Origin of the sequence: Pseudomonas sp. ANT_H4, from assembly GCF_008369295.1 — a bacterium.
In the GTDB taxonomy this organism is placed as follows: Bacteria; Pseudomonadota; Gammaproteobacteria; order Pseudomonadales; family Pseudomonadaceae; genus Aquipseudomonas.
This window is the reverse complement of record NZ_VOBG01000009.1, coordinates 1-217,689: the sequence shown is the minus strand read 5'-3', so window position 1 is coordinate 217,689 and position 217,689 is coordinate 1. Positions and strand designations below refer to the sequence as shown.

Genomic DNA, 217,689 nt, shown 5'->3' with positions numbered 1-217,689 from the left:
TTGCCGTTGCTGCTGCTACTTATCGGCCTCAGTGCCTGGGCAGTGGTAAAACGGGGGCTCGCGCCGCTGCGGGAGTTTCGCAAGGTGGCCGCCATGATCTCTGCTCAGGACCTCAGCCATCGACTCTCGGTGGTCAAGATGCCGCAGGAGCTCAGCGAACTGGCCCATGGCATCAACTTCATGCTGCACCGACTAGACAGCGATGTTCAGCAGTTGTCGCAGTTCTCCGATGACTTGGCCCACGAACTACGAGCACCCATTTCCAACCTGATGGGCAAAGCCCAGGTGACGTTGTCCCGGGAGAGGTCGGCCGAGGAGTACAAAGCGGTTTTGGAGTCCTCCACCCAAGAGCTTGGGCGCGTAGCCCGGATTGTCTCGGACATGCTTTTCCTAGCGCAGGTCAGTAATCCCGCTGCGCTGGTCCCGTTTGAGACCATTGCGCTGGAGGATGAAGCCTCGAAGGTCATCGATCTGTTTTCCCTGTCGGCGGAAGAGAAACATGTCAGCTTGAGCGTTACGGGCAGTGGGTCGACCATTGGTGATCGGCTGATGATTCAGCGGGCCATTTCCAACCTGATGTCCAACGCAATACGCCATTGTCCAGCAGGCCAAGCCATCTCAATCACCATCGAAGTCCATGCCACAGAAGTCTCGCTACATGTAGCCAACCCAGGCGCAGGTATTGAACCTCAACACCTACCGCACTTATTCGATCGCTTTTATCGAGTTGACACTCATCATTCGCGCGCTAAAGGAAGTACCGGGCTTGGTTTAGCCATTGTGAAATCAATCATGAGTTTGCATCAGGGAGTCGCAGAAGTTAATAGCTGCCCGGGCAAGATCACGACCTTCAAGCTGGGTTTTCCAAACATCCATGGACACACCAACTGGTGACACCAACCATAGAAAAAAAAGCCCTTATTCACGTCATCCGTTCATTCGTGCGTGTTACGACACACACCCATAATTTAGTATTCAATAGTGTGAAACTTTCCAGCTGAGTCCTCATAGGTCATTCGAAAAGGTACAATGTTGCAAAAGCGAATTGGTGGGGTCGTACTCACCACTTTACCACTTTTGCGATATCAAGCTTCATTCTATAGCAGTATTTCTGAACTTCCGGAGCGGTCCAGCCTTTTTTGCGCGGCGTAGGCGGCCATTGCTTTCTGATTTGTTTCCATGGCGTTGCCAACGTTGCGATCACCACGACTTTCAGCAAAAATTATTGAAGGCAATGACAGCGTCAGCGCACAGTATGTTTAACAGGCTCATAGCAGAGTCTTAGAAGTATCAGAATCAGCCATGAGCAGTACCGCCGCACCCCGGAGACGATTAGGAATCTAATAGAACTGAATTTTAGAGTAAATATTTGTGCATTCTGAATTTAAATTCAATGCCGATTATAGCGCACAACTTAAAAAATTAATAGAACTCAATGATCGCGCGTTTCGAGAACATATCCAACACCGCGCAAGGTATGGATCAGCTTGTTGTTGAAAGGATCATCAATCTTGGCCCGAAGCCTTCTCATTGCTACCTCAACAACATTGGTGTCGCAATCAGCATTCAGCCCCCAGACAGAGGACATGATTTGCGTGCGCGACAGCGTCGTACCAGTCTGGCGCATCAAGAGATCTAGCAAGGCGAACTCCTTATTGGTCAGTTCAATCCGCTGTCTGGCGCGAAAGACCCGGTGTCTACCCAGATCGAGTTCCAGGTCGCCGACACATAGTACGTCGGGCAATGCCGACAATTCAGTGCGACGCATCAGAGTACGTACTCGGGCCAACAGTTCTGGAAACTCAATTGGTTTGACCATGTAATCGTCGGCGCCTAGATCGAATCCTTTGATTTTGTCCTCCAGACTACCGTTAACGGTAAGTATCATGATGGGCGCAATAATGACCTTGCGAATACTTACAAGCAGACCCCAGCCGCCCCGTTGCGGTAAGTTTGCATCGAGCACTACAAGATCATACGCCTGTTGGGAGACTAAGCGTAAGCCATCGATTCCGCTGGCGACGCAATCAACGACAAATCCACTTTCGGTCAGCCCCTGGTGTAAATAATGGGCGGTTTTCAGCTCGTCTTCTATTATCAAAATACGCATTTTTTATAAAATCTCGACACTAAATATAAAATATCCTTATACTCGCATAGATAACTTCACTCGTACATTTTAGGCTTTAGTCAGTAAGAAGTTATCACGTATTTTTCGAGCCTCCTCTACGCAATCGAGGTAAAACATACAAGCTTCCACACTAAATAGATCTTAGACGAATTGTCCGCGGCTGAGGGGCTTATAACAAATTTGTAATTCTTCAGTCACCATTCTGATAACTTCTCAGCAGTACATTGAGCGTGCAAAAAATCTACGCGTCATAGGATCCTGCGGACGTGTCGACTTCTGATCGAATCCAGCCGCCTGAAATCGATGCTCGCAGTTTTTTAGACCATCAAATATTTATTAGTGAACAAACAAGCTGCGCGTTTTGGGGGCGTAAATCCCCCGGTGTCAGGATAGTTGTCGCCTCTCCGAATTTTCCTAAAAAAGCACATCGGGGGCGGAAAGAGACTGGTCGTGCCGTATTATTCACCTGAACGCAGAGCCGCATTACTCAAGATGCTGCTTCCCCCGCTGAACCTGTCGATGGCCGAGGTCTCCCGGCGCGAAGGGGTCAGCGAAATGTCTTTGTCCAACTGGCGCAAGCAGCTCAGTTCTGAAGGAAATGCAGTGTCCGAAAACAAGCAATCGACTCAGAGCTGGTCAGCCGAAACCAAGTTTGCTGTCGTCCTTGAAGCGTCCGGTTTGTCCGAGATCGAGCTGGGCGAGTATTGCCGCCGCAAAGGCCTTTACCCCGAGCAAATCACGGCCTGGCGACAAGCCTTCATCACCGGCCAGAAATCGGAAAAGGCCCAGCAAAAAGACGACCGCGAGCAAGCCCGCAAGGACAAGAAACGCATCCAGGAACTTGAGCGCGAACTGCGCCGCAAAGACAAGGCGCTCGCTGAAACAGCCGCGTTGTTGGTGCTGCGAAAAAAGCTCAACGACTACTGGGGGATTGCCTCATGAAAAAGATTTTCATTAGTTTGGGGTGTCTGGCGGTTTGGCTAGTCGCGGATCGCCAACTAGCTGACCAGAACGTTCAGGGTCACTGGTGCATCCACGAGTTGCACCGCGCCCTTGGCGATTTTTTCTTACCTAAAACATAGTGACACTCCGGTGGCAGTTCGCGCCTGGATACGTCGAGATATTCCGGAGTACCCATGAATAACAAAGTACCCATTCGCAGTTGGGAAATCACACTCGGTAGTAACCAGTTAATCCTTGCAGTTTCAACTTGGCTTCTATTGTTGAGTAACTGGCCATTTTGGCGAGCTGTATGGCAAGGCGTGGGAGGCCTACAGGACGGAAACACCATATTCGTGCTTAGCCTGCCTTGGTTTGTGTTGATTTGGCTATACATATTGCTCAGCGTGATGGCTTGGGGGCACTTGATAAAACCTGTGCTAGCTATCGTGCTGCTGGTTGCGGCAGCAACGAGTTACTTTATGAATAGCTATGGCATAGTAATTGATTACAGCATGCTAACGAATGTGATGCAAACGGACAGTTCCGAGGCCATGGACCTACTGAACTGGGAACTACTGCTGTGGATGCTGGGCTTTGGTGTTATTCCGTTGCTGATTATCACTCGAGTCCGTTTGATCCAACGATCGTGGTCCCGCGCACTTGCTCATCGATTGATGGGTATGGCGGTCGCGCTAACCTGCTTGGCGATCATCGTATTTACGCTTTATCAATCCTATGCATCGCTGATGCGTAACCATCGCGAACTCCGATTGATGTTGGTTCCGTCGAATGTGGTTTCGGCAATCCATGGGTATACGCGTCGCCAGCTAGCAGTTCCCACCGAATTAAAAATCATTGGTGCTGATGCCCGCCGTGAAGAAGCTACTGTTGATGTACGCAAACCACGGCTAACGGTACTGATGGTGGGTGAAACCGCTAGGTCCGCGAATTTCTCCCTCAATGGCTATACCCGGGATACCAATCCGGAATTAGCCAGTCGTGGTGTCTTAAGTTTTACCAATGTCAGCTCATGTGGAACAGCTACGGCCGTTTCTTTACCCTGCATGTTCCTGGACGTGGGTAAAGAAGGATACAAAGACGGTATGGCGCTGCGTAGAGAAGGACTATTAGACGTATTGCAGCGGGCCGGTGTATCGGTAATTTGGAGAGACAATAACTCAGGTTGCAAAGGTATTTGCGACCGAGTACCAAATGAAAAATTGAACAATCAGAAAACGCTGGGATTATGCAGAGCCGACGAGTGTTACGATGAAATTTTATTGCAAGATTTACAAGCATACTTGGATCAACAGCAGCGGGATTCAATCGTGGTGCTACACATGAAAGGCAGTCACGGCCCATCCTATTTCAAGCGCTATCCACCAGCGTTCGAACGATTCGGGCCCGTTTGCGACAATAACCAACTTGAACGTTGTACGCGCGAAAGCATTGTCAGTGCCTATGATAACAGTCTTGGTTATACGGACTACGTACTTGGGCAAACGATCGACCTGCTAAAGCGTAACGCTGAACGTTTTGATACAGCGATGCTTTATGTCTCTGATCACGGTGAGTCCCTCGGAGAGAATGGGCTTTACTTGCACGGACTTCCTTATGCTATGGCTCCCAGCGAGCAGACTAGTATCCCCATGATACTCTGGATCTCCAAAGACATGCAGTCGCGTCAAAACCTCAATCCTCAATGTTTGAAGGAACAACGTGGTGTATCGCTGTCCCATGACAACTTATTCCATTCTGTATTAGGGTTGATGGGTATTCAAACTTCAGCATATCGCCAAGAGCTAGATCTGTTCAGTACCTGCCAAGCCAAAGCGTTGACACCATTAAAGCTCGCACAAACATCTGAGCATCACCCAGTAAAAATACCAAAATAAGGGGGGGCTGCGACAAAAATCTAAAATCACCCTGTCGGACTGCTGCGACGGGGATGCGGTCGCTAGCTCTGAATGTCCTCACTGTCGTCCATAACCTCAACGCTCACGATCAGGCCAAATTTTTGGCCTTCAGCACGCAGGGCGCGGAAGAGATTTAATTCAAGCTCGGTCAGCGTCGCGAAATCGGGGCCGTGCAAATCCGTGCTTGCCCGGTCCGGAACCGATTGGGCTAACTTGTGCATTGCTTCGTGGCCGTTTTCAGTGGCATTAGGCTTGGTTTGATCGTTCATCGGGCTAGCTCTCGTTCATTTAGCGACTAAAAAAAGACCAGGAATAATCCCGGCCTTTTTCTATGGTCGCACCGGCCTCTCTAGCGGCCGGCGTTCATCAGATTTTGTTGACCTTCCTGTTCTGAAGCTTGGCGCCTTCCTCCTGCGATAGCTCCCCCTTCACTTTGCCAACACCGCGCGCATAGGACACTTCGTAGCATTGCCCTACTACGTTTAACGACCTGCATTTGAAAACGCGCCGACCTGCAATCAAGGCGTTTTCCGACCAGGATTAACTGCGACTGTCCGGCCCGGCCAGCATTAGCTGCAAATGACGGGGTTTATAGGTAGATGATCAAAGGCTGCATCAGCTCCTATATGGGCACGCGTAGAATCCAGAAAAGTCGCACGTTGAGGCCCAAGCAACCACTGCCTACCCTGCTTCGAGCAAACGCGTGGGGCCTACAGCTTTGAGGCCCACTACGCTATGTGCGGGCTCGGTCTCGCCCAAAGGGTTCGGTCAACTGACCAAGGTAACCTTTGGGATAGTCCCTCTCACGCAAGCCGACATTGGCGTCGACCTGCTTTCCTGTACTGTCGTAGAACGTCCCAAATAGCCGATCCCACACCATCAGAAATTCGCCGATCTGCTGGTACGCCCCTGTGCGCAGGGCCTGGCCAACTTGCCGGATTTGTTGACCAAGACGTCTGCAGCGCTAAAAACATGAACCGGCTGGTGCCAAATTACCCCTGAAAGTGGGTATTTTTGGATGCAATTCAACACATGATGGGCTATCGCCGTGATCCTAAGCGCGGTCACCTATGTGACCTTGCGCTATCTCGCCCCACTCAAGAATGCCGCCCCTGAAGCAGATCCTAAAGACCGACGGGGTGCTCAATGAGTCGGTGATGCGGTTCGAGCCGCTGTCATGGTTGCAGAAGTTGGCAGACGCGATCAGTGCCGGCGCCCACCAAGCAGCCGGCCGACCCTCGGCAGAATCACGGGCGCGGCAATGAGGACAAGGGTACCGATCACCCAGAGAACAATAATCGCCGGCTTCACGATGACTCGGAGCAAGGCGATGGCTTGTCCCAAAAAGCCGCTAACGTTGAGATTATCGACGACACTGCCAACCTCCTTGCCGGCTCCGGTCGCGAGGCCCTTCCCGCCGTCCACCAGGAGGCCGGCATTGGCCGCCACCCAGCCGAGGACGGGATCAACCAGGGCATAACCGACCCAGGCGAGAAGCGACCACAGAACGAGGCCGACAAGAACGACAGCCATCGGCAGTTTTCTCGGCAGGCTCGGACGCGCATCATAATCGACCGGCTCCCCCGTCATCTTCGGATCGCGATCGTTTCTCCGATAGTAACTATCGCGATACCCGCGGTCATGGTGGCCATGTTTTCCCATCTCGGTCTCCGTTTTTCGCCGGGGCAAGATTTCCAGGGAAACCGGCCCGTTCTTCAAGCACGTCCACCCGCAGCGCCAACCATCGCCGTCGCGTTCGTCCGGCCGGTTGTCCAGTCGCCTTCCCCTGCTAGCACTATAGCCTTAATTCGCACTCAGCCTCACGCAGGTTCTGATCCTCGATCTGGATCGTCGCATGTGTCAGGCCGAAACCGGTCTTCATCGCCTCATTTGCGCTGATAAGCGTCATCCGCGCCTGGGCCATGTCGGCCACGACCAGGTGGCAGCTCATGGCGTCGATGCCGGAGGTTATCGTCCAGACATGAAGATCGTGGACGGCTGTCACGCCGGAAATGTCCAGCAACTTTCGCTCCAGCAGCGCTATATTGACTTGGGGCGGCGTGCCTTCCATCAGGATGTGGATTGCCTGCTTCAACAATATCCACGTGCGCGGAATGATAAAAAGCCCGATGCCAGCGCCGATGATCGGATCGGCCAGCGTCCAGCCGGTGAGCATGATGACGCCTGCGGCGACGATGACGCCGAGCGAGCCCAGCATGTCGCTGAGCACCTCGAAATAGGCTCCCTTTACATTGAGGCTTTCCGACGACCCGGCGGACAGGAGCCTCATGCTGATCAAGTTGACCACAAGCCCGACCACCGCCACGGCAAGCATCGGTCCAGCTAGAATTTCCGGCGGGTTCAGGAAACGCTGATAGGCCTCGTAGAAGATATAAACGGTCAGTAGAAGGAGCACGACGGCATTCGTAAGCGCCGACAGTACCTCCATGCGAGCAAAACCGTAGGTTTTCTGCGGCGTCGCCGGGCGTTCCGCAAAACGGACGGCGATCAGCGCCAGGGCAAGGCCGCCAGCGTCGGTCAGCATGTGCGCCGCATCCGCGAGGAGCGCAAGGCTGCCCGTCCACAGGCCGCCGATCACCTCAACCACCATGAACGTCGTGGTGAGGGCGAGCGCCCCTACGAGTCTGCTCTTATGCCGTCCCGCTGCGGTTCCGGGCGGAACTGCCACCGCGTGTGAATGCCCTGCGCCCATGTTTGATCCTCAGTAATCAGTGGAAGGGCGCCGCAGCGGTCCCGAAGCAAAGATCTCAGTCGAAGAGATCTGACAGGAATGATCGCTTGCGACGGTGTCCTCCGTGCCCCGAACCATGACCGTCATCGTAGTAGCCTTGGGACGGACTAGGCTGCCCCTGTTGCGGTGCGGGCTTCGGTGCGTAGGTTTGGGTTTGAGCGGGGCCAGCGTCGGCGCTGCGCTCGATGATCTTGTCGAGCTCGCCTCGATCCAGCCAAACGCCACGGCATTTCGGACAATAGTCGATCTCGATGCCCTGGCGCTCGCTCATGACCAGATCGACCCTGCAGGCAGGACAAAGCAGCCCATGTCCCTGGCCCTCCGGACGTGTATTTGCGACATCTACCATCTTCATCTCCTCGTGTTTGCTCGGCGAAGCTAGGTTTTCGCGAGCCTGATCATCATTATAGGCTCTCTAGCTGTAACGACCTGTATTTGAGAACGCCCCGACCTGCATTCCATCGTCGCCAGCCAGCATTAGCTGCAAATGACAGGGCTCAGACCGGCAAGCCCGCTGCCAGCATCTTGTCGCGTAATTCGACGGCCCGAGTCGGGTCGAGTGTGTTACTGAACAACGCCTTGATTCGGTGGGCCTGGCATCCTCACTCCGGCAGGCTTGAAGCACCGGCTGTGTGCAGGGCATGTCCTCTCGATCTACCTGGATGTGCTGTCCGATGAGGTACGTGCCTTGCGGATGAGCGGAGCCGCGAGGCTGATGGAGATACTCCCTGCCGACGTTGTTGCGATAGTCGAGGCGTTGAGTACGTCGGGGCATGCAGCTGTCCAGTTGCAGGCACAGGTACGTCAGCTGTTGCGGCTTCCCGATCCGCCAATCCGCGATCCGCGCCTGACCAAAGTCACCGCAACGCTGCGCGAAGGCCAAATGGGGCGTGAGGTAATGGCTGCGTTGGTGCATCTATCCCCGACACGCTTTTCCCATTGGTTCGTGGAGCAAACAGGTGTGCCATTGCGCAGTTACGTCAAATGGCTGCGCCTCACCCAAGCCCTTCAACATATGGCTCAAGGGGGCCGGTTGACCGAAGCCGCGCATGCGGCGGGCTTTTCCGATTCGGCGCATTTCTCCCGGACATTCAGAATGCTGCTGGGCATCGATCCGTCCTCTGCCCTAGCTGAGGTAGGGCTCCAGGCGTCATAGCTCTTTCGTTCAAGTCGAACGACGTCCTCTCCACATACCATGAAGGCTCTCTACACAGGAGCTGAGCGATGTCCACTTCCCTTCAATTTGCCCTGCGCTGGTTGAGTTACCCGCTCGTGTTTGGTGGCAGCGCTGCCTTCATGGTCAGGGCCTTGTACGCCGGTGTGCCGTATTGGCCCAGCACACCCTTGGTTGCCGCAGTCGGTCTTTTGGCTGTGGCGGCGCTGGAACGCATCCAACCTTTCCGCCAGGGCTGGCTGGAGGATCACCAGGACACCCTGACCGACCTGGTGCATATGCTAGTGAATCTTTCCGTCATCCAGTTCACCGCCGAAAACTTGGCTAGGCTGGGCGATGCGGTACCAGCTTCCGTTCGTGTCTTTCCAGTTGAAAGCCCGCTGTGGCTGCAGCTGCTGCTGGTTGCCGCCGTGCTCGATCTGAGCCTGTACGCCATGCACCGGATCAGCCACCACGTACCCTGGCTATGGCGTTTTCATATGATTCACCACAGTGCCGAGCGCTTGTACTGGATGAACGGTGAGCGCCGGCATCCCCTACATGCCGCACTCATGGCGGGACCGGGATTGGTGGTGCTGTTTGCATTCGGCGCGCCTTCGGCAGTGGTTGCCACCTGGTTCGGTATCCTGACCGCGCATCTGGCCTTTCAGCACTCGAACCTGGACTACCGGGTGGGATGGGTTGCGGTATGTGCTCGGGGTCGCCAAGATTCATCGCTGGCACCACAAGCGCGACTTCGAAGATGCCCTGGTGAACTTCGGCGAATTTCTGATGGTGTGGGATCGGCTATTTGGGACGTTCTACGACAGTACAGGAAAGCAGGTCGACGCCAATGTCGGCTTGCGTGAGAGGGACTATCCCAAAGGTTACCTTGGTCAGTTGACCGAACCCTTTGGGCGAGACCGAGCCCGCACATAGCGTAGTGGGCCTCAAAGCTGTAGGCCCCACGCGTTTGCTCGAAGCAGGGTAGGCAGTGGTTGCTTGGGCCTCAACGTGCGACTTTTCTGGATTCTACGCGTGCCCATATAGGAGCTGATGCAGCCTTTGATCATCTACCTATAAACCCCGTCATTTGCAGCTAATGCTGGCCGGGCCGGACAGTCGCAGTTAATCCTGGTCGGAAAACGCCTTGATTGCAGGTCGGCGCGTTTTCAAATGCAGGTCGTTACAGTTAGCGCGTCACACAACTTCCCGTTGAGCGCGGGCCTTCGTAGGTGTCATGAACAGTTCGGAGGAGGGGCGCATACCCCATAATCAGGTGCGATTGTGGGGCCTTTGGTGTTCTAGAGCAGCTATTCAGCAAGTTGCTGCGCAGCGGCAAATGCGCGGCAGCCACGATTTGAATCCATCCAGCACTTACGACCTGAACTGTGTATCTATTGAAAGACATCCTCGCCATTGGCAGACGCACTGGGGAGGAAAAATGCCCGAGTTTGCCGCATGAGTGGACGACCGCTTAATCACGTGAACTTGCGCAAAATGAATGCAAAATAGTTAGAAGAATTAAGCTATTGAATTGTATGGATAAAATCACGACTAACTGTTAGCTTGGGTCCAGAACTATTGCAGTCCGCCAGCGCAAAAATCGGCAAGGCAGGATCAACGCCAGCATTAACGCTCATGGTCGCGAACGCTGTAGTTGACCACACCCCATATCACCAGCTCGTCGCCTTCCATCACATACCTGGGCGGAAATTTTGGATTTTCGGCCATCAACACCACTTGGTCATCTCGCTTGTGCAGACGTTTGCACACGCACTCGGTGTTAAGCGCCGCAATGACAATATCGCCATGTCGCGCCGTTTTACTTCGATCAACGATCACCAGATCACCGTTAAAAATGCCGGCGCCTTGCATGCTGTCCCCCAGGATTTTGGCCAGGTACACATGCGGCGCACGTATTTCAAACAGCTCATCCAACGATATAAGCTTTTCAAGGTGGTCCGCAGCCGGCGATGGAAAGCCAGCTGACACCTGACACGAATACAGCGGTAGGGATTCACCACCGCCGGCAATGGGACCAAGAAAGGTCACGCTCATAAACCTGGCCTGAACAATAACTGTATGGATAACCAGTTAACTGCTTACTTGTCGCTGCGTCAATGCAAACCGACCGGCTGCACGGAGCATAGTGACGCCCAACCACGGTATATGGGCGGCTTGAGTGATTCAGGATGAACTGGGGTTATCCATAATGATTGAAATGATTGACGCGCATGTCAACTTTCGTTAGATTTAACCCATCGAAGCGACTGACCGGATGAGATTGAGCGCTTCCCAGCGGCGAAAGCCGTAACCGCGCAAGGCGGTTCGTAAGTGGTGTCCGGATCTGCTTTACTGATTACGAAAAAGACGCTTAGGCGTCTTTTTTCGTTTGTGAGCTATCGCTTAGTTGCGGTTGGGTGCCCCATATAGACCTTACCGCATAGCAGCGCGAAAGCCATTGAGCCCTTCAATACTGGCCCACCGCCCTCCCCCTCATGATAAGCGCTTTCGATCACCAGATTGATATCTTGCCACTGACGTTTCTCTCGGCCGGCACGTCGCACCTCAAAAAAAACATGGTATGGCCCGCTCGGGTCTTCAATTGTTATGGAATAGCACCAATTTCGTTCTGCCGCGGTTTCCCAGACCTTCGCCTTTGGATGGATTAGCCCCTGGATCACTGCGGGGAGGTTAAGGGACAGACGGTACCGTACTGGGCAAAAAAGCCGCTGGCGCACACCATCCATGATAACTGGCTGTCCTGGGCGATGCTTTTCCGCCTCAAACCCTTCTGTAAAACAGTGATTGGAAAACGTCACGTGAACCTTCAAATCCTTCTTGGCAAGCAAGCTGGTCACAGTGAAGGTAAACGGCTCAAGATGGGCAAAATCAAAAAACTGACCGTCAATGGTCAGTGGAGGAAAATAGGCAGGCACTGAGGTCTCCATCCCGGTCAAGTGGCTAGTTTACCCTACCTTTTCAATATCATATTGCTCCTATTCAGGCAGGTATTTAGAGCCCCCAATCAACGCAACACCCAGTGCATCATCGCACCGCCTACTCAGAAGATCGTGTAGGACCTCGGCATCATTTGCTGCATCAACACTGCTGTTCGCGAGAAAAAAAACCCCAATCGCGACATGCGATCAGGGCTTAGGTGTATGTAGAACTGGCGCGACTACGCGAGATTGAGAACGGCTACTGCGTTATTGCCAGCATCAAGCTCACTGTCAAACCGTTCTGAGGACCTGGTACCGCAATTCAATTTGTACCAAAAGTAGGATCCTTTTGACTTGAACCCTGGCGTATCCGTCGTATAGACAATCACTGAATTGCGCAAGCAGACCAGCGAATTACCAAGGTCGAGCCGATTGGCGAGGATCCAAGCCTTTAAAACCTCCGCGTTGAACGTACACTGATAACCGAATGGCATGACCTCCCGATCTATACGCTGGCAATGCTGAACGAGCTTTTTTAGATCGGGATTTTTTTCGACGTAGTACCACTCAAGAATCCGACCAATATGGTCGATATTAAAAACCGCAGTGTGAGTCCACAGTAGCGTCAGATCCGGAAGACCTGCCTCACTCAACCATTCTGAAATATCGACTTTGAGGCCACTCCCTTCCTCCTCGTGGTCTGGAGTAAAAACCACGTGCAATTGCTCTCTCGAGGCATTAACTCCGGTGGCGTCCTTACTCACAACTGTACCTGCATGACTGTTCATAATTTTCTCCTTAGGGCGTAGGCGTTATCCCAGGAGATGGATCACACCGACAGTTAAAGTCCGAGTCGCATTATTCCGGCCCATGCAGGTAACAGGGCTCAGTTGCCGCAGCCAAATGAGCACGCAAAGTCCCGGCCGGCGTGCCATCCTCCTCTAACATTTCAGTGTCGAGCAAAACATCGCTCGTCAACTCGATATCCTCGATACTGACTTCATCGGTTAATCCGCAAAAACGACGCAAGAAATCGAGCGCTTTTTCCGGTGTGTAGTGGGCGACAATATCGTCTCCCAACTGGTATGCCTTCAGTTCTTGGACCATGTTTGTGTTCCTCAATTGAAAAACTGATAAGTCGCCGCCAGGTTCACGAAGGATGCAGCGTCCCGAGATGGGTCTACCTGACGCCAATGATCTGGCCCCGTTCGGGCAGTCTGGGTTGAGGCCAACCGCCGAGGGTTTCCCCCAGAGCAGTTGTCGCCTCTGGTGCCGCATGAACATTTGAAAGGCCTAGCCCTCAATCACGGGGTCATAACAGATGAAGAAGAGCCGCCCCTCACCCTGCAAGTCCTCTTCGTCAGTCATGAGCGGTTGGCACCTCGAAGAATCCGAGCCGACCTTTAACCGGCATAAATGGCAGGGCCTGCGGGGCGCGTAGCACAAAAGCCTTAGGCCCCATGAACCAGGGAGAGTCGCTGTGATCGAGGACGTCCACCAATTCAACCGAACCAATCACTCCGCCCCGCTCCAGATCTCCAAACGCAGGGATCTCTATCGCGCCGCATGCACAGGACCACGCCTTGGCTTCTTCGTACTCTCGCAGGGTCATTCCTTTTGCCGCATGCACCAGAAAGCGGCCACGGTAGTGAGACCGCCAACTGCGGTTTTCGACGTTCTTCCCGGCATGCACAATGAGCCATGCCCAAGGCTGTCGAATAGTCAGCGCTTTCATTCTCGCGCCGCCTCGCATTTTTCAAAGTAGAAGACGACGGGAGCAGCCGTCTCCACGACCAAACCATAAGCTTTCGCCATGCGATAGATGCCGTGATACTCGTTGAGGCTATTCACGTGCCCTGCAAGCCACTTGCGCCAGCCTTCCAGCTCCTGCCGCCCCTTACTTCGGTTACAAGGGGCGCAGGCGGGCATCATGTTGTAGAGCCGATGGTTTTCCGGGCGCTCGGTGGGCTTATCGACTTGTCGGATGATCGGCTCAAGGTGGTCCTCATGCCAATTGTTTCCAACGAGCACAACGCCACAATAGGCGCAGTGGCCACCATATTTCAGCCGTAGTTGCTCACGTTCCGCTTTCTTCAGGCGCATGGTTCAACACCTTCCGATCCATGTTCGGTGCACTCATACAGCGAAAGAACTCGACGCAGCGCTTGGATGCATGTCTCCTCAGCCGTATGGCACACCGCGCAATGCGGGCAGTGAGCTTGTCCGCTCATATTGGTCAGCTCTGTCGCAGCTCCTGGTATTACCTTGGTGCGAGAAGGGAGCATTCTCAACCACCAAGGCCGCTTGGCGTCCAGACGCAGCCCCTCTAGCTCGAATAACAGTTTCCCCAGAGCCCGGATCGCTTCCGCATCACCGTGGAAGTAATGCATCTGATGTTCATCACCGTATCCACACCATGTGGCGGTCTTGGCCTTCAAGGTCTCGTTCTCGGCGATCAATGATGGAACCAGTACCCGAACGCATTTGCCTGCCTCGGCGAAGTGGTCCGGATCACACGCCTCTTTCAGACATGCGTGACAGAGGACCAAAGGGGTAGCGAGAATCGCCCGCAGTTTCACGAGCCCGTCTTCGACGGCTGCGTTGTGCTCTGATGGAAACTCTTTACCCTGGCGCCACGTTTTTTCGATAGTTTCCAGCAGCGCCAAATGAACATCACTGATCGTTCTGTTGCTACCCATGTCGAGACTCCACGAAAGCATCGCCATCGGAAACCGTTTTGGGTAACAGATACCTGGCGTAATACAGCCGGTGAAAAATGGCGCAGATGGGGTCCGCGTGCTCATCGCCACCCAGCTCATCAACTCCATCAATACTGCCGGAGTGCATACTGGCCAGACGGTAACAGCCGTCGACGACAGCAATGTATTTGGCCAGCTCTGTACTGCGCATCTCGGTCAGTGTGGAAAGTGCTGCCCGGAATTGTTCGATGTACTCCGCTTCGGAGGATCCCCAGCAATTCACCAGACAAAGGTCATCAGGCTCGCAACCTTCGTCCTCGGGTTCATCGCTCGGCTTGCCAGGGACCATCATGAAATTACGCTCGATGGCGTGCAGGAGGTTGGAAAACCGAATGATGTTCTTGAGGTTCGCCAACAGCACAGACACCGGCTGGCTGTAGGAAAGGCCGATCAAGTCGTACACCTTACGAAGTAAAGCTGTATCTCCGTGGCTCACCGGCGGCTTACGGTACAGCGGACCTTGATCGGAGATAGCACGAACAACATCCGCCGCAGACCAATTCAGGTTCAGCATGCTCTGTAACGAGAGATCCACCGGTGCCCCTTGGTGTTGGCTTAAGTCCGGCGCAGCGCCAACCGGCAGTTCCCACATCTCGCCGCCCTTGTAGGCGTAGCCACCGGCTTCCAAGGTTTTAATCGCCGCCAATGCCGAAGCAAGGGATTTCAGGGTATAAACCGGCGTTTTGACGCACATGCGATCGGTATTGTGGGCAGCCTGCTCGGCGGTGAAAACGCTCCGGCCACCGCCGCATGCGGCATAGTCCGCGATCCAGGCGAATGGTTCGATCCCAGCAGCGTCACCTGTGACGGAGGAATGGAAGGCACCACTGGCGGCGTCACTGATTGACCCACCTGGCAACACTGAAACCGATTCGCCAAGCTCAAGCCAAGAGGGAATGCCGCCTGCTATGCGCAACTCTACCAAGCCCATCCCCGGCGTATAGCCGTAAACCTTGGCGGAAACGCCAGAGCGGCTTGAAACAATAGGGGCATCCAGCAGGACGCGCAGCTTCTCAATTACGGCATCACCCGCGTCCGTAATCTCGTATCGAGAAAACCCGGTAGGACGGATCAGGCCAAGGCACGCAAGAGACTTCATGCGGTCTTTCGGCACGTCGTATCCCTGGCCGTCTTCGCACGTATCGTAGAAGCGCAGGATGTCGCGTTCTTGCTGTTTGGTCAGCGTGATCGACACCGACACCGACACCGACACATCACGCGGCACGCTGTCAATCGTTTGGGTGGTGGTCATGGCTTGGCTACCTCGTCAATCTGCTCATAGCGAACCGGCGCGGGCTGCTCGGCGTTCATTGGGTTCGGCGAATAGCGCAACGCCGCCTTGTATGCAGCGTCAAGCGCATCATCCAAATCGCCGCCCGACTTCTTAGTCTCATTGAATGCGATGATCATCTTCGCCCGAACGTCATAGCATCGCTCAATCGGCATACACGCCACTGGATCGCCCTGGGGCTGTGCTGCTGGAATCCATGCGAGGTCGCCTTGATCACCGGTTTCAGGGTCGCCATATTTGTAACCCCAGCGCCCCTCCATATCACTTGCAGGCGCATCCAACAGGGTGCGCAGTTGGTTTACCCAATGGCGGCGTTTGGCGGCGTCTTCTTCCGGGCACCCGTCCTCATGCTCATGCGCGTCTGGGTGACTGTAAGGCATCCAGTTTCCGCAACCTACGCAGGTATTGTTTCGACCTTCGAGCCTCGGCCTAACTTCTTCCCCTGCTACAGCCTGCTCCAGCAGTTCACGCGGCGCCAGCACGCCGTAAATCGTTTGTTTTGTCATGGCTTCACCCATTCGAACTCGCCAACAAGTACCGAGATTTCGTCGCCGTCATCATCCAGTACGAGCATGGATTCCATATCATCCGGTGCTTCATGGATTAGATAATCGGCGCCCACGGTCATATGGCAGTGACAATCCTCACCGCCTTGGCCGGAACCGACATATCGAATAGTGTTGCCAACGGTCCATTCAGCCCAATGGGGAGGTGCTAACTTTTTTCTTTTCGCGCTCATAAATACCTCAGCAATCAGTTGCGCCAGTGCCAGCAGGCACGCAGTTAAACGCCTGGACGTCTATTGAAAGCGAGCCAAATGTAGTGGCGACCCTTGGCGGTGACCTTGATCGTATCGGCCTGCTTGTTCCAACTGATCAAGTGAAGCTCGGCAAGGATCGTGGTCAGCGTGTGCCCTTGGTGCCAGCCGGCCAGCGCCTTGATGCAGCCCTGGGCCAGCAGGCCACGAAAGTCGTCGTGCCCGAAGTTGGTTCCATTAAACGAGTGCTGCATCTGTTCATCGGTCACAAGGTCGGTGACGGCATTTACGCTCGGGTCTATCCGGTAACACCTATGCGTCATCGCTACTACCCTCTATCTGCGCCAGTGCCTTTGCACACGTCTCACTGCTGGTGTGGCAAATGCCGCTGTACGGGCAATTGGTCCGGCTACTGGTGTTGGTTCGCTCTGCTGACTTGAGTGCGGCGTCGAGAATGTCGCGGGTCTCATCAAGCCCCGCATACTGATCCCTGCACTCACGACCAAGTGCTTCACGCACGTCAGTCAATGCCTTGGTCAGCACATCCTCACAGGCTTGCAGTCGCACGTTCTCGGCTTTGGCATTGACGATATTCACTTCCTGCCTCCGGATGCGTGACGCGGCCGCCAAAAGAACAATTACAAAAGGGTCTTCACCTACCCCACAGGCGTTTTCCTGAAAGGACTGGGCGTTGTCGTCGAGTTCCTTGATCAAGTCTTCGGCCAGCCAGTCATGCGGACCTTTCAAAGCCTCGTTCTCGGCGGTCAGGGTTAGGACGCCCTCGGCGAGAGCCTTGTGGACTTCATCACCGCAGAACCTTAGATCCGTGGTCACGCGATAAGCCAACTGCTTCGTGACGTCACCGGCCGAGGCATACGCATCGTCGCCCTCGACGGTTTCATTAGAACGGTTACTCATCCTGGAATCTCCGGCGCCATTTGGCTCTGCCCAAGTACTTCTGCTAATGGGGTGTCGTGTCCTGGGCAGCCGCCGCCCGAAAAATCGAAGCCATCGCAGGCCGGGCCGAACGGCAGCACCTCTTTTCCTTGGGCCAGGCATCCATACAAATGCTCTCGTGCTTCGTGAGCAGTACATTCCCGACCGTCTTCGAAGCGGAACATGCCTTTGAGCTGACGCTTGGTAAAATCTCGCAAAGCCCCACGCACGCTGAGATGAAGATGATAGGTAGTCCCATTGGGGCGGAATCCCTTCATAGGTGAAGTCGCTCTTTGATATCGGTGTACTGATCAGCGCTCAGCTTGTGGTGTTGTTGGGCTTCGCGTAGCAGCTTTTGCGCAGCCGATACGTGCTCTTGGGTTCGGCCTTGAGCGAGTCGTTCGACGGTCCGTTCAAGATGGCTGCGGCTGGTGAAGGCGATCCCATGGGACGTCCACGGGAATTTTTGTTGGCATACGGTCATTGGTCACCGCCTTGACTTGTCTGACAGGTAGAGATGAATTCAGCGACGACGGGGGCCAGCTCATCGTTCGGACGATCAAGCCGCGGCAGGCACTTCTCCAACAAACGCAGCGCTTTGCTCAGTTCAGCCTGCGCCTTTGCCAAAACTGAATCTTCGTTGGCGGCGCAGCCCACAACTTGCGGCGTGTGATGAGGCTTCCCGTCAATGAGCCCTCTGGCTTGGAGACAGCGCAGCGCCTCGCGCACCGGCATACGGCTGATTTCATAGTGGTCGGCGATCGCTTGCTGGCTCAATTTCGTGCCGATCGGCAGCGTTCCGTCATTGATGCCCTGGGCCAGCTGTGCAGCGATATAAAAAAAATCGACTTGGCGATCAGGACGCGGCCCCAGTGCTTTCAGCAGGACTTCACACATAAGTCTCTTCCTTCGGTCCCTTGTGCAAGCATGGCTGGTGACCCACCTGCTCGAAATGACACTCAGCACTGCTCACGCGGGCCACGTCCAATTGGCACCTGACACCAGAGCAGGACTTGATCTGAGGAGTAGGCATGGACAGAGCTTCGGTATGACGAACAAGGTCAAGCCACGGGTGATCACTGACCGTGCGTCTTGCTGCACAATCAGATGCGTGGACAAACTTCTCAGCGCCCTTACTGGCCAGTTGCCCGGACTTGCAGTGACGGCAACGATACAAATCGCCATCGATCTCCCAGGTGCGGTGATGCAGCTCAAGGTCGCTATCCATTTTTCGTAACGCGCTTTGGGCCGTGTCGTTGCTCATGGCTCCCCCTTCTAGGTGTCGAGTTCTGCCACTTGCTGTAGGGCTGACCCGCGGTTTGATTGATTGCGCGCTGCTTACCGGCTTCGCCATGCTTGAATTATCACAGTGCAGTGAGCGTGATCGCGTTGAATCCCCGGAAGCATAACGCTGATAGACACTACAATAATACATAACACGTAGCTATACGGAAATAGCAGTATCAATACCACCTGACGAAGGATATATCCCATGAAACAGCAGAAGGTCATACTGGCCGATCAATGCGCCGATATCGGCTGGTCGCTGACCGAAGTGCTGGCGCAGAAGCATGACAAACGTCTCTGGTCATTAAATGGAAGCCCGGCAGGGCTCCCTGAGGAAGTGGTCGGCCAAATGTTTGCCCGCGGCGGCGCCAGCGTGAGTTATTGCGAGGGAGGATCTGCCCTTTTACTCATGAAGGCAGCTGCGCTGGAAACCTTGGCCGCGAGGAATCTCTTTGGCGATCGGGTCGATGCGATCAACCGCTACCTGGAAGCGCAAATGACGATTCTGGTGGAGCACACTGCCGAGATAGTAGACACCGTCAGGAACATCTCACCGGACGCCCTTGAGCGAAATGTGAACGAGCTGACAAAAAGCTCGATCCTTGCGTCATTTTTTCCGAGGGTGAAGGCGACCTTCATGCTGGAATTATTCGAGCACCTGGGCAGGGACAAACTGGCGGACATCCTAATGGCGTTCTCCGCGGCGCCATACGATTACCGGGCTGGGTGGCCAGACCTGATCGTGATTGAGAGTGGGACGATGAGTCTGGTCGAGGTCAAGACCAGCGACAAGCTTCTGGATTCACAGTTGCGCTTTGCGATAGGGATCGCGTCACCAATGGGTTTTGCCTGCGAGGTGGTCCGGCTGAAGGCCACAAAGGGAATTGACGTCTGAGTAGTGCCATCGTTAGGTGGGTGTCTTCCACCTTTCAAAGCGTAAAAAAAACCGGCCATCAAGGCCGGGGATGTGAAGCGTTGAGAAGGGTAACGGAATGAAGTGTGACTTGTGCCATCGTTAGATGTGAGCCGTTAGAACGCCAGAGTGACTTGTCGCCTGGGTTAACAGCGGCTCCCAGCTTGTGGCGCTGTCGTTCAATCAACCACCTGGTTTACTCCCAAAACGGTTCAATGGGCGGCGTCTCGTCTTCCTGAATCGCCGCTTTGTGTTTCTGGTGGTGATCGCGGTACCGTTCGATGTGCCGCTTGCAGAAAGCTTCCAGCGCACGCTCATCGAGCCGAGGCGAATACACTGCTACGGGCTCACAGTCCTGGTCGGCGAACTGGAAGGTGCCGTCGGGATGCATCGCCCGACTGATGCCCCCCAGCAAGAGCTCAACTTCGGTGGTGAAAGGAAAATCGCCGGCCTGGTCCGGACGGAAATGGTTTGGCTCAATCATGGGTATCGCTCCAGTTCTGATGGTGACTTGACGATCAACACAGATCGTTTATTGATAGGTCGGTAAACATTTAGAGACCGCCGAGATGCCGTCGGCTCAGCGGCCGCCAAATGTGCCATCGTTAGTTACAGCACTTTGAAAGCGCGGAAGGCCCTGAATACAGGGCGTTTGCTTAAATCGAGATGTGCCATCGTTAGTGGCTGATGGTTTAGATGGCATAGTTGGTCAAGTTTACGATCAACTATCCAGCCTACCGACTCGACCCTGCTCCCGAGGCCCCGTGAGGACGGGGCTGTGTGATGTCGTCGGCATTTACCGGTTACGAACGGTTCAGTCGCAGCAGCTTTGCCAATTTCGAACGCAAGCCAAAACGGGAACGAGGCCACACGTACAGCTGTGCTGCAAAAAACATCAGCGCCAGGATGACGTAGACATTGGCAATGATCCCAGCACCGCGTAGTGCCTCGCTCAACGTGCCCTCACGACTAACGAGGTGGTTACATTGATCGTTGGGGACAGGAGCAATCAGCTTTTCTGAAGTCTTCGCGTCGATGCACTCAGTCCACCGATAGGTACCTGCCACAGTTCCAGGTTGCAAGTTCTGGATCGTTTCATGGCTGATAACCATGAAGTTTTCAACGACTTTAGTCGGTGAGTAGTCATTTGCCATAAGCAAGCCGGTGAGCACTACCCCTGCGGGCAATGCGACCAATGCGAGCCACAACCGATTGAATACCACTGTAATGGCAACGAAACCGTCCAGGATCCGCCCGCTGAAGGACTTGAGCTCATTGGTAGTTGCAGTCATCTTTTTCCCCTTTCTAACGATTTAATTACACGACGTGCATCCACGCCGTGGCGCTGCAATGCCCCGATGATCGGGGCGGTGGTTTAAGCAGCGGTTACGCACCGACTCGTCCTGACCCCTGATGAGCGATCGGAACCCAACGCGCTGAATTACAGAAACACTGATGGAGCGGGCTGCTGCGAATTCACTGCGGCCCGAGGAGCTTTGCGGGCTGGCTTTTTGTCTCGACCCTGGTGGCGCAGATCCACGCCATACAGCTCGCACAGGCTGGCTAACGTTTCACTGGTCAGAAGGCGGTGTGTCTGGCTTAAGCGCAGCAAGATGGCCTTGATCGAACGCCGATGAGACTTGGCCAGGGCCGCGACGTCGGCGCAATCCTGATACGCAGACACGAGCCGTTGATCTTCGTCTGCCGTCCACTTGCTCCCCTGTGCGGTTGCTTCTTGCGGCGGCGGTTCCACCGGTACCGCTGCTGGTGCAGGTGCAGGTGCAGATGCAGATGCAGGTGCAGGTGCAGGTGCAGGTGCAGGTGCAGGTGGGGATATCACTGCATCAGGCATCGGTGGCAACTCGGCGTCGATGACGGTCGAAAGCATGTGCAGCCAGCGGGTACGTTCGGAATCACGAGCAAGGTGAAAATTCACGCTGCCGATGATCGCCATCGGGCTCACATTCAAAGCGGTAGCGATCTGCCAGGCGTGGTAGTTGTCGAGCAAGTCCTTGCCCGTGCGCCAGCGCGAGAACTGAGTTGGGCTCACGCCAAGGAATTCGGCCGCGGTTACATCGCCGTGAAAGCCTTTGGCCTGCTTGAGCTGATCGAGCCAGCCGGCCGCCGACTTGACCAACTTCACATTCGGGCTGGCGGTGTCGTTGGCGAACGGCGTGGAGCGCTTCGAGCGCTGGGACAAAGCGGCGGCGCCGGCGGCAGCGGCCAAACGCAGGTTAGCGGTCAGATGCACCCGATCTTCGTCACACTCACGACCGGTCTCATCGAGCCCGGCGGACAGGTTGACCAGAATGCCAATCGAGCGGTTTGTCAGAGCCTCTTTGCTTGCCATGTTTCCTCCACCGGATCCCTTTCTCAGAGATACCAAAAGTTACGGGGCGACCTAAACAATCCCAGCCCAGCCGCTTACTGCGTTAGAGCAGGCGTATCGGGCTCTTCGTCTCGCTTCTCTTGCTTGATCTGTGCCGCGAGCGACCACACGCGAGATATTGAGATTCCCCACTTGTTCGCAAGCGGCCTGCCCACCCAGGAACCCGGTTACCGGAAGAGGACCTACAGCTTCAGGTCCTTTCGAATCTGGGTCGGCGCCGGCATGTTCCGGTAGCGGATCACCAACACCCCCACCGCCTTCATGAGATCGTCGCGACGACGGTCCGTGGAGCGGGCCTTGAAGTTGTTGTGAGTCGAATCATCGACCTCCACCAACGCCACGGGCTTGAGTTTCTTGTCACACAGCAAGAAGTCGCACCGGTTATGGGCGACCACATGCCGGGCGTGATTCTTGTCGGTCAACGCCGTGGCCCTGACCTTGATGAACGCCCCGAACACCACCTGGGGTGCAATGACCAAGTCATCGCGCACCGCCTCTTTGAGCCGCCAGAAAAAGTCCTGCTCGCGCTCGGTCAACAACGGGATGCACTGGTAGTGCTTGGTCGAGTACTTCTTCCGCTTTGCCAGCTGGGAATACAAGAAAACCGCAATTACGCACGCGACGATAATGAGCGTGGTGCTGTCCTCTACAATGTCTGCAATTGCCATCTTAGCTCCTTTTTCTGATTCTATACACGTACCAATACGTGCTGTCTGTAATTTCGTGCGAATGGTTCGTCTGTGGGTTTGGTCAAGTCAGAGTTACTTTTTGTGGTTTCGCTGCTGCTGGAAGGTTCCGCGGCACCAGGTCAGGACAAGGCCTGTTCCTGTTCGGTTGGTTCATGCGGACGATCCGGTACCGCATTGAGCTGGGGTTGCTGCTTGAGCACGGAAGCGATAGAGTCAGCAAAATCCGGCGGCACATTCGTGCTGCTTCGCAACGCCCCCTCAAAAGCCCCCAAGTCTTGAACAGAGCGCCCAGCTGCAACTTTGCGTGCCGACTTGACCAACTTCACAAATCGCTCTTGAACGGAACCCAGCCTCAAAGCATTTTCGCGCTGCGCCTGCACCAGGATCAGTTGTACAACCGTGGCCGGCACAACAGCAGTTACCGCCGCACACGCCCGGGCCATAGCCAGAATCTCCACGGTAGGCATCCACTGGGGGAGTATGGGCGGCAGCTGGTGGGTATTGATGCGGATCAGCATAGCTTTGCCCCGCTCCGTCAGTGAGAACACCTTGTCGTACCGGTGAGCCTCGCAGCAAGTCTTCCGCGTACTCACTGCCAAGCCCCTGCGTTCAAGATCCCGGCATGCATCATCGGTATCGATTGAATGTTCACGGCTGAGCGACCAGTGACGGGAGACTTTCCATAAGGGTAACGAACCTTCGGACCAACTCCCCTCCCGGCCCAAAGACCGCAACATGACGAATTGTGCCTTCGTTAGTGGCTGTCGAGCCGCGACCGGATTTGAATGGTCAATCATGTTCCACCTCCAGGTGCCCGGTCACCGCCGGCATTTGCTGCGACCCCTCCCCGCCATCCACCGAAACGGTGGCCCGGCCGGCGCCGCGACTGTTCCCCTTTCCGCCCTTCGATTGACTCAACTTGCGATAAGCAATCCCCAGCTTGACCGCCTCGAGGATCTCCACCGACATCCGCTGCTGAACCAGTCGCGAGTTACCGATGCGCCAATTGGCTTCCGTGCGATCGGCATCCGCCTCCATGGCCCACACGCGCAACACGGTGCGGGCTTCGGCGATGCCGCCGCGGACCTGGCTGAAGATCTCGAACAGCAGCGGGTCAATGGAGACTGATGTCCGTTTCGATTTCCCGCCGACCTCACGCCGGTACACGATGCGTATGAAGTCATCCGCCATGGAAGCCCCCGTCACCGATCAGAGAAGGGCCCATATCAGGCCGCATCCAGCTGGATGTTGGTGACCAGGCGCCGAGTGACCGCCTCGCAATCGATGAAGAGCCCCGCCGACAGACGACCACAACGGACCATCTTCGCCACCGCGTCCGCAATTTCGGAAACAGGACCGCCCAGGGCGCCAGCCAGCCCGGCCGCTGTCAGCAGCCCTTGCCGGAGAATAGCCAACTCAATACGAGACTCCAGCTCGTCACCGTCGAACAACAGCGCCGCATCCTGACCCACCAGCTCGGCCACGTTAGCGAACGCGCCCACGCCGTACTCAACGGCGCCGAAGTAACTCTCTGGTTCACCCTGAATATCAAGAGCAGCCCCCTCGACTTGTTCGGTGCCCTTCGAAGCCGCCAAAGCCTCGGTACCGACTCGGCCTGCGGTCTCGCAGTAGCGCACGATCGCCAGAATTTGCTCATTCAGCTCAATGGCCCACTTCGCCCGTGTCAAGGCCACGTAAAGCAGGTGCAGCTCCTGACGCAATTCTGGGGTATCCAGTACCAGCGGCAGGCCGCCATCAGTGATCAGGTTATGGAAATCGCTGAGCAGTACAAGCTGGGGAAATTCCAAGCCCTTGGAGCGGTGGGCAGTCAGCAGAGCAACATCGGCCTCCTCGATCTTGTCGACGCAGGCAGCCTTGATCTGGCTGACCAGCGACGGGATCTGATCGCCGTACTGCTTGGCGACGCTGATGAGGGAATGGATCTCTTTGTCGTCGGTGTCCTGAGCGTAAGCCTCCAGCTGGGCAAACGAAGCAAAGGCACTGATCAGAGGATCACGGAGCTGAGCACCGGTGTTGGCTCGCAGGTGGTGTACTTCAACCAGCTTGTCGAATGGATACTCTTCGACACCGCCAACGAAATGAAGGCGCTTGGAGCCCAGCAGGGCAACAGCGCTGGCAAACAACCTGGCGTTGGTACGGCCGATGATTGCGTAAGGCTGGGTACGGTCGACCTCGAAGCGGGTAGCCAGATCCAACCGCGAAGACCGCACCGGTTCCTGCTCGCCGGCGAACTCGCGCAACAGCATCGTTGCCAGTTGGGCAATCGGCGGACCGAATCGGTGGCTTTCCGAGATAGTGACCACTTCATCAAACTGAGCAGCATCGAAGGCGTTGTATGCCCCGCGGAAGCCGAAGATGCTCTGGAAGTCATCACCGGCCAAACGCACCGGGCAGGTTTGACGCAGGATCACCGCGGCAAAGACCGGATTGGTGTCCTGGTACTCGTCCAGCAGGATCTCGTTGTAACGATGATGGAGTTCAGGATCGGTCATTGCCCACAGCTTGAGGTAGCCATCGTGCGGCATGCGCAGCGGCGTAGTGTCGAGAAACTCGGCACGTTCAGCCTGGCTTTCACCACAGCCGCGGGACCATTGACGCAGACGTTGAAGGTCTGCCCACACCAGCTCGGCCCACTGCACAGCTTTATGCTTGTCGGCAACGGGAATCATGGACGGTACGTGCGACGGCAGGATCTCAGCTTCTGCGGACACCATGAAATTATGCAGGGTTTCACGCAGATGCCGGGCAAAGGCCATCGGGATGTTGTAGGCCTTGGCCAACTGGGACGGAAACAGCTCGCCCTGCTTGCCCGTCTTCTTGAACTGGCCGCCGACTTCCCACGCCAGACCATGGCTGGTTTTGGTGATGACATTGGCCGGGAAGCGGGCAGCCGCGTCTTCTTGGTTGGCCTTGCCGAAGGTGACGTACAGAAATCGCAGATGTGGATTGCGTCGAGCATGCTCGATCTGTAGGGAAGTCTTTCCCGTACCAGCTTTGGCACGAACGAGCAAGCGGTGCGCGGTGCTCGCCAGAGCAACAGCCTGCTCAGTGTTTGGGGTGAATGCTAATGCGGCCATTGCCGGCCTCCTTGTGGTTTCGGTTTTAGTTGCGATCGTCGTCGTCGCGGTGCCATGGGCTGAACAGGTCATCCCACTCATCTTGCTGCTTGCTGAACTCAAAGCGCTTGCCTGGAGCAGCAGAGCGTTTGTCTCGGAACAGGTTGAAGAACAGAACCGCCGGAACGGAACCAACGACCACAAACAAGAGCGACAGGGCGAAAGCCCAGCCCGGCAGATGGTGCTTGGCGTAGAGGGCGAACAAGGCGCATGCCAAAGGCAAAGCGATGCAGACCAACGCCTTCCCTACCCACTTGATCAATCCGTACTTGGCCATTTGCGGCTCCTAGTGCATAACCATTTATGCCTAAACGATACACATAGATTTAGATCGTAGCAAGCAATTATATAGGTACGTGTTATAGATTATTAGCACAACCATTTATGCCATTAGCCAGCATAAGCAGGTCGGTGCTTGACCAACCATTTATGCCGGAGCGTCAGCAAAAAGGCCAGATCTCAGCACAACCATTTATGCTCAGGCAGGACCATAAAAGCCAGTCCACCGGCGCCGGCCAATCCGGCAGCGATCATCTTCAAACCGGTGCAGGGACACCTACCGGCGAACCGCGAGTGAGCGAAGTGAGATGGAAATGGATGTCGCAACACCTGTCAGACCGGGATGCGCTGCAAACCAGTTTCCCACTCAGCCCTTCATCGCCCGCAGCGAGGCAAGCGCACCGATCAGACAAGAGCTGACTCTGGCCAGACACGGAGCCAAGCCGCAAGTCGACATCGCCCACCACCGCTTGCAACCGGACCATCTTCGCACCAGTCAGCGCCAACGATCGACCAGCAGCAGGCCCGACGCCGCCCAGCGCAGATTGCGACACTGCCCGCCACCGCTGGCAGCGATCCCGACGTGACGTATCCGACACCGCGCACCTGCACGGCGCAGCTGCCCTGCCCTCACCTCCCCGTCACATCCGTCTCAACCCGCGTGCTTTCCCCCCCCGTCAGATCCCACCTGGTGGTCACCACCGAGAAGCCGGTGAATCGCTCGGCATCCGAGCAGGATCAACTCAGCGCACCTGGAAGCTCTGGACGGGGAGCTCTATCAGGCAGGCCGAGGGAAAGCAGAAGAACACAAATGGTTATGCTCAAGCCGGAAGAAAAGCGTGAACATCGCCGGCAGCAAAAAACGAGGCGGTACCAGAGGTAGAAGCAAAACCAGATCAGGCAGAAGTGCCAGGTACACAAAGAGTGCGCGTGCAAGTTCCACACGAAGAACAACGCTCCAGTTCGAGAAGAAGCAACACCCAGAGCAGCAAGTAGAAGAACTTCCAGAGATGGATCGGCAAGTGGAAAAAGAGAATTGAAGAAGCAGAAGTGACCGAAGAAGGAATGTGCGGCAGCAGAACTCCCGAGCGGAATCGCGAGAGCAGGAAGAAAGAGTGGCAGAAGTGCTTGCGCAACAAGTGTTGGCGGCACAACAAGCGGCGGCACAGCCAAGTCGGAATACCGGAGTGAGAAGAAGCACGCGCAAAAGAGGTTGCGACACAAGTGTTAGACGTACAACTGCCGGACGAACAATGGCGGAGAAGGGAAAAAAGAAATTGAAGGAATTAAATGGATGGGTGCGAGTCGCGTGCAGCCATTGAAGGGGAATGCCGATCGTATAATCAAACTCGGCCAGCCATCGATCAGCAGAAAGTAATTCTCGGCAAACCAGATCGACCTCGCCTCAGGTAAAGCCTCGGATCAACATGGCACATTACCGTAAGGATTCTGATTCGACTCAGACAAAGCCTCAGATCAGATTCGCATATCACCGTCAGGATTCTGGTCCGTCTTTGCCAAAGCACAGTTCAGACTTGGCCCACCACCGTAAAGCATCTCGTCCGGCTTGGTATCAAAAAGCCCCAACACAGTTAAGCGTTGAGGCTTCCGATTAATTGCGATGGAGGCTTAGCCCACTTCCATATCCCCTTCGAATAGCATTTCAACTCGTTCAAGCATCCCGTTGACCAGACTTTCAAGTTCACCAAGTTCAGCTTCACGCTTGCTAAGCGCAAGTGTTACACCATGCATCAGGTAGCGGATGCGGTCTTGCATCTGCCCGCGCAACTCAAAGAGTTTCGTGATCCTTTCACATAAGACAAGCATGAGCTTGTGATTGGGCTCGAACTCACGGGACCGCTTGACCCTCTTGGTAAGACCTAGATGGCTGACGTTGGTGGAGGTCCATTTCCCCTTGCCTGCCCTGAGTTTCCTGTAGACCCGGATGAAGGGCTTGGTCTGACCTCGATGAAGGTTGAAATCAATTGCGATTCTGCCTGACTGGAAGGGCTGCATGACGTAGAGCAGTTCGCCCATGTGCACAAGCAGGTTATCGATCCGAATCAGGTAATCGACGGCTGTGTCCACTGACTCCTTGGCTAGCCGTCGAAGGCCCTCGAAATCGTCGATGCTGGGGGGGTTGTGTATAGCCATTGTTTAAGCGTTGCTCGGGGGGTTGTGTATAGCCGCACCAGGGGGGTGCGCTCGGGGCGGATTTTCATTGGATTCCGTCAGTATTGTCAATACGTGTTATGTATCATAATATCCAATCTATGTGCAGTGTGAAGTACACACTGCTGGTTCCCCCCTGGGTAGTGAGCAATGCGCAGTACACATTGCAATCAGCCTATAAGCAATTGATTTTAAAAGGTTTTTTATAATGAAAAGTCGCACAGTTGTCGGTCTAGATGCAGGTCGTAGCGCCATTAAAGTGGTTGCTTACGCCGAAGGAACCCGTTTTCCTATCATGTACCCTACCCTGGCGGTTCCCGCGGTCGAATTGACGGACCCAACGACAGCCGAGCGAGCGAAAGCGGAAACCGAAATAGTCGACGGTAAAGCCTATTTCACTGGCGACACCGCCCGACTTCAAGGCAACCTCACCTCCTCGATCGGTTTGAATGATGACTGGACCGACACCCCGGAATACCTGGCACTTGTAAAGTCCGCATTCAGCCGACTGCACAAAGCCGGCGTTCCTAATCTGGACAGTGCTTATGTCGTAATTGGCACTCCCTCGAAACTTTACGGCACCCGCCAAGAGCGTTTGGTTGAGAAAACCAGACAGGCACTGCCTAAAGGTGTTGAGGTCAAAGCCCTTCCACAACCGATGGGTGCGTATTGCGATTACGTGCTCGATAAGTCCGGCATGCCAATCAAAGACAAGTTGATTGGCTCCGGTGGTCGCACCAAGTCCTATGGCGTCATTGAGGGAGGTCATTTCTCAACTGACTTTCTTCTGATGAAAGAAGGCCAATATATTGAACGTGGTGCTGACTCCTGTTCCGGAATGAGCGCGGCAGCTGAACAATTGCGCCGCGTGCTCGCAAAAAGAAATTTGACTGCGAGCCTGGTGGAATGTGAGGAAGCGTTTCGTACAAAGACGCTCTTCCAATTCGGTGAAGAGATTCCAATTGCAAGTGAAGTCCTGGAAGCACAGAGCCACGTTGTTCAAGAAATTATTTCTAAGGGTAATTCGCTGTTTGCTGACGACGCCCGATCCTTGAACGGTATTTTAATCGCCGGCGGCAGTGCTGAGGCAATCCACGCAATTACTTCTCAAACCTGGAAACACAGCTTCCTAATGGAAAACTCCCGCTGGTCGGTGGCGGAAGGTTTTGCACGATATGCACTGGGCCAACTTATCCGGGCATCCGTTGGCGCCAAACAACAGGTAGCCGCGAATGGCTAAGCTTGTAAGGGTATACGATCCAGACGAAACAGAACGGCGAATTAACTTAACTCTCCCAGATGCAGTGTGCCCGGGCTTACTCGAGTTCATGTCAGAACTTCCATACGGTAATGACACACCATTAATCAGGGGTGTTTTTTATCAGTGGTTTATTCAGCATAGTGAAGCCGGCACTCTCGACGATGCGTTGAACAAAGTCTTGTCTGGCCCCGGAGGATTGATTTCAGTTGGCTCCAAAGGGGCCCGAGAGCCTCTCAGTGCGAGACCTCGCAAACGCATTCCAAAGCAGCGATCGGTAACGGCAAAAGCTGGTGGTCGTCAGCCTATAGCTGGTCAGTCAGGAGAACCTGCTGCTTTCTATTCAACAGTGGCCCAGGATCCTCAACCGGCCCAGCCGCCCGCTCAACCGCAGCCTCCAGAACTCCCCCTGTCCACAGAGCCTGATCGACCCTCCTTACCAGGAACGACAGACTCCCAAACCGCGGTAGATCAAGAGACCTCCCCTCCTACGTTGCAACCGACTCATGAACATTCACTACCCATGGCACAAATGGACGCCGTCGATGGTGGCGGCCTGACTCCGGATGCAGAGCAAATAGCTCTACTTAATTCCATGAGCACAATGTTTCCCTAACCTAATCCGCGGCAGCCTCTGCCGCGGCTCTTGAAGGCTAAAACAATGAAATCCTTGCTGAACACCCTGTTTATCATCCGACGGCTGCTGGCCACAGCGATCGACGGGCTCCTGGTCTTTGCGTTCACGCTAGTCTTGTTGGCGGTTTCCGCTTTCCTTGCCGCACACACCTTCCCCGCACTTTCAGTTCCTGAAGGTTTGGCGCTTGCACAGTGGTATGAGGGAATTGCCTTGGGTTTGGCGCCTTATTTTATAATCACTTTGCCGCTCGTTTGGTTGCTGTACGAATCAACCCTTATCAAGGTCTGGAACGGTACGACCCTGGGGAAATTTCTACTCCGGGTCCGGACGGTCTCCATGGTTGGCAACATCTCGTTCAGGCAAAGCCTGTTCCGCACCACCCTCAAGATCCTGTCCATGTTTCTGCTGTTGAGTATTGCGAACCCTTATGCCCTGGGCGCAGTTCTGGTCGCTTTTATGGCCATCCCTGTTTTCACCGTGAAAAACCAGTGTCTTTTTGACTTGCTGGCATCGACCACCGTCACTCGTCGTTTCATCTCTAAGGCTGGTTGACGCCAGTTAATCGGCAGCCCGGCCCCATGTAGAAGTTTTCGGCCCTGATCGACCCGATCGCAGGGTACGAACCGTGAAAGGTGGCCACTCCAAGTACGCCCCTTGTGCATCATCACTCAGCGCAAGGGCTCACCACCGGCCTTTCGAGGCCGTTTTTTTTGCCTGGCCTATCAAGGAAGGCGACGGAGTGAATGCCTGCATCAATTACAAAGGGCTGATATGCATAACCAGATACAAAGTTTACGGATACTCCCACTGGAGAAGCCAGTCAGGTCCGAGGTTGCGAAGCCTCCTTTGTAGTCAACACGGTAACGGGTAAGCGCATCACCCACATACCGCCTGATAGTATCGCTCCCTAATGCATCCCTTGTGTCTTGCTTCTGTGTTCTCAACTCGGTGATGCACCGCCAGTTTCGAGATCAGACAATAGTCGTGCATCGGGCTTCTCCCGATAGCAGACAACACATGCTTGGATGAATAGGTCGTAGCGATACTCCCTCAGGTCGTTCACCCTTAAGTGAACAGCGCAAATGACTTTCCCCGGACACCACGTCCGTTACATGGCAGCCAGGTGCAACTGGTGGGGATTTCGCAAGGCTAGCCGAGCCGTGAACGTCGTACTGCTATCGACAGATCCAAAAGGCGTTCAAAGAGGTGAGCCCAGTCTTGGTATTAACGGTGGAATTCCATCTACAGAGCCGCGGCTTCTGTGACTACCAAGGCTGGGCTCTTTTGTATTTCAAAAGGCCCAGTTTTTTTTGACTATTTCCCCCCCCGCCCCTGTTTTCGCAGCCCACATGACAAGCCTGACCTCAGGTAATTTCCCGCTTGGCAAGCACCTGCAAGCGACCTCGCACTTTATGTGTCGAGCAACCCAAGCACCAATTCGTCCCCTGACTTCGACTACTCATGGGTTGAAGGTGCACACGCCTGGAACTCAGCAAATACAACCGTCTTGCATAATTTTTATCCTCAGGCATGATCGTAATAAGCGTTTGCCAACGCTTGCACGCCCACCTGGGCGAAGGCCGGATCAGGCCATGGCTGCAAACCTTTTTTAAGCATTACCTAACGGTGATGCGCCTTGTGGGCGTGGCGCTAAAGCCGTGCAGGAGAATGCTTTGCCCAACGATAATCGCTTCCCTTCCGGCGCCACTATTGACCAAGTGAAAAAGGACGCCAAAAAGCTCGTCAAAGCTCAGAATATTCCGCTCAATCAAGCTTTGGATGCAGCGGCGCTCAAGCATGGTCTCGCCTTACCATGGAACCGTGTCAACGATTGGCTCGGCGGCCAGAAAGGATCGGCGATCGCCAGTTTCACTTTGCCTCTTGATAATGGGGGGAAAAAGATCGTCAATTTGACCTACGAACAGCCTCTCATAATGGTTTGTGGATGGGTTGGTTGCGGTAAATCGACGACTGCACTTGTTCTAGCTGGTCAGGTCATGGCCGCTTCAAAATCCAAACTTTTTTTCGTCACATCAAAGCCCGCCGGATGGCCACCTGTAGTTTGGGATACCCTCAGCCTGGACTTCCCCGGCCGGTGCTTTGAAGTGGGTGATGTCCATAATTTAGACCTAGCTCTGTTTCACCCCGACGCCGGCGACGTCGTAATTCTGGATGAGCGATTCCATGGGGCAAGAGATCAAAGCCTTCAGCAACTTATTGAACAGGCTAGGAACTGGGGAGTTGGCCTATTCGTCTGTAAGCAAGGTGACCCAGCGGATATGGAGTCGGGGCTCACGAAATCAGAGTTCCCTGACAGAGGTATCACTTTGATTGTGGAGGGGAGAGGCGGTTTCATTCGCCACGGCAAACATGCCACGTTCACGGCCACTGGTTTCGAACAGGCCGAGGTTTCCGGTGCCCCCGGGCGAATATCCTGGACCGGTCAGTTCTCGGTCACAGTCTCTAGACCAAGCACACTTGAAAACACCTAACCGCTAAGAGAATGCCTGGCATTAACCTCTGTCCGGGTAAATGCTATGCACACTTCAATCAAAGCGGTGTTTAACAACAATCTGGCGTACCTCATCCCAGTCCGCCTTAGCGCCCTGGTTCTTGCGCCAAACTTCAATTCCATAATGCCACTAGCGCTAATGTGTCGATAGCCAGTATTATAGTTACATGTTATTCCATGGAGGCCCCAACATGTTCAAGATACTCTCCGCTGCCATCCCAGTTTCACTTATTTTTGCCACTCTCGTAGGCTGCGCGTCAAAGCCCGTGCTCGTCGATAAGGGCCCCATCCGTATCCAGTCCTCGTTGATCAATGCACGGTTACAGGAAGGATGGAAAGGTACAGTCAAGGCGGTGTCGACTGACACCCACACTGAAATGGCCGACTTTGTGAATGAGTCGCTGAAAAGCGCCAAATACAACGTCGTGCATGGTGATGCGGATCTCACCTATTCAATACGCGAGATCTACGCAGGCCCAGCTTCCGAGTACAAAGAAGCCCACACTGGGGCGGGTGCTGCGTTGGCAACGGGCGTATCTGTTGCTTTGTCGGTGGCCACCTGCGCTGCGATGAATTCTTGTTCAACTCCTGGCGTCCTCGGCAACGGGGTGGCCATGAACATGACCGAGGCAACCAATGCTGCCAACAACACAAATGGTCAGTCAGCCGAGAACCTGAAACAGACCAACCTCGTCATCCATAGCATTTGCCTGGGTGGCCACGGCTGTGCGAGCTCTATCGCTGCCACTTCGGATCCGGCCTTGTCCTTGGATGATCTGCGCAAAGAAAATGCTCAGGTCGGGCTCACCACTTCGATGCGCCTGAAAAGCAATTATTAACCAAAAAAAAGCCCGGCTATCACGAGTGACGGCCGGGCTTTGTGGTTTTACGCTGCGAGCCAAGCTCGCGATGTTACGTTCGCAGCGATAGGACAACGCGTTAACAGAATTCGATCTTCACCAGCATCTCTCCAGAATCCCTCCACACTCAGTAAACCATCGCCAAGATCCTGAATCCTCGTTCTCGTGGGTAACTGGCTGTTCAGACCAGGTATACAAACAGCGTTCTCTCTGCGCACCAGAAGCTCCGCGTCGGGAATCGTCCAGATGTCCGAATTGCCCGAACGACTCTCCACAAGGCGGATCTTTCGAGATTTGACAGTGGCAAAAAGCCTGCTATCAAATTTTTCAGTCAATGCCAACGCATGCTCTGACTCCATTAGATGAAGCTTGTACCCATGTGTGCACAATCGCGTCGTCGCCGGCATTGCAAAAATCCCGATCCTCGCCAAGGAGAGTCTTATCTCATCCATTGAATCGTTCTTTGAACTGTTCATCTGTAGCCCTCAGGGAGTTGTCTTGTCTCGGGAGATGCTCAACAGCTGGTGAGAACCGGAAAATCCGTTAGGGCGTTATACATCTCCACCTATCAGGGCAACCTTCAGGCAAATCGCCTGAGGCCCGTTTACATTCGTGGAGAGCAAAAACATGGCGATGCAAATCGTTACGGGCCCAGCTGCAAAGCAAAATACGCCAGAGTGGCTCGCCTGGCGTGCGGGCGGAATCGGTGCCAGTGAAGCCCCGATAATCACAGGCACTTCTAAGTTCAGAACTGCGTATGAGTTGTTTCGCATACGACTGGGGATCGGTCCTCCCCCGCCCCCCAATCTATTCGTGGATCGGATACGAGAGCGAGGACATAGACTCGAGCCCGTCGCTCGCGCTGCATATGAAAAGCACACCGGTACCACGGTGACCCCCCTCATCGCAGCAAGTGCTACGCATCCATTTATCAGAGCTTCCTTTGATGGATACAACGGGTTCGACGCAATACCGGTAGAAATTAAATGCCCAGGTGACACAGCGCACTCCCTTGCTCTCAAGGGAGTTGTTCCTCCGGAGTACTATGATCAGCTCCAGCAACAGATGTTTGTCGCTGAAGCCAACTACTCACACTACTACTCGTTTGATGGTGAAAAGGGCGTGCTGCTCAAGGTCCCTCGTAATCAAAAGCGGATTGACGAAATTTTGGTTGCGGTCCAGGACTTTTGGAATCGGCTTCAAACCGGTAAGTGGGGAACAGATGAATGGGTAGTGGCCGCCGCTGCTTGGCGATCTGCAAATCACAACTTGCAGCTCGCCGAGGAACAGGAAGAAACTGCAAGGGCATTACTCGTGTCTCTGATGCCCCCAGGATTGAAGCGACATGAAGGGAGTGGTGTTTCTGTTTCGTTGAGCTCAAGAAAGGGAAATATTGACTGGCGAAGACTGTTTGCCGATCACGGGATAACAATGACTGAGGATCAGCTCAATCAATACCGAAAAGGACCATCGGACAGTGTATACATTCGAGACCTAAATGGTTCACCAATGATCACCAACTCAACCAAGACCTCAGCCCCGAACCCTACAATGTCGAACCAAATAGTCACGGTACCTGCGTTACCAAAACCATCTGCATTAGACCATCAGGTTGCTCGAGGCGCAGGCCTTGAGTTCGTTTTCTGAAACCCACACCCCCCAGCTATGGGGGGTTTTTTTTGGGTTACGCCTGGGTCGTTGACAGGCAAGCCCGTAGGTTTACCTGTTAGTCATCTCCGATTACGAGGGTTATCTATAGGAATCTATATGCGCAATTTCAAAATCTCGCCTAGTCAATTAACTTGCCTGGCTTTAGCTTTGATTGGTTTGACTGTATTCGCATGTAGTGGCCGGTCACACCTTGGAGTTTTAATTCCAATTAGCATTGGAATTTGCATGCCTTTTTACTCTTTAGCTTACACCGGGCATTTTACTTACCTTCCAAAAGTAAAGAGAATCGAAACTCCAATTCCAATAACAAAACAAGTACCACAACCCACTAAAACTAACAAACCGCGTATCACAACGAATGGCAGCACTAAAGAGTACGATCTCCGCGACATACCATATCCCCCCAAACGAAAGGGTGACCAACCGAGATCCTGCCTTCCTTACGGGAATGGACTGAGTCTAGAGAAACAAGCGACGAAAGCTATCCCTCCGCGATGCGCCCTCCTAGGTCCAAAACCGGAGACTCCATCCGATAACCGCAACCCAGAGACACCGGTTGGAGCAACACTGCCGTTGTTTCACAACGCTGAACCCCTTTCTACACATAAGTCCGAAGAGATCTTCGTGAAGGGAGAAAGCATTTTCTTATGAACTGCTACACAAACCGTCGCCATTTTTGGCGGCGGTTTTTTATCAACTATCTTCAACTTCAAGAATTGTACATATAAGATATATTCAAATTTAGGTCTGCAAAAAATATGCATACCATTTTTTGCACACATTAAAGATTATAAAAACCGTAACATTTCTGGCGTCGCATTATTGACCGGCTGTTTAACAGTTACCTATAATTTCAATCGTGAATCCAACCTAACGGAATACGATGGATAATATGGATACTTATATGTCATATGGCTTTGACAAGAATCTCGGCGCAACGGAAATCGGCCTTACTTCGCTGGGTTGTCTTTCCGTAGATGGAACACCACGCTGCCCTCGGTACCAGAACGACTGCAATATTGCCAGCACTACGACGTGCATGATCACCGCAATGAGCGACTTCCCAGAAACAAAGGCAGAGATCCTGCTGGCTGGAATCTTGATCGCCTCGACTCACGCCTCGTCTATTTTCGAGATGCATGGCGCCTTGTCCAGCTTCGAAAACGCGATCCAGGCCACCTGTATCTAGATCTGAAACGTCCGACCCTCTTCTTCAACGCCCTCGTGCCGCACAGAGAAACCGGTTCAAAACGCGCAAGTATTCTACTTACGCGTTATGGATCGATTGACGCAATCTGTCACGTAAGTATAATCAATTTCAGCAGCCCACAGTGGTCGCTCCAGAGGTAATGCTTCATGACCCATGAATACACCCCAATCGAGATTGGTATGGATGCTCTCGGTGTAGTGCTTGATCAGAACACGGTTAACGAAACCGGTGTCAATGGATGTCAACTGACAAGCCAGGTGCTGGAGATCAATGAACGCATTGAACAATCCATGCTCAAATACCCAGAGATCAGAACAGAGATCCTGGCAGCAGGCATGAAGGTTCTCCTTGAAATGTCCAGTACATTGGATCATTTCAAAGAGGTTGTTCTCCCCCGGCTGGATCGAACTGTGGACAACGTGGCTGCGTAGGATTTTTTGAATCATCGAGCCCTCTATGGCAGCAGAACAATCAAAAGCTTCGGAGCTGGAATTGAATTCGGAGCAAGACAGAAACACCAGCGATATCCCTGACTCCCTCCTGCCACCCCACGGGGAAAAGTCGTCATTCGAATACTTGTGCGCAAAGTACATTTCGAAAGACGACCGCTCCCCCAGCCTCGTGAATCGAATCGCCTACGCGATGAATCAAGACGTGCGTGTTCGCAAAATCTGCCGCGTAAAAGCCAGAAAGCACGGCTGCGACCTCAACGATCTAGATGAGATCTTGCAGCGCGTAATGGAGGTCTTCGTACTTTCCATGTTGCCTAAGACTTACGATACCGACGCGGTCTACGCGGTAGTCTATGCCGTGGCCAACAATGTGACCCGAGAGGTTTTCCGAGACCGCCAGAAAATGGTTGCGAACCATTCCTCCATTGAGGAAATGCAGGAGCGGGGTGAGGAGATAGGACAATTGACTCTGGTGGAACAAGTCGAAATCGATCACGATCGTGAGATTGACACTCAAACGGCCACAAAGCAGATGGCAGAGGCACTTCAACGGGTGATAAGCGGAGAACAGATAGTGGCAGATTCCGGCGTATTCCAAATGGAACAAGACCCACTCGTGCGTCTTGTACTAAAACAAATCGATACCACCGATGACGACGATGCACCGACATCGACTCAGCGCACATTGCAGGCACCAGACGGAGAAAAGAAGCAAAAAAGTCGGACCGAGCTTTCCGCAGATCAACAGGAGTTGGTGGATATCGGCACCAAATTGGGCCTTCGGAACCAAGATTACGCTTTTGCCCTCGGCATAGGCCTTCCCCGCCTTTCGTCCTACATCTACGGTCGGACAGCCTCGGTACCGGACGAAGTGATGGTGAAAGCCCGGGCACTGTTTGCGGAAGAGCCGCTTCGAGTAGAACGTTTGAAGCGATTCAACCGGCCAATGAGCCAGATCCTCAAGGATTGGGAACAACGCCTCAATCCCAAGAATGATGAAGATTTGGCTACCATGCTCGGCGTGACCAAAATGACGATCTACCGCTGGCGCAACGACGAAACAAAGCCTGATCCGACAGCTTTGGCCAGGTACGAGCAGTGGATCGATGAATATGTGAAGCGTTTTTCCCACATGCTTGAACAACGGTTCGCTGATAAAAAGTGATCTAAAAACCCCCGCCAGCAGAAGCGGGGTTTTTTTCACTGTGAAATAGCGGCTCAGGGCAGGAGCTAAATCATGATCGTACACTTCGATGCATACGCTTCTTCTGGCCAACACCACCATATCGCCACATTGAAACCCGGTGTATTTTTTCGCGGGGTATATCTGATTACCAGCCCTCCCGCTGTTCTAAGACAAAACAATGAAGAGTTTTACTCCTTCACAGTGTCTGACTTGACTGGGCAAATCCCCTGCCTAATTCCAACATATCGAGTCCAATGGCATCAAAGCGCTCAGTTTGTATCCCAGAGGTTAGCAATAGAGGGATGTACTGTCCTGATACACGAGGACTTGACCGGAATAATCGGAGACCTCGAGCCGGTAAAAGTAATCTGGTGAGCAAAAAAAAACCTTCCGGCCCTATGGACCAGAAGGTTTTTTTTATACCAGCGCCCTGATGCAGGCCTGGCTCAATGCAACGCGAGTGAGCCCGGCCAACGTGAGAACCTGATAAACCGCAGCTACCCCTCCCTCCTCCAGCGCCGCAGTCGCCAAAGCAAAAAGGGCGTCGGCCGGCACAAGCTCAGTATCTGAGCTTCTGGAATCTTCGAAAACGATCGTAATGTCGTCATCGGACGTCAGTGAATGGCCAGAACACAGACCTTCAAAGACACCCGGTGCTTGTGACAGCACGAGTTCGAAGAACTCAACAAATGCACGCAACTGGATAGACTTCTCGTCTGGCCAAGCAATACGTCCATTGTCGAGGGAAGTTTGAACAGTGTGAAGAACGTACTCGACCGCATCCACCTCACGAAGAAGGTCCTGATCCGCAGAGAGAAGCACCTCAGATAGCTGAGCGCCTGTTCGCGCATCAGCAACTCGGATGACTTCAAGATCACCTCCATCGTCGCTGTAGCGAGCCTGGCAGATGACACGGATCATGGCTTCATAGGAGGAGTCAGCATCCACCACATCACTGAAGGACTCTCCGCTAGGGAGGAGGCCTGAAATGAGTAGGGACTGAGAATTTGGTTGAGGGGGTTGTGATTGATGAATCATGGTGAATCTCCTGAAAGAGTATGCAGTTGAGGCGTTCCGCCTAACGGCCTTGCAACAGGAGATGTACAACAGGAAGTTATATTCCTGGTCACAGGAGACAATACGCGTCGATACTTTCAAACAATGATCTAAAGCTCAACGAATGCTGTTATGCGTTACTTGACAATATAGTGGTCCTTGAATCTGCGAGACCACCAGAAGCATTGGGGTAAGCACACACCCAGCGTACAATTCGCACCGCGAATCGACCTAACCTGCGAGAGACTATGAGAAACCTGGAGCGGATATTCAAACGACCCGCAGCACTGCCTTCGATCTCGACCGTTGTCCTAGATCTGTATGAGATGACAAAGGATTCCGCGGTTCCTCTACCCAGCATCGCTAAAAACATAAGCGCTGATCAGGTTTTAGCAGCGAAGGTGCTGAGAACTGCCAACTCCGCCTATTTTGGACGCAGCGGCTCTGTCTCGCGACTCGAGGATGCAATCTCGACCATCGGGATACACACACTGCGAACCACGATCATTACGAACGGTCTGATGAAAGCGATTCCAGCAACGCAGGGCATCGATATGCCAGCCTACTGGAAAATGGGACTGCATACTGCATTCATGGCTTCTCACCTGGCCGCGCAAAATGATCATGATCGTGATGAAGCATTCACAACCGGGCTAATGCAGGGTCTAGGTGTGCTATTGATTCACCTGGTCATGCCGGATGAGGCGAAGGTAGTAATACAGCACGTGGCCCCGTTGGACTTCATGAATCGGCGTGAGATTGAAAAGGATCTGCTCGGGTTCGACAACGCTGAGGTTGGCGCAGAGCTCCTTAAACGCTGGAAATTCCCGGCGTCGATCCAAAAAGCATTGCTCACGTATTCCAATGTTGAACCACTACCCGATAAGCTTGGCCAATTGCTATCAGTATCCTCGGCCTTTGCATTTAGTGTTGTGTCGGGGTTGGATGAATCTTCAGTTACCGAACGTATTGATCCTAATGTCATTTTGAGACTCGGATTGACTCAAGATTGGTGGGCTGTCAGCCGAGACAGGGTATCCGCTTCGGTGAATTTTATGATTGTATGAAAACGAAAAGGATTCGTCGTGCTTAAAGGGCTACGCCTTTATCAGGCAATAATTGACAGAAGCGAGTTGCTTTCTGTCCCATTCGCGGTCGCCAGTAATCAGTGCGGGTTCACTGCGGATTCGCTAGCAAGTTGCTTCGGCGATCTGTCAAGGTCGAAACCGCACGTACTACTCGACGTACTGGATCGAAAACGTATAGATAAAATTGGCGCTTTCCTAGGCTGCTCTGGGTTTCGAGTTCTGCAAATGGCTGACGTTTTCTGTTGGTCAGATTATTGCTTGATCCAGACTTCATCAGTTTTCAAGTCATCGTCAAATGCACAGGACAGTCGGCTGGCAGCTGACTACTTCGACTCGGTCACGAAATCGAATGTCGTAGGGTCGGCTGAATTCATCATCGATGAATTAGTTGCTGCTACATGGTCAAAAGATCTAAGGGAGGCTGCGGAGAAAACGCAGATTCCATTCTTGAAGCTCCGATCCTGGCGTGTCGGTAAACCCAGCCCCACCCTCAAAGATTTGGAGGCAATTCGAATCCTCGCAAAGCATCTAGACATGGGAACGCCGCTGGTGATGATGGCGCTTGGCGTCATCACCCCAAATGACTTCATGATTGATGGTGTTGCTATCGACATTGAGGCTGAGTTGAACCACGCGCTGGACGTAGAGATTTTATAAAATAGCGGCAGCCATGAATTCACAGAGTTAAAACTGTCGTTACGTTGCGCTGATTACGTGCCCACCAATGCGAGGCTTCCAAATCGCAAAACTGTCGCAACACGTCAAAGAGCCGCTGGAGCGGCAAGCTCTAGAGAATTAAAACCGTCGCAACGAACGTAGATTGCGTGAGGGGGCTTTCCTATCAGAGAGACGGCGTGGCCACCAAATCAGTCGTCATCGTCGAAGCTGTCGATCACAGACACCCATTCATCTACAACGGGTTTAATGCGCGCCCATTCGGCCTCCCTCTCTGATAACGCCTCGAACACTGCCGTGGGCCATGTCATGAAGGTTACATCCCGCATTGCATTGTTGAATGCGTATAAACCGGCGCAGGTATCACGGTTGCCGCCTCCAGGGTAAAGGGAACGGCGGAAACGGTCCCGAAGCTCGATCACTTCCTTGACCCGCACTTGGGCAATGATCGCCAAAACAATCATCACTCCTTGCGTAAGGGCGCTTACATTTTTGCAGGCACGACGCATGTAAGCAGGCCGCCGGCTCTCGGGCGTGGCTATCAGCTCCTGGATGACATCTGCATGATATTTTTCAAAATCGCTGTTGCCCTGGATCGAGTTGGACTCGTAGCTCTCGCGCACGGCTTCCAGGTCGAATGACTTCTTGAGCCAAGCGGCCAAGGACAATGCGTCCTGCCAGGCAAATTGCTCATACTTATGCATATGCGCCTCGCGCAGATCCGTTTTTTGCCTACCTATAGCCCTAGCCACCTCAGATCCCACCCGATGATTTTGTGGCGACCATTTCACCACAACTGCGCAGTGCATTCTCAATAAGTGCGCGGTATGACGCAGGAACATAAAACTGACGCAGATGGGCCGAACAGCTTTTATTCATTTGCGACTGTTTTAATTCTCAAAAAGCAGCCAAATAACCTTTTAAAATAGTGGGAAATAACACGTATTGATAAGATACTGGATGATTGATAAGATCTTAATCAGGCCTATTGATTGGATCTACCTTTTGCCCAGGACTTGATAAAATGTTCAACACGCGTGTTACCAGTTCCGAACTTCTCCGCCTTAAAATACCGGTTCCGTCGACTGAGGTGTTGGAGGAGATACATTCCCTTGAGGGCAATACTCTCACCTCCTCCATAGAACGCGCTACAGCTGGCGACGCTCAATCGAAGGCATATCTCCAAGGCATTTTTTTCTCTGTCCTTCCTGTCGTAAATGAACGTCTGGCCAAAGCTAAATTAGCCCCGGCAAGCATTCCTCTGCTCGTGGCAATTGGCAGAACTGAGGGTCCGATATTTGCAAAGGTATTGAAGCGGTGGGTAGACAGCGGTTGCCCTGAGAATGACGATGCGGGCTACCTGCGCATGACATACGACAAGGCAATGCACACCGACTTGAACCGTCCTGCCGCCAGTGAAGCGGCCCCAGCAGCCAACGACAGTGCAAATGCGTCAATAGACGTCAGTGAACCACTCAGCGAGATCGATGACACGCAGAAGCAACAAACAGCCAAAAACTATGTGAATCGGCACGTGTATGGCGGGAAGGTTGCAGTTTGTTTCTCTGCTGATCAGACCAGAAACGAAGAGCACACCATTCGAATTGAAGCTTCCGTATCCTCTGGCGATCGGTGCTACAACTGGGACGACAAGATCGCGATTCAACTTTCTACCCGGGAATTACCATCGGTTTTGGCTACGCTGCTTCAAATCCAGAACAAGTTCGAAGGAAAAGGCCACGGTGCACAGAACGAAAAATGGTTTGTGTTGGAAAATCAGCCGGGAAAAGTTTTCCTTTCCGTTAATGCGAAGGGGGTAACCTCAAGATCGTTACCGATCGGACCTGGTGACTGCTATCAGTTGAGCACTCTTGTGATGGAGCAGATGTTGAAGAATGCGCCCTTCCTCACTGCTGATACTCTGCTTTCGTTGATCAAACGCACAGGTCTCATGGCAACGCCGCAGGGTTGATCGTTTCACTTTACGCTTTGACGCCGGCGTTCGCCGATAGCAGGAATTGCAACAATTGGTCTGATGTTGGAGCTTCCTGAAATCGCTCTTCAAAGATTATTGCCACGAGGCAATTCAGGACCATAGGGGTCCAGCCCTTGGATTTGTATTGTTTGAAAGCCATATCGTCATTCTTCAGCTTCGGCTCGTAACTCGCAAAAAGCTCTTGGCGCTCTTCTGGACTCAGAGCATTGATCTCGTCCCGTATGGTTGTGCGTTGAGCTGCACCCCATTGCTCCAGAAGCACATCCATCTGGTTCGTAGAAGAAGCCTGTGAGGAGGCAGCGAGCTTTTTAGCTGCTTTGGCCGGTCTAGGGGCATCTGGCGGAGTATTTGATGTTGTAGGCGATTTCTGTTTACTTGGTGCTTTTGCGTAGTTGTTAGCTACGGCTGCTTTGAAGTACGCAGCAGGACTTGCTACAGAGTCTTTTTTCTTCATCTGCGACTCGGTGTAGTCGGCCTGCGCCAACAAATACTCCTCATCGTGACTCATTGCCATTTCCTCAATGTCCTTTGAACTCAAGGAAAGAGCCTTCAGCCGCTTTGATACATCAGCACCGACGATCTCAGGAGCAGGCGAGAGCCCCAACTCAGGTTGCATCAGAGTCTCGAGCTTGAACCACAGTTTGTCGTACTTCCGGTTGTTTTTGGTCACGACGACTTCGATTTTGAAGCGGCCTTCAATACTGTTGACCTGGTCAACAGCTCGCCCAAGCATTTTATTGAAGTCACGGAATTCAGCATGTGGGGTAGCTGAGCCTGAGAGCAGCACACTCCAGGCAGTCCAATGCTCCCTGAATGTTTCTTTCTGGGAGAACCCAAAGTAGCGAGAGACTAGCTCGTGCAGGGAGAGTGCTGAGTAGCTTGTGAAGTGATACTGCATTCGCAGATCAATCAAATTGAAAATTGTTGGGTCGAGTAGCCGGCGTTTCAATTCCGGAGGAAATGAATAGCGGATGGTCTGGTTGTCTTCGAGGATGTAAGCCTCTGCGATCAGATTTGCGACCCCCCAACCACTTTTTCGACCAGGGCTCTCGCCTTTGTAATCAAACTCAACCTGTACCTGAGTCATTCCACGGAGGACTTTTTTCAGGTGGTCTCTACTGTTCGAGGTCGTATGACCCACATGTTCTTCAACCAGTTTGATCGGGATGTCGTGGACCATCTCAGTGTCTGGCCTTTGTTGGGCGAACTGAGTTAGTGTGTTGTAGAGCTTGCGCTGCAAGAACGTGAAGTCGCTGGTCGTGGAGACGTTTCGCATCGCCAGGGCTTCCACAGCTTTTTTCAGCTCAACTGCTTTCGAGGGTTCAATCTCCCGAACCACCAGGATTTTAGGAGCACGTTTACGCTTCGGTGGATCCTGATCCACATCGCCGGGCGTAATAGATTTCCTTTTTGTTCCTGATCGTTTTGAAGAGGTTTCCATCTCAAATGTGCCATTGGGTGACTGTGGTGGCACATTACCCGATCGTTTCCGCGTGGGTCAATCTTTTCTCGGTGCCATCCTCAGGGTCGAATTGTTCCATCGTTAGTGTTCATCTTTTTCTTCGCTTTCCAGTTTTGCCTTCTCGCTTGGTCAGATCAAAAAAACTAACAACAGCTTGTTTTGTTTCTACTGCTTCTTAGAAGCTTTGTTAGTGCCCCCCCTAAAGCCCCGGTTTATAAGGCCTCCAGCCAATTTTGTGTGCCATCGTTAGTGGCAACTGTGCCAGCGCTTGTGTTCAATGTGCCCTCTTTAGAGCTGCACGGTGCCAGGCTTAGTGGGATGTGCCTCTGTTAGGGCGGATATGTGCCATCGTTAGATGCCTCCCCGGATTGTGCCAATCTTAGAGAACCACCGTTCTAACGATGGCACATATCCTGAACCCCACGTATTTAAAGGCCTTCAAGGGATTTTGGTAAGGTTTTTTTCACAAGCGCTTATCTAACCGTGGCACATCACTGTTAGAACGGTGGAACCATCAAGGGCAATTTTATGAGGTTTACTTTAGCAATGCTCTAGCGATGGCACATTTGGGTTTTGCTTGGTAGATCAACAGGCTCTATACCCACGTCAGGTCACTATTGATGGCACATTAGGGAGGCGCATTTTGCTTAATCCCCAATAGACCCCTGCGCTCCCCCACAAGACTCTATAGTGATCCTAGGCCCTCGCATTGATGCGGAAACGTCTGCCGCTGTTTTCACAGTGAAAAGCGGTTGTAATCGTTTCTGGCTATTTATCCGAACGGCGGCACATCTGATGTACGCGTAAATGAACAAAAGCCTCAGCGATGGCACAACTTACGGAGATTTGAGGATTTCAGTGATCTAACGATGGCACAATTGCTGATATGCGCCCGTATTCAGGTGGGTTTAGTCAGTCCCCGTAATTCGGTTAATGCCCGTATCGAGCTCATCTATCCGTGGCACATTTGAAGTCGATGACCACGGCCGAGATTGTGAAAAACTTGAATGCACCTGGACAGAGCTTGGTTGTTTGTCTTGCTGTGCCACGTCGTTGAACTCCTCCAGCATTCCGACAGCCAGCGAGGTAAACGTGCACAACAGAATGAGCTGAGCCGTAAATTCCGGCGTATGGAATATCTCGAAGGGGTGGCAGAAGCTGGCTTTTCCACGCCTATACAGAAGCACAGACCATAAACTGGCAAAAAAAAACCCCGCACGTGCGTGCGGGGCTGGGGGGGTTACCGGATCCTAGAAGACGAACTGAGTATTCCCGGTATCAACAGGCGGCTCGGACTGATCAGCATGCCCTTGAGCTTGTTGATTTGTTTGACCTTGCGAAGCGGCCGATGTTGAGGCCGGGTTTTGTTGGGGAGCAGCCTGGGATGCATTCTTTATCTTGGGTGTAATGGACAGGCTGATGTAATCCTTTGCGCCGTTGACACCTGGCTTCTTCCAGCCAGCGATACGCATTTCGTGATTGAATCCGAAACTACCCGCGTAGTCCGGGCCATCACCCACCTTTTCTTTTTCTACAAACAGGCTGGCATTGATACCGCCGATCGCGAGTGAGTAAAACTTTTCGTCCGAATTTGTCTTTTGCTTTAACCAGACTGCTACGTCGAGTTTGAGCTTTTGGTTCTTTTCTTTGTTCAGCAAGAACTCGACATATCCAACCATCAGCGGAGCTCGGTCAGAGGTCCGATCGGTATTAGCGAAAATGGTGCCTGAGCCTTCAGCGAGTACCAGTGCGATAGAAGTCATGTGCATCTCCGAGGTGTTTAGGTGGCTCTGATTGAGCCTTTGGGTGTAACTCGGTATGAATCACAAAGCATTGTAATCGACTGTTAACACGTAGCTATATGTATTAGGTATTAAGTGATGCTATTCGGTTGACAGTAGCGCTCCACGCTGTCTGGTGCTGGTGCTGGTGCTGGGATGAAACAGGTGCGTTTAACAATTTTCACAGTGAAAATCGCTCATCGCCCAGGCTTCGGCTTGCAGGCTCAGGCACGTGATATTTCACAGTGACAACCTACGGCGCCCTATCATCGATGCCTTTTCCACGATTTGGACATTGATGGAGAACCCGAAAAAATCCCGCCATTGCCTTAGAGCAGGCTTTCACAGTGAAAACCTCTAGCTACGTGTCTTAAGTACGGTGCCTCTGTCTTTAGGTTTTCACTGTGAAAAAATTCTGGTCGATCGTCCTCACGGGGCCTGCTGGCGACCAGTCTCTAGGCCAACCGATTGGGCGACGCCGGCAGACAGATGGCCAGAGTTAAGTAGCGTGAGTCTTTCACAGTGAAAACCTGTATCTGTTTGCGTAACGCCAGACTCCACTAGCTGCCTGTTTTCATAGTGAAAAGGCTCTGCCCGAAGATCTGGTAACGGAGTCGTGTCTCAGCCGGTTAAAGCCTTGGTAAGTTCATATGGCTGCCTCGAAGGTCCACGGCTCGAGTAAGCATGCCGCGGCAGGGTTTTCACAGTGAAAACGAGCAGTAGACTGGTGTTGCTTTGTCAGGAGACTCACATGGACGGACAAGGGCTTACCTGATGTAAGGGCATGGTCTTTTTCACGGTGAAAATCTTTGCTGAACAGGTGGCTGTTTAGCAGGAGCGCGAAGTACCGGTCGGAGGGGCCTATGGATCGCTAACAACATGCACAGCTGCGTGGTCGTTAATTTCACTGTGAAAACGAGAGCTGGCGAAATCTGGTTGAGCTTAAGTACTGTATGCGACCCAGGTATGTTTTCACGGTGAAAAATAGAAGCGAAGATTTTCACTGTGAAAAATTCGATCGAAACATATCTGGCGCTTTTTGCGAAAAATCGAGGGGCAGGTTTTCACTGTGAAAAACATGGGATAGACGCTCAGGGTTGCCGAAAGAAGACTTACCCATACCTGGTAAGGTCGCCTGTGATGTCGCTCATGAGTCACTAGTGGTTGGTTCACACTGCGCATTGCTCAGTTCGCACTACACAATGCGTAATGCACAGTGTGTTGTGCATAGCTCCCACTGCTATAAGTATGTGGTTACAGCATGTGGGTTTAGGGCTTCGATTATTAGGAAAACGGGTGCCTGGGCCGGCGAGGTTGAATAGCCGAAAGGGAGGACAGTTGGATATGAAGAAAGGCAGTTTTTCACAGTGAAAAACAGACAGCGTTATGAAGGATTTTCACAGTGAAAATTACCAGATGCACCTAAATTTCACAGTGAAAAATATGGTGGAGCCTAAATCCAACCGTTAAAAATCAACAGGTTGGGAGCATTTTTAGGGCGTAAACTTAGAGGCTCTAGATCAGGCCCGGGATGCTCACAGCTTTGGACACGTAGTATCGAGGGTATGATCCGGAGGGGAGGGACATCGTGATGTGCCGGCGGCAGCGAGAGACTGGCGCCGTTTGAGTAGTCCGGAGACGACCCCAACCAGGTTGAGATTTTGCCTCAGTACTTTTCCGAATTCATGAGCTGGCACAAATGCCGTGTTTCGTTGGCGTAGCTTCTCGCCCGGTTCACATCTTCTGCTAGGGCTTCAATGGCACGCTCCGCGGCTGGATCCGCGAGCGATTTCTCTGCAAGTTGAACGACCTTGAAGAGCGTCCAAGCTGCGATAAGGACAAGATCCTGAAATGGCTCATCAATGTAAGCGTCGCCTACGGGCTTGTTCCGCTTGACGTCGTGCCAAGCTGGATTCCTCATGAACATCGGTGTACCGCCCACAGCTAGCAGGTATCCGTGAACAAGGCTGTTGCGGTAGTCGTTCAAATCAACCGCGGCATTCGCGGCGACTTTAAGCACCGCATTGCATTTATCGCTGAGGTTCGAGTTCCCGCCACCTAGCATCTTGAATTGGTCTTCAGACTTCAACTTTTCGGTAAAAGGCCGTGTTCCTGCCACGTCAGTTTCCGAGAGTGACCAGAGTGCACGCTCAAGCGTTGTCTCGAAGAGACCATATGCAACGATAAAAGACCCGATAAGCATCAGGTGGGCCGGCATCAGGCCCAACCCATACAAGCGAGCTTGAATATCGAGCGATTCCGCGGGGTAGTTGTGCATACGGCATATCCAGTTGTCTTGGCTTTATGGTGATCAAGATACCGGCTGCACAGCAGTTAATGCACGCAATAGCTAGGCAAGACCGCTGACAAGTGACGTGGGCGCCCTACGGCACCGGTGGAAAGCGTCGCGTGAGGTAAAGAATGCTGTTCGACAGGTATGCAGCTGAGAGGGGGACCGAGGGGGAGACAAAATCACGCCACCGTTTCCAGTGGCGATTTCTGATTGCGGAGCAGTTGCTACGAACGTTCTTTCAGCATCTCCTCCAGGTACTTTAGGACCTCTTCTGGATTGACACCTTTTGGTGGTGTCAGGATCACTTTACGCCCGTCAATGCGCGCATCCAACTGGGTGCGCTCCTTGTAAGCAATGTGCTTGGGAGGCGATGGGGTGTGCGGATGCTCCTTTTTACGGACTTCGCTCTTGGCCCAGTTGATTGAGCTGTCCTGGGAGGAGCCGTCGCGAATCCTCGAGGCCGCAGCAATGACCGTTTCTGTATGGCCTTGGTCAGAAAGCGCGACCAGGTCAGCCACGACCCTGTTACCGATGAGTTCCGGATTTTCCTCAAGCATACCAATGACTGGCGCTGGCAGTTTGAAGTACGCCAGGCACCGGCTGATGGTGGCCATGCTGCGCCCGACCCGACGGGACAGCTCAGTCTGGTTCTGAACGATCTTGTCGTCGAGCAGCTGCTTGTAGCTGACGCCACGTTCAAAATCAGTGAGGTCTTCGCGTGCGTCGTTATCCGCAACGGACAGTACGGCCGCTTCTTCATCAGTGAGGTGACGGACAAGGGCGTAGATGGTGTGTTTGCGCAACAGCTCGTGCGCCAGGAAGCGACGTTCGCCAGCAATCAGCTCGAAGTTCCCATCTGGCAGCGGCCGAACAACGATCGCGTTGTTGAGTCCGCCGTTGTCTTCGATGGTATTCGCGAGTAGGGCAAGCTTCTCCTGGTCAAACACTCGGCGGGGTTGGTACTTCCCCTTGCGAATGAGCGACATCTGAAGAAACATCACTTCGCCTGGAAGCTTCTCCGTGGCCAACTCGACATCCGCAGGACCTGGCTCAAAGTGACGTGGAGCGGATACCAACGCACCGTTCGGAGGTGACAGAGTTTCAGAGGCTGGATCATCAGACAGGCCAATCTGCCGAAGAACCTCTTCCATCGGTTTCAGATGTGCCACAGGCATAGTTTTTGGGACTGAGACGCCCTGAATGCTACTGCCCTCAGTAGCGATGACCGCGGGTTTGCCGATAGGACTGGTTTTCCTCATTTGGATTTCTCCAGCACGGACTTAGCGCGTTCCATGACTTCGTCGAATACCTTACGGAAGGCGCCGAGGGAGTTTTCGGTACCTTGTTTCCAGAGCACCAGCGGGATGCCATCCTCCAGGCTCTTCGAATAGTCCTCGGAATGGATCAACTGCTGCTCGGTCACCTTACCCGGGAACAGCGAAGAAAGCCTAGCCAAGTTAGCTTGAATACGAGGACGGTTCCTGATGTACATCGTCGGAATCGCGATGATTTCAGGGGCCCGCCCGAAATCCGCGCTCATGTCATTGATCTTGAAAGCCAGTCGCGACAATGCTCGAAACGAAAATTTGTCCATGCGTATTGGGCACAACAAGAAATCCGCAGCGGCGAGGCTGTTACGCGAAAGCATGGTGCCGGATGGGGCGTTGTCCATGATGATCACGTCGTAGCTGGACAGGTCGCAATGCGGGACCTTGCCTTGCCGAGCCCGCTCAATGAACAGCGAATACCGAAAGTCAGCGCCTTGCGCGTTTCTAAGGACCACATCCATGTCGTCAAGCGAATCGAATGCGGGTATCAGGTGGGGGCCATCCTCGCCGAAAGGTTTCTTGATCACCTGATCCAGATCCATGGGCGGGAAGGTTGACCCGAGGCGCATCAAGTTGCCCAAATGGCCTTCAACCGCACGGTCCACCGGTAGACCAAGCTCGGCAAGTTCCTCGGTCGTCTGATCTGGGTCATAGCCCAACATGCTGGAAACGTCTGCCTGAGGATCGTTGTCGATGATCAGCGTTTTATAGCCTGCCAGCGCTGACAAAATTCCCGTGTTGCAAGTGGTGGTGGTTTTTGCGGTGCCGCCTTTTTGTACGTAGGTGCTGATCGTGATTTGTCGACCAAGGCCTTTGGTATTGCCGTTCTGGCGGCGGATTGCAGCAATGCGGAACATATCCATCAGTGAGTAACTACGAACACCGACAGGCCCACGAATTCGGTCGATTGTGAGGTCGTTATCCTTCTCGATCGCTTTCAGGGTTTGCGAACTTATCTGCAAGCTTTCCGCTACGAATTTCGGGCTGTATCTCAGGGAAGTGAAGTCGGTGAACGTGTATTGATCGAGTTGTTCTGTAGCTGCATTCATGTGCGGCACCGGCGAGTGAAAGTACGAATGGGGCCATTCTGTACCGGATGTATCAACTGATACAAGACAAAATGGGGTGATGCCCGCATAGAAATCGTCATTTTCACTGTAGCTTCATATAGTAAAAAGGCAAATTTATGATCAATACCCTATGGATTGTGAAAAAAAAGCTAAGTATCTGATGCCGCATGGCGAAACAGACAGTGGCTAATAACTGGCTTGGTGTACGTGCCAAGTACGAGCACCTAGGGCAGCAGGGAAGGGGCTTTAGCGCAGGGGGGGCGCCCGATGACCTGCTGGCATCTTCCGTGAACGTCACGATGGGCTGGCAGATATTCTTGTGAGGAGGCCGCGACTCGCTCTTCGAGATGCACACAGCTTGCTGTCGTGACGGCAAGCTGGCTTCATTAATAACCACATGAGCACGTAGGCAATGAGCGCAGCAGTTGAGTTTTCAACCGTAATTGACGGTGAGCAGGTCCAGGGTTGGATAGTTAAGGATGGGAAGTCATACCGTGCGTATGCGGAATTTCGCGGGGAGCGAATAGATGTCCGCGGTTCTACCAAGTCAAGCGCTGAAAGCAAGTGGCGCGAAGAAGCGAACCACAAGGCAAACGAGTAGGAAAAGCCGAGCAACCGCTACACGCAAGCCCGCCGTGCGGGGTTCGGCAGTACCAGGGCGCGGGTTTCGCGCCTGTTCACCCGGAGCGCAGAGCATGAAAAGTTTCAACGAATGGCTGCACCACAACGACTGTGAGCATTATGAAGCGTTACGAGAAGAGATTTTTGAGGGCGGTGGAGAACCCGGCGGCTTCTTGGACTGGGCCGAGGCCAAGTACGAGGTCTAGGTTGGCGAAGTTGAGCGCAAGGCAGCGCAGTCAGATGCGCCGAATCACTTAAATGACCCTGCGCACACCACCGACGTTGGCGACATAGCACCACCACCAATACTGAATGAGCCGCTGACGATCGTCCTGGAAGGCGGTGGACTGGATGTTCTGAATAACTCCATTAAGGCTTTCCATGCGCTCCTGTGGGGCGCCGGCTTGCCCTTGGACGAATTCAAGAGGCTTGAAAAAGCCAGCCATGATGCCGATGGGAAACTGGCATTCTGGATTGGCGTAGAAGCCCTTAAATACTTGGATGCCCAAAAAGCGTCCCGGCGTGCACAAAAGCAATAACTGAGCTACTTGAGCCGCGGCGTGCTCAACGTCTGGACAACACCGGCATGCAGTTCATCGTCTTCGGAGTGCAGGTACCGGCTGGTGGTTTCCATCTTGCTGTGTCCAGCCAAGGACTTGATCATCACCAGGTCGCCAGTGGCCTTGGCCAGATGGCTAAAGCAGGAATGACGGAGCCAGTGGGTGGTTGCATCCGCCAGCCGATCGGCCAAATCAAATTGCTCGCGCTGAACGGCCAGGCCTGCCGCCCGGGTCATGATCGCGATGATGGCTTTGAGCACGGTGCTGGTATGCGCCCGCTTGAGTTTGGAGTTGGCGGCCAGGAGGAGGGGGGTTGGGTCTTTCGAAGGAATGTCCCGCGGCAAACCGAACGCCTCTCTATATAGTTGCAGGTCCTGGTACAACTCGTCAGAAATGGGCACGTCGCGAATCTTGTTGCGTTTGCCGAGGACATTCAGCCACCAGGTCCCGCTGGCCGAGCGATGGATGCTGCTCATGTTGGACGTGGTGCCTTCGAAGGTGCGTACACCGGTCAGGTAAAACAGGCTAAGCATGAAATGATCACGCGCTCGTTTTCGGGGACTCTTGGTCAGATTGATCGCTTCAAAGGCTAGGGCAATGCCTTCTTCCGGCAGCAAGCGCTTGATGGTGGGGTCGTGCGGCGCTTGTGGTTTTCGAACCAACGCGACGGGATTGCCTTTAAGCCTCCCACCTTTGACCATCCACGTGTACATGCTGCCAATTTGCATCAGGGCATAGCGCTGCGAGCTCAAGCTCAGGGGGCCGGCAAAGGGTCGCCACTGCTCATGATGACGCGGGTACTTGGTTTCACTGACCCACACCTCACGGGGCTGAGGATCTGCCAGGAAAGTGGCATAGTCGCTCACGTCCATGACGTTGATCTGTGACAGCTGCTTGCCGCGGGTGTGCAGCGCCCACAAGATGAAGCGTTCCACTTCCTTGCGCATGACCCGGCGAGTCTTGAGATTGGTGGCGGTGGTTGTCAGCCAGATGGCTGCCGCCTCGATGTCGCTGTTGGCCTGGATCAGGTCGTGAGCTTCACCTGGTTGCACCATTGCGTAGGCGTCAAGCAAGGCAATCTCGGTGTTGGCCTGAAAGTCCAGGCGGGTGGGCAAGCCTGTTCGTGAGCTCATCGTAGATCCCGCATTTTTCCGTTGGACACTAGCCAATCGTCAATCTGATCCGGCGCAAACCACCGTCGATCACCTGTCGCTGACTCGCATTGATACTCTTCCTGTGCTCCGCCGGCGGGGTCGACGCCGACCCGGGTAGCGGTTAAGACCAGGATGGCATGCTCTCGGGCGAAGCCATCGATCTCCTGCACGACCACCAGCTCTGAGCCCCGCGACAGATAGCTGGTGTAACGAAAGCCGTCGACGCCCGGCGCGAAAGTATCATCCTCGTCATCGCCATGCTCCCACTTGAAGGGGGGATCTGGTTGCACCACCGCGCCGGCGGCCTCAGCGGCTGCCGCTTGGACCGGTTCGCTAATGGGCTGGCCTTTGCGCAGTCGGGGTTTCGGCGGAATGAGGGTGAGCCTAGCCGCCGTCACACACGACCGCTCGAAGGCGCTCAATGCCGGCAGCGAGCGCACCAGGTCATCCCATTTCAGATCACGGTCTTTATCCGCGGCAACCCGGCTCAAGTGCTCCGGCCGGATTGACCACCGACAAGCGACATCAGCCATACGCCAGCCGCGCTGTTCAATGAGCGCTTTGAAGGCTTCTCGAGAAAGCTTCGGCGGGCGCAAGAAGGGTGAACCCTTTTCCACCTTGCGTGATTTGGCTTGATCCATAGCGCATGTCTTTGTAAGTAAAAACACGATTCTAAAGCGTTTTATCAGAACGGCAACATATTCTGCGCAAACCTAGCTACTGATGAATGCGAAAGTTGGTTCTGCCAATTTTGCAATATTCGTGATAATTGGAAGTATTCACGAATTTCTCCATTTCAGAATATGATTCGTATCAATTTCAGTACGAAAACATGTATAATTCTATGAGGGCAACCTTCGGACGTCCGTTCTGCACGCGTTTCCTTGCATAACTTGTTGATATCTATGATTTTGTTCTGGGTGTCGTTCGTCCGTAATGGATTGAATGAGCAAGAAGTAAATCGTTGAATACGGCGCCACGCACATCCAGCCTGGCGCAGCTACTGATTTCCGGTCTGCACGGATCCGCGCACTCAAGAGTGAATGCGACACAGACATAACCCGGACCATTTCTAGCGAAAACCTTCCACTGACGGAGTCCAGGCGGCTATGACCAAACAGTCTCCCAATGCGCAAATGAAGAACACTCGGTTGTTGGTACACCAATACGCGGAACGGTTGCTTGGCCTTGGCGAGGAGGTTCGGCAGTCAACCATTCGGGAGATGATCGCCGCCGACTACGGCATCACTGCATCCCCTAACCTGGTCAACGACGAGGTCAAGAAATTCTGGGTGCAGGCCGGGCCAGCACTAAGTGCTCGGCTACGCCGACCGAATATTCCTGATGACGTGTGTACGAGTTTCGACAAAATCTGGGATGTCGCCCTCAACGCAGCCGTTGCCGGCCATGAAATTGAACGGCAACAGCTTCATGCACAGGCAGAGAACGCTGTGGTAGCGATGAAAATTGCCCAAGCGAATGAACAGGCAGCCAAAGAACGGTTCGATGGCCAGACACGCGAAATTGAAGGGCTGCGGGCCGACAAACTCCTGCTTTCAGAGCAGCTCCAGGCTAATGAGGTCGAACGAAAAGCACTCACCGTTGAGGTCAAGGACCTGGCCGATAAAGCAGCATCCCAGAATGCGCTCAATATGCAGGAACAGCAGCGTCTCAATGGGCTCTTAGATAATCTTGAGCAACAGCTGAAGGAACTACGGGCAAGCTCCCAGCGAGAGTTGACCGCTTTGGCTGAAACCCACCAGATCGAACTGGTAAAGACACAAGACTTTTTGATGCGAGAAACAGCTAGGGTTCGCGATGAAGAGAAAGCCAAAACTGACAAACTGACCAAAGAGCTTGAGCGGGAACGGAATGAGAAGGACCAGCTACGACAGTTGCGTTCCAGCGCCCGCGATGAAGTTGCTCAGCTTCGGGGTAGGCTTGAGGCAATGGTGAACAATGAGGAGAAGCTTGAGCGGCAGATTACTCAACTAAGCGAGCAGAATGACAAACTTCAAACGACCCTGCTCGAAAGCATCAAAGCCAGAGTGGCTGCGCCAGAGCAGCTGGCCGTTGATCTACTGGAACATCCTGAGAACAAAAGGTGAGTGGAATTTTTGACGGTGGCGAGTCAAAGCACAGCGTGATCCCCGGCCTGCGTCGCGCTGTCCAGGGAGATCCGATCACTCGCTTTACCAGTCTTGGCTAAGCCGCTTGGTCACGACTGGGAATCCGATCATCGTGTAACCCGGTTTTGGCGTCACAGTAGGCAATTTCTCCGCCTTGATTAGGGATTTAAGGTCCAGCTCCGCGTCAAAGGCAACAATGTCCGCTTCCAGCAAATACTCGAAACCATCCCTGCAACCGCACACAGGTATCACCTGATGTGCGATAGCGTCTCGAATACGCGTCATGTTGTTCAACACCGATTTCTTCTTCTTACGTGGCTGAACGAAAGCGGTGAAATCCGGAGTGGCATCGCCCAAGGCCTTCAACGCCGCGGCCTCTGCGGCCGGGCTCAGCTTACGTCTGGATGACTGCGCATCTGGATCGGGTATCGCTACAGCCACCGGTGCGGATGGTGCCAGGTCCGGCCTGACTGAGGACCGTAATTCATCTGGCACGAGCTGCGGTTCTACCGGAATCGCTAGTATTGTTTCGGTCTGTATCATCGATTCAGGTTGTGAGATGGCCAGCTCCTCGCCGAAGTCGGCGAACGCATCCCCGAAACTGTCTCCGTCTGATGAGGATTCTCCGACAAACGCCATAAATTCATCATCGTCGTTATCGGCCGATGTTTGCTCGAGCACCTCCGGCATTTCCAATTGCAGTTCTTCTCGCTGCAATTCATCTTCAACCGATCCTTCAAGCGGCTCCGATGGGGGCTCGATGATCTCGATGTTGTTGGTTGGCGTCGTTTCCAACTGATGCAGTTCTGGCTTATGGGTTTCAAGGGTCTGGGGAGCTGCCTCTACGGTATGATTGATCGGTACGACCGAATGACCCAAGGCAGTCCCATTTGCGACTGGTTGCCCAGCTTCAACTCGTGCATCAACGGGCGTTGGGCCTGATCCAGCATCCGCCGGCGAAAGTACAATGGGGGCATTCTGTGGCTGCTGATTCTGAACCGCCTCTGGTGGCGCTGTGTTCTGAACCTTCGCTTGTTTGCCGATGATGTTAGCCTTGGAAGAAATTTCGTTTCCAAATCCGAGTGCGATCAGCGACCGGAGGCCTTCAACCTCTTGAATGCCAAGATTGTGAGTAAAGAGTGGGCGTTCCACGTCCAATTTCGAACCCAGATTCGATAATCCAGCCAGGCCTGCCAATTCAGGTGTTGTTGACACAGGACGAATGATAATTACGGGCTCCCACGTGGTCTGGTGAGCCCCTGTCTGCGGGTCTCTGAACGATACCGAATACATAGGAAGGAAGCGGCTCATGTTCGCATTGTTGTGGGTCGAGTACAGGACACCCTTCGCTTGCAGTGTCGACATCAAATTGAGTGTGACTCGGTAGCGGCCATCGCCCTCGTCCAAAGACCAGCCGATCTTGGAGAGGATGAGCATGCGGAGGTCCTTTTCTTTCACCACAATCAGACCATCATGCTTTTGGGCAATTTTTAGCGTGGTGTCTCGGGCTTTATCACCAGTCCCGTTTACACGCCCGAATTCGGTGATGATGCTGACGAAACTGTGGTAGATCGCGCAAGACTCTTCCTCGGTGATCTCATGCTCGTTCAAACTGTCTGTGATGTTTGACTCAGCCATCCCGGTCTTCTTGTCGACCTGAATCAAAAACTCCATCAACGCTGTCATTCGGTCATCGAGGCTCAGCCCATTGCGATCGACGGGGAATTGACTCGGGTGATGATAGTGACCGATAACCAGGTTGATAGCCTGTCTGTCCCGTCCAGGTAGATCCCAGTATTCAGGAAACCGCGCCAGAATGCGGGCGCCCAATGAATCATGAGAAATACGATTGTCATCCTGCGGGGTAAGGGCGCTACCCTCCTCCTTGGTTTTGACTGACCCATCTGGCTCGAGGACATAAGCCTCGAGCTTTCCAATATCGTGTGCGAGAGCCAATAGCGGGATCAGCGGGTCATGTGCGTCGAAGCGAAATTCCTTGTTTTTGAGATCGATGATTTTAAACCTGGGTTTGCCCCGAGCTTTTACGTAGACCCCATCAAATACATAGGTACCGGCATCAGCAAGGGCCGTATCAGCGACCGACAGGCAGTGCTCCCAAAGCCGCCGATTACCATGGCCACCTTTTCGGTGCGAAGCTGGAAAGAGCTGATGCGCCGAATAGGTATCCCAGATTGCCCAAAAAAATTTTACGTGATGTGGGAATTTTATTTCGTTGGCTGCAACCCATGCCTTTACCAGCTGACTTTCAATAGGGAGTCTTTTGTACGTACTGTCCACTCGCTTTGGCGTCCTGGATGGCATGGGCACATCCCCCAACGTCGAGCGTGCACCATTGCGACGATTGCCCAACTTCCCTTTGAACAATCGGTTCATAGCGGTCACGCGGCCGAACCAGATGTACCAAACACCAATGATCAAACCGGCGACGACGCCCAGCACCCAACGTGACACAGTGCTCCCAACGGATTGCCAGTTTTCCAGCACCTCAAGAGGCTGGCCGCCGAACTCCATCAAGGTGAATACCAGCCACCAAAAGCCAAATACAAGGAAGGCCGCTCGGATCACTCGGTTGTTTGCGTTCACAGGAAAACCTCTGAGTCCGCCAGCTGGGGTTTAGTTGCTTGTTCTGGCTGTTGGACAAGGGATGTGGGCGCCGGTGTAGGTGCTGGGTGCGGTGAAGACTTCGGTACAGGTGTCCCGTTATTGTCCTTCAGGGTGTTGTTACACCCAGTGCCGCCTTTTACGAAACCGCTGCATCCCCAGAACGGCGATTTATCAGCGTTTCGCAAGTACATGGGCTTTCCGCACTCTGGGCATTCATGTGCCTTCGGACGCTCTACTGGATCGCCGTTACGGTCGTTCATGGAATGTTTGCACACATCCCTGTCTGAGCATCCCCAGAAGTGCCCAGTATCAGTTTTGATCCGCCGCATTGGGCCCTGACATTTTGGGCATGTCACAACGTTGCCCTTCGAGTCTTTGGTATTGGCTGTTGGGTCGGAGTAAAACTCCAACTTGCCTTCATCCATTAGCCGCAGGCCCGTTTCGAATTTTTTTCCTGAGGTCGAGCTGACAAACCCTTTGAGGCCTAGCACCATTTTTTCTGTGAGCAAGGTCTCGGCCTCGGACACCTTGAGAGTGCGCTTGGCAATTTCACGCCAGATCGAAAAACCGCATTTTTCTGCACATGCAAACGTCTTGGCCTGGATCTCTAAGGCCCTGCCGCATTTCGGGCAAGGCGCTTTCAGAACCTTGACTGTGATGCCTGCATACTTTTCTTTGATGGTTTCAAGAATCTGACTTGTCAGCTCGGACAGCTCATGTTTAAAGGTACCCCGACTGTATTGGCCCTTCTCCATCAGTCGCAGTTTCTGTTCCCATTCACCGGTGAGAATCGGCGAGGTCAGGGCGTGGATATTGTTATCCAGCAGGAACCGGTAGACCGTCATCCCCTTGGAACTTGGCGCGAGATACTTTTTGTCACGCAACATGTAGGGGTCTTTCTTGCGGTTAGAGCCATCCTTGGCTGCCAATAGCGATTCGATCATTGCTGACCGAGTAACCGGCGTACCGAGACCGCGATCCTTCATTGCTTCGCGCTGCTCTTCGTCGTCGATAAGGCGCCCTGCTGTTTCCATGGCACCGAGCAAAGTATCTTCGGTGTACCGTTGAGGTGGCTTTGTTTTAAGCATCTTCAAGTCGACGCCGACGGCGCTGATAGACTCACCCTTCACGTAAGGGACCAGCTCTTTTTTGTCCTCTGCCTCAGCGTCGCGGTCGTCTGAATCGTCGCCGTCTGCTGCCCCCGGGCCGTAGACTTGCATCCAGCCAGGCGAAACCAACACGCGGCCCGTTGTGCGAAACACTTCATTTTCAACAGTCGTAAGCCGCACGGTAACTGAGTACTCAGCCGGCGGGTGGAAGACGGCGAGGAATCGACGCACGATCATGTCGTAAATAGTTTGTAGGTCTTCGGTGAGCTCTCCTGCCCGCTTGCCGGTGGGCACAATCGCGTAGTGATCAGACACTTTTTTCGAGTCGAAGATCTTTTTGTTCGGCTTGACCCATCCCGAATCAAGAACGCGCTGGGCATGCTCTTCATATTGAGTGCCTCCGAAAGTACCCATGAGTTTTTTTGCCTCACCAACGAAGTCATCTGGCAGGTAGGCGGAGTCAGTTCTCGGGTAGGTGGTCAGACCCAGATCAAGGTAGAGCTTCTGAGCCAGCTCCAGGGTGTAAGCCGCAGAGAAGCCAAGCTTCCGGTTCGCTTCTCGCTGAAGGCCGGTCAAGTCATACAGCTTTCCTGCGCCCTTTTGTGCTGGTTTAACTTCCTCCTCCACGCTGGTCGGTACCGAGCCTGAGCACTTGGCAATGATCCCGTCGGCTATTGCACGGTTCAGAATCCGGTGTGGGTGGATGTCCTTCTCTTCGCGTGTACCGTCCACAGATCTAGGTGCCTGCCATTTACCCACATAGTTGCCGGCGCTGACACCGAACGTAGCGTGAACTTCCCAGTAAGGTACGGGGCGGAAAGTCAGGATACTGAGTTCCAGTGCACAGACCAAAGAAAGCGTCGGGGTCTGAACTCGGCCTAGCGGGAAAGTCTCGGCTTTTGCTGTTTGTCGCTCGTAGAGACGGGTAATGCCGCGGGAAGCATTGATCCCTACGATATAATCACCCTCGCTTCGAATCTCAGCAGCTTCAGCAAGGTTGTCGTAGTCCGACCCGGGGCGCATTCCTGCATAAGCGGATTGGATGGCCTCGTCTGTGGTCGAGGTCATCCAAAGGCGCAGCATTGGCTTTGTGCAGCCGGCCCTTTTGTAGATCAACCGGAAAATCAGTTCCCCTTCTCGACCGGCGTCGCAGGCGTTGGCGATAGCGATAACATCCGGGCGGCGCATTAGGCGATCGAGCACCTGGAAGAATTTTTTCTTTTCTTCGATGACGCGGAGTTCGAATTGGTCCGGAATCACCGGCAGATTACTGATATCTCGGCCTGCTTTCGCCATCTCCTCTGAATGGATCTCCACCAAATGTCCGGCAGCAGGGGCAAGGATGGCATCGTCACTCTCGAGCCAGTTTTCAACCTTGCTGAACCCCCCTATCGCTTTGGCGATGGTGACTGCCACTGTCGATTTTTCAGTGATGATGAGTGTCTTGCCCATTGCTGACCATGCCTTCTGTTTTCTAGGGTTGAAGCCAACTGCTGATCGCGGTCGGGTGCTGGTGTGAGTATTCGCCGCTTCAGAACGGAAAAAGCCATCGACAACGGTCAAGGACCTCGATGGCTTTTTTTTCCGTATGGCGCTGCCGAATACTTACGTGCCTGGTTGTTGGACCACTGCGCCGTCTTGTGGAACAAAGGCAGTCTCAAACAATGCTGCTCGATCTTCATCAGCAGGTTTCTCGGTTTGGCCGTTACCGTGGCTCTTGAAGAGTTCTGCCGCCCAGCCAGGGATGATTTTGATAAGCCCGGAATCTTGGGAGACAGGCGCCGGCATGTCTTTCGCTTGGATGAAAGGGATCTTCGAGACTGGGGCGATTTGAGTATCAGGATCGGGAAGCGAAAGTGCCTTTACGTCGATACGGAATTCGCCAGAGACAACGATGGGCATACCACGAACCAGTTTCTCGGCCAGAGGTTGAAGATTACGACCGTACCAGCGCACCGGGATCGATTGATCCGAGTCCTTGCTCTGTCGGATCAGAACCACGAGTCGATCATTGATCGGCGTTCCTTCAACCGGATGCCTGCGATTTCGCTGAAGTGACTTGGCTTGGATGAAGCCGGCGATGCGAATCTGGTTCGAGGCGTTCTTATTCAGATCCATAACTTTCCAGTCGAACGAGTCGAGTCGAGCGTCGTTCTCGTTGCCCGGCATCGCCTGAAGTTCGGTAACAGATTTCGGGGTACCGGAGTCAACGGCTGCGGCGTGAACTGCGGAACTCCACTTTTTCATGAAGTCATCGCGAAAGCGGTCACCCAGGTGCATAAAGTTCGGGGCCTCAAAGCGAATGCTTTTGAGTTTGGCAATCCGATTTTCACCCTCAACTGCGCCGTCGGCGTGAACGAAAGCCATGATCAGATCCCACTCTTTGATTTCGCGGGGGATCGGCGACTTTTTGGGGTCGTAATGAATCGGAAGCATGTGGTTTTCACTGCGGGTTTGCTGGATGTAGCAGATCCCTTTTACAGGGTCGTTATTCCGCAGGACGCCGGCGATATAGCCTGAGTTGAGCATCCCGTTTGGAAACGAATAGGAATCCGTATTGCGCTTTGCGTCCTGGGGGAGCATGTGGAACCTCTTTTTTGCTTGAGTTGGTTTGTATCGAGGATACTCAACACGTACCAATAATACAACTAGTGAGGTTTTCGCACTGCTCGCTCATGTGCACCTTTTTGACCGGTACCCTCCCCCCTTTCGATCCGAATGCTCGCGCCTGCTAATTGATGGCTCGGAACCTTACCTAGACGCGAGCAAGCCTCGGCAATCGAGTTTGTAGGAGAAGGAAAAATCTTGGGGAACTTGTCGGCGTGAACGCAGCTCTATGCTCGGATTCGAGCCATTGATTGCACACAAAATTCAAGCCAATCCTGTCCGCGTGTGGCCGAATGCGATTCAAATGTAGGCCTTGAATACGGGGTGATCATCCTCTTGTTCCACATGAACAAGAGATTGAATCTTGTTGTTAACTGTGTAGAATTAATTTCACAGATAATGGCATTTCCCTGCTTTATTTAAACCTACAAGGGGCGCCCTCTTCTTCGACCCCAAGCGAACAACCTGGAGCCGTAACCATGACAAAACCTAGCGACAAGAAACCAAGTGGCTCTACGCAAGGGCAGTCTCGCGCTTCAGCTACCAAAGCAGGTGCGCCTGCGACTGAATCGAAGAAGCCGCAGAGCAAGAGTCGTACCCCAGCGAAGAAACCAGCTGCTGGAAGTAAAGCAAAACCCGCTGCACAAAAAGCGCCATCTGGAACTACGAAGCCAGCCTCTGGAGCGCGGTCGACTGCGTCTACCAAGCCTCCGGCCTCTTCCCCAGCACCTGCCGCGACTGTTGCGCCGACGGCCGCTAAAGCTGGAACAAAATCAGGTCGCCAGAGAATTTCAGTGCAAGCTTCCGCAGAGGCTAAGGCTCAGCGTGAGGCACCGGTACAGGTTAACTTAGGCCTGCCACCCACTGAGGAAGCGTCGCCACGTGACCGGAATAAAATCGAAGGCGCTCGTCTAATTAAGATGATCAAAAAGGCCATTATTGAACGAGGCCTTCAAGATCGCGCCATTGCCGATATCGTGGGTGTTACTCAGATTTATTGGAACTCCCTTGCGAATGGTAACCGCCAGATCAAATCGCTGGGCAAAGAGAAGCTCCAAAAAATCGCTGAGTTTTTGGGTCTTCCTCTTATCCAGGTCTACTTACTCGCCGAGCATTTCACAGCTGAAGATTTCTTTAACTCCAAAGATCTAAACGAGCAGCTTTGGCTTTCGATCAGAAAAATGCAGGAAGACCCTCAGTGGGCTGGCTATACACCGAGTTCTGAAGAGTGGGAACAAACCCCGATTAATGTTCGGATTACCCTTGTCTCTTTGTATGAGCGCGAATCCAAGCGCTACCTGATGGCAAAAGCCGAGGTAGAAGTGGCAGGCAAAAAATTAACTGAGTAATGTTGGCCGCTGAATACCCGGAAAAGAAGAAGCCCCGATCATAATGATCGGGGCTTTTTTGTGGGTTAGAAAATGAACGGCTGGACGGTTTCCAGGTGTTCCGGTTCAGTCACAGCGGTAGCTGGTCCGATAGCTACGGCGTCATGCTTTTCATCGAAGAAAATGTTGGCATGTGCCTCGCGATCAGTTGGGAGCGGAGGAACAATGGATACTCCCGTTTCAGGTTTGGGTGCGTTTGGTGCTGAATTCGGCGTCGCCGGATTCGCTGCTTCAGGTTCGCCGAAAAAGACGTTGTTGTAGTTCCCAGATTCAGTTGTGACGGTCGGATCAGTGACAACGAGCGGATCGAATTCAGTGGCTTGATCACCAATGATCTTTTCGGGGTCCATGCAGAACTGTAACAAACTGGAGACTTGAATGAAGGCGACACCTTCGATGTTTTGTCCCGTCGGGACTGCGGCCAGAACCTCACCGCACAGCTTGGCTAGATTCCCGAACTTACTCGAAAGTACGCTCATGGCTTCAGCCTTGTCCTGGACACGACGCACCAGTCCCAAAACGCGGGATGTTGTGTTGCCCTTCTTTGGCCCCGACCATGACCTTCGTACATCCTCGGAGATTTCAAAAGCGGCCTGACCAACAAGCCCCTTAACTTCTTGTTGCAAGGCATCATCCTCACCAAAGTAGTTGGTGTCGTTGATACGAATGGCAGAGATGTCGAACGTCAACATTTTTTCAAGAACCCCTTGCTGCGGGGCATGTATTCGGATCAGTTCTGCCCGAGTTCTTCCGCCGGGCTTCGATACCCCGACGTTCTCTGGGGCTTTGGCCCACTCTTCGACCTTGGCAGGTAGTTCAGCCAAGAATGTCTTTTTCTCTGTTAGGTATTTGTCCCTGATTTGCTTCAGTACCTGGGCCAGCCCTTGGGCGTGCGCCGTGGGTACAAAATAACCACGTACACGATTGTTGACTCGCCGAGAGACCCCCACTTTCAGGATCTCGCGTTTGGCTTCTGCTCGGTATTTATTAACCCAGGCAAATGTGCCACTCGGTAGTGTTTTGCCTACCTCACGAATGAAGTCGTCAGCTTCTACAGTCTTCTCGCCGGTGCTCCCACCGATGATGTAGTCGAACAGAACAACGTCCTGAAGGATCTGAACGCTAACGTCGGAGGTGGATTGGTTTGTGCTCATATGCTTCTCCTGAATTTCACTGAAATGCAGGTCTCTTGCGAAGACCCAGTGACAGGAGATGGCGCACAGCTACCCATAACTTGCAGGTAAAAAAAACCCCGGCAAAGCCGGGGTGGGATGGAGCATTATGGTTGACTGGTAGTGCCCATGATGGTCGACCAGGTTGCGAGAATTGCTGATGCTTCGTCCTTCGACGCGAAGTCGAGTACTGTCATTCGAAGTGCTTCGACATAAGCATCTTCAGGCCTTTTCCCCATCTGAGTGAGAAGACTGAAGTTCATTGACCAGTTGAGTACGTTCCGAGTTGTGATCGTGAACTGGAAAGCCATACCATTGGCGCCGGCGTCTTCATTCAAACCAATAAAATTGGCCCGAATTTTTGCTGCAAGGCTTGCCATGGCTTTTGCGGCCAATGGATTCGCCCTGGTCTCGCTCTTGAGCAGATCGATTTCTTCCTCTTCAGTCAGGTAAGTCTCGAACATGACGTTGAAGCGGTCCTGGTTCGCAAAGTTCATCTTTTGCGTACCTTTGTAGATCGCAGCGCTACCACCTTGACCCCCAGCTGACCCTCGACCATTCGTGTTACCAGTGGCCATGATCATACAGCCCGGGGCAATCTTGATGATTTCGTCCGTCTGATCCAGATGAATTGGAGCACCATCTAGAACACCGTTAAGGCCCATAGCGACATCAGCTGGAACCTGATCCCATTCATCCAACAGCAGGATCGCGTTTGGCGTCTTGGCCCACTGGCAAACCTTGCCGTACACCCATTTCATACCTTGATCTTTCCCGCACAGCTTCCAGCTACCGAACAGGTCCGACAGGGTGGTTTCTTTCGAACATTGCTCTCTAAACATCGGCCGCCCGGTTCGAGAAGCGAAAGCTTCGACCAGTCTTGTTTTGCCGCATCCGGAGGGGCCATAGGTATACATATTACGTTTCATCTCAGCGCCAAAAAATCCGGCTGGGAGATTTGCAGCCGCGGCCCAAAGCATCAAGCGAGTAAGGCTGCTTTCTTTAAATTTGAAATGCCTTACTACCGGTGTATGGCTGGTAGCAGGGAAGACTTTGATTTTCATTTGTTCAAAGAACGGCGACGTTGTGTCAAAAACCTCTTTCACAGTTTTAACTTCGTGCTGGGTGGAGGTATCAATGTTTTCCATGGTATTCCCCATTTGGACAGGTTGGGGCCTCTTGCGAAGGCCTGGTACAGGGAAATGCGTCACATGGGATATGAATTGGAGATAATTGCAAAAAAAACACCGAGCTCCGTGAAGAGCTCGGTGTGTGGGTTGGTTTATGACCAGGTTACTGCCCGTTTGAGTGATTCGAATACCGCCTTTGCAAGCTCGTTTTCGTTGAGAGCTACTCCATAGTTCAAGCCGGCACTTGCGTACTGGCCCATATATCGGTCACCGATCAGAACAAAGCGAACCTCGATGCCAAGACTGGATGATTCTGCAATAGCCGCGTTCAGTACGTCGCTGTTACCTGGATCACCATCGGTTGCCACAATCAAGATCTTCCGGGCCTCAGGCCGATCGATCAGTTTCTTCAGAGCCCAAACCACCGCCAGGTGTGTGCTGGTTCCATTTTCCGGAGTTGGAGCAAACCGTTGCAGTGTGGATGCCCAATTTTCTTCAAACCCGTGCCACTCCCTGACGACTTTGTTGTAGGTCGCGATACCCACCGGAATCGAAAGGTTGTTCAGCACTTCCCCTACTGCTACGGAGACGCGCTTGCAAGCCTCATGAGCGGTGATTCGCTTGTCATCGGCAGGTTTAGCCGGGGCAGGCCCGAGCTTGCTACCCATTGAGGAACTTTCATCACCGAGCAGATAGAAGCACGTGTCAATTGACTCGCCTTCCGTCGTTTTGGTGAAGAGCTTCTCCTCGCCGAGGGGATACCGCCACAATGCACGAGTGTTGAGTTTGCCTTCGGTTGTACGTCGAGTTTCGCTTTTGGTGACAGTTTCGATCATGTCCTCAAACGTCAAGGACAACATTGCAGCGGTCTTTTGAGCACCTGCTCTAAGGAGTGAGCGGTTCTCAATAGAGCCGCCCGTTTTCGATTGGCGTAACTCCTGCATTTCATTCGCGTTATCGGGTTGATAGCCACCTCCCGACTTGGATAGTGCATTGTTGTTTGCGCTGAGGATCTCTTCGAGGCCCTTACCGAATGGCCCCAAATCATTCGACGATGCGTTCAGGATCTGATCGATCTTGCTGCTCAGATTGTCCTGGGAACGTTGCGCCTCTCCGTTGCCGCTGTCGTTGGGGCTGGACTTGGGTTTATCCGTTGCATTGTCTTTTGCCAGTTTCAGCAAAGCGACAATTCGGTCTGCGGCATCACAGGCTCCCTGTGAATCTGTCGCGTGACAACCATCCAGTGCGATCTGCTTTACCTGACCAACAAGGTCCGACCCGAAGGTGTCGACCGCGAGGGCTCTGTAAGCTTTGGCAAACTCCGAAAGGCAGTCTTGTTTGAGCAATTCACTGCGTAGCTCGGTGACAAGCCAGCTGGCCAGAATCGAAGGCGGCTTTTCCCGAGCCAGATCTGGGCCTCGGAACACTCCTTTAGCCTTCAAGATTCGTAATGCTGCGTGAATCTTCTGGTTTGCTCCGGGATATTTGGACTTACCTAAAAGTTCGCCACGTGGATCTTCCAAAATGTTGAACAGATCGCCGGCGATCCCAGGTTTCATTGGTACAGAAAAATCCGTATGCAGACCGTGGCATATGATCTCGTGAGAGATCAGTCCGTCGATCAGCACAACATCTTCTTCTGACCCCAATGCAGCCATCTTCGGAAGCTTCATCACCAAACCACCAGGGATGGTTGAGTCAGGCCCAATTGAAGCTGTGCTGATGTGGGCCCAAACGATGCGTACTTTTCGCCCAGCCCTATTCGCCTCCGCGATTAGCATGTGGGTGTACAAGTACAGATGGCGCATTGACAGTTTTGACGCGGATGGAAGCTGTGATTCGAAATGACCCATGGTGAATCCCCTTCAATGAAAACTGTGGCATCCAAGATGCGAATGCCTTACATGAGGGGATGCGTGACACGGGGTTAGAAACAGGTCTTCAGACTGGTTTTTGAGCCAAGCCGTGCTGTGCAAACTGAAAACGAATGGCGTCCATAACGTCTGCCAGTAATGCGTCAGTGTCAACGGCGGGCATGCTGGATTTAGCAACTTGCTGAATCGGGGCGGTGGCTGGATTGAAGGCGGGCTGATTACCTCGGTGTTGCGTGACGAAATTCTCGACGAGCTCTCTGAGCAGTGCTGATGGCGTCATGCCCGGGCGCTGACCTTCTGCCAGCGAAGAGACGATTTGCAGAAACTCTTCTTCGGTCGACCTACTCACCCGCGTGGAGAGAGGTTGGTCTGCACTTTCTCGACCAGCAAAATCAATTGATTCGGCTCGGGTAAGGTATGGTTCCAAAATAGGCGCCATCAGCGACCGAACTTCATCGTCATCTGGATACTGGAAGCACTGCGTTTTGAGTTTCCTACTCAGAAACCCGAGCAGAACAGGCGACGCATCGATGGAATGAATACGCCTTAACGCATCAACAGCATCGTTCGCATACTTTAAAACAGTCGGTTGGCTGAGCACATACGAACGACCGATTTCACGGGACATTTGACCCGATAAAAGCCGCTCATAAATGGCTACCTTGATAGCCAGCGGTGTTGATTTGGCGCCCAAGCTATTCCCCTTTTATTGCTTCGCCGGAATGAGCCCGGCGTCTATTGCGCCCTGTTCAATCTCCGGCCTTCCAAGGGTAATACCCCAGAAAAGCATCCTAGCAGATCCTGATTGCCTATCCCCGTCGATATCCAGGTTGCCGAATCCACGGGCCTCAGCATCCATTTCAGCGAGACGGAATCCATCCGAGCAGGTAGATAAAAGCCTCAAGCGGTCCGAGGCGGGCTGTTGGATTGGTTTAGTCAGGTACATGATGAAATATCCCTCTCCGCCTTTGCGGGCGAGCCGGCCGCGAAGTTGGTGCAGCTGAGAAACACCAAAGTTTTCAGCATTTACGGCCACCGCCACACGAAGGTTCGGAAAGGTAACTCCGACCTCTATGACAGTTGAGGCAACAAGCAACTTAATTCCGTTTTCCTTCATTAACCGAATGGTATTTGTTTTAAGTTCTTCTGAAAGGCCACCGTGGATCATTCCAACGCTGTCACCTAGGACTCGGCGGAACCGTTCGTAGGCTGCTTCAACGGAGTGACATGAAGCGTTAGCGTCTCCGTTGACCACTGGGTAAATGAACGCAGCTTGCCCGCCTCTGTTGATGATATCCATCACGAAATCATTCAACTTTTCACGGGCTTTTACTGTGATTATTCGAGAGGTGATTTTTCGTTCTACAGGGGCCTGGCTAAGAATCGAGATTGGCATGCCTCCCAACTTCACCAATGCCACTGTGCGTGGAATGGCAGTCGCAGTTGCCTCGAGAAAATTGGTGTGCGGGGCAAGCAGTTTTTTTCTCTGGCTTACGGAAAACTTATGCTGCTCGTCCGCGATGACCAGGTCAAACACAATGCCCTCTTTTTTGGCGGCCGAGAGCACGGCTGTTGTGCCTACAATGATTCCCGACGAAATGTCGACTTTGGCTTTGCTCGTGTATTTCTTGACAGCGATCTCAAAGAACAGTGCGGAAAGCTCGCTGGCCAGTTGATCAACCAGGATTTGGCTTGGTGCAATGATCGCGACCCTAGCGCCCGCCAAGTGACTTGCGGCTGCCGGAACCATAAACGTGAAAGATTTCCCCGTCCCCACATCCCCGGACAGAATCCGCTCCATAGGGAATGGGGAGCGTAGGTCCGCCACGATTTCATCAATAGCTCGGAGTTGATCATCGGTGGGTTCGAAGGGTGCTCTGTGAATGAGGTCTGCGACCTGTTCACGATCTATGCGTAACAACGAGCCTTTGACCGCAGGCTTCGAGCGGTTGGCGAAAACCTTGTTGACCAGAGCTTTTACTGAAAGTGTTTTGGCCACCTCAATCGCCTCCAGCCCTTCACGTACTGAAAGAGGTGCGTGTAGTGTCCGCAACAAGGTAGCCGGATCAGAGATCCCAGTGAATCTTGCGAAATCGCCTTCATGCATCAGTGTCTGCTCAAGGAGAAGGCATGCAGCTTCGTTGATGTATGGAAGCGCCTTGCCAATGCTTTCGGTGAGGAGTTCTGCGCTCACCTGGTTGGTTCTTCCCTGATAAATTGGAACAACCCGTCCAACATCCTCAGCAGCGACCAGCGTCGGATTGGATATACTCAGGCGACCATCGAAGGTTGTCAGCTCGCCGTAAAGATTCACGACAGTCCCAAGCTCGGGATGCATCCAGCGTTCGATCGCGGGTTTTCCAATCACGTTGATCTGAACCCGTTCTCCTCGGGCGTCTGCCGCACGAAGTACTGCTCGAAATGATCCCTTGAGTTCGTCACTAACCTTTCCTTGACGCGTGTAAGTAGAGCGTTCAGTGAGCGTCAGTGCGAGATAGTGAGATTCCCCGGTATTGGGTAAGGGCAAAACCTCGATCGGGTCGTGGTAGTCGCGAAAACTCTTCGGCACAGTGAGGAGGCACTCGGGTAGCGAGGAGAACCCCAATCTCGATAACCTGCCGATGTCTTCATTAATCATACTGATCATTCGCTGGTGTGATGATCAAATGTTATTTCACGCGTAGCAATAAGACAACCAGTGGTCATTTTAAATCTGTTTCACGTAGGTACGAAAACGCACAAAAAAACCCCAGGCAGTCTATGCCTGGGGTTTGCTGGGTTTTGATCAATGAGAGACACGCGACGATCCGGTTTGATCAGTGATTACGCGTACCTTTTCACCTTTGACGAATGGCTCGTTTGAGTCCTTCACTTGCGTTACCGCTTGAAAGTCGTTGTCTGCCAGTTTCACAGTGATCTCGATGCCCTCGGCGTCATGGAGCTTCTTGTCTGCGATGGAGCCTACAGCTGCCCCTACAGCACCAACTACGACCATAACCGCCAGTTGACCAAGACCCCCGCCGCCATTACTGCCTGCAATTGCACCAAGTGCACCACCTGCCATACCGCCCAGTGGACTAGGTTTACCGTTGATCTTGACATCGCGAATCGATTCGATGACGCCGAGTTCGACCTTCATTTTTTTTCCGGCAGTGGCTTCGTTGTAGTCGCGACTTGACATGCCGTTTGCGCAACCACCCATCAGAGAGGTGGAGATGATCAATGCAATAGCTACGATGCGTTTCATAGGTTTAACTCTCTCTAATCAGAATTTCTATTTGGATTGTTTAATGCTCGAGCAACGACGGAAGAACATTAATGTTGTAAGCAGCGGAGTACCAATGCAGACGGTGACGTGTGAGAAAAACAACTCAGATTAGTACTGGTTGGACCCACATATCATTGCAAGTACGTAAACGAAGAGATCCATTGTTGATCCTTAGAAATTTGGCAGTCGGGGACCTCTTGAGTTTCGAAATCAGCAGATCGATTGGTAAAAGCCCGCTAAGGGTTGGGGTACGCCTTTCAAAAAGGATATGGCTGACACGCGCTTGTATTTTTGAGTACCCACCGGTTTCGACCTTTCCCGGAGATTACAAATGCATGTGGATCATCCCTCGGCACTATGAAATCCCTAACATGACGTAATCATGAAATGGCTAATAGGCGGGCAACCGCTTTACACCAAAAATGAATTCAGTTTCTCTAATGCTTCTGTGCTGTGTGTTGGAAATAGTGGAAAGCGATCGAATTATCAAATGCGTAGTGAGCACGATAATATTGGTGTGATCGTTCCGGTGGAGCTATACCTCTTCGAGGCAAAAGATTTGGTGGGGGTTTTTAAAGTTAGTAGGAATGCATGGGTCCGTTTTTCGGATCTTCTGTGTCTTTGATCTCTACAATTTAATGCAACACAAACCGGCCTGGTTGGCCGTTTTTTTTTGAAAAAAAACGCCTCATAGAGGCGTTTTTTGAGTATTGCTAGTTTGTTTTCTTTCCGTCCATCATTTTCGTAAGATCGTTTTGTAAGTTATTAACATTGGGTAAAACTGTTGCTGCCATAATGTCAGCGGTAAATTCAGAAAGATCGAGTTTGGAGAAATCGACCCTCTGAAACTCGTCTACAGTAAAGCCCCCGCAGCTGGGGCTTTCGGGTGTTCCCCATCCTTTGCCAATCTGCGGTTTACCTTGCTCGTTTATGATTTTGGCGAGTTTCGAGTTGTAGCAGCAATAGGACTCTGTGGTCTCAAGGCATGCCCCCATCACTTTTTTGGAGCAATAACTGCCTACTAAGTGACAAAGGTTAGCCCCTCGATGCATTCCAAGCTTTTGCTCTTCAGGTTCACAGGACCGTAGCTCCATGACTACCTGAATTGCGACCGCAATAGCGAAACTGTATGGGTCAAAATAAAATCCCCCACCAAGCCCGTAAACTGGTCCGCCCAACAGTCCTGTTGCGGGTACTGCCCCAAAAGTATATGTCAATCCATAAATGCCTATGTTGAAATCTGCACCGGCTGCATGCTCCAATCCCAAAGCTTTAGACCCACTCTGAATCCACGCAGAGTTGTCATAGGCAAAGTCATACATATATTTGGCCCCATACTGAACTGCGCCCATTGCTGCACTGCCGACGACTGTTCCCAATATGGAGTTATTGTTTTCAGCTCCGCCACTCTTTACACAGCAGTTTTTAACGCCTCCATATCCCTTGGCACAACTTTCCGCAACACCATCAAAGAGTCCACCGTTAGAGCCGTAGATTCCTGCTTCACGCGCTGCTTCTTGTGCAGCTACCGCTTTCGCGAAATCAGTATCATTTGGGTAACCAGTATCCCAGCAAACTCCTTGATAACAAGAAGTCTTGGTGCTGCAATCCTCCGTTGTAGTGGTAGTTCCCTTTTGAGTGATGCAACTGTAGGTTACCTGCTTCATAACACAGCCAATTGGGTCTGTGCTTTCTAGACAGATTGCATCAATTTTTTTGCAACCTTTATCGATAAACTGCTGACAGTCATTTTGCGTATTCGGATTAATGCAGGAGTAATCGTCCTTGAATCTCCAACAAGACTTATAAACAGGAAGGCCGTTGATGACACGTGTTTCCGGACCTTCTACGCAAACATGAGACGCCAAATAGCAAAGGGGGTTATCAGCATATGAAGTGCACTGGCTTGTATCCAATTCATCCTTTGTTATTGTATAGGTATTGTCGAGCTTAACCGTGTTGGGCGGGGTTGCTGTGTTTGGATCACTACAGCGGTAAGATCTTTGTTCTGTCAAACATGTGCCGTTCCATGCTGTTGAAATGCATGACGTTGAGGATTGCCAGCAACCTGCTGTTTTTGAAATCGCTGCGCAATAATCAATTGAATCTGGCGCAATACATTCATAAGTTGAACGGTACCGCCAACAGGCCTGATAAATTAGGTTGCCCCCGACATTTCGAGTTTCGGGACCTTCAGCACATGACGAGCCTGTTATTCGACAATCTCCTGCGAACGTATTAGCAGACAAAACAAGCATGATAATAACTACAAGTGCTGTGAATAAAAAACGGTATATCCATAAAACGTTAATTTCAATTTCTTTGGTCATAGATGTCTTATTCATTCAGCTATTACCCCCACTGATAAAAGAATGGCAACGCATGCCCCTAGCGAAAACACAGATTTTTATGGGGGTCATTGACCAGGCACCCTGTTGATTTTTACTTCAGGTTGAGGGGCTTTCGACCAATCAACTGATTCGGCGGGAGGCATTCCATCCGTGCACAGATTCATACCCCATCCAACTTCGAGTTGGCCTGTGCCGCCGTCTTTTTTGGGAACCTTTGCCTGGGTCATCTTCACGCCTAATTTGGCGCAGTCTGGTTGTTTGAATCTGCTAAGTACTTTTGCCTCAACAAGTATAGGTTCATTTGAACCTGTTTTTTTCTTCCACGCTATTGCTTGTTCTCCGGTCAGTTCTGCTGAAGCCTGACCTTGCTTAATAGCAGAAAACAAAATGTCTTTTGCCTGTTCTGCATGTGCAGTGCCTGTGGTAAAAATGACGATAGTAACGAGCACTGCAATTGAAATGCTTTTAAATAATTCTGACATAAACATGATCGCTCCCTAGCTAAATATTGGTATGGCGCTGATAAGAAACAAAGGATTACTGTGACCTTGCTGAAAAAACTGCACACTGGTCTACCCATGTTTCAGTGCACGGTTGACAAAGCTGTCTAACTTCAAATTTCGCTTCACCGATCCCGTATGAGTTGCCGTTTGCGAGAATGAATTCGATTGTATTATTACCGGCTTTAAGATACTGACGCATGTCTAGGTCAACTGCGAGTGTCAGCGGATATAGTCCAGGTTCAACCGTAAAAAGCTGTCCAACACCAATATCTACGTATGGCCGTCCACCAGACCAGACAATGTCAACTCCAGTTGCAGCATACGCTAGGGAATCTGGTAATTGGGCTCTGAATACCTTCACCAATTTCCCATTGATCTTCAGCCCAAGCCAGTTGTCCTGTTGCACATAAACTAGCCTGAAGACGCTAACCAAATTAATATTTTCAATGTTGAACTGGAATGTTGATGTCTCCCGTGTATTGATGGTGTTGATTCGCTGATAGAAGTCAAGATATGGAGGGACAAATGATACGGTTGCGGTACCTGTACTTTTCGTTACGCTGCCTGTCGTAATCCCTCCGGCATCGCAGTAGGTAGGTTTTTGAGGGCAAGCAACTGCGATATAATTATCGCATGTATATGTTTGAACTGCATTCTTGGTTACATTGCATTGATAATTAGATTTTGCATCTACCTGAACTATTTGTCCCATTGTGCATGCTTTTGCTTCGCTTAGATTGTATTCGTTACAAACCTCAGTTGAATAGATGTCAGGTGTAGTTGTGGTTTTGGTTGTGCATGCATTGGTTAGATCTCCGCCTTTAGCATTGTTAATCGTGTCACCAATGCCGCTTATTATTGGATCGGTGGGGCTAACTGGAAATTTAACTTTTTCCTGTGGGTTCTTTGCAAGAAAATTAACAGCATCGCATTCCTGATTTGCAATCTGATCTGTACCATGTGTCGCAGTTTTACACGTGTTAATCCGAGTCACCCCGACATCGAATAGTGAAGCTGAACCAAAACTCTGTGTTTGAGGAGGTTTATTCGTATAATGCGGCATACCTTGAGCATTGGCGTTATTTACTTTCGAGGAAAGCTTGCTGAGATTACTCTTTCCTAGTTCCAGGCCGTCCGAATGTGGATCCGCAAATGCATTGGCTGTTGAAATTGTGAATGCCAGAAGGCTAGCTATTTGTATTAAATGTCTTTTAAAGTTCATATTACTGGCACCTTTTCTATCATTTTCAGGTTCAATGCCTCTAATCGTCTTTGTCGGGAGAGGCCCGCTGTCTAAGCTCGAAACCACGACTGGACGTTTGCATTCGGCCAATCTGAAATCGGGCTTCAGGTAAATGAACCATATCACGTACACATACGGCATATGAATCATTGTAGCTAGTAGTCGTGTCTGACTCCAGTCGTAATTCAAGGGGGGGGCTATGGTTGGGGGATTCCACTATGAAGCGCTGTTCGTTGGTGAGGTGTGCTATCTGATGCCTTCGTTGGGCTTTAGCGTTTTGTTGGCTTTGCTGAGTCGGCGCTGGGGATTCTGTGAGATCTTGAAATTTCCTGGTGTGTTGGTTCACGAAATGCTGCACTTCACAGTCGGCTTCGTGACCATGGCACATCCCATCTCAATCTCATCCATACCTCGGCTCGTAAACGGCCGATTGGTGCGGGGTTCGGTGGGGTTTGTCGGGTTGAATTGGTTGAATGCCTGGCTGACAGCACTGGCGCCGTTGCTGGCCTTGCCAATCATGTTTGTTTTGGCTCGTTGGCGCTTGAGTGGTGGGGCGCAGCATTTTGTATTAATGGACGTTTGTATCTGGGTGTTGTTCGCTCCCCACTGGCTCTACTGCTGGCCGTCGCGAGCTGATTGGAAGCTGGTGCTCATCTCTTGGCCACTTGGAGTGATACTGCTATCGATATTTAGTGTCTGGGCCTGGTGTTTTGCTTAATTTGTCCGGTTAGCTTGGAGGAGGGTCTCGTCGTAATTGGGCCTGACCATGCTCTTGTGTGATGACAACCAATTCGTTGCGAAATGTGTTGCCTCTTTTTCCTCTCCGGGAGTCAATTGAAATGTTCCCAGTCCACTCGCATTCAGACCGGCTTTGTTTCTGTTTAAGCCTACGTAGATCAGCCACCATGCTGCGGCCATTTTGTGGTTGGCGTCCATTCCTTGCCCGTTTAGGTACATCGTAGATAGGATCGCTGGCGCGTTGGGTTCGCTGGCTTGAGCTGCTTTCGTAAGCCATCCAAATGCTTCAGAAAATTCCTTGCGCTCATAGAGAATACGACCTAACAGGTAGTAGGCAGTTACGTTACCTCTATTGGCACCTTCGTTAGCCCACTTCCAAGCTTTGTTTTTGTCCTCTTTTTCGAGGTAGTAAATCGACAACCGCACTGCCGCCAGATCTACACCTGCTGTCTTCACAGCATCTTCAAACATCGTCATCGCTTTGGGTTCATCCTTGGGTACACCTCGCCCGAGCAACGTTAGGACAGCCAAATTGTAACGCGCAAGGGGGTAGGTTTCGCTGGCAGCAGCAAAATATGCAGCTGCCCCAACATTGTCCTGCCGGACACCTTCGCCCCGATCAAGAAGGTAGCCTACGATGTTCTGTGCTCGGCCGTTACCGCCTTTTGCCAGCTCAAAGAGTTTTGGGAGAGCCTGCTTGTCACCACTTTTCCAAGCCGCCCATGTGCGTAGAACCTCACCTCCTCCGCGTGCATTCGATAGCAACCCCTTCATGACGCTCGATATATCGGAGCCGATGTCTGGCGCGGGTTGCGCAGAGTCGAAGAATTCAGATGCTGATGAAGAATTGCCAGTGGAAGCCGTTTCTGAGGCCGTTGCTACGGAGCAAGCGAGGGCTATAGCGATTGCCCAGAGTGCCGTGAATGGATTCTTAGGTAACATGTATTGATACACCTTGTTTATTGGTACGCGTAATGTATTCTTTGCAGCATGAAAAAACTATCCCTCTTGGTAATGCTTGCTGCCTTGGTGATCGCGCCGTTCAGCGCTGGTGCAACCTGCTTCGCTGAGGCTGCTGCACGCTACAAAGTCAGCGAGAAACTGCTGCGCTGCATCAGGGCCACGGAAAATCCTTCCGGAAAGCCCGATATCGTAAACACCTCAAACTTAGATGGCTCAAAGGATATTGGGTATATGCAGATCAATTCTTGGTGGCTGCCGAAGCTAACCCCATACGGAATTGGTGAGGCTCAACTGAAAGACACCTGCGTCAGCGTTAACATTGCTGCATGGATACTTTCAAATAATATCGTTAAGTATGGCCATACTTGGAAAGCCGTTGGCGCGTATAACAGTCCGCACGTTAAAAGTCAGCGCATATATATAGAAAAAGTTATGAAAAATGGATGCTCAATATGAAGCAGATGTTAAGTGGTTGTTTTTCGTTAATACTAGCAGGATGGATCCTCTACACCATAGCTCCAGAATCCCCCTGCGAACGTGTAGAGCGTGCTGCTTTGCCTGTCCGTATTGCTTTTGATGGGGTGAGGTGGGCTGGACGGTACTACCTCAGTACTGAAACTCGTATCGATCTCCTTTCATGGAGTTTAGATGCTGATGCTGCAACTCAGAGTTTTATCTCGCGCCTGTTTTACGGCCCCACCTTGAACTGCAAAGCCTAGTCCGGCGTTAGGAGATTGGTATGATTAATGAACCACCATTATTTATTTGGAGTGGTCAGCACGATAAACGTGGTGCTGAGTATTTGAATAAAATGTTTAAAACAGCGGCGCAAATGAAATCGCCGGATATTCATATGCATTGGGTTAATAGTCATGTTGTGATTAAAATGCGTATCGATGGCCATATGCAGCACGTTGAAACCGTCGATTCTGCGATGGGGCGGATGCTCGATGACAAGATCCGCGCTCGAGCCAGCATGGATCTCTCTCAGCGCCACGCCCCTATCGATGGGCGCATGTCACTGCGGTATCCAGAAGGAGTAATTGATGTACGGGTGAGCGTTCTTCCGTGCCAGGGAGGACAAAAAATCGTTTGTCGATTACTCGACCAGTCGAATGCCAGTATGACGATGGATGACATTCACATGCCGATGCTAGTGAAGCACCATTTCTTGGAAATGCTCAATGAACCGCAGGGCATAATTTTAGTTACCGGTCCGACTGGCTCAGGTAAGACCACAACCTTGTACGCTGCCCTTAACGAACTCAATGATGGGACGTTAAACATAAACACCCTTGAGAATCCTGTCGAGTACGTCATTCCCGAGTTTGTACAAGTCAACGTAACGCATCTTATCACCTTCGCCCAGGGTCTTCGGGCACTTCTTCGACAAGATCCTGATGTCATACTGATTGGAGAAATTCGCGATTCCGAAACCGCAGAGATTGCTATGCGGGCTGCCAACACCGGCCATCTTGTATTAGCCACATTGCACACAAACAATGCTGCACAGGCTATCCCAAGGCTTATTGATTTGGGGGTCGACAGGCAGACTCTGGCCTCAACTCTGTTGGGCGTTGTCGCTCAGCGCTTGGTTCAAACATTGAAAAAAGATGTTCAGCATCAGTGGACTGATGTAACTGACTTTGAAGCGCACTGGTTGAAGTCCAACGGCTTACCTCTGATCCACGGAAAAGTGCCTAGAGCGACGGGAAAAGAATCGTTCTCAGGCAAGCGACCGATCATCGAAATGATCAAGTCTGATAAGCATGTGCGGGCTGCAATTCTTCGCGGTGGTGGTGAGATGGAAGTACTCAATGCAGCAATTCGTCAGCCCCATTTCGACACCTTGGGCCAAGCAGGGGTTCGCATGGTATCTGCTGGGATCACCACAATGGAGCTTGTGCAGCGACTGATCAAGGACGACTCGGTGGCTCCTACAGTTCGACGAATAGGTGATGTGCTGCTCGAGCAGGGACTGGTCAGCTTTTCCGACGTGAATGGGGCAGCTGAATTTCAACTGTCTCTGATGCTTGAGGGCAAGGTCCGTAAAGTCGGACAAATCCTGGTGGATCGAGGATTGGTAACACAGGATCAAGTCGTTAAGGCTATGGGTTTCACAGAGGGAGCTGTTGATTTCCTTTATGTGCTTGCTTCACGCAGGATTCTCCCCTATCGCAAGGTTCAATCCACCGTTCAAATCTGGCGCAGTGAGCGTCATCAGGAATCACTTTTTGATTTGGTCATTGAGCAAGAGCTCATCACAAAGGAAATACTGGATGAAGAAGTTTATCGCTCGGATGACCGTGATTACGCTGCTGATGGCGCCCTTGTACTCAATAGCCCAGGAGCAAATGCAGGCGCCGTCGCTGCCCTATAGAGAGGTCACTTTGCAGAGCAAAGATGCCCACAAGGTTCTTGTTTTCTTCTCGTTCAGTTGCCCTGTGTGTGCGTCCTATGACCAACTGCTGGCGCGGTGGTCGCAAACCATGCCCGCGGGGTGGAGTGCCGAGTTCATTCCTGTGGCCGTACCTGACAAAGGAAATTACATGGCTGCCCGGGCGTTCTACGCAGTTCAGGATGCTGATCCTGCTCGCTTACCGGCGTTCATGTCGGCGGCGTATGCTCAAATTCATGAGGGTGGGATGGAAATGGAAAATCCCCAGACTTGGGCTAAGGCGGTAGCCGCGGCGAAAGTACATGGATTTGAAAAAGCATGGGCCAACGTCACCCCGGATCGGCTGGAGACCGCTTTTGCAAAGCTACTAACCTATGGCGTCGCAGCCACACCTTCTATGGCGATCGGGGGGCGATACGTGATCAATCCTGACGATGTCCAGGGTGATAACAACATGTTCATCCAACTTGCCAATGGCATGGTTAGTAAGGTGATTCAAAATCGTTGACTTCTCTGGGTGACACATCGAACAAAAAAGCCCTGCATTAATTGCAGGGCTTTTTTTGACTCTTTGTCGATTAACGCGAACCGCGGACACCCGGACCTGAGTCCTTAGCATCGGCCCCGCGACCACCTGGTGAAGGCGCAGAATTACCGGCGTCTTCATTCGGTGTTGGGCTGTAGTTTACGCGTGGACCAGGGCGTTGACCGTCATTGGAACCAAACAGAGGTCCCGAGTCAGCACCTGTCGCGCCCATGAGGCCATGGCCGAATGTGGTGTTACTCGATTCACCTCCTACAGCTCGTAAATCACCAGAATGGCCGCCAAGTGGACTCAGCGGGTCAGAAGGCGCAGGTTGTGTCATAGGCATCATCAACGGTTGCTGCGATTGGCCATGATTCGATTCTTGACGCATCGAATGTACCGCGGATCCTGGGGCCAGCGTAGCTTCTAATGCCCCACTTGATTCTGCTCTGTGAGAATCAGCAAGATGGTCAGCTGCAATCATAAAGCCTGGCTCAACAGATGTTTTGGCAGCGATATTGGTGGCGTTTCGCGCTTCACGTCCAGCGACCGATAGGGCTTTTCCTGCTGCTTCTGCTGCTTCCCCAGCCTCTTTGACATGTTCCGCGTTTACAACGCGAGTAGCCTGCCCTTGTGAGCGGAGGAGTGCAGGAATTTCATGCCCGGCGGCATTAACTGCTTTACCTGCATGAACCACCTCAACACCCGCTTCTGCGGCTCGTAACGCCTGCTGTGTCTTGTAAGCGCCAAAACCTGCCCTTGCGTACATGGTGCCACGGGCGGCTGCCCCACCCCAGCCCAGTCCCGGAATAGCAAGCGTTGCAAGGTTTGCCGCTACAGCTGTCTTTGGATTTTCGGCTTCCCATTGCTGCTCTTTGTTGCCTATCGCCGTCACGGAATTTTCAATCGGTGTGGCAGACATGGTTTTCGTCATGTCTTCAACCGATATCGATGTGTTTCCATTTTCAACTTTGCGCTTGCCCTCGCGGATTTTTTCTTGGCCTTGCAACATCCCGCCCGGCATTTGTGAGTTGGTGAAGGTTTCTCGGAGCCCGCTGTTATCCCAAGGGTCCATGCCTCGCGAGAGACTATCTAGTGTTTGCTGCTGTGGCGCACCGATCGGTCCAACCTGATCTGCACTAACTCCAGGAACGTTAGTCGAAGGCATGCCAATATCTGCATTGGAGACATTTCCTCCAGGATTGTTAGATACTTGCATCGCACGATTGCCGACTCCTTGTGCACGTTCGGCATTACCGTCAGTAGGACCACTAATTGAGCCACTTTGCATAGCCGAAACCACGCCGGCGAAAGCCGTGTTATCCACTGATCTCAAAGCCCACAGTTGAGCCGCTTCGCGTTTACCCTCCATACCGATAGAGCGCTGGCCATAACGAGTTTCGAGTTCAGGAAACTTTTTGTTAAAAGCGTCGCGTTGTGAGTCAGTAAGGTTGGAAATTGCCGAATTGAGCGCCTGCATTGCTTCGGGGGAACGGAGAAGGTTACCCCCCGTAGTGTCCTCGCTGATTTGGGCGCCCGCACTCACGCTCGATTCAGCTGTAGTAGCTTTCTGGAATCGCTGAAATGACGACTGGGTGTCCGCGCTTGTAGAGCTGAGCCGGCGACTCAATCCATTTTCTGTTGCTGCTTCTTTCCCAGTGGACTGAGAAAATGCCGAGGAAGCTGCTGCTTTCCACCCTTTCATATCGCTTTCGTTTTTGGAAAGCTCAGTACCAAACTCGGAGTTGATCTTCGTGGCCTGGTCTTTCGAGAGCTCCTTGCCGGTTGCGGATGCGACGCCGGCTTTTACACCACCAAAAATGCCACTGAAACCGACCTCAGCGTTGAAGTTCTGTTTGAACGAGTCACGCTGGCTCCCCGTCATACCCAAGGAATCGGCAATTTTATCGCCCATTTTCATGGCTTGCTGCGTCATGTTGGAATGAGACTGTTCCAAAGACTGCATTTGGGAGTTCGACCAGCTGTTTCCAGATTTGTAGGACATGACCTGACGCATGCTCGCTTCAACAGCTGATGCTGATTCAGAGCGCTTTGTATGGTCTTCGCCCAAAGCACTCTGGGTCGACGTGCCGAGCGTTTGTTTGAGTTCGGCCTTGTTCCATGTCGCGTCGGCTTGTGCCAGGCCAGATTTCTGCGAGCCCTTGTACTCAGCTCCGTATTGATTACGCGAGGACACATCGACATGAGCACCGTTCTTCAAAATGTCAGGAGATTGGAGCTTCTCATCGTTGTGATCGCGGCCAGACCAGCGGCTGGCCAAGGACACCATACCGTAACCAGTAACCCCGAGCATGGCGGCGGAAATCAATGGGGTTGCAGCCAGCATGTCCGACGCTATACCGAGTCGAGTTGCCAGAACGTCGTAGTAGACCGCTTGCAAATTGCTTGGTACCAGGCCCTTCTCAGTGAATTGAGCCATCTTATCGGCAACGTCATTCTGAATGTACATCTGAATAACGGCCGAAAAAGGTAGCCAGGAAGAGGTCCAAATACCGAATCCCAGGTATTTGACATACGCCATAAGGGCGCCGGCGCCTTTAAACAACCCATAGATGATCACAATCGGCGCAAAGCCAAAGAACAACAGTTGGAGGAAGATCATAGTCGGCATCATCAGCTTGGCGAAGAAACTGCCAGAGGCGACCGCATCCGAACGGAACTGCTCATCTTGTTGAGTAAGGGAAACCATGCACAGGTTAAAGCTATTCTGGTCCTGAACACTGTCGAGGCAGTTGTAAGTGCCCCAAACAGAGTTAAAAAACAGAGCGTTAGTCATGAACTGATCGGAACTCTGGGCTGCTGACCACAGAGTAGGAACCAAATTTGTAATTGCCTCTTCGACATTCGCTTGAGTGTACGCCCCCCCCATCGGGTTCTTATCCTTCATTCCGGCGTTGACCAGTTTCTTCAGGTTGGCGCTTGCCGGGAATGCAGCCACTACAGCATTGATCTTGGCGCTGGCGTCCTGACACGCCATTGACTTTCCTAATGAGTTGAGGTTGTCCCAGTATGTCGTAAGCCCGTTCGGGCGGGCAAACGACAATGCATAGTTGACCATGTCCGGGCTGGCTTGGAAGTCATTCATGTTGAAAGTGGTAGAGCCAGGGACACAATCAATCATGAATTGTTTGAGGCTGGCCACCAAGTAGGGATCCACGTTCTCTACACCCTTGCGCAGAGTCATAAGCAGTTTCATGGGTGTAATAAAACCATTTTGACTAACTGCCATGTAACTACCGCTGGTACTTTGAAAGGCGGTATTGATCTTCTCAAACAGACTATACGAAGTGGTTGTAAATAGACTCGCCGGTGCAGTGATGATTAGTGGAACATGATCAACCTTTGCGACGTTTCCAGTGTAAATGTCTTGAATGGTTACCGACGTTTGGATCGAGCAGCAGGCGACTACCATGCCAAACCCGAAGAGCCCGCCGATTGGCCCATTAGCGGGGATGAATTGTTCACCAGCCCCTTTCTGAATCATGAACATTATGCCTGAAATCAACGCGACGAAGCCACCGACCAAATACACACCGTTCATGAAACCGCTAGATTTGAAAATCATAGCGACGCCGTTAATCGTTGAGTAAAACGTACTTACATCACCAAGTACGTAAATCGAAAAATCCATATCCCGCTACCTTTATTAAATGCGACCGGGCTTGACGAATACAGCCGGATTGCTTGAAAGGATAATTTTTACAAGTTCTTTTGCAGCTACAATTTTGGGTTGCAACCTTTCGTGCTCGGCACGGATTTCGGCTAATTCCAAAGTCAATTTTCGAATGTTTGGGTCCACAAAATCCGGCTTCATGCCTCGCACCCCATTAAATGATTGGTTAGCTGCATAGATAGCAGCCTCACCATATTTAACGGCGAGTTCATTAGCGATTAGGGGCGCTAGTTGTTCTGCAATTGACTGGATAGCGCCCGGTGACTGTTGCACTTGTTTTATGAGTGCCAGCACTGGCGTTTGAATAGCATTTATGAAGCCAATTTGTGCAGCCGTAAACCCACAGGACCCTGCCTGGCAATATGTGAGTTTGCCGACAATAGAATCACCCGTGGTGCCGTTCGTGGGGCCCTGTGGATATCCAAAAAGCATTTTATTGGTATAGCCGAGAGTACCGTCGAAACTCAGTGCGTTGTTCGGATCGATGGAGGTGCACTTGTTGCGATCATAGCCATTGTTGCAGTGCAGAACCTTCAGGGGCGTACTGTTGCCGTTGGACCCATTTTTGAAGTTCATCAGGGTCAATGTAGGGCTGAATATCTGCCCTACTTTCACTTTTGGCGAGCCGTCGGGATTGTTCCCACCGCCGCTATCAGGGCTTGTCATAATTACAGCGCCGATCATGCTCATGACAATTTCGTTGGCTCGATTCGCATTGGCTTCCCCTGTATCAGGGTTACCCAGGTATTGGCCTGCGCTTGTATCAGTCAGAGCTTTCCAAACCGGGTTGCCGCACTCTTCGCAGCTGCCGTCGTTCGTCGATTTGTCGTTATTTGTATTGGGGGAGCTGAACAGATCGGTGACACCTGAGAACAGGTCAGAGAAGGCCCCTTTCGCCGTCTGCGCAGCAGTAGAAGCGGTGTCGGCCATTTCTTTTCGGGCAGATGGATCAGTAAATGTTTTGACGATGGAGTTCGCCACGGCGCAGGTGTTCTTCATCATCTGATTGAGGGCTTGCAGTTTGTTCTGGAAGTCCTGCATCAACTTTCCGAGTGCCGGGTTGATCGCGTCAATAGCTGCTTTGAATGCCACCCCGACAGCATTGGCTGCGATTTGGCGAAACAGCGCTACCAACTGGTCAGCGTTGATGAAAGAGAACGATCCGCCGAAAAGGTCGATCCCTCCGCAACCAGCTGACAATCTGGGCGGGTCGAATGCGACCAAGTTGATATTCCGTACCGGGCTGCGTAGTGCGGCACCACCAGCTACAAAGCCCCCCCGGCTCTGACTTGCAAAGCCACCTGGTGCTGTGCTGTTTGACATGAACATACCGTCAAGAGCATCTTGCAACCCAGCCGAAGCCGGGAGCGAGCCGGTAATCAAGACCGTAGTCACTAATAACGCAATAAAGCGCTTAAATTTACTGTGCATGATTGCTATCTCCTTCATAACGCCCTTGCAGTTTGTTTTTCAGGTACTGAACCCATTGTTTTGGATCGTTGCTGGCACCCTGTTTAGTATCTTCGTTCGTTAACACGCCGCGATCATATGTATGGATTTTCAGCGCAATATCTTTCGGGAGCAGATCGTTACTGTCTGCTGCTGCGATAATTCGCTCTGCAAGCTGATCTTGCGCCATCATGCCTTGTGAGACGATGAAGTAATTGTTCGGAGGAACTACTAGTACAGTTGTTGGGGTTATACGCAGATTAAGAATGCTTGCCTGACCGGCATTGGGGACAAACTCAGGTACGTTCGGAAGAGTTTTACCATCCATGGAGATGAACTTTGTGACAAACCCATACTGTTTTGCAATCTCTTGCACAGTATTAACCTGGGGTTGGCAAAAACTGCATTTCGAATCGAAAAATACCCATAGCCCCCCAACTTTCGCTACATGCTTCAGGGCGTCTGAAATACCAGCTTGAGCGTTTCGCAGAAAAAAAGGTTTGGTGTATGTTGCGATCGGAACCCGGTTGTTTTCGTCCAAGAACGGATCTGCTGCTACTACGCGAGTCGTCATTTCTGCATAGCGCTGGGATTTATCCATGGCCACGCGCTGGGCGTACATGTAGGCCTCAACGTTTTCTTTCGACGGGTTATCGATAGCTGCATCGAGCAGCTTCGGCATGTTTTCCCGTAGCCAAGTAACCGAGAATGGCTCCTGTTGATCCTTTGTTAGGGCTTTTCTTGTTGTATCTGCCGGATTTTGAGGTACAAGAATCACTGGCGGCGTTGGGGGAAGCTCTTTCGGGTCCTTGTAGAAGAACCAGCCTTCTGATTTCCGCTCAATGAAACGAGTTGGTTCTTCGCTCGCCTGAACACTGATGTTAGCGAATGTCGCCGCAACGAGGAGAATAGCCAAGACGAGCTTCATTGTTTGGATCCTTTACGCGTATGCATACACCCTTCAAAGAGCTTGATCATCAGATGATTGGCCCTACCCTGCCGATAATTAACTTTTGATCGAGGAAGCCCCAATACCTGCCGTCGTAGCTACGCGGCTCAGTGCCTATAACCAAAACTTTTCCGGGAGGCACAACCTCCATACGATCAAAGTCACCGCTTTTTTTTCCAAGTTTGTCTAGCAGGTCAAGTTCGCCAATAAGGCGCCCCCCGATATAGGCAATGTTGCCTTTCACAACGAGCTTGTCGCCGGGCAGTCCGGCGATCATTTTGCCTACTGTTTTGCCATCAAAATGCGGCCCCATCAGCCCGGCTGAAGGAACGAATGCAACGTAATCACCAACCTTCAGGTCTTGCTGTATGCCGTAGGTAATGAAGTACAACCGCCATGGCAGACACCGAACAGACGCAAGATCGACGCCGATTCGGTATTCCTGGCGAAATGCAGTAACACTCGCGATCGCGACGATGAACGAAGCCGTGATGCCGATCAGGGAGTTGCGTAGAAATTTACGACGTTGTTTGTCCTTGCGAAGTGCCACAAAGGGAGCCGCGAGACGTGCGCCAAACGATATTCCTTTCATGATCACTCCAGTGTCAGGCCGAGACGTTTAGCGACCTGCGGGGTGATGTTGAGGCCCTCTGGTGCGTTCATCACTACTGACGAGTTGACGACGAGTATCCCTGCCTCGCTAAACGGTCTCAGGGCATCTTCCAGCTCGTTAACAAACGCCAAACCATCGGCCTGGGCTTGCTCAGGGGTCATGCCTGGCTTATCAAGGGTCTGCTTCATTTGTGCATTTGCGAGCTTTGAACCGTCTACCAGAAAAATTTGTGCGGACGTCGTTTGGTTAGCGGTGGCGTAGTGGAAAGACAAAAAACCGCTGAAGGCTGCAAATGCCATTGCAATAACCGAGGCATTCAGAAACGAGACGCCGCCCTGCACGACGGAGTCATTCTTACCTTTTGCGGGCTTCATGCGAATGTCCTCAGGTTCCAGGCTGACGTTCTCACTAGACTTGTCATGGATGTTGGGGGGGGTACTGGTCATTGTGCCGGCCTCTGGTCTCTACTGGTATTTATGCAAGGGTTTGTGTTTAAAGAATCATAACACGTGCCAATAATCCTACCAGTAGCCAGTTTGTATTGAGGTCATGCCGAGATAAAGGAAAATCAGGACATTCGCTCCGTAACATTATGATATAGCTAGAGTTTATATTATTTAATGTGATGCCTGTCCTCGCCTCAGTTTAGCCATCTATGCTGAAGCATTTGCTTTTCCTTGAGGGACGAACCCTATGGCCTCTCTGGAGCGGACAGCCTATCCGAAGCTGCCGGCGCACCTGTCGTCGAAAGAACTTCATCAGTGCTATTCGCTCTCAGAATCTGAGCTCGAATGGCTCTCTAGAACGGCTAGAAGCCCTGCTCTTACCATTGGCTTAGCTGTTCTGCTGAAAACATTCCAACAGCTGCATTACTTCCCCAGTCTCGAAGAGATTCCGACTGAAATCGTCAATCATGTCAGGTCTTGCCTCCGTTACGGGGTTCGCATAGTGCCTCGTTATGCGACGCCCCGAACCTTGTATCGCCATCAAAGAGCTATCCGTCAATATCTACAGATCACCGCGTTTTATGGGAGCGATGCTCTGAAAATTGCCGAGGAAACTGCCCACGAAGCGGCGGAGGTCCTTGATCAGCGCGTTGATGTCATCAATGTCCTGATTGGCGAGCTACTTGAGCGAGGTTACGAACTGCCGGCCTACTCGACGCTCAATGATGCGGCTGAAGACGCCCAAGTTGCTCTCCAGGAAAACATTTTCAATCGAGTCGTCGATAGGGCTCCGATTGATGTGATCTATCGTCTCAGAGAGCTTCTTGACACCGATTTCGGTCGTCGCCAAAGCGATTTCAATGCCCTGAAGCAGGTCCCCAAGAAGCCCTCTCGCAAACACTTGGAGATATTGATCGACCACTTAAGTTGGTTGGAGGGATTCGGTGACCTCGACGCTATCTTTGAGGGAATCGTTGATACCAAGATTTGGTTTTTTGCGAATCAGGCGGAGAAAGCAGATGTTTCAGAGCTTAAGGATTGCTCGCTTCCAAAACGCTACACCTTGATGCTGGCGCTGATCTACCTCATGCGTGTACGAGCACGGGATCACCTTGCTGAGATGTTCATCAAGCGAATCGCGACGATTCACAAGCGAGCCAAGGATGAGTTGGAGCAGATACAGCTACGTCAGCGCAAAAAGCTAGAGTTGCTCGTGGCCACCTTGGATGGTGTGATTCAGATTCTCAGCCAAGAACCAAGTGATCAGGAAGCTGGCAGCTTGATTCGCGAGTATCTGTCCCCCGAGGGGAATCTTGATCACCTTCGCGAGGCCTGCGCCGAAGTCCAGGCCACAGGCGGCAGTAACTATCTCCCGCTACTCTGGAAACACTTCAAATCCCATCGATCACTGCTGTTCCGTCTGAGCCATCTGCTGCAACTGGAGCCAACAACCCAGGATCGCTCGCTTATCGACGCTCTGCAGTTGGTCCAGGACAACGAGAACCGGCATAGGGAATGGATCGACGAGCATGTGGACCTGTCATTCTCCTCGGATCGTTGGATCAAAGTTGTCCGTCGCGCCGCCAGCGAAGGGCCACCGACCAACCGGCGCTTCCTGGAAGTCTGCGTTTTTTCCCATCTGGCCAATGAGCTTCGCTCTGGCGATATCTGTGTACTGGGTTCGGAGTCGTTTGCTGACTACCGCAAACAGTTATTGCCTTGGGATGAGTGTCTGGCTCGTCTGCCGGAATACTGCGAAAAGGTCGGCCTGCCGAGTACCGCCAAAGAGTTTGTCGCCAGTTTGAAGGAGCAACTAGAGAGCACCGCTCAGCAGTTGGATGACAAATTTCCAAGTTGCCGCGGTGACGTGTCAATTAATGAGGCCGGTGATCCTGTATTGCGCCGAGTGGTCGCCCGTGACATCCCGCCTTCAGCAATCTCGCTACAAACGGCGATTACTCAGCGTATGCCTGCCAGGCATGTGCTCGACATTATGGCCAACATAGAACACTGGATTCAGTTCACCCGCCATTTCGGGCCGATGTCCGGCAGCGACCCCAAACTGAAGGAGCCGGCCGAGCGCTACCTGATGACGATATTCGCCATGGGCTGCAACCTAGGGCCAAACCAGGCCGCTCGCCATCTGGCGGGTAACGTAACCCCACACATGCTGTCTTACACCAATCGTCGGCACCTGCCACTCGACAAGCTGGATAAGGCTAACCGGGAGTTGGTCGAACTCTACCTTCAACTCGATCTACCCAAGCTCTGGGGTGATGGCAAGGCGGTGGCGGCCGACGGGACTCAATTCGACTTCTACGATGAAAACCTGCTCGCCGGCTATCACTTCCGCTACCGGAAGATGGGCGCAGTCGCCTATCGGCATGTGGCAAATAACTACATCGCTGTCTTTCAGCACTTCATCCCACCAGGTATCTGGGAGGCTATCTATGTCATCGAGGGCTTGCTGAAAGCGGACCATAGCGTTGAAGTCGATACGGTCTATTCAGACACTCAAGGCCAGTCTGCGACGGTGTTTGCGTTCACCCATCTATTGGGCATCAATCTAATGCCTCGCATCCGCAACTGGCGCAACCTGGTCATGTATCGACCCGATCGCTCGGCCAAGTACAAACACATCAACAGCCTCTTCACCGATACCGTCGACTGGAGCAAGATAGAGACCCATTGGCAAGATCTGATGCAGGTGGCGCTGTCGATTCAGGCCGGCAAAATATCTTCGCCAATGCTGCTGCGTAAACTCGGTTCTTACAGTCGGCGCAACAAGCTCTACCATGCAGCACAGGAGCTGGGATGCGTGATCCGGACCATTTTTCTGCTCAAATGGATTGGCAATCGTGAGTTGCGCCAAGAAGTAACTGCCAATACCAACAAGATTGAGTCTTACAACGGATTCTCAAAGTGGCTGTCCTTCGGCGGCGATGTCATCGCCGAGAACGATCCAGATGAGCAACAGAAGCGCTTGCGTTACAACGATATGATTGCCTCCTCGGTGATCTTGCAGAACACCGTCGACATGATGCGCATCCTGCAGAAGCTCGCCCATGATGGCTGGCAGTTCACTGACGACGACGTATCGTTTCTTAGTCCCTACCTGACCAGCAATGTTAAACGCTTTGGGGAGTTCAACCTGAAACTCAAGCGCCCACCGGAACCTTGGATCAAGGATTCCATTTTCCAGCAGGCTGCGGGGTCAATGCGTGCGCAACAGATGCCCAATAGCAAAGTTGAGGAGACGAACTGATGCACATCCCGCCAGCTTCGTTCCGCGTGACACCCTACGGGGACGTCGATGCCAAGGCACTCGACTCTCTGCGCGCGAGCTACGACACCTCTCAATTGCTCAATTTGGTTGACCGGCTGGATGCCTGCCTTGCTGAAATCGGAGGGGTCGGCAGCATTCGGGACGACTTCTTACGTTTGCATGCAATGGCCATGACGCTACTGGAAGGTTTCCCCCTCACCGTGGTTACAAGTGATGTCGACAGTATTTGGGAGCAGGCGATGGCCCTTCAAGAAGATATTTCTGCTTTATGTTCTTGCTTACAAGCGGGTTCTAAACACGTTGCCCCTTTGGCAGGACTTGCACACCATCATCGGATGGACTATCAGCCAGATCAACACCGCGACAATGAAGTTGACCAAACCGTATTCAAAGCTGGCGATGGTCTGGAGCAGCCGTAGAAACAGGCTGCCCAGGTCAATGCCAGCCGCGATACAGAGCGCGACTCAACCCGATCGGTAGCGTTCAAAAAAACCAATTGGCTGGGCGGCGCTCATACTCAAAACTCTTCTCTGTGCGCCAGAGCACGTAGGTTGTGGATGCCCACCGGCTCATGCTTGAGCAGCGGCACCAGCGCATAACGGCGGGCGTGCACATTGGCTACGGCCGCAATCTCGCGGCGCTCGTTGGCGGCGCGTTGCTGCAACAGTGGGGAATGGGTGTTTGCTGCGGCGATGCTGTTGTTGATGATCCAGGCCCAGGGTTCTATACCGGCACGGCGCAGATCGTCCTGCAGACTCGCCGCCTCCAGCACCGGCGTGGTTTCGGCCAGGGTCACCAGCAGCACCTTGGTCTGTTTGGGATCCTGCAATTGCATCATCGGCGTGGTGAAATGCACGCCTTTGTCACCCATCTGTCGGGCGATATCCCGGTGATAGGCACCGGTGGCGTCGAGCAACAGCAGGGTATGCCCGGTCGGCGCGGTATCCATCACCACGAACTGCTTGCCGCCTTCGCGGATGATCCGCGAGAAAGCCTGGAACACAGCGATCTCTTCGGTGCAGGGCGAGCGTAGATCCTCTTCGAGCATGGCCCGGCCCTGAGCATCGAGCTGGGCACCTTTGCTCTGCAGCACCTGCTGACGGTAGCGCTCGGTCTCGGCGTGGGGGTCGATGCGACTGACCCGCAGGTTGTCCAGTGCTTCACTCAGGGTTTCGCTCAGATGCGCAGCCGGATCCGAGGTGGTCAGGTGCACCGGCAGCCCGCGCCGCGCAAGTTCGACCGCCACGGCCGCAGCCAGGGTGGTTTTACCCACCCCGCCCTTGCCCATTACCATGATCAGGCCATGGCCGTCGGCGGCAATTTCATCGACCATCGCCGAGAGCGTTGGCGCATCTAGCGATTGGGCGTATTCCAGGGGCGCGGCGGCGACCCGCGGCTTATCGCTGTCGAGCAGGTGCTGCACCGCGTTGAGCCCCACCAGGTTGAATGCCTTGAGCTCGATCTGGTCGCGGGGCAGTGGCATCAGCGCGGCAGGAAGCGCTGCTACGGCCGCCTGCTCACGGGCGAAAATCGCCGCGGCCAGTTCATCCTCTGCCGCTTCGGCGGCTGGCAGCACGCCATTGATCACGAGGTACTGCTGGCGCAATCCAATCGCGGCCAGTTCCTCATGGGTACGCGCGGCCTCGCGCAGGGTCGATGCCTGTGCGCGGGCAACCAGCACCAGGCGGGTACGCAGCGGATCGGCCAGGGCATCGACTGCGGCTTGGTACTGGCTGCGCTGCTTTTCCAGGCCGGCCAGCGGGCCGAGGCAGGAGGCATCGCCCTTGCCGTCTTTGAGGAAACCACTCCATGCGCCGGGCAGTTGCAGCAGGCGAATAGTGTGCCCGGTGGGCGCGGTGTCGAAGATGATGTGCTGGTAGTCCTGGGTCAACGCCGAATCGGTCAGCAGTGCGGTGAACTCGTCGAATGCGGCGATTTCCGTGGTGCAGGCACCGGAAAGCTGCTCCTCGATGCTCTTCACTACGGCCTCGGGCAACACGCCGCGCACCGGGCCAACGATGCGGTCGCGATATAGCTGAGCGGCCGCTTGCGGGTCGATTTCCAGTGCCGACAAGTTCGCCACCGCAGGAATCTGGGTGATCTGATTGCCGATGCTGACGCCGAATACCTGGCCGACATTGGAGGCCGGATCGGTACTCACCAGCAGCACGGACTTGCCCTCCCTGGCGAGTCGCACAGCGGTGGCGCAGGCAATCGAGGTCTTGCCGACGCCGCCCTTGCCGGTAAAGAACAGAAAGCGTGGCGCTTGATCGAGAAATTGCATGGGGCTCTCCTGAGCTCAGCAGCAGCGGCTGCCGGAGCAGCATGTGCTCTGTAGTTTGACTTCGGCAGACTCGGTAACGCCCAGCCAAAGGGCCAGTTCGGAACGACTGGGATAACGCCCCGCCAGGGCCACTTCGCCATTGAGCAGAAACAACGGCAGCGCTTCCTGGCCAGAGCGTTGCAGGAAGGCATTGACCGTGGCGTTCTCGGCAAACATCAGCGGCTGCTGGGCCAGATTAAAACGCTCGATCTTGGCACCCTGGTGCCGCGCCCATTCCACGTCAGCCGCAAAGCTGACCAGCGCCTGCTCGACCTCGACGCCGCACACGCCGGTGCTGCAGCAAAGGGCAGGATCAAAGATTTCAAGGGTTTTCATTTTAATTCTCCAACGATTGTTGAAACGTTATCGAAAGCAATACAACACAACTCTTCCGTGCTCTATTTGACTCAGGTCAGCGGTGGTAGCACTGCAGGCGCGCAGGTGGACTGGGCACGCAGGTCGGCGCATTGCTCCGGGTTACCGGCACAACACTCTTCGGTGAGATAGGCGATCAGGTCCAGCATCAGCGGGATATTGGCGCGGTAGCGCTGGAAACGGCCCTCCTGCTATACCGTCAGCAGTCCCGCCTGGGTCAGTGCCTTAAGGTGAAGCGAGAGATTGGTCGGCGGCACAGCGAGGGTCGAGGCGATCTCGCCTGCGACCAAGCCGGCGCTACCCTGTTTGACCAGTAGTCGGTACACATCTAGGCGCAGGCCGGATGAGAGGGATTCGAAAATGCTGGTGGCGGTTGTCTTTTTCATGAGTCAACACTACAACTATTGTTGAAATGTTGACTCTGAAAAAATTAATTGGCAGCCTCTTCCGCGTCGTTAAGGGCGTCGGCTTCTTTCTCGGCGGAGCCTTGCTGGCGTTGATCGTTTTCAAAGGTGCGTTGCTAGGCGGCTTCCTCACAGCCTGGGTGATCGGCTACGGCATCGTCCAGTCCTTCGCGCCCAACATCACCGGAAAGAAACGGGGGCACGTGCCCGATGGTCGTGCGGTATTTCTGTGGGCGCTGGCACTGGCGGGCTGCTGCGCGGCAACCGCACTCGGGCTGAACACCGAGCTGGCACAGCAGGTTGTACTGTTGGGTGGATGGATGGTTTTTGGTGCACTGTTCGCGGTGAACTCGTCGCTGCACAGCTAGTCGCTTCTTGGAGGTCTCGGCAAGTCAGCCGTCTTGTTGCGGCACTAAAAATGCGATTTCTGATAATGCGCCACGTGCTTCGCCAAGTTGCTGCAAAGGCTAATGTACTTTTACCGGCGCCCGCCCCTACGACAGGACGGGGGCAGGCCTAACCAACTTATTTTTTAAGCGTGCTCAGATAGTCCTTGAGCGCCTTCTCATCGCCTGACTTAACGGTCATCCCTTCCGGACCAGTGCCGATTTCCGTGTATTGCTTGGCCGGTTCGCCGTGTGCTTGGAAGTCTTTCAGTTGCTCAGACCCTTCACGAAAGACCCAAAGGCGACCGTCTTCTATTTTAGTAAAAAATCCGGGCTTGTCGTACTGACTCGCGAAGCTAATGCTCGCAAACAGGCTGGTCAGCAAGGCGGCGGTGATCGTCAGTTTTTTCATCTTCCTGGCTCCTGATTGGTTGGATCGGAGCAGAGGCTATCCTCGAATGGATGACAAACTTATTACAGTATTCGCATATACACGTTTCCAAATATTTATTAGTCACTCTGCTGAGTGAGTATTCAATGCGTCCTGTAAATAGGGGCTTTATGGGATTTTATTCGGCGGAGCTGGTCCTTTTCGAATTTTTCCGGCGCATGGGCTTTACCTATCATGCGTAAAACCATATATTCGATAAACCGTATATGAGCTGAGACTTCACAATGACCAGCAAAGCCCGTGTCCTGTTGGGGTTATGCCGAGATAAGGCAAAAATTAGGACATTCGTTCTGCAAGATATTGAACTAAAAGGAAATTTATTGAGTTCTTGATTGCTGGTCATCCCCCGCCTGACTAGCCGTCTATGCTGATGTTTTGCCTTACTTGGGGGATGAACTCAATGGCTTCGGTGGAAAGGACAGCCTACCCGCTCTTGCCCAGTCAGTTGCCAGCTAAGGAGCTGCATCGATGCTATTCCCTGTCTGATTCAGAGATCGAATGGGTCAATAACACCGCTAAGAGTCCAGCGCTATCGATTGGGCTGGCAATCCAACTAAAGGTGTTTCAGCAGCTACACTATTTTGTTCCGTTCGAGGAGCTTCCTCAGGAGCTCATCAGTCATGTCCGACAATGCCTTCGCTACGGCGCACGAATAGCTCCGCGCTACAGCAACCCCCGCACCCTTTACCGACACCAAGCGGCGGTTCGGCAGTACCTGCAGGTTACACCCTTCTATAGCAGCGACGGGCTAGCGATCACTGAGGAAATCGCACGTGACTGCGCTGTAGTGCTTGAGCAGCGAGTCGATCTCATTAATGCCATGCTTGATGAGCTGATTCAGCGTGGCTATGAGCTTCCGGCTTATTCGACGCTCAACAACATCGCAGAAACCGCTTTGGCGAGTGCTCAGGAAGTTACCTTCAACCTGATCGTGCTCCGAGCGCCAATCGAGGTGATCTACAAGCTAAAGGAGCTGCTCGACACGGATTTCGGGCGTCGGCAGAGTGACTTCAACGCACTCAAGCAGGCACCCAAGAAGCCTTCCCGCAAGCACCTGGAGGTGTTGATCGACCACCTGGCGTGGTTAGAGAGCTTCGGAGATCTGGATGCCATTCTTGAGGGGGTCGTCGATGCTAAGATCCGCCACTTCGCCACCCAAGCCGCCGCGTCGGACGTCGCCGAGCTGAAGGACTGCTCGCTGCCGAAACGCTACACACTGATGCTGGCCTTGATCTATCGGATGCGGGTGCGAACTCGGGATCACCTGGCCGAGATGTTCATCCGACGGATTTCGACGATCCACAAACGCGCCAAGGAGGAGTTGGAGCAAATCCAGGCGCGGCAACGCCAGAAGCTGGAGCAACTGGCGGCCACCCTGGATGGCGTGGTGCAGATTCTTGTTCAGGAACCGGATGACCAGGAGGCTGGCAGTCTGATCCGGGAATTCCTCTCTCCCGATGGCAACCTGGATCGGTTGCGCGAGACTTGCGCCGAAGTCCAGGCTACGGGCGGTAACAACTACCTGCCGCTGATCTGGAAGCACTTCAAGTCCCATCGCTCGCTGTTGTTCCGTCTGAGCCACCTTCTTCAACTGGAACCCACGACTCAGGATCGCTCACTTATCCAGGCGCTTCAGCTCATCCAGGACAGCGAAAATCTACACCGCGAGTGGATCGACGAGCATGTCGACTTGTCGTTTGCGTCGGAGCGCTGGGTTAAGGTCGTGCGTCGTCCTGCCAGTGAAGGGCCACCTACCAACCGGCGCTATCTGGAAGTCTGCGTGTTCTCTTACCTGGCCAGTGAGCTGCGCTCGGGTGATATGTGCGTGCTGGGGTCGGAATCTTTCGCCGACTACCGTAAGCAGTTGCTGCCCTGGGAAGAATGTTTCCATCGTCTACCGGCCTACTGCGAAAAGGTGGGGCTGCCTGGCACGGCGAAGGAGTTTGTCGCCTCCCTCAAGATTCAGCTGGAGGAAACCGCGCAGCATCTGGATGAAAAATTCCCTTCTTGCCGAGGTGACGTATCGATCAATGAAGCCGGCGAACCGGTGCTACGCCGAGTGATAGCGCGGGACATCCCGCCTTCGGCCATCTCGCTACAGACGGCGCTTATGCAGCGCATGCCGGCCAGGCACGTGCTCGACATCATGGCCAACATTGAGCATTGGATTCAGTTCACTCGGCATTTCGGGCCGATGTCCGGCAACGAGCCAAAGCTCAAAGAACCGGCCGAGCGCTACCTGATGACGATCTTCGCCATGGGCTGCAACCTTGGCCCCAACCAGGCCGCACGGCATCTGGCCGGTAATGTCACGCCGCACATGCTGTCCTATACGAATCGCCGCCATCTCTCGCTTGAGAAGTTAGACAAGGCTAACCGCGAGCTGGTGGAACTCTATCTGCAACTTGACCTGCCCAAGCTCTGGGGCGATGGCAAGGCGGTGGCCGCGGACGGTACGCAGTTCGACTTCTATGACGACAATCTGCTGGCCGGCTACCACTTCCGCTATCGCAAGATGGGGGCCGTGGCGTACCGACACGTGGCCAATAACTACATCGCGGTGTTCCAGCACTTCATCCCGCCTGGTATCTGGGAGGCAATCTATGTGATTGAGGGGTTGCTCAAGGTCGACCTCAGCGTCGAACCCGATACGGTGTACTCTGACACCCAGGGCCAGTCGGCCACGGTGTTCGCCTTCACTCATCTGCTGGGCATCAATCTGATGCCGCGTATCCGCAACTGGCGCGACCTGGTGATGTGCCGGCCAGATCGCGGCGTTTCGTATAAACACATCAACCGTCTGTTCACCGACACCGCCGACTGGCACCTGATCGAAACCCACTGGCAGGATCTGATGCAGGTCGCGTTGTCAATCCAGGCCGGCAAGATTTCCTCACCTATGCTGCTGCGCAAACTTGGCTCCTACAGTCGGCGCAACAAGCTCTATCATGCCGCGCAAGCGCTGGGCAGCGTGATCCGGACGATCTTCCTACTCAACTGGATCGGCAGCCGCGAGTTGCGCCAGGAAGTCACCGCCAACACCAATAAGATCGAGTCCTACAACGGCTTCTCTAAGTGGCTGTCCTTTGGCGGTGACGTGATCGCCGAAAACGATCCGGACGAGCAACAGAAACGCCTGCGCTACAACGACATGGTGGCCTCGTCGGTGATCCTGCAGAACACCGTGGACATGATGCGCATCCTGCAGAAGCTCGCCCGTGATGGCTGGCAGTTCACTGACGACGACGTATCGTTTCTCAGCCCCTACCTAACCAGCAATGTCAAACGTTTTGGGGAGTTCAACCTGAAACTCAAACGCCCACCGGAACCCTGGATCAAGGATTCCATTTTCCAGCAGGCTGCGGGATCAATGCGTGCGAAACAGATGTCTGACAGCAACGTTGAGGTGACGAACTGATGCATATCCCGCCAGCTTCGTTCCGCGTGACACCTTATGGGGACGTCGATACCAAGGTACTCGACTCTCTGCGTGCAAGCTACGACACCGCTCAGTTGCTCAACTTGGTCGACCGGCTGGATGCCTGCCTTGCTGAAATCGGAGGGGTCGGCAGCATTCGAGAAGACTTCCTACGCCTGCATGGCATGGCCATGACGGTACTGGAAGGTTTCCCCCTCACTGTGGCTACCAGTGATGTCGACAGTATTTGGGCGCAGGCGATGGCCCTTCAAGAGGATATTTCTGCTTTATGTTCATGCTTGCAGGCGGGTTCTAAACACGTTGCTCCTTTGGCAGCGCTTGCTCCTGACTATCAGGACTAGACTATTCGTGCAAATGGGCTGCCGGCAGACTGAATACAATGGAGGTGCAGAGTAAAACTGATGCTGCAGGACTGACGAGTAACTCTATAGCATCGCTGTACTGTGGGGTGAATTTGACTCTGGGTAGCCGGTTTTGACGCCCTGTAGGCACGCTGCCATCCTCCCGGGCATCGGCCTAGATAAAACTACTGACGAAGCCTTCGGGCTTACATTAGCCACGAGCGGACTTGCATTAAATCTCAATGGACTCACGCTTTCTAAAAAAAACCAGAGCCACTTTCCAGAGGCAAAGATTAGTCGTCGTGACGGGTACTGACCTCTGGTGTGCAGGGGTGATCAGGCTCGGATGCCGCTCTCTTATCCGCGCGCGATATGAAGCGCTGATAGCATTCAAGGCCACAGAAGTGCACGACGTACTCGGTACCTTCCGGCGTCAGTGCGGCGTCAAGGGAAATTTCCTTGCAACATTCGCAGCAACTGATAGTGGGGGTGTCGTTTGCGTTCATGATGGGGTTTCTCCATCGTCCAAGAAAACCTAGTAACTCTTCCACACCTGCGATCGAACCTGCGCGCAGATCGACCTGCGGCTGGCAGTGCAGCAACAATTCCCAACGCTCCCAAGCCTGCCGCAACTCGGCAGCGGAGACCGCGCCGTGCTCCGAGCGGGTCACGCCCGCTTCCGAAAGGCCCGTAGAGCCGCTCTCAGGAAGAGGACGAAGAGAACCGTCAGCACGAGCGTCGCGAGGCTCCAATGCTCGCTGACGAAGGCCCCGGCCGCAGTCCCCGAGAGCAGTAATGCCAGCACCGGCAGATGGCAGGGGCAAGTGAGCGCGGCGAGCACACCCCACGTGTAGGCGTGCCAGCGGGGCATCTTGATTGATTCGGATTGGTTGGTATTACGCATGGGTGTGACCTTCGATGGCACGATGAGTCAGCCCGGCCAACTCCGTTTTCACTGCGTCTAAAGCTGCCAGCCGGGTCGCGATTTGCCCAAGCAAGCGGTCGATACACCCGATCACATCGGTACTATCGTCTGCATCGAGCGCTCGACAGAGCCGCGCCAATTCGTCGAGCCCGATACCGGACTCAAAGGCGGCACGTACGAAGCACAGCCGCGCCAGGGACCGCTCATCGAAAATGCCGTAACCGCTTTCCGTGCGCCGCGCGGGGTGCAGCAAGCCGCGCAGCATATAATCTCGGACTATATGGACACTGACGCCCGCGTCCTCGGCCAATCTGGATATGGAGTAGGCATTCATCGCCGACACTCCCGACCTTCACCGCAAACTGGGGCGCTCAGATATTTCCTTCCGGCTAGGCGCTCAGGTAGCCAGATGAGCAACGGTGCAGCTCCCAGAGCCAGTAGCAGCCACAACCTGGAGAGATGCTCGCCGTTTTGGTCAAACACATAAGCCAATAGCGCACCAACTGCGAGCAACAGGAAGTGAGGCCCCGTTATGTAGCAGTGAAGGCGGCGACAACGCGTGGCGTTGACCAGGCAGGCGCCGCCCATCACGGCCAGCGCGGCGCCTGCTGCCAGGAACAACGCGGGGCGTCGATTAGACAGAACAATCGCTATCGTCGCCACGACGGCAGGCAGGCCCCAGAAGCTGACCAACTGCCATGTCTTGCGTAGGCTGTCGCACCTACCGAGATCGTCTGCCGTGTTGCTCATGTTTCAACCTCCCTCTCTCATTACCCTGCGCAGCAGGACAATTGTTTGACGTCTTTGTTAAAGGTCTGTGCGGCGAGTTTCAGTCCCTCGACCATCGTCAGGTAGGGGAACAACTGGTCAGCCAATTCCTGCACGGTCATACGGTTGCGGATGGCGAGTACCGCCGTCTGGATCAGTTCTCCTGCTTCCGGGGCCACAGCCTGCACTCCCAGCAGTCGGCCGGAGCCCGCTTCGGCAACCAACTTGATGAAACCCCGCGTGTCGAAGTTGGCCAACGCGCGCGGCACGTTGTCCAGGGTCAAGGTGCGGCTGTCGGTTTCGATCCCGGCGTGCTGCGCTTCGGCTTCGCTGTAGCCGACGGTGGCCACTTGCGGATCGGTGAACACCACGGCCGGCATGACGTCGAGATTGAGCTTGGCCTCGCCGCCGGTCATGTTGATTGCCGCGCGGGTGCCAGCCGCTGCCGCGACGTAGACGAACTGCGGTTGGTCGGTGCAGTCGCCGGCCGCATAGATATCCGCTGCGCTGGTGCGCATGCGCTCGTCGATCTGGATGCCGCCGCGCTCGTCCAGCTGCACGTCGGCCGCTTCCAGGTTCAGGCCCTGGGTATTGGGCGTGCGGCCGGTGGCGACGAGCAGTTGGTCGGCACGTAACTCACCATGGTTGGTGGCCAGTACGAACTCGCCGTTGGCGTGGGACACCTGGCTGGCTTGCGTTTGCTCCAGCACTTCGATGCCCTCCATACGGAAGGCCTCCGTCACCGCCGCGCCGATGGCCGGGTCTTCGTGGAAGAACATCGCACTGCGTGCCAGGATCGTGACCTCGCTACCCAGCCGGGCGAAGGCCTGCGCCAGTTCCACTGCCACTACGGAGGCGCCGATCACGGCGAGCCGCTTAGGGATTGTATCGCTCGCCAGTGCCTGGTCTGAGGTCCAGTACGGCGTGTCTTTCAGTCCTGGAATCGGTGGAACGGCCGCGCTTGCGCCGGTGGCGACCAGGCAGCGGTCGAAGGCTACGATGTGCTCGCCACCCTCGGCCAGTTTCACGCTGAGCGTGTGGCCGTCCTGGAAACGGGCGGTGCCGCGCAGCACGCTGATCGCCGGCGTGCTCTCCAGGATGCTTTCGTACTTGGCGTGGCGCAGTTCGGCGACACGGTCTTGTTGCTGCGCGAGCAGACGTTCGCGTAGGACGGTCGGCGTCATGGCGGAAAGCCCGGCGTCGAACGGGCTCTCGCGGCGCAGATGGGCCACATGCGCGGCACGAATCATGATCTTGGAGGGCACGCAGCCCACGTTGACGCAGGTGCCGCCGATGATGCCGCGCTCGATCAGGGTGACGCGGGCACCGCCTTCCACCGCCTTGAGCGCGGCCGCCATGGCGGCGCCACCACTGCCGATGACCGCGACGTGGAGCTTGTCGCCCTCTTTCCCGGCGTCAGTGCTGCTCAACCAACCCCGTGCCTTATCGAGCAGGCCAGGACGGGCTTGTACCATGGCGTCTTCGAACGCCGCTCGATACCCCAGGGCCTCGACAGCGGCCTGCATCTGCTCACGGCTTGCGCCCTCGTCGACCTTCAGTTCGGCCTTCCCGCTGGCGTAGGAAACATCCGCCCGATGCACGCCCGGAATCTTCTCCAAGGCCTCTTTCACATGCACGACACAGGAGGCGCAGGTCATACCAATGATTTTCAGTTCGGTCATTTCGTTACTCATTAGATCGTCTCTTGTCAGGTTCACTGGTTTGGCGGCGTCGGACAGGCATCCGGCCCACAACGGCGATGAGCGGGCGACACGAGATCCCATATCGACACCCCAAACATGAGGGCCAGGCCGATATAGAGCAGCCAACCGCTCCGCCAGCCATAAGCCCGCATAAAAAATACCGCTGCCAGTACCAGGGTAGGACCGATCAGGCCGAGCGCAGTCCGTCGCCACTGCCGATGATTGAGCCAGCCGAGGGCATTGACGAGCAGAGCCAGTCCAGCAAACAGAGGCAGCAGCGTGGTGATGAACAGGCCTTCCCACTGGCTCAAAAAGCCCAGACCGAACGCGGCCCCCAGACTAGCAAGGGCGGGAAAGCACATGGCGCAGCCTATGGCAGAAATCAGCACGCCGACGGAGCCGGCTTTGTCACCGATCCGCGTGAACAGATTGAGAGGATTTGCCATCGGAAGTCCCTCCTATTGCTTGACGCTGGACGGATAGCCAGCGTCCTCGGTCGCCTTAGTCAGCGCCAGGGCATTGGTCTTGGTATCGTCGAAGGTGACGATGGCCTCGCGGTTCTCGAAACTCACCTCAGCCTTGGTCACGCCATCGACCTTGGTCAACGCCGTCTTCACCGTAATCGGGCAGGCGGCGCAGGTCATGCCCGGCACCGCCAGGGTGACGGTCTGCGTGGCCGCCCAGACGGGTGTGGCGACCAGGCTGGCGAGGGCTAAGGATGCGAGCAGTTTTCTCATGGTGAACTCCTGATCAGTAGAACAAGGGAAGGATGTAGGGGAAGCCGAGCGCGACCAGCACCAAGGCCGCCACCAGCCAGTACAGCAGCTTGTAGGAGGTACGTACCTGAGGGATGGCGCAGACCTCGCCCGGTGCGCAGGCTTGAGCGGGGCGGAAAATGCGCCGGTAGGCGAAGAACAGCGCCACCAGTGCCGCGCCGATGAAGAGCGGGCGGTACGGTTCCAGCACGGTCAGGTTACCGATCCAGGCCCCGCTGAATCCCAGTGCGATCAGAATCAGCGGCCCGAGACAGCAAGCCGAGGCGAGAATCGCCGCAAGCCCCCCGGCGACAAGAGGGGCGCGCCCGTTTGATGGTTCAGACATGCATTTCTCCTTTCGAGCATTTGATCGATGGTTTAAGGTTAGTCCCGTAGTCATGTACGGAATCAAGCGGTATGAAAAACAATTTGGAAAGCCTGACCATTGGCGCTTTCGCCAAGGCGGCCGGGGTCAACGTGGAAACCATCCGGTTCTATCAACGCAAGGCGCTGTTACCCGAACCGGACAAGCCCTACGGCAGCATTCGCCGTTACGGTGAGGCGGATGTCGCCCGGGTGAAATTCGTTAAATCCGCGCAACGGCTGGGCTTTAGCCTCGATGAAGTGGCCGGGCTGTTGAGGCTGGATGACGGTGCTCACTGCGATGAAGCGCGTGTGCTCGCCGAGCAGAAGCTTGGGGATGTGCGTGGCAAGCTCGCGGATCTGCGACGGATCGAGTCAGTTTTGGAGCAACTGGTTCACGACTGTTGTGCGAGCCACGGGACTGTTTCCTGTCCGCTGATCGTTTCGCTGCATGGGGACAACTCGGGCGTTAACCGAGGATTTCCCGTTGCGTAAGGCGCCCCTGTTGGTCGGCTTGCGCTTAGAAAAAAGCGGCGCTCAATGAGCGCCGCTGAATGGCCAAAGGAGCACTTGCAAAGGGCACAGTTTGGTATTGCTATTTGCCCTCGCGCCTCAGCAGAGTGGGCTCACGTTGCATCTGGTCGAGTAGCACAGGCTCTACTTTGCAGGCGGACAGGCGGGCTGCGCTTCGCTACGGCCTGCCGCCGTGGGGCCCAGTTGCTTAATCTCCTTGACGGTTTCCGCCACCAGGGTCGCTTCAGCCCTCTCGCGTGCAGCAATTCGCTCAATCGCTCGGTCGCTCCCGCCCTCGGCCCATACGGTGGATGACAGCAGAGTCGCACCCACTACCAGCAGCAGTCTTAGGTGTTTCATAACGGCGATCTCCTCTCGGGTTTTCGATCCACGATTCAACTCTACCTCCGTAGTTAAGTACGGAATCAAGGAGAGAGGAGATGAAGGTCCTGGATTATGGCGCTGAGAGGAAATGGCAGGGCTCCGCCATGAAGACGGCGATTGCTTCAGGGCCGTCTAGGGCTGCTGCTGGGTCGTAGTCGTAAATTTTTTCGCTCATTCTGACCTCCACTCGCTGGCGAGTTTTTTAGCCGCTTCAATATCACGGCTTTGGCTGCTTTTGTCGCCGCCGCACAACAGCAAAACGAATTCATCACCTCGCTGCTGGAAATAGGGGTTGGGGGAGCAACGGAACAGAAAGTGCACTTAAGCTCAGTCGCTGCCCCGCAAACCCTTGCAACGTCTGGATAGTTTCGAAAAACGACCGTTTTATGAAACCGTTTCCGCTATCGCGAGGAAAGGTCACCAACACCCGAAAATCAGTGCAATAAACCTTTCTCACGAATCAAAGTTCGTTAATTCGCAGTCGCTGACGAGTAAAACGAACTCTAATTCGGCTTACGTTGGTTTTCAGTTCCATTGCTCCCCAACCCCCGATGTCGCCCGGGTGAAATTCGTAAAGTCCGCGCAACGGCTGGGCTTTAGCCTCGAAGAAGTGGCCGGGCTGTTGAGGCTCGATGACGGCGCTCACTGTGATGAAGCGCGCGTGCTCGCCGAGCAGAAGCTTGGGGATGTGCGTGGCAAGCTCGCGGATCTGCGACGGATCGAGTCTGTTTTGGTGCAACTGGTTCACGACTGTTGTGCGAGCCACGGGACCGTTTCCTGTCCGCTAATCGTTTCGCTGCATGGGTAAAACGCTCTGCGTTGGCCAGTGGTTGTGAAGGGAACCAGCGGACAAGGTCTACGGCTGCCGCGGCTGTGAAGCCGCACCGGTCACCGCCGACAAACCGGCTCAACTGATCGAAAAGAGCATGGCCAGTCCTAGCGTCCTGGCGATGCTGTTGATCACCAAATACGTCGATGGTCTGCCGCTGCACCGCTTCAAAAAAATCCTCGGTCGTCACGGCGTCGATATCCCCCGCCAAACCCTGGCGCGCTGGGTGATCCAGTGCGGCGAGCACCTGCAACCGCTGCTGAATCTGTCTACGAAAACAGCCCGGCGTGCCGCGTCGGCACGAAGGCCGTATTGCGGTGCAAACCAGCGATACGCGTTGGTGCTCGGACGGCTTTGAGTTCCGCTGCGAGGACGGAGCCAAATTGAGCGTAACCTTCGCCCTGGACTGCTGTGATCGCGAGGCCATCGGCTAGGTCGCGAGCCCGACCGGGTACAGCGGCGATGATATCCGCGACTTGATGCTGGAAAGCGTGGAGAGGCGCTTCGGTGATCAACTGCCCGCCACGCCGGTGCAATGGCTAAGCGATAACGGCTCGGCGTACACCGCCGACCAGACGTGCCTGTTTGCTCGACAGATCGGCTTGCAGCCGGTGACCCCCCAGTTCGCAGCCCGCAGAGCAACGGCATGGCCGAGAGCTTCGTGAAGACGATCAAGCGTGATTACGTGGCGCACATACCTAAGCCGGATCGAGAAACGGCACTACGTAACTTGGCCAATCCCTGTGATCCTGCGTGGTCGTCTTACTTTGCCCAACGTCGAGCTGCGATAGACGTGGATTGATTGCCCGGTACTAGACCATGGTGCTGACGAAAGACTTGAGCCGGATGAGGCGCGACTCTCATGCCCGGTTCTTTGGGGGCGGTGGCGCAGTAATGCGCTGCTGTTACCCGACGAAAGTGTACTTAAGCCCTACCATCTTATCTCGGCGCCATAAACCAGGACCTTCATCTCCTCCCTCCTTGATTCCGTACTTAACTACGGAGGTAGAGTTGAATCGTGGATCGAAAACCCGAGAGGAGATCGCCGTTATGAAACACCTAAGACTGCTGCTGATAGTGAGTGCGACTCTGCTGTCATCCACCGTATGGGCCGATGGCAGTTCCGATCGCCTGTACGGTAAGATGATCCAGGCCAACGAGCAATCCATGCGCGAATACGCTAGCGCCCAAGGCAAGAACCCGCCAGAAGTCACTCACTACCGCTATGGCATGAAGCTCGACATCGCCAAGGTCATTCACGTCACGTCGACCAATGGCAACTGCGATGTGATGCCTGCGCAAATGACCTACGAGGATTCGAGCGGAAACCTGCATATTCTGGAGTACCGCGTATCAGGAACGGACTGCAGGAGCCAGCACTGAGCATTGTTGACGTGTTGCTGACGGAAAAGTAATTTTCACGTCACCCTGACGTTATTTTGCATGTGGAAGTATGTAAGAAGCGCACCCGGCTATGCCCGGCGCGCTTCGGCATATACACAACCGCACAATGAAAAATCTGCCAAAACATCAAGAGCGTTTATGAACAACAAGGCCCTGTTGGGACTTTCTCAGATCGTCTTGAGCATCAGCGCTGCGCAGGCTGCAATGGCCGCCGAGGAAAAAGGCGAGGGATTCATCGAAGGCAGCAGCCTGAGCATCCTCAATCGAAATTTCTACTTCAACCGTGATTTTCGCAAAGGCCAGTCCAGCAGTACAGGAAATGGCTACTCGGAAGAATGGGCCCACGGAGTCATAGGCCGATTCGAGTCGGGCTCGGCCAGGCCGAGGACAATTACTCCAAGCTCGGCGGCGCCGTAAAGACCCGTTTCCTGGACACTGAAATCAAAGTAGGCGATGTCTTCCCTGTCACGCCTGTCGTGCAGTACGGCGATTCGCGACTGCTTCCGGAAAGCTTCCGCGGCGTCACCGCATACAACACCAGTGTCGAGGGCTTGGTGCTACAGGGCGGACGCCTGCACGCGATGAGCCAACCCAGCTCCAGCAGCATGCGGGATGATTTTGCAACCTTCTACGCAGGCGAAGTCGGCTCTCCGTGGATAGTCGGCGGTGATTACACACCCAACGACAACCTTGGCTTCAGCCTTTACACCAGTTGTCTCAAGGATGCCTGAAACCAATACTATACCGGCACTACCTGGAGCTACCCGCTTGCAGATGATGTCGCCTTGGTCGGTGGTTTGAATTACTACAAGGCCGTCGATGAGGGGAAGCAGCTCCTCGGCAGTTTTGAGAACGATATCTGGAGCGGCAAGGTCGGCCTCCGTGTCGGGGCGCACACCGGCGAGGGACGGAGACGGCCGACGTGAACCAGATCGCTATTGTGCCTTGCTATCGCCCTTCGGGGACTCCATTCCAATGTGTTGGTTCATGTTCTCCATCATTGTATTGCAGTTTTTCATCATCTTGGACATTTCCTGCATGTCCATCATCGGCATATGGTTGCCGTCCATCATGTGCATGTCCTCACCCTTATTTGTCTCGGCACTGCTTTGGGCGGGGGCTTTGGCCTGTTCGGCAAATCCCGTGGCAACAGTTCCAAGGGCTATGAAGGTAGCAAGGACGGTGTAGGTAATGGCGTTACGCATGGCGACTCTCCTCATCTACGACCTTGGTTTCCAGCCAGGCTGTGTATTGAAGAGTTGATTGCTCCACTGTCCTCCTGTTTGGCTCCTTTGGTTTGGAGGATGGTTTCAGGCGCCTGAGGTAGGCGCCTTTTTCGGTCAACAAGTCTTCGGCTTCATCGCTCTGGACTCTGCGAGCTGGCTTGACAGCACCGCGTTGTCTTGCACGAGAAGCTGCTTTTCTGTGGCCAACTGGCTCAATTGGCTTTCAGTTTGGCTTAAGCGTTCCGCCAGCAGGCTTCGCTCCCGTTCATTGACGGCCAGGTAAGTCCGCGTCTCAGCCAAACGCTGCTCACCTTGGCCATGGCGCTGCTCCAGTGCCTGATGCGACTGTTGCAAGTCGGTGAATTGAAGTAAGACGTGTTCATGCGCAATCTGACTCTGCGCGAGCGTCGCTTGCGTCGTGAGCAGGGTGCTCTCTAGACGATCATGGTCCTGCACCAGGCGTTGTTCCTGCGCCTGCAGTTCGCCCAGGCGGGTTTGCTGCGCGAGCAGACGCTGCCGGAGCGCTGCCAATTCGTGTTCCAGGCGCTGCTGGCGTTGCTCAGTGGCCTGGCGCTCGTCGCTGCGTTGTTGCGCGACCGATGCCTGGTAGTGCTCAAACTGCTCCCGCGCTTGTTGCAGTTGCCGGGTCAGTGCGGCCGCCTCGGCGGCGCGGTCAGCCAGACGTTGTTCGAGCCCGGTCTTTTCACTGCCCAGGCTGGCCAGGGCGATCTCCTGACGCTGCAGGGTGTCAGCCAGCCCCTGGCTGCGCGTAGTGGCTACGGCAAGTGCCTGGGCCTGCTGCTCCTGAACGCTGAGTTGCGCGTCGCGCTCGACGAATGCCTGCTGCAACTGTTCCTGCAACGCGTCGGCCTCTGCCTGGTGAGCCGCTACGGCCTGCTGGAGTTGGACGGCCGCCTCCGCCTGAACTTTTTCGTACAGTCCTTTCAGCGCCAGGACCAGCTCCGCGGGCAATCCCAGTTCGGCCTGGGCCAGCGTGCCGGGATGCGCGGCTTTCCAACGCTTTAACAACGGAGCAATCGTGCTTTTGCTGCCCGTCCCACCCAGGGCGACGCGGATGCTGTCAATGGTGGGGTTGTGGCCCGCAGCCACCAGTTGGGTGGCCGCCTGGGCAACATGCAGGTAGAGGACGCCGGAACGGGCCATGAACACCTCGGATTTTTTCGTACCGTATTATGGAAAACGTAATACCTCGATTTAAGTACAGAATAGTTCAGCCGACTGAGACCGTCAGTTGACCCACGATAAGCGCGGTTATCGTGAGTTAAGTCGGCACCGTCGTCATTTACTCCTATAATTCGCAGTACACATGGTGTCGCATTTTTTTAAAAACGAGAAATTTTGCTTAAAAGAAATAATCAAAGAAAACAATAAGCTACGAAAGCATCATCAATCCTTGCTTGAGTATTCTCGTTTTTAACCGTGCGGTAGCCCCGTAACTGCCAATCAGCGTCCAATAGTTTCCAGGTAACAGCGTCCAAAACTTTCCAGTTAGCTAGGCGGTTTTCATCTGCTTCTTGCGCTGTTTGAAGCGAAACGAATCATTGCCGGTTTATAGAACCTCGCAGTGGTGGGTGATGCGGTCGAGCAGCGCAGTGGTCATCTTGGCGTCGCCAAAAACGCTGACCCATTCGCCGAATGACAGTCATGCCAATACCGTTCGGGATACGAAAAGACACTCTGGATGCCTCTCGAATCTCACCGGCAATCGGGCCCCGCTCGGACTTTATGGAGGTTCCGTCCAGCTGCGGCACGTGCAATTCACAATGTCTGAAGCGCTGGGCTGCATTCTGGGTGGTAGGCTCTGGTAAGCGTTTGAGCTATCCGCGACTTTTAGATCTCGTCTGGGAGATAACGATTGACCCTTCCGTATGAAAGAACTCGTGCCATCGTCAAAACGGAGGACTTCTTGCGTGAGCTCTCCCGTGATGGCGGGCTACCGCAGGATATCCGCAGTTATGCGAAAAGTTTGCTCAGGCACTACCCCTCTGCGGCTGAAGTTTTCTCGCTGGGACGCTTGGAGGAATGCCTAGCAAGCGATACCCATGATGACGAATATCGGCGCCGTGTTATCGCCTTTCATCAGCCGCTGCTCTGCTCGTCGCTGGAGAAGGAACGATAGCAATGGCCCGCCATTTGTCTGAACCACCGGTATATCAACTCGTTATGCAGCGGGTTAAGCGCCTACGTAAAGGAAGTCCTTTCAGCATAAGATGCTTTGCAGAGCTTGGTACAAGTACGGCCATCTCTAAAGCGGCAGCCCAGCTGGACTATCGGGGCCAGATTGCCATCCACAAGATCTTGTTTCAGGTGCTTTTGGTCGCGGTTCGTTCCCTCAAGGCGACAAAGGCTTTTTGCAAATTGTGAGAAATTTCAGAGCGTGTTAGGGCACTGATTTTGGTTCCGACAAAACCGTTTCCAAGCTCTAAAAGGGCCAAGATTTCTGGGCGTACTGTCTTTTTATTAGCCTTCATGGCTACCTCCCCCTGATTAAGGGACGGTGATTTGTAATAAATAACTATCTAGTAACTATAGCCCGCCTCGCACGGATCAGCTGATCGTCCCTAATTGGCGCGTGGGGATTCCTACCCCGACAGTTTCTGGAGCTTGTTGATGCTAGTGATTGCCCCATTCCAGACCATTTCGAAGTGGGCCGTCTGGATGATTGAGGTCACTACGCTTGGGGTAGGCAATGCCCAGCAGATTTGCCCTGGTGCGCGCACAGAGTTGTACCTTAACCCAGCACACTTAGCCCTTTTGGCCTCTCGGCCAAGCAACTGTGACGATCCGTAATCGTCGGGGTGGTAGATCGGGTCATTCAGCGCAATACCCGTAGCATCGTGCATGCCTGCATCAGTGAAGCTGCAACTCAATCCACGAAACACAAAACGCTCGAAGCGTAGCGCCGGCACCTTAGACCAATAGTGGGACTGGTGGTGGCTAACCTCAGCTACAGCCGTGTCCATTTCATTCGCCACATACAAAACACCGAACCGACCGTCACTAAACCGAGAGCCGTCAGGATTGATGTGAGTGAATGGAGCCGTGGCATAGGAGCAGCCATTAATGCCGAAAGGAATCTCGGCTCGCGGGATCAGCTCTACCCTCCCGACCTCGTTTAGGATTCGAGGATTGGTTCGCGCTTGGGCCTGAAACAGGATTTCGAAGTCTTGGGCGTTTGCCACGTCATCGAACAGTGCGATGGGTGGGAACTTCGAATTGACTAGCCTGTAGCCCCTCACGTCCTCACCGGCCGACACTGGAAGGGCAGATAGGTTCACCAGCCACCCCCACGCAGAGCGTCAATCCGCTTGAATGTCTCCATCAGGGAAAGGAAGTCGCCCTGAGCCATGATTTCAAGCGGTTTACGGCCATTGAAGAAGTCGTTGTGGTTTTCCATATTTGGGAACCCATAGACGTTATCAGGGTTATCGAATACAAGCCGCAGTGCTGCATGGCAGTTCAAGACGATGCTTGCTCGGTCGAGTTGATCGCTGTCGAGTTCAACGCCTTTGCCTTGTTGTGCTCGGGTAATGGTGCTGCGTGACACGCGCAGGATATTGCAGGATTGATCCGTTGAGGCGTCCCACTTCATCAGGATGTTGAGCGCAGTGCTCAACACCACGCGGGCCTGATCCTTGTTAACGGCTGTAGCTTTGAGTGGGATTCTCATGACTGCAATTCCTGTCGCGTCTATAGATTTAATTATGGTTAATTTGAGTCTATAGAATCAATGGCGTTTGGCAAGTTCCTTGCAAAACGCCGGAAGTCTCCGCCACCTATTCTCGGAAGCGAGGATTGCGCCATGACTGACGCCGCCCTGGTTGACGAATGGTTCTACTGGTACCACAACGCCAAATTTTTCAAGCTTAAAAATTTTTGATCCTAATACCTCTGAGGGAATCTTCCGCTGAAGGATGAATTGCCCTGGCGTCCATGGTCTCCATGGCCATCGAAGTGGACTACCCGGCTCCGATAGGCGTCCCCCGGCCTATGGTTGCCAAGCGCTCGAAAATCCCTGAAATCAGGGCGCCGGAATCTGAAACAACGCTATTAGGCTCCCGAACCAGCTGCTAGCATCAAGCACACCATCCGCCACAAACCTGCCATTGGCTTCCATGAAGCTCTCTAAACGCCAACCCCAAGCATTGATCGTTGCCCAGTTCGAAGCAGAAGCTCGAAGGCTGGCCGGAGGCATTTCAGAAACTGAACGCAGGTTCCTCAGAGTCGCACTGGAAAAAGGCAAAGAATTGGAGCCGGCAGGTCGCTTAGCATGGCCTTCTGCTTGAGATAGAAATCAATCTTTCCCCGTGGTTGAGCTCGACTTAGAGCTTTCATCACAGAACAGCGGCTCAGCTGCTCAGCTGCTAACCAGCAGCCCAATGCCGGATGTAACGTCTATTGCTCGGATGAGGTGCTTCCGAGAATTTTCCCGTGAAACATCAATCAAAGCGGTTGGTAGGCAGCGAAAATACGGCCAAAAGCGGTCATTCATTCTCGGGTTGCTAGCGGCTTGACAGCGAAATTTTGCAGTGGACGAGTACATAGCTAAAATCAAGCATCTCATGTCTATTGAAAGTAGCCGCCAATATCAATAAGGTGATTCTGCAACAATCAACATCAACATCAACATCAACATCAAGGAGAGATATTATGGCGCTTAAACCAGGCCCTAAGCCAATTGCTAAATCAACCGGCGAAGTTGATAAACGTCGTCGTGACAATAAAGACACGCAAGGAAATAATCCCGACTTGAAGCCTAGCAAGTCCTCAAAAAAATAGGTTGTCGCTGACAGAAGCTACTGTAATGGTAGCTTTTGTCTTTAGAGCTTGTTGGGGATGAATGCATAGCCTGTGATTCCGCTTTATCTGACGATCATTACCCGTTCTATGAGCGCTATAACTACATATCAAATATCATCATTGCGGCATAGCTTGAGACCTACCTATTGGCCAACTGCAGTAACCGAAGACGATCCTCCGCCAGAATTCTCTGCACGTTCTCCAGACTTCTATGGTCCGCGCGCTGCTTAAAGGCTTCTTCCTGCAAGCTCCCTGAAAAACCCGCCATACGCTTGTGCCCGATCAAACCAGCCAGCCAGTCAAGTCGTTATTAAAGAATGGGTACGCTCGATGTGAACCGAGATGAACCGCCACTGCGCGCAACTCAGTCAGGCAAATAACATCCACCAAATCCTCATCAAAGGTGATCAAGTAATCCAGACAGAAATCTACACCATCTAAGTGCTGAGGATTGGACAGCGACTCGATGATCCTCAGTATGTACAAGTCCCAGGCGCAGTTATTGATGATGCGGAGTGGGTCTTTTTTGTCCAGCACCGAGTTTAGTTTCTCGGAAAGCTTTGTTCTCTTGGTATGGAAGAGAATATCGGCACATACAATCAGCTCACGCATCATGAAGATACGCAGCTCATCGTGCATGAAGCTGAGTAGCGCCTCCATTTTCGCCTCCGGTGACGCTGAAGAGCTGCACTCGATAATCTTGGCACGTAGAATCATGCATTCGGCGGCCGCAGCCTGCTGGGCAATGGCGACGCTCAACCCAGCCTCCAGACTGCGCGAAAATCCGTCGATCCATTCCTCGGCGAACGCCTCGGCATGCTCTTGGTAAAGGGTGCGAAACCGCTCTCCCCACCCCTCACTCAATGGGGCTTCATCGAGCGACAGCGCGTGCACAGCAGCAACCGTTTCTTTGCAAAACTGCCGGGTTTCGGGTGACCACTTTTTCTGCGCTTCACCCAGGTATATGTATGAATTCAGCCTCGCGAGATCATCCACGGAGAACGTCCGTTGCAGGTCCGCGCGCACAGCGTCGAGTTCAGGAGAAATACGCTCCGCATACGACAGTTTGCGAATGTAGCTGGCCGCATTCGAATCCAGAAAAAGCGAGCCACCCAGCATGTAGTTCACCTGTGTTCTGGACAAAGCGAAGGCTTTGTCCAGAATCCAAACAGACCTACCGCGCAGCATGGTCGAAACGAAACCTTTTTTGGAAAACTGCTCCCGAGCCAAGTCAAAGGGCCCACCGGCTTCAGCCGCCGCGTACATGATGCGCCATTCACCTAGCAGCTCAACATGATCCTGAAAGCGTTCCAGCGCTTCCTTCGGGTTATCTGCGGAACATACGTAGTGCAGCGCCTGTTGGATCTCAAACTCAGCGTATTCCTTCATCAATACCTCATCTATCCTTAGCCTAAAATCTGCTGTGGAATCAAGAATATCTTTGCATCCGAGAGGCTGCCGTTATGACAGGCGCGACGATTACACAACCACAGCGCAATAGTGGCATCAGAGAAGTCCAAGGCAAGCTGCATGTCAGACTCTGCAGCATACTTAAATTACGACCGGGCGCAGATACAGCCTCGCCAACGTGATCAGCACCGTCAGCCCTCATAACAGCTGGCCGCTTTTCAGCCAGAAGCGGATGCTCGGACCAATCTGACTGCAGCCGAATGCGTCGTTCGTCGCAAATGCACAAAGCTCCCCAGGCGCCGTTGATGGGACGCCTGGGGCAGGTGACCAACCCTTATCTGGCTTCAAATGAACGAATCTTCGCCAACGCACGGCTGATTGGAGGATTTTCCATGCCTACCGGAATAAGGATATCGTCGTTAGGCTTGATAGCCGAAATCTCCTGGTCGTTTTCACCGATCTCCCAGGCATGCATGACAACAACCCCAGAAGTTAATAAATGGTTAACCATCTTCCCTTCTGCATTCACCGTAGCAACATGACACTTTTTGTGCACCTCGTAATCTTTCAAAAATCTGTCAATATTTACAGAAGAGTTTGGCATCATAGTATGAATTCTAGAAAGAGCCGTTTGGACTTTCGAAACCCCATCATCAGACCGATCCATATTGCTTGTAACAGCCACACGATAATGCGCAGGATTCTGCCTGCTAATAGCGAGTATCAATGCGATGCGCAAAGTGTTACTGGGATCCTTATCCCCGATAGTTATTGCGATATTCTCGAATATTTTAGTCCCAACAGCGAGGTGCTCGAAGCCAAATATCAACAAAGGAATTTCCCCTTCGCATGTTTGAAAGCCTAAGCCCTTCCAGCCGGCTTGATCCCACAGACTCGCCTGAATGAGAGAAACGACTTTAAGCTCTCTATGTTTTATTGTTGAAAACTGAAACGGATGTTTTGGACGCTCCTCGCGCACATTCGATTTAGGGCGCCAATCCATAGGTTCAATGTTGTTATATTCAAACCAAGTCACGCGCCGAGTTGGCTTGTGCAATTCGAGGGACGCATCCTGATGAGACGCAATCCCTGGAACAGCACCACGCCCCATGAAATAGCCGTCTAAGCCTATATTGCAATTAAAGATAACTGCGCGCTCTAGGGCTTTATCGTCTCGAAGCATTTCCTCCAGTTTCGACCAGCCAATTTGCGGGCAAATAATGGAGACAAAGTGAAGACAGAATTCACTATAAAATTGCTGGATCGAACTTCTTTGCTCATCAGTTAAATTCGCGACACTGAATGGCGAGCAGAGGATCTCAGCAGAAGTCACCTGTGCAGCGGTATCGAATCTGTGCTGGAGCATGAAGTCATCCTCATCTTCCAATGAGATATCAATATTCACGGCAGGCAATGTAGCCGCTGCATGGTCTGACATCATCGGTGCGCAGAAGCTTTCCAGTACAGCCAGCAATTGCTGCGCCAGCTCAATGCAGGGGGACTTCACTGGGAAGGAAATAGATACCTTACAACCCAGAATGTAGGAGCTTATGGTCGTCCAGCGGTCTAGATAGAGGTCGAGCGGAGCCACCGGGGCTCCCATATCAATGCTGCGCCACATGTTCATAAATTGAAGGTCAATTGGCTCACCCTCAGGCCCCGCTTTATCTTCATGGCCCAAGCAAACCAATAGCGCGTCAGCACTGAGCCCTAGATCCATTTGATTCAATTTATCCGGCAGCCACGCCAGTCTCTCAATATCTGAAAAATCGGCATTGAGAAATAGCTTACCAATCAAACATTCATAATTGATCTTTTGACTATCTGTCCAAAGCTTTTCATCCAGCATTGGCGAGATGAGGTGAGCCAGGTGATACCAAGTCAGCGACTGGCCCAAGCGACCTAGCTGACCTTCAATCCACATGAGTCGTTGGTAAATAGCGGCTTGCTTGTCACTGCTTCTTTGTTCCTTCAACGCATCAGCGGTAACAAGGTAAGCTGCCATCATAGCTGCTCCTCGCGCAGCCCAGAGCAGCCCCTGTTTCTCGTACGCATGGGACAGCATATAAAGGGCAGAGAACATTTCCCCCTTGCTTTCACTGCTATACAGCCCATAGAGGGACAATCCGAAGCACTTGATCGCCCTGTAGTAATCCTTTTTGTCGCTGCTCAGCGCTCCGCGCCTCAGGTACTTATCTGCCTTTATCCGGCTGTTTTCCCGTGCACCGGCATCGTCAATGACCTTATCCATCAGATCCTCGTAGGCCTTGAGATCTCCAAAGGCCATATCGAGAGCTTCCAACAAATTGACGAGGCCAGCCATAGGATAACCAATCAGCTTATGGGCGCTGTCGACTATAGTGCTCAGGGTGTTAAAGGTAGTGTTGACTTGATCCTCACTTTCAGCCGTCAACAGGTCTAAAAGCGCCAAAGAAGTCTTGGCTTGCAATGCGCCGCTAATCATATCCGCGTCTTCGGCTATCGAGTTCAACTTCTCTCGAATGGTAGCCTCCAGGGAAACCACATCGAGGGTGCACTTGCCGTCTCGATGAGTGGTGACCACTAGATTGAACAACGTTACGACTTTCTCCCATACCTCAACGTTGTCGGTCTCTTGGGCCACGCCAAGTGCCTTCTCAAAGGTTTCCTCAAAGAGTTCGGCATTTCCCAGCCACCAGTACGCGGCCCATGTCAGCTGATAAAGGGCATCAAAATGCTGTCTCGGGGTGCCAAATTTTTTCGCTGTCCGTACGGCGATATCGAACTGATGCTGTACAGCAGTGGCATCCCGCTCAAGCTCTTTGTACATGATGGCACGCTTGGTGTAGAGGTCGACCTGGGAGATGGTCAAACGGCCTGGATCTTCAACTTGGTCGATCTGGCGTTCGATCTCTGCTAGTTGGATCTGCTTGTCAGCGTCGAATGGGCCGATCTGAATTTTGCTCTCAATGCTGCCTGTAAGTCCTAGGTGATCAATAGCAAGGTGCTGATTCTTGGGCTGCAGCGTTTTATCAAGCAGCCATGTTCGATCGAGGATAGTGACCTTGACGTCATACTTTTCGGAAAGCTCGTCTTGGAGCTCTGCTCTGGAGCTGTTTTTGATGAAACGACTGGTGACACAGAAGATTTGGACGTAGCCACGACCTGTCGACATGATGCTCTCGACATCCTTTCTGCATTTCGCCCTCCAATCTTTCTGAGTACTGACACCGAATGCCCATCGCTCGGACTCCGGGGCCTCGTTTAGCCCCCAGAAGAAGGCGATCTGGTTGGCGACAGGGTAAGTTTCTGTGTCGGTTTTGCCGTCGCCACCTGCTGTTGGCCCGGTCTGGGGAACCAGGTTGGGGCAGATTTCTCGCTCGCAAAGCTTCCGTATGAATATCTCGAACTGAAGCTCTTGGCTTCGATTGTTCAGAGTCTCGAAGTGGTACTCCAGCATGGAGCGGTCGATGGTCGATTCTTGTAGCTTTACAGAGTCCGAGAACTGCTCCGGACGTCTCGCTCGCAGGAAGTCTTGCGGCTTAGGGCCAGCGATCTTGGCAGCCGACTGTTCCTTTTCCATCACCCACTCCTGAAATGATCAATGGCATCGCCCCGCTACGATCAACGCCTTGGCCTTGAGTCAACGCAGGCTCGACGTCATCGTGATGGTGTGCGGTTCACGATGCTGGGGAACGTCTGCGCAGGTGAGCGGACGATCGTTTACACCAGCCATCGGCATCGAGGCTGATGGCTAGCTCGAATTTATGGGGCCGACCTCTCTGGCTGCCAAAAATTGCAGCTGAAGTTATTCAGGCCTCCGCCATAGACGCTAGGCCTAACCTCGAACACCTCAGGCACAGCATCACCGTCGCCGCCCGTACGGAAGAACTCCCTCATAGAGAAGAGCGCCTGCACATTCTTCGTACAGTCGATCTTTGAGACCCCTCACGATCTTGGCGGCGCTGGGTTTGCGCTTGGGCAGCAGCAGGGCATAGCTGGGCTGAGGGGAAAAATCGTAGACGAAAGTCAGTTGCCCGTGCTTCCAGTCCGCAGACGGTGACGCTCGCCAGCGGAACGGCACTTGCACTGATAGCCGCTTGCTGAGATGGAAAGGCGGCCTGATCTGATCATCAATGAAGAACAGCTCCACCTCTTGGCGCTCAGTTTCGAGCCGCCCTTTCATTTGTTGCACGGCGTGAATGAGGTCACTGCCAGCATGCAGCGCATCTTGCCGAGTGAGTTCGCGCTTCGCATGGGCCTTGGCCTTGCTGTACTCAGCGATAGCTTGTTGGAATCCATGGAGCTTGGTAGCCACGTAGGGCCCACAGTTACTGAGACCAAGGTCATGAATCGGCCCTACGCGCTCTTCATCTAGGCACTTGTGTACTGCTGCCCGAAGCACCGTCTCGTCGACGTCGCTGATTGCAGCTTGCTGATCGCTGGGCGAGTTAATGTACGACATAACCAAAACTATCCTTGTGTAATGGTAGACTACCGCCTCATCTCAGCCACTGGCAAGCCTACGCCCGCGCCTATGAGAGATTGATTGTCCCATTGCGATAGCAGGAAGCTCTTGAGGTTAATCGGGCGATGCTGTCACAAATACTCAGATAGGCGCAATGCCCGCAGTGCCGACCTCTGGAGGCAGACCGATCACCTGGTCGGTAGCGGCCCATAGTGAAAGAACGGAATCGACCAATGAACTTTGGCAGGTGCCGTGATTTAGCCCGAGATGGGGTAGATGGTGTTCAAATACCATATCGAGTTTCAGCGTGCTTACTGGGCTGTAGAGGCGCTCGCACACGCTGTTCAGGAGGCAGGCGACAGCCTGTATCTCTACTGAAATTAGCGAGTTTATGAAAATAAGAAAACTTGGCTAATTTCGGTATACATGACTCATGCAACGCAAAATTCATCTCGCTTCAGCAGCGACTATCAGGGCAGAGGCGAGAGTCATTACATAACCTGAACTACCGCCACCAGGCCGAAAGCGGATGCAGCCAGCAGTCCGCCCTAGGAGGGGGCGTTCACTGCTCGCTGTTTGAGCTTTAGGGAAATGCCATCCTCCCCCTTCTCAATTGCCAGTTCATCTCCCAAAGTCCAACCAAGCTTCTCAAGTAGCTCGGATGGAAGCTCAACGATAACGTCTCCGCTGCCGTCTCCTGGATCTTGGCAGACAACTCGCCAGCTATCAGGTGTGTCCATAACGTCACCCTCACCAAAAGAAAGCTTAAGTATGGCAGTTTCATCTCGGGAAGCAGTCGATCTAGCACCGCACAGCGTATCAGCTCTAACCAGCAAGCCATATCAATTTTCCGGCCCCTACACTATTCCCTGTAGAGTTTGAAAAGCGGTATTTATTGAGCCAAGTGTCTAGGGAATCGGGGGCGATTCAACTACGTGCCTATGTCTTCACTTTAAATCATACTGCCTTACAGCTTACTTAAGCAATAATTTCATTTCTGTAATGCTAGGCATGAGTCCCTCAAGTCACACCAACTGCAAAATATGTGCAACCCGTGTTTCGCCACCTTAAAAACCGTACAGCTAACGACCAGCCTGAATCAGAAACTTTCCGATCGATCGCATTCATCGATGTCATATCGACTTGCAATTTAATAGTTTTTTGAGCGGGGAGTTGTTTTAGCTTCATCAAAGAAGTCCATTTCGAATGGGTCACTCGCAGCGATGGTAATGATTGACTTAGCACATTATAGATGCCTGTAAATTGATCTAGATCAACATAAGGCGCGTCTCAATCATTTATTTCAGCCTGCTAACACGCAGATTACATTTCTGTAAGCTTTGTGTTTTTTTGATTGACTACCTTCATACTCCCATAAAGCAGTACTTTTACTGCAGAGATATATTTTTCAGCTTCATATTTACAGTTCATCATTAATGACCAAAGAAATTATTTCAGAAAGTGGTATCAACCAGCGAAATCGGTATTTACATATTCCAACTCAGGGGCTAGTAATGATAAACACGGGCGTCACAAGAATTACTGCTTTGCTCTGCCTTGCAGTAGCCGGTTTTCCGCTGGTGTCTCTGGCAGAGCCAGCAGACCTCTCGTTACCGACCCTTAACGGCAGTAGCTCAGTTCAGATAAATACAAAGATCACTGGGCCGCTTACCCTCGAGCAGGCGCTGACGGTTGCCCTAGCAAGCAACCCAAATTTAGAAAAGATCAATGCGCTAGCACTGGCGCTAGCTGAAGTACCTTCTCAGGTAGGAACACTACCGGACCCCATGCTGTCTTTAAATGCACTGAATGTTCCGGTTGATACGTATTCATTCTCGCAGGAGGGCATGACGCAGACCCAGATAGGCATCAGCTTTGAATTGCCTTTTCCCGGAAAATTAGCGCTGCGTGAGCAGGCGGCTAGCTTTATCGCCAAGGCCGCAGCATTTGATGTTGACGAAAAGCGTCTAGTACTAACCAAAAACGTACAGTTAAATTGGTGGAATTTAGCTTTTCTGGATCGTGCCATCTCCATTGTGAAGCGCAATCAGGTGCTGCTGCGGCAGCTTATTAAAATTGCCGAAGTCAAATATAAAACAGGCAAAGGTTTGCAGGCGGATGTTTTGCTTGCACAGGTAGAACTGTCCAAACTGCTGGATATCGAAATCAGCTTGAGAGCAACGCGGCAAACACAGGCCGCGATGCTGAACGCCTTACTTGATCGCCCGGCAGCGTCCCAGGTTATTTTGCCAACGCAGGTCGATGAACGTCTGCCAGTCATTCCAGATATTGCGTCATTTCGTCAGGTAGCGCTGGATACTCGCCCCGTGCTTTCTGCTCAGCGCAGTGCGATAGAGGCTTCGCGCAGTCGTGTGGCGTTGGCACATAAAGATTATTACCCAGATTTCAAGCTGGGTGCAGCTTATGGCTTTCGTGACGGTATTAACCAAGATGGTAGTCAGCGCGCGGATATGGCCAGCGTTATGTTAAGCATGACTCTGCCTATTTTTACAGATACCAAGCAGGACCGGGCACTGGCGCAGCGGAACGTCGAGGTCATTAAAGAAGAATATGAACTGCAAGATCGCACCTTACAAGTGGATGTGGAAATTGAACAGGCGCTGGCCGAATACCGCGGCAGTCATGAGCAGGCGTCATTATTCAAGACCGGCATCATTCCTCAGGCACAACAAACAACCGCATCGATGCTTGCCGCTTACCAAGTCAGTAAAATGGACTTCTTAAATCTCATTCGCGCCCAAATCACACTCTACAACTATGAAACGCAGTACTGGAAAGCACTAACTTCGGGTTGGCAAGCATGGGCAAGGCTGGAAGCGGCTGTCGGAACGACTATTCCCAAGTCGATGCAGCGCGGTATCACTATAAATAATTATAAGGAGAGCCCTCATGAGTAAGAGCATCATCGCAACGGCAGTCGCAGCCTTGTTAATCGGTGGTGGCGCTGGTTATTGGGCGGCCTTCAATAAAACACCTGATGCAACAACAGCGCAACCGAGCAGCGCTGAACACAAAGTGCTTTTTTATCGTAACCCAATGAATCCTACTATTACTTCTCCGCTGCCGGCTACGGATGAGATGGGCATGGATTATGTTCCTGTCTATGCACAAGACGCTCAGTCCAACGAGCGCAAAGCCCTATTCTATCGAAGCCCAATGAACCCAAACATTACATCCCCCGTCCCGACTAAGGACCAAATGGGTATGGATTATGTTCCCGTGTACCCGGAAGAAAATCTCGGGAACAGCGCGCCCGTAGGGACCGTAAAGATAGATCCAACAGTGGTACAGAACATTGGCGTGAGAACCGCGGAGGTCACACGCGAGACGTTGTCGCGCAGTATTCGCACAATTGGACGAGTAACCTATGACGAACAAAGGATAGCGCGTCTTCATCCGAAATATGATGGATGGGTCGAAAAACTGTTCATCAACAAAGTCGGTGAGCCGGTAAAAAAAGGCACCATGTTGCTATCGATTTATTCACCGCAACTGGTCGCCACACAGGAAGAGTATCTACTTGCGTTAAACAGCGTGGTCACATTAGGCAAAAGTCCTTTTGCCGATGTACGGGACGGCGCGAATAGCCTTTTGCGCTCTGCAAAGGAGCGTTTGCAACTTCTCGATGTTCCAGAGCATCAGATCAATCAAATCAAAGCCCAGCGTAAGGTCATGAAAGGTATGCATATCCAATCACCCTTTAATGGCATCGTGATGAACATCGGTGCACGCGAGGGTGAGCGCATCAGCCCTGAAACAGAACTGTACATGATTGCCGATCTGTCCAGAGTATGGGTGCTGGTGGATATCTATGAGGACGATATTCCATGGGTGCGTGAGGGCGACACTGCAAAGATGCAGGTAGCTGGCATACCTGGGCGCACTTTCACTGGCAAGGTGAGCTTTATCTACCCTTATCTAGAAGCCAAAACGCGCACTATCAAAGTCCGTCTAGAGTTTGACAATCAGAATCTTGCCCTGAAGCCGGACATGTTCGCCGATGTCGATATTCAAGCGGATAAGCAGATAGACGCTGTGGTGGTGCCTTCCGAAGCCATCGTACGGACAGGCACACAGGAGCAGGTATTCATTCAGCGTGCCCCTGGCCAATTCTCGCCGCGCAAAGTCACTGTCGGGGTTTCGGTTGCTGGCAATACGCAGATTGTCAGCGGCCTACAGGCCGGTGAGATCGTGGTGACGTCCAGCGTGTTCCTATTGGATTCCGAATCCAAACTCAAGGAAGCGACGGCAAAAATGATGGAAGTGAGCAGTCCGAATCAGCCGTCCACAACCAACGGGAAAGAGACAGGACAAATACAGCCGGAAACTGCACCGATGGAAACCCATCAGCCCGCCAGCAGCACAGACATGCCTAATCATCAGAATATGGACGGCATGGATATGCCTAACCATCAGGACATGGGTGATCAGCAATGATACATGCGCTGATTGATGCATCGATCAAGAACCGCTTCATGGTTCTTATTGCAATGCTACTGATAACGTTCGCCGGTTACCAGGCGATGAGATCCACGCCACTGGATGCCATTCCCGATCTTTCTGATGTGCAGGTCATCGTCTTTACCGGCTTCCCCGGCCAGGCACCACAGGTAGTGGAAGATCAGGTGACCTACCCGCTGACCACGGCGATGCTGTCCGTACCGAAAACCAAAGTAGTGCGTGGCTATTCGTTTTTTGGTTTTTCCATGGTCTATGTAATTTTCGAAGACGGCACCGACATGTATTGGGCCCGCACCCGTGTGCTCGAATATCTTAACTACGCCGCTGATCGCCTGCCCGCCAATGTGGCTCCCAAGTTGGGGCCAGATGCTACCGGTGTCGGCTGGGTCTACGAATACGCACTGGTGGATAAATCGGGCCGACATGATTTATCTCAACTGCGCTCCATCCAGGACTGGTATTTGCGTTATCCGCTACAGACTGTGGAAGGCGTCTCCGAAGTCGCTTCCATCGGTGGATATGTCAAGCAGTATCAAGTCGAAGTCAAGCCGGACGCACTGCGGGCCTACAACATTCCTCTCGCAAAGGTTAAGCAGGCGATTCAGCGCAGTAACAATGATGTGGGCGGTCGTCTAGTAGAAATGGGCGAAACTGAATATATGGTTCGCGCACGCGGCTACATCAAGAGCCTGCACGACCTGGAAGTAATACCCGTCGGCGTGGATACAAGTGGCACGCCGATTTATCTGAAGCAAGTGGCAAACATTCATATCGGTCCCGAACTGCGCCGGGGCCTGGTTGAACTCAATGGCGACGGCGAAGTAGCCGGCGGCATCGTTATTATGCGTTATGGCGAGAACGCCTTAGCCACTATTAAGGCTGTGCGCGAGAAACTGGACACACTCAAGAAAGGGCTGCCCGAAGGTGTCGAGATTGTTTCCGTATATGATCGCGGTGACTTGATAGAACGTGCGGTGGACAACCTCAAAGATAAGTTAATCGAGGAATTCATCGTTGTCGCAGTGATCTGCCTCGTCTTTTTGATGCACGCCAGAAGCGCGCTGGTGGCCATTATTACCCTGCCAGTCGGCATTTTGATCGCATTCATAGTCATGCGTTGGCAGGGTTTGTCCGCCAACATCATGTCGCTGGGTGGTATCGCCATTGCCATTGGCGCGATGATTGATGGTGCGATCGTTATGATTGAGAACGCTCACAAGCATCTTGAGCATCTCGGCGAAGCGGGCAACAACCCCGGCGCAAGATGGACGGCGATCGCTACAGCGTCCAAAGAAGTCGGCCCCGCCCTGTTCTTCTCGCTGTTGATTATTACCGTGTCGTTTCTGCCGGTATTCACCCTGCAGGCGCAGGAAGGGCGATTGTTCTCACCATTGGCCTTTACCAAAACCTATTCCATGGCCGCAGCAGCGTTGCTGGCTGTCACTCTGGTGCCGGTATTGATGGGGCTGCTGATTCGCGGGAAAATCCCAAGTGAAGATCGGAATCTGATCAATATCGGGCTGAAACGCTTGCACGGCCCGCTGCTAGGATTTGCCATTCGCTGGCGTGCAATGACGGTCTTGCTTGCACTGCTGATGTTGGCGGCGACAATTTATCCGGTTATGAAAACGGGATCGGAGTTCATGCCACCACTGGATGAGGGCGATGTATTGTACATGCCGAGCACTTATCCCGGCATTTCCATCACCAAGGCAAAGGAACTGTTGCAACAGACCGACAAGATCCTGGCGACCTTCCCCGAAGTTCACCATGTGTTCGGAAAAATTGGTCGAGCACAAAACGCTACCGATCCAGCCCCCTTAGCTATGATGGAAACAACCATCCGCCTGAAAGAAAAGTCGCTGTGGCCAAATCCTGAAAAAACTACAAAAGAGTTGATGCAGGAAATGGACAAGGCGATCAACTTTCCCGGTGTAGCAAATGCTTGGACTTACCCGATCAAAACCCGTAGCGACATGCTCTCTACCGGCATCAAAACACCAATCGGGGTCAAGGTCTCCGGCCCCGATCTAAATGTATTGGAGAAGGTCGCCGGTGAGATCGAGAGAACCTTGAAAAAGTTGCCAGATACATTGTCGGCATTCGCCGATAAAGCTGCTGGTGGGTACTATCTAGACTTTGATATCAAGCGCGAAGTGGCTGCCCGCTACGGTCTGACCGTGGGCGATGTGCAGGATGTGGTGCAATCTGCCATTGGCGGTATGAACGTGACCGAAACCGTCGAAGGACTGGAGCGCTACCCCGTTAACTTGCGATATCCGCGCGAGTTGCGCGATAACATGGAAGCTTTGAAACGGGTGCTGATTGCCACCCCGACAGGAGCGCAGATCCCCCTTTCCTTGGTAGCAGAACTGAGTCTTAAGCGCGGCCCTCCCTCGGTGAAAACGGAAAACGCCACCCCCAATGCTTGGGTTTATGTGGACATCAAGACCAGCGACATCGGCGGCTATGTGGTTGCTGCGAAAAAGCAGGTGGAAAGCACGATCAACATACCGGCTGGATACTCCTTGGTCTGGTCAGGCCAATTCGAATACATGGAGCGTGCTAACGCTCGCTTAAAAGTAGTTGTCCCGCTCACCCTGTTAACCATTTTCCTGCTGCTCTACTTCAATTTCCGCAACTTGACGGCGCCTACCGTGGTGATGCTATCCATTCCATTTGCCTTGATCGGCGGATTCTGGATGGTCTGGCTGCTCGGCTACAACATGTCGATAACGGTGGCGGTAGGCTTCATTGCGCTGGCCGGTGTTTCCGCTGAAATCGGTGTGTTGGTGATGACTTTTATCGATCAGGCCATCGCCAAGCTTCGTGCTGAAGGTAGTGGGTATTTAAGTGCCGCCGAAATCATGAGTGCCGTTTCTCTCGGTACCACGCAACGCGTGCGCCCCATTGCCATGACGGCGGTAGCCGTGATCGCTGGCCTGGTACCGATCATGTGGGGGGAAGGAACGGGCTCGGATGTCATGAAACGCATTGCAGCGCCCATGATCGGGGGCATGATCAGCGCAACTATTCTCTCGCTTTTGGTATTGCCTGTGATTTACGGCTGGGTACTCATCCTTCAGGAGACGCGGCGGAGCAAACTTTCCATTTAGTACAGGGGTGTTTCGGGCTTTCCACGTCTGCTATGTAATCAACGTATCCGTCGATGGAAGCCCAGAAACCAATAGTGCGCCCCGATGATCTGCTTCATCGGCTTGGCTGTCCGAGAGGCTGAGCATCAGCAGCAGACGGGAGACACTGAGTGCCTGTGTGACTCAATATTGATCGTTAACATCAGCCACGCTCCTTGGTGCTCTTCCACATTTGTAGAAACTGCTCGGCATCAACCGCGACGGTTATCTGTTGCGAGTGACGTTCCTCGCCGTTCGGGTAGATCCACGTACGCCAGTCGTTTCAATCGGCCTTGTTACACCGCCGACAGGGTTACATAACTCGCATGCAGCAGGAGCACTTGATCCCCGAGTGATTTCGCTACGCGGGCCCGGTAATGCGCCGTGTTGCAGGCTTCCATTACCCACTACCGACTCGGACTGATCATGTACATATTGTCCAAACACCGTTCGGCTCAGCCGCTTCCGCTGACTCACCTGACCGACACAGACCCAGACACTCGCTCCCAGCAATTTGGTAAACGGACTTGGCCAAATCAACTGTAATTCGCTTGATCATCGCTGCTACCCTCCAGACCTCGTGTCACACGCAAGAGGTGCGAATAAGTGTGGCGCAGGAGAGTCAATTACAGCACTTAAATCGTTCGCTTTGCCCACTGGGGCCGGCTAAAGCCAGCCCCTTAACCTGAGCGTTATGTGCAATGGCAAGTTTAAGAGAGATAAATGAGCATGAATTTACATGAGTTAATTATCAGATATAAGAAGGACGATGAATCAGTATTCAACACTTGGTTTGTTAATAACGATGAGCGCCTTAAAGCCTTTCGTTCAATTCGACGCGGCATTCACACCATAATACAGGACATCAAGACAAAAGAGTTTGGCAACGACTTTAAGCACTCCAGTTTAGAATTTGTACTTAACTGCATTACCGAGCAAAAGCAAATATTTATCGGCGCTTCACACGCCTTCTACTGGAAACCAAAACTTAGAATTCCAGATATATATGAAAACGAAGAGAATAAAGTAGCATTCGGACAATTCCTTGAAAATGTCATCAAGGCTAAAAAAGAAGAACAAGTACTAAAGGAAATAATTCTACTTGATCAATGTGGCATCAAAGGGCTGGGGCCAGCCGTCGCCAACATTATTTACTTTCTACATCCGGAAATAATACCTCCATTCAATACTGCAATCGTTAATGGGTTTAATTATTTATTCAAAGAGAACGTTAAGCTGGGCTCGTGGAAAGAATATCTTCGTATGCGGGAAGTAATTCTAGAAAAAAACACTCAGTACAGAAGTGTATTCTCTAAAGATCTTGGCGCATTTTCTGGTTTCTTGTTTGACATCGGCCTTAAAAAAATCATGATCGGAGATGAGGGTGCTCTTTCCGAGAAAGAACAGGAAAAAATTAATAAATTAATAAAAAAACGCCATAAAGAAGTTGCTGATGAAAAAGAGGAGGAAAATTTGCATACAGAAATGCAATATCATCTTCTGAAAATCGGCCACTCGTTAGGTTATGATGTAATTAGCGCATCAAATGACCGATCGAGATGCCATGCAGGCAATAATTTTTCATTTATTAGCTTGCCAAAATTCCCCTATATCGGAATTGACAAAGAAACAAATAACACCATCGCTCTAATTGACGTAATTTGGTTTGAAAAAGACACCAACAAAATTGTATGTGCTTTTGAGGTGGAAAAAAGCACGTCCATATACTCCGGAATTCTTCGTCTTACGGACTTGCACTTTTCCTTTCCGGAAGATCCTTCCTCACTATTCCTTATAGTTCCAGACAGCAGAGAGCAAGAGCTAATATCACAATTGAGCCGCCCTGCAATTAAAAATAACAATATTGAAATTAGCTATATCGTATTTTCGGAATTGCGTAAGCACTGCGATGCAATTTGCAAACTTGGCGACAACAAAGAAATTTTAAAGAAAATTGCAAGAGTCGTTGGGTGAGTATGGCTTGCTAATCACCTGTCTATCAACTTCAAGACACTGCGATTGACCGCACCTAAATCAGGGCGGCATCACCAACTGGCGCAGTTCTCAGGAGGTAACCAACCTGATTGGCAGCATGAGTCGAGGCGGTAACTGTCACGAAAATGCCGTAGCTGAGAGCTTTTTTCAGCTGCTGAAGCGGAGTTAATCAAGAGGCACACCTACGGCACGCGGTTGGATGCCAGCCCCCGGTGGCGCTTACTTGGGTAAACAGTAGCTCCTCAGCGTCCAGATCAAGAGCGCGCTCAATGCATCTCAGCAGATCATCGGTAGGGCTCAGATTCACTGCCCTACCCCAGGCCAGACAATCCCGACTTCACTACCCGCCAACACCCGATCATCCACTACGTTCAAACTGGCAATCCACGCGGGCGCGCAGCCTTTGTCAGTACCCTGCTGCTGGCCGAAAATCCTTCGGCGCGATACACATGGCAATCACTGCGCATGTACCACACAGGTTCCTGCTGAGTGTCGATGCCCATGTCCACCAGAACCAACGGGGAGTTAGCATCCATCATCATCTCCAGTTAAGGCTTGCGCTTAGCCCCCGGTGGCGTTTGATGGCAGCTCCAGGGCTGGTGCGCGGCGTTATCTTTGACGTTCTGATCGACAAAACGGTAGTGACCCTCCTTGAAATGCGTCCACCAACCGTGCCCCACCTCAATCTGGAACTGGCCCAACACCTCCTCGACACAGTCGATGCTGATGCGTGAGGCATCGTAGGCCAGGTTCAGCACCTGTGATTTCTCGTCGTAAGACACGCCATCCAAGCCGTAAATGTTGTCGATTTCTTTAATCGCGTCCTCAACGCGCCCCAGGTTCTGAGGTGCAAGTTTGAGGTGGCGCACGACCAAATTGGTTTCTGAAACGCCCAGACGATGCTTGCTTTCGCTCATCATTAACCCCCATTGGGTTCCAATCGTTTGACTGCAGATACACTATTGACAACGGCGCCCACGGACAGATCGAAGCGGGCCAACGGCACTCTGACCCGCTTCGATAACCCTGCCCATCAGGGTTATCGGTGGTGTAATCGGCTTGCCCATTTCCGTCAGCACCTGCGCCGGGAAATATGACCACTTACAACTAACAGCACCCGCCTTTGCTCTTGCCACTGCCGCTACCACAATGCCCGCTCTGAGCTGGAGCTGGAGCGGGTGCCGGTTCGGCATTGGCGCGAGCCGAGTAACCGGCAGTAACGACTGCCGAGACGAGATCGGCCGTACTGACATAAGCCGGGTCGTAGGTAACCGTCGCTTGCCCCGCTTCCAGGTAAACGGCGGCTGATTGCACGCCGTTTACCTGTATTAATGCTTTTTCCACACCGGCCACACAGCTGCCACAGTGCATGCCATCAATCTTAATAATCAAAGTTTCCATTGGTTTTTCCTCTGTCTCTTTCACGTTATTAGCTCCATCGCTGCAAGCAGCACGCTGGTCGTCAGCTGTTAGTCATGGGCATGGTCAGTCTGACTATTATTTGCCGAGCCCATCGGCATCATCATGCTCATACGAGCATCGATTCACTTATGTTTTTTTCTATCAGCACTTGGCGTTTTTCCGCATTATGTTTCTTGCTTTACTTCAGCCATCATTTTTTCATTCCATGCATGTGTTCATGTGTTCATGCGTTTTCATCATCTGCGCCTGGTCCATCATCATTGGCACCAACGGGGGTGGCTACTGCGGCGGCGATGGCGATGCTAGTAATTAACTTTTTCATGACTGCCTTCCTCAGGTTCTGTCGACATTGGGTAGAGAGGTTTTGATCATGGGAATCCAGGCCGGTGTGTTGTGCATATATGCGCGGTATTCGTCGCCAAACTCAGCTAACGCCATTTGCTCTTCGCGTTTGGCGAGTCGCAAATAAACCACCACCAATATTGGAAACATCACCAGCGTGGGGAGCGTTGGCCACTGCAATAAAAAGCCGAACATAATCATAATAAAAGCGATGTATTGCGGGTGGCGGCAGCGGGCATACCAGCCAGTGCTAGCAAGTGATCGGGTTTGTTGGGCCTTGTGCAATACCGCCCACGCCGAGGAGAGCATAAAAAATCCCAGTACGATGACTACGTTGCTGGCAATATGCAGCGGATCCCAGTGGGCGTTACCCTCAAAGCCCAAAAGGGTATGCCACAGATGGCCGTTTTCATGGGATAGGAAATCCACCCCCGGATATTTTTCAGCCAGCCAGCCCGACAAAAAATAGATACTCAGTGGAAAGCCATACATTTCGGTGAACAGCGCGACCACAAACGCAGAGAATGCGCCTAGGCTGCGCCAATCGGCCTTGGTTTGCGGCTTGGTAAAGCTGAACGCAAAAAAAATGAAAATAGCGGAATTTATTATTACTAAAGTCCAGAGACCATAAGCGGACTCATTGTGCATAACCTAGCTCCTTAGTGTTGATGGTGGTCAGTCTGGCGCTTGCCTGTATCCAGCCCGCGCTGATAGGCGGCGCGCTCGGCGGCACTGTCTCCGGACATAGTCTTGGGCGTATCTGCACCGCCCTGCTCATGCCCACCATGCCCACCATGCCCACCATGCCCACCATGCCCACCATGCCCACCATGCCCACCATGTCCACCGTGCATAAAAATATGCATCAACGGGCACAGCAAAATGATTAGGAACGGCAAAAATACAAACACATGCTGGCGATGCTCCATCAGCAAAAAATAACTGACCGCACCAATCAGACCCAGCGCTGCTAATCCTTTAGGCGACCACCAGAAAGAACTTTTTTCGTTACTCATATTCGGCCTCTACGCTAAAATAAAAACACTGGCCCACCGCCTGCCTTATTTCACGTGCAAGGCACCGCGATACATTTGCATTTGGCAATGAAAGGCATAGTCCCCTGCCTTCAGCGCTGGCAGAGCAACTTGTATGGGTTTGTTCAGCGGCAGTGTCTCGCTGATATCTAAGTCAGGCCACAACACTAACTCGGCACAGGGCGTTGCATCCTTGCGCAAAAAGGTAAGGTTGATTGGGGTATTGGCTGGCACTTGAATATTGGCCGGTGTATAGCCGCCATTTTCCACGACGACCATCAAACCTTGCTCGCCCAGGGCGACTTCCTTCGGCTTATACAGCCAGAACCACCAAACAATCAGGGCAATCAGGACCAGCCCTGCAATATTGATTAGCCACATGGTGAAATCCCTCGTGCTATACGACAGTTAATGTTCCTGCGCCTTGAACAGGCGCAGGCGATTGGCATTGGTAACTACGGTGACGGAGGAAAATGCCATGGCGGCGCCAGCGATGACGGGGTTCATTAGCACGCCTAGCACCGGAAACAACACGCCGGCCGCTACTGGCACACCGGCAACGTTGTAGATAAAAGCCCCAAACAGGTTTTGCTTGATATTGCGCAGGGTGGCCTTGCTCACTGCAATCGCATCGGCCAGTCCGTGCAGCGACCCACGCATCAGGGTGATATCCGCGCTTTCAATCGCCACATCGGTGCCCGTGCCGATGGCAAAGCCAACATTGGCCAACGCCAACGCCGGAGCATCGTTGATGCCATCCCCGGTCATGCCAACAATTTCATTTTGCATCTGCAATTCGGCCACTTTCTTGGCCTTGTCTGCGGGTTGAACTTCGGCAAAAAACTCACTGATGCCCACTTTTTCTGCCACGGCTTTGGCGGTGGCGCGGTTGTCACCAGTGAGCATGATCACGCGAATGCCGTTGTTCTGCAGGCGCTTGATAGCCGCAACGGAATCCTCCTTGATGGGGTCGGCCACCGCGATGATGGCGGCAAACCGACCATCCACCGCAAAATACATGGGCGTTTTAGCTTCACTGGCTAGGCGCTGGGCCGCTTCAATGAATTCACTGACATTGATACCGCGCTCGCGCATCAGCTTTTCATTGCCGAACAGCAACGCCTGGCCGGCGACCCGTGCCTCTACACCCTGACCGGCGATGGCATTGAACGATTCGACCTTGTCGAGGGTTAAGTTGCGCTCCTTGGCCGACTCAACAATGGCCATCGCTAACGGATGTTCTGATCCGGACTCCACACTGGCCGCCAGTTGCAGCACCTGCTCCTGATTAAAATCGGCCTGGGTCACAATGTCGGTCACCTTGGGGGAGCCTAGGGTGATGGTCCCGGTCTTATCCAGAATCATGGCGGTGATCTTCGACGCGGTTTGCAGCGCCTCACCGTTGCGAATCAGGACACCCGCCTCAGCCGCTTTGCCCACCCCTACCATCACCGACATCGGCGTAGCCAGGCCGAGTGCACAGGGGCAGGCAATAATCAGCACAGTCGTGGCTGAGACTATGGCAAGAGCGATGGCCGGTTCCGGCCCGAAGTTCAGCCAAGCCAGCGCACTCAGCACTGCGATGATCATTACCACTGGCACAAAGTAGGCCGCAATCACATCGGCCATGCGCCCGATGGGCGGTTTGGAGTTTTGCGCACGCTTGACCATATTGATGATCTGCGCCAGCGCCGTGTCTTTACCCACGCGGGTAGCTTTGAAAACCAAGGTGCCGGTTTTGTTCAGGGTACCGGCCGCCAGCTTGTCGCCCGTAGACTTCTCCACCGGCATCGGTTCGCCAGTCAACATGGATTCATCGACGGCGGTATGGCCTTCCTGGACCTCTCCGTCCACCGGGATTTTTTCACCGGGGCGCACGCGCACCAAATCGTTGAGCAACACCTGCTCGATTGCAATGTCCAGTTCTTCGCCGTCGCGAATCACTCGTGCGGTTTTGGCTTGCAAGCCGATCAGGCGTTTGATCGCCTCACTGGTGCGGCCACGCGCTTTCAGCTCTAGCGCCAGCCCCAGATCGATCAGACCGATGATGATGGCGGTGGCTTCGAAGTAGACATGGCGCGCCATCAGCGGCACTGCATCTGGTGCGAACACCACCACCATGGAGTAGAGCCATGCCGTGCCAGTACCCAAGGCAATCAGGGTGTCCATATTGGCCGAATGATTTTTAAAGGATTGCCATGCCCCCACGTAAAAGTGACGGCCCGACACAATCATCACCGCAAGCGTCAGCAGCCCCACCACCAGCCAGACAACGCGCTCGACCGTGGTGGTAATCGTCATCTCGCCCACCACCAGGCTGTAGATCATCAGTGGCACACCCAGTGCCAGCGCGATCCAGGTTTTGCGCATCAATCTTTGGTAATAGGCCAAGTCAGCTTGTTCTTTCTCATCGAGCACATCGCTTTCCGACTCACTGGCCATATTTTTGGCGTTGTAGCCGGCCCGCTCCACCGCTTTCACCAACAACTCGGTAGCCGCACTGCCCTGTACCTGTACCGTGCGGTTGGCGAAGTTCATTTCTGCCGATTGCACGCCAGGCACGGCCATGAGCGCCTTTTCAATTTTGCCAACACAACTGGCGCAGCCCGCTCCTTCAATAATCAGGCTTTGACTGCTCGCAATAGCAGTCGCTTGATTTTCGGCAGGTGTCAGATGACCGTGATCGTGGAAAGCCGGAGGACTGTGATTCATGGTTGGGTCCTTATTATTGACGTCAGAATTAACAGCGCAGGGTCGCCTGCAAGCTAAGCCCGGGCTTTACAACGTAAAGCCTTCGATCAGATGGCAGATGCTGTTGCCACTGGGCTGCCGGTCCGGCCTACTGCCCCATTCGTTGAGTGCAGCGAGCATGCGCTTGCGCAGTTTCTGCATATCCTCAAACCGTTGCGTAGTCTCCTGCAGGCGCAGGGCAATCAGGTGGCGCACCGTGGGGCAGGCGCTTTTACCTCCATCGGCCTCAGCCAGTATTTGCGCAATATCGGCCACAGAAAACCCCAGTTGCCGTGCACTTAAAATAAACCGGAGGCGGTTTTCGTCGCGCTCGCGATATGACTTATAACCATTTGATTGGTCTTTGCCGGGTGTTACAAAACCAGCGCGGGTGTAGTAGCGAATAGTGTCGTCGCTAACTCCGAGCTTTTTGGCCAACTCGTTAACACGCATTGTTATCTTCCCACTGAATATTGCGATACAAACACTGTGGGCCATCTCGGCAAACTGCATTTGATCCAAATCAATCTATAGCGTCAAACCTAGGATTAACTCGCCACTCATTGATACGTTTTACACCTGTGTGTAAGACACAGGTCAAGCACCGGATCCTTTGCAAATAGGCACTTGAGATCGATGCCGCCGTGTATACAGCACCATTAACCGCCATGGATTTAAAGTTGCACCGACACCCTTGACTATTTCCCATGTAAATACCAAAAGTTCAACCAAGTGTTCATGGTCACATGCCTTGACAAGGTTTCCTTACAACTTGCTTAAGCTAAGCTTACATTTCTGTAAGCTTCAGATTTAAATAATTGATTTGCCCATACTTTAAGACTATATCGGCGATAACTACTTGCACCTGAGAACTTCCGGCATTGCGATGCGTAGGGTGGCTTCATCCCACCAACTCTGTTGCGCCAAGACGTTCAGGCGGGCGCACTTATTGTCGTCCGCGTTGACCACGATCCTGGGACTTTAAGAGTGATGCGTCTGTTCCAGCAGCGCATCGCGCGCACTCGAGTATTCCCCCCAGTGGCTCAGCGCCGTCTGGTCGATCGATTTCAGTTCATCGATGCACACTAGGTAACCTTACCTGACAGAGGCATGAGGCATGAGGCATGAGGCATGAGGCATGAGGCCAAGATTGTGATTCTGTAAGCTACGGATTGCTTTGATCGATTCACTGCATTCTCAAGGCGCACGCAATGCTGAATGCACCGCATAAAGCCCTTGATAGCCGCAGATTAGCCAGAACTAAAACTTACTGACAGAGGCTCAGAGCAGTTGGCGGTAGACCGTGTATTGACCAGGACTGATACTCTCCAGCCATACCCTCGGTGACGCCTAAATTCTGTTGATTATCGACGTGGTAACAGCGGGCCTAGATGGCGGGAGTCGTTGCGGACGGCTCACTCGTCATGCCGCCCGACTTGGGGCTTGGGGCGGCTGCGACGGCAACGACCGTCCACCATCCCGACCTTACCAGCAGCAGTATTAGCATCACCATCAGGGGTAGCGTCAGCCAGCCATAGCTGTGCTGCGCCAACACTCCGAAGAGCCAACCTCCTGCAGCCGAGCCCAGGGTCTGGCCAAGACCCGATGCTGCGGCTAGACCGCCCATAACGGCACCCAAGCTGTTCGGCGCGGCGCCTGCGGCCAGGTAGGTGATGACCGGAAGTACCAGACCTATACCCGCCGAAGTCAGGCTGACACCCAGGTACATCCAAGCGCCTGAACGACCGGCCGCCAGCACCGTCAAACCAAAAATCGCGAGGACAAGCCCGATGCCGATGAGGGTTCGCGCCGCGCGTTTCTCCAGTAACGACGTAACGAAGAGCACGGCGTTTACGCCCAGCATGACAAGGCTGCACTCGGCCAGCATGAGCGCCGCGTGCCGAGGGGACTGTTGCAGCACAAGACCGAGTTCAAAGCCCGCCAGCACGAACATCACTACTCCACTGAGCCACAGCAGCGCGGTTGGCTGAGCGCGGACCAAGCTTGCCGGCTTGGTTTGGACGGCAGCCTCAACGACAGGCGACGAGGGCAAAGTGCCAGCCAGCCCGAGCATCATCATCCCGCCTAGCAGGGCTGATAGAACCAGCACGAGCTTCGCTGATAGCGCCGTGTTAACCACTCCGTCGACAAGTAGTAATCGCCCGACACCGTTAGCTACCTCGATCAGTGCGGGACCGAACAGAAATCCCAGCAGTGACATGGCTCCCAGCCACGCGAAACGCCGCGCGCGCTGCTCCACCGGCGTGTGTTCGGCGACCAACGCCGCGACGACAGGAACGACCGCGGCGACGAAGAAGCCGGTCGCAGCGCGCAGCACATATATCCCCACCAATCCGACAATCGCTGGGAACAACAAGAGCAATTGACTGATGACGTAGCCGGCGAGCCCGATTAGCAGGATCCGGCCGCGCCCGACTCGATCCGAAGCGATCCCCCAGAGCGGCGCCCCCAGCAGCACACCGGCCGCATACACACCACTGAGAAAACCAACGTGCTTGCTGACTTCAATGTAGCTTATGCCGGGCAGCATTGAGGTCAACCAGCCTGGCAAGACGGGTATTAGCGCCCCATAGCCGGCGGAGACGCTGAAGACAGAACCCGCCAGCCACGCTAGCTGGACAGCCCGCAGCACATCTGGTCCAGCGGTCTTTCTAGAGCTACTGGCAGCGATGGTTTGTTTCACTTCTGTACGTCCGGCGCAGCCCACAAGCGGGTGAGCAAGTTGTAGATGGGCACGAACACCAGTCCGACATAGGCCCCGTAAAGAAAGCTCTCGATCAAACCTAGGCAGAAGCCCCAGAAGGTAAGCCACTTGAACGCTGGCAGAACCATCTCCAAGAATGCAGCCATGCGTAGGTTCGCCGGCACGATCAAACCATAGATGACGCATAGCACGAAGCTGATGGCGGCGAAGAGTCCGAGCGACCAACTGACAATTTTAATATTCAGCATTTGTCTTGCTCCTTATGGGCTTCGAACTGGCAGTGCTCGCGACGCTGGTGAGCATTGTTTGCGTGAACATTGGAGCGCGAGTGAGCTCGGTCACTCAGTGCCGATGGCCGCCTGACTTCGTCTTCACCGCGCTACTTTGCTTTGCGCTGTTTTCTTTATCCACACTGCCGTGACCGCCGTGACCGAACAGGTGCATCGCGATAAAGGCGATGAAGATCAAAATCCAAAACCAGTTTTCTGTCAGCCACACCATGACGTTTCTCCTTCAGGGGTTGTCGATGTGTCTATACGTCAAATGGCCCTTGCATCATCCATCCTAGCCATCGATTGCATATCATCTGAAGCTTGGTTTTTAGCGCTTTCATATAGATCTATTAGCGCTGGGTTGCTCGTCTCCAGCACCACCTTCGTTTTTTCCATTTCTAAAGACAAACCATGCGCCACGACGAGAAATTTATCTGTTCTGATGGCTTGCTCATACTCGATCACGCGGTCCTTCGGGATTCCAATCCTGGATAGCGCTGCGTCAAATGCGGCCACACTGCCGAATAAAGCGGAACCCTCGACGACCGCCATTATCATTCCATCTAAGCGCCCTAACCCCACGATACTGAAACGCTGCGTATCGAAGCCATCGATAGCGAGTTTACGGACAGCCACCACAGCATCACCATGGTTGGTGAAGGCGGCGATTAGCGTGCTTTCATACTGTGTTTGGTGTTGCATGTCTCGACTCCTCGCATGAAAAGCTGAACGACTGGTCAGCCAAGGCGCATGTTTCCACGCTGCGCTGACATCGGTATTTTTATGAAGTGCTCAGCCTTACAGCAGCACCGGCTTGTCAGGCAATTCATTCGCGTTGCAGCGCTCAGAAGGAAAGTGCAGAAGTAGGTGCTGCGTTACTGCCTGCACGCCACTGAGCACGCCAGCTTCGAAATTTCCCTGGCTGAAGGCGTCCTCCATTTGGCGACAGACCTTGCTCCATGCCTGCACGTCCAGCTTGGCGTTAATGCCGCGGTCAGCAACGATTTCCACGGCCCGATCGGCAAACAACAGATAGATCAGTACGCCACTATTATCTTCGGTGTCCCACACACCAAGTTGCGAGAACAGTTCAATCGCGCGGTCGCGGGTAGACTGCCCATTAAGCAGCGCCGCAGCGCTTAGCCCACCTTCGAGCGCGAAGCGGATTTCTCCGGCATGTACGACCTCGCTCGCCTTGATGGCCGCTTCAATCTTACTCAATGTACTCCCTGGAAAGATCCGCCTGAGTTGCCTGTCAGTCACCAACAAGTGATTTATGACCCGTTTAAGCTTCATTACTACCACCTCCCCGACGCCCCACCACCACCGAAGCCACCGCCGCCACCATGGAAACCGCCGCCACGGTTGCTCAGCCCACCATAGAAGCCGCCGTGTCGATACCCCGACATGCTGCCACCGAACATGCTGAAAAGCACCGCAGCCACGCCGGCGAGCAATGGCATCAACAACCCTCCGGCAGCGAACCAGGCGATCAGCGCGACCACCCCGCCGGTAACCACGGAACCCACTCCCTTGCCCAGCGACGCGCGCAACACTGCGCCCACGCCGAGGGCCAAAATAAACAACAGCGGAATGTACTGTTGTATTGCGCCAACATCGGCTGAGGTTGGCGCTATGGGCGCGGGCAAGGCTTCGCCGTCAATGACCCGAACGATTTGCTCCACCCCATCCCTGATACCGCCATAAAAATCCTGACGTTTAAAGCGCGGCAGGATGATCTCGCTGATGATGCGTTTACTGGTGGCATCGTTGAGTGCGCCTTCCAGGCCGTAGCCCACCTCGATTCGCAGAGCCCGGTCGTTCTTCGCGATCACCAGAATGGCGCCATCATCAATATTCTTACGGCCAAGTTGCCATTGCTCGGCCACTCGCAACGCGTACTGTTCGATTTCTTCTGGAGCCGTCGAAGCCACTATCAACACCGAAAGCTGGCTTCCCTTCCTGGCTTCGAGCGCCGTTAAGGATTGCTCCAGTGCAGCCTTTTGCTCTGTTGAGAGTGTCTCCGTCTGGTCGATGACATGCCCCGTCAATGGCGGAACTTGGAGCTCTGCGACGGAAATCAGCGCCCAGCCAAAGGTCAGCGCTGCGAGCAGCAAGCGACTGCTTCGACTGATGGCTTTAGCGGAAATCACTTGGCTGCCTCGGTATCAAAGCTGACACTCGGCGGCGTCGAGATTTGTTTTTCATTCTCGACCGTGAAGCTTGGCTTTTCCTTATAGCCGAGTGCCAGCGCAGTCAGGTTGGCGGGAAACGAACGCACAGTCACGTTGTACTCCTGCACCGCCTTGATATAGCGGTTGCGCGCCACCGTTATGCGATTTTCGGTGCCTTCCAATTGCGCCGCGAGATCGCGAAAACCCTGATTGGCACGCAGGCTCGGATAATTTTCAGAGACCACCAGCAAGCGCGACAATGCCCCGCCCAACTGGCTTTGCGCCTGCTGGAATTTCTGCAACGCCAGCGGGTCGTTGACCAACTCCGGAGTCGCTTGAATCGAGGTGGCTTGGGCGCGGGCTTCGACCACCTTGGTCAGTGTGTCCTGCTCGAACTTCGCCTCGCCTTTGACGGTTTTGACCAGATTGGGCACCAAGTCTGCGCGACGCTGATATTGATTGATCACCTCCGACCAACTGGCCTTAACCTGTTCGTCGCTGCTTTGAAAGTTGTTATAGCCGCAGCCAGTGAGACTAAGCACTAGCGTTAGCACAATTAGAGTCGATAGTTTCTTCATCATCAATACTCCTTAGGATTGAATCGGCGAAAACTCAAGATGCTACTTCGGTTAGGCTCCGCCTAGGCTGCGGCAAGACAAAGTGGAAATAAATTACGCTGCTCAGCAGTGCGGCAAAAAAGCACCACACCGAGATGAACCAGGCTGTATAGAAGTAATAAACTGCGCCAAATGACAATAACGCCAACGCGCCGAAGACCTTGACCATACGGTGTGTGGACAGCAGCGGACTCACGGTGGTTGAAACCAAGTACAGCAACATCACCGCAGCCGCATAGAAGTGTGGCGAGTCATATTCAACATGCTGGCCGATGGGACGCGACACTACTGAGTACACCACAAGCATGTACAACAGATAGGTGCTGACCGCAGCACCTATTGCAACCACCGGGATCAGCGCACGCCTGCGGCGACCAGGAGGCTCAAGCATATACACAGCCAAGGGTATGTAAGCCGGCCACAGCACATGCGAAAAGAACGAATACACGTGTGTCATCAGCGTGTTCAACAGTGGTGCATCAAAGTTGAAGGTCAGCCAGACCACTCCTTCAACCAGTTGCTGAATGGCGAATAACAGCGGAATGGCAGCGAATGCTAACTCGTTCGGACGGCGCGCTGCCCTAAGTACCAGCGTACCGATCCCGAGCAGCAAGGTCCCTGCGGTAAAGCTGGCAGTGGCTGAGAAACACATTTAGTCAGCCCTCCCGGCCACTGCTTGGTTGAGCGGGCTCATAAGGATGCGTCTGTTGCAAGATTATGAACCGGGGCAGATTTAGCCTGCTTAATACCCACGAGCTTGGTGCGTTTAAGCAGCAGCGCATTGATAGCCACAACTGCCGAACTGCCCGACATGGACAACGCTGCGACTTCCGGCGACAGAATAAAGGGGTAGAACACCCCGGCAGCGAGCGGGAAAGCGATGGCGTTGTAGGCGACTGCCCACCATAGGTTCTGGTGCATCTTGCGCAATGTTGCGCGTGACAACACGATGGCGCCGACTACATCGTAGGGATCGCTCTTCATCAGCACCACCTGGGCGCTTTCCATCGCTACATCGGTGCCTGCCCCGATGGCAAAGCCAACATCGGACTGAGTCAAAGCCGGGGCGTCGTTGATACCGTCGCCGACCATGCCTACCTTGTGCCCCTGCTCTTGCAGTTCCTTGACCTTAGAGGCCTTCTGGCCAGGCAGCACGTCGGCAAAGAGGATGTCTATGCCAAGCTCTTTCCCGATGCGTTCGGCGGTCGCCTGGTTGTCACCGGTTAACATCGCGACCTTGACACCGCGCTCCTGCAGCTTGGCAATAGCCTGCTTAGAGGTTGGTCTAACAGCATCGGCAATGGCTATTAGGCCGATCAACTTGCTTGCGCGGGCGACATAGACCACTGTTCTTCCGCCGCCCTGGAGCCTAGCGGCTTGCGTATCCAGTTCCCCAAGATCGATCTTCTCCGCTTCCATCAACTTGCGGTTACCGAGCAGGACAGCATCGGCGCCAATCGAAGCGCGCGCACCCTGACCGTCGATATTGGCGAAGTCGGTGGCAATCTCGGTAGGTAGCTCGCCGGCGCGCTTGAGGACGGCGAGCGCGAGCGGGTGTTCTGAGAATTTCTCGACCGCAGCTGCCGTGGCCAGCAGACGGTTTTCGTCGACGCCCTTCGCGGTCACCGTCTCGACGACGTCCGGTTGACCTAGTGTCAACGTTCCGGTCTTGTCGAAGACGACGACGGTCAACTTGGTGGCGTTCTCGAGGGCAGACGCATTCTTGAACAGAATGCCGTTCATCGCTCCCAAGCCGGTGCCAACCATGATGGCCATTGGCGTCGCCAGCCCCAATGCGTCAGGACAAGCGATCACGAAGACCGTAATCGTCAGCGTGAGCGCAAGCAGCAAAGGCTGCCCGAGGACCCAAAACCAGACAATGAATGTCAGCAAGGCGATCGCAATGGCGATCCATACCAGCCACTGCGCTGCTTGGTCAGCGAGTAGCTGCCCAGGCGCCTTGGAGTTTTGGGCTTCTTGTACCAGCTTAACAATCTGCGCCAGAGCAGTGTCAGCGCCCACCTTCGTAGCCTTGTACTGGAAGCTGCCGCTCTTGTTGATCGTCGCGCCAATCACGGCGTCGCCGACGGACTTTTTGACCGGCATTGACTCTCCGGTGAGCATCGATTCATCAACTTGCGAGCTTCCGTCAGTTACTTCACCGTCGACCGGAATTTTGTCACCCGGCTTAATGATAACGGTTTCGCCCGCAAGGACTTCTGACGTTGGCACCTTGGTTTCAACACCGTTGCGGATGACCGTAGCCAAAGGCGGTGCCAAATCCATCAAAGCTCTGATGGCATCAGATGCGCCTGCCCGCGCTCGCATTTCCAGCCAATGCCCGAGCAAGATAAATACCAGCAGTACGGACACAGCCTCATAGAAGACATCCCCCTCGAAGAAGAAGGTGGCGCCCAGACTGAAGATGTACCCCGTGCCTACTGACAAAACGACCAGCGTAGCCATATTGGCCACACCATTGCGCATGGCGCGCCAGGCAGCGACGAAGAATGGCCAGCCCGGATATGCGATACCCGCCGTGGCGACGATGAACAGGAACAGCTTGCGCTCTAGTCCAAACGGAGTTGCGAAATCGCCGAACATCTGGCCCATCGGCGAATACAGGAATACTGGAATGGCGAACAGCAGCGCAACGAAGAACCGGTTGCGCATGTCGATCGCCATGTCTTGCATCGACATACCGGCCGAGTGCCCCATGTCATGCATCATTTCGTCTTTTTCTCCACCTGCCGAGCCTTTTGCCGCAGCGTGCCCCGCGTGGGAACCCTTGCGGGCAGAACTCGATTTATCCGGTGCGGCGCTGGAGGCCTTTTTCTCGTGGGCCGTGTGGTCGACATGTTTAGTTCGTCCGTCCGGGGACGCCCCGTCCGCCTTGTGTTCTGAAGGGCTGCAAACGTGAGCGGGCAACAGCTCACCGCCACAGTGATAGCCGCAGTCGGCGACACGTTGCTGCAGGTCTGTGAGTGTGACTTGGTCCTCGTCATAGTGGATCGTGGCGCTGCCGGCAACATAGTTCACATCAACGTGGTGGACGCCAACCATGGTCGCAAGTTGTCGCTCTACGCCCGAGGCACTCAGTGCGGAGACCAAGTTACCGACTTCAATGGTGCTTATCTTCATGATGGTTCCCTATTAAACAGTGTGATCACGACAGCCGCTGGTGGGGGATGCAGTCAGGCGTGAATTCGAACACGATGTTCAGGTCGGGCCGGACGTTTTTGTCCTTCTTGCCGGCGTAGTGCAACCGCCGCAGAATGTCGCGCATCAGGTTCAGGCGCCCTAGATGTTTGTTGTCAGTGCGCACGATGTGCCATGGCGCGATTGCAGTGTGAGTGCGTGTCAACATTGCATCGCGGGCATCTGAGTAGGCCTTCCACTGCTTGACTGCTACCGAGTCGATCGGGCTGATCTTCCACTGCTTGAGCGGGTCGTGTTTGCGATCGGCCAGGCGTTTTATCTGCTCTTCCTTGCTGATGTCGAGGTAGTACTTCAGCAGCTTGATGCCTGAATTGACCAGCATCTCCTCAAACTGTGGCACCGAGGTCATGAACTCCTCGTACTCATCCTGGGTGCAGAAGTCCATTACGTGCTCAACGCCGGCGCGGTTATACCAACTGCGGTTGAACAGCACGAGTTCCTCAGCCACCGGAAGATGGGGTACGTAACGCTGGAAGTACCAGCCACTGCGATCACGATCGGATGGTTTGCCCAGTGCAACCACCCGCGTTTCACGCGGACTGAGGTGCTTGACGATGCGTTTGATGCTGCCATCCTTGCCCGAAGAATCGCGCCCCTCAAGAATCACCAGTATCTTGTCCCGGCAGCCAATGAAATGGCGCTGCAGTTTGACCATTTCTAGCTGGAGAAGGTGTAACTGCTCACGGTAGTCCTCGCGCGAAATCGAAGCATTTTGTGGCTCGACACTGAGGACGGAATCGAGGCGGTTTATTAATAAAGCGTCGATTACCTCAACATTGCCCTTGTGTTGCTTTTTCTTGCCATGTTTTTTACTCAAGATTGTATTCCTCCGTCGAAGTCAGAATAAGGAAAAGAGGTGCGCCTATGGACTTAGCTTGAAAAATCATCTCGTCTAAGTGACATTCACTTTACTTGGGTCAAAGTCTTTTAATATTTAATACACCCATCTTTTACACTTGTGTGTAACACACAGGTCAAGCACCAAATCTGATTGAGTGCATGTCTAATAGCGAGACATGCATCTCCGTGATACCTAAGGCTGAAACTCTGATTTAGCTAGATCTAGCGTAGACGGTCATTACTGACACACCAGCTACGCAAAGATTACATTTTGGTAAGGTTCGTGATTTCTGGATTACTTTTGTCAAGATTGAGTCTGCCATTATAAATTTAGGCTAAGGATGGTCTGAAGTAGTTGTGTATTTCTGGCTGACTTCAGCCCCTGCCGATTTTAAAAGCGGCAAATCGATCAAAAACGCTCAGATCACCCGCTTATTTCTGTGTTTTTAGCCGCCGCGAGCACCTCGCGGCAGCCATTTCCCACATTACAGGCGCACCTCTCCTGCATTCGCCAGTAAATGTCGGCGCGCCATCCACAGGTTCGACAGCGCGAACAGCGTCACCAGTTGCGCCGTGTTCTTCGCCAGACCACGGAAGCGCACCTTCACATAACCGAACTGGCGCTTGATCACCCGGAACGGATGCTCGACCTTGGCTCGTACCTGAGCCTTGGCCTTCTCAATCTTGCGCTTGGCTTTGTACAAAGCACTGCGCTTATCAAGCTTCTTGTAAGTACTACGGCGGGCGGCGATCTGCCAGATGACCTCCCGGCCTTCATGTTCAGGGCGTTTCTCGACGCCGGTGTAACCCGCGTCGGCACCGACCATGTTCTCATCGCCGTGCAGCAGCTTATCGACCTGGGTGACATCGGCCACGTTGGCCGCCGTGCCCACCACGCTGTGCACCAAGCCCGACTCATCATCGACACCGATGTGCGCCTTCATGCCGAAGTAGTACTGGTTACCCTTCTTGGTCTGATGCATTTCCGGGTCGCGCTTACCGTCCTTGTTCTTGGTCGAACTCGGCGCATTGATCAGCGTGGCATCGACGATCGTGCCTTGGCGCAGCGACAGCCCTCGGTCGCCCAGATAGCCATTGATGACAGCCAAGATGCCGGCGGCTAGTTCGTGCTTCTCCAGCAAACGACGGAAGTTGAGGATGGTGGTTTCATCGGGGATACGCTCCAAGCTCAGCCCCGCGAACTGGCGCAGGATGGTGGTCTCGTACAGCGCCTCTTCCATCGCTGGATCGCTGTAACCGAACCAGTTTTGCATCAGGTGCACGCGCAGCATCGCCATCAGCGGATAGGCCGGACGACCGCCTTCACCCTTGGGATAATGCGGCTCGATCAAGGCAATCAAACCCTTCCACGGCACCACCCGATCCATCTCGATCAGGAACAACTCTTTGCGGGTTTGTTTGCGCTTACCGGCGTACTCGGCGTCAGCGAAGGTCATCTGCTTCATGGGGAAACTCAGCGGGTGGAATCCGGGTATTTTGCCAAAATCTGGAAGTCTTCTTCAGAGTTTCCCTACGTTTGAAAGTGTCGTTCCTGGGAGAAAGTGAATATAGCTCATCGCCAAAGTTCCATTCAGACGCTCTATATGCCCTCCCCACCAAGGTTTACCAATTGGCCGCCACGCTAAGTGTATATTGTTCTTCTTGGCGGCAATTCTAAAGAATTGTGACTTAAACTCCTTGGCATTATCCATGGCAATTTCTTCTGGCCTACCGTAGTAGGGATATTTAATATCTTCATCACCAAGTGCTTCAATCCATTTCCCCTTAGGACATACCGCATGTGTGATTGCCATTGCCACGTTATATGCCCCTGGCGCATTTAACGACAAGTAATAGCCGGGGACGACTCGATTATGCAAATCAATAATCAACGTCGCCCAAGGTCGACATAACGGTCTGCGTGTTTTTTCATCCACGATGATGCAGTCTATAACGCAGTGGTCCATCTGCCACTTTGCGAGTGGCCTTTGTGAATTGTTATGCTTGGGTCGAGCTGAGTACTTATCATTCGCCCTCTTGACGCCTATGGACAATTTTGCCAAATTCGACTCGGGGCGCTCTTTCAATCTTTTTTGAACGGTTCCATAGGAGGGGGAAGGCACACCAGCTGCCCGACACATTTCTTCGGCCCTTAGATGAACCTTCTTTACTGTACTGCCGGGGCCTTTCCATTCGTACTCGACAGCTGCATTTATTATGCTTTCTATATTATAAGCGATAAATTTCGAGCCTGTTTTCCTACCCTTTTTGGATCTTAAAAGGCTACTTGGCCCCTCTTCATCATTATAGTTTTTTAAAAGAACATACACACGGGGCTTGCTTAACGACAGCATTGCTTGCAGTTTTGCGAACGAACCATGCTCTTTAATATTATTCAAATACTCTTTAATCGCAATATACCGATACTCAGCCAGCTCCCACTCTTCCCATGATGCTCCAGACAAATCTTTTTTTGTCTCCTCATTTGATGGAGAAACAAAAGAAATAAATTCAATATCCGATAAGTCAGCCTCAACAAAAACATGATCTGCCTCGCAGTACAACTGTACTGATGTTTCCGTAAGGGACGCTGCATAGGTCCACACCTTCCCTTCATAGAGAAACCGGTCGCTTTGCTGGATAATCATGGCTAACCTGCATATTATCTAAATGCAATAATTCAAGCAGGATGCTATTTAAATGCAAAAAAAAGCACACTTTTCAGACGACTGACGCAGTTGTTTTAATAAATAACTATACAAATCAACGAGATAAAAATTCTTGAGATTAAATATTTACGACACATGGCCTCAATAGGCGCTTCGTGATGACGGCTCGAAATAACGATGAAAGTGTCTCTCCAGTCCCACTCGACGAGCCGATTGCGCTGATACGTACCCCCGGTACGCTCACCACCCCCGCACAGTTGGCCGAGCAACACCAACGCTTTCTCGCGGCGGCCACCTCCGACAACACCCGGCGCACCTACCGCTCGGCCATTCGCCACTTTCTCGCCTGGGGCGGCGTGCTGCCGTGCGATGAAAGCGCGCTGATTCGCTACCTGCTGGCCTTCGCGGAAGTGTTGAACCCACGGACCCTGGCGCTGCGCCTGACCGCGCTGTCGCAATGGCACCGCTATCAGGGGTTCCCTGACCCGGCCGCCAGCGCCACCGTGCGCAAAACCTTGCGCGGCATTGAGCGGGTGAACGGGCGTCCGCGACGAAAAGCCAAGGCCCTGGTGCTGGAGGATCTCGAACGCATCGTGGCACACCTGGACTCGCTCGAAGGGCTCGCTGCGCGGCGTGACAGCGCCTTGCTTCAGGTGGGTTATTTCGGCGCGTTCCGTCGCAGTGAGCTGGTCACACTGGAGGTTCAATACCTGCAGTGGGAGCGGGAAGGCCTACGGATCACGCTGCCGCGCTCCAAAACCGATCAAGAGGGTGAGGGGTTGGAGCGAGCAATCCCCTATGGCGACAGCCTCTGCTGCCCAACGAAGGCGTTACGGGGCTGGTTGGAGGTCGCGCAGATTGAGCAAGGCCCCTTGTTTCGACGCGTCAGTCGCTGGGGCGTGATCGGCGAGGTGGCGCTGCACGAGGGTAGCGTCAATACCATCTTGGCGGCACGTGCCAAAGCTGCAGGATTGTTATCTGTGCCCGAGATGAGCAGCCACAGTCTGCGCCGAGGCTTGGCCACCAGCGCCCATCGGGCTGGGGCGGGCTTTCTGGAGATCAAACGTCAGGGTGGCTGGCGGCACGACGGCACGGTACACGGCTATATCGAAGAGGCTAGAGCCTTCGAGGAGAATGCGGCGGGCTCGTTACTGCGGCGCAAGCCATAGCTAGATACGGGATGACAGTCTTTTGGATATTGGCTTAAGCCACAAAGAGAATAAATAAAAACAACGTAATTACAGTAACTTACAGAGCGAATGTCCTAAATTTCCTTTATCTCGGCACAACCCCTATTTGCGCGACCAAAAAAAGCCCAGATTTCTCTGGGCTAAATTGATCGTGTGAAGGGGGGGCGGCGGCAACGATTACGCGTAGGCCGCCTCACGCTCAATGAAGTCGTTAACTGCTTCCACGGCATCAACACCTTGGTCGAGTTGGTCCAGAATCTCGTTCCGCGCCGGCCCCTTGGTGGAGAACATCACGTTGTGGAATTTGTCCACTACGAGCCGGACGATCCCCCAATCTGTATCGCTTCGTTTCACCATGATTTCACTGTATTTGCCCGGCATAGTGTGTACGGATTTCAACATGTGTTGGCCGTAGGCTTCGATCTTGAACTGTTTGCTTTCGATCGCAGAATCAATGGATTCTGTCTTCTGCTGAAGAATGAACTGCCAGGCGGAGTTTGCCGCAATCGCTTCGCAGTTTTTCGAAGCGTAAACGTCACCGATCGATTGAGTTACAACGAGCACCGCACCGTCTTCTTTTCGGGCTTTTCGGTAGGCTGCAATCATGGCTTTCGCCATCATTGGATCATCAAGCAACTCCCACGCCTCGTCGACAATCAAGATCTTCTTGCGCCCGCGCTGTCCCATTTGCGCCTTGTACATGTCGTGGTTGATGCGCGAGATCAATTGCAGTAATACAACCTGCTGGAGTGCTGGCCGACCTTTCAGATCGCTCAATTCCATGCAGATGAAAGCGTTGCTCATGTCGAGGTTGTTTTCTCCTTCGAACCAACGCGTGAATTGTCCGCCGGCGAATGGAAAAAGCTGGCGGCCGAGACGCAGACACTCTGGGTCGTCGGACTGCGCAATGAACCACTCAGCGATTGCTCGAATATTGGCACTGTTACCAAACCTCGTATATACGCTGGTGATTGCCTGCTCGATGCGGGATAGCTGGTAATCGTCCAGGATGTCTTCAGGAGCTGCCATCTTGGCAATGGTAGCCTTGAGGATATCCATTTCTTCTTCGAGATCTTCGATGTGCGTAAACGGATTCAGACACACATCCGACTCAGGTCGAAACTCAATGAATTCTCCGCCGACACCTTTGCATAGCTTGAGGTAACTTCGGCCGGCATCGATTACCCAAACCTTCGCACCGGAAGCCAGGTAGTCCGCAACGAATTTCTGAGTGAGGAAGGACTTACCCGCGCCGGCCTCGGCAAAAATGATCCCACTATAGTTCGTTGTGGAATCGTACAGGTCGATCAGCGCTGGCTGGCCACGGCGAGTGAGTAACAACATTGCCCCGCTCATCCCGCTGCCAGTCCATTCGCCAAGAATCGGCAGAAACTGCACTGCGTGGCGAACACCCATTGTGTGGAATCGGAATAAGTTTTTCGTCCCTTCACGAGTGGTGTTCAGAGGTAGCAGATTGTTCCACAGGGCCTCGAGTATTCGCTTGTCTTCACGAAGTTCGAATGCGAGGGACGTATAGTAAGCTTGGAGACCAGAGGAAAGCTTGTTCAACCGCTCAAGGCTGCGCGAGAAAAGGAAAATTGTGAAGTTTACTTCGACAACAACTGCACCTTTTCCCTCGATCTCATGGACCAGTGTGTCAATGCCTTTTTTCTTGTAGCCCAGCACAGGAATTAGGTGCGCAGTGGGGCCAAACACCTGATGGTTGATGATTGAGGAGGTGTTTTTGACTTCGTCCACCTTCACAACCTGGTCTGGATAGTGCAGCGTCAGCACCATGTAGTAGGGGTCGGTGATCTGATTGGAGAGTCCACCAGGGTCACCAATCATATGGTTCATGATTGCCAGGCTAGTGCGCTGCGGAAAGAACTTGACGCTCAACGCTTTAGCGTAGTGAGAACCTTCGTTAAATTTGATTGTTGACGGATCGTCGTAGTTGATGGAATCGCCCGGGTAATAGATTTGGTCTTTGAGCAATTTTGCTTCGTCATAGTGGGAGCGCGGTGCATCCCACAGTTTGGTGATGATTCGCATGATCACCAGGTAAGCGACGGCATCGAGCTGAAATAGATTCAACGATGCTGCCTTCAGTGCTTCTGTGATTCGGTCAGCACTTTCTTTCGTGGTGGCGATATCCGAGTCTTCCGGCCGCTCATTGCGGCATGGGAATTTGACGGTGACGATAACACGTTGACGATTGAGCAAGACGCCGCTGCGCTGCACTAACGGAGTGTCGACGCCACTGCTGATGAGGTTTGCATGTTGGGTCGTCAGTGCTCGCAGTATTGGTGTTGAATTAGGCTTGTTGTTGACGTAGGCGTCGATGTACTCGCCTACATCAGGGCTGGCGAGCATGCCGATCTGGATGAATGTGCCAGGTGGAAAGGCCATGCTCAGCGCCGATTGCAACTTATCGACGGTCGAAGTACTTGCGCCCGTCAAAGCGTCCGAGATAAAACAGGCGCCTAGGTAGTGTTCAGTACCATCAGAGCAAAAAAATACCTTAGATTCGGGGTCGACTGCTCTTACGGTGAGTTTTGCTTGAGGAAGGGTGACTCGGTCACCTTTGATCGTTGCTTTTGAGGCTGCCATAGCACTGTTCGCCTTGGAGTGTGGTTGAGTAGGCTTTGGAAGGCCTGTAGGGCAACCCGCAGGCAGAGCCAACTAAAAAGGCGCACTGATCGCCAGTGCGCCTTCGAGGGTCTTACAATGTGGCGGTGAAAATGTTGGTCAGAACGCCAGGGCCAACGCTCGCAGACAGGGCCACAGCGACACCGGTTACCACGGACATTACCGACTGCTTCACGACGCCAATCGCGAGGCCGGTACCCAGTGCACCCAAAGCAAAAACTTTACCAAGGGAGCCGGTCATCCAGTTGTCCAGATTAGTCACGATCATGGTGAACGTGGAGTCGGAACCGGCGGTGACATCCAGAGCAGCAGCCAGGCCTACAGCGGCCACAATAAGCATGGATTTTTTGTCCATTTTGGCGAATGGCGCGGTCTTGTTGAGCTCGATCTTGTTGCTCGCCTGGACGTTGGCGGTGTAGCCGGCCGCGGTAGCAAGACCGAGCGCCGCAACTACCAGCTTGCTTTTGAACTTGGCGAATGGTGCAGTCGCTTTGTTTTCGATTTGAGCAGTGTTTTGTACGTTCATGGTGAAGCTCCAGTTGGATCAGTTCAGGTTGATGTCGGTGGGTGTTGGGATTGCGGTAGTTGAGTCAGGACCATAATCCGTGGGTTGTTTTTCCTCGTGTTGTCGTGCCGGTACTGTGGCGTTCACAGGCGGTACGGCGACGAGCTCGCGGTGAGGTACAACCATTCCTTGGCCTGCGAATTCGGTTTTACCGAATGACCAGGTACGAGGCTGAACTTCAGTGAACAAGTAGGACGGAAAATGAAGGTCGTCCTTGCTATCGATCCATGGTGCGATCCAGATACGCATGACTTGGGCCGGCATGCGTACTGGGCGGGCAAGATCTGCAACTTTTGGCCCTGGCATCCCGTTCGAAGCCTTTAGGCTTTGCTCAGAGCTCGCAGTCTTTCCCAGATCGTTTCCATACTTAACATTCGGCACTTTCTGACCAATCGGCATATCACTGTCGGTCAGCGCGGGCATTTGGTTCGTCGACTTGTAAACAGCCATTGGCGATTTACAGATGATTCCTTGGGGCATACCAGGGCAGGAAAACTCATCGTCTCCGGCGGTGTTAAACCAAGAAGAACAACCACTGAGCAATGCGATAGGCAGCAGCGCACCGATAATTCCAATTCGTTTCATAGGTATCACCTTGTTCATTTCAGTTCGAACCCTTTAACCAACATGACGCTTACCTTGCGGCCAGCATCAATTTCGACTACCGGAGTCATTTCACGCGCCATTTCCATATAGAACTTGGCAACTTCGTTTGCTGAAGTTGAGAAACCTTTAGCCACACCTGTCTGGAGAATGCTCGATGCGTCAGCGGTTTGTGTGGAAACAGTTTGACCCGGGTTCAGGTTAAGTTGTGGAACACTTTGCGGCGTCAAACCTTGGGCGATACCAGAGAGTCCGCCAGCGACAATGGTCTTTGCGATCATTTGACCTTGCTTGGAAACAAGTCGACCTCGCATACCCGCACGACCATCTTCGCCGACTATGTACCCTTCGAGTTTAGTATCAATAATCTTGCCGTCTTTACGAACGCACGAAATGCTTTCAGTACGTATAATTGCACGCTCACTCGAAAGAGAACCGTAACCCGATGCGAGTACAAAACACTCTTTAATATCGACTTTGTATTTATTTGGAAGCATCGCGAGGGTTTTGACACGCATCGTCGTTGGAACTGGATTCTTTTGCGTAGTGGCGCTGGTTGGAGCATCCATCCCGTTCAGTAAGACCACTTCAAAGAAGGAACCACTAGGCAAGGCCGGTACCGGTTTTTCCTCACGTTTAGGAGCTTCGCGCTTGTTATCGAGGTTTGCCCCTGTGATTCTCAATTTAGGACCCGCCGGTTTTACTTCTGATGCGGGTGCGACTGGACCATTGCCGGCCGAAGCGTCATAACCAGGTAGTGAGTCAGTGAGTGCCGGAGATGAGCCAGAACGTGGGCCGTTCTTTTCCAAGTCTTGCAGTCGCTGATTAACCCGTTTCAGTTCCTGCAAAGCATCCTGGGTGACGGGGTCATTTTTATTATTTTGCTTTTCTTCCATTTCGCGAAGCTTATCGGCGTTCCTAGCTTCTTTTTCCTGTTGCAACTGAGAGCTCACGGTTTTTAGTTCTTTACCTTGCGCTTCGATTTTTGCAAGCAACTGTTCAGGCGTATTGTTGTTACCAACCGGTAACATTAAGTTGGTTTCGTTCAGTGGCTCAGGCTTTTTGCTATCAGTTTTTTTTCCGCCGCCTACCAGAATGGCACCGGCTAACATCAGTGAACACAACAATCCGCCAATTGCAATAACTTGGCGCCAGCGGGGATTGAGGTCTTGCCACCATGTATTAAGATTGTCTTTCATAGCCATGGTTAATCCTCAGTCGCCGATTTATCAGAAACGATGAAAACTTCTGTAGTTTTTCCGTTTCTCAAGGTGGCAGTTGGGAAGAACGAGACGGCCCGAACTCCTTCGCTATAAAAAGTACCTTCATCTAAATCGACATTATTTGGAGTTGTGCCCAAAATCGTATAGCGATAGATGTCGTACTCTGGACCAGAATAACGGACTTTTGGATATGCAATCACGTTACCGATATTTGCCGCAGCCGAAGGTAGCGTGCCTTCGCTGAAACCTTCCGGAGTTTTACCGAGTGCTACTTCACGCAGGCAATAACGAATATGGTCGGTGTAAACATTATTGTCCGGGGCACTACCAGACTCGGATTTCCCACCTGTTTCAGCCTGGGCCTTATCCAACTGTAGAACGATGGTCTGGGGCGGCATTTCTTTTGGAACGAGTGTCAGAGAAATCACGGGATCATTTGGGTTCGCTCCAGTGATGTAGGCCGCAACTGGTTTGCCAGTCTTCATAGTTGCGTAAAGAGATTGCCCGATCGTTGAAAAATCAACGTCTGATTCCTGCTGGTCGATCGAGCGTGGTTCAGCGAAAGGCGTAGAAATCCGATTCGGCAAAAGGCTCGAAACATAGACGATTTCATTTCGGTCAGAACCAACGCGAACCACTTGCGTGCGCGACTCTTCCTTGTTGCCAGGCATAAGGCCAAGACCGGGCAATGGTTGGGCTTCGACGGGTTTGGTGCGTTTCTCTACCGTCTTAGGTACCGGCGGCAGGTTGTAATTGGCCGTCCCATCAGCAACAGCAACAGTCGCTTGAAGGGAGACCAGCACAATGAGAGCAATGGCTGAGCGTTTCACTGAATCGTCTCCTTAGTTTGTTCTGCTGGCTTCGGTGGGTGAGCCTGGATCCACTTGAGAGTTTTAGGGTTGGCGCCGGGATAGGTATCGAATGCCTCAATCACCGGCCGGCCGTCTCGGATTTTCATGACGTATTCAACGACGTTGATCTCAGGCTTGACTTGTCCTGTTGCGCTTCGAGATTCCATTGTTCCGACGATGAACACCTTCGAGGTTTCTTTTTCGTAGCTTGTCTTCGACGCCGACCAGCTGATTGACCCAGCGTTGGTGTTGAACACTGGGTCGTTGGCGAGCGTGAACATTTTTTTTCGAACCTCAGGGTAGATCGCCGGATCTACGAAGGCGCTGACTGAGTCTGCAACGAATTTCACGTTTTTCGGGGTGACGTTACCCATCAGTACCGAGGCGTAAAGTCCGAAAGACTTCAGGTACTCCTCGTCAGCAGTGTTCCAGCCAATCCTCACTTCCTTGTCCAGCGTTGGCGGGATCAGGCGTGTGGTTTCATGTTGTCCCATCTGGTTGATAGTCAGCGCGCACACTGCTACAGCCAAAAAGGTATTGGACGTTGCATTCAATTTGGCGAACGACGAGAGCCCTTCCATCGTGCCGAGCAGACTTTTTAATTTCATTTTCCAAAACCCTGGAGCCATTAAGGATTCATAACGCGTAAGCATAATGAGCTGAAAAACTTCTTTAAAGAAAGAAGTCTCGCTTCGATGAGTCCTGGTAATGCTTATTCAGTGGCATGACCCCGGCCCAATAGCAAAGGTGCTGCAAAATGCCATCGAGAGCGCCATTTTTGAAACGCTTGAACCGTTTTACTGCGTACCAGCCTCCCACCAGCGACGCGATTGTTGCCCAGCCTCCGATTGCGATACCTGCGCCCAAGCAGCCGATAAAAATTACCGCTTCGTCGATCTCCCAGAACAGTAATTGCATCTGGCTATCGACGTAGCGCGGGATGTCGATCTCTTTCAAAGAGCACCCCCCGCAGCTTTGACTACATCGATTTCCACCCGGCGGTTCATCGAACTGTCAACGATGGAAACTGGTTCTCGCTTGCCACGTCCGGATACTTTGATGTTTTTTTTGCTGACACCGTGCTTGATCAGATACCGGGCTACTGAGATTGCGCGATTTTCAGAGAGCCTCTGGTTATATGCGTCACTCCCAACATCGTCAGCATGACCTACCAGCTTAACGACGCTCCCGTTTCGTCGCGCATCGGCGATCGTGTTCTCGAGTGCTGACCACTCAAGCGGGCTGATCTTGTCGAAACCAAAAAGGACAGTCGCTCGCACATGCCGTGCTTCTTCGGCCGCCTCTGCGTCGATTGCGTCTAGCCGTGCTTCTTCTGCTGGCATGAGTGCGCGAGTGCGCGATGGTTCGTTAACGATCCAGATGGTGGGCGTGCGCTTGACCTGGCTATCGCGGATAGCTTCACCGAGGACATGTGCCTGATGTGCAGGTTCTACCGCTACGCCAACCGATTCCGGAATCACCATTTGGCGCACGTCGACGGCGCCGGCGGTGCTTGCAGCAATGGCGAGCGAAGCAACCATTAGGGCACGGGTTTTAGTGATCATAGGGATACTCGTGGGGTTATATCGTGGCATAACACGTAGCGATAATACAGCCGGTAGCCTTTTTCTTGCAATAGGCTAGTCGTGCCGCATAAAATATAGCGACGTGTTAAGTATTGCAAATGCCGTTTGAAAACTGGCGAGATCCCCTTCCTACATTATTGGCTGCTGTGCGTCATACCCGTGCATTAGGTATTCACTCTTTGCAGCGTCGTAGGAGTAAAAAAATGCAACCCACATCAGAAGCAGTATCCACCGCGGTTCAGGCAAGCAACGAATGCAAGCCTTCGGATGCAGTTGCACCCGCGGCTTCGATCGGTCTAGAGGTGTGGAGCCAGGTTCAGGAAACATCTCCCGACTTAACCAAGTCGTTCAGCAAGGGTGGCTTCCAGGGCACCGCAGTATCCCCGACCTATCAAGCCATGAGGGCTACTCAGATTTTCGGTCCGCATGGTCTTGGATGGGGAACAGAACTCATCAGTGAAAGTTACGTCGAAGGCGGCCCGTTGGGCTTTGATAAAGAAGGCCGCATGCTCGGTCGTGAAATCATTCACAAGGTCTACCTTGAGGTCTGGTACATCTACGGGGGCAAACGAGGATCCATCAAGCAGTTCGGCGCAACCACATTCCTTTCTCGGGATGCCTACGGGACCATTTCGAGTGATGAAGACCACGCAAAGAAAAGCATTACCGACGCAACGTCAAAATGTCTTTCGTTACTGGGGTTCAGTGCCGATGTCTACATGGGAAAATTCGATGACCATAAGTACGTCGAAGGTCTAAAGGCCAAGATGGAGGCTGCGGGCAACCCGGCTACCGGAATGACTTCTGCTGATGCCACCATCACCGGTGTTACTCAGCAACAAAACGACACCGGTGCGGATTTGTCATCGCGCTACTTGAGCTACAAAACCAAGCTCCAGGATTATCAGGAAAAAGGTCAACAGATAGTCAACATAGCAGCTGCGCGTGCGCAGATTGAGCAGGACACGCAACTGACTCAGTTGGAAATCAAAACGCTTTTGCAATCGCCTCTGCTGCGTATTGCAGATTCTTCGACCGATCCAGCAAAGACTGGCGCCGTTGCGACTGAATCGAGCATTTTTCTCTAACCCGCAAACCCGGACGCCATTTGGTGTTCGGGTTTTTTTATGCGTTGCTAAAGGTCGTCTTTGATGAGCATGGAAAAGATTTTACGATCAAAAATTGGAGGAACACTTGACACCCTGGCGCTGAGTTCTATGGGTGCTGGTGGGGTACTGACCTCTCCATATTTTGGATCGTTATCCTCCAGCTTACCGCTCGCATTGGGGGCGGCGGGTGGAGCTTATATTGGCAATAGGTTGTTTCAGTTTTGGAAGGATCAACTGCTCCTTGATTCAAAAATCAATATCAGGTCGGCAACGGACCTGGTGCGACCAGATGGAATGCTGGTGGGCTATACGACCGACACAGGCAGCCCAGTTCATATTCCTGATGAAGATCTGATGCGACACGGTTTCATCTTGGGCCAGTCCGGGGTCGGCAAGACAGTCCTGGGCAAATTATTGATGTTCCAACAGATTCAACGCGGTGGAGGATTGACGTTCATCGACGGCAAAATGAACGCAGACGATATTCAGACCATCTATCAGTACTGCTGCTGGGCCGGGCGTGAGCAAGACCTGCTGATCCTCAATCCGGGCAATCCGGAGTTGAGCAACACCTACAACCCGATCCTTCGGGGCGATCCGGATGAAGTCGCTGCGCGTATTTTGTCGATCATCCCATCTACTGAGAATAACCCTGGCGCAGACCACTATAAGCAGTCAGCGAATCAGGGGATTGCGACATTGGTTGCAGCATTCCAAGCCGCGGGGCTTGCCTACAACTTCATCGATTTCACGATTCTGCTGATGAACCACAAAGCGATCGAGGAACTCGAGACCCGCTTGAAGAAAACTCAGCCTCACAATCCGGCTACCAAAAACCTTTCCCTTTTTCTTGAGCAGTACAAGGTCGGCGGAGGCACGGGAAAGCCAGGCCTTGAAAACATGGTCGACATTAAGCGGATGAAGGAAACATTCGGCGGACTTGCCGGCAGGATGTACATGTTCGGTACCGGCAAGTTCGGTGAGGTCCTGAATACCTACACTCCCGATATCGACCTCTTCGAAGCCATTCGGGCGAAGAAAATCATCTACGTCGCCTTGCCTACCATGGGCAAGAACGAAGCGGCGTCCAACTTCGGCAAGATGTTCCTCGGTGATTTCCGTACAGCGATTTCCTGGGTGCAGGCATTGCCGGAAGAAGAGAGGCCAAATCCACCGCACCTCAACTTTATGGATGAACTGGGCAGTTATGCCGTTCATTCTTTGGCCCGACCTTTCGAGCAAGGTCGCTCCGCACAGATGGCTCTGTTCCCCGCCGCCCAGACGTTGGCGAACCTTGATGTGGTGTCACCCGACTTCAAGGAGATGATCATCGGTAACACGTGGACCAAGATCTTTTTCAAGATCGGTACCCAGGCCACGGCCGTAGAGTGTGCCGATCTGATCGGCATGAAAATTGGGATTGCGAAATCACTCAGTGGCACGCAGAACGAAAGCAGCAGCAGTCCTCTTCTTAACGTAGCTCCAGAAGGAGGTACGGGCGCCGCCGCCGGCATCTCCGAAGGTGAGCGCGAACAGGAAGAATACAAAGTTAGTCCCGATGACCTGAAGGCACTCGGCAAGGGTGAATGCATCATCCAGTACGGCGGCGACCAGATCTTCAACGTGCGAGTTCCGATGATCACCATCGACAAAAAACTCCAAAAAGAGATTGGACGAATCCGCATCAATCACTTCCGGAAAGCGTCCGTTGAGGGCGCTGACTACTTCAAAAATAGCGACAAATACCTTGGTGGTAGTGGCAAGCCTACCGGCGCCCGCAAAGTTTTAAAGGAGCTAGCAGATGAATGACTTAAACCCAATGGCTGACGTGGCCAGCGGCGGGCACATGCTCGTCCTCGATGAGCGAAGCACAGGCCAGGAGCAGCTGATCGCTGGCATGCTGGGCAATCAGATCTCAGCCGGTGGTGCGGTGATTGTCATTGGAGCCTCGATTGAAGAGTCAATGCTCACCACTTTGGTAATGGGCTGCCAAGTAGCTGGCCGTGAAGCAGACCTGTTGGTAGTAAACCCTGCGAAGCCGGCTACCAGCCACACATATAACCCAGTGCTTCACAGCTCACCTGCAAACATCGCAAGCCAGGTGATGAACTTCATTGCGCTTCAGGATGACTCAACAGATCAAAACGACGCCGGCACGGGCAAACTGCTGGAGGCGATAATCGCTTGCCTTCAGCTCGGCAATATCCCCTACTCCTTCCTTGATCTCGGCATGTTCGTTATGAAGCCTGACGCGATTGCGGCCTTGGCAGGTTTCATCGAAGAATCACACCCTGGGTCTGGTGCGCTGTTTCTACTGGACTCGGCTTTAGAGCCATTCCGAGATGCCGGAGGCAACATCTGTCCATCCCTACTCAAAGCGCAGTACTCCGGCCTCGCCGGGAGTATGTGCATGCTGGGCACGGGTCGGCTTGGTGAGATCTTCAACAGTTACAAGCCGGATCTCGTCTTGCATGAGGCTATCGTTGCCGGGAGGGTTGTCTATCTCGCTGCACCCTACATCGGCAGGGGCGCCGCGGCCTCGAATCTCCGACGAATCGTGATCGCTAACCTGGCTGACGCCGTTGGACGCTTTGTCGATGGTCAGAAGGCTCCAAAAGTGCCCGCTCTTGCAGTGTTTACCGATGCAGGTGGATGCAACGACCCGAGTGTTGAGCGCTTACTGGCGGCAGAAAACGAGAAATTCATGAGGGTTGTGATCTCAGCGCCTTCGTTGGATGCGATAGGACAGGAGTCAATTGATCTTCGGGAGGTTTGCCTTAGCCGAGCACGAAGCTTTGTTTTCTTCAGGCCAAACGCTGAAGCCACCGCGCAGTTGTACCTGAAGTTTCTTATTCAGGACGGAGGCCCTGGTACGGGGGCTATGGCAGAGCAGATGTTGGCCTTCACTGCTACTCAGTACATTGCGGTTACAGATGGGTGCAACGTGCAGTGGGGTGATGCCAGAGCAGCGCACTCGGCAGCCAAGTGCCGAGCGGCAGTGCTACCGCGTCCAGAGCGCTTCTTTCACGAACCCCTGACTGGGGCGGATCAATTTACCCAGACTGTGCCGGTTTGAGGGCTCACCAATGAACGATTTAACCATACAGAATGACGTGATTGAGGACACAGGCTATGAGCACGGACCTGAAGTTCATACTGGCGCTGATAGCGATATTTCTGATCCTGGGGATGTTCGTAACTGGCTTGAGAGCTTTGATAGCGCCAATATTTTCGAAGGTCTTGACGCCTTCGATTTTGGTGACGGCATCAACGATGCTCAAGTGGATTTTCTGGGTAGTGACGAAGCTGTGGTCGAGCCACGTCCTTTTGCTCAAGAACTTGCTATCTCCGCACTCGATAATCTACCGAACCTTGGATCGCAAAGAAGAACAGTAAAAGAAGAGACCCTTCGACGACTGGATGAAGAAGACTTTGAAGCGGGTGTTCCACGACTGGCCTTCCGGATCGTCAAGGCTAACGTCGAGGCGCTGTTTGCCAAAAAGATGAAGCCAGAAGAATACGTGAAGGCAGCACAATGGGTATTCGGTCCGACATTGGGTGATTGGTCGTTCGACCGTTGCTGCGAAGTCCTTGGTTCACGGAAGGATGTAATCCGGTTGCGAATTCACTATGAATTCTGGCGCCGCTGGTACGTCTTCCCGGTTGAGTTTCCGTTTTTGATCGATCCAGTACCTGAAGCCGTGGCCGATGAGATCTACATCATGAGCGGTGATGAGGGCTACGATCTCGCTCGGGCCGCGTGGAACCAGCCAGGTATCCGATCGACGGATTTGTTGTCACAGGCATCAAGAGGACAAATCACGGACAAATACCGGGTGGCGCTGGAGCGTCTTGCCGATCGATATATGCTTTCTCAGCAGAACGACTGCTGGTACCTCACCGGCCGCAACCCTGCATTGCGTGCGGTTGACATGGCTGTGATACCGAACAGACCTATGACTAACCAGGTGTCTTGGTCCAACATGTTTTGATGCTGTGCTGGCCAGGCCCCTCAGTGGGGCTTGGACCTCTTGTTGTCCTTACGCTTACTGACGTCACCGCGCCAGCTTCTGAGGTTCCCGTCATCGACATGAATGAAGCCGAACGCCGGGTACACACCAACACCACCGCCCTGAAGATACAGCGCCAGGTCTTTCAGATACTCCACTGGCACCCCTTCAACATACAGGTCACAAGCACCCCCTCGTAGGTGAGCAGAGTCACGCACGCCACCGGCGTCCTCGTTTGTTTTCTCGCTGCGATAACCTGAGGTAACGATGATAGGAAGGTGAATCCCATGCATCGAAAACCACCCTTGGATTCCACAGAGTATATCGAGCAGCGTATGGGTCATCTGGACAGCGGTACCGGTGTGAACGTCACGCAGAATGCGGCAAATGCGCTCATAACCTGACCATTGTAGGCGGCCGTTTTGGTGGTAGATTTCGTTGACCTCTTCCCATACCCCCCTGCGCACTTCACGTTTCATCCAAAGACGTCTTGGCTGATCCCAGAACGTGCTGGTGCTAGCGCATGCGGGCTGTATACCGGTGACCATTAGGCCAAGGGAGAGGAGAAGGAGTTGTCTTCGGTTCACGGTGGACGTTTCTGTGGCTCTGATATGAGCATAGTATCAGTAGGTTTTTGTTATGTGTACGTGTTATGTATTGTTTGATGGGCATGAAAAAACCCGGCAATGAATGCCGGGCTGTAGTGGGTTTTAGATGAGTCCTCGCATTGCTTTGAGTTGATCGTTCAAGTCACCGATCCTGTTGGGCGGGTTGAAGATTCCTACCATGGCTTCGAAAGCTTCCAAGACGGGCTTCAATTTTTCTACTGCCGCGTAGCCAGGCTTGTCAGGATCCAGCGCCATGAGCACGTTTTTCTCAGCCATCATTTGAAACCAGTTCGGCTCCCAATTCTCGCAACCCGGGAGTGCGAAGATGGTGCGCTTAGAACCCATTTCGACAGCGGATAAACAGTCGATCGGGCCCTCAACGAGCATATAGTCGTCAGGGGTTTGACCTTCCCATATCCATGGAGATTTACCACCGTAACGCATGGCTTTTTTCTCCCCATCTCTGGGTTCGCGCATCAACCTGAATTCCGCGGCACAGTGAGACTGCGAACGGAACCAGAGTGGTCGGAACGCACACGCAGGTGCCTTTTTATCTGGCTTCCAAAGTCCAGCCCTTTCCATCAATTCCTTGCCGGCCACTTCAGTCAAAAAAGCTTTTGCCTGAAAGGCGTCGTTGGGGATCGTGATCAGAATGCCGCGCTCGCAAGCTTCACGTGCAACACGCTCCGAGATGCCACGGCCGCCCAGGTACGCCAACGCATCCTTTGAAGGGTACGGTGAAGCCTCTGCAACCTTTTGAAGTACCAACGCCAATGCGCTGTCGTCGCGCTCAATAGCTGTTTCGGGTTTTGGTGGGATGTAATGCTTCAGCATATCGACGTCGGCCCTCATAAGCTCAAGGCCGGCTTCCCGGTGCGTTATGCGCCAGTAAAAGGCTGCTGCTGCAACAACATCGCCATGCTCCCCACAACTGAAGCACTTCCAACTATCTTCCTTTACGCAGACTTTTACCGAGTGAACGGACGCCGCCTGACAGGCCGGCTCGTTTGGACAAACACCGTAACGTATTGCGCCGCTCATTGGTTTGGGTTTTGCGTCGAGCATGTGCTCGAAGAACCAGTTGAGCGGCACGTGATTGCGGACATACTTGAAGTCAACTTCGTAAACGTTGCCGTTGGCGTCGCGCTTGAAGTGGTCTTGAATACCTGCCATTGCTGGTTCTCCAGATGAAATCTTGATGCATGGTTATGCTTTACGTTGGCCTGTAATTTCAGCTCGCAAGACTTTCAAGAGCTCATCGGCTCACCATCAGTGACCTGGGACGCATCGAGGGTGGGTAAGCGGATACGTCCGTGCGCAGCCGCTCGATTCGTTGTTCAACAGGTAGAAGAGCGGACATGGTTTTCTCACATGCAGAACTGATGTCTACATCATAATAAATCAGAAGGTATTATGTGCATGTGATGTGAATTATTATTGCTTCACAGCCAGCTTCCTCAAGGTCGACACCATGTTTTCAAACCTCCACCTCTATCGGATCACCGAGCCATGGTCTCTCTCAACAACGGATCTGGCCAAGAAGCTCCAAAATAAAGTCTTCAAACCCTGCACCGAAAAGATGATCAGCTCCAGTGGGTGGGTCGAACCCCGGCCCGGCAGCGGTTTGGTCTACGCCAATCAAAAACAGCTGCTCCTAAACGTCTGTTTTGAGGAGCGCAAAGTTCCAGAACCCGTCCTGCAAAGGTTGACCATTTTAAAGGCGGCCAAAGTGGAGAGGGAAAAGGGTTACAAGCCCAGTCGAGCTCAACTGAAAGAGTTGAAAATGGAAGCGCTTCTTGAACTGCTCCCTCGAGCGTTCGAGCACCAGACGACGATTCCTGTTTGGTTGAATACTTCCGCCGGGTTAATAGGGATCGACACCGGGACGCCGGCGAAAGCTGACGACGTGATGACCATTCTCCAAGATGCGATAAACACCCCCGTCTCCCTGATTCGCACCAGCATGGACCCGGGTTCTGCTATGGCCTCGTGGCTGATGAATAACGAGGCGCCTGATGAGTTCACTGTCGATCGAGAGGTGTACCTGCAAGGTCTCGACATCGAAAAATCGAAGGTTCACTACGCCCAGCTCAGTCTCGAGCGTGATGAGGTGCGACAGCACATCATCGAGGGGCGCAGACCGACAAAATTGGCGATGACATGGGACGAACGAATTACGTTTTTTTTGACTGACAAATTTCAGGTCAAAAAAATCACTTTCCTGGATAGCGTCAAGGCTGAGATCCCAGATGAAGAGGACGAAGACGCGGCCTATGCTGGGATGTTCCAGGTATACACTGAGAAGCTGACAAAACTCGTTCCCTCACTGCTGGAGGCTTTGGGTGGTGAGGAGTTGGGGGAAGGATAGATAGGTGGTTCGATTGTAAGAGCGTGATGTGCATTACCGGTTACTAGGCATACGCAAGGCTTAGCTCATATCCCGGGAGAATGACCATGAAATTCACCATTGATACCGCTGTGATCAACCGCAATGTCCAATCCATTAGCCTGAAGTTGAAGTTGAAGCTCCAGTCTGTGAAGAAACAAGCCACGTTGATTGGCGAGGTTGTTTTTCTGCTGGGCAAAGCCTGCTATCTGAAAATGTTCCACGCTCAGATCGTGACAACTTCCGTCATTGATGTTGATGGATTTTTGAATGTGTACGAGCTGGAAGGTGTTCCAAGCGTGACCGCGGGCCTTGTCCGCTTGCACTATCGCCAGACCGTGAATGGCTATGTTAAAGCTCGCACCAGCGTGCTGGTCACCGATGCTCAATGGAACCTGCTTAGCCGACGTGCTGCATTCGGTGTCGGCAGGCTGACTAGCATGGCTTAACGATGTACAAAACCCGGACCATGTGTCCGGGTTTTTTTTGCCTCTCAAAAGGCTTACCAATGTAGCGCCAAAGCTTTCGCTGCTACGAAGGGCGTCACCACGCTGGTGTCCACGATGATGGCTGATGCGAGGTGCACCGCAAGTGCTACTGCGCAGAGTAGGAACAGGTTCATGGACTGTGTAACCAGCAGGTTCTTCAGAGGCATCACCAACAAAATCAAACCTCCCCCTATGGTGATCTTGTCGAGCACTCAGGCGGTATTGGTTAGAGCAGCCTGAGATACGGTATCAGTACAATGTCAAAGCAGAGGATGGCCAGTACGGGCAGCAGGAGGATCACAGCTGCTGCCGAGCTCTGATTTTCGGTTCGGGGACGATGTCAAGATAGCACCGGGCGGCTCACGTCAGTAGTCATCATCCACCTCTTCTCCATACAGGTCGTGGTAGGCCTCGGCGACAGCTTCGCTCGATGCTCTGCTGAGTTCATTCAAATCCTCATGTTCGAAGCCTGAAGCGATCAGCAAGATTTCAGCGTCAAAACTCGACATGGTTACGCCGATCGCGTGAATCTTGCTGGCGAACCCGTAGGCCCACGCCTCATACACCTGTGCGTTCCAGGTAATTGATTGGGAAACCTCGTCGACAAGGGCGCCGGCGTTAACCCACGCACCGCCACGGTAGACGCAACCGTCGCGAGCAGTGTTTCGCAGTTGGCTCGATGCGACTCCTTTGAGTTTTGCGCAGGTCAATTCGCGCCAGGTGGTCAGGTTGAGGCCCAGGCCGTTGAGCCACTCACGGTCTTCTTTGGTCAGTAGATTTTGCATTTTGTCGTCGTCCAAAAAAATGCCTCACAAAGGAGGCATTGAAGTTTCGAGCTTCACACGCGGGATTGTGGAATACCCCACTGGGTAGGGCTTCAGGCACAAATTACCGAACCGATCCTGGTGCGTTGCGTTGGCGAATCTGGGCTAGTTTGTTCTCTGCCATTTTTGCAATCGTTGGCTGGCCACGCAGGCGTATGGTGTCCAGCGCCAACTGCGCAGAGATGTTGCCGGTCACCGAGGTATACGTCGCATCAGGCGAACACCCGGTGTCGAGAACAGACTCGGCCTCGGCGCTGGCAACCACGAAGGTGGGAACCGATTCGACCTTGAATGCTTTAAACAACTCCGGGTTGACCTCCCAAGGGACACCAGTTTTGTTGACCTCCAATGCGGCACGTTTGGTCTGCATCATGGACCCGTTGACGAACCCGCGGACCACAAGCACGGCACCTGTTTCTTTAGCCTGGTGCGTGAGCTCGATGAGGATGTCCTTCGGCATCGAGAACGATACAAAGATGATGAAATCGCTCTGACCAGGCTTCCCTTTCGATTCCTGCTTGGCGTTGTTGTAACGGGCTACAACATCGTCCAGCGACTCCGTTTTGGTGGGTGGCGGAGCGTTAATCACTGGCACAGTGGTCTTGAAGGTGCCAGCTTTAACTGGGTCGATCTTGCCGCCGAGGGTCGCGGCCCGGGTAGCAGACTGTTCGCCCATCAATTTTTGAAGACCTGCATCGGACGGCATAGCAATCGACTGAGCGTGAACGCCCAGACTCATCACACTAGTTGCCAAGAGTAACGCCGCCGCAGCAGTCGCGTTTACGGAAAATGCCATAGCCAAAGTCCTTGTAACCGGGAATTGGAAATTCAGTGTTGGATTCGGTCAAAATTGTGGAGCGCCCGATGGGGCCACAGCATTTGCCGGCGATCTTTGCCGTTTCAGGTTTTGGGTACAGTCGAGTGAGCTTGTACTGGCGCTTGTCCATAATGATTTGTGGGTAGTAGCCACACATAGCCCCGCTGCCCATGGCAGCCCACTGTGTTCCGGCGGCGTGCAACTTCGCGAGAATCCGAGTCGTCTGTAACCGGGCTGTTTGCTCCATGCTCAAATGGGCTTCGTTATGGCCGGTCAGCGGGTACATGTGGCCATACGAGCCGGCGGCCCAGAAAATTGACGACAGTGGGAACCCGGCAGCGGCTGCAACCGCGTCAGCCGACATTGCTCCGATCGCAACCATACTGCCGAATGGGAATGCGTAGGGAGTGAGAATTCCTGCCAGCTCATCGTCGTTATGCGTTGGATCAGCGAACGAGACCCAGGGCACATCCATTCCGCGGCGATCCATGCAGGAGTCATCCAAAATGGCACCCATGACATACATCGCAGGGTTGATGTAAAAGTTGACCTGCATGAACGAATCCCGGGTACCCCCCAGGTCATCAGAAATCTGTCCGAATGCGTCTTTGTTCACACCAACATTTACTCGCACCCCCCCCAGCAAAGGGAAACAACCAGGGACGGTCGTGACGTCTGTCATCATGTCGAACTCCCAGAAGGAGGTCGGGATGCCAACTTTTGGAGGGTTGCCACAAAAGCAAAATGGACTTGATCCTCCGCCGCTATCGAAGTCTTCCTGCCCGTCAGAAACTAAGTTGGTTGATCCGAACAATTTGATCGGAAACATGCAGGACCAGCAGACGTCTGTGATGAGGTTCGGAAATTTTCCGGTGCATATCGCGTCAGCGTTGACGTTTGCAGAGGCAAACACGCCGGTGATCAGGAAGCCCATAGCCATCAAAAGTCTTTTCATAGCTTGAGTTCCTCGATCTGAAGCTGGCGGCCGTTCTGAGTTAACACCGCAGGCACACGCTCAATGCCGAATTTCTTGGTCAGGATTCCTTGCTGGTCGAAGTAGACGGGGCGCCCCCACTCGCGGTTGAGCTTTAGAAACGAACCAGCTACGAGAATCACCTTGTCGCGGGGATGCTCTTCCGTGCGTTGCTTTGCATACGCCAGCTGCTTAGGGTCGCGGCCGTCAATGAAAATGATGGCTTTACTGAGCGGGGTGTAATCGAGCGGATTGATTTTGGTACCCGCCGGCACCAACACATTTCCGAGGTGATCTTTAACGGTTTCTGCGTAGGTGTACGTTGGGTCGAACATTCGGATCTGCGGTTCAACTACCGGTTCAATGCCTGGCAAGGGTTTTGGATTTTCTAACCCTGCCAGCTGCGTGTCGCGGTAGTCATTCCAGTATTTCGTGAGTTCCCCTCTTTTCTCCATTTCACCCAAGCGACCTTTGATCATGTCGATTGCATCCTGCTCCTGAATATTCCAGGTGTTGCCATATTGGCCCAGCTGTTCAGCGTGCAGGTTGAATGAAGTGAGAATGAGTGTGGGGACGAAGGCGAATGCACAAAGGCGGCGTAGCTTCATCGCAACTCCAAAGAGAGCGCCGTAGGCGTTCCAAGGTGAGACTTTCTGTGGCGAAATGCATCGTGGCCATCGAAATGGCCACGAGACGGAATGTTAGTTTTTATGCCCCGCCGTTGAGGAATGCTTCCAATCGCTCGATGGTGCCAAGGCCAGGCATTTTGCGGCCGTCTTCGCTGAACATCGTCGGTGTTCCATTGACGCCGAGGCTTTCAGCCAGGCTAATGTTGCGCTCGATTGGGTTGGCGCATTTCTGCGGTGCCGGCGGTACGCCTTTCATCATGCTGTCCCAGGCAACGACGCGATCAGCATCAGGCAGACACCAGATGGATTGGGCTTTGGCCTTGGCAGCAGGGTGCAGCGATTCGATCGGGAACATGAAGGTATAGATGGTCACGTTGTCGAGTTGAGTGAAAACTTTGTTTTCGAGGTCGTGGCAGTACGGGCAGTCAGGGTCAGTAAATAGGTAGATTTTCCGCGAGCCGTCACCCTTCACACGGGTGAACGCGTCGGCGAGGGGAAACTTGGAAACATCGATTTTTTCTGCCGCTGCTCGTTTCGGCGCTGTCAGATCCTGACGTGTCTGCATGTCATACAGACTACCGAACATCAGGTAACGGCCTTCCGAGTCCGTATATGCAATGTTTTTGCCCATGGTGACTTCGAAAATGCCGGACAGGGGTGCTTTGACGACGCTGGTGAAATTCGTGGCTGGGTATTTCTGACGCAGGCTGTTGATCACTGCCAGGCTTTCGATGTCGACTGGAGCTGCCGGCGCAGCCACGGCAACGGGCGAAGGGGGGATGACCTGGGGTGCAGCGCTCGTTGCGGCTTGGACAACGCGGACCGTTGCAGCGGTTGGAGCCTGTGTGGTGGTTTCGTCTGCGAATGCGGCCAGGGAGCAACTGGCGAGGGCGATTGCGAGTGCAAGCTTCTTCATCGGGTACCTCAGATTTGAAATGGATTACTTCAGGATTATGCATACGTGTGATGCAATACTATCAACACTAACAACACAAGACTATACGTCGTCGGTGTTTTTTGTTGCTGCGTGCCATGGCTTGGAATTACCTTTTTGCGACGAAAAACCCCTGCACCTGTGAAGGTGGCAGGGGTGGGTGAAACGTTAAGCTTTAGCTAGCGAACTTTGGTGAGGTTCCTCGAGTCGACAGGAATACCGTAGTTTGAAGCGTCAAGGTACAGACCACTTTTGGAGTCGATGAAGCTCAGGTCATCGACTACCCAGCGTTCGTTTGGACCTTCCAACAGACAGCACCGAGTGCCGGCGGGAACAGTTACTTGATGCTCAGTCCGGCCAACCTTGAAAACGAAGGTAGCCGCATCGATTGTGTTAGCCAGCTTGGTGAACGGGGTTCGGGTGGATTTCATGTGCAATTTCTCCTGAAAATCGGTCTCCAAACACTTTTGCGATAGCGTCTGGTTGCTTGAAGCGTTGGTGTCAGTAAACGAACAGGTTTCCGGCTGAGCCGTGGCCGTTGTTGAACTGGGTTCCGCGGGGTACCTCAAACCAGCTAAAGCCGCTCCATACCTCCAAACGCCCTTCTGACACCCGGGCTTTGAAATAGCGCTCACCTAGGGCGGTGGGGTGAGATGCATAAATGCCGGCGCCTTTTTCTAGATGCAGGCTGATCTTGTTTCGCATTTCTGAGGGGGTGTAAGGGGTAGCCATATGGGGAGTCCGAATTGAAGGGTTTATGCGATTCTTCAGGGCTGCCCTGAAGAACGCGTTGGCTTGCAACCGGAAATGAAAATCAGGCAGTTGTATTTTTTTGGGCGAAAAAAAGCCCGGGCTGTGCCGGGCTGGAGGAGCGTTAATTTCAGGCTGGCTGCTGATAACAACCAACCACGTTTGCGTTACGCCGCTCCTGGTAGTACTTGATGCGATCGTTGAAGGGATGGTGTTTGAGTTCGGTGGAGCTGAAGCCCGCACAGGTCCTCACAAGCTCAAGGGTGTCACCGGTAGAAAGCTCCCACAGGAATATCGTTGTCGCATTGGCATGAATGGCGGCCTTCCTCGTGATTTGAGCGTTGTTCATCAGTCGCGATGCTTCGATGATAGGGTGCATACCGGCCACCTCACTCACCGAAAACGCTGGTGGTTGCAGCATTTGTAGCGGCCACAAAGGCATGCGAACCACCGAAACAAGTTAGGCCGACAGAGCCTTTTGGAGCGAACTGCCATTGTCCGGTGTTGGAAGGGTCCAGTTTGAGCGAGAACTCAATCTGAAGATCCAGCTCCCCAAGGTGATTTTTGTAGATCGCTTCTGGTGTCATACCGGCGGAGAGATCTGTCCAGTATTCGCCGTTGTGCACGCGGGCGGAGCGCCAGCCTTGGTTGTTCATCTGCTCGATCAATCGCGTGAATGCCGCCTTGTGAGGCGTCGACCAGTCGATGAAATCCTGTACCTGGTCAAGTTGAGCACCAAAATTGACTTTTTCGCAGAGATCGCCAATTTCATCGGCGGACAGCGGCAGAACAGCTCCACTATCGGATGCAATATCAATGAACTCAGTTAAGCCAGGCCGGTTACCGATCAGTGCATGCTGATAGTGACGAAGTGCTGCGAGAATCGTTGCCTGTGCGCGGTTTTCGACCAGCAGTACTACAACCTGAGCTGGAACAATTTTCTGTGTATTCATGGTGCATCTCCTGAAGTTGAGCAGGCCTCGCGTGGACCTGGTATTCGGAGATGTTGTGCACCCAAACATAAGTGAAAGGTGGTACACGTAAACCGCAGGCGTGCGTACCTTCCGGTGGTCAGAAGAGGTTAACTTTGAACCCTTTCCAAAGGTACTGACCAACCAAATTCACGCAGATCAAACCGATGAATATCTCCGCACCCAGAGCGACAAGAATTTCGATTGTGCCGAGTTGTTCCGTAGGAGCGAATGGGATTAAAAGCTCGATAAGCCCTTTGGCGTAGTAAAGAGCTGCAACTGCGAATATAACCAGCAGCAACGCTCGCAACCTTCCGATTCTGATCTTATATCTGCCTGACGTTGGCAAAATTCCTAGGAAGGTTCCCACCCACCAGTCGCTGTAGATTTCGTGCCCCGCAGTCCCACCAATCCAAAAGCCAATTCCCAGTGCAAACGCAGTAGAGAACCAAGAAGGCGAGCATCGCCGAATAGGGGGACCCCCCTTGAGGTTCAGAAAATTTGTCGGAATAGAAAAGCTTCATTTGAAGATCCTCATGGAAAGGGCGGGCAGCACGGTTAATGTAGTACGGGATACTGTCAAATTTTGCCGTTTCCAATCCATTATTGATACTAAAAGGTTTGATCTGTGTCAGATTAGAATCTCTCATAAGGGAGCCTCACTGGCTTTTGGCCCCCGCGACAGCTTGGAAACGATGTGAAGTGTGCTGACCGTAAATGAAAAAAATCTTATAGGAGCGTGTTGCATGTATTTAAAATTGTGTGTTTAATAGGCCCCAAGCAGGCGGAAACGCCTCAAACGACCCAATCTCCTGAAAGGCTGGGAAATCAACCGAAAGGTTGAACTTGCGACCACAAGGCCCGCTACGTGTAGTGGGCCTTGTGGTTTCTGGCATTTGAGAAGAACTAATTGGACGTAGTGAGTTTTGATATGCGTACCTGATATGCTTCATTTTCCATTCGGCTGGTAGTTGATCATGCCTTTACCCGATCTTTTGGACCTCGGCTTTGCCTGTAGTCCCCCCTCTCCCCCGCTCTACCCTTGCCTTTTGCCAAATTCATTACTGACGATGCGCAGATCCGGCGTTAACCGGTCCTGCGGTCTGTATTTCGTCAATCAATATCGAAGAACTCACTCATGAAGCTAAGCAAGATTGCTGCTGGGCTTTCGGCCCTAGTAATGCTATCCGCCGGTGCCGCGCAGGCTCGCGGCCTCATGGATTTCATCAAGTTTCCCAATGCCCAGGAAGAAAAGGGGAGCTACCGATCCGGAACGATCAACCCGAGCGAAGCCCTTGCCCTCTACTCAAGTCAGCAGAAACAGGCCTCGTTCGATGGTTGTGTCGACCTTTTTCCAGCCGGCAGGCCGATCAGCGTTGCAAGTGTACCGCCGGCCATGAAGCCAATGGCCCTATGCTCGGATAGCTTCGCGGTTCTTTTTTCACAGGCTAGTCGGACACCATTGGTTGTGGTTGAAAGGCTTGATGCCGCAAAAGTTCGAGATGCAAAGGGGGAGGAACGGACTAATCAGTTTTATCCCGATCCGCGAATACCCAAGAGCGGCCGGGCGGAATTGAGCGATTATCGTGGCTCTGGGTTCGATCGAGGTCACCAAAGTCCGGCTGGGGACTCATCAAACGCACGCGCAATGGCTCAGTCTTTTGCCTTGTCGAACATGGTGCCCCAGTCGTCACAAAATAATCGAGGTGCATGGAGCAAGGTCGAGGCGGATGTCCGAAAGTTTGCCCAACGTGCCGGTGGGAGTGTGTACGTGTTCACTGGTCCGATTTTCGATCCTGGGTACACCACGATTGGCGAAAACAATGTTTGGGTACCAACTCGGTTGTTCAAGTTGGTCTATGACGCTTCATCGAAACGTGCATGGGCTTACGTGCTTCCAAACGCTGAAACACGCGTTGAGCGGCCGATGGATTACGCTGCCTTCGTCAAAACTACAGGCCTCAAGCTGTTGGGAGATTTGCCGATCTCCGGCACGGCCGGCCGATCGTAATCAGTCGCAGCGGAGCCAGCTCCGCTGCTAGTTTGATTTTCCATTGTTCGGTGCTTTTCAGCTGTTTCGCCACATGTCCCAGGAAGTGAACAGCCGTTCTGCCGAAACGATATGTGCGAAGCCCATGCGATCGGCGACGTGCTCTGGCGACTCTCCCTGTTCAAAAAGTTCTGCGGCGAACGAGTTACGCAAGGTTTGTGGGCTTGCGCGATGAGCCTCGCCTCGTAAGGCCTTAACTCCGGATTCCTCGATCATCGCCTCAGTGATACGCACCAGCGTGGATGGGTGAATGCTGGTAACGGGTTTCCCGTTTTTCACAATGGGCTTGATGTCCGAGGGGAATAACAGATTGCCCTCTGTGGCCATCCGAGCTCGATGATGCAACCAGGTCTTGAGCGCTTGAACGGCATAGGAAAACGGCCGGGTTCGATGGGTAAATTGAGAGTTCTTGTCGCCAAGGTTGATCCAATTCTCGTCACCCAAGTAGATGCAATTAACAGTCAAGGGCACGATCTCCGATACTTTGAGACCAGCCCCGACGCATAACCCGACAATTGCCCGATCGCGAGCCTCACGCCACTGATCACGCTCTTTGTGTGCAGTGATCGCAGAATTTAGGTGTGTGGCAAGCAAAGCTCGTTCCGCTGGCTTGAGAAAGCTGGTTGGTAGGTTCCCGTCTGCTTCCTTCCATTTTGCTCCTTCTTCGCGCACCGCCTGCGCAGCAGGGTTCAGAAAGCCAACTTCAGCTGTGTTTTTGATCAGGTCAGCTAGCACTCGCTGTATCAACTTGCGGTACCGGTCGCGCTGCGGGCGATTTATGTTCAGGCCTTCTAAGAATTCGCTGATGATTATTGAATCCACTTCGCTCAATTTAATGCTCTTTTGCTCAATCCAGTCGACAAAACGACCCCATTGTGCTCGGTAGACCTCAGCTGATGAAATTCTGATACGGGCACGCGAGGTACCACGGCCTGGCTGTTGGCTCATCCACTGCTCAAAGGTTGTCTTAGGATCGGAATCCCAAGCGATGGCGTCTGTTCTGAACAGGTCGTCGTGCGTACTCATGGTTGACTCCGCAGGTCCAGGCCTCAGTCCGGCCGGTGAATCTCTGACTGTTAATTGCATGTCGCTAAAAAGGGATTCTAGCGGAGGTTTCCCCTACCTGCATGCCTTGTTTTGCCATCCAGGCCGGCGAGCAATGCACTCGCGTTTGTCGCTGACCCGCGCCATGGCCATGTCGACCCGGAGCGCGAACAAATGCCAAAGGCACCCAACAGGAAAGGGGGCTCCCCGCTACACGCCCCTGTTGTGCATCCCTGTGATGCACGTTCAACTTCTATTCAGGGGATACCCATGACTCACTCGAACAATCGCAACAGCGTCCTCCGCATCGCCGGTGCCGCGTGTCACGTACTTCTGACCTTGCCATCAGGGTTAACGGAATGCTGCCCCGTGCAGTTTGAGCCCACGGAACCGATGGTCGATGACCAGGTGCTGCAACTTTTCTGGGGGCATCAAGGCCGCTGCGCAACCATCATTACGGGTACAAACATCGACGAAGGCCATTGGGTCGGCGACGCGTTCCACTGCAATAACAGCTGGGGTGAACCGGTGATGCTCGAATTCCTCAAGATGAAGGTTCTCTCTCCAAAGGAAGATACGCCGACGGCTATCGAAGATGCCCTTCTGCAAGTGCTCGCCAAGGCTTATGACAACCCTGAACTGAACGAAGTGAAAGGGGTTGTTGGACGACTCTCTGTGGCCGTTGCACAAGGGCCTAATGCTGTGATGGACTTTTTGTTTCCAGCCAAATACAGGGCCCTGAGTACCCTCCATAAACTGAATCAGCAGTCAGCTGAAGATGAAGGCTATGACTGGGAAACCCTGACGCCGGCGCTGGAAGCCGTCTCCGAGAGTTTGAATGCTGGCTACGGTAATCAACTGTCGATTGACGACGTGGCTGATGACGATCTCGGTTTGATACCGTGGACCGCGGAAATCCTGGATTTCCTCAAGGACTACATCAACCGCACTGATAACCTTGAAGCCGAAACTGAATTGACCTGGCGTCTACTGACGATGTCCGTTCAACTACACACTCGCACTCAACTCGACACCTTCCTGGACACGCTGCGTGCACGGCTTCTGAATGACGACGATGATCTGAAGGGCCTGTCGAGCATGATGCTCGATGACATTCTCGAACAGATCACCAAACCTGTGACGGCGTAAGCTGCGCAGATCCCTTAACCGCTCCACCAGCCCTGACTTCGGTCGGGGCTTTTTTCTGCCGCTCGAATGATAATAGGAACGACCACGCTCCCCCGGCCCCGCAAAAAAAACCGCCAGCCAAAAGGCCAGCGGTCGTGGTGGTTATTGTGCGTGCGACGCCTGGAGAACGTAGCGTTTCTCAGGAACCATGATCGTTTCTTCTACGACGTCCAGCTCAAGCATATTGAGGAAGGCCAAACGGATGTCATCACAGGCACTGTCAAATGCTTCGACCACATTGACGCGAGCTCTCAACTGCTCCATCGACCAGTCTTCAAAATCGCGCTCGGCGTCGATGCCGGCGTTGGAGACACTGAGTTGGCGTGGTGGCGTTGCGTAGTTAACTCGACCTTTTTCGCCGGTTGCACGGCAGGCACCACAGGTATTATCACCCTCGGTTTTGCCACATGCTTGATAGTTCCGTTGGTAACACGACCGGCAATAGGACATATAGCTCGTTGCTTTCCATTCACTGCTATACAGCACCAGGTAACCGCCTGAACGACCGTTGGTAGCAATGGTGTAAGCCCCGCGCATTTGAGTGACAAAGTCCTGGATCTGAACAGCGAGTTCATCCCAGATATCAGTCCGGAGGACGGCGTATGCCTTGTCGAGTTGTTCGGACGTAAGCCCCAGGTTATGCAGCTTGATGCTATGTGCATAACTGGTAGACCCGTTCCAGCTGTTCATGGTGTTGTACCGGAAATGGCCGTTCAGAAACTGGACCATTGACTCTTTGCTGCGGCGATCAATTTTTTTTTGCGAATAGAAGTGCGACATGTGAGCTCCCCCGTTATCTGTGTACTAGAGAGATGCAGAACACAAGAACACAAAATAGAAACAACCGGCCAATCAGCCGGGTTGAGGGTGCGTTAAACCGTCTGCTTTAACAGCGGGGGCGCCAACAGCTTTTCCACGTACTGCCTATCACTCGCCACCATCCTGCCGGCGATTTCCTGGGTGAGCTTGGCAAAGTCATCGCTGACTCTATTCTGGCTCCCGGTATTACCGTTAGCTTGCTCCTGCCAGCACCGCTCATACGCGGTTACAAGCGCACGCGCGTCAGCGAGGTGAATGCGCAAAACAATTGCCATCAATACAGCGCCAACCTGATAGGTCGGTTGGGTTTGGGGTTCGGTGCAAACCTGGTTACTGGTGATCGTTTCAGCGCTGCTAATCTCCTCTGGGGAAGCCGAGCACGCATCGTTGATCAACCCACTCAGTTTGGCGACAGACATGTTGTAGATGTCGTTGTAATCATCACCTACTGGGGGACGCTCAGCCTCATCGAGTTCATTGTCGTGCGCAATGAGAGCCGTCAGCAGATCTTGAAGGTGGGTTACCGAAACAAAGCCTTTTGGAGTTTTCATTCTGGGGGAGTTTCCTGATTGATTGAACTTGCAATCAGATATGACGAACAGCGGAATACACGTCGCCCGGGGGCACTCAGGTTTGTACGCGCATGTGTTGCATCACGATGGGTAACGCAAACCTTTCAGGAGATGAACCATGAAGTTTCAGAACGTCTTTGATCGCATGACCGCTATCGTTGAATCCCAGCAGTGCATCCTCACCGGCTACCGCCAGGACTTCTATCAGTTCGATCGCGATCACCTGGTCAACACTGGCACTGTGGGTGGTCGCTACGTCTGGGTCATCCGAGAGAACGGCACGCACCTCGCCTCTATTGGTTTGCACCCGCGGGCGACCGAATTCGTTGAATGTGTACTCAACTCGTTCGAGAAAGTGCAAACCTACGAAATTACTCTGCTGCCTGACGGGGATGCGGACATCAAATCGATCACCGCCGCCAAGGCACGTGAATTGATCAAGACGTGCGCCTTCGAATTCCAAGGGCGGCACATCAAGCAGAAAGGAAAGGTGCTGGCAACTGTCGATATCCATCAGCAGTACAACCAAGGCAAGTACGGCGGTAAGGTCAGTTTCACTTTTGATGATGCACCCTCGGATGACATAAAGGTACGCTTCACGCAAATAGCCTTGCACCTGTTCCAAGAGCGCGTCGGCACCCTCTTCGCTTGCATGGATGAGGTTACGTTCCATACGCACAGCAGTTGATCGCTGAACAATGTTGCACCCACCGCTGGCCATTCGGTCAGCGGTTTTTTGTGCCCGTAAGAATTGCGCACTCCACATCCTCTGCGTAAGTGTCAGCTCGGGCAGTCAGCAAATAAAAAACCCACTCCTGTCAGAGTGGGCTTGGGTGTAACGTTTTAAGGACGAAGCAGATAGTCACCCTGAATGACAGCGTTGGAGGACACCGCCTTGTTGGCGGAGGGGTGCGTCAAAGGGCGAATACCGTCGTCAACAAGATCCTCTAGGACTTCGGCGAACTTGCGCACGCTGACCTTATCGACAGTGATGCGAGCAATCGACGTGCCTTCATCCTGCAAAAGGAGTTTGAATCCTCGATCATCAGCATCGTACCCTAACACCACGAAACCGCGGTGTTTGAGGGTATTTATCCGAACCTGGATCGCCGGACGGCGGCCATTTTGCACATCATCGTCACAGTCGCGCATGAGGATGTAGTCCGGGTTAGCACCAGCATCAAGCAGCATTTGCCACATGGTCCGTTGCTGATTAGGGGTTCTGAGGACCTCGACCAGCTCAATCAGCCGCAGCAGCCGGCGGGAACGAATGGAATCGCGATCGATCGGGAGCTTCGCCTGATCGAAACCGTCCAGCACTTCTTGTTGGCTTACAGCTGTTTTGATTGCGTTTTGCATTATGACTCTCCTGAAAGTTGGGCCAGACGTTGCGAAGGCCTGGTACTTGGAGATGTCCAACAGAAACGCATAAAAAACCCACCATAAGACAGGTGGGTTGGTATTGCCTTATCTACTTTTGCCACATACGCTTTTCAGAGCCCTGTCGACCAGGTCCCCGTCATAGCTGATGATGACTTCAACATTTCTACAATCGTTCCTCAAGCCACCCAATGTGCGGGCTGAAATGAGGTAGCCGTTCGAGTCGGTCTGACTTGCTTCGCCATACAAGATCGAATTGCTGACCACGGCGGCTAGTACCGCCCGGCCGCCATCTTCTTCTGTCCAACTGGGGGATACCGTGTTGCGCGGAATTACCCGGTTGTCACACACACGAAAGTGCTCGTACCGATCGGCAGCATGTTGAATGGCTACTGAGTCACAGCCATCAGCCTGGCCAACATAAATCACTGGGACGTTTTGACCATTAACGCGTACAACCGTTGACATCCGGGTGGCGGCCACTTCCAACACTGCATCGGTGGCTTCAGAAGCCATACCAATCAGTGGTAACAAGCCACAAAGCCCCATCAGCACTACCAATACTTTGCGGATTTTCATGAGGTTCTCTCGATTCAGAATTTGATTATTAAGCCAAAGCAAGACGTTTCGGGGAACTGGCATGCAGGATCACCTGTTTGTTTTCGGCGCTCGCGAGTGTGTTGCCTTGAACAATAAGGATTTCTCCAATTTCCACTCTATGCACAGCACAGTTGGCAGCGAGTTGTATGGCTGTCATCCGTGCGCAAATTCCATCCAGATCACAGCCATAAAACGTCCATCGGTACAACTCTTCTGCACCATGTTTTTCGATAATTTGATTTGCCCTGGCCAGCAGCATTACACCACTGCCACACGCAGGATCAGAGAGCACCTTTCGACCTTGAACATTTGAAACCGGTTCAGGGTTAAAATTGGCCATCATTACTGCGATGCTCCAGGGCGTAAAGAACTGGCCTAAAAGCTGTTTGCCGCCTTTGCTGCTGAGCTCTGCGTAAACCGCACCCAGGATGTCTTTAAAAGGCTCCTCCTTGGCCACTAGGCCGTCATAACAGCTAATGGCGGTGATCACTCGTTCTCTTGCCTCAATGGGTGTCGGGTACCAAGGCTGGAATCCCCAAACCTGCATCACGGCGCTGAGAAAATAGCGAAACATTTCGGCCGGCGAATACCGGTATCCATCAGCAAGAGCATCGACCAGCGGTTTTGCATAAGACGGAAAATTTTGAGAAAGCTTATTAGCCATGAAGCGCACTCCTGAGTGATTGAACGTATGGCATGTGATGATTCACATGAGCCAGCAATCGACACTCGGAGTGTTTACAATCAAAAAAATGCCGCCCTCAAAGAGGACGGCTTGGGGGGTTATACGCCTTCGTCGGCGTAATCTGCTGGAGTCGGCAAAATCCGAAAGGGGACCCATATTCTGGCCTGGACAAACGCACCGCCTTCACACAGTGATACCGTAGCCTGCTCGTCAAACTCCAGATCATCATTTGCCAGGTGGACTTGTGCCCATACGCGGTACCGATCCTTCAATGCCTCGTGGGACTCAAGTTTGAGTTCTTCGGGGCAAAATGGATTTTCAATCGCATCTTGGTGCCCTGGTTCAGGGGACGATGGAACATCAGTGAGCTCGCAGTAGGCAAGTTCGTTTTCGTCGGCATCGCATACGAAGATCGTGCATTCGCGCCAATCCTGTGGATCAGCGATGTACACCCCATCCTTCGTGAGGTAGAAGACCCGACCCTCGGTATGAGGACGCATCAGCGCCATGCGACCACCACCGGTGTGGTACTCCACGAATCCGTATGCCTCCACAGGGTTCACCAGGGTACGACCATCCACAGAAATATATGGGTTTCGAATCTCCGTACCTTCGTGAATGAAAGCCAGCAATGCCGGATCGTAAGGTGAATGCACGATTACCCCCGCTGCATTCGTCAGAACCATGGGAGTAGCAGTCCTTTCATCGGCGGATTGTGAAACTGTTTGGGACAAGGTTTGATCGTTGTTTTGCATGAGTAACTCCAGTTCGTTGTCATATCAAAATGGAGATGCCCAACACGGCCCAACAAAAACAACGCCTTCTGTGAAAAAGGCTGAATTTGGTATAACCCATCCTTCAGGGTTGCCCCTTCTAAGTCTGGGCTGCACGCCACGAATTTGTGTGACGTGCTCCACACCGTCATCGCAGGATGCGGGTCGTCGCAATCCCAAGAGCGCGGGCTGTATCAAAAGCGTCACCTCAAAGTCGAATTCGCTCACATTCTCTAACTGACCAGAGATGTTGAGGTGTATGCCAACAAGATGCCCATCTTGAAGACTGTAAGCCCCGTCCTGGCCAATCTGTAAAGCTTACCTGGGAATTACCAGCCAGAAGTGTCCATAGGCATCTAGAGTGCCTGGGTACGTCATTTCGTCGTTCTCCCAGAAGGCTTTCATTGCCATCTATGAAGGAGCACAGGAGCGAGCAAAGTGAAGGCAAAAAAAACCGCTCCACAAGGAGCGGTCGGTGCAGCGTTGGTCAAACGTAGGCCGATACTTGCAAGCCCTTTCCATCATCTTCTTGAGAGACGCCACCCTCGTTGTTTATACGCACATCGAGCACTCCGGCCTCACGAAACATCTGAGCCACTTTTTCAGCGACCTGCAACTGATCGAAAGGTACCACCGTGAACCACGCTCTTGAAGCAGCACACCAGCGACACCCATAGCCACCAAACCAGCCATTGGCTGCGGTACCGCTGACAGGTGGTTCGAATCCGATCATCTTGCTGATGCGTTGCGCGAAAGCCTCTGGAAACTGCACCAGGTTCTCCGACATGTGAACTCCTTAATTAAGCGGCTTCACGAACGCCGAGGCTTGTCATCTGCTTCAGCTTTGCGATGAAACGTTCACTGGCTGTTGCGCTGGCCAGCTCGGAGACTCCGACAAAGTAGTTGATTCCTCCGCTGTCGTCTTTTGGGCCTTTGCAGGTTCGGTACATCACTCGCAACTCACCAGTCATGACGTGAACCATCAAGTACAGGTGATCGGAATGAAGAATCACCTCACCCATCACACCGTTCCCGCCTTTGCTACTACGGATGTCATAGGACTCAGACGACAGCTCAAGAGCACCGGCGATTTCCAGAAGCAGGCGTTTTCCAGAGCGATGCAAAGTTTCTATTTTGACGCAGGGTTCCAGCAGAGCTTTTGGAACGTTCAGCATGGTCGTTCTCCTCGGGGGGGGGTAGCGGTCACTTGCGGTGGCCTTGAGCAAGGAGATGGTGAACAGGTCTACATATTCGATACAGAAGGAATCGTATTGATGACCAAAAAATGTTTCGAAATACGGAAGATTTGCAAGGAGGGGGGGAGAATTCTAGGCAAGAAAATACGTCATTCACCCGTTTTTATTGGGGAATATCGATGCTGAAGCAATGAGACAAACAATCTCGTTGATTTGTTTTGCGCCGTATCAGTATTATAAATGCATGTTATGTAAGTTTCCCCCGTAATCTCAGGAAAAATTACCCCATGCACGACAAGAACAATCGCTTTAACCCACGCCTCTCCCTGCTGGTCGCCGCCATTGGCTTGGGTCTGAGCAACCCCTCCGCCCAAGCCGCTACCTCTGGCGTCGATGTCTTCGCCCCTACCCTCGGCACCTCGATCAATGGTTACAGCAACCGCCTGGGCGGATCGGGTAACGGCGAGATGCTCGTGGGGACGCAAAACAACAGCGTTACCGGAGTCATCAGTGCGTTCCAATGGACGCTACTGGGTGGCAAGCAATACCTGGCCACCCTCGGTAACGTGGCACAAGCAAACGCGGCGTCAAATGATGGCAGCATTATCGTGGGTAGTTCGGTGGACAGCTTGAGCGGCAAACAAACCGCAGTCAGTTGGGACGGCACCGGCATCCACAAAATGAGTTTCCTTAACAACGGGACCTACGCAAAGGCCCAAGGCGTCTCCGCCGATGGTAGTGTGATTGCCGGGTCTGCTAATGACGGCCTAACTGGCAACGACACCGCTGTGACCTGGAACTCCGCCGGCAACATCACCAGCCTGGGCCAACTGAGCGACGGCAGTCACAGTTTTGCCTTGGGCGTCTCTGCTGACGGCCAGGTAGTCGTGGGCTACGCACAAAACGGCGCCAAGGCCGGAGACATTGCCACGCGCTGGGTAAATAGCGGCAGCGCGGAAAGCTTGGGCACGCTGGCTGGTGGTATCGGCTCTCAGGCAAAAGCGGTAAACGCAGACGGCACCTATATCGTTGGTATGGGTGATTCGTCGGTTTCCTCAACTGAAGCTTTCATTTGGACTCAGGCATCCGGGATGAAGGGCCTTGGCCTGCTCAGCAACGGCACTCTCTCAAGCGCCGAAGGTATTTCAGCGAATGGCGCAGTGGTCGTCGGCGTTGCTGATACCACCGGTGCCGTGGTGACTGGTTTCCGCTGGACAGCCGGTACGGGCATGCAATCGCTGGTGCAGTGGCTGCAAGAAAATGATCCTTCCTACAACTTGTTGCCTGGTAACTCCCTCGACACGGCCACCGCTGTTTCGGCTGATGGCAATACAGTGTTCGGTATGGGCACCCTGAACGGCCGTGACCAGCCGTTCGTTGCTCGCTCCTACGGCCCAATCTCGGTACCAACCGCCGTAGTTACGCCTCCGACGCCTCCGGTTGTTACTCCGCCGGCTTCGAGCTCCGGCGGTGCCACTCCACCGGTATCTGGATCGGGCAGCACAACCCCGCCTACTTCAGGCACCAGTGGCGGCACTGGCGGTAACGGCACCCCAAACACAGGCGGAGCTAGCGCTATAACTCCGATGCCACCTACGGGTGTCATCGGCTTGTATGATCTGGGTGATTCCCTGAATAATGCCAGCCTGTACACCGAAGCACTGCAAAACCAATTGCAAAGCTTCGTTCAAGATCAACTGATCTGCACCACCTTCGACACCAAAGGCATCTGCGTCAACGTAAGCGCCCAGATGACACACCACAATGGCACCGTCCAGGGGGACAACACGAACGGCGGCCTCACTCTCGCCTACCGGCTGACTCCCGACCTCATCGCAGGCGTCGGCTACCAAGGCCCGAACACCTCGCTGAAAATCAATCAGGATCGCGTCGAAGGCGACACCAACACCGTCGGTGCTTTCCTCGAATACGGCAACCGTCTGAAGCAAGGCGTTTTCGCTCGCGGGGCCGTTGCAGTCTCCGAAGGTGACGCAACCATCAAGCGCTCGTACCTGACCGGGGCTGGTACCTCCGCCTCAAAAGGCAAATCCGATATCAGCCAACGAGCAGTATCGGGCCAGGCCGGCTACGTGTTCATCGTCAAGGACAACGCTGCGGTGATGCCATATGTCGGTCTCGATTACCTGGATAGCAAACTGGACGGTTACACCGAAACCAGTGGACCATACCCGGTCCAGTTCGACAGCCGCAAACAGAACGATGTCTACGGTACAGCTGGGGTCACCGGTAGTCTGAACCTGGGCAACAAAGCCATACTGTCGGCCAACCTCAAGCACGTCGAGCGCTTGAACCACTCGAATGACGATCTGAGCGGTGAAGTGCTGGGCGTATCGACCTTCAACCTGAAGCAAGACACCACAACGCGCTGGGACGAAGTCGGTCTGGGCGTACAGATCGCCGGCCCGCTGAAAGCCTCCCGCGTGGGCGTATCCTACGGTCATCGTTTCAACAGCGGCAAGTCTGTGGCCTCCGATGTGGCTACGGTTTCATTCTCCATCGGCTTTTGACGCCAGCCATCCAACTAGCGCCCCGCCAGTCGGGGCGTTGTTTCATCTAAAATCGAGCAAAAAAAAGCCACTGACATGCAGTGGCTTGGATGGAACGTTAGCTTTCGGTCTGAGCAGGGTTGTTCACCCGCCCCCACCATTCGATGAAATCTGCTGCAATGCCGGGCTCACCGACTGGAAAGTCGATAATGTCTTTGTTGAAGTGGTCAATGGTGTGCGAAGGCTCACCTTCCTGGGTGCAGTACAGCAATTCAAAGTCTTTGCGGCTGGTAAGCTGGAAGCAAAGCAACCGTTTGTTCGGGTCCATGTAGTAGACACGGCAGTTATCGGAGTCAACCATCTTGAACATCAAGGCCAGTTTGGGAGGCGTCGGTTTAACGCGGAGCAGTTCACGGTTGGCGGTTACCAACGTCCGCAGCGCCTCGATGTCGATATCGAAGGTAACACCATCCGGAAACAATTCAGCAGCAAACAGAATTTCGAGATCAGACTTCAGTGAATCGGAGACCAGGCAACATTCCATACAGTCAGCGGCTCGCTCGGCGACCCACTCATCACGTTCCGCCTGATCTTCAAAGGCCTCATAACGGCCTTCGGTTTCCTCCTCTCGCGCTTCGGCCATTTTCTGTGCCGTTACCATGCACGCCTCCCAGCTATCGCCTGCTAGTACATGCAGGGAGAACGACCCCGTATCGGTTTGTGGCCAGCGAAGGGTTACGTAGTAAATTTGTTTAACGTTTACAGTCGCTAGTGCTTGTTGAGTCATTTCGTTCACCATTCAATTAGTTAATTCGACCGAGCAACGATTGCAGTCGTCAGCCAGCGTTTGTGCACCAGCTCGAAATGCCGTCATCAGATCCGGAACGTCGGTAAAAAAAGGGGACGGTTCAGAAGAAGCCCCCCACCCGTAAGCCCAGGCACGATCGCGAGCTTCCTGAAATTTCTTTTCGGCGATGTATTTCCCGTCGGGTTCCCCGTACAAGAGGACACCCAGCGCCCAATCAGCGCGAGCCGAGAGTCCGAGTAGAAAGCAGGTATTCATATGAGGCTCCAAGTGTGTTTACTTATCATCTTGGAGATGCTGAACAAGCAGCAATAATGGAATTTGAGCAGTTCAGGAATGCCTGGGAGATTAACCCTACAGTCGTCGTATGTTTTCCTTGATGTACACAAAGCTATGCTGAAGAATCACGGCATCATGATTCGGGGAAAGACCAGCTATGTTGCTGACCATCGGGATGTTTTTTGCCGCCTTTGCCGTTATCTGGCTGATGCTTGTTTTCTTGTTACTCATACACGAATCTGGTCACTTGATGCCGATGCAGAAAATGGGCATTAAGCCTGACAAATTGATCATCGGCGGAGTAAAGCTCTTTTCCTTTCGGAAGTCTGGAATCATTCACGAAGTCGGCTTAATTCCACTTTGGGCCTACGTGGTTAGCTCGGATTATGAGAATGCGACCTCTAACCAAAGGGCGATAGTCGCGGCTGGAGGACCGCTGATCTCAGCTCTCACCGGTATCCTGTTTTTTGGTATCTATTACCTGTATCCGAACTGGCAAACGCTGGTTGCCGCACAGGGTTCTATTCTTTTGGCGGTTACGAACATCATCCCCTTGCCTCCCTTGGATGGATGGACGATCGCTGAACACTTCCTGAAGCAGAGGGGGATTCACATAGACGACCGCAATCGCAAAATACTACTTGGTATTGGGATTGGAACGATCTGCTTGATCACCCTGGCGCTCTAACCAAATACATTTGAATGTCTGCCATCTCCTGAAGCAAGTGACCCTTCAGGAGATCGCGATGAACGTAACTACAGCTGAACAATCCCCAAAACAACAACTCCGACCTGGCTTCTTCGAAGAAGCTTTCCGTGATTCTGCGTTAACACCCACTCTTCGAACGTTTGCGGAAGCATTCTGCATGCGCTTTGATGTGCGGGGTGTCTGTGATCCATTGTACTGCGCAAATGTCGCCGCCTTTGAAACGGGGCTCGGTGACGGTTGCGGGAAATTTTTCTCCGATCGAACACCAACGGAACAGGGTATAGCCAAAGTGGGCGATCGGTTGTTATTTGCTTATTCAACCTGCATTTCCAAGGCCTCCACCGACACAACGGCTGAATCCATCTCGACAATGCTGCGCAATGTCCTGAACGGCTCCAGCCTCGAAGAGGTGCTGACGGGGCCTGTGTTAGACCATCAGTCTTATTAACCAACACCACAGCCGCCTGCATCAGCAGGCGGCTTTTTTTGCGCCCAGCGCGATGGCAGCGCGCATTCGGATACTGGCAGCGTATTTCATCATGTTAATATTGGAGAATACTATGACAAGGAGTTGACCATGCTCAGCCCGCAGCACATTCCTACCCTCGACACTCAACATTCCAGTGTTTGCGAGAGCGGCGTAGCTTGGCTACCACAAGTGGCCATTGATCTTTCGTTCTGGCATGGCGGGCGCAAGCTGAAGGACCTCGAGCGTTTCGAGTGGCCCGGAGATGTTGTCGAGGGGCCAGCCCTAGCGCTTGCTCAAAAGAATTGCGCTCTTTTCGGCATTGAGCAGTCATCTAGCCTCGAAATGTGGGCTTTCCGCTCGGATTGGATCATCGCCAACACACGCTCGGATATTGATCTGCATTGGTTCTCCGTTGGACCAAACCCACGTGCAGCACACAAGATCCTAGTGAGTCATCGGCCGGTGTGGTCGTCCAAGCGAGGTGCGCTGCCGCCTCTACATGAGTGGCGAATGTTCCAGGCCGGATTCATCAAGTTTGTCACTGTCAAAGGCTCCTTATCCCCTACTGATGATTGGTCGGAACACATCACCGCCCTACTCGCCGAGCCGACATTAATGGCTGGACTGCAAGACTTGGCGCTCGTAGATGGGCGCATCACCGACCTCAAGGTCGTTCATCGCGGCGTTTTCGATAGTGGCTCACAGCTGATTCTGGTAACGGGCTCCGTGCGTGTTGCCGTTGGTCAGTATGCCGACCGGTCTAACGCGCTGGACGTCGAGCAGGCAGTTAACAGCGCACTGGAAGTTCAACTGCTGCCCACCAGCGAGCTCCTCGAGTTTGATGTGAACGACACCGTGTTAAGGCCAACGGTCTGGAAAATTGTAAAAATCCAAGAATCGGTTTAGGTAACTCGTAACACGTACCAATATTTTGCTATAGTCAGCGCGCCGTTGAACCTTTCTGCGCAATGCCCACCCCAGCATGGCAGGGGGCAAGACATCGCTTATATGCTCCTGTCTAGCATCACCGAAAGCAAGTTCAACGTTTTTGACTTTTGGAGATTTTCCGATGGACGCTATTACCGAGCAACAAACCGATGCAGTGAATCAGATGGACCTGGACTTTCGGCTGAACCTGTTCCCCGGCAGCATCAAGAAAGCTATGCAGTACGGGAATCAAGATGTCGTCAAGGTAGGTGAGGTTGCCCAGAAGTTCGGTTCAAGCGACCTCTGGAACATCGATCCTCGAGTCATTGAAGTGATTCCGGGCTACAACACCCGCGTTAAGAACGCTAGGTACAAAGAAAAAGTCCAACTCCTCAAAGCCAGCATGATGGAGGTTGGCTTCAAGAAGGACAGTCCGCTCAGCGTGATCGTTGTTGAGGAAGAAAACTGCAGGCTTTCAATAAAATTGAAGCGTGGCCACCGACGTCTTGAATCTGCACTGGCCGCCATTGCCGAAGGGAAACCTATCGAAACGGTGCCTTGTGTCATCGTTAAAGACGACGTATCAGAGGAAGAACTCACTGCGGATCTCGTTCTCAGTAACAACGGGGATCCGCTCGATCCATACGCCACCGCCATCGTGTGTAAACGTATGACCCGCTGGTACCCAGACAATCACGCAAAAATCGCTACGAAGCTCGGTCTTTGGCCGTCCCAAGTCACCGACTATCTGCTGTTGATCAATGGCCCGGTCGAAATCTCGGACTATGTTCGTGATGAAGTCATTGCCTTCACCCTGGCTGTAGAGCTGCTTAAAGAACACGGACCAAGGGCTTTGGGAATCATTGAACAATCGTTGGCACGATCGAAAGCCGCCGGCAAAGCGAAGCTCATGCCACGCTTTGTTCCAGGGAAGGTGATCAAGAAGGCAGTTACCGCTGCGGCGCCGGCGATGAAGGCAGCAATCGACGACATCAAAAAGGACAAGGCATTCGACCAACTGTCTCCTGCGACTCAACAGAAACTGGAAGAAATTTTGGAGCAATTCAAGAAAGCAGAAGAAGCCGAAGCCAAGTTGAACGCAGAAAATCCAACGGATGAACCTGAACTCAACCTCGACAAAGCAGAGGTATAAGTGCTACTCCAGCCTCTACAGTTCTCACTGTAGAGGCTTTTTCATGTCCGCTTGAAAACCCAAACGGCCAACCTCGACCACCAGGTAGCCCGGACCTGAATCCGCTCGGCTCTGTCGCCCTTCTTCCATTCCACAGTGACCACGCCATCCACGCCAGAACACAAGAACGAAAAACGGGTGAAGCTACTGCACTGGTCGCAAGCAGCCAGGCCCTTAATCCTGTAGGTGTCAGCCATGACCATGCTCACGATACCTCTCTGATGTTGTGATCGCAGAACCCGGGCGCAATTGGCGCAATCAATTTCTAATTGATCAAGAAGTGTGCCATCGGCAAAGCGAAGGGGCATCAGCATCGTCATGGGCTTGTCGGTTTGCCATTGCAATACAGCTTTGTTTACCGCTTCGTCAGGCACCGCTGCTCTCCGTACCGTGCACTCTGTTCCACCCATCGTTAACCGCCTGAAGATAGACCAACACCCATCCAGGAGCTCGCCTCCCTCCCCGCTCCCACTGCCCGACCGCGGCGTAAGCGCGATCAAGCTCTGTGGCCAGTTGCTGCTGAGTCCACTTCAAAACCTGGGTTCGGATACGGCGAATATCATCGCCCGAAACGTCGGTTGAAGTGGTGGCGACTTGACGCGACAGCAAGGCGCCGACTAATGACAGCACGGCGGCAGGCACAACCCCTCGTTCCCATTTTGCAATTTGCGCACTGGACACGCGCAAGATTTGAGCGAGTTCGCGCTGCGCTAAACCAGCACCGCGACGCAAAACTGCCAGTTCCCCCACGCATGCGGCGGTGAAGACGATACCGTGCTCCTTGGCCATGTCGTCACGGTAACAGCGAGCGGCCTTCTTGGCACGCAGTGAGCCGCCATAGGCTTGGTCACGGAAATGGCGATCGGCAACAAATTGTGAGGCCTTCATCAACCGTACACGCCAACCAGCATCCGAGGGGTTGGCGGCCCGAGTATCCCGGGTAATACCGTGCATCTCGGGATCGGAGTGACGTCGAGCCCTACGCACCGGTTGCGAGGTTGGCTGAGGATCTGTGTTCAACGCGGGATCAGTCGACATAAATCTTCCTGGCAAGGTCGATCAATCCATACCACCATCAGAGGCACTGCCGGCGAGCTCGCTGGCTTGTTCCTCGGCGGCGTAAAGCATCCCTCCGCCCAAAAGGATCGAAGTCATTCCCAGATCGGGCAAGGTCAGCTTCGATGCATCATCGGCATTTGCCCCTTTGGGCTGCACTTTGGCCGGCATGGGGATGGTTGCTGCTTGTAGTGGGATGGGCCCGAACGAAGTCAATGCATCCTGTGGGCGTGATTGGGGCTTTGGGCGTGGTAAAGGATTTGTACGGCGGGGCATAAGCAATGGTTCACTACCCTCCTCCCTCACCGGCAGTGCTGCCGCCATTGAGCTTTCGATGCAATCGAACAGTTCATCAGACCGTGACATCAGTTTTCTAAACACAGAATCAGGGAGGTCCTGTTGTCGTCGTAAATTCCCCCTGGCGCGATAGGTGTCTGTCGAGATGGCGTCCAGTGCATGCCGAAGATCAATCCGTGTCTCGTGAGTCAGATAGTTGCTCTTAAACAAAGATCGTTCGGCCTCCTCAATACGCAACGCGAGTTTATCCATTGCCATCAGCTGCCGATGGACCCGTTGTTCAAGTGTTTTAGAGAAACGCCGGATGCGCTGGAGCCAGTAATACCCCCCCCCAAACAGGGTAATGGCAATGGCCATGCCCGACACGAGCGCAGGCAATGAACCTGATATGGGGGGCTCCGGAAACAAAGAAAAACCGTATGAAGTCGACGCCAATAAGGGTGCTGAAAGCACCCCGGTTACCACTGCCAAGACCATTGGTTTGTGCATATGAGCTCCAACGCCAAGCCTGCTTATTAAGAGGGGTTAATCGATACATAACGCGTAATGGTACGCCACATGCATTACACCCTCTTGAGCCTTTCTTGTCACGCTGAAACATTCGAACCTGAAGTGAAAAGTCGGTCGCAGCTCCATTTTGTTGAGCATGAACGATGATAGCGACAGACTTTATTCTTCCAGACCAACAACTACATTTGATCCAATTTGAAGGATCCTGCCTTGGCGCCGGCGATAACGTCAGACTTCAAATTGCTCAGTACAGTCTCGCTCTCCTGGGCGACACCATGCCCGCGAACTCCGCCAGTTGGCACCCAGTACGTTTTGCCTGTTCCAGTCTCAATCACTTTCCGGTGCAGCGTCACGGAGTAGCTATAGAGCCGAAGACCAGGCTGGTAATCGCCGCTCTCGACTATGGCGAACAGCTGGTAATCGCTACCCAACTGGGCCACGGCCGCTGGCAGATTTGAAACGATCGCGTCCTTGATCTGACCTTGAGGAATTTCTGTAGCGTTCGATGACAAGATCATCTCTACCGCTTGAGCGTTTACACAGAAAAGACAACCACACAGGGCGAGTGCCCATTGAAGCTGGTTTAACATCATATAATCTCTATTGTTGAAGTTAAGCTTCACAGGAAACAGGTTCGAGCTCGATACCCTCCCCGCGTTGTTGAAGCATCATGCTAAAAATTCCGGTATCGATAGGATCCCCCATTTCAACGTGCTCTCGAAGCATGCGGCTCAGCGTTGCAGCTGAGTACAGATCCTTCCGCTGCCATCCATCACGCCCTTTTGCGCGAGACGTAGCCATTTTGACCTTGAGAATCACTGCGAACGCTTCAATGGCCTCTTCGTCTGTTTTGGACTCGGCGGCGGCCTCGGGCGCGTTGTAGCGACGCAACTGCGAAGACCCTTCCTCTATCGATGGGATCGGCACGTCGACGGCACCTAACGCCTCCAGAGCGCGGGATACCGCATCAGGGTTTGCTCGGTAAGCAGTGCTCAATGCATTAAGCCAAACGCGCTCGATTGCAATTCCGTCAGTCTCGGTCATTGCGAGCGACCCTACCTCGTTCTTTGCGTCCATCAACCACAACATGGTGTTACATGATGGGCACGGCTTGGCGTGCTCTGGAGACAAGTCTGGGAACCGTTCATCAGCGAGGAAGCCGCTTCCGGCACAATGGCGCATACCGTCGCGGAAGCAGCACATACTTTCGGGCAAGGCCGAATTGACCTGGTTGAATTCAGCTTCATTCAGAACCGTAGCATCAGCCGTCCGCGCAATGCGGGCGAGCTCCCGGGCTGCTTCATCGGGAGGAAAATCGGCAAGATCCCGAATGAACCGGTTGAGTCTGCGCTTGAAGTACTCTATGTCTAGCCCGAAACGATTTTTACCCGGGCAGGCGGGACGAAGTTGAGCCAACCCATCAATAACGGTTTGCGCGATCCGGGTGAGATAGACGAAGTCTGAATTCGGGCTTTGCGCATGCCATCCGGCGTAAAACCACTCGTCCCCGAACAATTCAGTCATAAGCGGGGATGGCAACCGCTCAAAGGTCACATAGCCGCGAAGGCTTTCGCAAGCGTCGTAGAGTCGACGGGCTTCGTCCTTCTCGAGAGAGTTGAAATCGAGGTTTATGCCGAGACGTCGCTCCACGACAACGCTCTTGGCATAGGCCACCAACGAGGCTTCGTCGTAGCAGGTCGGCCTCATCATCGGAGCCAGTGCTGATGCCAAATGCTCAGCGTTCTGCCAGGCAACAAATTCTGCGATGGAGTTAGCACCGGTATTGTTCCACTGGTGAGTCCAGCTACGCCCAAAGCAGGTGACCGTAATTCTACCGCGGTATCGCCCCAAATCTTCCAAAATGACCGTCACAGGATCGAGCGCCTCGACCTCCGCTATCTCGATCTTTTGGATTGTTGATGCCTCAACCTTCATAGACGAACCTCCAGAGTGAGGTGAGCTCATAGAAAAATGGACGGCGCGAAATGCGCCTGTTTAGGTGCTGTAGGCTCAGAGGCTTCTGCGACGGCTGGAACCACGTCAACATCGATCACTGCATGCGCCGCTTCTTTGGCCGCCGCGATGACCGAGAGATCAGCTTGGGACCAATACACAAACGCTGAGCTGCTGTTCAGACGCACTGTACTCGTGGGTCGAGGCCGCATCAGGTGCTCAACCTCAAACACGACCCAAACGCGGTCGTAGGAAAACTGGCGGTTCTCAATCCAAAACCCTGAGCTTGTTATCTTGAAAAGCATTTCGTAAACAGCGAGAACTGCTGCCGCGAATGGATCCGGACTTTGCTTGAGCTGGGCCATAATCGGCCCCAGCATACGCAGCGCCCTGAGTCGGAGATTTTTGGCCCAACGAACTGCGCCGTCTCGCCCGGCGAGTGCCGGTAGTACCACTGGGTGGAAACCACCACCTGGTTTGTTTACCAGCCGGCAAATTCTTTCTCTGCATTCGTCGCAAACGGTAGCATTGGCATACAGGACATCACTGACGCGCCCGCTGCGGCCTTTGCTGCTGAAACTGCACATGTCAATGTGACCGCACAGCCTTTTGGACATCGCATAAATATGGGCGTGGCTCATCGAAAACTCCTTTCGCACGTAAGCATTCATGTTCAGAAACGCGCTCTGCATAGCATGGGATTCATAACACGTATACTTAATCCATGAGCGAAAGAAGTCAATCGGCAAAGCAATTTCAGGCCGTAGGGAGCAACGACAGAATCAACGGCCCCATGTCTTGGGCGGTGAAAGAATCTGTGATGGCCACCTTCACGCGGAACGGAATAGGTCGATGCCCTTCACAAAGATCAGCCAACTCACTCATGGACAACCCTAAGCGCTCAGCCAGCCCGGCAGATTTGACGCCTGCAATCGCGCCTAAGCCATCGAAAAAACCTGCAACGACCTCAACTGCCTCCCCGGCATCAAGGCGATCAAAGAAGCCATATACTAACGTCCGGCGAACGAAGGATGATTTGCTGTCGGCAGCTTCGACGGCGTCCTTCACTGCTGCTGGCAAAGCAGCGATGAGGGATGAACGGGTCATCTCAATACCCATTGCTGCGAGTATGCGTACCCTGGCCGCAGGCGGTAAGGGACGCAGGTGGATGCGGCACTGTCGAATCATGGAAATACTGATGCCGATACGCCTGCTCAATTGAGTATCAGACCAACCCTGCTCTAGACGAAAACAGTCCATCAACTCAGCCCACTGGGCGTTGCTTAAACCGGCCGGCGCAATAGCAAGAAACTTGCTCCTGGAGGTCAGGTTCCGAACCGGATCTTCAGCAACCGGAACGATTTCAGAAACGCCAAACATATCAATTCCCCCCTTCTGGCTCAGCCGCAATAGCGGCGCCCTGCTTGCTAGAACTGTCATTCGAAATGAAGAACTGCAACATGTTCAACAGAGCGCCACCCACGATCAGCACAAACATCCCCATGAATATGTTTCGTGGTGAAAGCTCAATAAGACCCGCCCGGGCGGCCATCAGCGCAAGGATGCACGCGATCATAGCTACAAGGGCGAGAATGACTTTTGTGATCAGGCGGCGAGAAGTATTGCTGCTCATCGAATTTCACCGTTATGGATTCGTAACGTGTAGCAATATACACCCAACAATTGATTGATATAAACAAACCTTCCAGTATCACACATGATTTTGTTCGCCAGGAGTGCCTGAAAACCTGCAAACCAAGGCATTCGGTTTTGTCACAGGCACTGCACGGGGCAATGCCCTCCTAACAACCGTCGCGGTACGCCATGGCCTCAGGATAGAAAGAAGCCGTGTTTTCCAGGATAAAGCTGCGATTCAGGTACCAAACTGCATTGACCGAATGCCAAAATGAAAAACCACCCTTGCTGAGCAAAGGTGGTAGGTGGTGCGGTTAAACAATGGGGAGCCGGGATCGGGGCCCGAGTTGAGTGCCGATGTAGAAGCTGCCGCAGCTGTTCTCGCTGAACAGGTTTGTCGTCGTTTGAACTTCTACCAATGCAAGACAGCCCGTTTGCGGGCTGGCAATGCCAATAGTCCCTCGTTTCAACTGATTCAACCCGACAGGATGATAGTCATCAGCCATATCACGCTTGAGATCTCTATTGATCGAGTCGCACATTTCACCAGCGGCAGCCTCAGCCATCGCCATGGCAGACATCGTGTCGAAACACACGCCTTTTACAGTAGCCTCAGTCCCCGTGGCACCATCCTCAAGACCGACGACGACATGCGCAGTCAGTGGGGTACCCTGGTTTACTATGAGGTCCGCAATAACGGAAGACCGATTCATCTCCTCGATCGTAACCAGCACCTCGTCCCTGACGTCGCCTGAGGAATACTCACCGATGGCGGTCAACAAGCACCCGCGTATATCAACCGGAGCTGATGCGACTTGTGCGTATAGCAATGCCAATTTATGAAAGCTCATACATTACTCCTGAATGGTGGTTGCAAGACCCTTGCGTAAGCCTTGCAACAAGGAGATGCAGAACACGGGCATATAATTGTAGGTCATCCATCACTCCACCTTCCTTGATGCTTCGTTGCTAGTTAGTAACTTTTTTATACTGAAAATCCATCTTACTTAGCGATATCGAATATATAGCACGGCCTATAATGTAACGCGCTGGAACAAACCCCCAATACCGACTATCTAGGCTATTTCCACGATTATCGCCGAGTACGAAAAACGAATCGTTGGGGACTAGACACTTCAATCCCTCAGCGCTACGATCACAACCCGGTATATCCGGAAAATCAGAACCTCGCCCAAGTTCTTTGGCTTGCGTGTCGTGCAGTATTTGAAATCGAGCACCGGCAAGTTCTTCAGTCATTATCCTCGCCTGCTTAGGCTTACCTGAACTCTCATCGATATAATCATAGCGACCAATATCTTCTTCGTTAATTTTTACATCATTGACGTACAACTCCCCGGCTCGATACTCAATAAGGTCTCCCGGTATACCAATCACTCTTTTAATATAGGGCTTACTTCTATCTAGTGGAAACCTGAACACGAGTACATCGGCACGCTTAGGCGAAGACACGGCAAAAAGCGTTGTATAAAAGAGCGGCAACCTAAGTCCGTAGGTGAATTTGTCAACCAGCACATAATTTCCGACCACTAGGTTAGGACGCATTGAAGATGAAGGCACAATGTACCCTTCTGCAATAAATGACCTAAACACGAGGAGCAATACGGCTATCGGAGCGAGTTCAACCGCGAATCCTAAAACCCCTTCAGTAAACCGGCTTTTGCCGCGAGCTGCTCTAGTGCGTTCGGTAATCCACAGCGGCCCACTGACAGCAGCGCACACCAGTAGGACGGTATGCATATCGATAAACGTGCAGAGCAGATAAAACGGGCCCAGAACCGCCGACATGCATCCCAGTGTGTTTGCCCACTGGGGTCCGTGTTCTGCTAACGCCTTACGACAAAGAACAGGTGCGATTGCTGTCAGAGCTAATCCTGTTAGAAAAAAACTCACAGGATTTTCCCCTTGCGTCGGCCGGTGAAATAAATACCGATTAACATCATAAATACAACTGCCGATATTAACCCGCAAGCCCAACCAACAACCTCAATATATAATCCGATGCGAACAAGCCAGCCATCCAACACACTACCGGCAACAAATTGGATACCAGACCCGAAACACCACAACAAGGCCGATAGAACCCAGCCATTCAAGAGCAACTGCACATTGTACCTGACACCTTTGATCGGTGTTTCGTCTGCAAGCATAATCACTCCGAAATAAAGACTGACCAACCCAATCGATTAATACTGAGTTTCCAACCATTGAACGCACTCATGAGAAACCTTGTATATGGCGATACACTTTTACAGCCAAATTGGTAGCAATAGTAATTCGATAACTTCTCTTTATCTAAACAGAACGCAGCCCAGAATGTCTCATACTCAGGACTTTCAGATCCTGGATCACAATATTCGTACTGCAATGGAAATGGTTGTAGAGCGTAGAGGCACAGTTCAATGCTGCGACTCACACTTTCTGTGATGGCAGTGAATAGCCTTTGGCTGATCCCTAGACGCGTACTATCAAAACGAACTTCTAACCGGTCGAGGATAAACACTCCCCCGTTAGATAGCACGCTAGAAAAATCGTCCACGCTCGTAGTGGATAAGTCGTTTACAATTGTATGGAGTGACTCGCTTATGAGGTCGCAAGAGTCAATAATCCCCATACCTCGACCTGTCCCTTTGGATAGAATGGTGGCTTCCAGTACAGCAACGGGAAAGGCATCACCTGGCTTACAGAGTAATGCTGTAAGCAAGCGGGCTTCGCAAACTGATCCACCAAAAAAAACGTCTTCTGACAGGCAGTATCGAATGCTCAGACCATCCCCAATAGGGACCGATTGCACAGCACCACGAAGTTGGGGAATACCGTTATAGTACCCAGTTTCGTCTCGATCTCTAATCAAATAACCACGAAGAGCTGGGGCCTTCGCCATAGGAGTTCCTCAACTCAAAACTGAACCAGCCCGGGTTCGCCTCGCCACCTTTGCAGCCTTGCTACGGAGGTGCTTCAGCACCTTGCAAGACACGATCGCGACCAGCAGCAACAGAATGCTTGGCACTGCGATTAACAGGGCGACGTAACCGGTTTTGAACCACACGAAGACTAACGCAGCTACAGCTGACGCAGCCGACGGGCGACGCGCCAGCCCAACGTACAGTCCACCCAATACAACGGCTTCATCCAAAGCCCTCAAATGTTTAGATGCTCTACACGTATGCGCAAAAGCATGCCAATGAGGCATCTCAGAAGCACTCTGTATCAATATGTCAATTCAATAGGCCCCAGACTCACACGCCTAGGGGCCTTCCTGGACGTTACTCTGACGGGGTCAAGCAGCGCCAACGATCGAGTACATGCAATATGCCAATGCAAACGCTCCGAGCCCGCCGCTAAGCCATAACTGAAGGTTCGTGTCCCGTATCTCGCGTGATACAAAGCCTTCGATCATCACGGCTTGGACATCACGAGCCGCATTTTTCACAGTGAAAAGGCCCTGCCGACGCTTGTATGCGATCGAAAAGATAATCGCGAGGACAACAACGGCCATACGGGCAACAATATCAGGAGTAAAAGTCATAGCGTGATCCTTTGAGTAGTAATTGGTTTATTTTGATACATATCGCGTATGCATAACACACACATGCAGTTATGGAGATGTACGATCAAATTTGTCGTTGCTCACCGACTCATTCATTTGCTTGATTGCCAACAGCAGTGGGTCGGTCGGGGCAACATCCTTTCCGTCACAGTGAGGACTGTGCTCGCCGGGTATAATCTGGCAATAACGGCCGACCACCTTCACCTCTTTGCCGAACTCAGGCGCCGCTTTCGGTAACGGAAAGAGGAACCCTGCGCCAACGGCCAATACGCTCACCGACAAAGTGGCCAGCCAGGCAAACAGTCGAGTATTCAACAAACGGGAGAACCCGGCTCTACGCAAGCTCCACCCCCGTTGCGAGTACGGTCATGACGACCGCCAAATTGGGGTTGATAAGCCCCTTTGCTGCCAGCCCTTTGATTTGCCCGGAGAGGAATTGAGCAAAAAACCGGTGTGACGCGTCAACAGCAGCGGCGGCTCCGTTGTGTTCGGATACGAGAGCTCGTTGCTCATTTGCTGCTGCCGCCGAAGATGCCAGGGCGGTCATGAGATCTGAGAAACGGGTTTCAGCGGTTTTATCGATCTTCTGAACGCTCAACTGGGAAAGAATTTCTTCCGTAAGATGTACGGTGGAAACCCCGCTGTCATATGCGCCGTCGTAAACCCAAGCGCCACCATTTTCCAGAGCAACCACAGTGAAGAAACGACCGAGCTGGTGATGCGGTTCACCAGGCTGCATTTCGAGGAGGGGAGGATTGAGCACCTCGTACCCAGCCTCGACTTCAAGCACACGCATGTTCATGAATTTCTCCTTAAGAAAAATCCGGCCATTCGCCGGCGCGTTTCAATGATACATAACACGTAGGCATATTTAATAGAGTTTTTTTAGCTCGCAATCACGGGACAGATCATATCTGTGTCGCATCTGCACGTAGCCCCCTCTACGCCTGTTGTAGTTTTGGAGATGGGAGTGTCTTGCGTCAGTAATTGGGTCAATCCGGGGGCAGCATCAACGCGTCAATCCTGCCGAACCTAAGAGCGCATCTATTTTGCGAATTCAGTAGGTTTTTCTCATCTTTTATGTGATTTTCGCGTCTCACACTCACCGAAAAAGTGACTTCCCCCCAACATTTGCTGGTCTTCACGAATCATCTATTTTGTGAACCTACAACGCCAATACAGCATACGCACCATCAGCCACAAAAAAACCCACCATCACAAAAAGTGAAGGTGGGTGAGATGTAGCGTTAGCTTAAAGCTGCTCTTTTCGGTAGAGCTTTTATTTTGTTTGTATCTGCTCGATGTTACGGCGAGCACCATGCTGTATGCGTTGGAACTCACTTTTTACGGCGCTGATTGCTCCCAAAAGGGGCGCAAAAAACAAACGTGGCGCTTGTTTTGCCGCAGTCACGAACTCGGATCCAAACGTACTATCATTCATTCGCCAAACTCCTTCAGAGCGCGGTAAATTCCCAAGGTGAGAAATATTATGAATAAGATTGCGTCAGCAATCGTAAGTGCCGCCTCGAGCGTGGTTAATACACCGATAGTAAAAGGATTTACCCCCAACGTTTCGAGATAATGGACCAAGAACGAAAGAGCAACGGCAGGAAGCCCAACAATCAGAAAAATGATGAAGCCGACAGTGCAGTGTGCAGCAAAGTGAGCTATAGGACTCCACCATGGTTTTTTTACGGTTTTTGACATCTGTTACTCCTGAAAGGACCTGAGCGGTCGTTAAGTGATTGCATAGGGCATACTTGCGAGTAGTCCTAGCGACAGGTGATGCGTAACGCGCTCGTGTAATTTCAGGCAATAAAAAGCCAGGCCGAAGCCTGGCTTATTTACATTTCGAACCGAATCACTTCGGACGGGGGTGACGAACTCGCCCAGGGGTGAATTGCCCGGAGAAGCTGAAGCCCTTCTCGCGAACCAGCTCACGCACCTTGATCTTGTTCGGTGTCGAGCCGTTCTCCTTGTGTAACGCGACATGCTCCGCCTCAACTTTCAGCAGAAACTCAATGTCTTTTTGGCTCATTTCGAGTTTACTCTCAAGCTTCTTGCGATCCGTGAATCGCTTACCAATTAGTGCTGCGCATATCGCGGCCGTCACGGTACTGAAAACAGCAGCTCCAGCCTGGATCAAAGCGGATTGCACTGCCGGGTCATTGAGGGCCAACGCCATGTTCATTCTCCTGAAGGTTGTACTTGCCTTTGAGAGATGATCGACGCGGGACTGTAATCGGGGACTGATTGCCCAGACACCAAAAAACCCGCCGATGGCGGGTTTAGAGAGAGGTATGCAAACAATTTATTGCTTCGCGCTGGAGGCCAACGGCGCCTGGCCTGCGGATTCCTTTTTAACACGGCTAAACTCAGCCTTGATCGCATTCGCCGCCCCCGCCAAGGGTGCAAAATAGAGCCGCGGGGCATCTTTGGCGGCGTTCAGAAATTCTGAAATAAAGGTGGTTTTCATTGAAGTAACTCCTGTGTTACCTGAAACCGAAAATCAAATTCATATATAGCAAACTCAGTCGGCACCGGCAAGCGAAACTCTGTGAACGTTATGCCTGACTGTGGCGGGCACCGGCGGCGATAAGAACTTGCGATAAAAGTTCTGGCCCGGCCGTTCTGAAATCACCCACGTGCCACCGGCCAAGTTCAAATTGCAGTTGGGTTAGTCGGATATAGTCGACCGCCCCCGGAGACGCCGGCATGCGCAAACACTTGCCATTGCTCAACGCCACCACAGTTTCATCTCCAACCTCGGCGAGTAAGTTGTCTGCCGCATGAGCTGTCTGAGCATCGCTCCATTCCAGCAACCTGGCGAAAGACATGAGAATCTCATTCCGGCTGATTTCGAAGCTGCAAGTCATTGCAGCCCCCTCCTCCAACAGTTCAGAGATGTCACCGGTGACGATGCACAAGCATCGGCCATGATCGGTACTGATCACCTCGATACGCAGACTGGGTATGTTCTGTTGACCACAGCAAGATTCTGCGAGTTGTAAATGGAGTTCAGAGGACGAACAGGACAGAAGATCAGCCACATCCACGATCGCAATCGCTTGCACCTGAAGGTTTTCGTCATAAGCCCAGTATGTCTTCGATTTTGGAAAGTATGCGTACATCAGAGCACCTCTCTCGGAACACCACCCTACGGGTGGTTTAGGGTGGTGGGGGGGGTAGCTTATTGTGGACTTTCCTCACCCCCAAACCCTTCAATGAGCAATGGCAAAAACTCTTTAAACGTGAGCATCATCAGCGCGAAGCTGGCATCAAGTTGGCCGAGCGCGTCATCCCCCCCGTCGGCTACCGCCTGGTCTTCCAGAAGGCTTTCGAAACGCAGCCGCTTAATGATCATTTTGTCATCGAGCATGAATGACAGCTTGTCTTGCCAGGCCAGCGCAAGCTGCGTTGCTACTTTGCCGATGCCCAAATGGGTTGCAATCTCTTCGGACGTCAGATCCTGGCGCTTACAGCGCACAATACCGCCGTCCTCGTGCGTATCCCGAAGCTCGCATTCGTCCAGGACGAAAAAGCCCTCTGCGGCCTTCTTCGTGTTAAGCCACTCGGTCATGATCGCGACCGGTGAGATCTTCATGGTGAGCGGGCGTACAGGCAGAGTGCCCATGACTTCACGCAGGGTCGAGAGCACGTCCTCGGCCCGCTTGGGACTTGCGCTATTGACCAGTATCAGACCGAGCTTCGGCGCGATCACAGCGAAAGTGGAGGTTCGCCGAATGAAGGCTCGCGGGAGGAGCGCGTGAATCACTTCGTCTTTGATCTGGTCGCGTTCTTTCTTATAAACCTTGCGGCTCTGCTCAACCTCGATCTCTTCAATTTTTTCCTTCACTGCATCGCGCACTACCGAACCGGGAAGAATGCGCTCCTCCTTACGGGTGGCGATGAGGGAAAACTCACCGCTCTGATGGACCAAGGGGGCATCGTCACCTTTACCGAACGGGGCAACAAAACCGTATGTCATTACCTCTTGCGAGGCACAGGCCCGGGCAGGCTTGCTCTTGAGCGCCGCTTCCAGCACTGACGCTTCAAAAGGAATTTCCTGGGTCAGTCGGTACACCAACAGATTTTTGAACCACATTTGGTTTTTCTCCAGTGAGGAACGCCATACCGACCTCACAGGGAGGTCAGTAGATAATTGAATTTGGGGAATACCGCTGAGTGTCACCTGGGAGGCGCAACACAGTGCGCCTTCCCGCTATCCCACTTTGCTCGTTGACGAGTGGGCGCCGTTGTCCCCGCCGATCTCGGAATAAGCGTCAGGTTTTTGCACAGGGGCCCACCAACCACCCCACTGAGCACAGGGCAGAGCTTTGACTAGCCCCAATTGTCCTTCGCTGACACTGAAACAACCGGCGGCAGTATCTAGGCGCACCTGGACAAGTTCAGCCTCAACCCCCGGCTGTCCGCCCCAGTTCCAGTAGCTTCCTGGGCGCGATGGAATGGATTGAGACCAAGCGCGCCCTGTGACGGCTTCGCGGATGCTTTGAGGTTCAATGCAGGTACTGGAGCGGGAAAGCTCGCATTCCGCCTCATTGACCGCCTTGAGAGCTTTTGCGTGGCCTACGCAGACCCGGGTTGGGCTGCCACGTTGGTCTAGATTCTCGTGGCACATAAACTTCAGGCTGCCGAACGCGCTGTAAGCAGCGTCTTCGGTGGTCACTGCCGACTGATTGGCATGGGTACCATGCCTGTAAACGCATCCCGAGCAAACCTCACGGGGGTCAACTCCAGCTGCGAGCATCACACCTGACATCGCACCGACCAGGGTAGGCAAGTTGATATCCTCTGCAACATGAGGGTGTAGCCCACCCTCGGTGATTAGCAGGTCGATAGCGCCAAGCCGGCAATTTTCGATTACGGCATTGGCGCACCCAATCATTTGAGAAAACAGCCTGATGACATCATCGACACCCGCGGAATTGGCGTAACGCGACAGCAGTGTTTCGCGCTCATGTGTTGAGGCCTCCACGACTTTCGACAGAAACTCGGCCTCAATTGAGGTTAATTCGTAATCGTGCGCGGGCACCGGTGCCGCAGTTTGGAAGTGGTTCGCCGGCAGGGGCCACTTGGCCATCGCTTCGTCGACCTCTAAATCGAGGTCGAATCCATCAAGCGGGTCCCCCATGCCCAGACGAACCATTGGCACGTTGGCGTGCCCGGTACGCAGTGACTGCTGACGCAGCCAAAAGTAACGCAGTGCAGCGGCAACATAGGCAGATCCAGCGTCCACTTGAGAACTGATGCAAATGGCGTCTACGGGTTGTGCTTGCAGGCCCATACCAGCCTCCTGATGACTGTTAGCCGTGGGCAACTTTCAGCATAGCGCCGGACGCACGATCTTCGAGTTCTTCGCAACGCGAGGTGACTTGTTGAAGCGCCCGCGTGAGCACATCGAGAGAAGGCTGTTTTCTCAAAGCTTCCAATTGAGCCTCGAGTTCTTTGCAGCGATTACTCAACTGCTCCATGTACTCAACGTTAAGGATGCCTGTTGCATCCTCGATTAACGTGCGACCCAGGCGCTCAAGAATTTCACTGTTCATCGATCGGTGGTTGGTTCTTGCAACTAAGTTGATACGATCGCGCATACCATCAGGCAAGCGCACAACGAACTTATCGACAGTACGGGAAGTTACGGTCATGATAAAACCTCAGATAGATGGGCCCCATAGAGTGGCCCAGGTCGATGCGGAGCGATCAGGCCACCCGTTGGTGCCGGGCCTTGATCTCTTGGCAATGCTTCGCCTCCACGGTCAAAAGCGACCGTGGGTTAGAGAGCAAGCGTGCGAGGCCAATTTCTTCACCGGTCTCCGCGCACCAGCCGTACTCTTCTGTGTCGATAGCGTCGAGCGCCAACTTGATTTCGCGTAGGTTTTGATTCTCGCGGTCGATGCTGCTCAGCAGGCCCTGCCGCTCCTGCTCGATGAGAGCGACATCCACCTCATCGGCCGCTTTTTCGAGGCCCGCCATGTCACCGCGCAACGCTTCGATCCGCGCAACAGCATCGCGACGTTGGGACAGCAACAGATCACGGAAGAACGTGGTCTGCTTAAGTCCCATGTACTTGTCATCAGTTTGATCGATCAATTGTTCCGGCGTCATTTGTGCGAGCCCCTGTGAAGTCGTCATCCGCACTGGCGCATATCGGCCTGAAGTGCAGAGCTAGAATAGAACACAGGATGATAATACTGTCAGTATCATATCAAGGCAATAGCAAATTATAGGTACGCGTTAGGTGTCGAATGACGCGACAGCCGACGGCGTATTCCTGAAGACTATTGACAGTCGCATGCGAATAAACCCCAACGCAGTTCGATGAGGTCTGGGTAAAGAGTTAGCCATTGGCTGCCGGCGTAAACGGCTGGGTGTCGAACGGTATTGGTGCTTGGATTGTTTCATTCATAGGGTTGCTCCCCTTAGCTCTCTGAAGTCTTCGGGGGAGTCGGACATCGCGTTGCAAATCCAGGAAGGTTAAGTCATCCCTGCCCTAACCTTTCGCACAATCACACCACGCAGCTCAAAGGCTGCGGCCACCCGTTGCTGACGCTCGACTTGCCGATCGCCGAATATGATAGCGTGTGTCACGCCCCCCGGCAGAGTGCCAGGGTTAGGGTGGCGAGCCACCGCGGCATCCGAAACCTTCAATGTCCGCCCCAACTTCTGAAGCTTAGCGTCGGACTTCATCAGCGGATCTGCCACGAGCGCTAGCACCTGGTGGTCAATGATCATGGCGGAAATCTGACGGATATGGGCATCACAAAGAGGCGCATCGGCAGTACTGACAAAGAGTTTCGAAATGATGTTGACGTTCGTATTGACCGGTTTCTCTTCCCTTTTAAATGATAGCGGCTTACTACAGGCACTGCACCTGTAGCCATATCCTCTCAATATTTTGTTGTGCTTGATCTTTGTAAGGGGATGCTCCCTGCACCCACAGTCGTATATGAAATATCGCTTTGCAACGCTGGATGTATCCATTGAATGGCAGCGATCGGGGGGCAGGTTAAAGACCTCGATCATCACGCTTTTCCATTCGACACCATGGGGCTGGATCCACATTCCCCACTCAGTTCCAGCAATGTAATGTGCGACTTCGTGGGGACAGATCTGGTCTAGGTATTCACTTAGGTTTTCACGCACCAGCGCCCGGTTAAAGCGGAAAGACTGAGTAACCTTCCCGGTCGCATCACACTTGTGGTAACAGTAATACCCCCCGACTCTCCCAGTCAGGTCAAACTTGACGGGGATTTCCGGAAACGCTTTTCCAAAATGCGCGGAGGCCAAGTGCAGGCACTCAGTCACCCGCACTTTAACCGCCTTGAATTCGTCAACGGGCCCCATAATCAGGCCTCTGTTGCCCGCTTGAGTTGCTCCAATAACTGCGTCGGCAGACACCTAATTAGCAAAGTACCGTTCTGTTCGTCAAACTCAAGCTTGTTCCCCAGCAGGCGCTGCTCGAAGCTGATGGACAACCCTTCTGCCCGCCCGGTAAAACGCCTGAAATTGTTCAAAATCTTCTTGTCAGCGGGGAACTCCTCGCTCAGGCCATAATCCTGGTTACGCAAGTGCTCGATGAACGCTTGTGGTCTGTCTTCATCGAGCAACTCCGACAGTTCAGACAGCCCGACGGACTGACCAATTTTGGCTTGGCTGCTGGCGTACTGGACAAGTGTCTGCTTCTTTTCACGAGCGGCCTCTTCAGGAAGATCCTCGGACTCAACAAAGTCGCTGAAAGCTTTCAAAAGCGTTCGCGTTTCTCCCGCGGAATCGACACCCTCCTGGCAGCCGATGAAGTCGCGGAAGTACTCACTGACCTTCCGGCCTTGCTTGGCTTTCAGAAATGAAACGTACTGTTTAGACGCGGGGTTACTTAGCCATTCGGTTACGTTCACCCGGGCCGCCAGGTGGACATGGCCAAAGTCCAGATGCGGCGCCGCCACCACGTTCATCTCTTGGTCCAGGCTAACGCCGGTGCTTTGATGCAACAGCGCAATCGCAAGGTAATCAGTGAGGCCTTGCCGGTAGTGCACGAACATCGCATGCCCGCCGACGGACAAATTCGATTCTTCCATCAGTCTCGTCAGGTGCTCCACCGCATCCCGGCTGAATTCCATGAAGCCCCCCTTTCCTTCAAACAAGGCCTTCAGCCAACCGCTGAAGGGATATGCACCCGATTCTGGATGGAAAAAGCCCCAGCCCTTAGACTGCTTGCCGTTGTAGGCATCATTGAAGTCGCTCAACAAGTTCTCGAGAACGTCCGTTTTCGGCAGCTCTGTGTCGCGTAGATGAAGTATTGCGGGGTTTCCATCTGGCTTCTTGTCGATGGTGTGGATCACACAGTTACAGATAGGCATACCGATTCACTCGCGGACTGATAGGGTGAACAGATATTACACTTACGCGTTAGGAATCCGAAACAGCATTCTTTGGCAAAAAAAAGACCCCGGCCAAATGCCAAGGGTCTGTGGTGTCGCGTGTACAGCAGGGTTGAGTGCCGATGACTAACGTGGCACCCATGTTATGGCGGCCCAAATGATCCGATCGTAGCGTTTGTCCAATTGAATGAGCCGGCCGCTAGTTACGTTGTCATCAGAGCACGCCCTGAGCACCATACGTTCAAGGCGTGACAATGCACGGCGTAACCGTTGACCATTTTCGCCTCGCCAAACAGCAAGCGGCATCGCGCCAGCGCTGACGGGTATCGTGATGAGGCTTCCCATCATGCAATCTCCTGAGGTTGCGTTTTCGTGTTCTCAGGTGATGCTCAGCAAGCACTTGTAATGCCGTTGCCGGCTGTGGAGAGGTCTTCGTGCCTGCGGTGGGCCCATGAAAAAGCCCCAATTAGCAGATGCTGAATCGGGGCGGTACGCGTTTCTTTCCTTGGGCTAAGTAGTTGCTCCGTCGGCAGCCCGCCGCAATTACATTAACTACTACTCCATGTTCAGTTATTGGCCGTGGCTGGCTGCTTTAGTTAGCTGGCCCGCCCTTAAATCTGTAGTTTCTAAGTCGAAGCCGCAGAAAGCAGTGCCTGAATGGCAATAGCACGTTGATCAGGATTCAACTCAAATCCCAGCAATTGAGCTGACTCATCAATACATGTCTCAGCAATGTCGTATGAGTCAATGTTGTAATCATGCCGTTCGGCATGATCCTTCGATTGCTCCACAAGATCATTCAATGTGGCGGGGCTTATCAACTCGTCAGTTTGCATGTACTTCGTCATGGCTCTTTACCGTTGGATACGGGAAACAAGGGTTTAACGTTGCAAATGGAGATGGCCAACATGGAGTGTGAATTGGAGGCAAAAAACCAGGCATCCGGGCATGTGAAGCATTTACAGACCAGGCCAATGACTTGGGTACCAAGAGACGGCCGACAAAGAACAGAATACACCAGCGCCAGACGCCGAACGCTAGCCATGTGACCTTCTGCAAATAGCAGCCACAGAACAGCCCGCACAAGTGAAGGCTGATAGTGTAACGATATTCCTCTAGCTGAGCTCCCGGCTAGTGTCTGTGTGGCAGGTCATTCACCGAAGATCAAAGCGCTCATGAGGGCGATCACAGCTCCAACGCCCATCATCACAGCGCTGATGGCCGCCATCCAGTTTGCTTGGCCGTCATTAAAAAAATGGTTTGCTACGAGGCCAAAAATGCCTGCAAAGAAAATCATGGAGAAAAGCCCTCCGAACTTCAGTGCTTTGTAGCGTGCGTTCTTTCAGCCAGGAGTTTGTGCGTCCTGCAGGTCGCTCAAAGTCAGACACGCCTGTTTATAGTCTTCAATCAACTGCGCCTCCAGTTGCTTCCACTGTGCGGGTGGTCGCTTCCAGAATTTCCATTTCACAGGGTTACTCTGCCAATGAGCCTCAAGCGCACAAAAAGTGATTTGTTCGGCATTCAGAGATGTGTGGAATTCGCTAGTGAACCGCATGGTCTTCCCCCCTAAAAGCGGGCCACGCAAAAGTGGCATTTAACGGCCTGCAACTCGGCTACATTCTCTTCCAACGCTTCCTGGGAAGCATGCGGCGAGTTAGTTGCCAACTTGCAAATCAATGAACTGGCCTTGGCAAAAGTGTTTAAAGCTCGCTGCCGAAGGTAAGTTGTTTCGCGATTCTTGTGATTTACCGAGCTCAGTTTTTGATTCTGGATTCTTGCACAGTTTGGATCGTTTCGGCGGTAAACTGCGGCGTTCGATGCGCCTCATCGACCAAAACACGGGTCGCTTTGTATTTCGCTTGTTCCGCGTGTTGAGCCGACTGCTCACGACTCGTCTGCCGGGTTTCATCCGTACCCACGGCATCCCAAAATTCGTCTTTAGCAACTGGCAGGTCGTCTTTGAGCAGTACCGACGTTTTCACGTTGGCCAGTAGAGCGTCAACTGTGGACTTCGGCGCTTGCTCCAAGTCGGAGGTATCGGTTGTGACGTTCATTTTTACGGTTGTCATCGTGGTTCCTTGCATGTCTTTTGTGCGGACGCGAAAGCCGCATTCCTCTACGTCCTCGGCCCCGCTTTTTAGGACAGGGCTTGGGGTGTAACTGGGTGACTTATCCTTCCTAGTGTCTACACCACTTGAGCGTCCAGGGCCGGCTCGAATGCCACTTTCTCAATCGAGGTCCACTCAAGACCAGCTCGATCCAGCAAAACGCGGTGGTGCATCCAGTCAATCCCCAGCACCCGGTAAGTGCCAGCATCACCCTTCACCTTCGCGGTGTACTCGGGCTCTGGAGGCATGTTTCCGTATTTACTCTTACGTGGCATGGTCAGATTTTCCCTATGCCCAGTCTTCAACGCGTAGACCCGGCACACGGTCGAACTCGCGTAGATTGTTGGTCACCAAGATCAGGCCTTGCGAACGTGCGTGTCCTGCAATCATGTGGTCGTATGGGCCAATTGGCATGCCTGCTTTAGCAAGTTCCGCCCGAAGCTGGCCTGTGTGCACTGCCGCATTCTGATCGTATTTCAGGACTTCAAGCCGTGCTGCAAAGCCTTCTACCTCAGCCAAATTCCGCGCCGGTTGGGAAGACTTTTCCGAGCCGTAAATGAGTTCCATCAAAGTCACGGTGCTGATGCACATTTGACCATGGTGTGTTTTGAACACTTCGCGCACATGCTGCGGCTTGTTCTTTATGGTGAAGATGCAGATGTTGGTGTCCAGCATATACTTGAGCATCAGAACGATTCCCGCTCTTGATCGGCGGGCTGTTCACGATCAGTCATGAAATCAGCAGAGACACCTTCACCATCAAACCAGCTATCCCAGGACTCACCAGAGGGGGTCAGAATCCGGGTTCTGCCAATGGCAATCACATCGACACGCTTAACATCATCAGGGAGCGCTGCGGCCTTGGGTAAGCGCACAGCCTGACTACGATTACTGAGAAATACTGACCCTTGTTCCACGATGCACCTCTATGGATATGCCATATGTATATCCCATAGTAGTCCGACCACTGGATATGTCAACGGGATATACAATCCTCTTGTCGTGTTTTTCCGTGACTAGGTCAACTGATCGAATCGCGCTGGGCGCCTGGCGCAGATATTTTTGGAACAACAACGAGGAGTTCGTCTGGCGACGTTTGGGGCGCAACAAATACCAGATAAGGGGGCTTGGTATCGTCCAGAAACGCGGTCGTACTACTCCATGCGGCAGTCGCAGTGATCCAGTATTGGTAACCGAGCATGCATGATTGCAACGGCTACCAGACTTTGACTATACGCAAAGGGAATGTTGTTAGTCGAAAGGCGATCTGCCGGAGAGAGTCACCTTTTGGTTTTTAACCTTGCTTTCACCATGCCGATTCGTCGACGGGGCAGGCGCAAGTAGCCCAGCCCCGAGGCTCTACCGGAGTAATTGAGCCGATTTAAGATCAAGATCCGTCTACCGGGCCATCCATCTTATAGGCCCGAGCATGCTTACCCGCGCCAATTACCAGAATCGTCTCTTGATTATGTATATCCCGGTGAGTGGCAACAGGCGTACCAAACAATATTGAATGGATCTTTCCAGAAATAGTAAAAACTCCTTGCTCCGTTTTGATCAGGTATTTCTGTTTTGCAAATATATGACGCGTGTACAACTCGACGTCAACAATGCTACCTCGTGGAGTAACCCCAACCAAGCTCTTCGCTGCGTTCATATCCAGCTCCATTTTCCTTTTTACCGTTCCTACCGCTTCGGCAGAAAAACATAAATCTTTAACTTTTCTTTTAGACTAAGCGCGTCACTCAATCGTCCTGCAAATGGCGCCTTAATTGACGGTTACCGTCCCGAGCTGGTCAAGCCGGGTGATGTAGGTCCTGCTTGGGAGGCGCAAAGGGAGGCACCTCATCATCAGGGATAGGGCCTTGGCCCAGGAAGAGCCTATGATGCAAAAAACACCCTGCGCTACCAGGTGGCTACAAAGGTGGTGGCAATGCCGAGACACTCTTGTTGGAAGGTAGCGCCCACACAAGCCCAATCAACTTGTGGCGCCGCAGGCAATAAGTGACCTGGGTCCGGGTTTTTGTTAGCGCGCTGTCGACTTCAAACGTAAAGCTGTCATCCGCCGAAGCCATGCGCTGACCTTTGCAGGGACCATCTATCACCGGTAGTTTTGCTGAAGGGTCGCGTTTACGCATTGGCGCATCTACTTTTCAGAGAGTTATTCAGGACCGCTCGCCTTTCGCTATAACACGGCGACTGATTTCTCCACACCCCATATCGAGTTCCAACCCATTGCTCCTGCGGAAGAAATCCACGCTGCCGACTGAGTGCGGCAATCTCTCGAGGCGAGACGTGAGATTCATCTGCTATGAACGGGACCGTTGTTTCACTTCCTGTATTCATAAGCACAGCACCACCCCTTGAGGGGCCAACATTCCCCTAGCTAAAAAAGCATGCAACAAGCAGCCTGCATTCTGATTTTACTCACTATTCCAACCCAGCGATGCATCTGCCGCCTGGTGATTGCGCTTTATACGCAACTCCTGCGCCTGCTGGATAGTTGCTTACGCGTAGTCGGCAAATCAGCGTAGAAGCTATTTGGGGACACATCACGCTACATCGGAAACTCGGAAGCTGACAATAAAAACCCCGCCAGCGTTAACTGTGCGGGGCTTGGTGGAACGTATGCGATCACATCAACGCATGAAGTGCGTCAGTGCAGCTTTCCACCTTGAATCAGCCTCAGAGCTGGCCTGGTGGGTTCTTGGACCGCCGCTTTCGGGGCTTTTTTCATTTCGTAAGCCTCGATGCGCTGGTCAGCCGCCGCGAGACGTTCGGTTATAACGGCAACGGCACGCCTATGTGCCTCAAGATCCTCGGGGGATGCTCGACCACATTTGAGTGCGGATACTTCGTCCAGGAGCGCTTGGGTAACACGCTTCCAGGTGCGAACCTCATCAGCAGAGCAGCACGCGTGGTAGTCATTCAGCTTGCGGTAAAGATGTTCGTAGCGCTGGCGAAACACGCCAACTTTGACGGTGTTGTTATTGGGCCGCGACATAGTCAAATCCCTTTTCGGTTAGTCGTTGTTCCAGAACAAATTCGCTTTCGGTACCGGTCATAGATTTCTCCCTACTCGAAGGCTTTGGATTGTTTGTCGATCGTTACGCACTTGTCCTTCACGTGTTTCAGGTCCCGCCGCTGGATTTCCTGCCCCCAGCGATTCGCGTCTTGAAGCATTTTTCTAGCGCATTTCGAATCAGCAGTAGCAGATTGAATTTCGGCAACGGTTGCTGCTCCGACTTCGCCAGCAAGTGACGACACCAGGCCAAACACGATCAACAGGGCCGCTATCGCGCCCCCACACAAGCTGTGTATTTCGAATTCATGGGTTTTCCTTGTGTGCCCGACGAGTCGGGTTATGGGGTTAATGGCCGCGGAGCTCCAGTTCAATGGCGAGATCCACCAAAACTTTCGGTACTCGATGTTTGTTTGCGGTGTATGCATCAAGCTTTTCACCGAAAGGTTTGGAGCCGCCGACAATCAAGCCGCCGAATAACGCTCGAAACATTTCAGTTTCGGTGCTGGTGACTTTGTCGCAGAGGCACAGCCGGCCGACTGAAAGCACGTCGCTGATGTCCTGCGTGTGCATAGCTTTGATGTCCATTTAGTCATGTCCTTGATAGGAGTTGTACCTAAGGCGATCGCCCCGGATCAGAATTACTGGCCTCTGGAAATGATCCACACGGAACGGTAATTGCCTTCAGCGCTGCACGACCCCGTGCCTCGGAGTGCCGTGGCAAAGTTGAACGAACCCAGCCATCAAGGCGCCTGCTTGCTCAGGTACCTCGATCGCAAACATCGATTGGCGTTGACCGTCGTAACTCAAACTCACACCGACTGACCTGGCCCGCTGCATCTCCACCAATTGGGATGGCCCGGGCAGGAAGTGTAACTTTGCTGTGCGGCCCAGCAATTTAGCCGGCTGCCTGAGCGCGACCGCCGTAGTTCGACCATCAACCAGCAGATCCACACTTCGGACGCCCCCTTTACCAACGACGTCGACCATCACAGCAGCGGAAACCTCTTGCTGAGCGGTACATGCCAGTTGAATTTCAATAGTGCTGCTGATGGTGCTTTGCACACCTTTCAAGACAAGACCGCCCTGTGCACTCTCGATACCCCAGACGGCAGCATCTTTTCCCGCATTCACTAATCCGAGGTTGATTTGGTCGGGCACCGACAGCGCCTGCATTGCATTGGCCGGAGTTGCAGCCATCAAACTGAAGAGCTGGGTATTAACACCCATGTCGCGGAGGAAATTGACCGTTGCCGCCGAAAAAATCTGCGCATCGGCCATTGCTTGTTCTGAGGTAACCTGGTCAACCGTGGCGAACTGGTGAACACCTACCACTGAATCGGGCTGAATCAGCCTGAATCGTCCGCCGGCAAACAACATGACGCAGGCGCTCTCACAAATTCCCGCTTCATTCCTTATCGACCCCTCCCCCTTCACACCAACCTGAGTCGAAAACCCGAGCTCACGTATGCGACGGCCGAGCACAAGTGCTGCTCGCATGCTGCCGCCAAAGGAATTAAGGTGGGCACAGCCCCATCGTCCAGGTAGCGCGTCAGCGCTACCCAGCGTTTCAGGCTGTAGTCGAGGGCTTTGGCCGTGGCTGATCCATTGGGTACCAGGTCGCGCTGGGCCAACATCCAGTCATGCAGTGTTTTGCTGATCGGTACCGCCATTTCCTGACGTATTCGCCAACGGTCTTCATTGCTCATGTCCCGAGCCTGGCGTTCGACCTCGTACAAACCGCCAATCGAGTGCAGCGCCTGTTCGGCCAACTGGCTTTTGTTCGCGACATGCAGGTCGAAGAACTTGCGGCGGGCATGAGCCATGCAACCGATCTCAGTGATGCCTTTCTCAAAACCGGCTTTGTAGCCAGCGAAGTCATCGCAGACCAGCTTGCCGTTCCAGTCGCCCAAAAAGTTGCGTGCGTGTTCGCCGGCACGGCTTGGACTGAAGTCGTAAACCACTGCGTTGAGCGTCGAAAACGGCGTCGTGCTGTAGGCCCAGACGTAGGCCCGGTGGGTTTTCTTCTCGCCTGGCGCGAGCATTTGTACCGGTGTTTCATCGGCGTGAATCACGCCCTGGTTTAGCACCGCTTCACGCAGTGCATCGACCAGTGGCTGGAGTCGCACACCGGTTTGTCCGACCCACTGGGCCAGGGTCGAGCGAGCAATTGCCAACCCGGCGCGGGCAAAGATTTTCTCCTGCCGGTACAGCGGCAAGTGATCGGCAAATTTGGCCACCATCACGTGGGCCAGCAAGCCTGCAGTCGGGATACCTTTGTCGATAACCTGGGCCGGCACCGGCGCCTGGATCAGTGTTTCGCACTGACGACAGGCCCATTTGCCACGCACATGTTGCTCGACGGTAAACACGCCCGGTGTGTAATCCAGCCTCTCGCTGACGTCTTCACCGATGCGTTGAAGTTTGCAGCCACAGGCACACTGGGTGTTTTCGGGTTCGTGGCGAATCACCGTGCGTGGAAACTGCGGCGGCAATGGTGCACGCTTGGGAGATTGCCGTGGTTCGGCCGGTGGCGCAGCTGGGAGGAGCTGTTTTAGCTCGGCCTCAATTGCTTCAAGGTCTGTGTCGAGCAGGTCATCTAGCAAGCTGCCTTGCGCCGGGCTGATTTGCTCGCTGCGCTTGGCGAACTTGTGGCGTTTGAGAAGGGCGATTTCGTAAGTGAGCTGCTCGATGATGCTTCCATCGTTCTGAATCTTCTTGCTCATCACCACGATCTGGGACTGCAACTGCAACGCTTGCGCCGCCAAAGCACGTAGTTGTTTCGGGGTCATCTGGTCGAGGTTGGGCGAAGACGTCATGCCGTTGATTGTGCCAGAGCCGGCACGGGACGGCGACAAGTAGACCGGCCAAATGGCCGGCGGTTACAGCACAGTAATCGCACCGCCTGCGCCGACACGCTGCCAGGGCAGGCCCAGTACCAAGGCCTGAAGCTGTTCGCTGTCGAGTTCGACCTCAGCTCCATGGCGAACGCCCGGCCAGTGGAACTTGCCCTGATTCAGTCGCCGTGTTGCAAGCCAGATACCCACGCCATCATGCACCAGCACCTTCATCCGGTTGGCCCGGCGATTGGCGAAGAGGTAAGCGCAATGCGGCTTCGCCGCACCGAACACCGCGATCACCCGGGCCAATGCTGTCTCCGTGCCGGCGCGCATATCCATCGGTTCGGTGGCCAGCCAGATCGCATCAATGCGGATCATTGAGCGACAGTCCGAATAAAATGCGCGCAGCCCTCAGGATCTGAGGTTGGCCACTTCACCGTGATCACTTGCCCGGCCATGGGTAACTCAATGATCACCAACGTTTCCGCTGGCCGTTTAGGAGCAGCCTTCAGCGGGACAAAGGCTGGCAGCGAGTTTGAGACGAGTTGGTCTCGATAGAGCGGCATCCATTTGCGGATGACGTTGGCGTTGATGCCGTGACTGATGGCGACACTGGACACGGTTGCGCCAGGTTGCAGGCATTCCTGAACGACTTGGGCTTTGAATGGTTTCGGATAAGAGCTTCGTTGGCGCATGGAAATCCTGGCGATAAGAGTGATCGCGTCCGCTTAAATATACGCGGACACCATCGCCCTTAATGCTGGAGTTCGGAAGGTGACTTGGCCGGACGCTTACTGTAGGTCTGCATGACGTAGAACTCATCGTCATTGCCGCAGTGCGGACACGCGCATACCTCTTGAATAGGCGGCAGCTTGCTCATGCTCTTTTCAGCTGACTCAGTGAGGGTAACGGTGGCGGGCTTTTGCCCTTTCTTTTGCCACCTTGATAATGGCGGGGGTAGCGCGGTAAAGCAGCGCACCAAAGATCAGCGCTATGACAAACGCAGTTCCGTAATGCGTGAGTTCCGTCCAAACAAAACCAGTGCGATAACGGTACTCGCACTCATGCCCACCGTTTCGACAGGAGCAACATGCAGAGCGCTAATCGCCTGATCCAGAGGAGAGATAACCATGTTCTTGTTTCCTTCTCGATCCCGGGGGACAAAAGTGCCCCCTTCCTACGGGCCTAGCCCCAATCAAGGGGCTGGGTTGTACCTTGGCGGATTTTTCCTAGACGTCCTGAATGAGATTGCGTAGTCGTCCCATCACCGCCCTTGCGAACTCCGGCGCGGCTGCTTTTGCGTCCTCGATGCTGGCAAATCCGCTGCCGATGTGGCCCAAGTAATCCAACTCGAAAGCCCCGGCATCGTCGGTGATGGCCGTCATTTCCAGCCCCGCAAAACGAGCAACCTGCATTACCTCCGGGCTATCTCCCCACCAGACCTGTTGTAGTGGTCTAATGAAACCGGACACCCATTTAGGCGAGAATGCTCGCCAGATCGAGGTGTCAGATGACCAAACAACGCCGCTCCTTTACTCCTGAATTCAAACGCGAGGCTGCCGACCTCGTGCTCAAACAAAACTACAGCTACATCGAAGCCAGCCGTTCACTCGGCATTGGTGAGTCGGCATTGCGCCGCTGGGTTGACCAGATTCAGAAAGAACATAAAGGCATCACCCCGCAGAGCAAGGCTCTGACTCCGGAACAGCAAAAAATTCAGGAGCTGGAAGCCCGGATTGCTCGGCTTGAACGAGAGAAATCAATACTAAAAAAGGCTACCGCGCTCTTGATGTCGGAAGATCACGAGCGTTCGCGCTGATTGACCAGTTGAGTGCACATGAGCCGGTTGATTGGCTGTGCAAGGTGTTTGACGTCACGCGCTCGTGTTACTACGCCCAGCGCCTGCGGCGGCGCACGCCCGATGTTGAACGGCTTCGATTGCGAAGTCGCGTCAGTGAGCTGTTCTCGCAAAGTCGCAGCTCTGCGGGCAGTCGCAGCATCCTGTCGCTGATGCGTGAAGACGGTGAGCAACTCGGTCGATTCAAAGTGCGTAGCTTGATGCGCGAGCTTGATTTAGTCAGCAAACAGCCCGGCTCCCATGCCTACAAACGAGCAACAGTAGAAAGACTGGATATCCCGAACACATTGAACCGCGAGTTCGACGTGCCAGCGCCCAATCAAGTCTGGTGCGGCGATATCACCTACATTTGGGCGCAAGGAAAGTGGCATTACTTGGCTGTCGTCCTGGATCTTTGTACGCGTCGGATCGTGGGCTGGGCGCTGTCGGAAAAGCCAGACGCTGAGCTGGTGATCAGAGCGCTGGATATGGCTTACGAGCAGCGTGGCAGGCCTTCGGATCTGCTATTCCACTCGGACCAGGGATCGCAATATGCAAGCCGACTCTTTCGCCAGCGGTTGTGGCGATACCGCATGCGCCAGAGCATGAGCCGACGAGGAAACTGCTGGGATAACGCACCGATGGAGCGCGTATTTCGCAGCTTGAAAACAGAATGGATACCGACCGTGGGCTATCGAACTGCGCAGGAAGCACAGCGCGATATCAGCCATTTTTTGATGCATCGCTACAACTGGATTAGGCCTCATCAATTCAACGATGGGTTAGCCCCAGCGCGGGCCGAGGAAAAACTTAACGTCGTGTCCGGGATTAGTTGACCACTACACTGTTGCGACCGATTCAGCGGGAATACGTCTCCCTCTCTCACTTTGATTTGCATTGCTCTTTTCCTGCTTACTTCGAAGGTTTGTGCAAAGGGTCAGCTCCGATGAAAACCTCCTCGGGAGCCTCGGGCCATTCGCTACGAATCACATCAAAATCACCCTGGTTCCAGAGTCGCAAAAAACTCATGCCTTCGCCGTTGTCCAGGGCGAACTGAATCGCGGCTACAGCGGCGTCCGAATTCAGTTCATTCGCATCGGCAAGCACATAGGACTTGCCCAACAACGAGAGGACTTTAGCCACCGCCTCTGTTGGAGTGCCGCCAAAGGCGTTCACGGCGTCCTCCTGGCCAAGATCGAACACGAACGCATAGAAATCCGCGCCCTGACCTCGTTGTTCTCCCGTGGGGCTAACAGAGATACGCTCTAACTCAAGAACCTGATGCAACCCAAATGGCAGGACGTAAGCATTTTGTTGTGCGTTCATGCGGTCTTTCCTTCGTTTCGCGGACGCTAAATTGGCGTCCTTCTATGGCCTCGGCCCTGCATGGGCTGGGCTTGGGCGTTCTTGCATCATGTCCTTCTTAATCTGCGTGTGACGGCTTCGGCGTACCGGGCGGAATTTTCCTACTCATTCGCCTTGTGGTTGGCCTTGTCACGCCACTTGCTTTCAGCTCCTGATTGGGTAGTGTTGCGGACATCAATTCGTTCGCCGCGAAAGTCCCCATACGCCCGGTATGAACTACCGTCCTTAACCACCCAACCCTTGATCAGTTCGCCGTCTATCTGTGTTTCAAATTCTACTGCTGCGCTCATGGCCATGGCCTCTGTGGTTAATGTTCAAAAGCAGCTTGCCATCACGACAGCGAGCCACGGTATTTTCCTAGGCTAAACTGAACTCGCATGGCTGTATTTCCTTAGTGTTTGCAGTCTCTTACCAAACCAGGAGACCTAACGGCGATACCAGTTGAGCTGGTGGCACTTGGCATCTGCGGGTATCTGCTCGCGCACCCAGCGCAGGCAGTCCAGATATAGGCGTTCTGGCTTGCTAGGGCTGGGCCGAGTTGCTTGAACAAGATAGGACGACCCACCAGACGTAATGATGAAGTCACCTACGCTCAAATCCTCTGCGCCGTCGATATACAACTTGCAAGGAGTGAAGGGCTGTCGACAGATCTTCATCACTTTGGTTTCTGACAATAAAGATTGACACAAAACAATAAAGGTTGACACGATACAACATAGATTGACACAAAGCCTAAACCCCCGTATCTACGGGGGTTTTCATTTTCGGGCTGAGCCATCGGTCTAGAATTTCCGCTTCGTTTCGCTCCGGGAGTAGGCTAAAAAGCGTTATGCCATCGGCAGATGGTGAGCGATTTTTTCCTATAACTATTTTTTCAGGGCGAGGAGAGGCGATCCCGGCGGACGAAGGAGGAAGCAATAACCTGTTTTTTGCCTTGCCTCCTGATGGGGCTAAGCCTCCGAGAACTTTTCTGTTGCCTACCCAGGTTGACGTCAAGGTTCTTGACTATGAGCTCAACCACCTGAGCTTGTTGGAAGAAATACTCAATCGAAAAAACGAAAACAAGGCGCACCTCTCCGAACGAAAATTGATGATTCGGATGGCGGTGGCGAGCGTCATCGAGAAGTTTGAGAGCGAGCCGAATCTGTTCTTGGTGATCGTGCGGGAGTGGCGGGAGGTCCTCGCCACGTACCGTGCGAATCTGCAAACCTACGTCTATAGCTTCTCGTTTGAGCGGGCCCGGCGCGAGGTGGCCCAGGCTGAAATCGACTATGGCACTAAGCTTAGCGGGGTACTGGGCGATATTGCGGGCAAGATGCTTGCCCTGCCGATATCGTTAGCGGGTCTGGTCGTGCTGGAGAAAACCACCTCAAAATTCGAAGGTTTTATTCTTGTCCTTGGGCTGGCAGTGGTCTCTGTGGTTCTGCTTGCGATCCTGCACAATCAAATGCTGCAAACAGAGCGCCTGCTACACAGTTTCAATGTCATCTTCGATGATTTTAAGGACAAGATAAAAACCTATCCCCCAAAACTTCAGGGCTTGCTCAGGATCACCATCGACCAGGTCGACAAGCAGGGCCGAACGCTAACCAGGACCTTTCGCTTGCTGAAGGGGCTGTCCTTGCTGCCAATCGTCGGGGCCTTGCTGCTGGCCGAGATAAAATACTGGGATGGTTTCGTATGGCTATTAATGACCATCCTGTCGATCGTGTTTTCCGCGCTCAACGTAGCCCCGAACTTTCTCAGCCCGTAAAGGCTTTTGTAACACGTTCGCTGCCTCATCTAGCTGTGCGCAAACGACTCATGCTACTGGAGTGTGCCAAGCAGCTCTCCATGAATATGGGGGATATGTATTTTCCGATAAAAGGCTCGTAGATACTCCATGTAGAACTCGAGCTAATTTCTGATGCTCGTATGACGCATTCAGCGTACCCAAAAAAAAATTAAATTTCTAATAGTCGAACTCACGAGTACAGGGGACACCTTACACATATGTAATATTCGCGGCAGCTTTCTGAAAGGCATCATTGGTTACCCTCTAGTTAGAAGTAAGTGAGCACTAGGAGAAAATCATGAAAGCATTAAAAGTACTTTTTGCCGTTTCTATCTTGACCTTGTCGTCATTGGCCATGGCTGAAGGCGGCGGTGACCGCGTTTACGGTCGGATGATGCAAGAAAACCAACAGGCGATGGAGCAATATGCCTTGAAAAATGGTAAGGCCATCCCTGAGGTTGTTCATTATGAATATGGTATGAACCTCGATATTCAGAAGGTGGTCAGTGTCACGCAAGCCAACAAAACCTGCAGTGTTGCACCTTCGCGCATGACCTATGAAGACTCGGCGGGCAAGCTTAATACCGTGGAGTACAAGGTTATGGGTACCAACTGCCCGCATGGAAGCTAGCCACTAAGGGTCATGTCTACATCAGATTATTCAGTTAGGCTTTTTAAGCATGCTTACTGGTCGCTGACATAGAAGTAATTTTCAGGTCACGCTGGAGTTATCTTTTGTATGGAATTATGTCTGCCGGCACCTAGAGGGAATCTCTACGTGCCGGTGGCTTTTTTATAATGATAAAAATATTTCATAAAGAAACTCTGCCAAGCGTAAGCGTCCGAGCTACACCGTCTTGCAACTCAAATCTTAATCCGTTTAAACCACTGGTTCACGCGCTCGCACTCAAATGCCGCTGGATCAAAAACATCTCCATACCATTCAACCATCGCGTCATGCTCTGGATGATCGGGGTTGGCCATCGCTTCTAGAAACTCCTCATAGCCAGGCCCGCCACCTACGTCTTCCGGTGGGCAAGCATTGGCGCCGTCGATGCAATACGGAACCTGAGGACAGGCAATAGCAGGTAGCATTTTTTCGACCTTGATACGGTGATGCCAACTGTCACCAAAGTCGTAAAGATAATTAAATGTCCGCTTTCCGTTCAGCGCCTTGATCAGCGTTTTACGGGCTTCCGGGTTCACCGTCGGCCCCCAGCCATCAGGATCGGGAATACCGTAATTCTCACCGGCAATTTCAAACTCATGCAGATGGCTATCACTCCAGCCCATCACGACCTGGATGACATGGTGCAGTTTGCCCAAGGTAATATTTTCAGGCACCGCGAACCGACGCCAGATCGTCGGAGTGATCCACTTCAGCTCAATGTGCAGCAGCAACAAGTCGGAGGCGGGTTTGGGTAAACGGACAGTTTTAACCATGGATCAGGCGGCCTCGCAGTGTTCAGTGTGGTTCAAAGAAATGTTCCAGGGCAGCAACTCGCTCACCCGATTGATCGAGTGTTCGGCAATGCGCTCAAGCACGTAGGTCAGATAGGCCTGTGGATTTAACCCGTTTAACTTGGCAGTGCCCACCAGGCTGTAAATCGCAGCCGCTCGTTCTCCGCCTGCATCGGAACCGGCAAACAGGTAATTTTTTCGACCCAATGCGACGGCGCGTAACGCGCGTTCGGCGGCATTGTTGTCGATTTCGATTCGGCCGTCATTGCAGTAACGCGTCAGCGCCTGCCACCGGTTGAGGGCATAGAGGATCGCACCGCCCAATGCCGATTTTTTCGACAGTTGAGTCAGCGTCTGGTTAAGCCATGCGTGTAGTTGTTCCAGCAGCGGACTGGCCCGGCTTTGTCGAACCGCTTTTCTCTGATCTGGCGGCTGTCCTCGGATCTCGCTCTCGATGGCATACAGGGCCGCAATCCGTTGCAGCGCCTCGCTGGCAAGTGGTGAAGCCTGATCTTTGTAGACATCGTAAAACTTGCGGCGGGCGTGAGCCCAGCAGGCGGCTTCCTGAATGGTGCCTTTAGCATAAAGCTGAGCAAAACCGGCGTAGCCGTCAGCCTGCAAGATCCCGCTGAAACTCTTGAGATGAGCGCGGGGATGTTGCCCCTTGCGATCCGGCGAGTAGGCAAACCAGACCGCCGCCGGTGTCGAGTCACCCGCAGGTCGGTCGTCCCGCACGTATGTCCACAGGCGAGCCGTTTTGGTCTTGCCGTTGCCCGGCGCGAGCACGCCAATCGGCGTGTCG

General features: G+C 53.1%; 224 protein-coding genes and 13 pseudogenes. 61 read left to right on the top strand and 176 right to left on the bottom strand.

The genetic code is table 11. The features are described 5' to 3' along the window. Positions 1 to 894: heavy metal sensor histidine kinase (locus tag FQ182_RS14620; RefSeq protein WP_149494022.1), on the top strand; the 894-nt coding region annotated here is incomplete at its 5' end. A 74-nt stretch (positions 895 to 968) separates the two neighbouring features. On the opposite strand, the pseudogene FQ182_RS14615 reads toward FQ182_RS14620, so the two are convergent. Together FQ182_RS14615 and FQ182_RS14610 are read right to left on the bottom strand one after the other, a co-directional pair. Continuing rightward, positions 969 to 1,247, bottom strand: a pseudogene (locus tag FQ182_RS14615) (DUF2790 domain-containing protein). A gap of 185 nt (positions 1,248 to 1,432) precedes the next feature. Further along, positions 1,433 to 2,110: a heavy metal response regulator transcription factor gene (locus tag FQ182_RS14610; protein ID WP_077750421.1), complete on the bottom strand. Its 678-nt coding sequence runs from the start codon at positions 2,108 to 2,110 to the stop codon at positions 1,433 to 1,435. Positions 2,111 to 2,581: 471 nt separating this feature from the next. Here FQ182_RS14610 and FQ182_RS14605 point away from each other — a divergent pair. Together FQ182_RS14605 and FQ182_RS14600 are read left to right on the top strand one after the other, a co-directional pair. Then, positions 2,582 to 3,063, top strand: a pseudogene (locus FQ182_RS14605) (transposase); the annotation flags it as partial. A 204-nt stretch (positions 3,064 to 3,267) separates the two neighbouring features. Continuing rightward, complete coding sequence (locus FQ182_RS14600; RefSeq protein ID WP_077750422.1) at positions 3,268 to 4,968, top strand: phosphoethanolamine transferase; 1,701 nt, start codon at positions 3,268 to 3,270, stop codon at positions 4,966 to 4,968. A 62-nt stretch (positions 4,969 to 5,030) separates the two neighbouring features. Here FQ182_RS14600 and FQ182_RS14595 read toward each other — a convergent pair whose 3' ends face one another. From FQ182_RS14595 to FQ182_RS14570, 4 genes are all read right to left on the bottom strand, one after another. Continuing rightward, entirely contained in the window at positions 5,031 to 5,258 is a 228-nt protein-coding gene (locus FQ182_RS14595) for a hypothetical protein (RefSeq protein WP_077750423.1), read from the bottom strand. A 934-nt stretch (positions 5,259 to 6,192) separates the two neighbouring features. Next, complete coding sequence (locus FQ182_RS30010) at positions 6,193 to 6,708, bottom strand: hypothetical protein (RefSeq protein WP_197678977.1); 516 nt, start codon at positions 6,706 to 6,708, stop codon at positions 6,193 to 6,195. Between the two features lie 76 nt (positions 6,709 to 6,784). After that, the gene (locus FQ182_RS14575) at positions 6,785 to 7,702 is read right to left on the bottom strand and encodes a cation diffusion facilitator family transporter (RefSeq protein WP_077750424.1); all 918 of its coding nucleotides are present in this window, start codon (positions 7,700 to 7,702) and stop codon (positions 6,785 to 6,787) included. Positions 7,703 to 7,757: 55 nt separating this feature from the next. After that, on the bottom strand, positions 7,758 to 8,090 hold the full coding sequence (locus tag FQ182_RS14570; protein ID WP_077750425.1) for a zf-TFIIB domain-containing protein: 333 nt from the start codon (positions 8,088 to 8,090) through the stop codon (positions 7,758 to 7,760). 267 nt (positions 8,091 to 8,357) lie between these two features. Here FQ182_RS14570 and FQ182_RS14560 point away from each other — a divergent pair, with 267 nt between their 5' ends. Continuing rightward, a complete protein-coding gene (locus FQ182_RS14560; RefSeq protein ID WP_256666384.1) occupies positions 8,358 to 8,897 on the top strand; it encodes a helix-turn-helix transcriptional regulator in 540 nt (179 codons plus the stop codon). Positions 8,898 to 8,965: 68 nt separating this feature from the next. Then, positions 8,966 to 9,833, top strand: a pseudogene (locus FQ182_RS30685) (sterol desaturase family protein). 693 nt (positions 9,834 to 10,526) lie between these two features. Here FQ182_RS30685 and FQ182_RS14550 read toward each other — a convergent pair. The 16 genes from FQ182_RS14550 to FQ182_RS14475 form a co-directional block, all read right to left on the bottom strand. Continuing rightward, positions 10,527 to 10,955: a LexA family transcriptional regulator gene (locus FQ182_RS14550; protein ID WP_149415345.1), complete on the bottom strand. Its 429-nt coding sequence runs from the start codon at positions 10,953 to 10,955 to the stop codon at positions 10,527 to 10,529. A 341-nt stretch (positions 10,956 to 11,296) separates the two neighbouring features. Then, positions 11,297 to 11,848 (bottom strand): hypothetical protein, encoded by a 552-nt coding sequence (locus FQ182_RS14545; RefSeq protein WP_149415344.1) that lies wholly within the window; start codon positions 11,846 to 11,848, stop codon positions 11,297 to 11,299. 230 nt (positions 11,849 to 12,078) lie between these two features. Then, entirely contained in the window at positions 12,079 to 12,627 is a 549-nt protein-coding gene (locus FQ182_RS14540; RefSeq protein ID WP_149415343.1) for a hypothetical protein, read from the bottom strand. A 70-nt stretch (positions 12,628 to 12,697) separates the two neighbouring features. Beyond that, entirely contained in the window at positions 12,698 to 12,946 is a 249-nt protein-coding gene (locus FQ182_RS14535) for a hypothetical protein (protein ID WP_149494021.1), read from the bottom strand. A 253-nt stretch (positions 12,947 to 13,199) separates the two neighbouring features. Beyond that, positions 13,200 to 13,574: an ASCH domain-containing protein gene (locus tag FQ182_RS14530; protein ID WP_149415327.1), complete on the bottom strand. Its 375-nt coding sequence runs from the start codon at positions 13,572 to 13,574 to the stop codon at positions 13,200 to 13,202. Continuing rightward, complete coding sequence (locus tag FQ182_RS14525; protein WP_149415326.1) at positions 13,571 to 13,942, bottom strand: HNH endonuclease; 372 nt, start codon at positions 13,940 to 13,942, stop codon at positions 13,571 to 13,573. Before FQ182_RS14525 ends, FQ182_RS14530 begins: the two co-directional genes overlap by 4 nt. After that, a complete protein-coding gene (locus FQ182_RS14520) occupies positions 13,933 to 14,538 on the bottom strand; it encodes a hypothetical protein (protein WP_149494020.1) in 606 nt (201 codons plus the stop codon). The genes FQ182_RS14525 and FQ182_RS14520 overlap by 10 nt, the downstream gene beginning before the upstream one ends. Further along, positions 14,531 to 15,850: a hypothetical protein gene (locus FQ182_RS14515; RefSeq protein ID WP_149415324.1), complete on the bottom strand. Its 1,320-nt coding sequence runs from the start codon at positions 15,848 to 15,850 to the stop codon at positions 14,531 to 14,533. The genes FQ182_RS14520 and FQ182_RS14515 overlap by 8 nt, the downstream gene beginning before the upstream one ends. Further along, positions 15,847 to 16,407, bottom strand: a complete 561-nt coding sequence (locus FQ182_RS14510; protein ID WP_149415323.1) for a hypothetical protein — start codon at positions 16,405 to 16,407, stop codon at positions 15,847 to 15,849. The genes FQ182_RS14515 and FQ182_RS14510 overlap by 4 nt, the downstream gene beginning before the upstream one ends. Further along, positions 16,392 to 16,628, bottom strand: coding sequence for a hypothetical protein (locus FQ182_RS14505; protein WP_149415322.1), 237 nt, complete (start codon positions 16,626 to 16,628; stop codon positions 16,392 to 16,394). Before FQ182_RS14505 ends, FQ182_RS14510 begins: the two co-directional genes overlap by 16 nt. Before the next feature lie 44 nt (positions 16,629 to 16,672). Beyond that, positions 16,673 to 16,900 (bottom strand): hypothetical protein, encoded by a 228-nt coding sequence (locus tag FQ182_RS14500; protein WP_256666432.1) that lies wholly within the window; start codon positions 16,898 to 16,900, stop codon positions 16,673 to 16,675. Positions 16,901 to 16,958: 58 nt separating this feature from the next. Then, positions 16,959 to 17,564, bottom strand: a complete 606-nt coding sequence (locus tag FQ182_RS14495; RefSeq protein WP_149494019.1) for a hypothetical protein — start codon at positions 17,562 to 17,564, stop codon at positions 16,959 to 16,961. Continuing rightward, entirely contained in the window at positions 17,561 to 17,860 is a 300-nt protein-coding gene (locus tag FQ182_RS14490; RefSeq protein ID WP_149415252.1) for a hypothetical protein, read from the bottom strand. The genes FQ182_RS14495 and FQ182_RS14490 overlap by 4 nt, the downstream gene beginning before the upstream one ends. After that, positions 17,857 to 18,066: a hypothetical protein gene (locus FQ182_RS14485; RefSeq protein WP_149415251.1), complete on the bottom strand. Its 210-nt coding sequence runs from the start codon at positions 18,064 to 18,066 to the stop codon at positions 17,857 to 17,859. The genes FQ182_RS14490 and FQ182_RS14485 overlap by 4 nt, the downstream gene beginning before the upstream one ends. Further along, complete coding sequence (locus FQ182_RS14480) at positions 18,063 to 18,479, bottom strand: GntR family transcriptional regulator (RefSeq protein WP_149415250.1); 417 nt, start codon at positions 18,477 to 18,479, stop codon at positions 18,063 to 18,065. The genes FQ182_RS14485 and FQ182_RS14480 overlap by 4 nt, the downstream gene beginning before the upstream one ends. Continuing rightward, positions 18,472 to 18,846 carry a hypothetical protein gene (locus FQ182_RS14475; RefSeq protein ID WP_149415249.1) on the bottom strand — a complete coding sequence of 125 codons (375 nt, stop codon included), beginning with the start codon at positions 18,844 to 18,846 and terminating at the stop codon, positions 18,472 to 18,474. The genes FQ182_RS14480 and FQ182_RS14475 overlap by 8 nt, the downstream gene beginning before the upstream one ends. Positions 18,847 to 19,074: 228 nt before the next feature. Between FQ182_RS14475 and FQ182_RS14470 the strand changes: the two genes are divergently transcribed. Continuing rightward, entirely contained in the window at positions 19,075 to 19,764 is a 690-nt protein-coding gene (locus FQ182_RS14470) for a VRR-NUC domain-containing protein (protein WP_149415248.1), read from the top strand. 214 nt (positions 19,765 to 19,978) lie between these two features. Here FQ182_RS14470 and FQ182_RS14465 read toward each other — a convergent pair whose 3' ends face one another. The 9 genes from FQ182_RS14465 to FQ182_RS14425 all read right to left on the bottom strand — a co-directional run bounded on the left by FQ182_RS14465 (position 19,979) and on the right by FQ182_RS14425 (position 28,364). Further along, a complete protein-coding gene (locus tag FQ182_RS14465) occupies positions 19,979 to 20,266 on the bottom strand; it encodes a hypothetical protein (protein ID WP_149415247.1) in 288 nt (95 codons plus the stop codon). Positions 20,267 to 20,585: 319 nt separating this feature from the next. Then, positions 20,586 to 21,074: a hypothetical protein gene (locus tag FQ182_RS14460; RefSeq protein ID WP_149415246.1), complete on the bottom strand. Its 489-nt coding sequence runs from the start codon at positions 21,072 to 21,074 to the stop codon at positions 20,586 to 20,588. Positions 21,075 to 21,223: 149 nt separating this feature from the next. Further along, positions 21,224 to 22,132 carry a transcriptional regulator gene (locus tag FQ182_RS29800; RefSeq protein ID WP_178114456.1) on the bottom strand — a complete coding sequence of 303 codons (909 nt, stop codon included), beginning with the start codon at positions 22,130 to 22,132 and terminating at the stop codon, positions 21,224 to 21,226. Positions 22,133 to 22,353: 221 nt separating this feature from the next. After that, positions 22,354 to 22,839: a DUF2726 domain-containing protein gene (locus FQ182_RS14450; protein WP_149415244.1), complete on the bottom strand. Its 486-nt coding sequence runs from the start codon at positions 22,837 to 22,839 to the stop codon at positions 22,354 to 22,356. A 140-nt stretch (positions 22,840 to 22,979) separates the two neighbouring features. Next, the gene (locus tag FQ182_RS14445; protein WP_149415243.1) at positions 22,980 to 23,378 is read right to left on the bottom strand and encodes a hypothetical protein; all 399 of its coding nucleotides are present in this window, start codon (positions 23,376 to 23,378) and stop codon (positions 22,980 to 22,982) included. Positions 23,379 to 23,649: 271 nt separating this feature from the next. Continuing rightward, positions 23,650 to 24,051, bottom strand: coding sequence for a hypothetical protein (locus FQ182_RS14440; protein WP_149494018.1), 402 nt, complete (start codon positions 24,049 to 24,051; stop codon positions 23,650 to 23,652). 35 nt (positions 24,052 to 24,086) lie between these two features. After that, positions 24,087 to 25,958, bottom strand: a complete 1,872-nt coding sequence (locus tag FQ182_RS14435; RefSeq protein ID WP_149415241.1) for a UvrD-helicase domain-containing protein — start codon at positions 25,956 to 25,958, stop codon at positions 24,087 to 24,089. A gap of 25 nt (positions 25,959 to 25,983) precedes the next feature. Beyond that, positions 25,984 to 26,274, bottom strand: coding sequence for a hypothetical protein (locus FQ182_RS14430; RefSeq protein ID WP_149415240.1), 291 nt, complete (start codon positions 26,272 to 26,274; stop codon positions 25,984 to 25,986). A 1,631-nt stretch (positions 26,275 to 27,905) separates the two neighbouring features. After that, a complete protein-coding gene (locus FQ182_RS14425; protein ID WP_169885960.1) occupies positions 27,906 to 28,364 on the bottom strand; it encodes a hypothetical protein in 459 nt (152 codons plus the stop codon). 292 nt (positions 28,365 to 28,656) lie between these two features. Between FQ182_RS14425 and FQ182_RS14420 the strand changes: the two genes are divergently transcribed. The 8 genes from FQ182_RS14420 (at position 28,657) to FQ182_RS14385 (ending at position 38,213) form a co-directional block, all read left to right on the top strand. Continuing rightward, positions 28,657 to 29,688: a ParM/StbA family protein gene (locus tag FQ182_RS14420; RefSeq protein ID WP_149494016.1), complete on the top strand. Its 1,032-nt coding sequence runs from the start codon at positions 28,657 to 28,659 to the stop codon at positions 29,686 to 29,688. Between the two features lie 679 nt (positions 29,689 to 30,367). Continuing rightward, positions 30,368 to 30,895 carry an RDD family protein gene (locus FQ182_RS14415; protein WP_149494015.1) on the top strand — a complete coding sequence of 176 codons (528 nt, stop codon included), beginning with the start codon at positions 30,368 to 30,370 and terminating at the stop codon, positions 30,893 to 30,895. Between the two features lie 1,121 nt (positions 30,896 to 32,016). Further along, the gene (locus FQ182_RS14410; RefSeq protein ID WP_149415086.1) at positions 32,017 to 32,835 is read left to right on the top strand and encodes an ATP-binding protein; all 819 of its coding nucleotides are present in this window, start codon (positions 32,017 to 32,019) and stop codon (positions 32,833 to 32,835) included. Positions 32,836 to 33,046: 211 nt separating this feature from the next. Further along, positions 33,047 to 33,694 carry a hypothetical protein gene (locus FQ182_RS14405; protein WP_149494014.1) on the top strand — a complete coding sequence of 216 codons (648 nt, stop codon included), beginning with the start codon at positions 33,047 to 33,049 and terminating at the stop codon, positions 33,692 to 33,694. Positions 33,695 to 34,342: 648 nt separating this feature from the next. Then, the gene (locus tag FQ182_RS14400; protein WP_149415084.1) at positions 34,343 to 35,362 is read left to right on the top strand and encodes a YqaJ viral recombinase family protein; all 1,020 of its coding nucleotides are present in this window, start codon (positions 34,343 to 34,345) and stop codon (positions 35,360 to 35,362) included. A 916-nt stretch (positions 35,363 to 36,278) separates the two neighbouring features. Beyond that, positions 36,279 to 36,575 carry a hypothetical protein gene (locus FQ182_RS14395; RefSeq protein WP_149494013.1) on the top strand — a complete coding sequence of 99 codons (297 nt, stop codon included), beginning with the start codon at positions 36,279 to 36,281 and terminating at the stop codon, positions 36,573 to 36,575. Between the two features lie 167 nt (positions 36,576 to 36,742). Further along, positions 36,743 to 37,027 (top strand): hypothetical protein, encoded by a 285-nt coding sequence (locus FQ182_RS14390; RefSeq protein WP_149415082.1) that lies wholly within the window; start codon positions 36,743 to 36,745, stop codon positions 37,025 to 37,027. Positions 37,028 to 37,052: 25 nt separating this feature from the next. Then, positions 37,053 to 38,213 carry a hypothetical protein gene (locus FQ182_RS14385; RefSeq protein WP_149415081.1) on the top strand — a complete coding sequence of 387 codons (1,161 nt, stop codon included), beginning with the start codon at positions 37,053 to 37,055 and terminating at the stop codon, positions 38,211 to 38,213. Between the two features lie 438 nt (positions 38,214 to 38,651). Here the strand turns inward: FQ182_RS14385 and FQ182_RS14380 are convergent, their stop codons facing one another. Further along, the gene (locus FQ182_RS14380; protein ID WP_149415080.1) at positions 38,652 to 39,272 is read right to left on the bottom strand and encodes a hypothetical protein; all 621 of its coding nucleotides are present in this window, start codon (positions 39,270 to 39,272) and stop codon (positions 38,652 to 38,654) included. A 266-nt stretch (positions 39,273 to 39,538) separates the two neighbouring features. Here FQ182_RS14380 and FQ182_RS14375 point away from each other — a divergent pair, with 266 nt between their 5' ends. Beyond that, positions 39,539 to 40,357: an HDOD domain-containing protein gene (locus tag FQ182_RS14375; protein ID WP_149494012.1), complete on the top strand. Its 819-nt coding sequence runs from the start codon at positions 39,539 to 39,541 to the stop codon at positions 40,355 to 40,357. A gap of 246 nt (positions 40,358 to 40,603) precedes the next feature. After that, on the top strand, positions 40,604 to 41,035 hold the full coding sequence (locus tag FQ182_RS14370) for a hypothetical protein (protein WP_232925693.1): 432 nt from the start codon (positions 40,604 to 40,606) through the stop codon (positions 41,033 to 41,035). 209 nt (positions 41,036 to 41,244) lie between these two features. Here FQ182_RS14370 and FQ182_RS14365 read toward each other — a convergent pair whose 3' ends face one another. Continuing rightward, positions 41,245 to 41,757: a hypothetical protein gene (locus tag FQ182_RS14365; protein ID WP_149494011.1), complete on the bottom strand. Its 513-nt coding sequence runs from the start codon at positions 41,755 to 41,757 to the stop codon at positions 41,245 to 41,247. A gap of 320 nt (positions 41,758 to 42,077) precedes the next feature. Between FQ182_RS14365 and FQ182_RS14360 the strand changes: the two genes are divergently transcribed. Beyond that, positions 42,078 to 43,025: a hypothetical protein gene (locus FQ182_RS14360; protein WP_149494010.1), complete on the top strand. Its 948-nt coding sequence runs from the start codon at positions 42,078 to 42,080 to the stop codon at positions 43,023 to 43,025. A 10-nt stretch (positions 43,026 to 43,035) separates the two neighbouring features. Here FQ182_RS14360 and FQ182_RS14355 read toward each other — a convergent pair whose 3' ends face one another. The 5 genes from FQ182_RS14355 to FQ182_RS14335 form a co-directional block, all read right to left on the bottom strand. Further along, complete coding sequence (locus tag FQ182_RS14355) at positions 43,036 to 44,490, bottom strand: RepB family plasmid replication initiator protein (RefSeq protein WP_178114455.1); 1,455 nt, start codon at positions 44,488 to 44,490, stop codon at positions 43,036 to 43,038. A 1,271-nt stretch (positions 44,491 to 45,761) separates the two neighbouring features. Beyond that, positions 45,762 to 46,274: a hypothetical protein gene (locus tag FQ182_RS14350; protein WP_052743293.1), complete on the bottom strand. Its 513-nt coding sequence runs from the start codon at positions 46,272 to 46,274 to the stop codon at positions 45,762 to 45,764. A gap of 1,684 nt (positions 46,275 to 47,958) precedes the next feature. After that, positions 47,959 to 48,570, bottom strand: a complete 612-nt coding sequence (locus FQ182_RS14345; protein WP_046481562.1) for a hypothetical protein — start codon at positions 48,568 to 48,570, stop codon at positions 47,959 to 47,961. A gap of 239 nt (positions 48,571 to 48,809) precedes the next feature. Then, complete coding sequence (locus tag FQ182_RS14340) at positions 48,810 to 49,844, bottom strand: ParB/RepB/Spo0J family partition protein (protein WP_046481560.1); 1,035 nt, start codon at positions 49,842 to 49,844, stop codon at positions 48,810 to 48,812. After that, positions 49,841 to 50,962 carry a ParA family protein gene (locus tag FQ182_RS14335; protein ID WP_046481557.1) on the bottom strand — a complete coding sequence of 374 codons (1,122 nt, stop codon included), beginning with the start codon at positions 50,960 to 50,962 and terminating at the stop codon, positions 49,841 to 49,843. Before FQ182_RS14335 ends, FQ182_RS14340 begins: the two co-directional genes overlap by 4 nt. A gap of 716 nt (positions 50,963 to 51,678) precedes the next feature. Between FQ182_RS14335 and FQ182_RS30295 the strand changes: the two genes are divergently transcribed. Then, on the top strand, positions 51,679 to 51,810 hold the full coding sequence (locus tag FQ182_RS30295) for a hypothetical protein (protein WP_256666407.1): 132 nt from the start codon (positions 51,679 to 51,681) through the stop codon (positions 51,808 to 51,810). 48 nt (positions 51,811 to 51,858) lie between these two features. On the opposite strand, the gene FQ182_RS14330 is transcribed toward FQ182_RS30295, so the two are convergent. From FQ182_RS14330 to FQ182_RS29795, 3 genes are read right to left on the bottom strand one after another with little or no spacing between them, the layout of a single operon-like run. Beyond that, positions 51,859 to 52,113: a hypothetical protein gene (locus tag FQ182_RS14330; protein ID WP_046481555.1), complete on the bottom strand. Its 255-nt coding sequence runs from the start codon at positions 52,111 to 52,113 to the stop codon at positions 51,859 to 51,861. A 35-nt stretch (positions 52,114 to 52,148) separates the two neighbouring features. Further along, entirely contained in the window at positions 52,149 to 53,297 is a 1,149-nt protein-coding gene (locus FQ182_RS14325; RefSeq protein WP_046481553.1) for a tyrosine-type recombinase/integrase, read from the bottom strand. Continuing rightward, entirely contained in the window at positions 53,294 to 53,959 is a 666-nt protein-coding gene (locus FQ182_RS29795) for a hypothetical protein (RefSeq protein WP_169886756.1), read from the bottom strand. The genes FQ182_RS14325 and FQ182_RS29795 overlap by 4 nt, the downstream gene beginning before the upstream one ends. 468 nt (positions 53,960 to 54,427) lie before the next feature. Between FQ182_RS29795 and FQ182_RS14315 the strand changes: the two genes are divergently transcribed. Continuing rightward, a complete protein-coding gene (locus FQ182_RS14315; RefSeq protein WP_149494009.1) occupies positions 54,428 to 55,426 on the top strand; it encodes a DNA-binding protein in 999 nt (332 codons plus the stop codon). An 84-nt stretch (positions 55,427 to 55,510) separates the two neighbouring features. Here the strand turns inward: FQ182_RS14315 and FQ182_RS14310 are convergent, their stop codons facing one another. Genes FQ182_RS14310 through FQ182_RS14300 form a run of 3 tightly spaced genes read right to left on the bottom strand, consistent with a single transcriptional unit; the run spans position 55,511 to position 61,764 of the window. After that, positions 55,511 to 58,051: an HD domain-containing protein gene (locus FQ182_RS14310; protein WP_149494008.1), complete on the bottom strand. Its 2,541-nt coding sequence runs from the start codon at positions 58,049 to 58,051 to the stop codon at positions 55,511 to 55,513. Further along, positions 58,048 to 60,744, bottom strand: a complete 2,697-nt coding sequence (locus tag FQ182_RS14305) for a DNA topoisomerase (protein WP_256666430.1) — start codon at positions 60,742 to 60,744, stop codon at positions 58,048 to 58,050. The genes FQ182_RS14310 and FQ182_RS14305 overlap by 4 nt, the downstream gene beginning before the upstream one ends. 42 nt (positions 60,745 to 60,786) lie before the next feature. Further along, positions 60,787 to 61,764 (bottom strand): hypothetical protein, encoded by a 978-nt coding sequence (locus FQ182_RS14300; protein ID WP_169886677.1) that lies wholly within the window; start codon positions 61,762 to 61,764, stop codon positions 60,787 to 60,789. 503 nt (positions 61,765 to 62,267) lie between these two features. On the opposite strand from FQ182_RS14300, the gene FQ182_RS30290 reads away from it, so the two are divergent. Then, on the top strand, positions 62,268 to 63,137 hold the full coding sequence (locus tag FQ182_RS30290) for a hypothetical protein (protein WP_232925708.1): 870 nt from the start codon (positions 62,268 to 62,270) through the stop codon (positions 63,135 to 63,137). A 65-nt stretch (positions 63,138 to 63,202) separates the two neighbouring features. Here FQ182_RS30290 and FQ182_RS14290 read toward each other — a convergent pair whose 3' ends face one another. The 9 genes from FQ182_RS14290 to FQ182_RS14250 form a co-directional block, all read right to left on the bottom strand. Continuing rightward, positions 63,203 to 64,330 (bottom strand): DUF3150 domain-containing protein, encoded by a 1,128-nt coding sequence (locus FQ182_RS14290; protein WP_149415282.1) that lies wholly within the window; start codon positions 64,328 to 64,330, stop codon positions 63,203 to 63,205. A 125-nt stretch (positions 64,331 to 64,455) separates the two neighbouring features. Then, the gene (locus FQ182_RS14285) at positions 64,456 to 65,496 is read right to left on the bottom strand and encodes an AAA family ATPase (protein WP_169886676.1); all 1,041 of its coding nucleotides are present in this window, start codon (positions 65,494 to 65,496) and stop codon (positions 64,456 to 64,458) included. A 134-nt stretch (positions 65,497 to 65,630) separates the two neighbouring features. Next, positions 65,631 to 67,151 carry a hypothetical protein gene (locus FQ182_RS14280; RefSeq protein WP_198718524.1) on the bottom strand — a complete coding sequence of 507 codons (1,521 nt, stop codon included), beginning with the start codon at positions 67,149 to 67,151 and terminating at the stop codon, positions 65,631 to 65,633. 268 nt (positions 67,152 to 67,419) lie between these two features. Continuing rightward, positions 67,420 to 68,046, bottom strand: coding sequence for a hypothetical protein (locus FQ182_RS14275; RefSeq protein ID WP_149415285.1), 627 nt, complete (start codon positions 68,044 to 68,046; stop codon positions 67,420 to 67,422). Positions 68,047 to 68,058: 12 nt separating this feature from the next. Further along, on the bottom strand, positions 68,059 to 69,990 hold the full coding sequence (locus FQ182_RS14270) for a DEAD/DEAH box helicase (RefSeq protein WP_149494006.1): 1,932 nt from the start codon (positions 69,988 to 69,990) through the stop codon (positions 68,059 to 68,061). 147 nt (positions 69,991 to 70,137) lie between these two features. Further along, positions 70,138 to 70,599 carry a hypothetical protein gene (locus tag FQ182_RS14265; protein WP_149494005.1) on the bottom strand — a complete coding sequence of 154 codons (462 nt, stop codon included), beginning with the start codon at positions 70,597 to 70,599 and terminating at the stop codon, positions 70,138 to 70,140. A gap of 734 nt (positions 70,600 to 71,333) precedes the next feature. Beyond that, positions 71,334 to 72,950, bottom strand: a complete 1,617-nt coding sequence (locus FQ182_RS14260) for a conjugal transfer protein TraN (protein ID WP_149494004.1) — start codon at positions 72,948 to 72,950, stop codon at positions 71,334 to 71,336. Positions 72,951 to 73,036: 86 nt separating this feature from the next. Beyond that, complete coding sequence (locus tag FQ182_RS14255; protein ID WP_198718825.1) at positions 73,037 to 73,459, bottom strand: hypothetical protein; 423 nt, start codon at positions 73,457 to 73,459, stop codon at positions 73,037 to 73,039. Between the two features lie 49 nt (positions 73,460 to 73,508). Continuing rightward, a complete protein-coding gene (locus tag FQ182_RS14250; RefSeq protein ID WP_256666393.1) occupies positions 73,509 to 74,696 on the bottom strand; it encodes a hypothetical protein in 1,188 nt (395 codons plus the stop codon). Positions 74,697 to 74,916: 220 nt separating this feature from the next. Here FQ182_RS14250 and FQ182_RS14245 point away from each other — a divergent pair, with 220 nt between their 5' ends. After that, entirely contained in the window at positions 74,917 to 75,435 is a 519-nt protein-coding gene (locus FQ182_RS14245) for a hypothetical protein (protein ID WP_149415091.1), read from the top strand. Here FQ182_RS14245 and FQ182_RS14240 read toward each other — a convergent pair. Beyond that, positions 75,432 to 76,397 (bottom strand): tetratricopeptide repeat protein, encoded by a 966-nt coding sequence (locus tag FQ182_RS14240; protein WP_149415092.1) that lies wholly within the window; start codon positions 76,395 to 76,397, stop codon positions 75,432 to 75,434. The genes FQ182_RS14245 and FQ182_RS14240 overlap by 4 nt on opposite strands. A 48-nt stretch (positions 76,398 to 76,445) precedes the next feature. On the opposite strand from FQ182_RS14240, the gene FQ182_RS14235 reads away from it, so the two are divergent. From FQ182_RS14235 to FQ182_RS14220, 4 genes are read left to right on the top strand one after another with little or no spacing between them, the layout of a single operon-like run. Continuing rightward, positions 76,446 to 76,874 carry a lytic transglycosylase domain-containing protein gene (locus FQ182_RS14235; RefSeq protein WP_149415093.1) on the top strand — a complete coding sequence of 143 codons (429 nt, stop codon included), beginning with the start codon at positions 76,446 to 76,448 and terminating at the stop codon, positions 76,872 to 76,874. Beyond that, positions 76,871 to 77,137, top strand: coding sequence for a hypothetical protein (locus tag FQ182_RS14230; RefSeq protein ID WP_149415094.1), 267 nt, complete (start codon positions 76,871 to 76,873; stop codon positions 77,135 to 77,137). The genes FQ182_RS14235 and FQ182_RS14230 overlap by 4 nt, the downstream gene beginning before the upstream one ends. Before the next feature lie 20 nt (positions 77,138 to 77,157). Continuing rightward, positions 77,158 to 78,798 (top strand): GspE/PulE family protein, encoded by a 1,641-nt coding sequence (locus FQ182_RS14225; RefSeq protein ID WP_149415095.1) that lies wholly within the window; start codon positions 77,158 to 77,160, stop codon positions 78,796 to 78,798. Then, complete coding sequence (locus FQ182_RS14220) at positions 78,698 to 79,324, top strand: thioredoxin domain-containing protein (RefSeq protein WP_232925608.1); 627 nt, start codon at positions 78,698 to 78,700, stop codon at positions 79,322 to 79,324. The genes FQ182_RS14225 and FQ182_RS14220 overlap by 101 nt, the downstream gene beginning before the upstream one ends. A gap of 70 nt (positions 79,325 to 79,394) precedes the next feature. Here the strand turns inward: FQ182_RS14220 and FQ182_RS14215 are convergent, their stop codons facing one another. Genes FQ182_RS14215 through FQ182_RS14195 form a run of 5 tightly spaced genes read right to left on the bottom strand, consistent with a single transcriptional unit; the run spans position 79,395 to position 86,493 of the window. Continuing rightward, the gene (locus FQ182_RS14215; RefSeq protein WP_149415096.1) at positions 79,395 to 82,994 is read right to left on the bottom strand and encodes a conjugal transfer protein TraG N-terminal domain-containing protein; all 3,600 of its coding nucleotides are present in this window, start codon (positions 82,992 to 82,994) and stop codon (positions 79,395 to 79,397) included. A 15-nt stretch (positions 82,995 to 83,009) separates the two neighbouring features. Then, complete coding sequence (locus FQ182_RS14210) at positions 83,010 to 84,467, bottom strand: conjugal transfer protein TraH (RefSeq protein WP_149415097.1); 1,458 nt, start codon at positions 84,465 to 84,467, stop codon at positions 83,010 to 83,012. Further along, positions 84,457 to 85,413 (bottom strand): conjugal transfer protein TraF, encoded by a 957-nt coding sequence (gene traF / locus FQ182_RS14205; protein ID WP_149415098.1) that lies wholly within the window; start codon positions 85,411 to 85,413, stop codon positions 84,457 to 84,459. Before traF ends, FQ182_RS14210 begins: the two co-directional genes overlap by 11 nt. Before the next feature lie 49 nt (positions 85,414 to 85,462). After that, the gene (locus tag FQ182_RS14200; protein WP_149415099.1) at positions 85,463 to 86,026 is read right to left on the bottom strand and encodes a S26 family signal peptidase; all 564 of its coding nucleotides are present in this window, start codon (positions 86,024 to 86,026) and stop codon (positions 85,463 to 85,465) included. A gap of 2 nt (positions 86,027 to 86,028) precedes the next feature. Further along, positions 86,029 to 86,493 carry a hypothetical protein gene (locus FQ182_RS14195; protein ID WP_149415100.1) on the bottom strand — a complete coding sequence of 155 codons (465 nt, stop codon included), beginning with the start codon at positions 86,491 to 86,493 and terminating at the stop codon, positions 86,029 to 86,031. 247 nt (positions 86,494 to 86,740) lie between these two features. On the opposite strand from FQ182_RS14195, the gene FQ182_RS14190 reads away from it, so the two are divergent. Both FQ182_RS14190 and tnpC (FQ182_RS14185) read left to right on the top strand, forming a co-directional pair. Continuing rightward, positions 86,741 to 89,758 (top strand): Tn3 family transposase, encoded by a 3,018-nt coding sequence (locus FQ182_RS14190; protein ID WP_149494003.1) that lies wholly within the window; start codon positions 86,741 to 86,743, stop codon positions 89,756 to 89,758. Continuing rightward, positions 89,758 to 90,102: pseudogene (tnpC, locus tag FQ182_RS14185) on the top strand (Tn3 family transposase post-transcriptional regulator TnpC); the annotation flags it as partial. The gene FQ182_RS14190 and the pseudogene tnpC (FQ182_RS14185), both read left to right, overlap by 1 nt. Positions 90,103 to 90,296: 194 nt before the next feature. On the opposite strand, the gene arsA reads toward tnpC (FQ182_RS14185), so the two are convergent. The 3 genes from arsA to FQ182_RS30285 form a co-directional block, all read right to left on the bottom strand. Next, positions 90,297 to 92,063 (bottom strand): arsenical pump-driving ATPase, encoded by a 1,767-nt coding sequence (gene arsA / locus FQ182_RS14180; protein WP_149494002.1) that lies wholly within the window; start codon positions 92,061 to 92,063, stop codon positions 90,297 to 90,299. 15 nt (positions 92,064 to 92,078) lie between these two features. Then, entirely contained in the window at positions 92,079 to 92,438 is a 360-nt protein-coding gene (gene arsD / locus FQ182_RS14175; RefSeq protein ID WP_149494001.1) for an arsenite efflux transporter metallochaperone ArsD, read from the bottom strand. A 230-nt stretch (positions 92,439 to 92,668) separates the two neighbouring features. Continuing rightward, a complete protein-coding gene (locus FQ182_RS30285; protein ID WP_256666417.1) occupies positions 92,669 to 92,863 on the bottom strand; it encodes a helix-turn-helix domain-containing protein in 195 nt (64 codons plus the stop codon). 68 nt (positions 92,864 to 92,931) lie between these two features. On the opposite strand from FQ182_RS30285, the pseudogene FQ182_RS14165 reads away from it, so the two are divergent. Next, positions 92,932 to 93,246: pseudogene (locus FQ182_RS14165) on the top strand (hypothetical protein); the annotation flags it as partial. Between the two features lie 160 nt (positions 93,247 to 93,406). On the opposite strand, the gene FQ182_RS14160 reads toward FQ182_RS14165, so the two are convergent. Next, positions 93,407 to 93,679 (bottom strand): hypothetical protein, encoded by a 273-nt coding sequence (locus tag FQ182_RS14160; RefSeq protein ID WP_149415281.1) that lies wholly within the window; start codon positions 93,677 to 93,679, stop codon positions 93,407 to 93,409. 439 nt (positions 93,680 to 94,118) lie between these two features. Here FQ182_RS14160 and FQ182_RS14155 point away from each other — a divergent pair, with 439 nt between their 5' ends. Further along, a complete protein-coding gene (locus FQ182_RS14155) occupies positions 94,119 to 97,136 on the top strand; it encodes a Tn3 family transposase (RefSeq protein WP_026140367.1) in 3,018 nt (1,005 codons plus the stop codon). Further along, positions 97,136 to 97,498: a Tn3 family transposase post-transcriptional regulator TnpC gene (gene tnpC / locus FQ182_RS14150; RefSeq protein ID WP_017849612.1), complete on the top strand. Its 363-nt coding sequence runs from the start codon at positions 97,136 to 97,138 to the stop codon at positions 97,496 to 97,498. The genes FQ182_RS14155 and tnpC (FQ182_RS14150) overlap by 1 nt, the downstream gene beginning before the upstream one ends. Positions 97,499 to 97,791: 293 nt before the next feature. On the opposite strand, the gene FQ182_RS14145 is transcribed toward tnpC (FQ182_RS14150), so the two are convergent. The 8 genes from FQ182_RS14145 to merT form a co-directional block, all read right to left on the bottom strand. Further along, entirely contained in the window at positions 97,792 to 98,004 is a 213-nt protein-coding gene (locus FQ182_RS14145) for a DUF3330 domain-containing protein (RefSeq protein ID WP_032805095.1), read from the bottom strand. Positions 98,005 to 98,165: 161 nt separating this feature from the next. Next, the gene (merE, locus tag FQ182_RS14140; protein WP_017849613.1) at positions 98,166 to 98,402 is read right to left on the bottom strand and encodes a broad-spectrum mercury transporter MerE; all 237 of its coding nucleotides are present in this window, start codon (positions 98,400 to 98,402) and stop codon (positions 98,166 to 98,168) included. Continuing rightward, the gene (gene merD, locus FQ182_RS14135; RefSeq protein ID WP_017849614.1) at positions 98,395 to 98,757 is read right to left on the bottom strand and encodes a mercuric resistance transcriptional repressor MerD; all 363 of its coding nucleotides are present in this window, start codon (positions 98,755 to 98,757) and stop codon (positions 98,395 to 98,397) included. Before merD ends, merE begins: the two co-directional genes overlap by 8 nt. Beyond that, complete coding sequence (locus FQ182_RS14130) at positions 98,754 to 99,173, bottom strand: hypothetical protein (protein ID WP_017849615.1); 420 nt, start codon at positions 99,171 to 99,173, stop codon at positions 98,754 to 98,756. Before FQ182_RS14130 ends, merD begins: the two co-directional genes overlap by 4 nt. 20 nt (positions 99,174 to 99,193) lie before the next feature. Then, a complete protein-coding gene (gene merA, locus FQ182_RS14125; protein ID WP_031633059.1) occupies positions 99,194 to 100,873 on the bottom strand; it encodes a mercury(II) reductase in 1,680 nt (559 codons plus the stop codon). A 32-nt stretch (positions 100,874 to 100,905) separates the two neighbouring features. After that, on the bottom strand, positions 100,906 to 101,340 hold the full coding sequence (merC, locus tag FQ182_RS14120) for an organomercurial transporter MerC (RefSeq protein ID WP_003131881.1): 435 nt from the start codon (positions 101,338 to 101,340) through the stop codon (positions 100,906 to 100,908). A 12-nt stretch (positions 101,341 to 101,352) separates the two neighbouring features. Next, on the bottom strand, positions 101,353 to 101,631 hold the full coding sequence (gene merP / locus FQ182_RS14115; protein ID WP_003131880.1) for a mercury resistance system periplasmic binding protein MerP: 279 nt from the start codon (positions 101,629 to 101,631) through the stop codon (positions 101,353 to 101,355). Positions 101,632 to 101,644: 13 nt separating this feature from the next. Further along, positions 101,645 to 101,995 (bottom strand): mercuric ion transporter MerT, encoded by a 351-nt coding sequence (gene merT / locus FQ182_RS14110; RefSeq protein WP_017849617.1) that lies wholly within the window; start codon positions 101,993 to 101,995, stop codon positions 101,645 to 101,647. A gap of 71 nt (positions 101,996 to 102,066) precedes the next feature. Between merT and merR the strand changes: the two genes are divergently transcribed. Beyond that, positions 102,067 to 102,507: an Hg(II)-responsive transcriptional regulator gene (merR, locus tag FQ182_RS14105; protein WP_003131870.1), complete on the top strand. Its 441-nt coding sequence runs from the start codon at positions 102,067 to 102,069 to the stop codon at positions 102,505 to 102,507. A 162-nt stretch (positions 102,508 to 102,669) separates the two neighbouring features. On the opposite strand, the gene FQ182_RS29790 is transcribed toward merR, so the two are convergent. Further along, positions 102,670 to 102,885, bottom strand: coding sequence for a co-regulatory protein PtrA N-terminal domain-containing protein (locus tag FQ182_RS29790; protein ID WP_017849619.1), 216 nt, complete (start codon positions 102,883 to 102,885; stop codon positions 102,670 to 102,672). A 195-nt stretch (positions 102,886 to 103,080) separates the two neighbouring features. Continuing rightward, positions 103,081 to 103,197 (bottom strand): annotated as a pseudogene (locus FQ182_RS30280) (type II toxin-antitoxin system RelE/ParE family toxin); the annotation flags it as partial. Positions 103,198 to 103,459: 262 nt separating this feature from the next. Here FQ182_RS30280 and FQ182_RS14090 point away from each other — a divergent pair. From FQ182_RS14090 to FQ182_RS14070, 5 genes and pseudogenes are all read left to right on the top strand, one after another. Next, a pseudogene (locus FQ182_RS14090) lies at positions 103,460 to 103,717 on the top strand (MerR family DNA-binding protein); the annotation flags it as partial. Between the two features lie 43 nt (positions 103,718 to 103,760). Continuing rightward, positions 103,761 to 104,006, top strand: a pseudogene (locus FQ182_RS14085) (transposase); the annotation flags it as partial. 13 nt (positions 104,007 to 104,019) lie between these two features. Further along, positions 104,020 to 104,474: pseudogene (locus FQ182_RS30275) on the top strand (DDE-type integrase/transposase/recombinase); the annotation flags it as partial. 314 nt (positions 104,475 to 104,788) lie between these two features. After that, the gene (locus tag FQ182_RS14075) at positions 104,789 to 105,121 is read left to right on the top strand and encodes a DUF2790 domain-containing protein (RefSeq protein ID WP_033979951.1); all 333 of its coding nucleotides are present in this window, start codon (positions 104,789 to 104,791) and stop codon (positions 105,119 to 105,121) included. A 159-nt stretch (positions 105,122 to 105,280) separates the two neighbouring features. Then, positions 105,281 to 106,041, top strand: a pseudogene (locus FQ182_RS14070) (OprD family outer membrane porin); the annotation flags it as partial. Between the two features lie 36 nt (positions 106,042 to 106,077). Here the strand turns inward: FQ182_RS14070 and FQ182_RS14065 are convergent. The 3 genes and pseudogenes from FQ182_RS14065 to FQ182_RS14055 all read right to left on the bottom strand — a co-directional run. Beyond that, the gene (locus FQ182_RS14065; protein WP_033979952.1) at positions 106,078 to 106,347 is read right to left on the bottom strand and encodes a hypothetical protein; all 270 of its coding nucleotides are present in this window, start codon (positions 106,345 to 106,347) and stop codon (positions 106,078 to 106,080) included. A gap of 135 nt (positions 106,348 to 106,482) precedes the next feature. Continuing rightward, complete coding sequence (locus FQ182_RS14060) at positions 106,483 to 107,532, bottom strand: DNA-binding protein (RefSeq protein WP_011154388.1); 1,050 nt, start codon at positions 107,530 to 107,532, stop codon at positions 106,483 to 106,485. Positions 107,533 to 107,938: 406 nt separating this feature from the next. Next, positions 107,939 to 108,031 (bottom strand): annotated as a pseudogene (locus FQ182_RS14055) (ATP-binding protein); the annotation flags it as partial. A 213-nt stretch (positions 108,032 to 108,244) separates the two neighbouring features. Here FQ182_RS14055 and FQ182_RS14050 point away from each other — a divergent pair. Beyond that, a complete protein-coding gene (locus tag FQ182_RS14050; protein WP_149415288.1) occupies positions 108,245 to 108,508 on the top strand; it encodes a BPSL0761 family protein in 264 nt (87 codons plus the stop codon). A gap of 184 nt (positions 108,509 to 108,692) precedes the next feature. Here FQ182_RS14050 and FQ182_RS29785 read toward each other — a convergent pair whose 3' ends face one another. From FQ182_RS29785 to FQ182_RS14035, 3 genes are all read right to left on the bottom strand, one after another. Then, positions 108,693 to 108,860, bottom strand: coding sequence for a hypothetical protein (locus FQ182_RS29785; protein WP_178114454.1), 168 nt, complete (start codon positions 108,858 to 108,860; stop codon positions 108,693 to 108,695). Between the two features lie 111 nt (positions 108,861 to 108,971). Continuing rightward, a complete protein-coding gene (locus tag FQ182_RS14040; RefSeq protein ID WP_149415292.1) occupies positions 108,972 to 109,670 on the bottom strand; it encodes an RES family NAD+ phosphorylase in 699 nt (232 codons plus the stop codon). Further along, a complete protein-coding gene (locus FQ182_RS14035) occupies positions 109,664 to 110,059 on the bottom strand; it encodes an antitoxin Xre-like helix-turn-helix domain-containing protein (protein ID WP_149415290.1) in 396 nt (131 codons plus the stop codon). The genes FQ182_RS14040 and FQ182_RS14035 overlap by 7 nt, the downstream gene beginning before the upstream one ends. An 899-nt stretch (positions 110,060 to 110,958) precedes the next feature. On the opposite strand from FQ182_RS14035, the gene FQ182_RS14030 reads away from it, so the two are divergent. Continuing rightward, complete coding sequence (locus FQ182_RS14030; protein ID WP_149415291.1) at positions 110,959 to 111,168, top strand: hypothetical protein; 210 nt, start codon at positions 110,959 to 110,961, stop codon at positions 111,166 to 111,168. Between the two features lie 303 nt (positions 111,169 to 111,471). Here the strand turns inward: FQ182_RS14030 and FQ182_RS14025 are convergent, their stop codons facing one another. The 4 genes from FQ182_RS14025 to FQ182_RS30270 form a co-directional block, all read right to left on the bottom strand. Further along, positions 111,472 to 112,578, bottom strand: a complete 1,107-nt coding sequence (locus FQ182_RS14025; protein WP_149415238.1) for a hypothetical protein — start codon at positions 112,576 to 112,578, stop codon at positions 111,472 to 111,474. A 355-nt stretch (positions 112,579 to 112,933) separates the two neighbouring features. After that, the gene (locus tag FQ182_RS14020; RefSeq protein ID WP_149494000.1) at positions 112,934 to 116,161 is read right to left on the bottom strand and encodes a hypothetical protein; all 3,228 of its coding nucleotides are present in this window, start codon (positions 116,159 to 116,161) and stop codon (positions 112,934 to 112,936) included. Positions 116,162 to 116,443: 282 nt separating this feature from the next. After that, a complete protein-coding gene (locus tag FQ182_RS14015) occupies positions 116,444 to 117,043 on the bottom strand; it encodes a hypothetical protein (protein WP_256666410.1) in 600 nt (199 codons plus the stop codon). Between the two features lie 551 nt (positions 117,044 to 117,594). Beyond that, entirely contained in the window at positions 117,595 to 117,786 is a 192-nt protein-coding gene (locus FQ182_RS30270) for an AbrB/MazE/SpoVT family DNA-binding domain-containing protein (protein ID WP_149415236.1), read from the bottom strand. Between the two features lie 696 nt (positions 117,787 to 118,482). Here FQ182_RS30270 and FQ182_RS14005 point away from each other — a divergent pair. The 3 genes from FQ182_RS14005 to FQ182_RS13995 are packed head-to-tail and all read left to right on the top strand — an operon-like array spanning position 118,483 to position 124,644. After that, a complete protein-coding gene (locus FQ182_RS14005) occupies positions 118,483 to 119,964 on the top strand; it encodes a TolC family protein (protein ID WP_218575095.1) in 1,482 nt (493 codons plus the stop codon). Then, positions 119,957 to 121,504: an efflux RND transporter periplasmic adaptor subunit gene (locus FQ182_RS14000; protein WP_149415235.1), complete on the top strand. Its 1,548-nt coding sequence runs from the start codon at positions 119,957 to 119,959 to the stop codon at positions 121,502 to 121,504. Before FQ182_RS14005 ends, FQ182_RS14000 begins: the two co-directional genes overlap by 8 nt. Then, positions 121,501 to 124,644 carry an efflux RND transporter permease subunit gene (locus FQ182_RS13995; RefSeq protein WP_149493999.1) on the top strand — a complete coding sequence of 1,048 codons (3,144 nt, stop codon included), beginning with the start codon at positions 121,501 to 121,503 and terminating at the stop codon, positions 124,642 to 124,644. Before FQ182_RS14000 ends, FQ182_RS13995 begins: the two co-directional genes overlap by 4 nt. A 304-nt stretch (positions 124,645 to 124,948) precedes the next feature. Here FQ182_RS13995 and FQ182_RS30265 read toward each other — a convergent pair. Continuing rightward, positions 124,949 to 125,218, bottom strand: a pseudogene (locus tag FQ182_RS30265) (IS110 family transposase); the annotation flags it as partial. A gap of 167 nt (positions 125,219 to 125,385) precedes the next feature. On the opposite strand from FQ182_RS30265, the gene FQ182_RS13990 reads away from it, so the two are divergent. Next, entirely contained in the window at positions 125,386 to 126,636 is a 1,251-nt protein-coding gene (locus tag FQ182_RS13990; protein ID WP_149415296.1) for a hypothetical protein, read from the top strand. A 392-nt stretch (positions 126,637 to 127,028) separates the two neighbouring features. Here FQ182_RS13990 and FQ182_RS29780 read toward each other — a convergent pair whose 3' ends face one another. The 20 genes from FQ182_RS29780 to FQ182_RS13890 form a co-directional block, all read right to left on the bottom strand. Further along, positions 127,029 to 127,193, bottom strand: coding sequence for a hypothetical protein (locus tag FQ182_RS29780; RefSeq protein WP_178114453.1), 165 nt, complete (start codon positions 127,191 to 127,193; stop codon positions 127,029 to 127,031). A gap of 12 nt (positions 127,194 to 127,205) precedes the next feature. Then, the gene (locus FQ182_RS13980) at positions 127,206 to 127,574 is read right to left on the bottom strand and encodes a cation transporter (RefSeq protein WP_149415295.1); all 369 of its coding nucleotides are present in this window, start codon (positions 127,572 to 127,574) and stop codon (positions 127,206 to 127,208) included. A gap of 190 nt (positions 127,575 to 127,764) precedes the next feature. Further along, on the bottom strand, positions 127,765 to 128,058 hold the full coding sequence (locus FQ182_RS13975; protein WP_149415294.1) for a heavy-metal-associated domain-containing protein: 294 nt from the start codon (positions 128,056 to 128,058) through the stop codon (positions 127,765 to 127,767). A 354-nt stretch (positions 128,059 to 128,412) separates the two neighbouring features. Further along, complete coding sequence (locus FQ182_RS13970) at positions 128,413 to 129,069, bottom strand: isoprenylcysteine carboxylmethyltransferase family protein (RefSeq protein WP_034114912.1); 657 nt, start codon at positions 129,067 to 129,069, stop codon at positions 128,413 to 128,415. Positions 129,070 to 129,080: 11 nt separating this feature from the next. Continuing rightward, entirely contained in the window at positions 129,081 to 129,437 is a 357-nt protein-coding gene (locus FQ182_RS13965) for a DUF2933 domain-containing protein (protein WP_149493998.1), read from the bottom strand. Positions 129,438 to 129,482: 45 nt separating this feature from the next. After that, positions 129,483 to 129,836 (bottom strand): cupredoxin domain-containing protein, encoded by a 354-nt coding sequence (locus tag FQ182_RS13960; RefSeq protein WP_034114914.1) that lies wholly within the window; start codon positions 129,834 to 129,836, stop codon positions 129,483 to 129,485. A 27-nt stretch (positions 129,837 to 129,863) separates the two neighbouring features. Continuing rightward, entirely contained in the window at positions 129,864 to 132,167 is a 2,304-nt protein-coding gene (locus FQ182_RS13955) for a heavy metal translocating P-type ATPase (RefSeq protein ID WP_080758784.1), read from the bottom strand. Between the two features lie 66 nt (positions 132,168 to 132,233). Continuing rightward, on the bottom strand, positions 132,234 to 132,638 hold the full coding sequence (locus FQ182_RS13950) for a MerR family transcriptional regulator (protein ID WP_034114930.1): 405 nt from the start codon (positions 132,636 to 132,638) through the stop codon (positions 132,234 to 132,236). A 934-nt stretch (positions 132,639 to 133,572) separates the two neighbouring features. After that, positions 133,573 to 134,889, bottom strand: a complete 1,317-nt coding sequence (locus FQ182_RS13945; protein ID WP_034114915.1) for an MFS transporter — start codon at positions 134,887 to 134,889, stop codon at positions 133,573 to 133,575. Further along, positions 134,886 to 135,158 (bottom strand): DUF5676 family membrane protein, encoded by a 273-nt coding sequence (locus FQ182_RS30260; protein WP_034114916.1) that lies wholly within the window; start codon positions 135,156 to 135,158, stop codon positions 134,886 to 134,888. The genes FQ182_RS13945 and FQ182_RS30260 overlap by 4 nt, the downstream gene beginning before the upstream one ends. 94 nt (positions 135,159 to 135,252) lie before the next feature. Next, entirely contained in the window at positions 135,253 to 135,411 is a 159-nt protein-coding gene (locus FQ182_RS13935; RefSeq protein WP_080758785.1) for a DUF2933 domain-containing protein, read from the bottom strand. A gap of 38 nt (positions 135,412 to 135,449) precedes the next feature. Then, positions 135,450 to 135,884, bottom strand: coding sequence for a hypothetical protein (locus FQ182_RS13930; RefSeq protein WP_052229594.1), 435 nt, complete (start codon positions 135,882 to 135,884; stop codon positions 135,450 to 135,452). A gap of 96 nt (positions 135,885 to 135,980) precedes the next feature. Then, complete coding sequence (locus FQ182_RS13925) at positions 135,981 to 136,478, bottom strand: TPM domain-containing protein (protein WP_034114917.1); 498 nt, start codon at positions 136,476 to 136,478, stop codon at positions 135,981 to 135,983. Between the two features lie 2 nt (positions 136,479 to 136,480). Further along, positions 136,481 to 137,335, bottom strand: coding sequence for a YgcG family protein (locus tag FQ182_RS13920; RefSeq protein ID WP_218575093.1), 855 nt, complete (start codon positions 137,333 to 137,335; stop codon positions 136,481 to 136,483). After that, on the bottom strand, positions 137,332 to 137,937 hold the full coding sequence (locus FQ182_RS13915) for a LemA family protein (RefSeq protein WP_371923883.1): 606 nt from the start codon (positions 137,935 to 137,937) through the stop codon (positions 137,332 to 137,334). Before FQ182_RS13915 ends, FQ182_RS13920 begins: the two co-directional genes overlap by 4 nt. Before the next feature lie 31 nt (positions 137,938 to 137,968). Continuing rightward, positions 137,969 to 138,625 carry a DUF6629 family protein gene (locus FQ182_RS13910; RefSeq protein WP_034114919.1) on the bottom strand — a complete coding sequence of 219 codons (657 nt, stop codon included), beginning with the start codon at positions 138,623 to 138,625 and terminating at the stop codon, positions 137,969 to 137,971. 38 nt (positions 138,626 to 138,663) lie between these two features. Beyond that, positions 138,664 to 141,114 carry a cation-translocating P-type ATPase gene (locus FQ182_RS13905; protein WP_034114920.1) on the bottom strand — a complete coding sequence of 817 codons (2,451 nt, stop codon included), beginning with the start codon at positions 141,112 to 141,114 and terminating at the stop codon, positions 138,664 to 138,666. Positions 141,115 to 141,139: 25 nt separating this feature from the next. Next, positions 141,140 to 142,009 carry a polyphosphate kinase 2 gene (ppk2, locus tag FQ182_RS13900; RefSeq protein ID WP_034114921.1) on the bottom strand — a complete coding sequence of 290 codons (870 nt, stop codon included), beginning with the start codon at positions 142,007 to 142,009 and terminating at the stop codon, positions 141,140 to 141,142. 508 nt (positions 142,010 to 142,517) lie between these two features. After that, positions 142,518 to 143,498 carry an IS5-like element ISPre1 family transposase gene (locus tag FQ182_RS13895; RefSeq protein ID WP_021703206.1) on the bottom strand — a complete coding sequence of 327 codons (981 nt, stop codon included), beginning with the start codon at positions 143,496 to 143,498 and terminating at the stop codon, positions 142,518 to 142,520. 54 nt (positions 143,499 to 143,552) lie between these two features. Beyond that, entirely contained in the window at positions 143,553 to 144,680 is a 1,128-nt protein-coding gene (locus tag FQ182_RS13890) for a DDE-type integrase/transposase/recombinase (protein ID WP_149493997.1), read from the bottom strand. 179 nt (positions 144,681 to 144,859) lie between these two features. On the opposite strand from FQ182_RS13890, the gene FQ182_RS13885 reads away from it, so the two are divergent. After that, positions 144,860 to 145,870 carry a tyrosine-type recombinase/integrase gene (locus FQ182_RS13885; protein ID WP_149493996.1) on the top strand — a complete coding sequence of 337 codons (1,011 nt, stop codon included), beginning with the start codon at positions 144,860 to 144,862 and terminating at the stop codon, positions 145,868 to 145,870. 198 nt (positions 145,871 to 146,068) lie between these two features. On the opposite strand, the gene traC is transcribed toward FQ182_RS13885, so the two are convergent. The 8 genes from traC to FQ182_RS13845 form a co-directional block, all read right to left on the bottom strand. Beyond that, positions 146,069 to 148,501 (bottom strand): type IV secretion system protein TraC, encoded by a 2,433-nt coding sequence (gene traC / locus FQ182_RS13880; RefSeq protein WP_149493995.1) that lies wholly within the window; start codon positions 148,499 to 148,501, stop codon positions 146,069 to 146,071. Between the two features lie 112 nt (positions 148,502 to 148,613). Continuing rightward, positions 148,614 to 149,066 (bottom strand): TraA family conjugative transfer protein, encoded by a 453-nt coding sequence (gene traA, locus FQ182_RS30255; RefSeq protein ID WP_232925659.1) that lies wholly within the window; start codon positions 149,064 to 149,066, stop codon positions 148,614 to 148,616. An 18-nt stretch (positions 149,067 to 149,084) separates the two neighbouring features. Continuing rightward, entirely contained in the window at positions 149,085 to 149,690 is a 606-nt protein-coding gene (traV, locus tag FQ182_RS13870; RefSeq protein WP_149493994.1) for a type IV conjugative transfer system lipoprotein TraV, read from the bottom strand. A gap of 14 nt (positions 149,691 to 149,704) precedes the next feature. Next, positions 149,705 to 150,913, bottom strand: a complete 1,209-nt coding sequence (locus tag FQ182_RS13865) for a TraB/VirB10 family protein (protein WP_149493993.1) — start codon at positions 150,911 to 150,913, stop codon at positions 149,705 to 149,707. 2 nt (positions 150,914 to 150,915) lie between these two features. Next, complete coding sequence (locus FQ182_RS13860) at positions 150,916 to 151,761, bottom strand: type-F conjugative transfer system secretin TraK (protein WP_149415211.1); 846 nt, start codon at positions 151,759 to 151,761, stop codon at positions 150,916 to 150,918. Beyond that, positions 151,758 to 152,390 carry a TraE/TraK family type IV conjugative transfer system protein gene (locus FQ182_RS13855; RefSeq protein WP_149415212.1) on the bottom strand — a complete coding sequence of 211 codons (633 nt, stop codon included), beginning with the start codon at positions 152,388 to 152,390 and terminating at the stop codon, positions 151,758 to 151,760. The genes FQ182_RS13860 and FQ182_RS13855 overlap by 4 nt, the downstream gene beginning before the upstream one ends. A gap of 64 nt (positions 152,391 to 152,454) precedes the next feature. Further along, positions 152,455 to 152,739, bottom strand: coding sequence for a type IV conjugative transfer system protein TraL (traL, locus tag FQ182_RS13850; protein WP_046489683.1), 285 nt, complete (start codon positions 152,737 to 152,739; stop codon positions 152,455 to 152,457). Next, positions 152,736 to 153,347 carry an OmpA family protein gene (locus tag FQ182_RS13845; protein ID WP_149415213.1) on the bottom strand — a complete coding sequence of 204 codons (612 nt, stop codon included), beginning with the start codon at positions 153,345 to 153,347 and terminating at the stop codon, positions 152,736 to 152,738. The genes traL and FQ182_RS13845 overlap by 4 nt, the downstream gene beginning before the upstream one ends. A 119-nt stretch (positions 153,348 to 153,466) precedes the next feature. Here FQ182_RS13845 and FQ182_RS13840 point away from each other — a divergent pair, with 119 nt between their 5' ends. From FQ182_RS13840 to FQ182_RS30005, 4 genes are all read left to right on the top strand, one after another. Next, the gene (locus FQ182_RS13840) at positions 153,467 to 154,456 is read left to right on the top strand and encodes a hypothetical protein (RefSeq protein WP_149415214.1); all 990 of its coding nucleotides are present in this window, start codon (positions 153,467 to 153,469) and stop codon (positions 154,454 to 154,456) included. Between the two features lie 63 nt (positions 154,457 to 154,519). Continuing rightward, complete coding sequence (locus tag FQ182_RS13835; protein ID WP_149493992.1) at positions 154,520 to 156,286, top strand: type IV secretory system conjugative DNA transfer family protein; 1,767 nt, start codon at positions 154,520 to 154,522, stop codon at positions 156,284 to 156,286. After that, positions 156,279 to 157,553 (top strand): hypothetical protein, encoded by a 1,275-nt coding sequence (locus FQ182_RS13830; protein WP_149415216.1) that lies wholly within the window; start codon positions 156,279 to 156,281, stop codon positions 157,551 to 157,553. The genes FQ182_RS13835 and FQ182_RS13830 overlap by 8 nt, the downstream gene beginning before the upstream one ends. Positions 157,554 to 157,563: 10 nt before the next feature. Continuing rightward, on the top strand, positions 157,564 to 158,469 hold the full coding sequence (locus FQ182_RS30005) for a hypothetical protein (RefSeq protein WP_198718476.1): 906 nt from the start codon (positions 157,564 to 157,566) through the stop codon (positions 158,467 to 158,469). 20 nt (positions 158,470 to 158,489) lie between these two features. On the opposite strand, the gene FQ182_RS13820 is transcribed toward FQ182_RS30005, so the two are convergent. Both FQ182_RS13820 and FQ182_RS13815 read right to left on the bottom strand, forming a co-directional pair. Next, positions 158,490 to 158,966, bottom strand: a complete 477-nt coding sequence (locus tag FQ182_RS13820) for a DUF882 domain-containing protein (protein ID WP_218576461.1) — start codon at positions 158,964 to 158,966, stop codon at positions 158,490 to 158,492. Positions 158,967 to 159,197: 231 nt separating this feature from the next. Next, a complete protein-coding gene (locus tag FQ182_RS13815) occupies positions 159,198 to 160,268 on the bottom strand; it encodes a toprim domain-containing protein (RefSeq protein ID WP_149415150.1) in 1,071 nt (356 codons plus the stop codon). Positions 160,269 to 160,566: 298 nt separating this feature from the next. On the opposite strand from FQ182_RS13815, the gene FQ182_RS13810 reads away from it, so the two are divergent. Then, entirely contained in the window at positions 160,567 to 161,463 is an 897-nt protein-coding gene (locus FQ182_RS13810) for a recombination-associated protein RdgC (protein WP_149415151.1), read from the top strand. Positions 161,464 to 161,549: 86 nt separating this feature from the next. Then, complete coding sequence (locus tag FQ182_RS13805) at positions 161,550 to 161,930, top strand: hypothetical protein (protein ID WP_149415152.1); 381 nt, start codon at positions 161,550 to 161,552, stop codon at positions 161,928 to 161,930. A gap of 404 nt (positions 161,931 to 162,334) precedes the next feature. On the opposite strand, the gene FQ182_RS13800 is transcribed toward FQ182_RS13805, so the two are convergent. From FQ182_RS13800 to FQ182_RS13760, 8 genes are all read right to left on the bottom strand, one after another. Next, positions 162,335 to 162,754, bottom strand: coding sequence for a hypothetical protein (locus tag FQ182_RS13800; protein ID WP_149415153.1), 420 nt, complete (start codon positions 162,752 to 162,754; stop codon positions 162,335 to 162,337). Positions 162,755 to 162,857: 103 nt separating this feature from the next. Then, the gene (gene trbC, locus FQ182_RS13795; protein ID WP_256666401.1) at positions 162,858 to 163,589 is read right to left on the bottom strand and encodes a type-F conjugative transfer system pilin assembly protein TrbC; all 732 of its coding nucleotides are present in this window, start codon (positions 163,587 to 163,589) and stop codon (positions 162,858 to 162,860) included. After that, the gene (locus tag FQ182_RS13790; protein WP_149415154.1) at positions 163,537 to 164,565 is read right to left on the bottom strand and encodes a TraU family protein; all 1,029 of its coding nucleotides are present in this window, start codon (positions 164,563 to 164,565) and stop codon (positions 163,537 to 163,539) included. The genes trbC and FQ182_RS13790 overlap by 53 nt, the downstream gene beginning before the upstream one ends. Beyond that, positions 164,562 to 165,191 (bottom strand): type-F conjugative transfer system protein TraW, encoded by a 630-nt coding sequence (traW, locus tag FQ182_RS13785; RefSeq protein ID WP_149415155.1) that lies wholly within the window; start codon positions 165,189 to 165,191, stop codon positions 164,562 to 164,564. Before traW ends, FQ182_RS13790 begins: the two co-directional genes overlap by 4 nt. A gap of 100 nt (positions 165,192 to 165,291) precedes the next feature. Then, positions 165,292 to 166,128, bottom strand: coding sequence for a DsbC family protein (locus FQ182_RS13780; protein WP_149415156.1), 837 nt, complete (start codon positions 166,126 to 166,128; stop codon positions 165,292 to 165,294). 519 nt (positions 166,129 to 166,647) lie between these two features. Then, a complete protein-coding gene (locus FQ182_RS13770) occupies positions 166,648 to 166,878 on the bottom strand; it encodes a hypothetical protein (protein WP_149415158.1) in 231 nt (76 codons plus the stop codon). A gap of 148 nt (positions 166,879 to 167,026) precedes the next feature. After that, a complete protein-coding gene (locus FQ182_RS13765; RefSeq protein ID WP_149415159.1) occupies positions 167,027 to 167,275 on the bottom strand; it encodes a hypothetical protein in 249 nt (82 codons plus the stop codon). Positions 167,276 to 167,285: 10 nt separating this feature from the next. Beyond that, positions 167,286 to 167,849: a hypothetical protein gene (locus FQ182_RS13760; RefSeq protein ID WP_149415160.1), complete on the bottom strand. Its 564-nt coding sequence runs from the start codon at positions 167,847 to 167,849 to the stop codon at positions 167,286 to 167,288. A gap of 1,156 nt (positions 167,850 to 169,005) precedes the next feature. Here FQ182_RS13760 and FQ182_RS13755 point away from each other — a divergent pair. Further along, positions 169,006 to 169,878 carry a DNA/RNA non-specific endonuclease gene (locus FQ182_RS13755; protein ID WP_149415162.1) on the top strand — a complete coding sequence of 291 codons (873 nt, stop codon included), beginning with the start codon at positions 169,006 to 169,008 and terminating at the stop codon, positions 169,876 to 169,878. A 57-nt stretch (positions 169,879 to 169,935) separates the two neighbouring features. Here FQ182_RS13755 and FQ182_RS13750 read toward each other — a convergent pair whose 3' ends face one another. Beyond that, a complete protein-coding gene (locus FQ182_RS13750; protein WP_149493990.1) occupies positions 169,936 to 170,943 on the bottom strand; it encodes a tyrosine-type recombinase/integrase in 1,008 nt (335 codons plus the stop codon). 288 nt (positions 170,944 to 171,231) lie between these two features. On the opposite strand from FQ182_RS13750, the gene FQ182_RS13745 reads away from it, so the two are divergent. Continuing rightward, positions 171,232 to 172,110: a hypothetical protein gene (locus FQ182_RS13745; RefSeq protein ID WP_149415164.1), complete on the top strand. Its 879-nt coding sequence runs from the start codon at positions 171,232 to 171,234 to the stop codon at positions 172,108 to 172,110. A 141-nt stretch (positions 172,111 to 172,251) separates the two neighbouring features. On the opposite strand, the gene FQ182_RS13740 is transcribed toward FQ182_RS13745, so the two are convergent. Then, positions 172,252 to 172,929 (bottom strand): hypothetical protein, encoded by a 678-nt coding sequence (locus FQ182_RS13740; RefSeq protein ID WP_149415165.1) that lies wholly within the window; start codon positions 172,927 to 172,929, stop codon positions 172,252 to 172,254. Positions 172,930 to 173,021: 92 nt separating this feature from the next. Next, on the bottom strand, positions 173,022 to 173,519 hold the full coding sequence (locus FQ182_RS13735) for a hypothetical protein (protein WP_149415166.1): 498 nt from the start codon (positions 173,517 to 173,519) through the stop codon (positions 173,022 to 173,024). A gap of 139 nt (positions 173,520 to 173,658) precedes the next feature. Between FQ182_RS13735 and FQ182_RS13730 the strand changes: the two genes are divergently transcribed. Continuing rightward, positions 173,659 to 174,228 carry a hypothetical protein gene (locus FQ182_RS13730; RefSeq protein ID WP_149415167.1) on the top strand — a complete coding sequence of 190 codons (570 nt, stop codon included), beginning with the start codon at positions 173,659 to 173,661 and terminating at the stop codon, positions 174,226 to 174,228. 155 nt (positions 174,229 to 174,383) lie between these two features. Here FQ182_RS13730 and FQ182_RS13725 read toward each other — a convergent pair whose 3' ends face one another. The 6 genes from FQ182_RS13725 to FQ182_RS13700 form a co-directional block, all read right to left on the bottom strand. Continuing rightward, positions 174,384 to 174,899, bottom strand: a complete 516-nt coding sequence (locus tag FQ182_RS13725) for a hypothetical protein (protein WP_149415168.1) — start codon at positions 174,897 to 174,899, stop codon at positions 174,384 to 174,386. 108 nt (positions 174,900 to 175,007) lie between these two features. Next, on the bottom strand, positions 175,008 to 175,499 hold the full coding sequence (locus FQ182_RS13720) for a hypothetical protein (RefSeq protein ID WP_149415169.1): 492 nt from the start codon (positions 175,497 to 175,499) through the stop codon (positions 175,008 to 175,010). Between the two features lie 28 nt (positions 175,500 to 175,527). Beyond that, a complete protein-coding gene (locus FQ182_RS13715; RefSeq protein ID WP_149493989.1) occupies positions 175,528 to 176,184 on the bottom strand; it encodes an N-6 DNA methylase in 657 nt (218 codons plus the stop codon). Between the two features lie 119 nt (positions 176,185 to 176,303). Continuing rightward, on the bottom strand, positions 176,304 to 176,960 hold the full coding sequence (locus tag FQ182_RS13710; RefSeq protein ID WP_149493988.1) for a hypothetical protein: 657 nt from the start codon (positions 176,958 to 176,960) through the stop codon (positions 176,304 to 176,306). A gap of 505 nt (positions 176,961 to 177,465) precedes the next feature. Beyond that, positions 177,466 to 177,765 carry a hypothetical protein gene (locus FQ182_RS13705; protein WP_149414878.1) on the bottom strand — a complete coding sequence of 100 codons (300 nt, stop codon included), beginning with the start codon at positions 177,763 to 177,765 and terminating at the stop codon, positions 177,466 to 177,468. Positions 177,766 to 177,778: 13 nt separating this feature from the next. Then, positions 177,779 to 178,153: a hypothetical protein gene (locus FQ182_RS13700; protein ID WP_149414879.1), complete on the bottom strand. Its 375-nt coding sequence runs from the start codon at positions 178,151 to 178,153 to the stop codon at positions 177,779 to 177,781. Between the two features lie 308 nt (positions 178,154 to 178,461). Here FQ182_RS13700 and FQ182_RS13695 point away from each other — a divergent pair, with 308 nt between their 5' ends. Further along, complete coding sequence (locus tag FQ182_RS13695; protein ID WP_149414880.1) at positions 178,462 to 180,702, top strand: autotransporter domain-containing protein; 2,241 nt, start codon at positions 178,462 to 178,464, stop codon at positions 180,700 to 180,702. 97 nt (positions 180,703 to 180,799) lie between these two features. On the opposite strand, the gene FQ182_RS13690 is transcribed toward FQ182_RS13695, so the two are convergent. Beyond that, a complete protein-coding gene (locus tag FQ182_RS13690) occupies positions 180,800 to 181,468 on the bottom strand; it encodes a hypothetical protein (protein ID WP_149414881.1) in 669 nt (222 codons plus the stop codon). Between the two features lie 12 nt (positions 181,469 to 181,480). Continuing rightward, complete coding sequence (locus FQ182_RS13685) at positions 181,481 to 181,744, bottom strand: hypothetical protein (protein ID WP_149493987.1); 264 nt, start codon at positions 181,742 to 181,744, stop codon at positions 181,481 to 181,483. Between the two features lie 178 nt (positions 181,745 to 181,922). On the opposite strand from FQ182_RS13685, the gene FQ182_RS13680 reads away from it, so the two are divergent. From FQ182_RS13680 to FQ182_RS13665, 4 genes are all read left to right on the top strand, one after another. After that, entirely contained in the window at positions 181,923 to 182,453 is a 531-nt protein-coding gene (locus FQ182_RS13680) for a site-2 protease family protein (RefSeq protein ID WP_149414883.1), read from the top strand. Positions 182,454 to 182,511: 58 nt separating this feature from the next. Then, positions 182,512 to 182,922, top strand: coding sequence for a hypothetical protein (locus FQ182_RS13675; RefSeq protein WP_149414884.1), 411 nt, complete (start codon positions 182,512 to 182,514; stop codon positions 182,920 to 182,922). A gap of 129 nt (positions 182,923 to 183,051) precedes the next feature. Then, positions 183,052 to 183,849, top strand: a complete 798-nt coding sequence (locus FQ182_RS13670; RefSeq protein WP_149414885.1) for a hypothetical protein — start codon at positions 183,052 to 183,054, stop codon at positions 183,847 to 183,849. A 163-nt stretch (positions 183,850 to 184,012) separates the two neighbouring features. Then, positions 184,013 to 185,023, top strand: a complete 1,011-nt coding sequence (locus tag FQ182_RS13665) for a hypothetical protein (RefSeq protein WP_149414886.1) — start codon at positions 184,013 to 184,015, stop codon at positions 185,021 to 185,023. 41 nt (positions 185,024 to 185,064) lie between these two features. On the opposite strand, the gene FQ182_RS13660 is transcribed toward FQ182_RS13665, so the two are convergent. The 32 genes from FQ182_RS13660 to FQ182_RS13510 form a co-directional block, all read right to left on the bottom strand. Further along, positions 185,065 to 185,436: a hypothetical protein gene (locus FQ182_RS13660; protein ID WP_149414887.1), complete on the bottom strand. Its 372-nt coding sequence runs from the start codon at positions 185,434 to 185,436 to the stop codon at positions 185,065 to 185,067. Further along, positions 185,429 to 185,950, bottom strand: coding sequence for a transcriptional regulator (locus tag FQ182_RS13655; protein ID WP_256667225.1), 522 nt, complete (start codon positions 185,948 to 185,950; stop codon positions 185,429 to 185,431). Before FQ182_RS13655 ends, FQ182_RS13660 begins: the two co-directional genes overlap by 8 nt. A gap of 171 nt (positions 185,951 to 186,121) precedes the next feature. Then, positions 186,122 to 186,904, bottom strand: coding sequence for a hypothetical protein (locus FQ182_RS13650; RefSeq protein WP_149414889.1), 783 nt, complete (start codon positions 186,902 to 186,904; stop codon positions 186,122 to 186,124). 200 nt (positions 186,905 to 187,104) lie between these two features. Then, on the bottom strand, positions 187,105 to 187,515 hold the full coding sequence (locus FQ182_RS13645; RefSeq protein WP_149414890.1) for a hypothetical protein: 411 nt from the start codon (positions 187,513 to 187,515) through the stop codon (positions 187,105 to 187,107). Positions 187,516 to 187,537: 22 nt separating this feature from the next. Then, positions 187,538 to 188,860 (bottom strand): hypothetical protein, encoded by a 1,323-nt coding sequence (locus FQ182_RS30000; RefSeq protein ID WP_218575092.1) that lies wholly within the window; start codon positions 188,858 to 188,860, stop codon positions 187,538 to 187,540. A 26-nt stretch (positions 188,861 to 188,886) separates the two neighbouring features. After that, positions 188,887 to 189,519 (bottom strand): hypothetical protein, encoded by a 633-nt coding sequence (locus FQ182_RS13635; protein ID WP_149414891.1) that lies wholly within the window; start codon positions 189,517 to 189,519, stop codon positions 188,887 to 188,889. A gap of 115 nt (positions 189,520 to 189,634) precedes the next feature. Further along, positions 189,635 to 190,258, bottom strand: a complete 624-nt coding sequence (locus tag FQ182_RS13630) for a hypothetical protein (protein ID WP_149414892.1) — start codon at positions 190,256 to 190,258, stop codon at positions 189,635 to 189,637. Between the two features lies 1 nt (position 190,259). Then, positions 190,260 to 190,511 carry a hypothetical protein gene (locus tag FQ182_RS13625; protein WP_149414893.1) on the bottom strand — a complete coding sequence of 84 codons (252 nt, stop codon included), beginning with the start codon at positions 190,509 to 190,511 and terminating at the stop codon, positions 190,260 to 190,262. 316 nt (positions 190,512 to 190,827) lie between these two features. Further along, the gene (locus tag FQ182_RS13620; RefSeq protein WP_149414894.1) at positions 190,828 to 191,364 is read right to left on the bottom strand and encodes a hypothetical protein; all 537 of its coding nucleotides are present in this window, start codon (positions 191,362 to 191,364) and stop codon (positions 190,828 to 190,830) included. A gap of 118 nt (positions 191,365 to 191,482) precedes the next feature. Continuing rightward, positions 191,483 to 192,424, bottom strand: coding sequence for a signal peptidase I (lepB, locus tag FQ182_RS13615; RefSeq protein ID WP_149414895.1), 942 nt, complete (start codon positions 192,422 to 192,424; stop codon positions 191,483 to 191,485). Further along, positions 192,421 to 192,681 carry a hypothetical protein gene (locus FQ182_RS13610; protein WP_149414896.1) on the bottom strand — a complete coding sequence of 87 codons (261 nt, stop codon included), beginning with the start codon at positions 192,679 to 192,681 and terminating at the stop codon, positions 192,421 to 192,423. The genes lepB and FQ182_RS13610 overlap by 4 nt, the downstream gene beginning before the upstream one ends. A 1,130-nt stretch (positions 192,682 to 193,811) precedes the next feature. Continuing rightward, positions 193,812 to 194,060 (bottom strand): hypothetical protein, encoded by a 249-nt coding sequence (locus FQ182_RS13600; protein ID WP_149414898.1) that lies wholly within the window; start codon positions 194,058 to 194,060, stop codon positions 193,812 to 193,814. A gap of 69 nt (positions 194,061 to 194,129) precedes the next feature. Then, positions 194,130 to 194,396: a hypothetical protein gene (locus FQ182_RS13595; protein WP_149414899.1), complete on the bottom strand. Its 267-nt coding sequence runs from the start codon at positions 194,394 to 194,396 to the stop codon at positions 194,130 to 194,132. Between the two features lie 19 nt (positions 194,397 to 194,415). Beyond that, positions 194,416 to 194,883, bottom strand: a complete 468-nt coding sequence (locus FQ182_RS13590) for a hypothetical protein (protein WP_149493985.1) — start codon at positions 194,881 to 194,883, stop codon at positions 194,416 to 194,418. Between the two features lie 477 nt (positions 194,884 to 195,360). Next, positions 195,361 to 195,522 carry a hypothetical protein gene (locus tag FQ182_RS29775; RefSeq protein ID WP_169885878.1) on the bottom strand — a complete coding sequence of 54 codons (162 nt, stop codon included), beginning with the start codon at positions 195,520 to 195,522 and terminating at the stop codon, positions 195,361 to 195,363. After that, positions 195,519 to 195,788 (bottom strand): hypothetical protein, encoded by a 270-nt coding sequence (locus FQ182_RS13585; protein WP_149414901.1) that lies wholly within the window; start codon positions 195,786 to 195,788, stop codon positions 195,519 to 195,521. Before FQ182_RS13585 ends, FQ182_RS29775 begins: the two co-directional genes overlap by 4 nt. Before the next feature lie 154 nt (positions 195,789 to 195,942). Continuing rightward, entirely contained in the window at positions 195,943 to 196,266 is a 324-nt protein-coding gene (locus FQ182_RS13580) for a hypothetical protein (protein WP_046487325.1), read from the bottom strand. A gap of 126 nt (positions 196,267 to 196,392) precedes the next feature. Next, entirely contained in the window at positions 196,393 to 196,557 is a 165-nt protein-coding gene (locus tag FQ182_RS29770) for a hypothetical protein (RefSeq protein WP_178114452.1), read from the bottom strand. 88 nt (positions 196,558 to 196,645) lie between these two features. After that, positions 196,646 to 197,212: a hypothetical protein gene (locus tag FQ182_RS13575; protein WP_149414902.1), complete on the bottom strand. Its 567-nt coding sequence runs from the start codon at positions 197,210 to 197,212 to the stop codon at positions 196,646 to 196,648. Between the two features lie 59 nt (positions 197,213 to 197,271). After that, the gene (rdgC, locus tag FQ182_RS13570) at positions 197,272 to 198,186 is read right to left on the bottom strand and encodes a recombination-associated protein RdgC (RefSeq protein ID WP_149493984.1); all 915 of its coding nucleotides are present in this window, start codon (positions 198,184 to 198,186) and stop codon (positions 197,272 to 197,274) included. Between the two features lie 117 nt (positions 198,187 to 198,303). Then, positions 198,304 to 199,386: a hypothetical protein gene (locus tag FQ182_RS13565; RefSeq protein WP_149414904.1), complete on the bottom strand. Its 1,083-nt coding sequence runs from the start codon at positions 199,384 to 199,386 to the stop codon at positions 198,304 to 198,306. Positions 199,387 to 199,405: 19 nt separating this feature from the next. Further along, entirely contained in the window at positions 199,406 to 199,747 is a 342-nt protein-coding gene (locus FQ182_RS30680) for an Arc family DNA-binding protein (RefSeq protein ID WP_149414905.1), read from the bottom strand. 55 nt (positions 199,748 to 199,802) lie between these two features. Next, on the bottom strand, positions 199,803 to 200,207 hold the full coding sequence (locus tag FQ182_RS13555) for a TraR/DksA family transcriptional regulator (protein WP_149493983.1): 405 nt from the start codon (positions 200,205 to 200,207) through the stop codon (positions 199,803 to 199,805). A gap of 369 nt (positions 200,208 to 200,576) precedes the next feature. After that, complete coding sequence (locus tag FQ182_RS13550; RefSeq protein ID WP_149414907.1) at positions 200,577 to 201,446, bottom strand: SprT-like domain-containing protein; 870 nt, start codon at positions 201,444 to 201,446, stop codon at positions 200,577 to 200,579. 2 nt (positions 201,447 to 201,448) lie between these two features. Further along, positions 201,449 to 202,459 carry a nucleoid-associated protein YejK gene (yejK, locus tag FQ182_RS13545; RefSeq protein WP_149414908.1) on the bottom strand — a complete coding sequence of 337 codons (1,011 nt, stop codon included), beginning with the start codon at positions 202,457 to 202,459 and terminating at the stop codon, positions 201,449 to 201,451. Positions 202,460 to 203,106: 647 nt separating this feature from the next. Further along, entirely contained in the window at positions 203,107 to 203,328 is a 222-nt protein-coding gene (locus FQ182_RS13535; RefSeq protein WP_169886705.1) for a hypothetical protein, read from the bottom strand. A 302-nt stretch (positions 203,329 to 203,630) separates the two neighbouring features. Continuing rightward, entirely contained in the window at positions 203,631 to 203,777 is a 147-nt protein-coding gene (locus FQ182_RS29765; RefSeq protein ID WP_178114451.1) for a hypothetical protein, read from the bottom strand. A gap of 457 nt (positions 203,778 to 204,234) precedes the next feature. Continuing rightward, positions 204,235 to 204,549 (bottom strand): hypothetical protein, encoded by a 315-nt coding sequence (locus FQ182_RS13530; protein WP_149414910.1) that lies wholly within the window; start codon positions 204,547 to 204,549, stop codon positions 204,235 to 204,237. 116 nt (positions 204,550 to 204,665) lie between these two features. Beyond that, positions 204,666 to 204,863, bottom strand: a complete 198-nt coding sequence (locus tag FQ182_RS13525) for a hypothetical protein (RefSeq protein ID WP_149414911.1) — start codon at positions 204,861 to 204,863, stop codon at positions 204,666 to 204,668. A 13-nt stretch (positions 204,864 to 204,876) separates the two neighbouring features. Further along, positions 204,877 to 205,275 carry a tRNA(fMet)-specific endonuclease VapC gene (gene vapC, locus FQ182_RS13520; protein ID WP_149414912.1) on the bottom strand — a complete coding sequence of 133 codons (399 nt, stop codon included), beginning with the start codon at positions 205,273 to 205,275 and terminating at the stop codon, positions 204,877 to 204,879. Next, the gene (gene vapB, locus FQ182_RS13515; protein ID WP_149414913.1) at positions 205,275 to 205,505 is read right to left on the bottom strand and encodes a type II toxin-antitoxin system VapB family antitoxin; all 231 of its coding nucleotides are present in this window, start codon (positions 205,503 to 205,505) and stop codon (positions 205,275 to 205,277) included. The genes vapC and vapB overlap by 1 nt, the downstream gene beginning before the upstream one ends. A gap of 470 nt (positions 205,506 to 205,975) precedes the next feature. Continuing rightward, on the bottom strand, positions 205,976 to 206,245 hold the full coding sequence (locus FQ182_RS13510) for a hypothetical protein (RefSeq protein ID WP_149414914.1): 270 nt from the start codon (positions 206,243 to 206,245) through the stop codon (positions 205,976 to 205,978). 904 nt (positions 206,246 to 207,149) lie between these two features. Between FQ182_RS13510 and FQ182_RS30930 the strand changes: the two genes are divergently transcribed. Then, positions 207,150 to 207,266, top strand: a complete 117-nt coding sequence (locus FQ182_RS30930; RefSeq protein ID WP_149414925.1) for a DUF333 domain-containing protein — start codon at positions 207,150 to 207,152, stop codon at positions 207,264 to 207,266. Here FQ182_RS30930 and FQ182_RS13500 read toward each other — a convergent pair. The 7 genes and pseudogenes from FQ182_RS13500 to FQ182_RS13470 all read right to left on the bottom strand — a co-directional run bounded on the left by FQ182_RS13500 (position 207,245) and on the right by FQ182_RS13470 (position 211,865). Then, a complete protein-coding gene (locus FQ182_RS13500; protein WP_178114450.1) occupies positions 207,245 to 207,592 on the bottom strand; it encodes a hypothetical protein in 348 nt (115 codons plus the stop codon). The two genes, FQ182_RS30930 and FQ182_RS13500, sit on opposite strands and share 22 nt — an antisense overlap. A gap of 366 nt (positions 207,593 to 207,958) precedes the next feature. Then, positions 207,959 to 208,198 carry a hypothetical protein gene (locus FQ182_RS13495; RefSeq protein ID WP_149414915.1) on the bottom strand — a complete coding sequence of 80 codons (240 nt, stop codon included), beginning with the start codon at positions 208,196 to 208,198 and terminating at the stop codon, positions 207,959 to 207,961. A gap of 96 nt (positions 208,199 to 208,294) precedes the next feature. Next, on the bottom strand, positions 208,295 to 208,990 hold the full coding sequence (locus tag FQ182_RS13490; protein WP_149414916.1) for a hypothetical protein: 696 nt from the start codon (positions 208,988 to 208,990) through the stop codon (positions 208,295 to 208,297). A 143-nt stretch (positions 208,991 to 209,133) separates the two neighbouring features. Beyond that, positions 209,134 to 210,429 (bottom strand): annotated as a pseudogene (locus FQ182_RS13485) (IS66 family transposase); the annotation flags it as partial. 63 nt (positions 210,430 to 210,492) lie between these two features. After that, positions 210,493 to 210,828, bottom strand: coding sequence for an IS66 family insertion sequence element accessory protein TnpB (gene tnpB, locus FQ182_RS30245; protein ID WP_149414917.1), 336 nt, complete (start codon positions 210,826 to 210,828; stop codon positions 210,493 to 210,495). Next, positions 210,825 to 211,145: a transposase gene (locus tag FQ182_RS13475; RefSeq protein WP_149414918.1), complete on the bottom strand. Its 321-nt coding sequence runs from the start codon at positions 211,143 to 211,145 to the stop codon at positions 210,825 to 210,827. Before FQ182_RS13475 ends, tnpB begins: the two co-directional genes overlap by 4 nt. A gap of 534 nt (positions 211,146 to 211,679) precedes the next feature. After that, positions 211,680 to 211,865, bottom strand: coding sequence for a hypothetical protein (locus FQ182_RS13470; RefSeq protein WP_218575091.1), 186 nt, complete (start codon positions 211,863 to 211,865; stop codon positions 211,680 to 211,682). A 95-nt stretch (positions 211,866 to 211,960) separates the two neighbouring features. Here FQ182_RS13470 and FQ182_RS13465 point away from each other — a divergent pair. Further along, positions 211,961 to 213,123, top strand: a protein-coding gene (locus tag FQ182_RS13465; RefSeq protein ID WP_149414920.1) for an IS3 family transposase whose coding sequence is annotated in 2 segments (ribosomal slippage) — positions 211,961 to 212,216 and positions 212,216 to 213,123 — 1,164 coding nt in all. Because the reading frame shifts where the segments join, the coding sequence is not laid out codon by codon here. A 76-nt stretch (positions 213,124 to 213,199) separates the two neighbouring features. Here the strand turns inward: FQ182_RS13465 and FQ182_RS13460 are convergent. Continuing rightward, positions 213,200 to 213,613 (bottom strand): hypothetical protein, encoded by a 414-nt coding sequence (locus tag FQ182_RS13460; protein ID WP_149414921.1) that lies wholly within the window; start codon positions 213,611 to 213,613, stop codon positions 213,200 to 213,202. Between the two features lie 140 nt (positions 213,614 to 213,753). Then, on the bottom strand, positions 213,754 to 213,942 hold the full coding sequence (locus tag FQ182_RS13455) for a hypothetical protein (RefSeq protein WP_149414922.1): 189 nt from the start codon (positions 213,940 to 213,942) through the stop codon (positions 213,754 to 213,756). A 539-nt stretch (positions 213,943 to 214,481) separates the two neighbouring features. On the opposite strand from FQ182_RS13455, the gene FQ182_RS29760 reads away from it, so the two are divergent. Further along, positions 214,482 to 215,405, top strand: a complete 924-nt coding sequence (locus FQ182_RS29760; protein ID WP_256667224.1) for a hypothetical protein — start codon at positions 214,482 to 214,484, stop codon at positions 215,403 to 215,405. Positions 215,406 to 215,724: 319 nt separating this feature from the next. Continuing rightward, positions 215,725 to 216,057 (top strand): DUF2790 domain-containing protein, encoded by a 333-nt coding sequence (locus FQ182_RS13440; RefSeq protein WP_050683407.1) that lies wholly within the window; start codon positions 215,725 to 215,727, stop codon positions 216,055 to 216,057. Between the two features lie 233 nt (positions 216,058 to 216,290). Here FQ182_RS13440 and FQ182_RS13435 read toward each other — a convergent pair whose 3' ends face one another. Together FQ182_RS13435 and FQ182_RS13430 are read right to left on the bottom strand one after the other, a co-directional pair. After that, positions 216,291 to 216,869 (bottom strand): plasmid pRiA4b ORF-3 family protein, encoded by a 579-nt coding sequence (locus tag FQ182_RS13435; protein WP_034112255.1) that lies wholly within the window; start codon positions 216,867 to 216,869, stop codon positions 216,291 to 216,293. A 3-nt stretch (positions 216,870 to 216,872) separates the two neighbouring features. Beyond that, positions 216,873 to 217,689, bottom strand: an 817-nt coding sequence (locus FQ182_RS13430; protein ID WP_149493982.1) for an IS66 family transposase, incomplete at its 5' end; no start/stop codon positions are given.

Bases quoted from the DNA above. Each gene is read 5' to 3' on its own strand.
- FQ182_RS14610 (WP_077750421.1), bottom strand. From the start codon at position 2,110: ATGCGTATTTTGATAATAGAAGACGAGCTGAAAACCGCCCATTATTTA.
- FQ182_RS14600 (WP_077750422.1), top strand. From the start codon at position 3,268: ATGAATAACAAAGTACCCATTCGCAGTTGGGAAATCACACTCGGTAGT.
- FQ182_RS14595 (WP_077750423.1), bottom strand. From the start codon at position 5,258: ATGAACGATCAAACCAAGCCTAATGCCACTGAAAACGGCCACGAAGCA.
- FQ182_RS14575 (WP_077750424.1), bottom strand. From the start codon at position 7,702: ATGGGCGCAGGGCATTCACACGCGGTGGCAGTTCCGCCCGGAACCGCA.
- FQ182_RS14570 (WP_077750425.1), bottom strand. From the start codon at position 8,090: ATGGTAGATGTCGCAAATACACGTCCGGAGGGCCAGGGACATGGGCTG.
- FQ182_RS14550 (WP_149415345.1), bottom strand. From the start codon at position 10,955: ATGAGCGTGACCTTTCTTGGTCCCATTGCCGGCGGTGGTGAATCCCTA.
- FQ182_RS14545 (WP_149415344.1), bottom strand. From the start codon at position 11,848: ATGGAGACCTCAGTGCCTGCCTATTTTCCTCCACTGACCATTGACGGT.
- FQ182_RS14540 (WP_149415343.1), bottom strand. From the start codon at position 12,627: ATGAACAGTCATGCAGGTACAGTTGTGAGTAAGGACGCCACCGGAGTT.
- FQ182_RS14535 (WP_149494021.1), bottom strand. From the start codon at position 12,946: ATGGTCCAAGAACTGAAGGCATACCAGTTGGGAGACGATATTGTCGCC.
- FQ182_RS14530 (WP_149415327.1), bottom strand. From the start codon at position 13,574: ATGAAAGCGCTGACTATTCGACAGCCTTGGGCATGGCTCATTGTGCAT.
- FQ182_RS14525 (WP_149415326.1), bottom strand. From the start codon at position 13,942: ATGCGCCTGAAGAAAGCGGAACGTGAGCAACTACGGCTGAAATATGGT.
- FQ182_RS14520 (WP_149494020.1), bottom strand. From the start codon at position 14,538: ATGGGTAGCAACAGAACGATCAGTGATGTTCATTTGGCGCTGCTGGAA.
- FQ182_RS14515 (WP_149415324.1), bottom strand. From the start codon at position 15,850: ATGACCACCACCCAAACGATTGACAGCGTGCCGCGTGATGTGTCGGTG.
- FQ182_RS14510 (WP_149415323.1), bottom strand. From the start codon at position 16,407: ATGGGTGAAGCCATGACAAAACAAACGATTTACGGCGTGCTGGCGCCG.
- FQ182_RS14505 (WP_149415322.1), bottom strand. From the start codon at position 16,628: ATGAGCGCGAAAAGAAAAAAGTTAGCACCTCCCCATTGGGCTGAATGG.
- FQ182_RS14500 (WP_256666432.1), bottom strand. From the start codon at position 16,900: ATGCAGCACTCGTTTAATGGAACCAACTTCGGGCACGACGACTTTCGT.
- FQ182_RS14495 (WP_149494019.1), bottom strand. From the start codon at position 17,564: ATGAGTAACCGTTCTAATGAAACCGTCGAGGGCGACGATGCGTATGCC.
- FQ182_RS14490 (WP_149415252.1), bottom strand. From the start codon at position 17,860: ATGAAGGGATTCCGCCCCAATGGGACTACCTATCATCTTCATCTCAGC.
- FQ182_RS14485 (WP_149415251.1), bottom strand. From the start codon at position 18,066: ATGACCGTATGCCAACAAAAATTCCCGTGGACGTCCCATGGGATCGCC.
- FQ182_RS14480 (WP_149415250.1), bottom strand. From the start codon at position 18,479: ATGTGTGAAGTCCTGCTGAAAGCACTGGGGCCGCGTCCTGATCGCCAA.
- FQ182_RS14475 (WP_149415249.1), bottom strand. From the start codon at position 18,846: ATGAGCAACGACACGGCCCAAAGCGCGTTACGAAAAATGGATAGCGAC.
- FQ182_RS14470 (WP_149415248.1), top strand. From the start codon at position 19,075: ATGAAACAGCAGAAGGTCATACTGGCCGATCAATGCGCCGATATCGGC.
- FQ182_RS14465 (WP_149415247.1), bottom strand. From the start codon at position 20,266: ATGATTGAGCCAAACCATTTCCGTCCGGACCAGGCCGGCGATTTTCCT.
- FQ182_RS14460 (WP_149415246.1), bottom strand. From the start codon at position 21,074: ATGACTGCAACTACCAATGAGCTCAAGTCCTTCAGCGGGCGGATCCTG.
- FQ182_RS29800 (WP_178114456.1), bottom strand. From the start codon at position 22,132: ATGGCAAGCAAAGAGGCTCTGACAAACCGCTCGATTGGCATTCTGGTC.
- FQ182_RS14450 (WP_149415244.1), bottom strand. From the start codon at position 22,839: ATGGCAATTGCAGACATTGTAGAGGACAGCACCACGCTCATTATCGTC.
- FQ182_RS14445 (WP_149415243.1), bottom strand. From the start codon at position 23,378: ATGCTGATCCGCATCAATACCCACCAGCTGCCGCCCATACTCCCCCAG.
- FQ182_RS14440 (WP_149494018.1), bottom strand. From the start codon at position 24,051: ATGGCGGATGACTTCATACGCATCGTGTACCGGCGTGAGGTCGGCGGG.
- FQ182_RS14435 (WP_149415241.1), bottom strand. From the start codon at position 25,958: ATGGCCGCATTAGCATTCACCCCAAACACTGAGCAGGCTGTTGCTCTG.
- FQ182_RS14430 (WP_149415240.1), bottom strand. From the start codon at position 26,274: ATGGCCAAGTACGGATTGATCAAGTGGGTAGGGAAGGCGTTGGTCTGC.
- FQ182_RS14420 (WP_149494016.1), top strand. From the start codon at position 28,657: ATGAAAAGTCGCACAGTTGTCGGTCTAGATGCAGGTCGTAGCGCCATT.
- FQ182_RS14415 (WP_149494015.1), top strand. From the start codon at position 30,368: ATGAAATCCTTGCTGAACACCCTGTTTATCATCCGACGGCTGCTGGCC.
- FQ182_RS14405 (WP_149494014.1), top strand. From the start codon at position 33,047: ATGTTCAAGATACTCTCCGCTGCCATCCCAGTTTCACTTATTTTTGCC.
- FQ182_RS14400 (WP_149415084.1), top strand. From the start codon at position 34,343: ATGGCGATGCAAATCGTTACGGGCCCAGCTGCAAAGCAAAATACGCCA.
- FQ182_RS14395 (WP_149494013.1), top strand. From the start codon at position 36,279: ATGGATACTTATATGTCATATGGCTTTGACAAGAATCTCGGCGCAACG.
- FQ182_RS14390 (WP_149415082.1), top strand. From the start codon at position 36,743: ATGACCCATGAATACACCCCAATCGAGATTGGTATGGATGCTCTCGGT.
- FQ182_RS14385 (WP_149415081.1), top strand. From the start codon at position 37,053: ATGGCAGCAGAACAATCAAAAGCTTCGGAGCTGGAATTGAATTCGGAG.
- FQ182_RS14380 (WP_149415080.1), bottom strand. From the start codon at position 39,272: ATGATTCATCAATCACAACCCCCTCAACCAAATTCTCAGTCCCTACTC.
- FQ182_RS14375 (WP_149494012.1), top strand. From the start codon at position 39,539: ATGAGAAACCTGGAGCGGATATTCAAACGACCCGCAGCACTGCCTTCG.
- FQ182_RS14370 (WP_232925693.1), top strand. From the start codon at position 40,604: ATGGCTGACGTTTTCTGTTGGTCAGATTATTGCTTGATCCAGACTTCA.
- FQ182_RS14365 (WP_149494011.1), bottom strand. From the start codon at position 41,757: ATGCATAAGTATGAGCAATTTGCCTGGCAGGACGCATTGTCCTTGGCC.
- FQ182_RS14360 (WP_149494010.1), top strand. From the start codon at position 42,078: ATGTTCAACACGCGTGTTACCAGTTCCGAACTTCTCCGCCTTAAAATA.
- FQ182_RS14355 (WP_178114455.1), bottom strand. From the start codon at position 44,490: ATGGAAACCTCTTCAAAACGATCAGGAACAAAAAGGAAATCTATTACG.
- FQ182_RS14350 (WP_052743293.1), bottom strand. From the start codon at position 46,274: ATGACTTCTATCGCACTGGTACTCGCTGAAGGCTCAGGCACCATTTTC.
- FQ182_RS14345 (WP_046481562.1), bottom strand. From the start codon at position 48,570: ATGCACAACTACCCCGCGGAATCGCTCGATATTCAAGCTCGCTTGTAT.
- FQ182_RS14340 (WP_046481560.1), bottom strand. From the start codon at position 49,844: ATGAGGAAAACCAGTCCTATCGGCAAACCCGCGGTCATCGCTACTGAG.
- FQ182_RS14335 (WP_046481557.1), bottom strand. From the start codon at position 50,962: ATGAATGCAGCTACAGAACAACTCGATCAATACACGTTCACCGACTTC.
- FQ182_RS30295 (WP_256666407.1), top strand. From the start codon at position 51,679: ATGAAAAGTTTCAACGAATGGCTGCACCACAACGACTGTGAGCATTAT.
- FQ182_RS14325 (WP_046481553.1), bottom strand. From the start codon at position 53,297: ATGAGCTCACGAACAGGCTTGCCCACCCGCCTGGACTTTCAGGCCAAC.
- FQ182_RS29795 (WP_169886756.1), bottom strand. From the start codon at position 53,959: ATGGATCAAGCCAAATCACGCAAGGTGGAAAAGGGTTCACCCTTCTTG.
- FQ182_RS14315 (WP_149494009.1), top strand. From the start codon at position 54,428: ATGACCAAACAGTCTCCCAATGCGCAAATGAAGAACACTCGGTTGTTG.
- FQ182_RS14300 (WP_169886677.1), bottom strand. From the start codon at position 61,764: ATGCTCCCCCAGGACGCAAAGCGCAATACGGATTCCTATTCGTTTCCA.
- FQ182_RS30290 (WP_232925708.1), top strand. From the start codon at position 62,268: ATGACAAAACCTAGCGACAAGAAACCAAGTGGCTCTACGCAAGGGCAG.
- FQ182_RS14290 (WP_149415282.1), bottom strand. From the start codon at position 64,330: ATGAGCACAAACCAATCCACCTCCGACGTTAGCGTTCAGATCCTTCAG.
- FQ182_RS14285 (WP_169886676.1), bottom strand. From the start codon at position 65,496: ATGGAAAACATTGATACCTCCACCCAGCACGAAGTTAAAACTGTGAAA.
- FQ182_RS14280 (WP_198718524.1), bottom strand. From the start codon at position 67,151: ATGAAGCTTCCGAAGATGGCTGCATTGGGGTCAGAAGAAGATGTTGTG.
- FQ182_RS14270 (WP_149494006.1), bottom strand. From the start codon at position 69,990: ATGATTAATGAAGACATCGGCAGGTTATCGAGATTGGGGTTCTCCTCG.
- FQ182_RS14265 (WP_149494005.1), bottom strand. From the start codon at position 70,599: ATGAAACGCATCGTAGCTATTGCATTGATCATCTCCACCTCTCTGATG.
- FQ182_RS14260 (WP_149494004.1), bottom strand. From the start codon at position 72,950: ATGACCAAAGAAATTGAAATTAACGTTTTATGGATATACCGTTTTTTA.
- FQ182_RS14255 (WP_198718825.1), bottom strand. From the start codon at position 73,459: ATGTTTATGTCAGAATTATTTAAAAGCATTTCAATTGCAGTGCTCGTT.
- FQ182_RS14250 (WP_256666393.1), bottom strand. From the start codon at position 74,696: ATGAACTTTAAAAGACATTTAATACAAATAGCTAGCCTTCTGGCATTC.
- FQ182_RS14245 (WP_149415091.1), top strand. From the start codon at position 74,917: ATGGTTGGGGGATTCCACTATGAAGCGCTGTTCGTTGGTGAGGTGTGC.
- FQ182_RS14240 (WP_149415092.1), bottom strand. From the start codon at position 76,397: ATGTTACCTAAGAATCCATTCACGGCACTCTGGGCAATCGCTATAGCC.
- FQ182_RS14235 (WP_149415093.1), top strand. From the start codon at position 76,446: ATGAAAAAACTATCCCTCTTGGTAATGCTTGCTGCCTTGGTGATCGCG.
- FQ182_RS14230 (WP_149415094.1), top strand. From the start codon at position 76,871: ATGAAGCAGATGTTAAGTGGTTGTTTTTCGTTAATACTAGCAGGATGG.
- FQ182_RS14225 (WP_149415095.1), top strand. From the start codon at position 77,158: ATGATTAATGAACCACCATTATTTATTTGGAGTGGTCAGCACGATAAA.
- FQ182_RS14220 (WP_232925608.1), top strand. From the start codon at position 78,698: ATGAAGAAGTTTATCGCTCGGATGACCGTGATTACGCTGCTGATGGCG.
- FQ182_RS14215 (WP_149415096.1), bottom strand. From the start codon at position 82,994: ATGGATTTTTCGATTTACGTACTTGGTGATGTAAGTACGTTTTACTCA.
- FQ182_RS14210 (WP_149415097.1), bottom strand. From the start codon at position 84,467: ATGCACAGTAAATTTAAGCGCTTTATTGCGTTATTAGTGACTACGGTC.
- traF (WP_149415098.1), bottom strand. From the start codon at position 85,413: ATGAAGCTCGTCTTGGCTATTCTCCTCGTTGCGGCGACATTCGCTAAC.
- FQ182_RS14200 (WP_149415099.1), bottom strand. From the start codon at position 86,026: ATGAAAGGAATATCGTTTGGCGCACGTCTCGCGGCTCCCTTTGTGGCA.
- FQ182_RS14195 (WP_149415100.1), bottom strand. From the start codon at position 86,493: ATGACCAGTACCCCCCCCAACATCCATGACAAGTCTAGTGAGAACGTC.
- FQ182_RS14190 (WP_149494003.1), top strand. From the start codon at position 86,741: ATGGCCTCTCTGGAGCGGACAGCCTATCCGAAGCTGCCGGCGCACCTG.
- arsA (WP_149494002.1), bottom strand. From the start codon at position 92,063: ATGCAATTTCTCGATCAAGCGCCACGCTTTCTGTTCTTTACCGGCAAG.
- arsD (WP_149494001.1), bottom strand. From the start codon at position 92,438: ATGAAAACCCTTGAAATCTTTGATCCTGCCCTTTGCTGCAGCACCGGC.
- FQ182_RS30285 (WP_256666417.1), bottom strand. From the start codon at position 92,863: ATGAAAAAGACAACCGCCACCAGCATTTTCGAATCCCTCTCATCCGGC.
- FQ182_RS14160 (WP_149415281.1), bottom strand. From the start codon at position 93,679: ATGAAAAAACTGACGATCACCGCCGCCTTGCTGACCAGCCTGTTTGCG.
- FQ182_RS14155 (WP_026140367.1), top strand. From the start codon at position 94,119: ATGGCTTCGGTGGAAAGGACAGCCTACCCGCTCTTGCCCAGTCAGTTG.
- tnpC (WP_017849612.1), top strand. From the start codon at position 97,136: ATGCATATCCCGCCAGCTTCGTTCCGCGTGACACCTTATGGGGACGTC.
- FQ182_RS14145 (WP_032805095.1), bottom strand. From the start codon at position 98,004: ATGAACGCAAACGACACCCCCACTATCAGTTGCTGCGAATGTTGCAAG.
- merE (WP_017849613.1), bottom strand. From the start codon at position 98,402: ATGCGTAATACCAACCAATCCGAATCAATCAAGATGCCCCGCTGGCAC.
- merD (WP_017849614.1), bottom strand. From the start codon at position 98,757: ATGAATGCCTACTCCATATCCAGATTGGCCGAGGACGCGGGCGTCAGT.
- FQ182_RS14130 (WP_017849615.1), bottom strand. From the start codon at position 99,173: ATGAGCAACACGGCAGACGATCTCGGTAGGTGCGACAGCCTACGCAAG.
- merA (WP_031633059.1), bottom strand. From the start codon at position 100,873: ATGACCGAACTGAAAATCATTGGTATGACCTGCGCCTCCTGTGTCGTG.
- merC (WP_003131881.1), bottom strand. From the start codon at position 101,340: ATGGCAAATCCTCTCAATCTGTTCACGCGGATCGGTGACAAAGCCGGC.
- merP (WP_003131880.1), bottom strand. From the start codon at position 101,631: ATGAGAAAACTGCTCGCATCCTTAGCCCTCGCCAGCCTGGTCGCCACA.
- merT (WP_017849617.1), bottom strand. From the start codon at position 101,995: ATGTCTGAACCATCAAACGGGCGCGCCCCTCTTGTCGCCGGGGGGCTT.
- merR (WP_003131870.1), top strand. From the start codon at position 102,067: ATGAAAAACAATTTGGAAAGCCTGACCATTGGCGCTTTCGCCAAGGCG.
- FQ182_RS29790 (WP_017849619.1), bottom strand. From the start codon at position 102,885: ATGAAACACCTAAGACTGCTGCTGGTAGTGGGTGCGACTCTGCTGTCA.
- FQ182_RS14075 (WP_033979951.1), top strand. From the start codon at position 104,789: ATGAAACACCTAAGACTGCTGCTGATAGTGAGTGCGACTCTGCTGTCA.
- FQ182_RS14065 (WP_033979952.1), bottom strand. From the start codon at position 106,347: ATGCGTAACGCCATTACCTACACCGTCCTTGCTACCTTCATAGCCCTT.
- FQ182_RS14060 (WP_011154388.1), bottom strand. From the start codon at position 107,532: ATGGCCCGTTCCGGCGTCCTCTACCTGCATGTTGCCCAGGCGGCCACC.
- FQ182_RS29785 (WP_178114454.1), bottom strand. From the start codon at position 108,860: ATGAAGGCTAATAAAAAGACAGTACGCCCAGAAATCTTGGCCCTTTTA.
- FQ182_RS14035 (WP_149415290.1), bottom strand. From the start codon at position 110,059: ATGAGAATCCCACTCAAAGCTACAGCCGTTAACAAGGATCAGGCCCGC.
- FQ182_RS14025 (WP_149415238.1), bottom strand. From the start codon at position 112,578: ATGAAGGAATACGCTGAGTTTGAGATCCAACAGGCGCTGCACTACGTA.
- FQ182_RS14020 (WP_149494000.1), bottom strand. From the start codon at position 116,161: ATGGAAAAGGAACAGTCGGCTGCCAAGATCGCTGGCCCTAAGCCGCAA.
- FQ182_RS14015 (WP_256666410.1), bottom strand. From the start codon at position 117,043: ATGTCGTACATTAACTCGCCCAGCGATCAGCAAGCTGCAATCAGCGAC.
- FQ182_RS30270 (WP_149415236.1), bottom strand. From the start codon at position 117,786: ATGGACACACCTGATAGCTGGCGAGTTGTCTGCCAAGATCCAGGAGAC.
- FQ182_RS14005 (WP_218575095.1), top strand. From the start codon at position 118,483: ATGACCAAAGAAATTATTTCAGAAAGTGGTATCAACCAGCGAAATCGG.
- FQ182_RS14000 (WP_149415235.1), top strand. From the start codon at position 119,957: ATGAGTAAGAGCATCATCGCAACGGCAGTCGCAGCCTTGTTAATCGGT.
- FQ182_RS13995 (WP_149493999.1), top strand. From the start codon at position 121,501: ATGATACATGCGCTGATTGATGCATCGATCAAGAACCGCTTCATGGTT.
- FQ182_RS13990 (WP_149415296.1), top strand. From the start codon at position 125,386: ATGAGCATGAATTTACATGAGTTAATTATCAGATATAAGAAGGACGAT.
- FQ182_RS29780 (WP_178114453.1), bottom strand. From the start codon at position 127,193: ATGGATGCTAACTCCCCGTTGGTTCTGGTGGACATGGGCATCGACACT.
- FQ182_RS13980 (WP_149415295.1), bottom strand. From the start codon at position 127,574: ATGAGCGAAAGCAAGCATCGTCTGGGCGTTTCAGAAACCAATTTGGTC.
- FQ182_RS13975 (WP_149415294.1), bottom strand. From the start codon at position 128,058: ATGGAAACTTTGATTATTAAGATTGATGGCATGCACTGTGGCAGCTGT.
- FQ182_RS13970 (WP_034114912.1), bottom strand. From the start codon at position 129,069: ATGCACAATGAGTCCGCTTATGGTCTCTGGACTTTAGTAATAATAAAT.
- FQ182_RS13965 (WP_149493998.1), bottom strand. From the start codon at position 129,437: ATGAGTAACGAAAAAAGTTCTTTCTGGTGGTCGCCTAAAGGATTAGCA.
- FQ182_RS13960 (WP_034114914.1), bottom strand. From the start codon at position 129,836: ATGTGGCTAATCAATATTGCAGGGCTGGTCCTGATTGCCCTGATTGTT.
- FQ182_RS13955 (WP_080758784.1), bottom strand. From the start codon at position 132,167: ATGAATCACAGTCCTCCGGCTTTCCACGATCACGGTCATCTGACACCT.
- FQ182_RS13950 (WP_034114930.1), bottom strand. From the start codon at position 132,638: ATGCGTGTTAACGAGTTGGCCAAAAAGCTCGGAGTTAGCGACGACACT.
- FQ182_RS30260 (WP_034114916.1), bottom strand. From the start codon at position 135,158: ATGCTGAATATTAAAATTGTCAGTTGGTCGCTCGGACTCTTCGCCGCC.
- FQ182_RS13935 (WP_080758785.1), bottom strand. From the start codon at position 135,411: ATGGTGTGGCTGACAGAAAACTGGTTTTGGATTTTGATCTTCATCGCC.
- FQ182_RS13930 (WP_052229594.1), bottom strand. From the start codon at position 135,884: ATGCAACACCAAACACAGTATGAAAGCACGCTAATCGCCGCCTTCACC.
- FQ182_RS13925 (WP_034114917.1), bottom strand. From the start codon at position 136,478: ATGAAGCTTAAACGGGTCATAAATCACTTGTTGGTGACTGACAGGCAA.
- FQ182_RS13915 (WP_371923883.1), bottom strand. From the start codon at position 137,937: ATGATGAAGAAACTATCGACTCTAATTGTGCTAACGCTAGTGCTTAGT.
- FQ182_RS13910 (WP_034114919.1), bottom strand. From the start codon at position 138,625: ATGTGTTTCTCAGCCACTGCCAGCTTTACCGCAGGGACCTTGCTGCTC.
- FQ182_RS13905 (WP_034114920.1), bottom strand. From the start codon at position 141,114: ATGAAGATAAGCACCATTGAAGTCGGTAACTTGGTCTCCGCACTGAGT.
- FQ182_RS13895 (WP_021703206.1), bottom strand. From the start codon at position 143,498: ATGAAGCAGATGACCTTCGCTGACGCCGAGTACGCCGGTAAGCGCAAA.
- FQ182_RS13890 (WP_149493997.1), bottom strand. From the start codon at position 144,680: ATGATTATCCAGCAAAGCGACCGGTTTCTCTATGAAGGGAAGGTGTGG.
- FQ182_RS13885 (WP_149493996.1), top strand. From the start codon at position 144,860: ATGACGGCTCGAAATAACGATGAAAGTGTCTCTCCAGTCCCACTCGAC.
- traC (WP_149493995.1), bottom strand. From the start codon at position 148,501: ATGGCAGCCTCAAAAGCAACGATCAAAGGTGACCGAGTCACCCTTCCT.
- traA (WP_232925659.1), bottom strand. From the start codon at position 149,066: ATGAACGTACAAAACACTGCTCAAATCGAAAACAAAGCGACTGCACCA.
- traV (WP_149493994.1), bottom strand. From the start codon at position 149,690: ATGAAACGAATTGGAATTATCGGTGCGCTGCTGCCTATCGCATTGCTC.
- FQ182_RS13865 (WP_149493993.1), bottom strand. From the start codon at position 150,913: ATGGCTATGAAAGACAATCTTAATACATGGTGGCAAGACCTCAATCCC.
- FQ182_RS13855 (WP_149415212.1), bottom strand. From the start codon at position 152,390: ATGAAATTAAAAAGTCTGCTCGGCACGATGGAAGGGCTCTCGTCGTTC.
- FQ182_RS13845 (WP_149415213.1), bottom strand. From the start codon at position 153,347: ATGATCACTAAAACCCGTGCCCTAATGGTTGCTTCGCTCGCCATTGCT.
- FQ182_RS13840 (WP_149415214.1), top strand. From the start codon at position 153,467: ATGCCGTTTGAAAACTGGCGAGATCCCCTTCCTACATTATTGGCTGCT.
- FQ182_RS13835 (WP_149493992.1), top strand. From the start codon at position 154,520: ATGAGCATGGAAAAGATTTTACGATCAAAAATTGGAGGAACACTTGAC.
- FQ182_RS13830 (WP_149415216.1), top strand. From the start codon at position 156,279: ATGAATGACTTAAACCCAATGGCTGACGTGGCCAGCGGCGGGCACATG.
- FQ182_RS30005 (WP_198718476.1), top strand. From the start codon at position 157,564: ATGAACGATTTAACCATACAGAATGACGTGATTGAGGACACAGGCTAT.
- FQ182_RS13820 (WP_218576461.1), bottom strand. From the start codon at position 158,966: ATGAAACGTGAAGTGCGCAGGGGGGTATGGGAAGAGGTCAACGAAATC.
- FQ182_RS13815 (WP_149415150.1), bottom strand. From the start codon at position 160,268: ATGGCAGGTATTCAAGACCACTTCAAGCGCGACGCCAACGGCAACGTT.
- FQ182_RS13810 (WP_149415151.1), top strand. From the start codon at position 160,567: ATGTTTTCAAACCTCCACCTCTATCGGATCACCGAGCCATGGTCTCTC.
- FQ182_RS13805 (WP_149415152.1), top strand. From the start codon at position 161,550: ATGAAATTCACCATTGATACCGCTGTGATCAACCGCAATGTCCAATCC.
- FQ182_RS13800 (WP_149415153.1), bottom strand. From the start codon at position 162,754: ATGCAAAATCTACTGACCAAAGAAGACCGTGAGTGGCTCAACGGCCTG.
- trbC (WP_256666401.1), bottom strand. From the start codon at position 163,589: ATGGCATTTTCCGTAAACGCGACTGCTGCGGCGGCGTTACTCTTGGCA.
- FQ182_RS13790 (WP_149415154.1), bottom strand. From the start codon at position 164,565: ATGAAAAGACTTTTGATGGCTATGGGCTTCCTGATCACCGGCGTGTTT.
- traW (WP_149415155.1), bottom strand. From the start codon at position 165,191: ATGAAGCTACGCCGCCTTTGTGCATTCGCCTTCGTCCCCACACTCATT.
- FQ182_RS13780 (WP_149415156.1), bottom strand. From the start codon at position 166,128: ATGAAGAAGCTTGCACTCGCAATCGCCCTCGCCAGTTGCTCCCTGGCC.
- FQ182_RS13770 (WP_149415158.1), bottom strand. From the start codon at position 166,878: ATGGCTACCCCTTACACCCCCTCAGAAATGCGAAACAAGATCAGCCTG.
- FQ182_RS13765 (WP_149415159.1), bottom strand. From the start codon at position 167,275: ATGCACCCTATCATCGAAGCATCGCGACTGATGAACAACGCTCAAATC.
- FQ182_RS13760 (WP_149415160.1), bottom strand. From the start codon at position 167,849: ATGAATACACAGAAAATTGTTCCAGCTCAGGTTGTAGTACTGCTGGTC.
- FQ182_RS13755 (WP_149415162.1), top strand. From the start codon at position 169,006: ATGAAGCTAAGCAAGATTGCTGCTGGGCTTTCGGCCCTAGTAATGCTA.
- FQ182_RS13750 (WP_149493990.1), bottom strand. From the start codon at position 170,943: ATGAGTACGCACGACGACCTGTTCAGAACAGACGCCATCGCTTGGGAT.
- FQ182_RS13745 (WP_149415164.1), top strand. From the start codon at position 171,232: ATGACTCACTCGAACAATCGCAACAGCGTCCTCCGCATCGCCGGTGCC.
- FQ182_RS13740 (WP_149415165.1), bottom strand. From the start codon at position 172,929: ATGTCGCACTTCTATTCGCAAAAAAAAATTGATCGCCGCAGCAAAGAG.
- FQ182_RS13735 (WP_149415166.1), bottom strand. From the start codon at position 173,519: ATGAAAACTCCAAAAGGCTTTGTTTCGGTAACCCACCTTCAAGATCTG.
- FQ182_RS13730 (WP_149415167.1), top strand. From the start codon at position 173,659: ATGAAGTTTCAGAACGTCTTTGATCGCATGACCGCTATCGTTGAATCC.
- FQ182_RS13725 (WP_149415168.1), bottom strand. From the start codon at position 174,899: ATGCAAAACGCAATCAAAACAGCTGTAAGCCAACAAGAAGTGCTGGAC.
- FQ182_RS13720 (WP_149415169.1), bottom strand. From the start codon at position 175,499: ATGAAAATCCGCAAAGTATTGGTAGTGCTGATGGGGCTTTGTGGCTTG.
- FQ182_RS13715 (WP_149493989.1), bottom strand. From the start codon at position 176,184: ATGGCTAATAAGCTTTCTCAAAATTTTCCGTCTTATGCAAAACCGCTG.
- FQ182_RS13710 (WP_149493988.1), bottom strand. From the start codon at position 176,960: ATGCAAAACAACGATCAAACCTTGTCCCAAACAGTTTCACAATCCGCC.
- FQ182_RS13705 (WP_149414878.1), bottom strand. From the start codon at position 177,765: ATGTCGGAGAACCTGGTGCAGTTTCCAGAGGCTTTCGCGCAACGCATC.
- FQ182_RS13700 (WP_149414879.1), bottom strand. From the start codon at position 178,153: ATGCTGAACGTTCCAAAAGCTCTGCTGGAACCCTGCGTCAAAATAGAA.
- FQ182_RS13695 (WP_149414880.1), top strand. From the start codon at position 178,462: ATGCACGACAAGAACAATCGCTTTAACCCACGCCTCTCCCTGCTGGTC.
- FQ182_RS13690 (WP_149414881.1), bottom strand. From the start codon at position 181,468: ATGACTCAACAAGCACTAGCGACTGTAAACGTTAAACAAATTTACTAC.
- FQ182_RS13685 (WP_149493987.1), bottom strand. From the start codon at position 181,744: ATGAATACCTGCTTTCTACTCGGACTCTCGGCTCGCGCTGATTGGGCG.
- FQ182_RS13680 (WP_149414883.1), top strand. From the start codon at position 181,923: ATGTTGCTGACCATCGGGATGTTTTTTGCCGCCTTTGCCGTTATCTGG.
- FQ182_RS13675 (WP_149414884.1), top strand. From the start codon at position 182,512: ATGAACGTAACTACAGCTGAACAATCCCCAAAACAACAACTCCGACCT.
- FQ182_RS13670 (WP_149414885.1), top strand. From the start codon at position 183,052: ATGCTCAGCCCGCAGCACATTCCTACCCTCGACACTCAACATTCCAGT.
- FQ182_RS13665 (WP_149414886.1), top strand. From the start codon at position 184,013: ATGGACGCTATTACCGAGCAACAAACCGATGCAGTGAATCAGATGGAC.
- FQ182_RS13655 (WP_256667225.1), bottom strand. From the start codon at position 185,950: ATGAAGGCCTCACAATTTGTTGCCGATCGCCATTTCCGTGACCAAGCC.
- FQ182_RS13650 (WP_149414889.1), bottom strand. From the start codon at position 186,904: ATGCACAAACCAATGGTCTTGGCAGTGGTAACCGGGGTGCTTTCAGCA.
- FQ182_RS13645 (WP_149414890.1), bottom strand. From the start codon at position 187,515: ATGTTAAACCAGCTTCAATGGGCACTCGCCCTGTGTGGTTGTCTTTTC.
- FQ182_RS30000 (WP_218575092.1), bottom strand. From the start codon at position 188,860: ATGAAGGTTGAGGCATCAACAATCCAAAAGATCGAGATAGCGGAGGTC.
- FQ182_RS13635 (WP_149414891.1), bottom strand. From the start codon at position 189,519: ATGAGCCACGCCCATATTTATGCGATGTCCAAAAGGCTGTGCGGTCAC.
- FQ182_RS13630 (WP_149414892.1), bottom strand. From the start codon at position 190,258: ATGTTTGGCGTTTCTGAAATCGTTCCGGTTGCTGAAGATCCGGTTCGG.
- FQ182_RS13625 (WP_149414893.1), bottom strand. From the start codon at position 190,511: ATGAGCAGCAATACTTCTCGCCGCCTGATCACAAAAGTCATTCTCGCC.
- FQ182_RS13620 (WP_149414894.1), bottom strand. From the start codon at position 191,364: ATGAGCTTTCATAAATTGGCATTGCTATACGCACAAGTCGCATCAGCT.
- FQ182_RS13610 (WP_149414896.1), bottom strand. From the start codon at position 192,681: ATGCTTGCAGACGAAACACCGATCAAAGGTGTCAGGTACAATGTGCAG.
- FQ182_RS13600 (WP_149414898.1), bottom strand. From the start codon at position 194,060: ATGACTTTTACTCCTGATATTGTTGCCCGTATGGCCGTTGTTGTCCTC.
- FQ182_RS13590 (WP_149493985.1), bottom strand. From the start codon at position 194,883: ATGAACATGCGTGTGCTTGAAGTCGAGGCTGGGTACGAGGTGCTCAAT.
- FQ182_RS29775 (WP_169885878.1), bottom strand. From the start codon at position 195,522: ATGAATGATAGTACGTTTGGATCCGAGTTCGTGACTGCGGCAAAACAA.
- FQ182_RS13585 (WP_149414901.1), bottom strand. From the start codon at position 195,788: ATGTCAAAAACCGTAAAAAAACCATGGTGGAGTCCTATAGCTCACTTT.
- FQ182_RS13580 (WP_046487325.1), bottom strand. From the start codon at position 196,266: ATGGCGTTGGCCCTCAATGACCCGGCAGTGCAATCCGCTTTGATCCAG.
- FQ182_RS29770 (WP_178114452.1), bottom strand. From the start codon at position 196,557: ATGAAAACCACCTTTATTTCAGAATTTCTGAACGCCGCCAAAGATGCC.
- FQ182_RS13575 (WP_149414902.1), bottom strand. From the start codon at position 197,212: ATGTACGCATACTTTCCAAAATCGAAGACATACTGGGCTTATGACGAA.
- rdgC (WP_149493984.1), bottom strand. From the start codon at position 198,186: ATGTGGTTCAAAAATCTGTTGGTGTACCGACTGACCCAGGAAATTCCT.
- FQ182_RS13565 (WP_149414904.1), bottom strand. From the start codon at position 199,386: ATGGGCCTGCAAGCACAACCCGTAGACGCCATTTGCATCAGTTCTCAA.
- FQ182_RS30680 (WP_149414905.1), bottom strand. From the start codon at position 199,747: ATGACCGTAACTTCCCGTACTGTCGATAAGTTCGTTGTGCGCTTGCCT.
- FQ182_RS13555 (WP_149493983.1), bottom strand. From the start codon at position 200,207: ATGACGCCGGAACAATTGATCGATCAAACTGATGACAAGTACATGGGA.
- FQ182_RS13550 (WP_149414907.1), bottom strand. From the start codon at position 201,446: ATGGGGCCCGTTGACGAATTCAAGGCGGTTAAAGTGCGGGTGACTGAG.
- yejK (WP_149414908.1), bottom strand. From the start codon at position 202,459: ATGCCTATCTGTAACTGTGTGATCCACACCATCGACAAGAAGCCAGAT.
- FQ182_RS13535 (WP_169886705.1), bottom strand. From the start codon at position 203,328: ATGACGAAGTACATGCAAACTGACGAGTTGATAAGCCCCGCCACATTG.
- FQ182_RS29765 (WP_178114451.1), bottom strand. From the start codon at position 203,777: ATGATTTTCTTTGCAGGCATTTTTGGCCTCGTAGCAAACCATTTTTTT.
- FQ182_RS13530 (WP_149414910.1), bottom strand. From the start codon at position 204,549: ATGACAACCGTAAAAATGAACGTCACAACCGATACCTCCGACTTGGAG.
- FQ182_RS13525 (WP_149414911.1), bottom strand. From the start codon at position 204,863: ATGCCACGTAAGAGTAAATACGGAAACATGCCTCCAGAGCCCGAGTAC.
- vapC (WP_149414912.1), bottom strand. From the start codon at position 205,275: ATGCTCAAGTATATGCTGGACACCAACATCTGCATCTTCACCATAAAG.
- FQ182_RS13510 (WP_149414914.1), bottom strand. From the start codon at position 206,245: ATGAACGCAGCGAAGAGCTTGGTTGGGGTTACTCCACGAGGTAGCATT.
- FQ182_RS13500 (WP_178114450.1), bottom strand. From the start codon at position 207,592: ATGTCGCGGCCCAATAACAACACCGTCAAAGTTGGCGTGTTTCGCCAG.
- FQ182_RS13495 (WP_149414915.1), bottom strand. From the start codon at position 208,198: ATGGACATCAAAGCTATGCACACGCAGGACATCAGCGACGTGCTTTCA.
- FQ182_RS13490 (WP_149414916.1), bottom strand. From the start codon at position 208,990: ATGTTGTTTGCCGGCGGACGATTCAGGCTGATTCAGCCCGATTCAGTG.
- tnpB (WP_149414917.1), bottom strand. From the start codon at position 210,828: ATGATCCGCATTGATGCGATCTGGCTGGCCACCGAACCGATGGATATG.
- FQ182_RS13475 (WP_149414918.1), bottom strand. From the start codon at position 211,145: ATGCGCCAACGAAGCTCTTATCCGAAACCATTCAAAGCCCAAGTCGTT.
- FQ182_RS13470 (WP_218575091.1), bottom strand. From the start codon at position 211,865: ATGCAGGTTGCTCGTTTTGCGGGGCTGGAAATGACGGCCATCACCGAC.
- FQ182_RS13460 (WP_149414921.1), bottom strand. From the start codon at position 213,613: ATGAACGCACAACAAAATGCTTACGTCCTGCCATTTGGGTTGCATCAG.
- FQ182_RS13455 (WP_149414922.1), bottom strand. From the start codon at position 213,942: ATGAGCGCAGCAGTAGAATTTGAAACACAGATAGACGGCGAACTGATC.
- FQ182_RS29760 (WP_256667224.1), top strand. From the start codon at position 214,482: ATGCCATCGGCAGATGGTGAGCGATTTTTTCCTATAACTATTTTTTCA.
- FQ182_RS13440 (WP_050683407.1), top strand. From the start codon at position 215,725: ATGAAAGCATTAAAAGTACTTTTTGCCGTTTCTATCTTGACCTTGTCG.
- FQ182_RS13435 (WP_034112255.1), bottom strand. From the start codon at position 216,869: ATGGTTAAAACTGTCCGTTTACCCAAACCCGCCTCCGACTTGTTGCTG.